The 226,773-nt window shown below is 68.4% G+C and carries 227 protein-coding genes, 3 pseudogenes and 2 riboswitches (1 of these 232 only partly in view); of the genes and pseudogenes, 143 read left to right on the forward strand and 87 right to left on the reverse strand.

The genetic code is table 11. The features are described from left to right. The first annotated feature begins 158 nt into the window (after positions 1–158). Positions 159–389, forward strand: a complete 231-nt coding sequence (locus ABZ195_RS06885; RefSeq protein ID WP_355216127.1) for a hypothetical protein — start codon at positions 159–161, stop codon at positions 387–389. Here the strand turns inward: ABZ195_RS06885 and ABZ195_RS06890 are convergent. From ABZ195_RS06890 to ABZ195_RS06905, 4 genes and pseudogenes are all read right to left on the reverse strand, one after another. Further along, a pseudogene (locus tag ABZ195_RS06890) lies at positions 361–1,292 on the reverse strand (alpha/beta hydrolase). The gene ABZ195_RS06885 and the pseudogene ABZ195_RS06890 overlap by 29 nt on opposite strands. Positions 1,293–1,373: 81 nt before the next feature. Then, positions 1,374–1,847: a hypothetical protein gene (locus tag ABZ195_RS06895; protein WP_355216129.1), complete on the reverse strand. Its 474-nt coding sequence runs from the start codon at positions 1,845–1,847 to the stop codon at positions 1,374–1,376. Between the two features lie 75 nt (positions 1,848–1,922). Next, complete coding sequence (locus ABZ195_RS06900) at positions 1,923–2,534, reverse strand: DinB family protein (protein WP_355216131.1); 612 nt, start codon at positions 2,532–2,534, stop codon at positions 1,923–1,925. Positions 2,535–2,536: 2 nt separating this feature from the next. Next, positions 2,537–3,061, reverse strand: coding sequence for a DinB family protein (locus ABZ195_RS06905; RefSeq protein WP_355216132.1), 525 nt, complete (start codon positions 3,059–3,061; stop codon positions 2,537–2,539). 280 nt (positions 3,062–3,341) lie between these two features. On the opposite strand from ABZ195_RS06905, the gene ABZ195_RS06910 reads away from it, so the two are divergent. After that, a complete protein-coding gene (locus ABZ195_RS06910) occupies positions 3,342–3,785 on the forward strand; it encodes a hypothetical protein (protein ID WP_355216134.1) in 444 nt (147 codons plus the stop codon). Positions 3,786–3,910: 125 nt separating this feature from the next. Here ABZ195_RS06910 and ABZ195_RS06915 read toward each other — a convergent pair whose 3' ends face one another. Continuing rightward, on the reverse strand, positions 3,911–4,219 hold the full coding sequence (locus ABZ195_RS06915; RefSeq protein WP_355216135.1) for a hypothetical protein: 309 nt from the start codon (positions 4,217–4,219) through the stop codon (positions 3,911–3,913). A 224-nt stretch (positions 4,220–4,443) separates the two neighbouring features. Here ABZ195_RS06915 and ABZ195_RS06920 point away from each other — a divergent pair, with 224 nt between their 5' ends. Beyond that, positions 4,444–4,794: a toxin-antitoxin system HicB family antitoxin gene (locus ABZ195_RS06920; RefSeq protein ID WP_355216137.1), complete on the forward strand. Its 351-nt coding sequence runs from the start codon at positions 4,444–4,446 to the stop codon at positions 4,792–4,794. Positions 4,795–4,825: 31 nt separating this feature from the next. On the opposite strand, the gene ABZ195_RS06925 is transcribed toward ABZ195_RS06920, so the two are convergent. Beyond that, positions 4,826–5,638 (reverse strand): MBL fold metallo-hydrolase, encoded by an 813-nt coding sequence (locus ABZ195_RS06925; protein WP_355216139.1) that lies wholly within the window; start codon positions 5,636–5,638, stop codon positions 4,826–4,828. A 169-nt stretch (positions 5,639–5,807) separates the two neighbouring features. Between ABZ195_RS06925 and ABZ195_RS06930 the strand changes: the two genes are divergently transcribed. Next, positions 5,808–6,446 (forward strand): DUF3887 domain-containing protein, encoded by a 639-nt coding sequence (locus ABZ195_RS06930; RefSeq protein WP_355216141.1) that lies wholly within the window; start codon positions 5,808–5,810, stop codon positions 6,444–6,446. An 82-nt stretch (positions 6,447–6,528) separates the two neighbouring features. Next, positions 6,529–7,608 carry a phospho-N-acetylmuramoyl-pentapeptide-transferase gene (mraY, locus tag ABZ195_RS06935; RefSeq protein WP_355216143.1) on the forward strand — a complete coding sequence of 360 codons (1,080 nt, stop codon included), beginning with the start codon at positions 6,529–6,531 and terminating at the stop codon, positions 7,606–7,608. Between the two features lie 100 nt (positions 7,609–7,708). On the opposite strand, the gene ABZ195_RS06940 is transcribed toward mraY, so the two are convergent. The 4 genes from ABZ195_RS06940 to ABZ195_RS06955 are packed head-to-tail and all read right to left on the reverse strand — an operon-like array spanning position 7,709 to position 12,056. After that, on the reverse strand, positions 7,709–9,442 hold the full coding sequence (locus ABZ195_RS06940; RefSeq protein WP_355216144.1) for an aminotransferase class V-fold PLP-dependent enzyme: 1,734 nt from the start codon (positions 9,440–9,442) through the stop codon (positions 7,709–7,711). Beyond that, entirely contained in the window at positions 9,439–10,206 is a 768-nt protein-coding gene (locus ABZ195_RS06945; RefSeq protein WP_355216145.1) for an amino acid ABC transporter ATP-binding protein, read from the reverse strand. The genes ABZ195_RS06940 and ABZ195_RS06945 overlap by 4 nt, the downstream gene beginning before the upstream one ends. Beyond that, on the reverse strand, positions 10,199–11,101 hold the full coding sequence (locus ABZ195_RS06950) for an amino acid ABC transporter permease (protein WP_355216147.1): 903 nt from the start codon (positions 11,099–11,101) through the stop codon (positions 10,199–10,201). The genes ABZ195_RS06945 and ABZ195_RS06950 overlap by 8 nt, the downstream gene beginning before the upstream one ends. After that, positions 11,091–12,056: an ABC transporter substrate-binding protein gene (locus ABZ195_RS06955; RefSeq protein ID WP_355216149.1), complete on the reverse strand. Its 966-nt coding sequence runs from the start codon at positions 12,054–12,056 to the stop codon at positions 11,091–11,093. Before ABZ195_RS06955 ends, ABZ195_RS06950 begins: the two co-directional genes overlap by 11 nt. A 121-nt stretch (positions 12,057–12,177) precedes the next feature. Between ABZ195_RS06955 and ABZ195_RS06960 the strand changes: the two genes are divergently transcribed. From ABZ195_RS06960 to ABZ195_RS06975, 4 genes are read left to right on the forward strand one after another with little or no spacing between them, the layout of a single operon-like run. After that, positions 12,178–13,131, forward strand: a complete 954-nt coding sequence (locus tag ABZ195_RS06960) for a YafY family protein (RefSeq protein WP_355216151.1) — start codon at positions 12,178–12,180, stop codon at positions 13,129–13,131. A gap of 56 nt (positions 13,132–13,187) precedes the next feature. Then, a complete protein-coding gene (locus ABZ195_RS06965) occupies positions 13,188–17,315 on the forward strand; it encodes an NEW3 domain-containing protein (protein ID WP_355216153.1) in 4,128 nt (1,375 codons plus the stop codon). Continuing rightward, the gene (locus ABZ195_RS06970; RefSeq protein WP_355216155.1) at positions 17,312–17,926 is read left to right on the forward strand and encodes a malonyl CoA-ACP transacylase; all 615 of its coding nucleotides are present in this window, start codon (positions 17,312–17,314) and stop codon (positions 17,924–17,926) included. The genes ABZ195_RS06965 and ABZ195_RS06970 overlap by 4 nt, the downstream gene beginning before the upstream one ends. Next, positions 17,926–18,843 carry an ROK family protein gene (locus tag ABZ195_RS06975; RefSeq protein WP_355216157.1) on the forward strand — a complete coding sequence of 306 codons (918 nt, stop codon included), beginning with the start codon at positions 17,926–17,928 and terminating at the stop codon, positions 18,841–18,843. The genes ABZ195_RS06970 and ABZ195_RS06975 overlap by 1 nt, the downstream gene beginning before the upstream one ends. On the opposite strand, the gene ABZ195_RS06980 is transcribed toward ABZ195_RS06975, so the two are convergent. Genes ABZ195_RS06980 through ABZ195_RS06990 form a run of 3 tightly spaced genes read right to left on the reverse strand, consistent with a single transcriptional unit; the run spans position 18,827 to position 22,445 of the window. Next, on the reverse strand, positions 18,827–20,356 hold the full coding sequence (locus ABZ195_RS06980) for a bifunctional 3-(3-hydroxy-phenyl)propionate/3-hydroxycinnamic acid hydroxylase (RefSeq protein ID WP_355216159.1): 1,530 nt from the start codon (positions 20,354–20,356) through the stop codon (positions 18,827–18,829). The genes ABZ195_RS06975 and ABZ195_RS06980 overlap by 17 nt on opposite strands. A gap of 32 nt (positions 20,357–20,388) precedes the next feature. Continuing rightward, positions 20,389–21,327 carry a fumarylacetoacetate hydrolase family protein gene (locus tag ABZ195_RS06985; protein ID WP_355216161.1) on the reverse strand — a complete coding sequence of 313 codons (939 nt, stop codon included), beginning with the start codon at positions 21,325–21,327 and terminating at the stop codon, positions 20,389–20,391. Continuing rightward, positions 21,324–22,445 (reverse strand): VOC family protein, encoded by a 1,122-nt coding sequence (locus tag ABZ195_RS06990; RefSeq protein ID WP_355216163.1) that lies wholly within the window; start codon positions 22,443–22,445, stop codon positions 21,324–21,326. Before ABZ195_RS06990 ends, ABZ195_RS06985 begins: the two co-directional genes overlap by 4 nt. A gap of 138 nt (positions 22,446–22,583) precedes the next feature. Here ABZ195_RS06990 and ABZ195_RS06995 point away from each other — a divergent pair, with 138 nt between their 5' ends. Beyond that, complete coding sequence (locus tag ABZ195_RS06995) at positions 22,584–23,246, forward strand: TetR/AcrR family transcriptional regulator (RefSeq protein ID WP_355216165.1); 663 nt, start codon at positions 22,584–22,586, stop codon at positions 23,244–23,246. 10 nt (positions 23,247–23,256) lie between these two features. Here the strand turns inward: ABZ195_RS06995 and ABZ195_RS07000 are convergent, their stop codons facing one another. The 7 genes from ABZ195_RS07000 to ABZ195_RS07030 form a co-directional block, all read right to left on the reverse strand. Further along, the gene (locus ABZ195_RS07000) at positions 23,257–23,451 is read right to left on the reverse strand and encodes a ferredoxin (RefSeq protein ID WP_355216167.1); all 195 of its coding nucleotides are present in this window, start codon (positions 23,449–23,451) and stop codon (positions 23,257–23,259) included. A gap of 13 nt (positions 23,452–23,464) precedes the next feature. Further along, positions 23,465–24,613 (reverse strand): cytochrome P450, encoded by a 1,149-nt coding sequence (locus ABZ195_RS07005; protein WP_355216995.1) that lies wholly within the window; start codon positions 24,611–24,613, stop codon positions 23,465–23,467. Positions 24,614–24,757: 144 nt separating this feature from the next. Then, positions 24,758–26,023 carry a DUF4032 domain-containing protein gene (locus ABZ195_RS07010; RefSeq protein ID WP_355216169.1) on the reverse strand — a complete coding sequence of 422 codons (1,266 nt, stop codon included), beginning with the start codon at positions 26,021–26,023 and terminating at the stop codon, positions 24,758–24,760. Between the two features lie 14 nt (positions 26,024–26,037). Beyond that, a complete protein-coding gene (gene ugpC, locus ABZ195_RS07015) occupies positions 26,038–27,246 on the reverse strand; it encodes a sn-glycerol-3-phosphate ABC transporter ATP-binding protein UgpC (RefSeq protein ID WP_355216171.1) in 1,209 nt (402 codons plus the stop codon). A 2-nt stretch (positions 27,247–27,248) separates the two neighbouring features. Beyond that, positions 27,249–28,082 carry a carbohydrate ABC transporter permease gene (locus tag ABZ195_RS07020; RefSeq protein ID WP_355216173.1) on the reverse strand — a complete coding sequence of 278 codons (834 nt, stop codon included), beginning with the start codon at positions 28,080–28,082 and terminating at the stop codon, positions 27,249–27,251. Next, on the reverse strand, positions 28,079–29,014 hold the full coding sequence (locus ABZ195_RS07025; protein ID WP_355216175.1) for a sugar ABC transporter permease: 936 nt from the start codon (positions 29,012–29,014) through the stop codon (positions 28,079–28,081). The genes ABZ195_RS07020 and ABZ195_RS07025 overlap by 4 nt, the downstream gene beginning before the upstream one ends. Beyond that, positions 29,011–30,321 (reverse strand): extracellular solute-binding protein, encoded by a 1,311-nt coding sequence (locus ABZ195_RS07030; protein ID WP_355216177.1) that lies wholly within the window; start codon positions 30,319–30,321, stop codon positions 29,011–29,013. The genes ABZ195_RS07025 and ABZ195_RS07030 overlap by 4 nt, the downstream gene beginning before the upstream one ends. Before the next feature lie 226 nt (positions 30,322–30,547). On the opposite strand from ABZ195_RS07030, the gene ABZ195_RS07035 reads away from it, so the two are divergent. After that, positions 30,548–32,191 (forward strand): glycoside hydrolase family 13 protein, encoded by a 1,644-nt coding sequence (locus ABZ195_RS07035; protein ID WP_355216179.1) that lies wholly within the window; start codon positions 30,548–30,550, stop codon positions 32,189–32,191. On the opposite strand, the gene ABZ195_RS07040 is transcribed toward ABZ195_RS07035, so the two are convergent. Next, the gene (locus tag ABZ195_RS07040; RefSeq protein ID WP_355216180.1) at positions 32,192–32,614 is read right to left on the reverse strand and encodes a hypothetical protein; all 423 of its coding nucleotides are present in this window, start codon (positions 32,612–32,614) and stop codon (positions 32,192–32,194) included. A gap of 484 nt (positions 32,615–33,098) precedes the next feature. Here ABZ195_RS07040 and rplJ point away from each other — a divergent pair, with 484 nt between their 5' ends. The 4 genes from rplJ (at position 33,099) to ABZ195_RS07060 (ending at position 36,160) form a co-directional block, all read left to right on the forward strand. Further along, complete coding sequence (gene rplJ, locus ABZ195_RS07045; protein ID WP_355216182.1) at positions 33,099–33,689, forward strand: 50S ribosomal protein L10; 591 nt, start codon at positions 33,099–33,101, stop codon at positions 33,687–33,689. Between the two features lie 46 nt (positions 33,690–33,735). Then, positions 33,736–34,125: a 50S ribosomal protein L7/L12 gene (gene rplL / locus ABZ195_RS07050; RefSeq protein WP_355216184.1), complete on the forward strand. Its 390-nt coding sequence runs from the start codon at positions 33,736–33,738 to the stop codon at positions 34,123–34,125. 209 nt (positions 34,126–34,334) lie between these two features. Then, on the forward strand, positions 34,335–35,417 hold the full coding sequence (locus ABZ195_RS07055) for an ATP-binding cassette domain-containing protein (protein WP_355216186.1): 1,083 nt from the start codon (positions 34,335–34,337) through the stop codon (positions 35,415–35,417). After that, positions 35,414–36,160 carry a methyltransferase domain-containing protein gene (locus tag ABZ195_RS07060; RefSeq protein WP_355216188.1) on the forward strand — a complete coding sequence of 249 codons (747 nt, stop codon included), beginning with the start codon at positions 35,414–35,416 and terminating at the stop codon, positions 36,158–36,160. Before ABZ195_RS07055 ends, ABZ195_RS07060 begins: the two co-directional genes overlap by 4 nt. Before the next feature lie 57 nt (positions 36,161–36,217). On the opposite strand, the gene ABZ195_RS07065 is transcribed toward ABZ195_RS07060, so the two are convergent. Further along, the gene (locus tag ABZ195_RS07065) at positions 36,218–36,544 is read right to left on the reverse strand and encodes a hypothetical protein (RefSeq protein WP_355216190.1); all 327 of its coding nucleotides are present in this window, start codon (positions 36,542–36,544) and stop codon (positions 36,218–36,220) included. Between ABZ195_RS07065 and ABZ195_RS07070 the strand changes: the two genes are divergently transcribed. The 3 genes from ABZ195_RS07070 (at position 36,522) to ABZ195_RS07080 (ending at position 46,226) form a co-directional block, all read left to right on the forward strand. Next, a complete protein-coding gene (locus ABZ195_RS07070) occupies positions 36,522–38,351 on the forward strand; it encodes a lipocalin family protein (protein ID WP_355216192.1) in 1,830 nt (609 codons plus the stop codon). The two genes, ABZ195_RS07065 and ABZ195_RS07070, sit on opposite strands and share 23 nt — an antisense overlap. Positions 38,352–38,679: 328 nt before the next feature. Then, the gene (locus tag ABZ195_RS07075) at positions 38,680–42,201 is read left to right on the forward strand and encodes a DNA-directed RNA polymerase subunit beta (RefSeq protein ID WP_355216194.1); all 3,522 of its coding nucleotides are present in this window, start codon (positions 38,680–38,682) and stop codon (positions 42,199–42,201) included. 74 nt (positions 42,202–42,275) lie between these two features. Further along, positions 42,276–46,226, forward strand: coding sequence for a DNA-directed RNA polymerase subunit beta' (locus ABZ195_RS07080; protein ID WP_355216196.1), 3,951 nt, complete (start codon positions 42,276–42,278; stop codon positions 46,224–46,226). A gap of 149 nt (positions 46,227–46,375) precedes the next feature. Here the strand turns inward: ABZ195_RS07080 and ABZ195_RS07085 are convergent, their stop codons facing one another. Continuing rightward, complete coding sequence (locus ABZ195_RS07085) at positions 46,376–47,383, reverse strand: LacI family DNA-binding transcriptional regulator (protein ID WP_355216198.1); 1,008 nt, start codon at positions 47,381–47,383, stop codon at positions 46,376–46,378. Between the two features lie 174 nt (positions 47,384–47,557). Here ABZ195_RS07085 and ABZ195_RS07090 point away from each other — a divergent pair, with 174 nt between their 5' ends. The 5 genes from ABZ195_RS07090 to ABZ195_RS07110 are packed head-to-tail and all read left to right on the forward strand — an operon-like array spanning position 47,558 to position 52,512. Further along, positions 47,558–48,583 (forward strand): zinc-dependent alcohol dehydrogenase family protein, encoded by a 1,026-nt coding sequence (locus tag ABZ195_RS07090; protein WP_355216199.1) that lies wholly within the window; start codon positions 47,558–47,560, stop codon positions 48,581–48,583. Beyond that, entirely contained in the window at positions 48,580–49,605 is a 1,026-nt protein-coding gene (locus ABZ195_RS07095) for a class I mannose-6-phosphate isomerase (protein WP_355216201.1), read from the forward strand. The genes ABZ195_RS07090 and ABZ195_RS07095 overlap by 4 nt, the downstream gene beginning before the upstream one ends. Then, complete coding sequence (locus ABZ195_RS07100; RefSeq protein ID WP_355216203.1) at positions 49,602–50,366, forward strand: ATP-binding cassette domain-containing protein; 765 nt, start codon at positions 49,602–49,604, stop codon at positions 50,364–50,366. The genes ABZ195_RS07095 and ABZ195_RS07100 overlap by 4 nt, the downstream gene beginning before the upstream one ends. Beyond that, complete coding sequence (locus tag ABZ195_RS07105) at positions 50,363–51,457, forward strand: ABC transporter permease (protein WP_355216204.1); 1,095 nt, start codon at positions 50,363–50,365, stop codon at positions 51,455–51,457. The genes ABZ195_RS07100 and ABZ195_RS07105 overlap by 4 nt, the downstream gene beginning before the upstream one ends. After that, complete coding sequence (locus tag ABZ195_RS07110) at positions 51,454–52,512, forward strand: ABC transporter substrate-binding protein (protein WP_355216206.1); 1,059 nt, start codon at positions 51,454–51,456, stop codon at positions 52,510–52,512. Before ABZ195_RS07105 ends, ABZ195_RS07110 begins: the two co-directional genes overlap by 4 nt. 92 nt (positions 52,513–52,604) lie before the next feature. Here ABZ195_RS07110 and ABZ195_RS07115 read toward each other — a convergent pair whose 3' ends face one another. Next, positions 52,605–53,447, reverse strand: coding sequence for a class II fructose-bisphosphate aldolase (locus tag ABZ195_RS07115; protein ID WP_355216207.1), 843 nt, complete (start codon positions 53,445–53,447; stop codon positions 52,605–52,607). 85 nt (positions 53,448–53,532) lie between these two features. On the opposite strand from ABZ195_RS07115, the gene ABZ195_RS07120 reads away from it, so the two are divergent. The 5 genes from ABZ195_RS07120 to ABZ195_RS07140 all read left to right on the forward strand — a co-directional run bounded on the left by ABZ195_RS07120 (position 53,533) and on the right by ABZ195_RS07140 (position 58,428). Beyond that, on the forward strand, positions 53,533–54,780 hold the full coding sequence (locus ABZ195_RS07120) for an FGGY family carbohydrate kinase (RefSeq protein WP_355216209.1): 1,248 nt from the start codon (positions 53,533–53,535) through the stop codon (positions 54,778–54,780). After that, positions 54,777–55,550, forward strand: coding sequence for a DeoR/GlpR family DNA-binding transcription regulator (locus tag ABZ195_RS07125; RefSeq protein ID WP_355216211.1), 774 nt, complete (start codon positions 54,777–54,779; stop codon positions 55,548–55,550). Before ABZ195_RS07120 ends, ABZ195_RS07125 begins: the two co-directional genes overlap by 4 nt. Further along, on the forward strand, positions 55,547–56,476 hold the full coding sequence (locus ABZ195_RS07130) for a 1-phosphofructokinase family hexose kinase (RefSeq protein ID WP_355216213.1): 930 nt from the start codon (positions 55,547–55,549) through the stop codon (positions 56,474–56,476). Before ABZ195_RS07125 ends, ABZ195_RS07130 begins: the two co-directional genes overlap by 4 nt. A 30-nt stretch (positions 56,477–56,506) precedes the next feature. Continuing rightward, entirely contained in the window at positions 56,507–57,256 is a 750-nt protein-coding gene (locus ABZ195_RS07135) for a deoxyribonuclease IV (RefSeq protein ID WP_355216215.1), read from the forward strand. A gap of 89 nt (positions 57,257–57,345) precedes the next feature. Then, positions 57,346–58,428, forward strand: coding sequence for a phosphatase PAP2 family protein (locus tag ABZ195_RS07140; RefSeq protein WP_355216217.1), 1,083 nt, complete (start codon positions 57,346–57,348; stop codon positions 58,426–58,428). Here the strand turns inward: ABZ195_RS07140 and ABZ195_RS07145 are convergent. Next, positions 58,399–58,740 carry a cupin domain-containing protein gene (locus ABZ195_RS07145; RefSeq protein ID WP_355216219.1) on the reverse strand — a complete coding sequence of 114 codons (342 nt, stop codon included), beginning with the start codon at positions 58,738–58,740 and terminating at the stop codon, positions 58,399–58,401. The genes ABZ195_RS07140 and ABZ195_RS07145 overlap by 30 nt on opposite strands. A gap of 32 nt (positions 58,741–58,772) precedes the next feature. After that, entirely contained in the window at positions 58,773–59,432 is a 660-nt protein-coding gene (locus ABZ195_RS07150; protein WP_355216221.1) for a hypothetical protein, read from the reverse strand. Positions 59,433–59,585: 153 nt separating this feature from the next. On the opposite strand from ABZ195_RS07150, the gene ABZ195_RS07155 reads away from it, so the two are divergent. Genes ABZ195_RS07155 through ABZ195_RS07170 form a run of 4 tightly spaced genes read left to right on the forward strand, consistent with a single transcriptional unit; the run spans position 59,586 to position 63,655 of the window. Beyond that, positions 59,586–61,214, forward strand: a complete 1,629-nt coding sequence (locus ABZ195_RS07155; protein WP_355216223.1) for an acyl-CoA dehydrogenase family protein — start codon at positions 59,586–59,588, stop codon at positions 61,212–61,214. Further along, on the forward strand, positions 61,211–62,149 hold the full coding sequence (locus tag ABZ195_RS07160) for a crotonase/enoyl-CoA hydratase family protein (RefSeq protein ID WP_355216224.1): 939 nt from the start codon (positions 61,211–61,213) through the stop codon (positions 62,147–62,149). Before ABZ195_RS07155 ends, ABZ195_RS07160 begins: the two co-directional genes overlap by 4 nt. A gap of 16 nt (positions 62,150–62,165) precedes the next feature. Further along, on the forward strand, positions 62,166–62,888 hold the full coding sequence (locus ABZ195_RS07165) for a PaaX family transcriptional regulator C-terminal domain-containing protein (protein ID WP_355216997.1): 723 nt from the start codon (positions 62,166–62,168) through the stop codon (positions 62,886–62,888). After that, positions 62,885–63,655 carry a crotonase/enoyl-CoA hydratase family protein gene (locus tag ABZ195_RS07170; protein ID WP_355216226.1) on the forward strand — a complete coding sequence of 257 codons (771 nt, stop codon included), beginning with the start codon at positions 62,885–62,887 and terminating at the stop codon, positions 63,653–63,655. Before ABZ195_RS07165 ends, ABZ195_RS07170 begins: the two co-directional genes overlap by 4 nt. A 1-nt stretch (position 63,656) precedes the next feature. Here the strand turns inward: ABZ195_RS07170 and ABZ195_RS07175 are convergent, their stop codons facing one another. Together ABZ195_RS07175 and ABZ195_RS07180 are read right to left on the reverse strand one after the other, a co-directional pair. Next, the gene (locus ABZ195_RS07175) at positions 63,657–64,049 is read right to left on the reverse strand and encodes a DUF3060 domain-containing protein (RefSeq protein WP_355216228.1); all 393 of its coding nucleotides are present in this window, start codon (positions 64,047–64,049) and stop codon (positions 63,657–63,659) included. A gap of 2 nt (positions 64,050–64,051) precedes the next feature. After that, positions 64,052–64,402, reverse strand: coding sequence for a DUF3060 domain-containing protein (locus tag ABZ195_RS07180; RefSeq protein ID WP_355216999.1), 351 nt, complete (start codon positions 64,400–64,402; stop codon positions 64,052–64,054). A 149-nt stretch (positions 64,403–64,551) separates the two neighbouring features. On the opposite strand from ABZ195_RS07180, the gene ABZ195_RS07185 reads away from it, so the two are divergent. From ABZ195_RS07185 to ABZ195_RS07230, 10 genes are all read left to right on the forward strand, one after another. Further along, positions 64,552–65,079 (forward strand): DUF3558 domain-containing protein, encoded by a 528-nt coding sequence (locus ABZ195_RS07185; RefSeq protein WP_355216230.1) that lies wholly within the window; start codon positions 64,552–64,554, stop codon positions 65,077–65,079. Continuing rightward, entirely contained in the window at positions 65,076–65,585 is a 510-nt protein-coding gene (locus tag ABZ195_RS07190; protein WP_355216232.1) for a DUF3558 family protein, read from the forward strand. Before ABZ195_RS07185 ends, ABZ195_RS07190 begins: the two co-directional genes overlap by 4 nt. 98 nt (positions 65,586–65,683) lie before the next feature. Then, a complete protein-coding gene (locus tag ABZ195_RS07195) occupies positions 65,684–66,295 on the forward strand; it encodes a WHG domain-containing protein (protein WP_355216234.1) in 612 nt (203 codons plus the stop codon). Positions 66,296–66,681: 386 nt separating this feature from the next. Further along, positions 66,682–67,056: a 30S ribosomal protein S12 gene (rpsL, locus tag ABZ195_RS07200; RefSeq protein WP_056557336.1), complete on the forward strand. Its 375-nt coding sequence runs from the start codon at positions 66,682–66,684 to the stop codon at positions 67,054–67,056. Beyond that, a complete protein-coding gene (gene rpsG, locus ABZ195_RS07205) occupies positions 67,056–67,526 on the forward strand; it encodes a 30S ribosomal protein S7 (RefSeq protein WP_149480312.1) in 471 nt (156 codons plus the stop codon). The genes rpsL and rpsG overlap by 1 nt, the downstream gene beginning before the upstream one ends. Positions 67,527–67,604: 78 nt before the next feature. Further along, positions 67,605–69,707 carry an elongation factor G gene (gene fusA / locus ABZ195_RS07210; RefSeq protein WP_355216237.1) on the forward strand — a complete coding sequence of 701 codons (2,103 nt, stop codon included), beginning with the start codon at positions 67,605–67,607 and terminating at the stop codon, positions 69,705–69,707. Between the two features lie 96 nt (positions 69,708–69,803). Then, positions 69,804–70,994: an elongation factor Tu gene (gene tuf / locus ABZ195_RS07215; RefSeq protein ID WP_264036425.1), complete on the forward strand. Its 1,191-nt coding sequence runs from the start codon at positions 69,804–69,806 to the stop codon at positions 70,992–70,994. A 171-nt stretch (positions 70,995–71,165) separates the two neighbouring features. Next, positions 71,166–71,894: a protein phosphatase 2C domain-containing protein gene (locus tag ABZ195_RS07220; protein WP_355217000.1), complete on the forward strand. Its 729-nt coding sequence runs from the start codon at positions 71,166–71,168 to the stop codon at positions 71,892–71,894. Positions 71,895–71,934: 40 nt separating this feature from the next. Continuing rightward, on the forward strand, positions 71,935–72,792 hold the full coding sequence (locus tag ABZ195_RS07225; protein WP_355216239.1) for an SHOCT domain-containing protein: 858 nt from the start codon (positions 71,935–71,937) through the stop codon (positions 72,790–72,792). A 75-nt stretch (positions 72,793–72,867) separates the two neighbouring features. After that, positions 72,868–73,713, forward strand: a complete 846-nt coding sequence (locus ABZ195_RS07230) for a mycofactocin-coupled SDR family oxidoreductase (RefSeq protein WP_355216241.1) — start codon at positions 72,868–72,870, stop codon at positions 73,711–73,713. Here ABZ195_RS07230 and ABZ195_RS07235 read toward each other — a convergent pair. The 4 genes from ABZ195_RS07235 to ddaH form a co-directional block, all read right to left on the reverse strand. Next, on the reverse strand, positions 73,710–74,591 hold the full coding sequence (locus tag ABZ195_RS07235) for a universal stress protein (protein WP_355216243.1): 882 nt from the start codon (positions 74,589–74,591) through the stop codon (positions 73,710–73,712). The genes ABZ195_RS07230 and ABZ195_RS07235 overlap by 4 nt on opposite strands. A gap of 176 nt (positions 74,592–74,767) precedes the next feature. Continuing rightward, positions 74,768–76,228 carry an amino acid permease gene (locus ABZ195_RS07240; RefSeq protein WP_355217002.1) on the reverse strand — a complete coding sequence of 487 codons (1,461 nt, stop codon included), beginning with the start codon at positions 76,226–76,228 and terminating at the stop codon, positions 74,768–74,770. Between the two features lie 58 nt (positions 76,229–76,286). Continuing rightward, the gene (gene rocD, locus ABZ195_RS07245; RefSeq protein WP_355217004.1) at positions 76,287–77,531 is read right to left on the reverse strand and encodes an ornithine--oxo-acid transaminase; all 1,245 of its coding nucleotides are present in this window, start codon (positions 77,529–77,531) and stop codon (positions 76,287–76,289) included. A gap of 17 nt (positions 77,532–77,548) precedes the next feature. After that, the gene (gene ddaH / locus ABZ195_RS07250) at positions 77,549–78,412 is read right to left on the reverse strand and encodes a dimethylargininase (RefSeq protein ID WP_355216245.1); all 864 of its coding nucleotides are present in this window, start codon (positions 78,410–78,412) and stop codon (positions 77,549–77,551) included. A gap of 121 nt (positions 78,413–78,533) precedes the next feature. Here ddaH and ABZ195_RS07255 point away from each other — a divergent pair, with 121 nt between their 5' ends. Then, positions 78,534–78,980, forward strand: a complete 447-nt coding sequence (locus ABZ195_RS07255) for an Lrp/AsnC family transcriptional regulator (RefSeq protein ID WP_355216247.1) — start codon at positions 78,534–78,536, stop codon at positions 78,978–78,980. A gap of 47 nt (positions 78,981–79,027) precedes the next feature. Continuing rightward, the gene (locus tag ABZ195_RS07260) at positions 79,028–80,200 is read left to right on the forward strand and encodes an FAD-dependent oxidoreductase (RefSeq protein WP_355216249.1); all 1,173 of its coding nucleotides are present in this window, start codon (positions 79,028–79,030) and stop codon (positions 80,198–80,200) included. A gap of 59 nt (positions 80,201–80,259) precedes the next feature. Here the strand turns inward: ABZ195_RS07260 and ABZ195_RS07265 are convergent, their stop codons facing one another. From ABZ195_RS07265 to mftR, 3 genes are all read right to left on the reverse strand, one after another. Further along, the gene (locus ABZ195_RS07265) at positions 80,260–81,534 is read right to left on the reverse strand and encodes a VOC family protein (protein ID WP_355216251.1); all 1,275 of its coding nucleotides are present in this window, start codon (positions 81,532–81,534) and stop codon (positions 80,260–80,262) included. After that, entirely contained in the window at positions 81,531–82,049 is a 519-nt protein-coding gene (locus tag ABZ195_RS07270; protein WP_355216253.1) for a sigma-70 family RNA polymerase sigma factor, read from the reverse strand. Before ABZ195_RS07270 ends, ABZ195_RS07265 begins: the two co-directional genes overlap by 4 nt. A 102-nt stretch (positions 82,050–82,151) precedes the next feature. Beyond that, complete coding sequence (mftR, locus tag ABZ195_RS07275) at positions 82,152–82,754, reverse strand: mycofactocin system transcriptional regulator (protein WP_355216255.1); 603 nt, start codon at positions 82,752–82,754, stop codon at positions 82,152–82,154. Between the two features lie 92 nt (positions 82,755–82,846). Between mftR and mftA the strand changes: the two genes are divergently transcribed. The 7 genes from mftA to mftG all read left to right on the forward strand — a co-directional run bounded on the left by mftA (position 82,847) and on the right by mftG (position 89,374). Then, a complete protein-coding gene (gene mftA, locus ABZ195_RS07280) occupies positions 82,847–82,942 on the forward strand; it encodes a mycofactocin precursor MftA (RefSeq protein ID WP_263996355.1) in 96 nt (31 codons plus the stop codon). Positions 82,943–82,944: 2 nt separating this feature from the next. Continuing rightward, positions 82,945–83,253, forward strand: coding sequence for a mycofactocin biosynthesis chaperone MftB (mftB, locus tag ABZ195_RS07285; RefSeq protein ID WP_355217006.1), 309 nt, complete (start codon positions 82,945–82,947; stop codon positions 83,251–83,253). Positions 83,254–83,284: 31 nt separating this feature from the next. After that, on the forward strand, positions 83,285–84,472 hold the full coding sequence (mftC, locus tag ABZ195_RS07290; RefSeq protein ID WP_355216257.1) for a mycofactocin radical SAM maturase: 1,188 nt from the start codon (positions 83,285–83,287) through the stop codon (positions 84,470–84,472). A 3-nt stretch (positions 84,473–84,475) separates the two neighbouring features. Next, complete coding sequence (gene mftD / locus ABZ195_RS07295; protein WP_355216259.1) at positions 84,476–85,669, forward strand: pre-mycofactocin synthase MftD; 1,194 nt, start codon at positions 84,476–84,478, stop codon at positions 85,667–85,669. Between the two features lie 143 nt (positions 85,670–85,812). Next, on the forward strand, positions 85,813–86,544 hold the full coding sequence (gene mftE, locus ABZ195_RS07300) for a mycofactocin biosynthesis peptidyl-dipeptidase MftE (RefSeq protein ID WP_355216261.1): 732 nt from the start codon (positions 85,813–85,815) through the stop codon (positions 86,542–86,544). Beyond that, positions 86,541–87,953, forward strand: coding sequence for a mycofactocin biosynthesis glycosyltransferase MftF (gene mftF, locus ABZ195_RS07305; RefSeq protein ID WP_355216263.1), 1,413 nt, complete (start codon positions 86,541–86,543; stop codon positions 87,951–87,953). The genes mftE and mftF overlap by 4 nt, the downstream gene beginning before the upstream one ends. Positions 87,954–87,961: 8 nt before the next feature. After that, positions 87,962–89,374, forward strand: a complete 1,413-nt coding sequence (gene mftG / locus ABZ195_RS07310; protein ID WP_355216265.1) for a mycofactocin system GMC family oxidoreductase MftG — start codon at positions 87,962–87,964, stop codon at positions 89,372–89,374. Here the strand turns inward: mftG and ABZ195_RS07315 are convergent. Then, complete coding sequence (locus tag ABZ195_RS07315; protein WP_355216267.1) at positions 89,364–90,029, reverse strand: aspartate/glutamate racemase family protein; 666 nt, start codon at positions 90,027–90,029, stop codon at positions 89,364–89,366. The two genes, mftG and ABZ195_RS07315, sit on opposite strands and share 11 nt — an antisense overlap. A gap of 20 nt (positions 90,030–90,049) precedes the next feature. Next, positions 90,050–91,636 carry an MFS transporter gene (locus ABZ195_RS07320; protein ID WP_355216269.1) on the reverse strand — a complete coding sequence of 529 codons (1,587 nt, stop codon included), beginning with the start codon at positions 91,634–91,636 and terminating at the stop codon, positions 90,050–90,052. Between the two features lie 103 nt (positions 91,637–91,739). Between ABZ195_RS07320 and ABZ195_RS07325 the strand changes: the two genes are divergently transcribed. Next, positions 91,740–92,399: a TetR/AcrR family transcriptional regulator gene (locus tag ABZ195_RS07325; RefSeq protein WP_355216271.1), complete on the forward strand. Its 660-nt coding sequence runs from the start codon at positions 91,740–91,742 to the stop codon at positions 92,397–92,399. Here the strand turns inward: ABZ195_RS07325 and ABZ195_RS07330 are convergent. Further along, the gene (locus tag ABZ195_RS07330; RefSeq protein ID WP_355216273.1) at positions 92,365–93,627 is read right to left on the reverse strand and encodes a cytochrome P450; all 1,263 of its coding nucleotides are present in this window, start codon (positions 93,625–93,627) and stop codon (positions 92,365–92,367) included. The genes ABZ195_RS07325 and ABZ195_RS07330 overlap by 35 nt on opposite strands. A 110-nt stretch (positions 93,628–93,737) precedes the next feature. On the opposite strand from ABZ195_RS07330, the gene ABZ195_RS07335 reads away from it, so the two are divergent. Both ABZ195_RS07335 and ABZ195_RS07340 read left to right on the forward strand, forming a co-directional pair. Beyond that, positions 93,738–95,327 carry a carboxylesterase/lipase family protein gene (locus tag ABZ195_RS07335; RefSeq protein WP_355216275.1) on the forward strand — a complete coding sequence of 530 codons (1,590 nt, stop codon included), beginning with the start codon at positions 93,738–93,740 and terminating at the stop codon, positions 95,325–95,327. 2 nt (positions 95,328–95,329) lie between these two features. After that, on the forward strand, positions 95,330–95,686 hold the full coding sequence (locus ABZ195_RS07340; protein ID WP_355216277.1) for a nuclear transport factor 2 family protein: 357 nt from the start codon (positions 95,330–95,332) through the stop codon (positions 95,684–95,686). Here ABZ195_RS07340 and ABZ195_RS07345 read toward each other — a convergent pair. After that, on the reverse strand, positions 95,674–96,609 hold the full coding sequence (locus ABZ195_RS07345; protein ID WP_355216279.1) for an alpha/beta fold hydrolase: 936 nt from the start codon (positions 96,607–96,609) through the stop codon (positions 95,674–95,676). The genes ABZ195_RS07340 and ABZ195_RS07345 overlap by 13 nt on opposite strands. After that, positions 96,606–97,097, reverse strand: a complete 492-nt coding sequence (locus tag ABZ195_RS07350) for a hotdog fold domain-containing protein (RefSeq protein ID WP_355216281.1) — start codon at positions 97,095–97,097, stop codon at positions 96,606–96,608. The genes ABZ195_RS07345 and ABZ195_RS07350 overlap by 4 nt, the downstream gene beginning before the upstream one ends. Positions 97,098–97,467: 370 nt before the next feature. Here ABZ195_RS07350 and rpsJ point away from each other — a divergent pair, with 370 nt between their 5' ends. The 25 genes and pseudogenes from rpsJ to rplO all read left to right on the forward strand — a co-directional run bounded on the left by rpsJ (position 97,468) and on the right by rplO (position 113,838). Beyond that, positions 97,468–97,773, forward strand: coding sequence for a 30S ribosomal protein S10 (gene rpsJ, locus ABZ195_RS07355; protein ID WP_003925843.1), 306 nt, complete (start codon positions 97,468–97,470; stop codon positions 97,771–97,773). Between the two features lie 15 nt (positions 97,774–97,788). Then, positions 97,789–98,442 carry a 50S ribosomal protein L3 gene (gene rplC / locus ABZ195_RS07360; protein ID WP_355216284.1) on the forward strand — a complete coding sequence of 218 codons (654 nt, stop codon included), beginning with the start codon at positions 97,789–97,791 and terminating at the stop codon, positions 98,440–98,442. Beyond that, on the forward strand, positions 98,442–99,101 hold the full coding sequence (rplD, locus tag ABZ195_RS07365; RefSeq protein WP_355216285.1) for a 50S ribosomal protein L4: 660 nt from the start codon (positions 98,442–98,444) through the stop codon (positions 99,099–99,101). The genes rplC and rplD overlap by 1 nt, the downstream gene beginning before the upstream one ends. Continuing rightward, positions 99,101–99,403, forward strand: a complete 303-nt coding sequence (gene rplW, locus ABZ195_RS07370; RefSeq protein WP_056557250.1) for a 50S ribosomal protein L23 — start codon at positions 99,101–99,103, stop codon at positions 99,401–99,403. The genes rplD and rplW overlap by 1 nt, the downstream gene beginning before the upstream one ends. 66 nt (positions 99,404–99,469) lie before the next feature. Further along, positions 99,470–100,306 carry a 50S ribosomal protein L2 gene (gene rplB, locus ABZ195_RS07375; RefSeq protein WP_355216288.1) on the forward strand — a complete coding sequence of 279 codons (837 nt, stop codon included), beginning with the start codon at positions 99,470–99,472 and terminating at the stop codon, positions 100,304–100,306. A gap of 12 nt (positions 100,307–100,318) precedes the next feature. After that, complete coding sequence (gene rpsS / locus ABZ195_RS07380; protein WP_057167020.1) at positions 100,319–100,600, forward strand: 30S ribosomal protein S19; 282 nt, start codon at positions 100,319–100,321, stop codon at positions 100,598–100,600. After that, positions 100,601–101,140, forward strand: a complete 540-nt coding sequence (gene rplV / locus ABZ195_RS07385; protein WP_355216290.1) for a 50S ribosomal protein L22 — start codon at positions 100,601–100,603, stop codon at positions 101,138–101,140. Further along, entirely contained in the window at positions 101,140–102,033 is an 894-nt protein-coding gene (rpsC, locus tag ABZ195_RS07390; RefSeq protein WP_355216292.1) for a 30S ribosomal protein S3, read from the forward strand. The genes rplV and rpsC overlap by 1 nt, the downstream gene beginning before the upstream one ends. Before the next feature lie 2 nt (positions 102,034–102,035). Continuing rightward, positions 102,036–102,452: a 50S ribosomal protein L16 gene (rplP, locus tag ABZ195_RS07395; RefSeq protein WP_263996371.1), complete on the forward strand. Its 417-nt coding sequence runs from the start codon at positions 102,036–102,038 to the stop codon at positions 102,450–102,452. Further along, on the forward strand, positions 102,452–102,685 hold the full coding sequence (gene rpmC / locus ABZ195_RS07400; RefSeq protein WP_263996372.1) for a 50S ribosomal protein L29: 234 nt from the start codon (positions 102,452–102,454) through the stop codon (positions 102,683–102,685). The genes rplP and rpmC overlap by 1 nt, the downstream gene beginning before the upstream one ends. 32 nt (positions 102,686–102,717) lie before the next feature. After that, a pseudogene (gene rpsQ, locus ABZ195_RS07405) lies at positions 102,718–102,993 on the forward strand (30S ribosomal protein S17); the annotation flags it as partial. Positions 102,994–103,476: 483 nt separating this feature from the next. Continuing rightward, positions 103,477–105,198: a diguanylate cyclase gene (locus ABZ195_RS07410; protein ID WP_355216294.1), complete on the forward strand. Its 1,722-nt coding sequence runs from the start codon at positions 103,477–103,479 to the stop codon at positions 105,196–105,198. A 150-nt stretch (positions 105,199–105,348) separates the two neighbouring features. Then, entirely contained in the window at positions 105,349–107,697 is a 2,349-nt protein-coding gene (locus ABZ195_RS07415) for an arylsulfatase (RefSeq protein ID WP_355216296.1), read from the forward strand. Positions 107,698–107,720: 23 nt separating this feature from the next. Next, on the forward strand, positions 107,721–108,686 hold the full coding sequence (locus ABZ195_RS07420; RefSeq protein WP_355216298.1) for a formylglycine-generating enzyme family protein: 966 nt from the start codon (positions 107,721–107,723) through the stop codon (positions 108,684–108,686). A 33-nt stretch (positions 108,687–108,719) separates the two neighbouring features. Then, a complete protein-coding gene (locus ABZ195_RS07425; protein ID WP_355216300.1) occupies positions 108,720–109,397 on the forward strand; it encodes a hypothetical protein in 678 nt (225 codons plus the stop codon). Between the two features lie 183 nt (positions 109,398–109,580). After that, positions 109,581–109,949, forward strand: coding sequence for a 50S ribosomal protein L14 (gene rplN, locus ABZ195_RS07430; protein WP_149480276.1), 369 nt, complete (start codon positions 109,581–109,583; stop codon positions 109,947–109,949). Beyond that, entirely contained in the window at positions 109,950–110,267 is a 318-nt protein-coding gene (gene rplX / locus ABZ195_RS07435; RefSeq protein ID WP_149480275.1) for a 50S ribosomal protein L24, read from the forward strand. A gap of 2 nt (positions 110,268–110,269) precedes the next feature. Then, complete coding sequence (rplE, locus tag ABZ195_RS07440; RefSeq protein WP_355216302.1) at positions 110,270–110,836, forward strand: 50S ribosomal protein L5; 567 nt, start codon at positions 110,270–110,272, stop codon at positions 110,834–110,836. 4 nt (positions 110,837–110,840) lie between these two features. After that, positions 110,841–111,026 (forward strand): type Z 30S ribosomal protein S14, encoded by a 186-nt coding sequence (locus ABZ195_RS07445; RefSeq protein ID WP_056557202.1) that lies wholly within the window; start codon positions 110,841–110,843, stop codon positions 111,024–111,026. 99 nt (positions 111,027–111,125) lie between these two features. Continuing rightward, entirely contained in the window at positions 111,126–111,524 is a 399-nt protein-coding gene (gene rpsH / locus ABZ195_RS07450; RefSeq protein WP_140690905.1) for a 30S ribosomal protein S8, read from the forward strand. Positions 111,525–111,535: 11 nt separating this feature from the next. Continuing rightward, positions 111,536–112,075 carry a 50S ribosomal protein L6 gene (gene rplF, locus ABZ195_RS07455; RefSeq protein WP_355216304.1) on the forward strand — a complete coding sequence of 180 codons (540 nt, stop codon included), beginning with the start codon at positions 111,536–111,538 and terminating at the stop codon, positions 112,073–112,075. A gap of 48 nt (positions 112,076–112,123) precedes the next feature. Then, the gene (rplR, locus tag ABZ195_RS07460; RefSeq protein WP_355217008.1) at positions 112,124–112,492 is read left to right on the forward strand and encodes a 50S ribosomal protein L18; all 369 of its coding nucleotides are present in this window, start codon (positions 112,124–112,126) and stop codon (positions 112,490–112,492) included. Between the two features lie 28 nt (positions 112,493–112,520). Next, a complete protein-coding gene (gene rpsE, locus ABZ195_RS07465; RefSeq protein WP_355216305.1) occupies positions 112,521–113,216 on the forward strand; it encodes a 30S ribosomal protein S5 in 696 nt (231 codons plus the stop codon). Positions 113,217–113,218: 2 nt separating this feature from the next. Continuing rightward, positions 113,219–113,398 (forward strand): 50S ribosomal protein L30, encoded by a 180-nt coding sequence (rpmD, locus tag ABZ195_RS07470; protein ID WP_355216307.1) that lies wholly within the window; start codon positions 113,219–113,221, stop codon positions 113,396–113,398. Next, complete coding sequence (gene rplO, locus ABZ195_RS07475) at positions 113,398–113,838, forward strand: 50S ribosomal protein L15 (RefSeq protein WP_355216309.1); 441 nt, start codon at positions 113,398–113,400, stop codon at positions 113,836–113,838. Before rpmD ends, rplO begins: the two co-directional genes overlap by 1 nt. A 64-nt stretch (positions 113,839–113,902) precedes the next feature. Here rplO and ABZ195_RS07480 read toward each other — a convergent pair whose 3' ends face one another. Next, positions 113,903–114,829 (reverse strand): LLM class flavin-dependent oxidoreductase, encoded by a 927-nt coding sequence (locus ABZ195_RS07480; RefSeq protein WP_355217010.1) that lies wholly within the window; start codon positions 114,827–114,829, stop codon positions 113,903–113,905. A gap of 68 nt (positions 114,830–114,897) precedes the next feature. Between ABZ195_RS07480 and sppA the strand changes: the two genes are divergently transcribed. Next, positions 114,898–116,664, forward strand: a complete 1,767-nt coding sequence (sppA, locus tag ABZ195_RS07485) for a signal peptide peptidase SppA (protein ID WP_355216311.1) — start codon at positions 114,898–114,900, stop codon at positions 116,662–116,664. A gap of 7 nt (positions 116,665–116,671) precedes the next feature. On the opposite strand, the gene ABZ195_RS07490 is transcribed toward sppA, so the two are convergent. The 3 genes from ABZ195_RS07490 to ABZ195_RS07500 are packed head-to-tail and all read right to left on the reverse strand — an operon-like array spanning position 116,672 to position 119,422. Continuing rightward, positions 116,672–117,574, reverse strand: coding sequence for a class I SAM-dependent methyltransferase (locus ABZ195_RS07490; protein WP_355216313.1), 903 nt, complete (start codon positions 117,572–117,574; stop codon positions 116,672–116,674). Positions 117,575–117,584: 10 nt separating this feature from the next. Continuing rightward, positions 117,585–118,487 (reverse strand): class I SAM-dependent methyltransferase, encoded by a 903-nt coding sequence (locus ABZ195_RS07495; RefSeq protein ID WP_355216315.1) that lies wholly within the window; start codon positions 118,485–118,487, stop codon positions 117,585–117,587. Then, the gene (locus tag ABZ195_RS07500; protein WP_355216317.1) at positions 118,484–119,422 is read right to left on the reverse strand and encodes a class I SAM-dependent methyltransferase; all 939 of its coding nucleotides are present in this window, start codon (positions 119,420–119,422) and stop codon (positions 118,484–118,486) included. Before ABZ195_RS07500 ends, ABZ195_RS07495 begins: the two co-directional genes overlap by 4 nt. Before the next feature lie 273 nt (positions 119,423–119,695). On the opposite strand from ABZ195_RS07500, the gene secY reads away from it, so the two are divergent. Genes secY through ABZ195_RS07530 form a run of 6 tightly spaced genes read left to right on the forward strand, consistent with a single transcriptional unit; the run spans position 119,696 to position 124,211 of the window. Beyond that, a complete protein-coding gene (gene secY, locus ABZ195_RS07505; protein WP_355216319.1) occupies positions 119,696–121,021 on the forward strand; it encodes a preprotein translocase subunit SecY in 1,326 nt (441 codons plus the stop codon). After that, positions 121,018–121,563 (forward strand): adenylate kinase, encoded by a 546-nt coding sequence (locus tag ABZ195_RS07510; protein ID WP_355216320.1) that lies wholly within the window; start codon positions 121,018–121,020, stop codon positions 121,561–121,563. The genes secY and ABZ195_RS07510 overlap by 4 nt, the downstream gene beginning before the upstream one ends. Positions 121,564–121,567: 4 nt before the next feature. Further along, positions 121,568–122,365, forward strand: a complete 798-nt coding sequence (gene map, locus ABZ195_RS07515) for a type I methionyl aminopeptidase (protein ID WP_355216321.1) — start codon at positions 121,568–121,570, stop codon at positions 122,363–122,365. Between the two features lie 47 nt (positions 122,366–122,412). Then, complete coding sequence (locus ABZ195_RS07520; protein WP_355216323.1) at positions 122,413–122,928, forward strand: sigma-70 family RNA polymerase sigma factor; 516 nt, start codon at positions 122,413–122,415, stop codon at positions 122,926–122,928. Further along, positions 122,925–123,662, forward strand: a complete 738-nt coding sequence (locus tag ABZ195_RS07525; protein ID WP_355216325.1) for a zf-HC2 domain-containing protein — start codon at positions 122,925–122,927, stop codon at positions 123,660–123,662. The genes ABZ195_RS07520 and ABZ195_RS07525 overlap by 4 nt, the downstream gene beginning before the upstream one ends. A 33-nt stretch (positions 123,663–123,695) precedes the next feature. Continuing rightward, positions 123,696–124,211, forward strand: coding sequence for a MarR family transcriptional regulator (locus ABZ195_RS07530; RefSeq protein WP_355216327.1), 516 nt, complete (start codon positions 123,696–123,698; stop codon positions 124,209–124,211). Here ABZ195_RS07530 and ABZ195_RS07535 read toward each other — a convergent pair. Further along, positions 124,208–125,182, reverse strand: coding sequence for an NmrA/HSCARG family protein (locus tag ABZ195_RS07535; protein ID WP_355216329.1), 975 nt, complete (start codon positions 125,180–125,182; stop codon positions 124,208–124,210). The two genes, ABZ195_RS07530 and ABZ195_RS07535, sit on opposite strands and share 4 nt — an antisense overlap. 91 nt (positions 125,183–125,273) lie before the next feature. Between ABZ195_RS07535 and ABZ195_RS07540 the strand changes: the two genes are divergently transcribed. Then, entirely contained in the window at positions 125,274–125,747 is a 474-nt protein-coding gene (locus ABZ195_RS07540) for a MarR family winged helix-turn-helix transcriptional regulator (RefSeq protein ID WP_355216331.1), read from the forward strand. Here ABZ195_RS07540 and ABZ195_RS07545 read toward each other — a convergent pair. Both ABZ195_RS07545 and ABZ195_RS07550 read right to left on the reverse strand, forming a co-directional pair. Next, the gene (locus ABZ195_RS07545; RefSeq protein WP_355216333.1) at positions 125,744–126,997 is read right to left on the reverse strand and encodes a GAF domain-containing sensor histidine kinase; all 1,254 of its coding nucleotides are present in this window, start codon (positions 126,995–126,997) and stop codon (positions 125,744–125,746) included. The genes ABZ195_RS07540 and ABZ195_RS07545 overlap by 4 nt on opposite strands. Next, a complete protein-coding gene (locus tag ABZ195_RS07550) occupies positions 126,994–127,662 on the reverse strand; it encodes a response regulator transcription factor (RefSeq protein ID WP_355216335.1) in 669 nt (222 codons plus the stop codon). The genes ABZ195_RS07545 and ABZ195_RS07550 overlap by 4 nt, the downstream gene beginning before the upstream one ends. Positions 127,663–127,767: 105 nt before the next feature. Between ABZ195_RS07550 and ABZ195_RS07555 the strand changes: the two genes are divergently transcribed. Then, positions 127,768–128,547: an HAD family hydrolase gene (locus tag ABZ195_RS07555; RefSeq protein WP_355216337.1), complete on the forward strand. Its 780-nt coding sequence runs from the start codon at positions 127,768–127,770 to the stop codon at positions 128,545–128,547. Here the strand turns inward: ABZ195_RS07555 and mmsB are convergent. From mmsB to ABZ195_RS07625, 14 genes are all read right to left on the reverse strand, one after another. After that, on the reverse strand, positions 128,533–129,408 hold the full coding sequence (mmsB, locus tag ABZ195_RS07560) for a 3-hydroxyisobutyrate dehydrogenase (protein WP_355216338.1): 876 nt from the start codon (positions 129,406–129,408) through the stop codon (positions 128,533–128,535). The two genes, ABZ195_RS07555 and mmsB, sit on opposite strands and share 15 nt — an antisense overlap. 23 nt (positions 129,409–129,431) lie before the next feature. Beyond that, positions 129,432–130,595, reverse strand: coding sequence for an acyl-CoA dehydrogenase family protein (locus ABZ195_RS07565; protein WP_355216340.1), 1,164 nt, complete (start codon positions 130,593–130,595; stop codon positions 129,432–129,434). Positions 130,596–130,604: 9 nt separating this feature from the next. Then, positions 130,605–132,137 carry a CoA-acylating methylmalonate-semialdehyde dehydrogenase gene (locus tag ABZ195_RS07570; protein WP_355216342.1) on the reverse strand — a complete coding sequence of 511 codons (1,533 nt, stop codon included), beginning with the start codon at positions 132,135–132,137 and terminating at the stop codon, positions 130,605–130,607. An 80-nt stretch (positions 132,138–132,217) separates the two neighbouring features. After that, positions 132,218–132,748, reverse strand: a complete 531-nt coding sequence (locus ABZ195_RS07575; protein ID WP_355217012.1) for a protoglobin domain-containing protein — start codon at positions 132,746–132,748, stop codon at positions 132,218–132,220. Between the two features lie 121 nt (positions 132,749–132,869). Beyond that, a complete protein-coding gene (locus tag ABZ195_RS07580; RefSeq protein ID WP_355216344.1) occupies positions 132,870–133,691 on the reverse strand; it encodes a sulfite exporter TauE/SafE family protein in 822 nt (273 codons plus the stop codon). An 86-nt stretch (positions 133,692–133,777) separates the two neighbouring features. Beyond that, positions 133,778–134,743 (reverse strand): LysR family transcriptional regulator, encoded by a 966-nt coding sequence (locus tag ABZ195_RS07585; protein WP_355216346.1) that lies wholly within the window; start codon positions 134,741–134,743, stop codon positions 133,778–133,780. Positions 134,744–134,845: 102 nt separating this feature from the next. Beyond that, a complete protein-coding gene (gene rfbC, locus ABZ195_RS07590; RefSeq protein ID WP_355216348.1) occupies positions 134,846–135,454 on the reverse strand; it encodes a dTDP-4-dehydrorhamnose 3,5-epimerase in 609 nt (202 codons plus the stop codon). Further along, positions 135,451–136,446 carry a dTDP-glucose 4,6-dehydratase gene (rfbB, locus tag ABZ195_RS07595; RefSeq protein WP_355216350.1) on the reverse strand — a complete coding sequence of 332 codons (996 nt, stop codon included), beginning with the start codon at positions 136,444–136,446 and terminating at the stop codon, positions 135,451–135,453. The genes rfbC and rfbB overlap by 4 nt, the downstream gene beginning before the upstream one ends. 30 nt (positions 136,447–136,476) lie before the next feature. Beyond that, the gene (locus ABZ195_RS07600) at positions 136,477–137,334 is read right to left on the reverse strand and encodes an LLM class F420-dependent oxidoreductase (protein ID WP_355216352.1); all 858 of its coding nucleotides are present in this window, start codon (positions 137,332–137,334) and stop codon (positions 136,477–136,479) included. A gap of 31 nt (positions 137,335–137,365) precedes the next feature. After that, complete coding sequence (locus ABZ195_RS07605) at positions 137,366–138,211, reverse strand: LLM class F420-dependent oxidoreductase (RefSeq protein WP_355216354.1); 846 nt, start codon at positions 138,209–138,211, stop codon at positions 137,366–137,368. Between the two features lie 65 nt (positions 138,212–138,276). After that, positions 138,277–139,746, reverse strand: coding sequence for an ATP-binding protein (locus tag ABZ195_RS07610; RefSeq protein WP_355216356.1), 1,470 nt, complete (start codon positions 139,744–139,746; stop codon positions 138,277–138,279). 43 nt (positions 139,747–139,789) lie between these two features. Next, complete coding sequence (locus ABZ195_RS07615) at positions 139,790–141,487, reverse strand: FAD-dependent oxidoreductase (RefSeq protein WP_355216358.1); 1,698 nt, start codon at positions 141,485–141,487, stop codon at positions 139,790–139,792. Between the two features lie 63 nt (positions 141,488–141,550). After that, complete coding sequence (locus ABZ195_RS07620) at positions 141,551–143,098, reverse strand: SPFH domain-containing protein (RefSeq protein ID WP_355216360.1); 1,548 nt, start codon at positions 143,096–143,098, stop codon at positions 141,551–141,553. A gap of 108 nt (positions 143,099–143,206) precedes the next feature. Then, the gene (locus ABZ195_RS07625) at positions 143,207–143,713 is read right to left on the reverse strand and encodes a hypothetical protein (protein ID WP_355216362.1); all 507 of its coding nucleotides are present in this window, start codon (positions 143,711–143,713) and stop codon (positions 143,207–143,209) included. 260 nt (positions 143,714–143,973) lie between these two features. Here ABZ195_RS07625 and infA point away from each other — a divergent pair, with 260 nt between their 5' ends. From infA to truA, 8 genes are all read left to right on the forward strand, one after another. Then, positions 143,974–144,195: a translation initiation factor IF-1 gene (gene infA, locus ABZ195_RS07630; protein WP_005140011.1), complete on the forward strand. Its 222-nt coding sequence runs from the start codon at positions 143,974–143,976 to the stop codon at positions 144,193–144,195. Between the two features lie 58 nt (positions 144,196–144,253). Beyond that, on the forward strand, positions 144,254–144,367 hold the full coding sequence (gene rpmJ, locus ABZ195_RS07635) for a 50S ribosomal protein L36 (protein ID WP_079925868.1): 114 nt from the start codon (positions 144,254–144,256) through the stop codon (positions 144,365–144,367). A gap of 174 nt (positions 144,368–144,541) precedes the next feature. Then, positions 144,542–144,922, forward strand: a complete 381-nt coding sequence (gene rpsM, locus ABZ195_RS07640) for a 30S ribosomal protein S13 (protein WP_056557107.1) — start codon at positions 144,542–144,544, stop codon at positions 144,920–144,922. A 4-nt stretch (positions 144,923–144,926) separates the two neighbouring features. Then, positions 144,927–145,346 (forward strand): 30S ribosomal protein S11, encoded by a 420-nt coding sequence (rpsK, locus tag ABZ195_RS07645; protein ID WP_355216367.1) that lies wholly within the window; start codon positions 144,927–144,929, stop codon positions 145,344–145,346. 14 nt (positions 145,347–145,360) lie between these two features. Continuing rightward, positions 145,361–145,966: a 30S ribosomal protein S4 gene (rpsD, locus tag ABZ195_RS07650; protein ID WP_163733821.1), complete on the forward strand. Its 606-nt coding sequence runs from the start codon at positions 145,361–145,363 to the stop codon at positions 145,964–145,966. A gap of 83 nt (positions 145,967–146,049) precedes the next feature. Further along, entirely contained in the window at positions 146,050–147,102 is a 1,053-nt protein-coding gene (locus ABZ195_RS07655; protein WP_263996420.1) for a DNA-directed RNA polymerase subunit alpha, read from the forward strand. Between the two features lie 62 nt (positions 147,103–147,164). Continuing rightward, positions 147,165–147,743 (forward strand): 50S ribosomal protein L17, encoded by a 579-nt coding sequence (gene rplQ, locus ABZ195_RS07660; protein WP_355216370.1) that lies wholly within the window; start codon positions 147,165–147,167, stop codon positions 147,741–147,743. 139 nt (positions 147,744–147,882) lie between these two features. After that, a complete protein-coding gene (gene truA, locus ABZ195_RS07665) occupies positions 147,883–148,725 on the forward strand; it encodes a tRNA pseudouridine(38-40) synthase TruA (protein WP_355217014.1) in 843 nt (280 codons plus the stop codon). Here truA and ABZ195_RS07670 read toward each other — a convergent pair. The 5 genes from ABZ195_RS07670 to ABZ195_RS07690 form a co-directional block, all read right to left on the reverse strand. Continuing rightward, positions 148,722–149,333: a cutinase family protein gene (locus ABZ195_RS07670; RefSeq protein WP_355217016.1), complete on the reverse strand. Its 612-nt coding sequence runs from the start codon at positions 149,331–149,333 to the stop codon at positions 148,722–148,724. The two genes, truA and ABZ195_RS07670, sit on opposite strands and share 4 nt — an antisense overlap. 139 nt (positions 149,334–149,472) lie before the next feature. Next, positions 149,473–150,003 (reverse strand): cutinase family protein, encoded by a 531-nt coding sequence (locus tag ABZ195_RS07675; RefSeq protein WP_355216372.1) that lies wholly within the window; start codon positions 150,001–150,003, stop codon positions 149,473–149,475. 143 nt (positions 150,004–150,146) lie between these two features. Further along, on the reverse strand, positions 150,147–150,809 hold the full coding sequence (locus ABZ195_RS07680; RefSeq protein WP_355216374.1) for a cutinase family protein: 663 nt from the start codon (positions 150,807–150,809) through the stop codon (positions 150,147–150,149). Positions 150,810–150,833: 24 nt separating this feature from the next. Next, on the reverse strand, positions 150,834–151,478 hold the full coding sequence (locus ABZ195_RS07685; RefSeq protein ID WP_355217018.1) for a cutinase family protein: 645 nt from the start codon (positions 151,476–151,478) through the stop codon (positions 150,834–150,836). A gap of 25 nt (positions 151,479–151,503) precedes the next feature. Continuing rightward, positions 151,504–152,475: an EamA family transporter gene (locus tag ABZ195_RS07690; protein ID WP_355216376.1), complete on the reverse strand. Its 972-nt coding sequence runs from the start codon at positions 152,473–152,475 to the stop codon at positions 151,504–151,506. A 75-nt stretch (positions 152,476–152,550) separates the two neighbouring features. Here ABZ195_RS07690 and ABZ195_RS07695 point away from each other — a divergent pair, with 75 nt between their 5' ends. Then, on the forward strand, positions 152,551–153,111 hold the full coding sequence (locus ABZ195_RS07695) for a CGNR zinc finger domain-containing protein (protein ID WP_355217020.1): 561 nt from the start codon (positions 152,551–152,553) through the stop codon (positions 153,109–153,111). Positions 153,112–153,171: 60 nt separating this feature from the next. Continuing rightward, positions 153,172–154,584, forward strand: coding sequence for a type VII secretion protein EccB (gene eccB / locus ABZ195_RS07700; RefSeq protein ID WP_355216378.1), 1,413 nt, complete (start codon positions 153,172–153,174; stop codon positions 154,582–154,584). On the opposite strand, the gene mycP is transcribed toward eccB, so the two are convergent. Together mycP and eccD are read right to left on the reverse strand one after the other, a co-directional pair. Further along, the gene (gene mycP / locus ABZ195_RS07705) at positions 154,549–155,904 is read right to left on the reverse strand and encodes a type VII secretion-associated serine protease mycosin (RefSeq protein ID WP_355216380.1); all 1,356 of its coding nucleotides are present in this window, start codon (positions 155,902–155,904) and stop codon (positions 154,549–154,551) included. The two genes, eccB and mycP, sit on opposite strands and share 36 nt — an antisense overlap. Then, positions 155,901–157,160 carry a type VII secretion integral membrane protein EccD gene (gene eccD, locus ABZ195_RS07710; protein WP_355216382.1) on the reverse strand — a complete coding sequence of 420 codons (1,260 nt, stop codon included), beginning with the start codon at positions 157,158–157,160 and terminating at the stop codon, positions 155,901–155,903. The genes mycP and eccD overlap by 4 nt, the downstream gene beginning before the upstream one ends. A 97-nt stretch (positions 157,161–157,257) precedes the next feature. Here eccD and eccCa point away from each other — a divergent pair, with 97 nt between their 5' ends. The 8 genes from eccCa (at position 157,258) to ABZ195_RS07750 (ending at position 166,205) form a co-directional block, all read left to right on the forward strand. Then, positions 157,258–160,848, forward strand: coding sequence for a type VII secretion protein EccCa (eccCa, locus tag ABZ195_RS07715; RefSeq protein ID WP_355216384.1), 3,591 nt, complete (start codon positions 157,258–157,260; stop codon positions 160,846–160,848). Next, entirely contained in the window at positions 160,845–161,978 is a 1,134-nt protein-coding gene (locus tag ABZ195_RS07720) for a type VII secretion-associated protein (protein WP_355216386.1), read from the forward strand. The genes eccCa and ABZ195_RS07720 overlap by 4 nt, the downstream gene beginning before the upstream one ends. Positions 161,979–162,052: 74 nt before the next feature. After that, positions 162,053–162,364 carry a WXG100 family type VII secretion target gene (locus tag ABZ195_RS07725; RefSeq protein ID WP_355216388.1) on the forward strand — a complete coding sequence of 104 codons (312 nt, stop codon included), beginning with the start codon at positions 162,053–162,055 and terminating at the stop codon, positions 162,362–162,364. 32 nt (positions 162,365–162,396) lie between these two features. After that, positions 162,397–162,693, forward strand: coding sequence for a WXG100 family type VII secretion target (locus ABZ195_RS07730; protein ID WP_355216390.1), 297 nt, complete (start codon positions 162,397–162,399; stop codon positions 162,691–162,693). 397 nt (positions 162,694–163,090) lie between these two features. Further along, positions 163,091–163,534: a 50S ribosomal protein L13 gene (rplM, locus tag ABZ195_RS07735; RefSeq protein WP_355216392.1), complete on the forward strand. Its 444-nt coding sequence runs from the start codon at positions 163,091–163,093 to the stop codon at positions 163,532–163,534. 62 nt (positions 163,535–163,596) lie between these two features. After that, the gene (rpsI, locus tag ABZ195_RS07740) at positions 163,597–164,046 is read left to right on the forward strand and encodes a 30S ribosomal protein S9 (protein WP_355217022.1); all 450 of its coding nucleotides are present in this window, start codon (positions 163,597–163,599) and stop codon (positions 164,044–164,046) included. Positions 164,047–164,134: 88 nt separating this feature from the next. Next, on the forward strand, positions 164,135–165,469 hold the full coding sequence (gene glmM / locus ABZ195_RS07745; RefSeq protein WP_355216394.1) for a phosphoglucosamine mutase: 1,335 nt from the start codon (positions 164,135–164,137) through the stop codon (positions 165,467–165,469). A gap of 130 nt (positions 165,470–165,599) precedes the next feature. After that, the gene (locus ABZ195_RS07750; protein WP_355216395.1) at positions 165,600–166,205 is read left to right on the forward strand and encodes a cadmium resistance transporter; all 606 of its coding nucleotides are present in this window, start codon (positions 165,600–165,602) and stop codon (positions 166,203–166,205) included. Positions 166,206–166,247: 42 nt separating this feature from the next. Here ABZ195_RS07750 and ABZ195_RS07755 read toward each other — a convergent pair whose 3' ends face one another. The 4 genes from ABZ195_RS07755 to cobN are packed head-to-tail and all read right to left on the reverse strand — an operon-like array spanning position 166,248 to position 172,837. Further along, entirely contained in the window at positions 166,248–166,994 is a 747-nt protein-coding gene (locus tag ABZ195_RS07755) for a cobalt-precorrin-6A reductase (protein WP_355216397.1), read from the reverse strand. After that, positions 166,991–168,466, reverse strand: a complete 1,476-nt coding sequence (locus ABZ195_RS07760; RefSeq protein ID WP_355216399.1) for a cobyric acid synthase — start codon at positions 168,464–168,466, stop codon at positions 166,991–166,993. Before ABZ195_RS07760 ends, ABZ195_RS07755 begins: the two co-directional genes overlap by 4 nt. Beyond that, entirely contained in the window at positions 168,466–169,230 is a 765-nt protein-coding gene (gene cobF, locus ABZ195_RS07765) for a precorrin-6A synthase (deacetylating) (RefSeq protein ID WP_355216400.1), read from the reverse strand. The genes ABZ195_RS07760 and cobF overlap by 1 nt, the downstream gene beginning before the upstream one ends. Next, positions 169,223–172,837 carry a cobaltochelatase subunit CobN gene (gene cobN / locus ABZ195_RS07770; RefSeq protein WP_355216402.1) on the reverse strand — a complete coding sequence of 1,205 codons (3,615 nt, stop codon included), beginning with the start codon at positions 172,835–172,837 and terminating at the stop codon, positions 169,223–169,225. Before cobN ends, cobF begins: the two co-directional genes overlap by 8 nt. A 30-nt stretch (positions 172,838–172,867) precedes the next feature. Beyond that, positions 172,868–172,992, reverse strand: a riboswitch (cobalamin riboswitch). 156 nt (positions 172,993–173,148) lie between these two features. Here cobN and ABZ195_RS07775 point away from each other — a divergent pair. From ABZ195_RS07775 to dhaK, 13 genes are all read left to right on the forward strand, one after another. Then, positions 173,149–173,820, forward strand: coding sequence for a precorrin-8X methylmutase (locus tag ABZ195_RS07775; protein ID WP_355216404.1), 672 nt, complete (start codon positions 173,149–173,151; stop codon positions 173,818–173,820). Next, positions 173,817–175,331, forward strand: a complete 1,515-nt coding sequence (locus ABZ195_RS07780; RefSeq protein ID WP_355216406.1) for a precorrin-2 C(20)-methyltransferase — start codon at positions 173,817–173,819, stop codon at positions 175,329–175,331. The genes ABZ195_RS07775 and ABZ195_RS07780 overlap by 4 nt, the downstream gene beginning before the upstream one ends. Beyond that, on the forward strand, positions 175,331–176,101 hold the full coding sequence (locus ABZ195_RS07785) for a cobalt-precorrin-4/precorrin-4 C(11)-methyltransferase (protein WP_355216408.1): 771 nt from the start codon (positions 175,331–175,333) through the stop codon (positions 176,099–176,101). The genes ABZ195_RS07780 and ABZ195_RS07785 overlap by 1 nt, the downstream gene beginning before the upstream one ends. After that, the gene (gene bluB / locus ABZ195_RS07790) at positions 176,098–176,739 is read left to right on the forward strand and encodes a 5,6-dimethylbenzimidazole synthase (protein ID WP_355216410.1); all 642 of its coding nucleotides are present in this window, start codon (positions 176,098–176,100) and stop codon (positions 176,737–176,739) included. Before ABZ195_RS07785 ends, bluB begins: the two co-directional genes overlap by 4 nt. A 170-nt stretch (positions 176,740–176,909) precedes the next feature. Next, positions 176,910–178,901 carry a VWA domain-containing protein gene (locus ABZ195_RS07795; RefSeq protein ID WP_355216412.1) on the forward strand — a complete coding sequence of 664 codons (1,992 nt, stop codon included), beginning with the start codon at positions 176,910–176,912 and terminating at the stop codon, positions 178,899–178,901. A 4-nt stretch (positions 178,902–178,905) separates the two neighbouring features. After that, positions 178,906–179,907 (forward strand): cobalamin biosynthesis protein, encoded by a 1,002-nt coding sequence (locus tag ABZ195_RS07800; protein WP_355216414.1) that lies wholly within the window; start codon positions 178,906–178,908, stop codon positions 179,905–179,907. A 109-nt stretch (positions 179,908–180,016) separates the two neighbouring features. Beyond that, positions 180,017–181,534, forward strand: coding sequence for a glycerol kinase GlpK (gene glpK / locus ABZ195_RS07805; RefSeq protein WP_355216416.1), 1,518 nt, complete (start codon positions 180,017–180,019; stop codon positions 181,532–181,534). Positions 181,535–181,552: 18 nt separating this feature from the next. Beyond that, a complete protein-coding gene (locus ABZ195_RS07810; RefSeq protein ID WP_355216418.1) occupies positions 181,553–182,305 on the forward strand; it encodes a 5'-methylthioadenosine/adenosylhomocysteine nucleosidase in 753 nt (250 codons plus the stop codon). Next, the gene (locus tag ABZ195_RS07815; protein ID WP_355216420.1) at positions 182,305–184,125 is read left to right on the forward strand and encodes a GAF domain-containing protein; all 1,821 of its coding nucleotides are present in this window, start codon (positions 182,305–182,307) and stop codon (positions 184,123–184,125) included. Before ABZ195_RS07810 ends, ABZ195_RS07815 begins: the two co-directional genes overlap by 1 nt. 91 nt (positions 184,126–184,216) lie before the next feature. Then, a complete protein-coding gene (locus tag ABZ195_RS07820; RefSeq protein WP_355216422.1) occupies positions 184,217–185,077 on the forward strand; it encodes a class II fructose-bisphosphate aldolase in 861 nt (286 codons plus the stop codon). After that, the gene (locus ABZ195_RS07825; RefSeq protein ID WP_355216424.1) at positions 185,074–185,853 is read left to right on the forward strand and encodes an HAD-IA family hydrolase; all 780 of its coding nucleotides are present in this window, start codon (positions 185,074–185,076) and stop codon (positions 185,851–185,853) included. Before ABZ195_RS07820 ends, ABZ195_RS07825 begins: the two co-directional genes overlap by 4 nt. Before the next feature lie 39 nt (positions 185,854–185,892). Continuing rightward, positions 185,893–186,540, forward strand: coding sequence for a dihydroxyacetone kinase subunit DhaL (gene dhaL, locus ABZ195_RS07830; protein WP_355216426.1), 648 nt, complete (start codon positions 185,893–185,895; stop codon positions 186,538–186,540). 69 nt (positions 186,541–186,609) lie between these two features. Next, positions 186,610–187,605, forward strand: coding sequence for a dihydroxyacetone kinase subunit DhaK (gene dhaK / locus ABZ195_RS07835; RefSeq protein WP_355216428.1), 996 nt, complete (start codon positions 186,610–186,612; stop codon positions 187,603–187,605). A gap of 94 nt (positions 187,606–187,699) precedes the next feature. On the opposite strand, the gene ABZ195_RS07840 is transcribed toward dhaK, so the two are convergent. After that, on the reverse strand, positions 187,700–188,098 hold the full coding sequence (locus ABZ195_RS07840; protein WP_355216430.1) for a heme-binding protein: 399 nt from the start codon (positions 188,096–188,098) through the stop codon (positions 187,700–187,702). Positions 188,099–188,398: 300 nt separating this feature from the next. Between ABZ195_RS07840 and ABZ195_RS07845 the strand changes: the two genes are divergently transcribed. The 3 genes from ABZ195_RS07845 to ABZ195_RS07855 are packed head-to-tail and all read left to right on the forward strand — an operon-like array spanning position 188,399 to position 189,836. Next, the gene (locus ABZ195_RS07845; protein ID WP_355216432.1) at positions 188,399–189,121 is read left to right on the forward strand and encodes an MIP/aquaporin family protein; all 723 of its coding nucleotides are present in this window, start codon (positions 188,399–188,401) and stop codon (positions 189,119–189,121) included. Continuing rightward, a complete protein-coding gene (locus tag ABZ195_RS07850; protein WP_355216434.1) occupies positions 189,118–189,246 on the forward strand; it encodes a hypothetical protein in 129 nt (42 codons plus the stop codon). The genes ABZ195_RS07845 and ABZ195_RS07850 overlap by 4 nt, the downstream gene beginning before the upstream one ends. Before the next feature lie 2 nt (positions 189,247–189,248). Further along, positions 189,249–189,836, forward strand: a complete 588-nt coding sequence (locus ABZ195_RS07855) for a cob(I)yrinic acid a,c-diamide adenosyltransferase (RefSeq protein WP_355216436.1) — start codon at positions 189,249–189,251, stop codon at positions 189,834–189,836. A gap of 96 nt (positions 189,837–189,932) precedes the next feature. Here ABZ195_RS07855 and ABZ195_RS07860 read toward each other — a convergent pair whose 3' ends face one another. From ABZ195_RS07860 to ABZ195_RS07875, 4 genes are all read right to left on the reverse strand, one after another. Next, the gene (locus tag ABZ195_RS07860) at positions 189,933–190,481 is read right to left on the reverse strand and encodes a histidine phosphatase family protein (protein ID WP_355216438.1); all 549 of its coding nucleotides are present in this window, start codon (positions 190,479–190,481) and stop codon (positions 189,933–189,935) included. After that, complete coding sequence (cobA, locus tag ABZ195_RS07865) at positions 190,481–191,638, reverse strand: uroporphyrinogen-III C-methyltransferase (RefSeq protein ID WP_355216440.1); 1,158 nt, start codon at positions 191,636–191,638, stop codon at positions 190,481–190,483. The genes ABZ195_RS07860 and cobA overlap by 1 nt, the downstream gene beginning before the upstream one ends. Beyond that, positions 191,607–192,311, reverse strand: coding sequence for a response regulator transcription factor (locus ABZ195_RS07870; RefSeq protein ID WP_355216442.1), 705 nt, complete (start codon positions 192,309–192,311; stop codon positions 191,607–191,609). Before ABZ195_RS07870 ends, cobA begins: the two co-directional genes overlap by 32 nt. Positions 192,312–192,519: 208 nt before the next feature. Further along, positions 192,520–193,296 carry a (2Fe-2S)-binding protein gene (locus ABZ195_RS07875; RefSeq protein WP_355216444.1) on the reverse strand — a complete coding sequence of 259 codons (777 nt, stop codon included), beginning with the start codon at positions 193,294–193,296 and terminating at the stop codon, positions 192,520–192,522. Between the two features lie 241 nt (positions 193,297–193,537). Here ABZ195_RS07875 and ABZ195_RS07880 point away from each other — a divergent pair, with 241 nt between their 5' ends. The 6 genes from ABZ195_RS07880 to ABZ195_RS07905 are packed head-to-tail and all read left to right on the forward strand — an operon-like array spanning position 193,538 to position 199,051. Further along, the gene (locus tag ABZ195_RS07880; protein ID WP_355216446.1) at positions 193,538–193,966 is read left to right on the forward strand and encodes a diol dehydratase small subunit; all 429 of its coding nucleotides are present in this window, start codon (positions 193,538–193,540) and stop codon (positions 193,964–193,966) included. Between the two features lie 9 nt (positions 193,967–193,975). Continuing rightward, positions 193,976–195,697 carry a propanediol/glycerol family dehydratase large subunit gene (locus ABZ195_RS07885; RefSeq protein ID WP_355216448.1) on the forward strand — a complete coding sequence of 574 codons (1,722 nt, stop codon included), beginning with the start codon at positions 193,976–193,978 and terminating at the stop codon, positions 195,695–195,697. After that, complete coding sequence (locus ABZ195_RS07890; RefSeq protein WP_355216450.1) at positions 195,694–196,287, forward strand: propanediol/glycerol family dehydratase medium subunit; 594 nt, start codon at positions 195,694–195,696, stop codon at positions 196,285–196,287. The genes ABZ195_RS07885 and ABZ195_RS07890 overlap by 4 nt, the downstream gene beginning before the upstream one ends. Before the next feature lie 19 nt (positions 196,288–196,306). Beyond that, on the forward strand, positions 196,307–198,214 hold the full coding sequence (locus ABZ195_RS07895) for a diol dehydratase reactivase subunit alpha (RefSeq protein WP_355216452.1): 1,908 nt from the start codon (positions 196,307–196,309) through the stop codon (positions 198,212–198,214). After that, positions 198,207–198,617 (forward strand): glycerol dehydratase reactivase beta/small subunit family protein, encoded by a 411-nt coding sequence (locus tag ABZ195_RS07900; protein ID WP_355216454.1) that lies wholly within the window; start codon positions 198,207–198,209, stop codon positions 198,615–198,617. The genes ABZ195_RS07895 and ABZ195_RS07900 overlap by 8 nt, the downstream gene beginning before the upstream one ends. Beyond that, entirely contained in the window at positions 198,614–199,051 is a 438-nt protein-coding gene (locus ABZ195_RS07905; protein WP_355216456.1) for a hypothetical protein, read from the forward strand. The genes ABZ195_RS07900 and ABZ195_RS07905 overlap by 4 nt, the downstream gene beginning before the upstream one ends. A gap of 68 nt (positions 199,052–199,119) precedes the next feature. Here the strand turns inward: ABZ195_RS07905 and cobG are convergent, their stop codons facing one another. From cobG to ABZ195_RS07925, 4 genes and pseudogenes are all read right to left on the reverse strand, one after another. Continuing rightward, positions 199,120–200,244 (reverse strand): precorrin-3B synthase, encoded by a 1,125-nt coding sequence (gene cobG / locus ABZ195_RS07910; RefSeq protein WP_355216457.1) that lies wholly within the window; start codon positions 200,242–200,244, stop codon positions 199,120–199,122. 177 nt (positions 200,245–200,421) lie between these two features. Continuing rightward, positions 200,422–201,495 (reverse strand): nicotinate-nucleotide--dimethylbenzimidazole phosphoribosyltransferase, encoded by a 1,074-nt coding sequence (gene cobT, locus ABZ195_RS07915; protein ID WP_355216459.1) that lies wholly within the window; start codon positions 201,493–201,495, stop codon positions 200,422–200,424. A gap of 32 nt (positions 201,496–201,527) precedes the next feature. Continuing rightward, on the reverse strand, positions 201,528–202,907 hold the full coding sequence (locus ABZ195_RS07920) for a cobyrinate a,c-diamide synthase (protein ID WP_355216460.1): 1,380 nt from the start codon (positions 202,905–202,907) through the stop codon (positions 201,528–201,530). A 119-nt stretch (positions 202,908–203,026) separates the two neighbouring features. After that, a pseudogene (locus ABZ195_RS07925) lies at positions 203,027–203,140 on the reverse strand (cob(I)yrinic acid a,c-diamide adenosyltransferase); the annotation flags it as partial. 39 nt (positions 203,141–203,179) lie between these two features. Continuing rightward, a riboswitch (cobalamin riboswitch) is annotated at positions 203,180–203,243 on the reverse strand. Positions 203,244–203,519: 276 nt separating this feature from the next. On the opposite strand from ABZ195_RS07925, the gene ABZ195_RS07930 reads away from it, so the two are divergent. Genes ABZ195_RS07930 through ABZ195_RS07940 form a run of 3 tightly spaced genes read left to right on the forward strand, consistent with a single transcriptional unit; the run spans position 203,520 to position 206,543 of the window. Continuing rightward, positions 203,520–204,767, forward strand: a complete 1,248-nt coding sequence (locus tag ABZ195_RS07930) for a transcriptional regulator (protein ID WP_355217024.1) — start codon at positions 203,520–203,522, stop codon at positions 204,765–204,767. A gap of 43 nt (positions 204,768–204,810) precedes the next feature. After that, positions 204,811–205,116, forward strand: coding sequence for a type VII secretion target (locus ABZ195_RS07935; protein ID WP_355216462.1), 306 nt, complete (start codon positions 204,811–204,813; stop codon positions 205,114–205,116). Positions 205,117–205,118: 2 nt separating this feature from the next. Further along, complete coding sequence (locus tag ABZ195_RS07940) at positions 205,119–206,543, forward strand: hypothetical protein (RefSeq protein WP_355216463.1); 1,425 nt, start codon at positions 205,119–205,121, stop codon at positions 206,541–206,543. A 5-nt stretch (positions 206,544–206,548) separates the two neighbouring features. Here the strand turns inward: ABZ195_RS07940 and ABZ195_RS07945 are convergent, their stop codons facing one another. Both ABZ195_RS07945 and ABZ195_RS07950 read right to left on the reverse strand, forming a co-directional pair. After that, positions 206,549–207,127, reverse strand: a complete 579-nt coding sequence (locus ABZ195_RS07945; protein WP_355216465.1) for a GNAT family N-acetyltransferase — start codon at positions 207,125–207,127, stop codon at positions 206,549–206,551. 28 nt (positions 207,128–207,155) lie between these two features. After that, positions 207,156–208,031 (reverse strand): LysR family transcriptional regulator, encoded by an 876-nt coding sequence (locus tag ABZ195_RS07950; RefSeq protein ID WP_355216467.1) that lies wholly within the window; start codon positions 208,029–208,031, stop codon positions 207,156–207,158. A 70-nt stretch (positions 208,032–208,101) separates the two neighbouring features. Here ABZ195_RS07950 and ABZ195_RS07955 point away from each other — a divergent pair, with 70 nt between their 5' ends. Further along, positions 208,102–208,818 (forward strand): SDR family oxidoreductase, encoded by a 717-nt coding sequence (locus ABZ195_RS07955; RefSeq protein WP_355216469.1) that lies wholly within the window; start codon positions 208,102–208,104, stop codon positions 208,816–208,818. Between the two features lies 1 nt (position 208,819). On the opposite strand, the gene ABZ195_RS07960 is transcribed toward ABZ195_RS07955, so the two are convergent. Next, the gene (locus ABZ195_RS07960) at positions 208,820–209,860 is read right to left on the reverse strand and encodes an LLM class F420-dependent oxidoreductase (protein WP_355216471.1); all 1,041 of its coding nucleotides are present in this window, start codon (positions 209,858–209,860) and stop codon (positions 208,820–208,822) included. A gap of 174 nt (positions 209,861–210,034) precedes the next feature. On the opposite strand from ABZ195_RS07960, the gene ABZ195_RS07965 reads away from it, so the two are divergent. After that, positions 210,035–211,051 carry an aldo/keto reductase gene (locus ABZ195_RS07965; RefSeq protein ID WP_355216473.1) on the forward strand — a complete coding sequence of 339 codons (1,017 nt, stop codon included), beginning with the start codon at positions 210,035–210,037 and terminating at the stop codon, positions 211,049–211,051. Here ABZ195_RS07965 and ABZ195_RS07970 read toward each other — a convergent pair. Together ABZ195_RS07970 and ABZ195_RS07975 are read right to left on the reverse strand one after the other, a co-directional pair. After that, on the reverse strand, positions 211,048–212,316 hold the full coding sequence (locus tag ABZ195_RS07970; protein ID WP_355216475.1) for a DUF222 domain-containing protein: 1,269 nt from the start codon (positions 212,314–212,316) through the stop codon (positions 211,048–211,050). The genes ABZ195_RS07965 and ABZ195_RS07970 overlap by 4 nt on opposite strands. A gap of 75 nt (positions 212,317–212,391) precedes the next feature. Next, positions 212,392–214,176, reverse strand: coding sequence for a thiamine pyrophosphate-binding protein (locus ABZ195_RS07975; RefSeq protein WP_355216476.1), 1,785 nt, complete (start codon positions 214,174–214,176; stop codon positions 212,392–212,394). A gap of 164 nt (positions 214,177–214,340) precedes the next feature. On the opposite strand from ABZ195_RS07975, the gene ABZ195_RS07980 reads away from it, so the two are divergent. The 9 genes from ABZ195_RS07980 (at position 214,341) to ABZ195_RS08020 (ending at position 225,166) form a co-directional block, all read left to right on the forward strand. Continuing rightward, entirely contained in the window at positions 214,341–215,900 is a 1,560-nt protein-coding gene (locus ABZ195_RS07980) for a PucR family transcriptional regulator ligand-binding domain-containing protein (RefSeq protein ID WP_355217026.1), read from the forward strand. Between the two features lie 162 nt (positions 215,901–216,062). Beyond that, complete coding sequence (locus ABZ195_RS07985) at positions 216,063–217,631, forward strand: GMC family oxidoreductase (RefSeq protein ID WP_355216478.1); 1,569 nt, start codon at positions 216,063–216,065, stop codon at positions 217,629–217,631. Then, entirely contained in the window at positions 217,628–218,035 is a 408-nt protein-coding gene (locus ABZ195_RS07990; protein WP_355216479.1) for a hypothetical protein, read from the forward strand. The genes ABZ195_RS07985 and ABZ195_RS07990 overlap by 4 nt, the downstream gene beginning before the upstream one ends. Beyond that, entirely contained in the window at positions 218,032–219,243 is a 1,212-nt protein-coding gene (locus ABZ195_RS07995; protein WP_355216481.1) for an MFS transporter, read from the forward strand. The genes ABZ195_RS07990 and ABZ195_RS07995 overlap by 4 nt, the downstream gene beginning before the upstream one ends. Before the next feature lie 113 nt (positions 219,244–219,356). Then, positions 219,357–220,709, forward strand: a complete 1,353-nt coding sequence (hisD, locus tag ABZ195_RS08000; protein ID WP_355217027.1) for a histidinol dehydrogenase — start codon at positions 219,357–219,359, stop codon at positions 220,707–220,709. A gap of 3 nt (positions 220,710–220,712) precedes the next feature. Next, the gene (locus ABZ195_RS08005) at positions 220,713–221,264 is read left to right on the forward strand and encodes a VOC family protein (RefSeq protein WP_355216483.1); all 552 of its coding nucleotides are present in this window, start codon (positions 220,713–220,715) and stop codon (positions 221,262–221,264) included. Between the two features lie 11 nt (positions 221,265–221,275). Beyond that, on the forward strand, positions 221,276–222,709 hold the full coding sequence (locus tag ABZ195_RS08010; protein ID WP_355217028.1) for an aspartate ammonia-lyase: 1,434 nt from the start codon (positions 221,276–221,278) through the stop codon (positions 222,707–222,709). Next, the gene (locus ABZ195_RS08015; protein ID WP_355216485.1) at positions 222,706–223,365 is read left to right on the forward strand and encodes a ThuA domain-containing protein; all 660 of its coding nucleotides are present in this window, start codon (positions 222,706–222,708) and stop codon (positions 223,363–223,365) included. Before ABZ195_RS08010 ends, ABZ195_RS08015 begins: the two co-directional genes overlap by 4 nt. A gap of 136 nt (positions 223,366–223,501) precedes the next feature. Beyond that, the gene (locus ABZ195_RS08020; RefSeq protein WP_355216487.1) at positions 223,502–225,166 is read left to right on the forward strand and encodes an APC family permease; all 1,665 of its coding nucleotides are present in this window, start codon (positions 223,502–223,504) and stop codon (positions 225,164–225,166) included. A 130-nt stretch (positions 225,167–225,296) separates the two neighbouring features. Here the strand turns inward: ABZ195_RS08020 and ABZ195_RS08025 are convergent, their stop codons facing one another. Next, positions 225,297–226,130 carry a mycofactocin-coupled SDR family oxidoreductase gene (locus ABZ195_RS08025; RefSeq protein WP_355216489.1) on the reverse strand — a complete coding sequence of 278 codons (834 nt, stop codon included), beginning with the start codon at positions 226,128–226,130 and terminating at the stop codon, positions 225,297–225,299. 195 nt (positions 226,131–226,325) lie between these two features. On the opposite strand from ABZ195_RS08025, the gene ABZ195_RS08030 reads away from it, so the two are divergent. Next, positions 226,326–226,773 carry the start of an SGNH/GDSL hydrolase family protein gene (locus ABZ195_RS08030; RefSeq protein WP_355216491.1) on the forward strand. It continues 575 nt past the right edge of the window, so the window shows 448 of its 1,023 coding nt (coding positions 1–448); the start codon lies at positions 226,326–226,328; its stop codon lies beyond the right edge, outside the window.

Below are 226,773 nucleotides of genomic sequence, written 5' to 3' on the forward strand. Positions count from 1 at the left end.
AGAACCCACGTCCCTACGTGTGGACCAAGACCGCCGATCAAATCCTCGCCAGCATCGGCAACTACTGCCAACGAATTAACGACTCAGAACACTAGCACTCAACGGAGTGCCACCAACCGACGAGGTTGGATCGCGAAGAACGACGAGGGGTTCATCGAATGTCCGCTAACCAGGTACGCACCCGGCGCGTCAAGGCCGCAGCCGCAGCGGCGGGCGGATTCGCCGTCGTGGCAATGGGTCTCATCGGGGTGATGGGCGGCGGCGCGCCCGATGCACACGCATCGGGAGCGATGGACCTGGGGGCGACGACGACGAGCACCACCCCGGCCAAGGACATGCCCGCCAAGGCCGTGCCGGTGGTCAAGGCCGCGCGCTACGGGAAGAGCTAGCGGCGTTCTCGAGCACCGCGTCGACCACGGGCCGCCACACCGTTTCGGTAGATCGTGGCCCATCCCGTCGACGACGACGAAGCGCGCACCGTCGATCAGGCGAGCCAGGTTGCGGCCGTTGCGAATTCGCATCATCGGATCGTGCGAGCCGTGCACCACCACGGTCGGCGCGGTGATGCGCCGGGTGTAGCGCATCAGGCTGCCCGTACCGAGGATGGCGTCGAACTGCCGTAGGCCGCCCTGCTTGTAGTCGCTGCGCGCGGTCAGCGTCTCGACGCGCCGGCGCAGCTGATCCTCGGTCGGCAGGAAGTTGGGACCGTTGATCACCGCGATGTTGTGCATCTCGACGGCGACCTTGGCGGAGCGCGGCGCGTCCTTGCCCGGAGGGTTGAGCGCCAGCCTGATCACCCGCCACGACGGCAGGGCCGACAACGGCTTGCCCGAACTGGTCATCAACAACCCCACCGACCGGACCCGGTCGGGATGCGAGGCCGCCAGGATCTGGGCGATCATGCCGCCCATCGACGCTCCCACGACGTGGGCGGCGTCGACCCGGAGGTGGTCGAGCAGACCCACGGCGTCCTGAGCCATGTCGACCAACGTGTACGGCACCGGACTGGGGCGACCCAGCAGATAGCGCCCGATGCGCGGGACCACCGCGCCCTCGGCGCGCTGACCGCTCATCTTCGTCGACAACCCGACGTCGCGATGGTCGAACCTGATCACGCGGTAGCCGCGAGTGACCAGCAGCTTGCAGAACCCGTCCGGCCACATCGGCAGCTGGGCGCCGACGCCCATGATCAGCAGGATCGCCGGATGCTTCCGGTCGCCCAGGTCTTCGTAGTACAGCTCCACCGGGTGGGCCGGCGTGCCGCACGTGGCCCGGCCAGTCCGCTTGCGCATGACGCCTTTCTACCCGCGACGCGAAACGGGACCCGATGCCGTACCCGGCATCGGGTCCCGCTGCGTCACTGCGATGAAGGCTTAGCCTCCGGTGCCTACGCACACGCCGCCGGCGCACGCCGAGGCTCCGCCGGGCCCGGCACCCGCGCCCGCACCGGGAACACCGGCCGACGCTCCGCCGGGTCCGGCGCCGACGCCGCCGCCGGGCACGCTGGCCGAGGCCCCGCCCGGTCCGGCGCCTGCGCCGGTGTCGGAGCCGGGCACGCTGGCCGTGGCTCCGCCGGGTCCGGCACCTGCGCCCGCACCGGGCACGGTGGCCGAAGCGCCACCCTCGCCCGCGCCCGCACCGGGCGCGCCCGAGGTCGTCGGTGCCATCGTCGACTCCGACGGGGCCGTGCTGACGGTCGTGGTGGTGGTCGTCTCCGTGGTGCTGGAGGTGCTCGAGTCGGATCCACTGTCGCTGCCACCGCAGGCCACGGTGAGCGTGCCTACCGCGAATGCGGCGGCGATGCCTGCAGCGGCGCGGAGACGGAGGGAACTGCGAACGACGGCCATGTGTGGTCTCGATTCTGTGTAGATGGCTTCTCCCCAATGAGGACCTGTGGGGCTGTTACCCGCACTTGGCCGAAGTCAATCTTGATCGGACCGGTTCGCCGGGGTGAACGGCGTCAGCCAGTCGGTAGCCGGCCACCCTTCGAGTCCGGCCACCAGCTCATACATCGTGGCGCCGTCGATGCTCTCCCGGATGACGTCGCCCTGCCCGGCGTGCCGGGCCAATTCCTCCATCATGTGGAAGAACACCCAGCGCACCGACCACGCGTCGATGTCCTTGGGGAACCACGGGGCGTCGCGCGGTACGGGCACCGCCGCGTCCAGGTCGGCGGTCTCGACGAGGTGCAGCGTCTCGGCGTTCTGCGCGGCGAAAGCCTCCAGCAGCGACGCCAGCGTCTCGTCGGGCCGCATCGTGAATTCGTCGACGAACTCCGCCCGACGTCGTTGCATCGGACGGTCGTCGGCCGGCGGCGTTTCGGGTGCCGCGGCGACGCGCGCCATCCAGCCGCGCTGGCAGCCCGTCACGTGCTTGATCAGCGCGCCAATCGACAGGGCGCTGACCGACGGCGTCGAGCGCGCCTGCTCGTCGGTCAGGCCGAACGCCATCGCATGAAACGCATAGTGCTGCTGAAACAGGAAGTCGCGCAAGGCGCGACGTTCGTCGGCGACGGGGCCGGGCATGGCGGGCATGGTCAGTTCTCCTTCGTGGTGGTGTGGGCGTACAGGTCTCGCAGCAGCGCGATCTCCGCGCCGTGGTGGATGACTTCGCGATTGATGTGCAGCACCAGGTCGAGCATCGGCTTCTGGGCCCACGGGCCCTCGGCGGGTCCGATCGGTCTCTCCAGATCGGCGGCGCCGAGAGCCTGCACCCCGGCGCTCCAGCTGGCGTAGGCGTCGTCCAGCTGGTGCAGGGCGTCGCCGGCGGTGGTGGCGTAGTTCCACGTCTCGTAGGACGCGGGCGGGCCGCCGAAGTGGGAGTGGGCCCGCACCGCGAGGACGCCGACGATGACGTGGGCCAAGCGCCACGCGATGGTGGTGACGGGTTCGGGTTGCGGCGGCGTCGGGGCGAAGTCGACGCCGCCGTCCGGATGGACCGTCCAGCAGTTCGGCACCGGCTGCCAGAGGTATTCGTCGTCGGTGAGGCCGTCCAGCCGGGGACGGAGCTGCTGGGTCCAATGCCAGTCGAGTTGTTCGGCGAGATGAGCGGCGATGTTCATGACATGAGCGTCGCAGGTGCTTAGGACGGAATCGGTCCTAAGAGTGAGATGGTTTTGGACGGGGCACGACGAGTTGACTGGTCACGGCGCCTACGTCGACCAACACGTCCATGGCGATGGCCTCGAATGAGCGCCGTTCCTGCTGGCGTCGGGACTCGCCGCGCTTACCGACGGGCGGGCCGCGACCGAGGAAGACCCCTCCCCGTTCCACGGCCCCGAGTCACCGCGCGGGGGCAGCGAGAACCTGTTACTGGACTTCGCCGGCCACGGAGTGCGTTCCGTGGCAGTGCGTTTCGCGCCTACCACCCACGGCATCGGAGATCACGGTTTCATCGCCACCCTGTGCGGCGTCGCCCGCGATCGAGGCGTGTCCGGATACCCCGGTGACGGACTCAACCGTTGGGCCGCCGTGCACGTCGCGGACGCCGCACGCATGGTCGTGCTCGGCCTCGAGAAGGCGCCTGCCGGTTCGCGTCTGCATGCCGTCGCCGAGGAGGGCATCCGCACCCGGGAGATCGCCGAGGCCATCGGCCGGGCGTTCGACCTGCCCGTCGCTTCCATTCCTGATGATCGTGTCCAGGAGCACTTCGGCTGGATCGGCGGGTTCTTCAGCGGGGACATGGCCGCCAGTAGCGTTGCGACGCAACGACTCCTGGGGTGGACCCCAACGGGACCCACCTTGGTCGACGACATCGACGGCGGCGCTTACGGGCGGGCATCGTGATCGGTCCGGCCTAGCCGCATCACCGACGGCGTCGCTGCAATCAAATTCGCGGTCCCCGACGACTTCTGGCACGACCTCAGGGACAGCGGAGTGGTGTCGGAGGCGGCACCGCTGCCCGTCGACGGCTAGTCGGTCGACGCCTGGCGGTGGGCTGCAGCGGGTCGCCGAAGCTGAACATGGCCGACGTCCGGCCGGAGCACGACATCGGTTGGAGTGGGTGCCAGTCCCGTCAGCGCGACGTCCCTGACGTCCAACACCAGTTCGCGGATCTCGGCGTCGACGCCCGCGACGATGGTGGCGAGACGTCGCACGTGGACGGCCGTCATCATCGCGACGTCGTGCAGGGCGCCGACGCCGCGCGTGAGACCCCCGACCACCGCCAGCCCGCGGCCGAGGAACCGTGGACCAAGGGATTCGCGGCGCAGTTGCATCATCGCCCCATGGTGGACACGGGGATCTGATTTGTAAAGCCTTGGCGGGCGCCGGCGGGGCCAGACCCACTCTCGAAGTCTCTATCACCGGCGATATCACTGCGTGGGTGATATCGCCCGTGATGACGGATTCCACATCGGGTGGGTCCTCGCTCCTGGGGATGGGCCGTCGACGACCCCCCAATCCGTCCCCGGTCGTGTCGTACCGCCCCGACACGATCGACGCCATGAAGAACTACACCTACCGAGCACAGTGGTCGATGGAGTCAGGCGACTACGCCGGCATCTGCCTCGAGTTTCCGCTGGAGGAAACCCATGCCACGACCGCACTGGAGGCGATGGCGAAGATCACCGACAGAGTCGCAGTCATCCTCGCGGAGTACGAGAGGGACGACGCCGATCCTCCCTCGTCGCTCACCGACCGGCTCTACAGCGGCACGTTCCTCGTCCGCACGTCGTCGATGCTGCACTCGCGGCTGATGGTCGAATCCGCCGAACAGGGTGTCTCGCTGAATCACTGGGTGGTCCAGAAGCTTGCGGACCGGGGACCGGTCGCCACCACCGATCCGTTCTTTTGAGCGCAAGGGCCGAATCGCCGCCACCAGTGGGTCAGGTCAACTGGTCGAAGTCCCCACGGGCCCAAGCGATGTGACGCTCCGCGGACGCGCGGAGCACCACCTTCGCGTCGGCTTCGATGCAGTTGTTGAAGTTCCCGTAGATCCGGTCGTACCTCAGCGGTTCGAGCCGAGTGACGATTCGCTCCACGACGGCGCCGGAGAGCGGAATGTGGTTTGGGTAGCTGCGCATGAAGCCGACTGATCGCCGGTCGGGATTCGGAAAGACGCTGTCGCCCGTGAGTAGGACGCCGTTCCCGCCGGCGCCGTTGGCCCAATGCAGAACGCTGCTTCCCCGGAAGTGGCCGCCGATCTGATGCAGGGTCACACCGGGCGTGATCTCCTGCGTTCCGCTCCACGGTTCGACCACCGGATCGTGACGACCCAACCAGTCGCGGTCCGCTTCGGCCACCAGCACCGGGGGATTGCCCAGGCGGCGAGACCATTCCACCTGAACGCCGAACATGTGTGGATGGCTCGACGCGATCGCCACGACCGGTCCCAGCGCGAGCACCCGCGCACAGGCCGCGTCGTCCAGATAGCCGATCGGATCCCAGAGGACCGAACCCGATGGAGTTCTCAGGACCTGCATCGTCTGTCCGATGCCGACTGGTGGATCGGTGCCAACCCCGGTCAACCCGGGTTCGTTGTCGGTCCAGGTCAACTGCTGGCCAGCCGCCGCCAATGCGTCCAATGTCGTCCAACGTTGCCCCGTGGCAGGCACATACTGCCGTTCATCCGAACAGATCGGACAATCGTCTGGCGTGGGTTGGTCGTATTCGACGGCGCAGGTCGCGCAGATCAACACGCTGGCCTCCTCTCGGGCGGCGACCCACTGAGCGTAAAACCTGGCCGGCCCTCGAGGTCAACCCGCAGGTTCCCGCCCGGTGATTCGTCGTCCGTGGCATCGACTATCGGCTCCAACCTACGTCAACCAAAGATTGACATCGCACGATCTGTCAATTTACGCTTGACATGTGTCTGATTCGCTCTCGCAGATTGGCCAGCGGCTCCACCGCCAGCTCGGCCAGATTCTGGCCGCCCCGGTTCTGAGTAGCGCCAACGATCCCCTCGACTCGGTGCGCTCGGCGCTCGAGATCCGGGGCGGGGCCGAGGCGTTGATGAGTGCGGCGGTGGAGCAGGCGCGAGCGTCTGGCCGCACCTGGCAGGAAATCGGCGACGTGATCGGTGTTTCGCGTCAGGCCGCATTCCAGCGATACGGCAAGCCAATCGATCCCCGAAACGGAGAAGTCATGAACACCACCCCAGTTCCTGGTGCAGTCGAATTGGCTCAGGCGGTCATCGACGATCACGCTCACAGCCGATGGGCTGATGTCAGGGCGCGATTCGACGACAAGATGCGTGCCGGACTGACCGAGGAGGGACTCGCGGAGGCGTGGGCCTACATCGTGGGACTGGCCGGTGCGTACGAGGGCCACGGCGACACCGACGTCGCGCGTGCAGGCGACTTCACCGTCACCAGTACGCCGTTGGCCTTCGAGGCCGGTGACTTCGTCGCGCGCATCACCTTCCGTGACGATCGGACGATAGCCGGACTGTTCATCCTCAACCCCGAAGCTGCTGCCAGCGGCGCCGGTGCATCGGCCGGTGCGTGAATCGGCAGCCGCTCGAATGGATCGCAGAGGATGAGTACAGCCGCGGCCGGCCGAGCCGGGCGCTAGAGATCTGCGTCGTTGAATGAGCCAAATTCTCATCGCTGCCGGCTTGGCTCTGGCAATCGCCCTCTTGCTGACGCCAGTGTTGATCGGTGTGTTCACCCGGAAGGGGTTGGGCCAAGAGATCCGCGACGAGGCCCCCGAGAGCCACCAACACAAGCGTGGCACGCCGACAATGGGCGGTCTGGCGATCCTCACTGCGGTCTGGGCGAGCTATCTGGTCACGCACCTCGTCTCGCTCGCATTCGGCGGTGAGGGCCCGTCGGCGTCGGGACTGCTCGTCCTGGGCCTGGCCACTGCCCTGGGCGCGGTGGGTTTCACCGACGATTACGTCAAGGTGCGGCGCGCACGCAACCTCGGCTTGAACAAGCGAGCCAAGAGTGCCGGCCAGCTCGGCGCGGCGGTCCTGTTCGGTGTGCTCGCGCTGCAGTTCCGCAACGCCGACGGTCTCACTCCCGGCAGCGCCGGACTGTCCTACGTCCGCGACATCGCCACGCTCGCAATGCCGGCCGTCGTGTTCGTGCTGTTCTGCATCATCGTGGTGTCCGCATGGTCGAATGCCGTCAACCTCACCGACGGCCTGGACGGCCTGGCCGCGGGTGCCATGGCGATGGTGAGCGCCGCCTACGTCCTGATCACGTTCTGGCAGTTCCGAAACACGTGTGCGGTCAGCCCGGACCTCAGTTGCTATCACGTGCGGGACCCACTTGACTTGGCGCTGATCGCCGCGGCGACAGCCGGCGCCTGCGTCGGATTCCTGTGGTGGAACGCCGCACCCGCCAAGATCATCATGGGTGACACCGGTTCGTTGGCGCTGGGCGGCATAATCGCCGGGCTGTCGGTGACCAGCCGCACCGAGGTGCTGGCCGTCATCCTGGGCGCACTCTTCGTCGCGGAGGTGACATCGGTGGTCATCCAAGTCATCTCGTTTCGCACCACGGGCCGACGGGTCTTTCGCAACTCTCCGCTCCATCACCACTTCGAGCTGTTGGGTTGGCCCGAGACGAGACTGACCATTCGATTCTGGTTGATCACGGCCATCGCGTGCGGCCTCGGACTCGCGCTCTTCTACAGCGAGTGGCTGACGGCCGCCGGCGCCTGAGCCCCGGTAGGACAGGTGTGGCGGTCCGTCATGGTTGTGCCACGAGACCTGGGCGCCGTCGCCGCCGGAGTCCAGGTCCGGTGTGACTGCTGCCCAACGGTCAGCCGCGAATTTCGTTGAGGTAGTTGTAGATCGTGTACCGGGTGACGTCGAGCTGGCCCGCGACGTGGTCGACCGAATCCCGGATCAGGAAGAAACCCGCCTCGTCGAGCTCGCGGACGACGGCGGCCTTGTGGTGCTTCTTCATCTCGGGGGTCCGCACGCCCACCTTCGCGATCGCGCGGTCCACCAGGAACCGCTGCAGGCTGTCGACGTCGGGCGGGAAGCTCTCCTCGCGCTGCGGCACCTCCATCGAAACAGCCTCGGGCTCAAGGCTGTTGACGCACAGGCAGCCGATCGCGAGACCGTCGGCATCCCGCAGGAACAGAGTGGACGACCGGATGGGACGACCGTCGGGACTGTTGGTCCGGTAGTTGATCAGGTCCTGGGTGGTGCCTCGGCGGATGAGTCCCAGCAGCAGGTCGGTCATCGGACCTCCGACCGTGCGGTGGGTGAGGTCGCCCGCGATGGCGGCAATCGAATCCGGCAACCGGGACAGGTCGTGCAGCAGCACCTCGTTGCCGGGGCCGAGCATCGCCGCCAGGCCGTGGACCGCAGGCACCAGTGACGCGAGCAGGTCGTGGGTGGCGCCACTCGCACTGACGGGAGCCGGCGTGGGATCCGGGCGCCTCGGCTGGGTCAGCGTGAGCAGGGCCGCCCCAAGGCGTTCGACAGTCTCCGACGAGGTGGTCACGTGGGGCGAGAGCCGAATGTGTTCGGGCCGAACGGTTGCCGCAATTCCCGCCGCGGTCAACGCGGCACCGATCTGCTCGGGAGGATGCTCCGGCATCGTGAACGCCAGAATGCCGGCGCGCCGCTCACGGGCCGACACGATCTGTGCGCCCCGAGACAGGAGCACGTCTTCGAGCTCCGCCACCCGTGCGGCGACGTGCGCGGCGATGACGTCGACGCCGGTCTCCTCGACCAGCTCCAGCGCCACCGCGAAGGCCCCCGACGTCACCGGGCTCAGATTGGAGATCGACCAGGCGGCGGCCGTGGCGTCGGCGGGGTGGATCTCGTCGTCGAACAGGCCGGGGTCGCGCGCACCCGTCCAGCCCGACAGAACCGGGTCCATGCGCTCCAGCGCACGGTCCGACAGCACCGCGAAACCCGTGCCCCACCCGGCACGCAACCACTTCTGCCCACCGACGACCAACACGTCGGCCACGTCCCACGGCGCCTCGATGACGCCGAAGCCCTGGATGCCGTCGACGACGAGGATGCGGTCACCGACCACGTCGCGCAGCGCCGCGAGGTCGGCCCGGTACCCGGTGCGGTAGTCGACGGCGCTGACCGAGACCGTCGTGACGTCGCCGGTGAGGGCCTCGGCGATGCGGTCGGCGGTGACGTACCCGGCCGGTAGGCGTCGCACCGTCAGCCGCCCCGCCTGTTCGGCGCGGGCCCACGGGTAGGTGTTGGCGGGGAATTCGCCGGCCGAGACGAGCACGGTGCCCCCGCCGGCGTTGAACGCCGCCTGCAGCAGCCCGAGGCTGGTGTTCGGCTGCAGCACCACGTGGTCGACGTCGCTGTGGCACAACCGCGCCGCGGCCGCCTTCGCGCGGGTCTCCTCACGCATCAACTCGTCGACGGTGGCCGGCCCGGCGTGCGTCGCCTTCTCCAACAACCGGGCGGTGGCGTCCAGCACGGCGTGTGACGGCGGTCCGAAGCGCGCGAAGTCCAGGTAGCCCGCCGGCTCGGAGAATTGCAGGAGGTAGCGCGGCGAGATCGGCGTCACGCGAGCACCCGCGCCAGGAACTGCCGTGTCCGTTCGTGTTCGGGCGCTTTCAGGATGCGCTCGGGCGGGCCGGTCTCCACGACCGCGCCGTCGGCCATGAAGACCACGTCGTCGGCCGCCTCGGCGGCGAAGGCGATCTCGTGGGTGACGACGACCATCGTCATGCCGTCGGCGGCAAGGGTGCTCATCACCGCGAGCACCTCGCCGACGAGTTCGGGATCAAGCGCCGAGGTCGGCTCGTCGAACAACATCAGCTTCGGCTTCATCGCCAGGGACCGGGCGATTGCCACGCGCTGCTGCTGACCGCCGGACAGCTGCGCCGGGTAGGCGTCACCGCGCTGGCCGAGTCCGACCCGGTCCAGCAGTTCGAGCCCTTCCCTGCGGGCGACGTCGGGTGCGGTACCCAGCACGCGGATCGGACCCTCGGTGACGTTCTCCAGCGCGGTGCGGTGGCCAAACAGGTTGAACCGCTGGAACACCATCCCGATGTCGCGCCGTTGCCTGGCGACGTCACGCTCCCTGAGTTCGTAGAGCTTGCCGTTGCGCAACCGGAAGCCGATCGGTTCGCCGTCCACCCACACCTCGCCCTCGTCGATGTCCTCGAGATGGTTGAGACAGCGCAGGAAGGTGCTCTTGCCCGCACCCGAGGGGCCCAGCAGGCAGACCACCTGTCCACGGTGCACCTCGAGGTCGACGCCTCGCAGGACCTCGGTGTGGCCGTAGTTCTTTCGGACGCCGACGGCGCGCAGCAGTGGCTCAGACACGGGCGCCCCTCGTCAACGGAATGGCTCGCAGCGCCTTGGCGGCTCGGGCGGCGACGCTGCGCTCGGCGGCTCCGAAGGTGCGCTCGAGATAGTGCTGGCCGACGCCGGCGATCGTCACCACCACCATGTACCAGATCGCGGCGGCGAACAGGGTTTCCATCACCAGGAGGTTGTGGGAGGAGATGTTGTTGGAGGCGTGCAGCAGTTCGGTCACGCCGATGACCGAGGCGATCGAGGTGCCCTTCAGCATGTCGATGAAGTCGTTGCCCGTCGGCGGGATGATCACCCGCATGGCCTGGGGGAGCACCACCCGTCGCAGGGTCAGGCTGGGCGACATGCCAATTGACTTGGCCGCCTCGGTTTGTCCGGCATCGACGCTGTTCAACCCGGCCCGCACGATCTCAGCCATGTAGGCGCTCTCGTTGAGGGCCAGGCCCAGCAGCGCGGCGGTGAACGCGCTGACGAGGACGTTGGTGGGCTCGTTCAGCAGATATCCGCCGAAGGGCAGCGGAATGGCGATGGTCGGAATGACGAGCGCCAAGTTGTACCAGATGAGGATCTGCAGCAGCACGGGCAGACCACGGAAGAGCCAGATATAGGCCGTCGCAAACCATTTCGCGACGGGATTCGCGCTACGGCGCATCAGCGCGATGACGATCCCGATCACGATGGCCACCGTCTGGGCGATGACCGCGAGCAGCACGGTGTTCAACAACCCGACCAGCATCACCCGGTAGACGACGAAGTCTGGCACCGAGGACCAGTCGATCTGCGCCTTCGACAGCGCGACGAACACCGCGACGAGCAGCGCCAGGATGACCACGGCGCTGACCCACCGACCCCAATGCCGGAGCCGGACGATCTCCAGGGGCGCCGCGCGGGTCTCAGGCGCCATTGACGGCGGACTCCTTCACCGCGCCCTGCTCGACCCCCCAGCTCTGCAGGATCTTGAGGTACGTCCCGTCGGCGATCAGTTCGCCGAGGGCCTTGTTCACCGAGTCGCGAAGGGCGGCATCGTCCTTCGCGAAGCCGATGCCGTAGGGGCCGCCGTCGATGGGCTCACCCGGGACCACTTCGAAGATCTTGCCGTCACCGGCGGTGCGCGAGATGTAGGCGGCGCTGGGCAGGTCGTTGAGGATGGCCGCGACCCGGCCGGTGCGCAGCTGGTTCTGATTTTGGGTGTCGCTGTCGGTGGCCGTCACGTTCACGGCGGGCTTGCCGTCCTTGACGCACTTGTCGCTCTGCGCCGCGGCGAAGGTCTGGTGGCTGGTGCCCTGGACGACGGCGACGTTCTTGCCGCACAGCGCATCTGGTCCCGTGATGCCGTCCGGGTTGCCCTTCTGCACCATGATCGTGATGCCCGAGGAGAAGTAGTCGACGAAGTCGATCTGCTGCTGGCGTTCCTTCGTGTCGTTCATCCCGGCCATCGTCATGTCGATGCGGCCGGACTGCAGACTGGTGATCAGCGAGCCGAAGGCCATGTCCTGATACGCCGTTTCCACGCCCATCTTCTTGCCGATGGCCTTGGCGAGGTCGACCTCGAAACCGATGGGTGTCTTGCCGTCCTCGGCGTAGAAGTTGTTGGGCGCCGACTGGATGTTGGAGCCGACCTTGACGGTCTTGGACTGGGCGACCGCAGGCGGTAGCCCGGCAGCCAGACCCGGGTCCGGCGTGACGGCGGCGATGAGCCCGGCGTTGTCGGGGATCGCCGAGGTCTGGGCGCCGCTGGCGGCCGTGGACTCCGTCACGTCGCCGCCGACGCCGTTGCCGCAGGCGGTGACCCCCGCGGTGAGGACTCCGACGAGCAGCAGGGAGAACCGGGTACGGACCGGCAGCGGTGAACGCATCATGACCTCCAAGGTGTGATGCGAGCGACGCTACAACAATTTGTTGAAGCCGTCTCAACAATCTGTTGAACCTTGCGGGCCCTTTAGGACTGTTTCCGTCCTATGGCTGAGGCACACTCGACTCGTGTCCGAGACGACCAGCCGCGTGCTTCAGCTCCTCGGCCTGCTGCAGTCCCGCCGGGTGTGGGGCGGGGAGGAACTCGCCGAGCGCCTCGGGGTGACGGGCCGCAGCGTCCGCCGTGACGTCGAACGTCTGCGGGAACTCGGGTATCCGGTGCATGCCAGCAAGGGACACGGCGGCGGCTATCAGCTGGGTGCGGGCGCGGCCCTGCCGCCGCTGCTGCTCGACCCCGACGAGGCCGTCGCGATGGCCGTCAGCCTGCGGGTCGCCGCCGGGGGCAGCGTCGCGGGCGTCGGCGAGTCCGCGCTGCGCGCGCTGACCAAACTCGACCAGGTGATGCCGGCGCGGCTGCGGTCACAGGTGGCCGCGGTCCACGATGCCACGACGACACTGATTCCCGGCCAGACCGACGAACTCGTCGACCCCGACGTGCTGATGACCCTGGCCCGCGCCTGCCGCGACCGTGAACACGTCGCGGCCGCCTACGTCGACCGCGGTGGCACGACGACCGACCGCCGCGTCGAGCCCTATCAGCTGGTGACCACCGGCCGGCGCTGGTACCTGCTGTGCTTCGACCGCGATCGCGACGACTGGCGCAGTCTGCGCCTGGACCGGATGTCCAACGTCGCCGCCCGCGGCACCACCTTCACGTCGCGGGAGGCGCCCGACGCCGCCCAGTACGTGCGACGCGCCATCACCGCCTCTCCGTATCGCTACGTCGCCCGAGTGCGGTATCTCGCATCGAAGGACGTTGTCGCCCAGTGCTTCTCGGATGCCTCCGCCGAGATCGAGGCCGACGGACCGAGCGCGTGCATCTTGACTGCCGGGGCCGACGATCCCGAGCGCATGGTGCCGTGGTTGGCGATGCCCGGCGTCGAGTTCGAGGTGCTCGAGCCGCCCGAGGTGGCCGCCGCGGTGCGTGCCGTGGCCGAACGGCTGTTGCGCGCGGTGCGCTGAACGCGGAGTGTCGAGTACTCCCGCGGGGAGATGTGGTGCGCACGTAGGGTGGCGGGATGCACGTCACCTCGGCGGAGTCGACGGAGCTGTTCACCGGCCCGGCCGACGAACCACTCCAGGTGGTGCGGGTGTCCTACCGCTTCTGCTCCCACGAGACGCCGGTGCGGGTCGAGGGCCCGGGGTTGCACACCGAGGGCGACGCGACGGCACTTCCGCGCGGACGGCACGTGGAGGTGTCGGTCCGCGTCGCCAATCCGGTGGTCGGCGAACGGCGGCGCGCACAGGTGGTGGCCGGCCGAAGCACCACCGAATTCGACTTCGTCGTCGCCGAAGCCGGGTGGACGATGCACATGGTCAGCCACTTCCACTACGACCCGGTGTGGTGGAACACCCAGGCCGCCTACACCAGCGTGTGGACCGAGGACCCGCCCGGACGCTGCCGGCAGACCAACGGTTTCGAACTCGTCACCGCCCACCTCGAAATGGCGCGACGAGAGCCCGAGTACAAGTTCGTCTTGGCCGAGGTCGACTATCTCAAGCCGTACTGGGACACCAATCCCGAGGATCGCGACGACCTGCGCCGGCTGATCGCCCTCGGTCGGGTCGAAATCATGGGCGGCACCTACAACGAGCCCAACACCAACCTCACCAGCCCCGAGACCGCGATCCGGAACTTCGTGCACGGCATCGGCTTTCAACGCGACGTCATGGGCGCCGATCCGGCGACGGCCTGGCAACTCGACGTCTTCGGCCATGACCCCCAGTTCCCGGGGATGGCCGCCGACGCGGGGTTGACGTCGAGCTCGTGGGCCCGCGGCCCGTTCCACCAGTGGGGGCCGATGGCCGACGGCGGCGACGCCGGGCGAATGCAATTCGCCAGCGAGTTCGAGTGGATGGCGCCCTCGGGGCGGGGACTGCTGACCCACTACATGCCCGCGCACTACGCCGCCGGCTGGTGGATGGACTCCTCGGCCTCCCTCGAGGACGCCGAACGGGCCACCTACGAGCTGTTCTCGAAGATGAAGAAGGTCGCGCTGACCCGCAACGTGCTGCTGCCCGTGGGCACCGACTACACCCCACCCAACAAGTGGGTCACCGACATTCACCGGGACTGGAACGCCCGCTACACCTGGCCCAGGTTCGCGTGCGCGCTGCCGAGCGAGTTCTTCACCGCGGTGCGTACAGAACTCGACTCCCGCGGCATCGCACCGTCGCCCCAGACCCGTGACATGAACCCGATCTACACCGGCAAGGACGTGTCCTACGTCGACACCAAGCAGGGCAACCGGGCCGCCGAGAACGTCGTTCTGCAGGCGGAGCGATTCGCGGTGTTCGCCGGGTTGCTCTCCGGCGCAGCGTATCCCGAGCCGGCGTTGGCGAAGGCGTGGGTGCAGCTGGCCTACGGCGCCCACCACGACGCGATCACCGGCTCGGAATCCGACCAGGTGTACCTCGACCTGGTGACCAGCTGGCGCGACGCCTGGCAGCTCGGCACCGAGGTCCGAGACGCCGCCCTGCGCCTGCTCTCGAGCGCAGTCGACGCCTCGGTGGTGGTGTGGAATTCGTTGGCGCACGACCGGACCGACGTCGTCACCGTTCGCCTGGCGGAGCCCTTCACGGGCGCGGTCGTCGATGCCGACGGCGCACCGGTGGACGTGCTGATCGAACACGACCGGCACTCGGTCAGTTGGCTGGCCCGCGACGTGCCGTCGCTCGGGTGGCGGTCCTACCGCATCGTCGACGGCGGCGGTGCCTCGGAGTGGGAACCGTTGCCGGGAGACGCGATTGGCAACGAGTTCTGTCGACTGCGGGTCGACGCCGCCCGGGGTGGGGGAGTGAGCTCGCTGACCGTGAACGGTCGGGAGCGGATGGCCGCGGGACGCGTCGGCAACGAGCTCGCCGTCTACGACGAGTACTCCGCGCATCCCAAGGCCGGTGAGGGGCCCTGGCACCTGTTGCCCAAGGGACCCGTCACGACGTCCGCGGGAGCGCCCGCCATCTCGATGCAGCGGTACCGATGCGCGCTCGGCGAGCGGATCGTCGTCACCGGCCGCGTCAAGAATCTGCTGCGCTACACCCAGACGATCACGCTGTGGCAGGGGGTCGACCGCGTCGACTGCCGCACCACCGTCGACGAGTTCACCGGCGAGGACCGCATGCTGCGGCTGCGCTGGCCGTGCCCCGTCCCGGGTGCGATGCCCGTCAGCGAGGTCGGAGACGCGGTGATCGGCCGCGGCTTCGGGTTGACCCACGACCGTGGCGCCATCAAAGCCGTTGACAGCGGCAAGTTTCCGTCCACCCTGGACAACCCGGCGTACGGGTGGTTCGGCCTGTCGTCGGCGGTGCGGGTGCGGTTCACCGGATCCGACACCGCGGTGCGGGCGATCTCGGTGGCCGAGGTGATCTCCCCGGGCGGCGACGCGGACCCGGTGGTGCGCGATCTGATGGTGGCCCTCGCCCGGGCCGGCGTCACCGCCACCTGCAGCGACGCCGCGGCACCGCGATACGGTGACCTGACCGTGGACTCCAACCTGCCCGACGTCCGGATCTGTGTCGGCGGACCCGACGTCAACGCGTTCGCGACCACCGTCCTTGGCGGGGCGCTCCCCGTCGCCGCACGCACGTGGGTACCGGCGGCGCGGCCGCTCAAGGACGTCTGGGTGCCGGGTGCCGACCTGCGCGACGTCCACGCCCTGCCGACGCTGATCGTCGACCTGGCCGAGACGACCGCGCTGATCGAGGATCTCGCCGACGCCGAGATCGTGGTCGAGCAGCACGCACCCGAGGATCTCGAGGACTTCGAGGACTTCACCGTCGCGGTGTTCAACCGCGGCGTCCCCAGCTTCGCCGTCGACGTCGACGGAACGCTGCACAGCTCGCTGATGCGGTCATGCACCGGCTGGCCGTCGGGGACGTGGATCGACCCGCCGCGGCGTACCGCACCCGACGGCTCCAACTTTCAACTTCAGCACTGGACGCACACCTTCGACTACGCCGTCGCCTGCGGCGGCGGTGACTGGCGTGACGTCGGCATTCCCTCGCGCAGTGCGGAATTCGGTCAGCCCCTTCTCGCCGTGACAGCCGAGCACGACCCGACCTCCGGAGGTCTGCCACCGTGGGGATCCCTGCTCGAGGTCGAACCCGCGCGTGACGTCGCCCTCGGGGCTCTGAAGGTGCTCGGCAATCCGACCGCCCGCGGCAGCGGCCGGCGGGTACACGCCGAGGACGGCATCGCGCTGCGGTTGGTCGAGACGCGTGGCGCGACCGCGGACGTCGTGATCCGGTCGGGACTTCGCACGGTCACCTCGCCCCGTCGACTCGACCTGCTCGAGGAGCCGCTGGCAGACCAGTCGGCCGGCCTCGCCATGCACGGGTTCGAGATCGCGACGTTCGGCGCTCAGCTGAACCTGCCTCGCGTCCTGGACGCCGAGGACGTGGTGCTGGGACCGGATGCCGAAGCGGCGCAACCGCTCTTCGCCAGGTACTGGTTGCACAACCGCGGCCCGGCTCCGCTCGGCGGCCTGCCCGCCGTCGCCCATCTGCATCCGCACCAACTCGCCGTCGACGCCGACGACTCGATCCGTCTGCAGCTCACCGCGGTCAGCGACGTGACCGACGTGGCGCTGCACGGCAAGGTGCGGCTCATCGCCGCCCCCGGCTGGTCGGTGGAGATGGACGAACTCCCGTTCGTGCTGCCGCCCGGGGACTTCCTGGAGTCGATCGTCGACCTGACGATGCCAGCCGGAATCCCGCCGGGGCTCTACCCGTTGCGTGCCGAACTGGGGCTGACCGGCAGCGGCATCCCGTCGGCGTGGCGCCAGGTCGTCGACGACGTGTGCGTGATCTCCGTCGGGGCGACCGACGACCGTGTGCTGAAGTTCGTCACCGACCCGGAGCCCGTGGAGGTGGCGGCCGGCAACACCGCCACCCTGAGCGCCACCGTGGGTACCGACGCGTACGCCGACCTGGCCGTCGAGGCGCATCTGATCAGTCCGTGGGGCACGTGGGAGTGGTTGGGGCCCAACGCCATCGGAGCCGATATGGAGGCCAGGGGCACGGTCGACCTGACATTCGACGTCACCCCGCCCCCCTGGCAGGAGCCCGGGGAATGGTGGGCGTTGATCAGGGTGGCCTGCGCGGGAGAGTTGCTGTACTCGCCCGCGGTGAAGGTGGTGGTGCGATGAGCGAACAGGTGGTGGCGACCGTCGGCGACGATGCCGTCCTGGTGGAAGAGGTCGACGCTCGCGAGGACCGGCTGCGGGCCACCCGGCTGGCCAGTGCTCTGCCTCGGCCGGGCACCAGCGAGGGCCGCCAGCTTCGTCGATGGCTGGTGCAGGTGCTGGTGACCGCGCGCGTGGTAGCCGCCGAAGCGGCCCGGGCCGGCGTCACCGCCGTCGACGCGCCGACGGAGGACGATCTGCTGCCCGACGTGCCCGCGCGGCTGGAGATCGGCAGCGTCGCCGCGACTGCGCTCGAGGACGGCCTGGCGCGCGCGGTGTTCGTGCACCGCACATCCGACGTGACCGTCACCGACCGGGAGATCGCGGAGTACCACGCCCGCAACCCACGTCGCTTCGCCCGTCGATCCGTGGGCGTCGGCGGGTGGGCGCCTCGCCCGGAGCAGCCCGCGCTCGACGAAGTCCACGCCGACATCGCCGAACACCTACTGGCCTCGGCTCGACGCCGAGAATTCCGACGCTGGCTCGACGCCCGCCGCGCCGAACTGGTGCACCTGTCGCCCGGCTACGAGCATCCCGGTGACCCCCGCCAACCCGACAACACCCACCAGCACTGATGAGCCCGAGGACGCCAACCCTTGCCCTCGACGTCGGCGGCACGAAGATCGCCGTCGGCCTCGTCGACTCCGACGGCGAGCTGCTGCACCATGCGCAGCTGCCCACGCCGCGCACCGACGCGCAGGCCATCTGGTCGGTCACCGACCAGCTGATCACCGACGCCATGGCCCACGCGGCGCACGGCGTGCGCGGCGTCGGCATCTCCTCGGCGGGGCCGATCGACCTGCCGAACGGCACGGTCAGCCCCATCAACATCACGGCGTGGCAACATTTTCCGATCGTGGAGCGGGTCGCTGCCGCGACCGGCCTGCCCGTTCGTCTCGGCGGCGACGGGCTGTGCATGGCGATGGGGGAGCGGTGGCGTGGCGCCGGCCGCGACGCCGAGTTCCTGATGGGCATGGTGGTCTCGACCGGCATCGGCGGTGGCCTGGTGCTCGACGGCGCCCCGTACGACGGCCGGACCGGCAACGCCGGGCACGTGGGTCACGTCGTCGTCGAACCAGACGGCGACCTCTGCACGTGCGGCGGGCACGGGTGCGCCGAGACCGTCGCGGCAGGACCGCACCTCGCGCGCTGGGCCCGCGCCAACGGATGGGTCGCGCCGCCGGAGGCCGACGCGAAGGAACTCGCCGACGCTGCCAACGCCGGTGATCCGGTGGCGTTGCGCGCCTTCGACCGCGGGGCGAATGCGATCGCCCGGATGATCGCCTCAGTCGCGGCGGTGTGCGATCTCGACCTGGTCGTGATCGGCGGTGGCGTCGCGAAATCCGGTGCGCTGCTGTTCGATCCGCTGCGCACGGCGCTGGGACACTACGCCGGGTTGAGCTTCATCAAGGACCTGCGGGTGCTGCCAGCCGAGCTTGGCGGGGAGGCGGGACTGGTCGGAACGGCGGCGCTGTTCAACAGCTCGCCCTGAGCGATTCGCCGAAATCGGGTGTCGACGCGAGCAGATCCGTGGGTCGTCTGGCCGTGGCCATCACGGTGCGGTCCGGTCGGACCAGCGCAGCGGTGGTGCGACCCCGGCGGAGCCACCGCGCGAGATCGGAGCCGTGGGCGGCGACATGGACGGTGACGCCGCGTCTTTCGGCCTGCGCTCGTTGCCCGGCGGTGAGCGGCGCCGCGGTGACGATCGCGAAGCCCTTCCCCAGCACGTCGTCCACGCGGCGACCGTCGGGCAGCGTCGGGTTGGGGCACAGCGTTCCGGTCAGCGACCACGGACCCACCCGGCGTCCCACCAGGGCGGACCGGTGCAGCGCGGGGGTCTTCGAGCTCGTGATCCGCGCGCGGACGCCGGGAATCAGTCCCAGCCGCGGGACGACCACGCGCCGAAGCATGCTGCCCACCTCGCCCCCTGCGGTCATGGCCCGCCCGACTGCCAGCGCGAGGCGGATCATGGCTCGCGCGTGCGGCCGTCGCTCCTGCTGGTAGCTGTCGAGGACGTTCGGTGGCAGCTCGCCCCGCAGCACTCCGGCCAGCTTCCAGGCCAGGTTGTCGGCATCGCGGAGTCCGGCGCCCATGCCCTGACCGATGAAGGGTGGGGTGAGATGAGCGGCGTCACCGAGGATGAAGACGTTGCCGCGCCGCCACCGGTCGGCGATCTGAGCACGGAAGGTGTACTCGGCGACGCGGATCAACCTCAGCCGCTCGGTCGGAACGCCTCGGGTCCACGGCTCGATGAACGGTGCGACGGCGGCGAGGTCGGCGAACTGATCGACAGACTCGCCCTCGAGAAGCTGGAATTCCCAACGATATCGGGTGGAGCCCACGCGCATGTAGGTTGCCGCGCGTTCGGGGTCGCACACCTGATGGACGCCCTCCCACTGCTGCAGATCGGCGTCGGAGTCGACGTCGACCACCAGCCAGCGTTGGTCGAAGTGCAGGTCGTCCATGGTCGAGCCGATCGCCGTGCGGACGAAGCTGTTGGCGCCGTCGCAGCCGAGCACGAAGCCGGCGTCCACCGTCGTCGGGGCGCCAGAGGCGTCGCGGTAGGTGACCCGAACGCGGTCGCCGACCTGCTCGACGCCCGTCACGTCGACGCCGCCGCGTAAGTCCACGCATCGGTGGGCCAGCAGTTCGGCGCGCAGGATCTCCTCGAACTCGGGCTGGTCGAACATGTTGGCCTGCGGATGACCGTTGGCGCTGGGGGCGGTGTCGCGGCGGAACTCGGCGAGCACGCGGTGGTCGCGGTCGCGCAACTGCAGTCCGTGTGCGGGCCGCGAGATGGCCGCGAACTTCTCGGCGAGCCCCATCCGCGCGACCACGCGGCAGACCTCGTCGTCCATGTGGACCGCGCGGGGCTGCGGGTAGACCCCGGCCCAACGGTCGAGCACCAAGGTCTTGATTCCGCACTGCGCCAACAGGATCGACACCGTGGCGCCGGTGGGTCCGGCGCCGACGACGACGACGGGTGCCTGGTCGGGTGATGTCACGGATCGGCGCTACGTCAGCCGGGGCCGGCCGGTCACGAGTAGACGACCTTCATGCGCTGAGCGCCGAGATCGATCGAGCCGTCGTCGGTGGCGATGCTGGCCTCCACGACGTCACCGTGCTGGAGATACTTCTGGTTGCCGGCCTGACGCTTGAAGAAGGCCTTCCACTTCACCGCAGGTGGGAGCAGGGCCCCGATCATCTCGACCGGCTTCGGGGGAGCGCTCAGCGCGGTGCCAGCCGGCGTGCCGGTCAGCACGAGATCGCCGGGGGAGAGGTCTTGGAAGCGGGTCAGCGACTGCAGCGCCGCCAGCGGCCGGTAGAGCATGTCGCCCTCGACGACCGCGTTCTGCCGTTCATCCCCGCTGACGCTCAACCTCAGTCGCAGATCGCCGAAGCGGGTCATCTCGGCGGAGTCGAGGAGCACCAATTCGGGGCCGACCGGGGTGAAGGTGGGGTAGGACTTCGCCTCGTAGAACTGCGTCTGCGGGAGCTGAATGTCGCGTGCCGACACGTCGTTGGTGATCACCAGGCCCGCGACGTAGTCGGCGAGGGTCGCGTCGGTGACGGCGGTGCCCACCGGCATGTCACGGCCGATGACGAGGCCGATCTCTACCTCGTAGTCGAGGAACCGGACGTGCTGAGGCTTGACGACGTCGTCGAACGGACCGCTGATCGAGGCGGAGGACTTCCGGAAGAACGTCAGCGGGACGGTTTTGGGGTCCATGCCCGAATCCTTGACGTGGGACTCGAAATTGGTCATTTGGGCGACGACGCGGCAGGGCCGCGTGACCGGCGAGAGCAGTGTCAGCCCGTCGACGTCGACGGACTCGGTGGCCGACACGGCGGCGGTGATCGCCGAGCGGTCGGCGAGCAGCTCGCCGGTGGTGACGGCGTCGGTGGCGATCTTGGTGGCGCGGTCGGCGGACTTGACCCACCAGGCGTCGGCGGTGCGGATGACGGAAGTGCTCACGAGCGGGCAACTTTCAGTAGGCCGATGAGGCGGTGGACGTCGAATTCGTTGCGACGGGGCAGCGCGTTGATGATGGACACGGCCTCGGCGCGCGCCCCGCGGGCACTGGTGCCGAGGAAGTCGCCGCTCACCGGTGGACCCCATTGGGCGAGTCCGCTGGCGGTGAACGGCGCCCAGCCGGGTTCGAGGGTGGCGTCGAACATGTCGCCGTCGGCGAAGTGCTCGACGAGGAACCCGTCGGGGTCGCGCCAATAGTCGAACAGCTGGCTGCCCTGGATGTGGCGGCCGATGCCCCAGGATCGGAAGTAACCCCGCTCGCGGAGGTATTCGCCGCCGGCGGCGAGCGCGTCGAGGTCGCTGACCTGAAAGGCGGAGTGCACGTAGCGATCCGCCGGACCCAATGCCATGGCCAGCGTGTGGTGGTCGGCGAGCTCGGTGCCGCGGTCACAGCGGATGAAGCTCATGGTGGGTCCGCGCTCACGTTGGCCCGGGAAGTACAGGAAGTCGCTGACGATCATCCCGAGGTTCTCCAGGTACCAGTTCAGGGCGGCGCGGTACCTGGTGGACTGCAGCACGACGTGCCCGAGTCGCTGCACCCGCGCCGGGCTGCGCGGTGCGCGCTGGGTGGCGTTGGCGCGCAGGACGTCGTGGCCGGCGTTGACGAAAAGTGGCTCCTGTGATGGCAATTCGGGCAGGTCGTGGGTGCCGGCGACGACGCGCACCGGGATGCCGCTGGGGTCGACCAGCCGTACCTGGGTCCCGCCGAGCTCGTCGGGCAGGGGTTGCGTCGTCGTCCCGGTCTTGGCGGCGAGGCGACGGACGTCGGCTTCGTCGGAGGCGCGGAAGGCGATCCCGGTGAAGCGAGACCGCTCGCCACGGCGCAGCACGACGCATGGCGAGCCTGAGTCGGTGCCTCGCAGGTGGACTTCGTCCGGACCCCGTGAGGAGGTCTGGAATCCGAACGCGCGCGCGAACGCCTCGGCGCGCACCAGATCGGGCTTCTCGAATTCGAGCCAGGCGATGTCGCGGATCTTGATCGTGGGATTGAGTGCGCGGCCGGGGTGCTCGCCGCGTGCGGCACCCTGCTCGCTGTGCAGTTCGCTGTGGCTGTTGGCCATGAGCGGACGCGCTCCTCTCGTTGTAACTGATGAAATCGTCACATACGACGCAACGATCAGTCAAGCATATTGACGATATCCTCAGAAGTGAGTCGCCTGGTACATTCGAGCCTCCTCCGACAAGACGGCGAGGTAGTGATGGAGAAGTCGGCCGATTCGGGCGTCAACCGGGTGCAACGACGCAAGCAGCGCACCCGGGCGGCCCTGATCAGCGCGGCGCAGGGTTTCATCGCCGACGGCAAGCTCAACGTGCCGGTTCTGGACATCACCCAGGCCGCCGACGTCGGGATGGGTTCGTTCTACAACCACTTCGACAGCAAGGAAGAACTCTTCGCCGCTGCCGTCGGCGATGCGCTCGACGCCCATGGCGCGCTGCTGGACGTCCTGACCGCCGACGTCGACGACCCCGCAGAGACCTTCGCCTGCCGATTTCGGCTCACCGGGCGGCTGTTTCGCCGCCGCCCGCAGGAAAGCCAGATCCTGCTCGCCAACGGCGTCGCCCTGCTGACGTCCGACCGCGGACTGGCCCCGCGCGCGCTTCGCGACATCGAAGCCGCCGTCGCCGCAGGACGTTTCACCGTCGCGGACCCGCAGTTGGCGCTCGCCATGGCCGGCGGTGCGATCATGGGCCTGGGCGCGTTGCTGGCCAAGGATCCCAGCCGGGACGACGGGCACGCGGCCGACTCCGTCACCGCGGACGTGCTGCGGCTGTTCGGCATGTCGGCCGCCGACGCGGCCGACGTCTGTGGTCGATCGCTGCCCGACCTGGATGCCATCGCCCCGGCTCATCCGGCGGCCTGAGCGAAGTCGACTATTCGGCCCGCAGAGCGGCGACTGGGCAGACGTCGACCGCCTCGCGCGCCGCGGCGATCTCGTCGTCGGGCACCTCGGCGTCGGCGAAGGCGTTGACCAGTTCCCCGTCGTCGTCGAAGGAGAAGGCCGCCGGGGCGGCCTGGGTGCACAGTCCGTGACCTTCACACCGGTCGTGGTCGACGATGACTCGCATGACGTGATCCCTTCTAGGCCGGGACCAGCTCGAGGGGCAGCCGGTCGTAGCGATGGATGATGTTGTTGACCGCCCAGGTCGGCCGACCGGTCAGCTCGATGTGCCGCACCTGGGCGGCGAGCTCGCGCAAGATGGCCGCCGACTCCAACCGGGCGAGGCCCTGACCCGCGCAGCCGTGGGTGCCGTACCCGAAGCCCAAGTGGCGGTTGACGTCTCGGGTGATGTCGAACGCATCGGGCTGGTCCCATTCACGTTCGTCGCGGTTCGCCGAGGCGTAGACGACGAGCACCCGTGAGCCACGTGGGATCTGGAGGCCCCCCACCTCGGCGTCGATGACGACCTTCCGCGAGAACGCCCGCAACGGCGACTCCAGGCGGACGACCTCGTTGACGGCGTTGGCCACCAGGGACGGGTCGTCGCGCAGCGCCTGCCACTGATCGGGATGCTGGGCGAAGAGGTGCAGCGCCGAGCTGATGGCGCTGATCGTGGTGTCCAGCGACGGCGCCAAGTAGTCGATCATCAGTGCCGAGCACTCCGAGTGGGGCAGCGCCCCGTCGTCGGCCGCGCGCAGCACGTCGTCTCCCATGCTGCCGGGCAGCACGCTGCGATCCCGGACGACGCGGCGCGAGAAGCGCAGCATCGACAGGACGGCCGGGGACGTGCGCAGCCACTGGCGGTTGAGGGGACCCAGGGAATCGAATGTCGCACCTGCCCAAGTCAGCAAGTGCTCGCGGCCCTCCTCGGGCCACCCCACCAGATCCGGCACGATCGCGAGGGGGAGCGCCGCGGCGATGTCGCGCACGCCGTCGACGTGCCGCCGCGACACGGCGGCCTGGACGACCGCCCGGGCCTGCGAATCGACGGCGTCGCCCATCGACCGCAGTGCCTTGGGGGTGAGGCGATGCGCGAGCAGCCGGCGGCGTCGCTCGTGGTCGGCCCCGTCGCTGTTGAGCGTCGTCCCGCGGGACAAGCGATTGGTCAGCGGGTTGAGTGCGACGCCGCGTCCGGAGGCGAAGTTGGCGTCGTCGCGCAACACTGCCTTGCACTCGGCGTACCGCGGCAGGGCGTAGACCCGTTGGCGGCTCAACCACACCACCGACCCCAGCTCGCGGAGCCGGGCGTAATGCGGATAGGGATCACGAATGCCACTGCGGGAGAACATGTCCGGCCGATAGACCGGGGCATGGGCGGAGTTTCCCACGGCATGCTCCTCCCTCGAATGTCCGGCGCGTACGGTCCCCACCAAAGCAAAGAATGACGAATTCGTCAAGTATGACTGAGTCTGGCAAGGAGCCTGCGCTGGTGGTCAGTCCGTCTCGTCGAGCACCGAGAACGGCTCGGTCGGCGTCTCCACCACCATCAACTGCGCGGCCGAGTCGTTCGGCACGACCGCCTCGGCCAATGCCACCAGCGCCCGCTCGGTGCCCACGTCGCGTCCGGCCCGTTCCGAGAGCAGCCATCGCACCTCCAGCAGATCGCAGTAGGCCTGAATTGCCGTACCCCGGCGCCCGACGGCGGCGTGCGCCCGGGCCATCGTCGGCCGGACCAGCTCCATGACCCACAGCTGGGCAGCCGTCGGAAGGTCGACGTCATGGCCGGCCTCACCACACAACTGCGCCTGGTAGGCATGCAGATCACCCAGCAGATGGGTCGCCTGGCCCTCGCCGACGTCGATGCCGGCCAGCTCGCGCAGTTGGGTGGCATGGTAATTGCGATCTCCCACTGCCACTTTCAGCCGCAGCTGGTCACCACCCACCTCGGCGTGGCGCAGCGACACCTCGTCGACGGCGAAGCCCAGTTCGTTGAGCTTGCGGATGCGCCGCTGGACCCGAAGGCGGTCGGCGTAACCGAACACCGGCTCGTCGTGGAGCAGGTCCCATAGACCGACGTAGCGGGTCCGCAGGCTCAGCGCCTCCCCGACGAGTTGATCCCGCAACGCCGTGCCGCCGTCGATCCGAGCCGCGATGTCCATCAATCCGGCCGCGACGTTCTCGACCATCACGTCGACGTCGAGGTCACGCTGGCCGTCGGACAGGTGCGGGTGCACCTCGCTGGTCTCCGCGTCCACGAGCGAGGCCTGCAGCACCTGGCCGTCCCGGGAGAACAGCGTGTTGGCCAGCGAGCAGTCGCCCCAGAACACCCCGCGCCGGTGCAATTCCACCAAGAGCGAGGCCATCCCGTCGAGCAACCGGGACCGTTGCTTGGGTGCCTCAGGCGGCAACCGGAGGAACAGCCGTCGGTACTGCCACGACCCCTCCAGATAACGGGTCAGCAGGATCGAGGAGTCGAAGTCGGGTTGCCTGACGAGGCCCGCCCGCCGCACCGCGTTGAGATGCAAATCCTCGATGCGGCCCAACGCGTCGTACTCGCGGACCGCGATGCGTGGCGGCAACTCCTTGAGCGCCCACAGCGCGCCGTCGCACTCGACGAACTTGACCAGATGCCGACTGGGCCCGACGGCCATGTCGCGCAACGGCACCTGGGGTGTCGACCACTCGACGAGCGGCCGTTCCCACGGCAGGCCCAAGAGGCCTGGAGAGGGGGTCCGCAGCCGCAACTCCGGCGCGGCCACGACGTGACCTTCGGTCAGCCCGCAGCGGCGGCGTGGCGACCCGAGGTGTCGCTGGTCTCGCCGACGCGGGTCAGGTTGTCACCCGTCGCGGGATCGAACAGGTGAATGCGCTCGGCGTCGAGCCACAACGTCGCCTCGTCGCCGTTGCGTACCCGGCTCAACGGGTCGAGCTCGACGCAAATCTGGGTGCGCATCTGCTCGCTGTCCAGGTCTGCCGCCAAATCGGCCAGCTGCGAGACGATCTCGGCCGGTGCCTCGAACGGCACGAACGCGTACTGCTCGTTGCCCAACCACTCCGTGACGTCGATGGTGACGTCGAAGGTGACACCCCGCTGCTTCTTGCCCGCGTCGACGAACTCCGCGTCCTCGAATGCGCCGGGCCGGACCCCCGCGATGTAGATCTTTCCGTCGTCGACCTCGTCGCGCCATTCGTCGCGCAGCGGGACGTCGACGAACGGCAACTCGATCCTGTCGCCGTTGACGCGCGCCGGTACGAAGTTCATCGGCGGGGAGCCGATGAAGCCGGCGACGAACAGGTTGACAGGCTGGTCGTAGAGCTCACGAGGGCTCGCAATCTGTTGCAACACGCCTTTCTTCAACACCGCGACGCGGTCACCGAGGGTCATGGCCTCGGTTTGGTCATGGGTCACGTAGACGGTCGTGACGCCCAGGCGGCGCTGCAGCCGCAGGATCTCCGTGCGCATCTGGCCGCGCAGCTTGGCGTCGAGATTGCTCAGCGGTTCGTCGAAGAGGAACGCGTCGGCCTGACGCACGATCGCACGACCCATCGCCACGCGCTGCCGCTGACCGCCGGAGAGGTTGGCAGGCTTGCGGTCGAGGTGCTCCCCGAGTTCGAGGGTGGCGGCGGCCTCGGACACCAGCTTGCGGATCTCGTCCTCGGAGTGCTTGCCGGACAACCGCAGTGGAAAGGCGATGTTCTCGAACACCGTGAGGTGCGGGTAGAGCGCATAGTTCTGAAACACCATCGCCAGATTGCGATCGCGGGGGGCCTTGTCGTTGACGCGGGTGTCGCCGATGAGCATGTCCCCGGAGGTGATGTCCTCCAGCCCGACGATCATCCGCAGCAACGTGGACTTTCCGCAGCCCGACGGGCCGACCAGGATCATGAACTCGCCGTCGGCGACGTCGATGCTGACGTCGTTGACGGCGGGGAAGCCGTCACCGTACTTCTTCACGATGTTGCGCATGGTGATCGATGCCATGGTTATCCCTTCACTGCGCCGGAGGTGAGGCCGGCGACGATGCGGCGCTGAAAGACGAGGACGAGGATGACGACGGGGATCGTGACGATCACCGACGCCGCCATGATGTAGGGCACGGGCGACTCGAAGTACGAGGCGCCCTGGAAGAACGCCAGTGCCGCGGGAACCGTGCGGGCACTGTCGGTCGAGGTCAACGAGATCGCGAACAGAAAGTCGTTCCAGCAGAAGAAGAACGTCAGAATCGCGGTGGTGAACACCCCGGGTGCCGCGAGCGGCACGATCACCTTGCGGAACGCCTGCCACGCCGTGGCGCCATCGACCTGGGCGGCGTGCTCCATCTCCCACGGAATCTGCCGGAAGAACGCCGACATGGTCCAGATCGACAGCGGCAGCGCGAAGGTGAGATACGGGATGATCAACCCCAGCCAGGTGTCGTAGATGCCCAGACCGCGCCACATGTCGAACAGCGGGCCGACCAGTGCCGCCTGCGGGAACATCGCGATGCCCAGCGCCAGCGACAGCAGCACCTTCTTGCCCGGGAACTCCAGCCGTGCAATCGCATACGCCGCGAACATCGCGACCACGACGGAGATCAACGTGGCGATGACGGCGATGCCGATCGAGTTGATCAAGGCCCGCGTGAACAGCGGATTGGCGAAGATCTGGGCGAAGTTGTCCAGGGTGAAGGTGCTCGGCAGGAACTGCGGCGTACCAGAGACGATGTCCGACGGCGGCTTGAAGGCCAGGCTGATCATCCACAGCAGCGGCACGAAGCTGTAGAGGACGATCACGATGCCCGCGATGGTCCACCACCGGGCGCTCTTGGCGCTGCTCACTGGTCACCCCTGACTTGGGAGAGATCGGTCTTGAACACCTTGATGTAGATCCACGCGATCACGACGACGGTGATGAACAGCAGCACCGAAATCGCCGATCCCATGCCGAGATTCACCAGCGTCACGTTCTGCCGGTAGGCCAGGAAGGAGATCGTCTCGGTGTTGTTGGCACCGGCAGTCATGACGTACGGGTTGTCGAAGATGCGCCAGGCGTCGAGCGTGCGGAACAGCAACGCCACCATGATCGCGGCCTTCATGTTGGGAAGGGTGATCTTCCACAACCGCTGCCACGCCGTCGCCCCGTCGACCTTGGCGGCCTCCTGCATGTCCTCGGGCACCTGCACCAGGCCCGCCAGCAGCAGCAGCGAGATGAACGGTGTCGTCTTCCAGATCTCGGACAGGCAGATGACGAAGATCGCCGACCAGCGATTGCCGAACCAGTCGAAGTCGGTCAGGTTGAGCCATTGGTTGACGAAGCCCGAGTCGGTGGCGAACGCGTAGCGCCAGATGAAGGCCGACACCACCGTCACGATGCCGTAGGGAATCAGAATCGCGGTGCGCAGCGGACCGCGGCCCCGGATGATGCGCAACATCACGAACGCGAAGCAGAACCCGAGTACCAGTTCGATCGCGACGGTCACGACGGTGATCGCCAGTGTCGTCACGAAGTCGTTCCACCACACCGGGTCGGTCAGGATCACCCCGAAGTTGTTCAACCCGACGAAGGTGCGACCCTGCGGGTCGGTGAGCCGGAAGTTGTACAGCGACAACACCAGTGCGTACCCCAGCGGGTAGGCGGTGACCAGCAGCATCACCACGTACGACGGCAGGGTCAGATAGATGCCGAGGCGTCGCTCACCGCGGACCCGCTCACTGGTGACCTTCTTGGCGGCGCCCTTCTTCTGGACGGGTGCGTCCTGAACCGCGGTCACAACAGCCGCCTTCCCGCCAGCACGTCGGCGACGAACTGATCTGACTCCTCGGGTGTTCGTTCGGTCACCGACGCCGGCGGATGCCAGGTCTGCGTGATCGCGCCCGCAACGTCGGTGTAGTACGGCGTCACCGGACGAGGGCCACCCTCGGCGATCGACTCCCGAATGAGATCGGCGTTCGCATACTTGGCCCGCACCTTGGCATCGTCGTAGGACGCCGCGTACGGCGAGGGTTCACTCTCGTCGAGCATGTACTGAGTGGCCTTCGGCTCGGCGTTGATGCACTCCACCAGCGCGACGGCCTGATCCGGATGCTTCGAGTAGGCGCCGATGCCCAGGTTCGCTCCGCCGAGTGGTGGTGCGCTGGGGCGGTCGGGTGACACCCGGGGATAGCGGGCCCAGCCGATGTCGTCGACGACGGCCTGGTCGAGCGTGCCCGCATCGGCCGCGGTGCGGGCGGCGGCGAGCACGTAGGGCCAGTTCACCATGAACATGCCCTCCGCCGACTGGAACGTCGCGCGGGCCTGCTCCTCGGCGGCGTTGGACAGGTCCACCGGGGCGGCACTCGACCGGGCGAGATTGCCGATGATCTCGGCCGCCTTCTCACCGGCGGGGCTGGCCAGCGACGGCTTGGCGTTGCGACCCGACTCGACGTCCTGGAGCACCTCACCACCGCCGGACAACACCAACGCGTTTATCCAGACCATGTAGCCCTCATAGCGCTGGCCCTGGGACGAGATCTTCTTGCCCTGTCCCACAGCGGCTTTCAGCATGTCGTCCCAGGTGAAGGACGGGCTGGTGGGGTCCACTCCGGCGGCGGCCGCCAGCGACTTGCGGTACCACAGCAGCTGCGCGTTCGACTTGTACGGTGCGCCGAAGAGCTCGTCCTCCCACATCCCGGTCTTCACCGGGGCCGGCAGCATCCCCGCGGTCAGGCGGGCGGTCTCCTCGGCCGTGTAGGGACGCAGGAAACCGGCGTGGGAGAACTCCGCGGTGAACACCACGTCCATGCTCACGACGTCGATCGAGCTGTCCCCGGCCGCCAGGCGCCGCACCATCTGCTCCCGCTGCGCGGTCGCGGTGCTGGGGAGCGACTCGATCCGCACCTGATAGGCGCCACCCGAGGCGTCGGCGCACTGCTGAGCGCGCGTCGCGGACCCGCCGTTGTCCGGCAGGATGTACCACGTCAGCGTCGGGGGACCGCTCTCACTCCCACAGCCGGACAACAGGGTTGCCGCGACCATCGATGCGCTGGCCAGCGCGATTGCCCGTCGTATCGGTGAATGGGCGAACTGAATTCGTGTCATGCATCCTCGTCTGTCGAGCAGCGGCCATCTCAACTTGCACACGAGTGTGGCACACCTCACAGGGAGTTTGGGCCGGTTGCCTATGCTGAACGGTGATGGTCGACGCCGACTCTCGAAAGCCGTTGCAGAACTGAGATTCCCGACCGACCAACGGTGTGGGGGTATCACCGGGCCGCCCACCGGGTAGTCCTCGACGACGTTTGACGCACCCAATACGAGGAGAGCCGTGACACCCGCTGAATCCTGGTGGCAGACCGCCGTCGTCTACCAGGTCTACATCCGCAGCTTCGCCGACGGAAGTGGCGACGGAGTCGGCGACGTCGCCGGCCTGAGGGACCGCCTGCCCTATCTGGCGCGACTCGGCGTCGACGCCATCTGGATCAACCCCTGGTACCCGTCACCGCTCGCCGACGGCGGGTACGACGTGGCCGACTACCGCGACATCGAGCCGCTCTACGGAACCTTGGCCGAGGCCGACCTGGTGATCGCCGAGGCGCACGAGGCCGGCATTCGCGTGCTGCTCGACATCGTGCCCAACCACAGCTCAGATCATCACCGGTGGTTCGTCGCCGCACTGGCAGGCGAACCAAAGGCTCGGCAGCGGTACCACTTTCGTCCCGGCCGGGGCGAGGATGGCGCGCAACCGCCCAACGACTGGCAGAGCGTCTTCGGCGGGTCCGCCTGGACGAGGCTGCCCGACGGCCAGTGGTACCTGCACCTCTTCGCGCCCGGTCAGCCCGACTTCAACTGGGAGAACCCCGAGGTACGTGCCGAGTTCGAAGACGTTCTGGCGTTCTGGTTCGACAAGGGCGTCGACGGCTTCCGCATCGACGTCGCCCATGGATTGGTGAAGGCCGACGGGTTGCCCGACGGCGGTCGCGGCCACGACACCGCCCCGGGGTTGGTCCAGCACAACGAGTCTCATCCCGCCTGGGACCAGGACGGTGTGCACGACATCTATCGGGGATGGCGCAAGGTGGCGAATCGCTATGCGCCCGAACGGATCTTCATCGCCGAGGCGTGGGTGCCGAACAACGAGCGGCTGGCACGCTACTTGCGGCCCGACGAACTGCAGACCGCGTTCCAGTTCGACTTCCTCCGTGCGCCGTGGCGGGCGGAGATTCTGCGGACCGTCGTCGACGACGCCGTGAAGGAGGCGGCCTCCGTCGGCGCCCCGCCGACCTGGGTGCTGTCCAACCACGACGTCACCCGCACCGTCACCCGGTACGCCCGGTCGCAGCCCGACCACCTCATCGAGACCGACTGGGAGCGCACGCGGTGGGCCAAGGAGCCCGCCGACTACGAGACCGGACGGCGGCGCGCTCGCGCGGCCGCGCTACTTCAGTTGGCGCTACCGGGAACGGCCTACGTCTACCAGGGCGAGGAACTGGGTCTGGAGGAGGTCGAGGACCTGCCGAACGACCTCCGCCAAGATCCGATCTGGGAGCAGTCCGGGCACACCGACGTCGGCCGCGACGGCTGCCGGGTGCCCCTGCCGTGGGCGGGCGATGCGGCGCCCTACGGATTCTCGTCCAATCCCGATGCCACGACGTGGCTGCCGCAGCCGTCGACTTGGGCCTCGCGCACCGCGGGCGCTCAGGACCTCGACCCGGACTCGACACTGAACCTGTACCGCCGCGCGCTGTCGGTCCGTAGGTCGACGTGGGTCGACGCCGGTGAGCTGGAGTGGATCGAGACCTCGTCGGACGTCATCGCGTTCCGGCGGGGTGACGCTCAGTGCTGGGTCAACACGGGGAGCACGTCGGTCGACCTGCCGGCCGGGGGCTCGGTGGTGCTGGCATCGACGGCGGGGATCTCCAAGGAACTACCGTCGGACGCGACGGCGTGGCTGACCGCCCCGGGTTCCTGACTAGCTGGTGGCCCACTGCCTCTGCTCGGGGAAGAAGTGCTGAGCAGCGGTGACGACGTGGTGGGTGCGGTGCCGGGTGGGGTCGAGCTCGGTGACGGTCTCGAGCACGGGCGCGATCGAGGGCGGCGGGGTGGGCACCGGGGTGACCGTCGCCGCGTTCGGTTGGGGCATGGCGCGTTCGATGCCGAGGACGTCGCCGATCTCGGCCCATCCGATCCCCGCATCGTGGGCGGCCAGCGCCGCGACCTGCACTGCATGAGACGCGGACTGCAGGTTCTTGCACTCGCGCTTCCACTTGGCGTTGCGCCGAGCGTGGTCGAGTGTGGCCTGCGCTTCGATCAGACGATCCAGCTCCGGGCTGTTTCGAGATGTCGAGCTGACTGCCGCGTTCGCCTCGCGGCGACGCCCCCTGGAACTGTTCATGTGTTTGCCGATCCCCCAATCAGTGAGCCAATGATGGCAGCACCCCACTGCAACCGCAATGCAGAAAGTATTACGTGTTACCTGCAGAGAACGCGGTTGATCCGGCGAACCGGGCGAGCCCCTCGCGTGACGATCCGGGTATCTGAACGTGAGCTGTGAGTAGCTGGACCCGGGCGTTCGCAGCATTCGTCCAGGTTCGGGGTGGCGCCGGGCCTGCGGTGAGCGTCGCCAGTGACCACGCGGCGGCATGCGTTTTGGCTGATCGGCGGGCGGCACGCTATTCTTTGCCTTGTTCCACCGAAGACCGTCGGTCACCGAGAAATCGGTTGAAGGTTCCGGATCCGTCCGGGCGGCCCACGCAGGAGGACGAGGCACCACCGTTGGCTAGCATCAGCGGATTCTCACGCCCCGGCCGCACTGCGCCCGGGGCGTTCGTCATTTCCGGGACTAGACCGACGGACCCACACCTAGATAGGAGGCATGCATGGCCAAAGCTGAAAAGGCCACCGCCGTTGCCGACATCGCCGAGCAGTTCAAGGAGGCGACCGCCACGGTCGTCACCGAGTATCGCGGCCTCTCCGTGGCCAACCTTGCGGATCTGCGCAAGTCGCTCGGAAACGGCGCGACCTACTCGGTCGCCAAGAACACCCTGGTGAAGCGTGCCGCGTCCGAGGCAGGTGTGACGGGTCTCGACGAGCTGTTCACCGGCCCGACCGCCATCGCATTCATCAAGGGTGAGCCCGTCGATGCCGCCAAGGCAATCAAGACGTTCGCCAAGGACAACAAGGCCCTGATCATCAAGGGCGGCTACATGGACGGCAAGGCGCTGTCCGTGGACGAGGTCAACCGCATCGCGGACCTCGAGTCGCGCGAGGTGCTGCTGGCCAAGCTGGCCGGCGCGATGAAGGCCAAGACCAGTCAGGCCGCGGCGCTCTTCGCGGCCCCGGCGTCGCAGGTCGCCCGTCTCGTCTTCGCGCTGCAGGAGAAGAGGGAAGCCGCCGAAGGTGCCCCCGCCGCTCCCGCCGCCGAGGTTGCAGACGACGCAGCAGTAGAAGCACCGGCAGACGCCGAATAACCACCACCCACCAGAATCACGCAAGAAATCTAGGAAGGACCACACAATGGCCAAGCTCAGCACTGAAGACCTGCTCGACGCGTTCAAGGAACTGACCCTGCTCGAACTCTCGGAGTTCGTGAAGGCGTTCGAGGAGACCTTCGACGTCACCGCGGCCGCCCCGGTCGCCGTTGCCGCCGGCCCCGCCGCCGGTGGCGCCCCCGCCGAGGCCGCCGAGGAGCAGTCGGAATTCGACGTCATCCTCGAAGGTGCCGGCGAGAAGAAGATCGGCGTCATCAAGGTCGTCCGTGAGATCGTCTCGGGCCTGGGCCTCAAGGAGGCCAAGGATCTCGTCGACGGCGCCCCCAAGCCGCTGCTCGAGAAGGTCAACAAGGATCAGGCCGACGATGCCAAGGCCAAGCTCGAGGCCGCTGGCGCCACCGTCACCGTCAAGTAGTAACGACTGCGGAAAGCCGCCCGGGATCCTCGCGATCCCGGGCGGCTTTCTTCGTCTGCGGACCGAGTTCGAGCAAACCTCGGCGCCGTCGGCTGGGCGCGCAATGGCGGGCAAAGCGAAGAGCGTCCAGAGGCGGTGCGCTACAGTGACTCAAGCCACAGGCGGGCGTGTCTGTTTGGCGAGCAAAAGCACTGGCGGAAGGGTCGCGCGTGGGCATCGGTATTCAGGTTGAGGGATTGACGAAGTCCTTCGGGCCCCAGCGAATTTGGGAGGACGTCACCTTCGATCTGCCCGCTGGCGAAGTCAGCGTGCTGCTAGGCCCGTCGGGTACCGGCAAGTCGGTGTTCTTGAAGTCGCTGATCGGCCTGCTGCGCCCCGAACGCGGGTCGATCATCGTCGACGGCACCAACATCATCGAGTGCTCGGCCAAGGAGCTCTACGAGATCCGCACCCTGTTCGGGGTGATGTTCCAGGACGGCGCGCTGTTCGGCTCGATGAGCCTGTACGACAACACCGCCTTCCCGCTTCGTGAGCACACGAAGAAGAAGGAATCCGAGATCCGTCAGATCGTGATGGAGAAGCTCGACCTGGTCGGTCTGACCGGGGACGAGACGAAGTTCCCCGGGGAGATCTCCGGTGGTATGCGCAAGCGCGCCGGGCTGGCCCGCTCGCTGGTGCTGGACCCGCAGATCATCCTCTGCGACGAGCCGGACTCGGGTCTGGATCCGGTGCGTACGGCATATCTGTCGCAGTTGTTGATCGACATCAACGCCCAGATCGACTGCACGATCCTGATCGTGACGCACAACATCAACATCGCCCGCACGGTGCCCGACAACATGGGCATGTTGTTCCGCAAGCACTTGGTGATGTTCGGTCCGCGTGAGGTGTTGTTGACCTCCGATGAGCCGGTGGTCAAGCAGTTCCTCAACGGTCGCCGGATCGGTCCGATCGGTATGTCGGAGGAGAAGGACGAGTCGACGATGGCCGAGGAGCAGGCCATGATCGACGCCGGTCACCACGACGGTGGTACCGAGGAGATCGAGGGTGTGCCGCCGCAGGTCAACGCGACTCCGGGCATGCCGGAGCGCAAGGCCGTCGGTCGTCGTCAGGCCCGGGTGCGCGAGATCATGCACACCCTGCCCCCGGCCGCTCAGGAAGCCATCCGCGCCGACCTCGAGGGCACCAACCAGCATCCGGGGTACAACCCCGACAACGACGCCACCGCGCGCAACCGCAACGGCTCCGAAGAAGAGGCCCCGACGGCCTCGATCCCCGTCTCCAAGGAGTGACGCTTCCCGGTCCCGGCGGCCGGAGAACCCGCGATCTGCTCAACCGTCCCGCCGACGTGGTGGACGGCTACCTGGACGTGATGGGCGAGGCGGAGGTCCCGCAGACCACGGGTCAACGCATGATGGGCTCGTCGCTGCTGCCGATGATCTATGAGCGGTTGTGGCGACCGGTCCTGTTCTGGGGATTCACCGCGCGCAACACCGCGCAGGAGGATCGACGCAAGCGGCGACTGCTCGACGTGCGACCCGGCGACACCGTGCTCGACGTCGCGTGCGGGCCGGGAAACACCACCCGCACCCTGGTGGACATGGTCGGGGCCGACGGACTCGCGGTTGGGGTCGACAGTTCGGCGACGATGCTTGCGCAGGCGGTTCGCGACACCGCCCCCGGCAGCCAGGTCGGCTATGTGCGGGCCGATGCGGTCGACCTGCCCTTCGAGGACGGCACGTTCGACGCGATCAGTTGCTACGGCGCCCTCTATCTGATGGACGATCCGTTCGGTGCGCTCCGGGAGATGATTCGCCTGCTGACCCCTGGCGGTCGCATCGCGGTGCTCACCACGTGCGCCAGGGGACCGGCACCGGTGCGGCGGGTTGGCGTCAGCGCGTCGCGATGGGCGCCGGTGCGACTGTTCGACGTCGACGACGTGAGTGGCGTGCTGCGTCAGGCCGGCCTGGTCGACGTCACCCGCGACGTGTCGGCGGTGTCGCAGACCACGAGCGGGCGGCGTCCCGGACCGTGAGGGATTGCCAGAATCTGACGCCGGCGATGATTAACGGCCGAATGTCGGTGTGGTCGGTTACATTCCGACCGTGAGAGCGAATCGCTGGTTGCGAGGGGTATGGGTCGTAGCCGCGGGAGCGGGCATCGCGCTGAGTGCGAGCCACGGCGTTGCCGCCGCGGAGACCGACTCCTCGGGTGGGAGTAGCGAGTCTTCATCCGCGTCTTCGCCTGCGTCGGCGTCATCCCCGGGTTCGCCATCCGGTACCGAGTCGGCGCCAACGGCGGTGAACACCGCGGAGGTGTCCACCGGGTCGAAAGGCAGTGCAGCCGGACAGAATTCGGCCGGGGATTCCAAGGACACCGACAAGCCGTCGAGCACGGTGAGCGCATCGACGGTGACCATCCGCAAGGACGAGACTCCAAAGTTCGCGCCCACCGATGCGGTGTCGGCTTCGCCCGCGGTCAAGGATGTCGAGCCGGTCAAGGTCGTCGAGCCGGTCAAGGATGTCGAGCCGGTGAAGGTCGTCGAGCCGGTGAAGGATTCCGCGCCCGCTGCGGTCGAACCGGCGAAGGCCGTCGACCAGTCCGCGTCCACCGTCGTGTCGACGACGACCACCGCGGTCGCCAACAAGTCCGCCGTCGTCAAGGACGTCGCGGCCGTCAGCGCCCTGGTCGCGCCCGTCGTCCCGCGGCCGCAGCCCGGCCCGATCGCCACCGTGGTGATCAGCCTCTTGTCGGCCTTCGGCTTGCTCCCGCCCGTCGCACCCGTTCCGGTCGACGTCGTCGGCATCCCCTCGCAGGCGACCCCCGGTACGTCGAACGTCAACGGCGTCACCGGTGTCGTGGTCGGCAGCTCCAATCTGTCGATTCCGGTCGGGACCGGGACCTATACCGGCGCGGCCGACTGGTACTTCCCCACTCAGCAGAGCGGAGAGGTGCAAGCCCAGGGCGTCACGCTGCTCCAGCACGGCTTCCTGGGGTCGAAGTCCTGGTATTCGGCGCTCGCCCAGGATCTGGCCCAGCGCACCAACAGCATCGTCGTCGTCCCCAACATCCCGTCCTTCGGCTTCTTTACCTGCCCCGGTTGCACGCTGAGCAGCGTGTCGATGCAGCAAGGCGTCGCGGACCTGTTCATCGACCCGAACCGCACCGCGCTCACCGCCAGCGCCGAGGCCGCGGGCTACCACGGCGTGCTGCCCGGTAAGTTCATCTTGACCGGACACTCGGCCGGTGGGGGACTGGCCGCGGCTGCGGGCGGCTTCTACACCGACGCGGTCAAGCCCGAGGACAACGACCTGCTCGGCGTGGTGATGTACGACGGCGTCTCGTCCAACGGCACCTTCGCCGGTGCGCTGAAGAGCCTGAACGCCCGCTACATCCCGATCTACCAGATCGCGGCACCCCCGCAGCCCTGGAACGCCAACGGCCAGACCACCAACGATCTGGTGGCCGCGCAGAAATCGGGCCAGTTCGTCGGCGTCGTCCTCGCCAACGGCTCGCACGTCGACTCCTTGATCGGCGGCTCACCGATCATCGACTTCTTCAGCCAGCTCTTCATCAAGCCGTCCCCGCCGGGCAACACCCAGGCCGTCTACACGCTGGCCAACGGTTGGATCAACGACTTCTACGCCGGACTCGGACCCACCGACCAGAACGCCTATGGCACCTACGGTCGGCCCGACCAGTACCTCGTCTTCGGGCCGACGGCTGGCGTCGTGCTCGGTGCCGCCCCGGTCGTCGACCTGAACCGCTACCTTGGCACATGGTACGAGGTGGGCAGCGTCAAGCAGTTCTTCTCTCTGGGCCTGGTGAACACCACCGCGGTCTACACCGCCAACACCGATGGGTCGATCGGGGTGGAGAACTCCGGCAACTACTTCTTCGACAACGGTCCGCAGTCCCGCATCTTCGGGACCGCTCTGCCGGTGAGCGCCGCCGAGGGCAAGTTGAACGTCACCTTCTTCGGGCCGCCTTCGGCCACGCCGCCGGGCAATTACTGGATCGTCGACCGTGCCCCCGACTACAGCTGGGCGATCGTCAGCGACCCCACGGGCAACACCGGTTTCCTGCTCAGCCGTACCCGCACGGTCTCCTACCAGCTGTATCAGCAGTTGCTGGATCGCGCGTCGGTGAAGGGTGTCAAGGGATGGATCACGGTGACTCCACAGCCTGCGGCCGCCCGCGAACTTTCCTCCACAATCCGCGTGTGAACTCTTGACGGAAAGGCGAAACCGGGCCAGTCTGTTGGTCAGCATGTATCTGAGGGTTGAGAAAGTTCCAGTCGCCAGCCAGCGCCGGAGCCCATATCATGCCGATGTTGAGGAATGCGCCGTTCTGCGCTAGTGTTGGACGTTGCGCTGGCTGCATCCTGCCCACCCTCATCCGCCCTTGGTCGTCACCGTTCTAGCCTGAGCCCCGCTCAGGGAACTAGTGGTGTGCCCAGCGGCCGAGATCAGGGCTTGAGAACGCCAGCCGAACCTAACGCAGATAACGCGGCAAGGGTCCGGTCTTCGGCCGGCCACCCGAACGTCGCATCCGGTGCTGGAAGGATGCATCTTGGCAGTCTCTCGCCAGAGCAAGTCAGTAGAAAACCCCAACAACTCCGTTCCTGGAGCACCTAACAGAGTTTCCTTCGCAAAGCTTCGTGAGCCGCTCGAGGTTCCCGGTCTGCTCGACGTGCAGACGGACTCCTTCGAATGGCTGATCGGTTCCGACGGCTGGCGCGAGAAGGCTCTCGAGCGCGGCGAGGTCAACCCCGTCGGCGGTCTCGAAGAGGTCCTCACGGAGTTGTCGCCGATCGAGGACTTCGCGGGCACACTCTCGCTGAGCTTCTCCGATCCGCGGTTCGACGAGGTCAAGGCACCCGTCGACGACTGCAAGGAAAAGGATCAGACCTACGCGGCGCCGCTGTTCGTCACCGCGGAGTTCATCAACAACACCACCGGCGAGATCAAGAGCCAGACCGTCTTCATGGGCGACTTCCCCATGATGACCGAGAAGGGCACCTTCATCATCAACGGCACCGAGCGTGTCGTCGTGTCCCAGCTCGTCCGCTCGCCCGGCGTCTACTTCGACAAGTCGAAGGACAAGGCCACGGAGAACGACCTGACCAGCGTCAAGGTCATCCCCGGCCGCGGCGCCTGGCTCGAGTTCGACGTCGACAAGCGCGCCACCGTCGGTGTGCGCATCGACCGCAAGCGTCGTCAGCCGGTCACCGTGCTGCTGAAGGCCCTCGGCTGGACCAGCGAGCAGATCACCGAGCGCTTCGGCTTCTCCGAGATCATGATGTCGACCCTCGAGAAGGACAGCACCGCTGGTCCCGACGAGGCGCTGCTGGACATCTACCGGAAGCTGCGCCCGGGCGAGCCGCCGACCAAGGAGTCCGCGCAGACCCTGCTGGAGAACCTGTTCTTCAAGGAGAAGCGCTACGACCTGGCCCGCGTGGGTCGCTACAAGGTCAACAAGAAGCTGGGCCTCAACGTGGGCCAGCCGATCACGTCGTCGACGCTGAACGAAGAGGACATCGTCGCGACCATCGAGTACCTGGTGCGCCTGCACGAGGGGCAAACGGTCATGACGGCTCCGGGAGGAGTCGAGGTCCCTGTCGAAGTAGACGACATCGACCACTTCGGAAACCGTCGTCTGCGCACGGTCGGCGAGCTGATCCAGAATCAGATCCGCGTCGGCCTGTCCCGCATGGAGCGCGTCGTCCGCGAGCGGATGACCACTCAGGACGTCGAGGCGATCACGCCGCAGACCCTGATCAACATCCGTCCCGTCGTGGCGGCGATCAAGGAGTTCTTCGGAACCTCGCAGCTGTCGCAGTTCATGGACCAGAACAACCCGCTGTCTGGTCTGACCCACAAGCGTCGCCTGTCGGCGTTGGGCCCCGGCGGTCTGTCCCGTGAGCGTGCCGGCCTCGAAGTTCGTGACGTGCACTCCAGCCACTACGGCCGCATGTGCCCGATCGAGACCCCGGAAGGCCCGAACATCGGCCTGATCGGTTCGCTGTCGGTGTACGCGCGGGTCAACCCGTTCGGCTTCATCGAGACGCCGTACCGCAAGGTCGTCGACGGTGTCGTCACCGACGAGATCAACCACCTCACCGCCGACGAGGAGGACCGCTACGTCGTAGCGCAGGCCAACTCGCCGATCGACGAGAACAACCGGTTCACCGAGGACAAGATCCTCGTCCGTCGTAAGGGTGGCGAGGTCGAGAACGTCTCCCCGATGGACGTCGACTACATGGACGTCTCGCCGCGCCAGATGGTGTCGGTGGCCACGGCCATGATCCCGTTCCTCGAGCACGACGACGCCAACCGCGCCCTCATGGGTGCCAACATGCAGCGCCAGGCGGTTCCGCTGGTGCGCAGCGAGGCGCCGCTGGTCGGTACCGGCATGGAACTGCGTGCCGCGATCGACGCCGGCGACGTCATCGTCGCCAGCAAGGCAGGCGTCATCGAAGAGGTGTCCGCCGACTACATCACCGTGATGGCAGACGACGGCACCCGGCACACCTACCGGATGCGCAAGTTCGCCCGCTCCAACCACGGCACGTGCGCCAACCAGCGCCCGATCGTGGACAGCGGCCAGCGGGTCGAGGCCGGTCAGGTCCTCGCCGACGGACCCTGCACCGAGAACGGTGAGATGGCCCTCGGCAAGAACCTGCTCGTGGCGATCATGCCGTGGGAAGGCCACAACTACGAGGACGCCATCATCCTCTCGCAGCGCCTCGTCGAGGAGGACGTCCTGACGTCCATCCACATCGAGGAGCACGAGATCGACGCCCGCGACACCAAGCTGGGCGCCGAGGAGATCACCCGGGACATCCCGAACGTCTCCGACGAGGTGCTGGCCGATCTCGACGAGCGCGGCATCATCCGCATCGGTGCCGAGGTCCGCGACGGCGACATCCTGGTCGGCAAGGTCACGCCCAAGGGCGAGACCGAGCTGACCCCGGAAGAGCGCCTGCTGCGTGCCATCTTCGGTGAGAAGGCCCGCGAGGTTCGCGACACGTCGCTCAAGGTTCCGCACGGCGAGTCCGGCAAGGTCATCGGTGTTCGGATGTTCTCCCGCGAAGAGGATGACGAACTGCCCGCCGGCGTCAACGAACTGGTTCGCGTCTACGTGGCCCAGAAGCGCAAGATCTCCGACGGCGACAAGCTCGCCGGACGCCACGGCAACAAGGGCGTCATCGGCAAGATCCTGCCGATCGAGGACATGCCGTTCATGCCGGACGGCACGCCGGTCGACATCATCCTGAACACGCACGGTGTGCCGCGACGGATGAACATCGGCCAGATCCTCGAGACGCACCTGGGCTGGGTGGCCAAGGCCGGCTGGAACATTCAGGTGGCCGGCGGCGACGGCGGCGAACTGCCCGAGTGGGCGGCGAACCTGCCCGACGAGCTGCTCTCGGCACCCGCCGACAGCATCGTCTCCACGCCCGTCTTCGACGGTGCGCGGGAGAACGAGCTCGAGGGTCTGCTCGGTGCCACGCTGCCCAACCGCGACGGTGACGTCATGGTCAACGCCGAGGGCAAGTCGCAGTTGTTCGACGGACGCAGTGGCGAACCGTTCCCGTACCCGGTGACGGTCGGCTACATGTACATCCTGAAGCTGCACCACTTGGTGGACGACAAGATTCACGCCCGCTCGACCGGTCCGTACTCGATGATCACCCAGCAGCCGCTCGGTGGTAAGGCGCAGTTCGGTGGTCAGCGATTCGGTGAGATGGAGTGCTGGGCCATGCAGGCCTACGGCGCGGCGTACACGCTGCAGGAGCTCCTGACCATCAAGTCCGACGACACGGTCGGTCGCGTCAAGGTCTACGAGGCAATCGTCAAGGGCGAGAACATCCCCGAACCCGGTATTCCGGAGTCGTTCAAGGTGTTGCTCAAGGAGCTCCAGTCGCTGTGCCTCAACGTCGAGGTGTTGTCGTCGGAAGGCCAGCGGATCGAGATGCGCGACAGTGACGACGAGGACCTGGAGCGCGCTGCCGCGAACCTGGGAATCAACCTGTCCCGCAACGAATCACCGTCGGTCGAGGATCTTGCGTAACTGCTGTTTCGGGGGCTTCGCGTCCCGCGATTTGATTGATAGTCATCTAGTCCCGCAAGGGGAAAGGGAGTTACGTGCTCGACGTCAACTTCTTCGATGAACTCCGCATTGGCCTCGCCACTGCGGACGACATCCGCAATTGGTCCTACGGCGAAGTCAAGAAGCCGGAGACCATCAACTACCGCACGCTCAAGCCAGAGAAGGACGGCCTGTTCTGCGAGAAGATCTTCGGACCGACTCGCGACTGGGAGTGCTACTGCGGCAAGTACAAGCGCGTGCGCTTCAAGGGCATCGTCTGTGAGCGCTGCGGCGTCGAGGTCACTCGCGCCAAGGTGCGTCGTGAGCGGATGGGCCACATCGAACTGGCCGCACCCGTCACCCACATCTGGTACTTCAAGGGCGTGCCCAGCCGTCTCGGCTACCTGCTCGACCTGGCCCCGAAGGATCTCGAGAAGATCATCTACTTCGCGGCCTACGTGATCACCGCGGTGGACACCGAGCAGCGCCACAACGACCTGTCGACGCTCGAGGCCGAGATGGTCGTCGAGAAGAAGGCCGTCGAGACCCAGCGCGACAGCGATCTCGAGGAGCGCGCCCAGAAGCTCGAAGCCGACATGGCCGAGCTCGAGAAGGACGGCGCCAAGTCCGACGTCCGTCGCAAGGTTCGTGACGGCGGCGAGCGCGAGATGCGTCAGCTCCGCGACCGGGCCCAGCGCGAGCTGGACCGCCTGGACGAGGTGTGGACCACGTTCACCAAGCTGGCTCCCAAGCAGCTCATCGTCGACGAGGTGCTCTACCGCGAGCTCATCGACCGCTACGGCGAGTACTTCCAGGGCGCCATGGGCGCGGAGTCGATCAAGAAGCTCATCGAGACCTTCGACATCGACGCCGAGGCCGAGAGCCTGCGCGACACCATCAAGAACGGCAAGGGACAGAAGAAGCTTCGTGCGCTGAAGCGTCTGAAGGTCGTCGCGGCGTTCCAGATGAACCGCAACTCGCCCATGGGCATGGTGCTCGACGCCGTTCCGGTGATCCCGCCGGAGCTGCGCCCGATGGTTCAGCTCGACGGTGGCCGGTTCGCCACCTCCGACCTGAACGATCTGTACCGCCGCGTCATCAACCGCAACAACCGGTTGAAGCGACTGATCGACCTCGGTGCGCCCGAGATCATCGTCAACAACGAGAAGCGCATGCTTCAGGAATCCGTCGACGCACTGTTCGACAACGGACGTCGTGGCCGCCCCGTCACCGGGCCGGGCAACCGTCCGCTGAAGTCGCTGTCGGATCTGTTGAAGGGCAAGCAGGGTCGGTTCCGTCAGAACCTGCTCGGCAAGCGCGTCGACTACTCGGGCCGTTCGGTCATCGTCGTCGGTCCTCAGCTCAAGCTGCACCAGTGCGGTCTGCCCAAGCTGATGGCCCTCGAGCTGTTCAAGCCGTTCGTGATGAAGCGCCTGGTCGATCTCAACCACGCGCAGAACATCAAGAGCGCCAAGCGGATGGTGGAACGTCAGCGCCCGCAGGTGTGGGACGTCCTCGAAGAGGTCATCTCCGAGCACCCCGTGCTGCTGAACCGCGCACCAACGCTGCACCGCCTCGGCATCCAGGCCTTCGAGCCGATGCTGGTGGAGGGCAAGGCAATTCAGCTGCACCCGCTGGTGTGTGAGGCGTTCAACGCCGACTTCGACGGCGACCAGATGGCAGTGCACCTGCCGCTGTCGGCCGAGGCGCAGGCCGAGGCGCGCATCCTGATGCTGTCGTCGAACAACATCCTGTCGCCCGCGTCGGGTCGTCCGTTGGCCATGCCGCGTCTGGACATGGTGACCGGTCTGTACTTCCTGACCACCGAGATCGACGGCGACATCGGAGAGGGCACCGCGGCGGTCACCGACCACGCCGCGACCGGCGTGTACAGCTCGCCGGCCGAAGCGCAGATGGCCGTCGACCGTGGCGCTCTGAGCGTTCGCGCCAAGATCAAGGTCCGGTTGACGCACCTGCGTCCGCCGGCCGAGGTCGAGGCCGCTCAGTTCCCCGACGGTTGGAAGATGGGCGACGCCTGGTTGGCGGAGACCACCTTGGGCCGGGTGCTGTTCAACGAACTGCTGCCGCGCGGATATCCGTTCGTCAACAAGCAGATGCACAAGAAGGTCCAGGCGGCGATCATCAACGATCTCGCCGAGCGCTACCCGATGATCGTCGTCGCGCAGACCGTCGACAAGCTCAAGGACGCCGGTTTCCACTGGGCCACCCGCTCGGGTGTCACCGTGTCCATGGCCGACGTGCTGGTGCCGCCGAACAAGGCACAGATCCTCGACGGCTACGAGCAGCAAGCCGACGCCATCGAGAAGAAGTACCAGCGTGGCCTGCTCGAGAAGATCGAGCGGACCGACGCGTTGGTCAAGATCTGGAAGGAAGCGACCGAAGAGGTCGGTAACGCGCTGCGCGACCACTACCCGTCGTCCAACTCGATCATCCAGCTGATCGACTCGGGTGCCACCGGTACGTTCAACCAGACGCGCACCCTGGCCGGCATGAAGGGCCTGGTGACGAACCCGAAGGGTGAGTTCATCCCGCGCCCGATCAAGTCGTCCTTCCGTGAGGGCCTGACCGTGTTGGAGTACTTCATCAACACGCACAGCGCCCGAAAGGGTCTGGCCGACACCGCCCTTCGCACGGCGGACTCGGGTTACCTGACCCGTCGTCTGGTCGACGTGTCTCAGGACGTCATCGTGCGCGAGCACGATTGCCAGACTGAGCGCGGCATCATGACGACGATTGCGGCCACCGAGGCCGACGGCACCCTGACCCGCGACGCGCACGTCGAGACCTCGACGTACGCGCGGACGCTGGCCGTGGATGCGGTCGACGCCAAGGGCAACGTGATCGTCGAGCGTGGACACGATCTGGGCGATCCGGCGATCGACGCACTGTTGGCCGCCGGCATCACCGAGGTCAAGGTGCGTTCGGTGCTGACCTGCATGACGGGCACCGGCGTCTGCGCCACGTGCTACGGCCGCTCGATGGCCACCGGCAAGCTGGTCGACATCGGTGAGGCCGTCGGCATCGTCGCCGCGCAGTCCATCGGTGAGCCCGGCACGCAGCTGACCATGCGTACGTTCAAGCAGGAGGGCGGCGTCGGTGAGGACATCACCGGTGGTCTTCCTCGCGTGCAGGAGCTGTTCGAGGCCCGCGTGCCGCGCAACACCGCTCCCATCGCGGACGTCACCGGTCGGGTCAACATCGAAGTGGGCGAGAAGTTCTACAAGATGACCATCGTGCCGGACGACGGTGGCGAGGAAGTCGTGTACGACAAGCTCACTCGTCGTCAGCGCCTGAAGGTGTTCAAGCACGAGGACGGCTCCGAGCGTCTCCTGGCCGACGGTGACCACGTGGAGGTGGGCCAGCAGCTGATGGAGGGCTCGGCCAACCCGCACGAGGTGCTGCGCGTTCAGGGCCCCCGCGAGGTGCAGATCCACCTCGTCAAGGAGGTCCAGGAGGTCTACCGCGCTCAGGGTGTGTCGATCCACGACAAGCACATCGAGGTGATCGTCCGGCAGATGCTGCGTCGCGTCACGGTGATCGATTCGGGCGCAACGGAATTCCTGCCCGGTTCGTTGACCGAGCGTGCGGAGTTCGAGTCGGCCAACCGTCGCGTGGTGGCAGAGGGCCTTGAGCCCGCCGCCGGGCGTCCGGTGCTGATGGGCATCACGAAGGCCTCGCTCGCAACCGATTCCTGGTTGTCGGCGGCGTCGTTCCAGGAGACCACGCGAGTGCTGACCGATGCGGCGATCAACTGCCGCAGCGACCGGCTCAACGGTCTGAAGGAGAACGTGATCATCGGCAAGCTGATCCCGGCCGGTACGGGTATCGCCCGCTACCGGGACATCCAGGTGCAGCCCACCGAGGAAGCCCGCGCCGCGGCGTACACGATCCCGTCCTACGAGGATCAGTACTACAGCCCCGACTTCGGTCAGGGCGCCGGCCAGGCCGTGCCGTTGGACGATTACGGATTCAGCGACTACCGCTAGTCACCGTGTGGAAGGGCCCCGGCTTCGGCCGGGGCCCTTTTGCGTTGCTGGTGTTGGGTTTCCGCTCCACCCGTGCATCGAGTGTGCTGGGAGATCGCGAATTCCCGCCCGAACGCGATCCCACAGCACACCCGATGCGTGGGAGGGGGCTAGTGGCCGGCGTGGACGGTGTCGCCTGGCATGGCACACGACGTCCGCGTCACCAGCGAGACGGGTAGCACCGTGCGTCGGCGCATCTTGCGGTCGGGGTCGTCGAGGCGGTCGAAGAGTCGCTCGACGGCGAAGCGCCCCATCTCGTCACCGTCCTGGTTGACGACGGTGATGGCCGGGCGCAGGGCCGCGGCGGTGGGGAAGTCGCCGAAGCCGATGACGGCGACGTCGCTGCGGCCCAACGCCTGCAGTGCCGACACGACCGACACCGTGCAGCGGGCGTTGGACGAGAACACCGCCGTCGGCGGGTCGGGTTCGGTCAGCATGCGGCCCAGCACCGCGGTCACGGCGTCGGCGTCCACGGCGCCGAGATGGACGAGGCCCTCGGGCAGGGGCAGGCCCGCGTCGTCCAGCGCCTCCCGGCACCCCTGCAGACGAAGGACCCCGGTGACGACGTCGTCGCCGACGAAGGCCATCGAGCGGTGCCCGTGCTCGACCAGGTGCGCGGCCGCCTCCCGTCCGCCGCCGACGTCGTCCTGCACCACCGCGTCGGCGGTGAGCTTGCCGGGCATCCGGTCGACGAACACCAGCGGCGCGCGAGCCTGCCAGGGCTTGAGGAAGGACATGTCGGGGCCGACGGGGCAGATGATCATGCCGGCGACCCGCCGATGCAGCAGCGCCTCGATCGACTGCTGCTCGTGCGACGGCTCCCATCCGACGCTGGTCACGATGACGGCGACGCCGCGCCGGCTGGCCTCCCGCTCGACCGCGCTGATGATGCCGGCGAAGAAGGGGTCGGCGACGCCGGGGACCGCCACGCCGATGGCCGCGTCGCGACCGGTGCGAAACGTCACCGCCAGCATGTTGGGTACGTACTTGAGTTCCTCGATGGCCTGCTCGACGCGCTGACGAACCTCGGTGGAGACGTATCGGTCGTTGTTGACCACGCGGGACACGGTTTTCGCGCTCACGCCAGCGCGCGTCGCCACGTCGCGCATCGTCGCCATCGGTCGTCCTCCCGGTTCGGGTCGGGACAGTATGTCATCGATGTCAGAAAAGGCGCGTCAGTTTCTCTGACACCGGTGACATGAGCGTCGAAGTGGCGTACCGTCACGCGTCGAAGCAGTCACGAGAGTGACGCAGGTAACAGCGACGAGGCAGGGAAGAGGCGGAGCCGACCGATGAAGGCCGTGTTCTACGAGGGCCCCAAGGCGTGGTCGGTGACTGAGGTCCCCACCCCCGAGGCGGCCCCCGGTCAGGTGCGCATCAAGGTCGACCAGGTCGGGGTGTGCGGTACCGATCTGCACATCCACGAGGGCGAGTTCGGTGCGGTGTTCCCGCTGATCCCCGGGCACGAGGTGGTCGGAGTGGTCGACCAGTTGGGCGCCGGCGTCACCCGGTTCCGGCTGGGCGAACAGGTCACCGTCAACCCGAACGTCTACTGCGGGCAGTGCCCGTACTGCCTGGCCGGCCGGCTCGGTCAGTGCGAGTCGATGCTGGGATTCGGCAGCAACTTTCCCGGCTTCTTCGCCGAATACGCGGTCGCCGAGCACACCCTGGTGTTCTCGGCCGAGGGGCTCGACAAGGACACCGCGGTGTTCTGCGAACCGACGTCGTGCGCCATGCACGGCCTGGAGTCGCTACGGATGCGGCCCGGCGGCAGCGCGCTGGTGCTCGGCGCGGGCCCGACCGGTCTGCTGCTCGCACAATTGATCGCAGCCGGCGGTGCCTCGTCGGTCACCGTGGCGGGGCCAAGCCAGTTCAAGCTCGACACCGCACGGGGCCTCGGCGTGGACAAGACCGTCCGGATCGCGCGCGACGACCCCGACGCCAACGCCGCCACGCTGCTCGCGGCCTCCCCGCACGGCGACGGGTACGACGCCGTCGTCGAAGCCACCGGGTCACCCGTCGTCGGGGACATCTGCGTGCCCCTGACCCGACGCGGGGGCACGGTGCTGATCTACGGGGTCACCCGTGCCGACGATCTGGTGCGATTCCACCCGTTCGACGTGTTCCGGCGCGAGATCACCATCAGGGGATCGTTCGCCGAGATGACGTCGTTCGGGGCGGCCATCGACGCGTTGCGCGGCGGCCGGGTGCGCACCAGCGGCCTGATCACCCATCGGTTCGGTCTCGACGACTATGGCCTGGCGTTGCAGACGCTGCGCGGTGACTCGGCCGCGCACAAGGTGGTGATCGAACTGTGAGGCCACAGCCACAACTGTTGCCGCCGAACGTGATCGAACACTGGTATGCCGGTGGCCCCGCCTTGGCCGCATGGCGGGGGCTCGCGCCGGTGGGGGAGCGCTCGCCCGAGGAGTGGATCGGCGCCACCGTCGCCCGCTTCGGCGACGCCGAGCACGGCCCGGCCACGCTGGCCGACGGCACCCGCCTCGTCGACGCCGTGCGCGCGGACCCCGGAGGCTGGGTGGGCCGCACCGACGCGACGCCGGGTGACACCGGTGTGCTGGTGAAGCTCCTCGACGCGGGGCAACGACTTCCCGTGCACGTGCACCCCACTCGGGACTACGCGTCACGTCACCTCAGCTGCGCTTACGGCAAGACCGAGGCCTGGTACGTGCTCGCCGCCGGCCCCGATGCCGCGGTGTGGGTGGGGTGGCGTGAGGCCGTGACGCCGCAACGCCTCCGCGACCTCGTCGCCGACCAGGACGCCGAGGCGATGCTGTCGCTGATGCACCGGGTCCCCGTCGTTCCCGGGGACGGTGTGCTGGTCCCCGGCGGCACACCCCACGCCATCGGTGCGGGCATCCTGCTGATCGAGGCGCAGGAGCCCACGGATCAGTCGATCTTGTTGGAGCGCACCAACACCGAGGCGTCGGATGCCGAGGTGTTCCTCGGACTGGACCGCGACGTCGCACTGTCCGTGGTCGACCGGACCGCGCTCGCGGATCCGGCTCGGCTCCAGTGTCATGCGCCCGCCGAATCCGCCATGGTGGTGAACGTGCTTCCCGCCGAGGCGGATCCGTACTTTCGGATGGTGCTCGTCAGCCCCGGGGTCGACGTGCCGGCCGGGTTCGCCGTCGCGGTGGTGCTGGCGGGTGCCGCGATGCTGACCCCGGACCACGGGGATCCGCTGGAGGTGACGGCCGGGCAGACCCTCGTCGTCCCCGCGGCGGCCGGGGGCTGGCGCGTCGACGGCGACGCCCGGTTGCTCGTCTGCGGACCCGGTACGACATGGCCACCACGACGGCAGGAGGGCAACCCGTGACCGCACTGCTCGAGGCACGCGGCATCTCGCGAAGCTTCGGCCACGTCCGCGCGCTCGACGGCGCCGACTTCGACGTCGAGGCCGGCGAGGTGGTCGGTCTCGTCGGCGACAACGGTGCCGGGAAGTCGACGCTCATCAAGGCGCTCTCGGGCAGCCTCGAACTCGACGAGGGCGACATCTACTTCGACGGTGCCCCCGTGCACTTGACCAGTCCGCGCGACGCCAACGACCTCGGCATCGAGGTGGTGTATCAAGATCTCGCGCTCGCACCGCACCTGAACCCCGTGCAAAACGTCTTCCTCGGACGGGAGCTCGACCGCAAGGGCCTGCTCGGCCGGTTCGGATTCATGGACGAGAAGGAGATGCGCCGCCAGGCCGCCGCATCGTTCGCCGAACTGGGGGCGACGGTGCGCTCGCTCAACACCGCCGTCGGGTCCATGTCCGGCGGGCAGCGTCAAGGCATCGCCATTGCGCGCGCGATCGCCTGGGCGAGCAGGGTCGTCATTCTCGACGAGCCGACCGCGGCCCTGGGCGTGGTGCAGACCAAGAACGTGCTGGAGTCGGTGAAGCGGGTGCGCGACAAGGGTATTGCGGTGGTGTTCATCAGCCACTCGATGCCGCACGTGCTGGAGATCTGCGATCGCATCCAGGTGTTGCGGTTGGGCCGCCGGGTCGCCACCTACCGCGGAGACGACACCACGGTGGAGACGTTGGTGGGCGCGATGACCGGCGCCCTCGACGGACGGGAAGGTGCGGCATGAGTACGGTCGCGAATCAACCCACGGTGGCCGTGTCCGGGGGCGACGACGGTGACGAGTCGCTCCTCAAACGCCTGCTGAGCCTGCAGGCGATCTGGATCCTCGGCGTGCTGATCGTCATTTGCGTGGCGTTCTCGATCGTCGCGGGCGATCGCTTCCTCTCGGCCGGCAACTTCTCGCTGATGTCGCAGAACGTCGCGGTGTGGGCGGTGCTCGGCGTGGGCATGACGTTCGTGATCATCACCTCGGGCATCGACCTGTCCGTCGGATCTGTGCTGGTGTTCTCCTCGGTCGTCGCGGCGAAGGTGATGGCGGCGATGGGCGGCAACGGTCCGGGTGTCGCCGCCGCCGGCCTGGTGGCCGCGGTGCTCAGCGGGACGGCCTGGGGTGCGGTCAACGGCATCTTGGTCGCCAAGGCCAGAGTGCCCGCGTTGATCGTGACGCTCGGCACGCTCTCGGTGGCGCTCGGATTGGCACAGGTGCTCACCGGCGGCATCGACATCCGCTCGGTGCCAACAGAACTCACCGACTTCAGCGCCTACATCAAGGTTCTCGGCATTCCCGGGCTGCCGTTCGTGGCGCTGATCGTCGTGATCCTCGGGGCAATCCTGCTGCACCAGACGAGGTTCGGTCGCTACACCTACGCCATCGGCTCCAACCAGGAGGCGGCCCGCCGTACCGGCATCAAGGTGACCCGCCACCTGATCGCCGTCTACGCCCTGGCGGGCACCCTGGCCGGATTCGGTGCGTTGTTGTCGCTGGCCCAGTACGGCACCACGACGATCGCGGGCCAGTCGTTGACCAACCTCAACGTGATCGCCGCGGTCGTCATCGGTGGCACCTCGATCTTCGGCGGCGAGGGCACGGTCTTCGGCACCCTCGTCGGGCTGTTCATTCCGGCGGTGCTGCAGTCGGGATTCGTGATCATCGGCGTGCAGCCCTACTGGCAGGGCGTCGCGGTCGGCTCGGTGCTGATCGCCGCGGTCTACGTCGACCAGTCCCGGCGGGCCGCCGCGATGCGCAGCGCACGTTCTCGAAACCCCCTCAACCGCAGGGGGTCCCCGCGAGGTTCGCAACGAAGGGAAAGTCCATGAACCGAAACCGTCTCGTGTTCGTCGCCAGTGTCATGACGCTGGCGTTGCCGATGGCCGCCTGTACGTCGTCCAAGCCCCAGTCCGAACCGAGCGGCACGTCCACCGGCGGGTCGGCGGCATCTTCGTCGGCCGCGCCGCAGGCGGCGGTCACCACCGTGACCGCGCCGCCGAAGGCGAGCAAGGAGTACGACATCGCTCTGCTGCAGGGCGTGGTCGGGGACCAGTTCTACATCACCATGCAGTGCGGCGCGCAGGACGAGGCGGCCAAGCTCGGCGTCAAGGTGAACACCCAGGGCCCGCAGAAGTTCGACCCGACGCTGCAGAAGCCGATCCTCGACTCCATCGTCGCGAGCAAGCCCGACGCGCTGCTGGTGGCGCCGACCGACGTCCAGGCCATGCAGCAGCCGCTGCAACAGGCCGCGGCGGCGGGCATCAAGGTGATCCTCGTCGACACCACGACCACCGACCCGTCCTTCGCGTCGTCGGCGATCTCCAGTGACAACGAGGGCGGCGGCGCAGCGGCTTTCGACGCCATCAAGCAGTTGCACCCCGACGGCGGCAAGGTCATGGTGATGGGTCTGGAGCCCGGCGTCTCCACCACCGACGCGCGCGCGAAGGGCTTCGAGGACGCGGTCAAGGCCGACCCGAAGTTCGACTACGTGGGCGTGCAGTACAGCCACAACGACCCCGCCACCGCGGCGCAGTTGATCGGCGCGCAGCTTCAACGCGATCCCGATCTGGTCGGCGTCTTCGCAGTGAACCTCTTCAGCGCCGAGGGCTCGGCCACCGGCATCAAGCAGGCGGGCAAGAGCGGCCAGGTTCAGGTCGTCGGATTCGACGCCGGCCCCAACCAGATTCAGGCGTTGCGGGAGGGCACCGTGCAGGCGCTCGTCGCCCAGGATCCCGGCGCCATCGGACGATTCGGCGTCGACGAAGCGGTGACCGCGCTCGACGGTGGTACGAGCACGCCCAACGTGCAGACCGGATTCACGATCATCACCAAGGACAATCTCGACGGGCCGGGTGGGGCGGCGGCCTACAAGTCCAACTGCTGACCGTCGCCGCGCCGAGTGTGAACTCTTGTCACGCCATCTCACGTTCTGCGTGGCAGAAGTCCACACTCGGCGAGGGGTGGGAAGAGGGTGTGCTAGCGGCTGACGACGTCGAGCAGGTGGGCGACGGCGTCGGCGACCGCGGTCCGTGCCGATCGTAGGGCCTTGCGCGGGTCGACGGCGTCGTCGGCGGCCAAGGCCGACCGCACCGCGCCGGTGTAGGCGACGTTCAACGCCGTCCCGACGTTGACCTTCACGATGCCCGCGCGCACGGCGGCGCGCAGCGTGTCGTCGGGCACACCCGAGGAACCGTGCAGCACCAGTGGCACGGTCAGCGTGTCGCGCAGGGCCGCAACGAGTTCCAGATCCAGTTCGGCGGTCTGAGTGGTCATGGCGTGCGAGCTGCCGACGGCGACGGCGAGCGCGTCCACCCCCGTGGCGGCGACGAACTCGGCCGCCTGCCGTGGGTCGGTGCGCACGCCGGGAGCGTGGGCGTTGCTCACCTGGCTGTCCTTGCCGCCGACGTAACCGAGTTCGGCCTCGACGGTCAGGCCCTGGCCCTGCAATCGGGCGGTCGCCTCGGCGGTCACGGCGACGTTGCGGTCATAGGGCAGGGCGCCGCCGTCGACCATCACCGACGAATATCCTGCGGCGGCCGCCTGCTCCCACAGGTGCGGCGCCTCGACGTGGTCGAGATGCAGGCCGACCGGGACGGCGGCGTCGAATGCCAAGGCCGCCAGCGCGGCACTGAGCGGGCGCAGTGAACCGTGAAACGCCACCGTGTTCTCGCTGACCTGCAGGATGACCGGGGTGGCGGCGCGCTGGGCGCCGGCGACGATGCCCTCGCCGTGTTCGAGGGTGACGACGTTGAAGGCGGCCACGCCGCTGCCGTTGGCGGTGGCCGCACGCAGCAGTTCGGCCGTGGTGACCAGCGGCATGGAGGCTCCCGTCGGGGCTTGACTGATGTCCAATCAAACGCAACCATATCCAGATAGATCCAATTGGGCAATGGCGGGGAGAGCGATGACGGCGTACGCCGGGCTGGACGTCGGCACCACGTCGAGCAAGGCCGTCGTCTACGACGCCGACGGGCGCGTCCTGGGCACCGGCCGGGCAGCCACCACGTGGGAGACGACCGCCGACGGCACCGAGATGAGCGCGGAAGCGTTGTGCAGCAGCGCCGTCGACGCCCTCAGCGCCGCGGCCGAGGCTGCCGGAGTCGAGGTGTGCGCCGTCGGCGTGACGTGCATGGGGGAGTCCGGTGTGCTGGTCGACGCCCGGGAACGGCCGCTGGCCCCCGTGATCGCCTGGCACGACGACCGCGACGGCGACGAGGTCGCCGACCTTGCCGCGACCATCGGTGTCGAGGACTTCGGCGGTGTCGCGGGAAAGCCTCTGCGCGGCCAATTCTCGCTGACCAAGCACCGCTGGCTGCTGCGCCACGCCCCGGTGACCCGCGAGGCGACGACCCGCTTCGACGTGGGTGGTTGGGTGGTGCGTCGACTCGGTGGCGACGTCGTGATCGAACTGTCGCTTGCCGGTCGTACCGGATGGCTCGACGTCGCCGCCCGCGATTGGTGGGACGAGGCGCTCGAGTGGTCGGGTGCCGAGCGCCGACTGATGCCACCGCTGGTGGCCGCCGGAACGCCGGTCGGCGTCGTCGGCTCCGACGCGGTCAGCCCGCTGCTGCGCGGCGCGGTGCTGACCTTGGCCGGGCACGACCATCAGGCCTCGGCTCTCGGCGCCCACGCGACCGGCCAAGGGCACGAACTGGATTCGTCGGGCACCGCCGAGGCGCTGGTGCGCACCATCACGACGGTGCCGTCCCGGGCCGACGTCGCGCGTCTGGCCCTGGCGGGCATCACCACCGACCCGAGCATCGAACCCGGCCGCTGGAGCCTGCTCGGCGGCACGGAGGGCGGGCTGGCGCAACTGCGTGCCCTGGAGCGCCTCGGCGCCGACGTGGCCGACGCGGACGCCGCCGCAGAGGCCGGTACCGAGCCGGGCGCCCAGTGGCGCTCGGTGGTGGCCACGGCCGCCGACGAGGCACTCGCGTTGCACCGCGCCATGGACGACGTCGTGGGGCCCGCGGTGCGCGTCGTCGTGACGGGCGGATGGCGGCACAGCGCGGAGGTAATGCGCGCCAAGCGATCTCGATTCGGACCCCTCGAGGTGTCGAGTGTCGAGGAGGCCGGCGCCCTCGGTGCGGCGACCCTGGCGGCTCGGGCCTGCGGCGAACTCGGCGCCGACGACCACCTGGGCCGGCCGTGACCAGGACGTGGTTCGCCGACGAGCGGCACACCGAGATCCTGCGGTTACTCGAGACCGATGGCCGCGTCGAGAGTTCCTCGCTGACAAAGCGATTCGGCATCAGCGCCGAGAGCGTGCGCAAGGACCTCGCCCTGCTGGAGGATCGGGGTTCGCTGCGACGGGTGCACGGCGGCGCGGTGCCGTGCGAGCCCAGTCGCGCCGAACCGCACGTCGCCGACCGCGGCGTACGCCTGGCGGAGAAGTCGTCGATCGCGCGCCGCGCCCTGCGATTCGTGCCCGACGGCGGATCGCTGCTGCTCGACGCCGGGTCCACGACGCTGCGGCTGGCCGAGATGCTGCCGACCAACCGCGGGCTCGTCGTCTACACGAACTCCTGGCCCGTCGGCGCGGCCCTGCACGCACGCGGCGTCGAGGTGGTGGCCCTGGGCGGGCGGATCCGGCCGGCGACCATGGCCGCCGTCGGAGTGCTCGCCGGCCAGGCGCTGGCAGGAGTCAACGTCGACGTCGCCTTCCTCGGCACCAACGCGCTGTCCTTCGACCGCGGGCTGACCACCCCTGACGCCGACGAAGCCGACGTCAAACACCGCATGCTGGCCGCGGCGAGGCAGCGGGTCTTCCTCGTCGACTCCGGCAAGTTCGGGCACGTCAGCCACGCCAGGCACGCCACCCTCGACGACGTCGACGTCTTGATCACCGACGCCGGACTCACCGCCGCGCACCGACGGCGGCTTCGCTCCGCGGGTGTCACCGTCGAGGTGGCCGACCGATGATCGTCACCGTCACGCCCAACCCCAGCCTCGACCGCACCCTGCACCTGCCGCTGCTCGAACCGGGCGCCGTCAACCGCGCCACCACCACGATGACCGAACCCAGCGGCAAGGGCGTCAACGTCGCCCTCGCGCTGCACGGGGTCCACGTGCCGGTGCGTGCGGTGCTGCCCGTCGGCGGCGGTACCGGGCGCGAGATCGAATCGGCGCTGCGACACGTGGGTCTGGACGTCGTGGGCGTGCCGATCACGGGTGAGGTGCGCAGCAACGTCTCCCTGGTCGAGGCCGACGGCCGCAGCACCAAGGTCAACGAACCCGGTCCCACGGTGACCGCCGACGAAGTCGACGCCCTGTGCGCCGCGGCGCGGACGGGGGAGCGGGTGCTGTGGGCGGGCAGCCTGCCCACCGGATTCACCCCGACCCGGCTCGCACGCGCGGTCGCCGAGGCCCGCACCGCGGGTCGCTGGGTGGCGGTGGACGCATCCGGCCCGGTGCTGGCGGCGGTGCTGGCCGACCCCGTCGGGGTGCCGCACCTCGTCAAGCCGAACGCCGACGAGCTCGCCGAGGTGCTCGGGGTGGAGTTGCTCACCGTCGGCGACGTGGTGGTCGCCGCGCGCAGCCTGCTCGACCGCGGCGTGCGAACGGTCCTGGTGAGTCTCGGTGGGGCCGGTGCCGTGCTCGTCGACGCCGACCTGCCCGACGCGCTGCACGGAACCGCCCCGGCGCGGCGGGTGGTGAACACCGTCGGGGCGGGGGACGCGTTCCTGGCCGGCTACCTGGCGGTACCTGGTGGCGGACCCGACGCGTTGGCCAGTGCGCTGCGCTTCGGGGCCACGGCGGTCGAGCACGACGGCACGCTGCTGGGCGTGCCGGATCCGCGTCGGCCGGTGCACGTCGAGCCGGCCAGGGCCGACGCACCGCTGGCCTGAGGTGTCGGTCACCGGACCTAGACTGGCGCCGTGCTGATCGGATCGCATGTCCACGACGACGACCCACTGGCCTCCGCCGCGGCAGAGGGTGCCGAGGTGGTGCAGTTCTTCCTCGGAAACCCGCAGAGCTGGAAGAAGCCCAAGCCGCGCGAGGACGCCGAGGCGTTGCGGGCGTCCAGCGTGCCGCTCTACGTGCACGCTCCCTACCTGATCAACGTGGCGTCGGCCAACAACCGCGTTCGCATCCCGTCGCGGAAGATCCTGCAGGACACCTGCGACGCCGCGGCCGACGTCGGGGCGACGGCCGTCATCGTCCACGGCGGTCACGCCGACGACGAGGACATGGAGGCCGGTTTCGAGCGGTGGGTCAAGGCGCTGGACGCCTTGAAGACCGACGTGCCGGTGTACCTGGAGAACACCGCCGGGGGTGACCATGCGATGGCGCGTCACTTCGACACGATCGCGCGGCTCTGGGATCACATCGGCGACAAGGGAATTGGCTTCTGCCTCGACACGTGCCACGCATGGGCGGCCGGTGAGGCCCTGGTCGACGCGGTAGAGCGGATCAAGTCCATCACCGGTCGCATCGACCTGGTGCACTGCAACGACTCACGCGACGCCGCCGGTTCCGGTGCCGACCGGCACGCCAACTTCGGCACCGGCCAGATCGACCCCCAGTTGCTGGTCGCCGTGGTGAAGGCCGCCGACGCGCCGGTCATCTGCGAAACCGCCGACGAGGGGCGCAAGGACGACATCGCGTTCCTTCGGGAGAATGTCTGAGGTTCGGCCCATCGGTTAATCTCGGATGAACGGAGGGTTGACGAACGTCAACTAGGGAACTCCTACCCTTTCCACCGCGAGAGGTTCCCGTGTCCCTACTCGACGAGTCGTCACCCGAGGTCCTGGCCCAGGCCGAGGCGGCGGCCGGCTCCCGCGCGCGTCGGCTGCGCGTCGCGCGTCGGCTCGCAGTGGCGGTCTGGGCCGGCGCCGTGGTCGTTCTGACGGTGACCCGGGGCATCGCGTTCAACCGGGAGTTGCTGTTCCTCTACATCGTCACCGGTCTGGCCGCCGCGAGCATCGGGCAGGGTCGCCGGGTTCTCTACGTCGTGCGGGACTGGTTGCCGTTCGCGCTGGTGCTGGTGGCATACGACTTCAGCAGGGGTGCGGCCACGCTGATCGGGCGCCCCACGATGTGGCACTGGCAGGCCGATGCCGACCGCTGGTTGTTCTCCGGCGTCATGCCGACGGTGTGGCTGCAGGAGCGCTTGAAGATGTTCGACCCGCCCGGCTGGGAGGTGGTGCTCAGCACCGTCTACATGTCGTTCTTCGTCCTGCCCTACGCCGTGGCCGCGGTGCTGTGGCTGCGCAACCGCGAGGAGTGGAAGGCGTTCGTGCGGCTGTTCGTCGGCCTGTCGTTCACGGGGCTGGCGATCTATGCGCTGTTGCCCGCCGCACCACCGTGGGCGGCGGCGAGGTGCACCCCCGCAGACGTCGCCGCCGGGCCGTCGTCACCGCGGTGCATGTTCACCTCCGGGCGGGGCGTTCCCGACGGCGGTCTGCTCGGCACGATGACGCCCAGCCACGACGGCGCCAATGCCTGGGTGGAGCGCATCGTGGGCCGGGGCTGGGACGGCATGCACCTGCACACGGCCAGCGCGCTCATCGACCAGGGGCAGGCCAGCGTCAACCTGGTGGCGGCGATTCCGTCGCTGCACGCAGGCCTGACCGCCGCGGTGTCGGCATTCCTGTGGCCCAGGGTCGCTCGCCGTTGGAGGCCCCTGCTAATCGCCTATCCGGCGCTGATGGCGTTCACGCTGGTGTACACCGCCGAGCACTACGTGGTCGACGTGCTGCTGGGATGGGCGCTCGCGGCGGTCGTGGTTGCCGTGCTGCACCGCTACGAGGCCCGGCGAACCCGCGTCTCAGCCCCCGGCGAGGTAGACCTTCCGTAGCGTCTCGGTCACCGTCCACACGGTCTCGGCGCCGGCGGCGAGCCGGACGAGGTCACCCGGGCCGAGCTCCAACTTGTCGCTGCCGCCGGCGAATTCGACGGTCGCGGCACCGGAGATCACGACGAACACCTCGTCGGTCTCGACGTCGTTCATCACCCCGGGCGACATCTCCCACACGCCGACCTCGAGCCCGCCGAACTGGTCGACGGCGGTCGCGGCCGTCGTCGGCTCACCGCGGACCGACTGCTCGGCGGGGACCGGCTCGTGGTCGAGATCGATGACGGCGGCGTGGATGACGGAGTTGGGCTTCATCGGCCAAGTATGGGTCGACGCCCGATCCGTGCTTACGACACCGTCAAGTAGCCCTCGCCCGAGTAGACCCAGCCGTCGCCACCGGTTTCGGGAATTCCCCCGAGATGGCACCAGTCGTTCGCGCACGGTTCGAGCACCGGCAGCTTGCGGCCGGCGGGCAGGAAGAAGGGCGCCGCCAGCCGGTTGCCCTCCGGGGCGTCGTATACGTCGGCATTCTTGTTGACCGTGGCGGTTTGCCCGCCCTGTGTCGGGCTGCCCGTGCACACGAGTGGCTCAGCCGAGTTCCATGGTCCCGGGTCCCACAAATGGACCGGGATCGGGGTTCCGGTCGAATTGCCCCTGGCAATGCCGTCATCGCCGATCGTGCCCGTGAAATGGGCTGTGCCCTTCCCGTCGTTCCACGTGATGACGACGTCGACGTTGCGGCCGTCGACGCTGCCGCTCGCCTTGCCATAGGTGCCGTTGGTTCCGCTGGGAGGGACGGTGACAGCCCCCGGTCCGAGCGTTGATCCCTTGGCGTTGACGGTAGTGGTGGTCGTGTAGGGCCCGAAGTTCTGTTGGAGCCGTAGGTAGTCGCCGTTCACGGTGCAGGTGTCAGCTCGTGCAATGGGCATGGCCACGAATCCAGCTGCGCCGAGCGCGGCAGCCGACATGACGACGGAGAGCAGTCTTCGGGTAGCTGTGGTGGACATTCGTCTTCCTCTCGGCTCTTCGATGCCGGCGGGCATCGCGAGGGCACTGACGCTAAGGCCGGTCTGCACGGGAAGAAATAGGGTGTTTCCCTAGACCACCACTCCTTCGTTACGAACCTTGTGCGGTTGTCGAGAAAATGTAACAGTGGACGGATGTCAGACACGCACGTCGTCACCAACCAGGTCCCGCCGCTGGAGGACTACAACCCCGCGACGTCACCCGTGCTCGCCGAGGCCCTCATCCGCGAGGGCGGCCAGTGGGGTTCCGACGAGGTCGCCGAACTGGGGGCGCTCGGTGGTTCTCAGCAGGCCCAGCGGTGGGGCGAGCTGGCCGACCGCCACCAGCCGACGCTGCGCACCCACGACCGCTACGGCCACCGCGTCGACGAGGTCGAATACGACCCCGCCTACCACCAACTGATGACCGTCGCCGTCGGTCACGGCCTCCACGCGGCACCCTGGGCCGACGACCGGCCGGGGGCACACGTGGTGCGCGCCGCCAAGACGTCGGTGTGGACACCGGAAGCCGGACACGTCTGCCCCATCTCGATGACCTACGCCGTCGTCCCCGCGCTGCGGCACAACCCGGAACTGGCCGCGCTCTACGAGCCGCTGCTGACCAGTCGCGCCTACGACCCCGAGTTGAAGATTCCCACCACCAAGGCCGGTCTGACCGCGGGCATGTCGATGACCGAGAAGCAGGGCGGGTCCGACGTACGCGCCGGCACCACCGAGGCGACGCCAAACGGTGACGGCAGCTACTCCCTGCGGGGCCACAAGTGGTTCACCTCCGCTCCGATGAGCGACGTGTTCCTGGTTCTGGCGCAGGCCCCCAACGGTCTCAGCTGCTTCTTCCTGCCGCGGGTGCTGCCCGACGGCACCCGCAACCGAATGTTCCTGCAGCGCCTCAAGGACAAGCTGGGCAACCACGCCAACGCCTCGAGCGAGGTCGAGTACGACGGCGCCACCGCCTGGTTGGTCGGCGAGGAGGGGCGCGGGGTGCCGACCATCATCGAGATGGTCAACCTCACCCGGCTGGACTGCACGCTCGGCAGCGCCACCAGCATGCGCACCGGGTTGGCCCGCGCGATTCACCACGCCCAGTACCGAAAGGCGTTCGGCGAGTATCTGATCGACCAACCACTGATGCGCAACGTGCTCGCCGACCTGGCCGTGGAGGCCGAAGCCGCCACGGTGCTGGCGATGCGGATGGCGGGCGCCACCGATGCGGTCACCCGCGGCGACGAGCGCGAGACATTGCTGCGCCGGATTGGCCTGGCGGCCGGGAAGTACTGGATCTGCAAGCGCGCCACCCCGCACGCCGCAGAGGCGATGGAGTGCCTGGGCGGCAACGGCTACGTCGAGGAGTCGGGCATGCCACGGCTCTACCGCGAGGCACCGCTGATGGGGATCTGGGAGGGCTCGGGCAACGTCAGCGCCCTGGACACGTTGCGCGCCATGGCGACTCGGCCCGAGTGCGTCGACGTGCTGTTCGACGAGCTGAGCCGCACGGCGGGACACGACCCCCGGCTGGACTCGCACGTAACGGCGTTGCGCGCAGAGCTCGACGATCTCGTGACCATCCAGTACCGGGCGCGCAAGATCGCCGAGGACATCTCGCTGGCCCTGCAGGGTTCGCTGCTGGTGCGCCACGGACATCCGGCAGTCGCGGAGGCGTTCCTGGCCAGCCGGCTCGGCGGCCAGTGGGGCGGTGCGTTCGGCACGCTGCCGACGGGCCTGGACCTCGCGCCGATCATCGAGCGGGCGCTGGTGAAGGGGTGACCCACGCCATCAGGCCCGTCGACTTCGGCGACCTCAAGACGATGACCTACGAGGTCACCGACCGGGTCGCCCGCATCACCTTCAACCGGCCCGACAAGGGCAACGCCATCGTCGCCGACACCCCGCTGGAACTCTCGGCGCTCGTCGAGCGAGCCGACCTCGACCCGAACGTCCACGTCATGCTGATCTCCGGCCGCGGTGCCGGGTTCTGCGCGGGCTTCGACCTGTCGGCCTACGCCGATCGCACGTCCTCGGCGGGCGGTACCGGCGGGTACAAGGGCACGGTGCTCGACGGCAAGACCCAGGCGGTCAACCATCTGCCCGATCAACCCTGGGACCCCATGGTCGACTACCAGATGATGAGCCGGTTCGTCCGCGGCTTCGCCAGCCTGATGCACGCCGACAAGCCCACGGTGGTCAAGATCCACGGCTACTGCGTGGCCGGGGGCACCGACATCGCACTGCACGCCGACCAGGTGATCGCCGCGTCGGACGCCAAGATCGGCTATCCGCCGATGCGCGTGTGGGGCGTGCCCGCCGCCGGACTGTGGGCACACCGGCTAGGCGACCAGCGCGCGAAACGCCTTCTCTTCACCGGGGATTGCATCAGCGGTGCCCAGGCCGCCGAGTGGGGACTCGCCGTCGAAGCGCCCGAGCCCGAAGACCTCGACGATCGCACCGAGCGTCTGGTCGAACGCATCGCCGCGATGCCGGTCAACCAGCTCATCATGGCCAAGCTGGCGTTGAACACCGCGTTGTTCAACCAGGGCGTCGCCACCAGCAGCATGGTCAGCACGGTCTTCGACGGCGTCGCACGGCACACGCCGGAGGGGCACGCCTTCGTCGCCGAGGCCACCGCACGGGGCTTCCGTGACGCCGTGAGGTCCCGCGACGAGCCGTTCGGCGACGCCGGCCGCACGACGTCGGGGGTCTGACCCGATGGCTCGCACGTTGGCCCGGCTCACCGCCAGGTCCGTCGTGTTGAGCGTGCTGCTCGGTGCCCACCCCGCCTGGGCGTCGGCATCCGAATTGATCACCCTGACATCCGATTTCGGCATCAGGGAGCCGACGCTGCGGGTGGCGTTGACGCGGATGGTGGGGGCCGGTGACCTGGTGCGCTCCGCTGACGGCTACCGGCTCTCGGACCGGCTGCTCAGCAGGCAGCGGCGACAGGACGACGCGCTCGACCCCAAGCTGCGTCCGTGGGACGGCACGTGGTCGACCCTCGTGATCACCAGCGTCGGCACCGACGCCAGGACCCGGGCTACGTTGCGAACCACGTTGCACGACAGACGATTCGGGGAGCTCCGCGAGGGGGTTTGGATGCGACCGGCCAATCTCGACCTACGGTTGACCGGCGATCTGCGGGACCGGGTGCGGGTGCTGCACGCGCGCGACGACGACCCGGCCGGACTGGTCGCCACGCTATGGGATCTGCCCGCCTGGGTGGCCGTCGGCCGCCGCCTGCTCGCCGAACTGGCCGACGCCGAGGACGTCCCGGCCCGGTTCGTGGCCGCCGCGGCCACGGTCCGACATCTGCTGTCGGACCCCGTGCTGCCCCGCGAATTGCTGCCCCCGGAGTGGCCGGGCGCAGCACTGCGGCAGGCCTACCACGACTTCGCCGCCGAACTGGTGGCACGACGCGACGACACCCAACTGATGGAGACGACATGACCCATTCCGGCGGCGTGCGCGTGGAGCGCAACGGACCCGTCACCACGGTCATCATGAACCGGCCGGAGGCGCGCAACGCCGTCAACGGACCGGCCGCGGCCGGCTTGTACGCCGCCTTCGAGGAGTTCGACCGCGACGACGACGCCTATGTCGCCGTTCTGTGGGGGGACAACGGAACCTTCTGCGCCGGAGCCGATCTCAAGGCCTTCGGCACGCCGGAGTCCAACCCGGTGCACCGGACGGGCCCCGGACCGATGGGACCGTCGCGGATGACGTTGTCCAAGCCCGTCGTCGCCGCGGTGAGCGGATTCGCCGTGGCCGGTGGACTCGAGCTCGCGCTGTGGTGTGACCTTCGAGTGGTCGAGGAGGACGCCGTCTTCGGCGTGTACTGCCGCCGCTGGGGCGTGCCCCTCATCGACGGTGGCACCGTCCGGTTGCCTCGGCTCATCGGGCACAGCCGTGCGATGGACCTCATCCTCACCGGGCGCAGCGTCGACGCCGCCGAGGCGTTCGCGATCGGACTGGCCAATCGCGTCGTGGCACCCGGGCAGGCGCGCCAGGCCGCCGAGGCGCTCGCCGCCGAACTGGCCGCACTTCCCCAGCAGTGTCTTCGGGCGGACCGACTCTCCGCGCTTGGTCAGTGGGGCATGTCGGAGACCGAGGCCATGGACGTCGAGTTCGGCAGCATGTCGCGGGTGGCTGCCGAATCGCTCTCGGGGGCCAGACGATTCGCCGACGGTGCCGGCCGCCACGGCACCAAGGCCTAGGTCAGCCTCGCCGGATCGAGTTTCCCGATCCGGTGTCGTCGACCTTTGGCTGGCCGGTGGAGTAGCTGACGGTGTTGTTCAGCCCGACCACGTTGAGGGCGCCGGAGATCTCGTCGAAGGTCAACTTGTTGTCCGCACCGCCGACGTTGACGTTGGTGCACCTGCCCTTGACCGTCAGCGTGTTGTTGGAGCCGCCGACGGTCAGTGACTTGCCGTCGGCGCAGTCGATCTCGGCGGTCGTGCCGACCGAGCCGTAGTTGATCGTGTTGGCGATCTCGACCTGCACGCCGGAGGAGCCGGCGCTCACCGTGGGCGCGCCCGAGTCGGAGCAGCCCACCAGCACCGTGGCTCCCACCGCCGCAGCGCCGGCGAGTCTCGAGAAACGTGCGTGCATGCCTAAGCGGGTACCCGATCGATGCGGTTGGTCATGCCCAATTCGCGGCCGCGGTCCCAGACCAGGGGTTCGCCCTGGTGGTAGAGCACCGTCTGGTCGAATCCGTAGACGGTGATGTCGTTGACGACGTTGTCCACCACGATCACGTTGGCCGAGCCCTGGACGGAGACGCCCCAGCACGTGCCGACCGCGGTGATGTTGTTGCCGGTGCCCACGACGATGAGCGCCGAGTCGTTGCAGTCCAACGTCTGCACGACGCCCTGCCCGGTGATGTGGGTGTCGCCGTTCTTCGCCTGGGCGACCGGGGCCCCGGCCACCAGTGTGCCGAGGATCGCGACCACGCTCAGTCCCAGCGACGTGCTCGACGTCTTCCAATTCACGGTGGGTCCCCCTTGCGGCGCGGCCAGGATCGGTCTTCACGGACTCTACGTCGCCGAGTGCTGCCGGTGACGGCACTTCGACCGTTGTCGCTGGGTAGCGTGTGCGCACTATGGGTGTCCCGATGCGACGCAGCGTCGCGGCCGTCGTCGCGGTGGGCCTGGCCACCCTCGCCGTGGTGGCCTGCACCCGCACCGTCGGCGGGGTCGCCGAACGCGCCCGCCCCGCCGTGCCGAACCCCACCCGGAGCTATGGCTTCGTCGATGACCGCTGCGGGTTGCTGGACGACGAGACCCTGCGGGGACTGCTTGGGGCGAGCATCGTCGTCAAGCCCTTCAGTGGTGCGGTGTGTCAATACGTGCTGACGACGGACGCGGGCGTCGTCGACGTCGTCTTCACCTGGTTCGAGCACGGCAGCATCGAGCGGGAGCGCGACGTCGCGGTCGGCCGGGGTGCGCGCCTTCGGGAGGAGATCGTGGTGCGGCACCAGGCCTTCGTAGCCCAGCGTCCCGCCGCGCCGAACGCCTGCGCGGCCACCGCGGCCGCGGGCACCGGCGTGCTGACCTGGTGGGTGCAGTTTCGGCAGAGCACGGGCGATGCGTGCGGAGACGCGAAGGCACTGCTGACGGCCACGTTGTCGGCGGCCTCGTGACGAAGATCCTGCTCGTGCTGGCGACCGGATGCGCGGTCGTGGCGTGCGGATCGCCGGAACCGGTGACCACCGCGACGCCGCCACCGGCCGGCTCGGGATTTCGCAGTGCGGACTGCAACGGGGTGGCCGACGCCGACGTGGCGAAGGCTGCCGGCGGCACCCTGTTCACCCGCGTGGTGGCCAACGACGCCGGCTGCTTCTGGCAGGAGAACACCGCCATCGGCGACGTCGAATTGGGCATCGGCTTGTCGACCTGGTGGTACCGCGGCAGCGACTTGGACGCCGAGCGGATGCTGGAACGCAACACGGGCCGCACCGTCACCGAACTCGAGGTCGACGGAAACGCGGGCTTCCGGGCCAGCGACGCCAACGCGTGCAGTGTCTACGTGGCCAAGGGCGGTGACGTCATCACCTGGTCGGTGCAGACCGGGAACCCCGCCAGCCTGCCCGATCTGTGCTCGATCTCCGGCACGCTCGCGCAGCTCAGCCAGGACAGAGTGAACTGACTCGCCGTAGCAGCGGCGGGTTACAGTCAGCAGTCTTGGATTGCAGGACACGCGACGACTTCCATCATCGAGAAAATCCATTCGAAGGACGCAAACCCATGGCAGCTCGGTCGGACTCGACATCCGGCACGGGCAGACCGCGTCCGCCGGCGAGGGCCACCAAGCTCAGCCGCAACGCAATCGTCAACGCCGCGTTGACGTTCCTGGATCGCGAGGGTTGGGATGCCCTGACCATCAATGCGCTCGCCATGCAGCTGGGCACCAAGGGTCCGTCGCTCTACAACCACGTCGACAGCCTCGAGGACCTGCGCCGCACGGTTCGGATGCGCGTCATCGAGGACATCATCGGCATGCTCAACAACGTCGGGGACGGGCGGACCAGGGACGACGCCGTCGTCGCCATGGCCAGCGCCTACCGCAGCTACGCCCACCACCATCCCGGGCGCTACTCGGCGTTCACCCGGATGCCGCTCGGTGGTGACGACCCGGAGTACACCGCGGCCACTCGCGCCGCCGCCGAACCCGTGATCGCCGTGCTGGCGTCCTTCGGGCTCGAGGGGGAGGACGGGTTCTTCGCGGCGCTGGAGTTCTGGTCGGCGCTGCACGGATTCGTGCTCCTGGAGATGACGGGCGTGATGGACGCGATCGACACCGATGCCGTGTTCACGGACATGGTGCTGAGGCTGGCGGTCGGCATGGAGAGGCGATGAGCGCTCGCGCGAAGAGCAGACGAGCGCGATGAGCGCTCGCGCGAAGAGCAGACGAGCGCGATGAGCGCGCGCCGAGGGCGCTAGAATCGTCGGGAATCGCCCTGGTCGGGGGTAGGGTGGGCGCGCTTTGACCCGAGCCCCCGCGGCCGGGTATCGTGGTCGATCGTGCCTGGCCGATAGGGCGCTTGAGGCTGTGACGCCAACAAGCAAGCCTGCACGCCGGGCCAATTCGCATGTCCACGATGCATCGACGAGATTCGGTGCGCGAGCGCGTGCGACACACCCGGCCGCGTGGTAGCGCGGCAGGGCGTAACCGCAGTACACAGACTTGAGAACGACCGTAAGACAGCAGAGCAGTTTCACGAAGCAACACAGGAAGCCGGTACATGCCAACCATCAACCAGCTGGTCCGCAAGGGTCGCCGGGACAAGATCGCCAAGGTCAAGACCGCGGCCCTCAAGGGCAGCCCGCAGCGCCGCGGCGTCTGCACCCGCGTCTACACGACCACCCCGAAGAAGCCGAACTCGGCACTTCGCAAGGTCGCGCGCGTCAAGCTGACCACCGGGGTCGAGGTCACCGCCTACATCCCGGGTGAAGGCCACAACCTTCAGGAGCACTCGATGGTGCTGGTTCGTGGAGGCCGTGTGAAGGACCTTCCCGGTGTGCGCTACAAGATCATTCGCGGTTCGCTCGACACTCAGGGCGTCAAGAGCCGCAAGCAGGCACGGAGCCGCTACGGCGCCAAGAAGGAGAAGAGCTAATGCCGCGTAAGGGGCCCGCACCCAAGCGCCCGCTGGTCAACGACCCGGTCTACGGTTCGCAGCTGGTCACGCAGCTCGTCAACAAGGTTCTGCTGGACGGGAAGAAATCCCTCGCCGAACGCATTGTGTATGGAGCGCTGGAACAGGCTCGGGACAAGACCGGCACCGATCCGGTCGTGACCCTCAAGCGCGCTCTCGACAACGTGAAGCCCGCCCTCGAGGTCCGCAGCCGTCGCGTCGGTGGCGCCACCTACCAGGTGCCCGTCGAGGTCCGCCCCGAGCGGTCCACCACGCTGGCCCTGCGTTGGCTGGTCGGCTTCTCCAAGCAACGCCGCGAGAAGACCATGGTCGAACGACTGGCCAACGAGTTGCTCGACGCGAGCAACGGTCTCGGTGCCGCCGTCAAGCGACGCGAGGACACGCACAAGATGGCCGAGGCGAACCGGGCCTTCGCGCACTACCGCTGGTGATCGTCGCCGGCGGCTGAACGATTCGGCCCGCCGGCCGTTCATCGACAACCATCGAGCAAGAAAGAGTGGGAAGACGCCGTGGCACAGGACGTGCTCACCGACCTCACCAAGGTCCGCAACATCGGCATCATGGCGCACATCGATGCCGGTAAGACGACGACGACCGAGCGCATCCTCTACTACACCGGTATCAGTTACAAGATCGGTGAGGTGCACGACGGCGCCGCCACGATGGACTGGATGGAGCAGGAGCAGGAGCGGGGTATCACCATTACCTCCGCCGCTACCACCTGCTTCTGGGACGGCAACCAGATCAACATCATCGACACCCCCGGCCACGTCGACTTCACCGTCGAGGTGGAGCGTTCGCTTCGCGTCCTGGACGGTGCCGTAGCCGTCTTCGACGGCAAGGAAGGCGTCGAGCCGCAGTCCGAGCAGGTATGGCGCCAGGCCGACAAGTACGACGTGCCGCGCATCTGCTTCGTCAACAAGATGGACAAGATCGGTGCGGACTTCTACTTCACCGTGCGCACCATCGAGGAGCGCCTCGGCGCCCGCGCGCTGCCGATCCAGCTCCCCATCGGTTCCGAGGGTGATTTCGAGGGCATCGTCGACCTGGTCGAGATGAAGGCCAAGGTCTGGCGCGGCGAGACCAAGCTCGGCGAGACCTACGAGACCATCGACATCCCCGAAGAACTCCAGGAGCAGGCAGCGGAGTACCGCACCAAGCTCCTCGAGACGGTCGCCGAGACCGACGAGGCGCTGCTCGAGAAGTACTTCGGTGGCGAGGAACTCACCGTCGAGGAGATCAAGGGCGCGATCCGCAAGATGGTCGTCAACTCCGAGATCTACCCGGTGCTGTGCGGCAGTGCGTTCAAGAACAAGGGCGTTCAGCCCATGCTCGACGCCGTCATCGACTACCTCCCGTCGCCTCTGGACGTCGAGTCCGTGACCGGCCACGTGCCCGGCAAGGAAGACGAACTGGTCACCCGCAAGCCGTCGACCTCGGAGCCGTTCTCGGCGCTCGCGTTCAAGGTTGCGACCCACCCGTTCTTCGGCAAGCTGACCTACGTGCGGGTGTACTCCGGCAAGGTCGACTCCGGTGCTCAGGTCATCAACGCGACCAAGGGCAAGAAGGAGCGTCTGGGCAAGCTGTTCCAGATGCACTCCAACAAGGAGAACCCGGTCGAGACGGCCGCTGCCGGCCACATCTACGCCGTGATCGGCCTCAAGGACACCACCACCGGTGACACCCTGAGCGACCCGCAGCAGCAGGTCGTCCTCGAGTCGATGACCTTCCCCGATCCCGTCATCGAGGTCGCCATCGAGCCCAAGACGAAGAGCGACCAGGAGAAGCTCTCCCTGGCCATCCAGAAGCTGGCCGAGGAAGACCCGACGTTCAAGGTCCACCAGGACAACGAGACCGGCCAGACCGTCATCGGCGGCATGGGCGAGCTTCACCTCGACATCCTCGTCGACCGCATGCGTCGCGAATTCAAGGTCGAGGCCAACGTCGGCAAGCCGCAGGTCGCCTACAAGGAGACCATCAAGCGCAAGGTCGAGAAGGTCGAGTTCACCCACAAGAAGCAGACGGGTGGCTCCGGCCAGTTCGCCAAGGTGCTCGTCAGCATCGAGCCCTTCACGGGCGAGGACGGCGCGACCTACGAGTTCGAGAACAAGGTCAGCGGCGGTCGCATCCCGCGCGAGTACATCCCGTCGGTCGACGCCGGTGCTCAGGACGCCATGCAGTACGGCGTGCTTGCCGGTTACCCGCTGGTGAACGTCAAGCTGATCCTGCTCGACGGCGCGTACCACGACGTCGACTCCTCGGAGATGGCGTTCAAGATCGCCGGCTCGCAGGTGCTGAAGAAGGCTGCGGCACAAGCACAGCCGACCATCCTCGAGCCCGTCATGGCCGTCGAGGTCACCACACCCGAGGACTACATGGGTGAAGTGATCGGCGACCTCAACTCCCGCCGTGGTCAGATCCAAGCCATGGAGGAGCGCAGTGGGGCCCGCGTCGTGCGGGCTACTGTGCCACTGTCGGAGATGTTCGGTTACGTCGGAGACCTTCGGTCGAAGACCCAGGGCCGGGCGAACTACTCCATGGTGTTCGACTCCTACGCCGAAGTTCCGGCGAACGTGTCGAAGGAGATCATCGCGAAGGCCACCGGCCAGTAACCACTGGGCAACACCGGGTAGCCTCGCGGCGACCACACAACTGAAAACCGAAAAACCTTTCAACAAAGCATCATCGAAGTCCAGGAGGACACAGAAGTGGCGAAGGCGAAGTTCGAGCGGACCAAGCCGCACGTCAACATCGGGACCATCGGTCACGTTGACCACGGCAAGACCACGTTGACTGCAGCAATCACCAAGGTTCTGCACGACAAGTACCCGGCGTTGAATGAATCGCGCGCATTCGATCAGATCGACAATGCACCCGAAGAGCGCGAGCGCGGCATCACCATCAACATCTCGCATGTCGAGTACCAGACCGAGAAGCGTCACTACGCACACGTCGACGCCCCCGGTCACGCTGACTACATCAAGAACATGATCACCGGTGCCGCCCAGATGGACGGCGCGATCCTGGTGGTCGCCGCGACCGACGGCCCCATGCCCCAGACGAAGGAGCACGTGCTGCTCGCTCGTCAGGTCGGCGTGCCCTACATCCTGGTCGCGCTGAACAAGGCCGACATGGTCGAGGACGAGGAGCTCCTCGAGCTCGTCGAGATGGAGGTCCGCGAACTGCTGGCCGCCCAGGACTTCGACGAGGAAGCCCCGGTCATCCAGGTCTCGGCTCTCAAGGCGCTCGAGGGCGACGAGAAGTGGGTCAAGTCCGTCGAAGACCTCATGGACGCCGTCGACGAGTCGATCCCGGACCCGGTCCGTGAGACCGACAAGCCGTTCCTCATGCCCGTCGAGGACGTCTTCACGATCACCGGTCGTGGCACCGTCGTCACCGGCCGTGTCGAGCGTGGCGTGATCAACGTCAACGAAGAGGTCGAGATCGTCGGCATCCGCCCGACGGTCACCAAGACCACCGTCACCGGTGTCGAGATGTTCCGCAAGCTGCTGGACCAGGGCATGGCGGGCGACAACGTCGGCCTGCTGGTTCGTGGCGTCAAGCGCGAGGACGTCGAGCGTGGCCAGGTCGTGGTCAAGCCCGGCACCACCACGCCGCACACCGAGTTCGAGGGCAGCGTCTACATCCTGTCCAAGGAAGAAGGCGGCCGTCACAAGCCGTTCCTGTCGAACTACCGTCCGCAGTTCTACTTCCGCACCACGGACGTGACCGGCGTCGTCACCCTCCCCGAGGGCACCGACATCGTGATGCCCGGCGACAACGTCGACATCGCGGTCAAGCTGATCCAGCCGGTCGCCATGGACGAGGGTCTGCGTTTTGCGATCCGCGAGGGCGGCAAGACCGTCGGCGCAGGACGCGTCACCAAGATCATCAAGTGATGATCTGATCTAGTCAGTCGCAAAGCGGCGCTCATCCGAAAGGGTGGGCGCCGCTTTCGCGTTCGCACCCGACCTCAGTTCCGTTTCCGTGGCTGGTGCTGTGATTTCCTCGTGATCTGGCACGATGAGCGGACCAAGCTGGTCAGTCGACGAAGGTGGTGCGGGTTGTCCGTGATCAACGTGCGTGCATTCACCGATCTCGGGCTGGTGCGCAAACGCAACGAAGACGCCATCCTGGTTGCGGGGTGGCTCAGCCAGACGCGCGAAGGCTCGCTCGTCACAATGGATTTCGCGCCCACCGCGCCGTTCACGTGTGCCGTCGCCGACGGCATGGGTGGGCATGCGGGCGGCGACCTCGCCAGTCGGGTCGCCCTGACGGTGATCTCCGAGCGGTCGGTGGACTGGGTCAGCCCCGCCGACATCGAGAACACCCTCGTCGAGACCAGTGAACAGGTGCGCGCGGTGGGGGTGGACGCCGACCTGCAGGGGTTGGGCACGACGGTCGCGGGCCTGTGTCTGCTCGACGACGGTCTGGTCGTCTTCAACGTTGGTGACAGCCCGGTGTTCTCGATCACCGACGGAGTGCTGTCCCAAATCTCCATCGACGACTCGGTGTTCGACACCAACGGCCGGCCGACGAACATCATCACCCAGTCCATGGGCCAGTTCCCGCAGGTTCGACCACACCTCGAGGTGCGTCCGATCGAGGCGGGCACGTATCTGTTGTGTTCCGACGGGGTCAGCGGGGTGATGTCACCCGAGGAGCTGCGGGAGGCCGTCATGGAGCCCGACCTCGACGAGTTGGCGGCGACCATCATCGAGACCACCCGTCGCAACGGCGCGCACGACAACTTCTCCTTCCTCATCGTGGAGATTCCGGAACTGTCCTCCGGCGGCTAGTCTGACCTGCACGATGGCCCAGCCGGCGAGGAGGGTGGCGATGGTGGGGCGGTACGTGAAGGCGCAGCTGATGGTGCTGCTGTGCGGCGGCCTCGTCGGCCCGATCTTCCTCGGCGTCTACTTCACCGTCGGGCAGGGTGGGTTCGGCGACTCCATGAAGTGGATGTTCTGGACGGGCCTGCTGATCACCGCCGTCGACGTATTGGTGGCGATCGCGCTGGCCAACTACGGCGCGCGGTCGGCCGCCAAGACCCAGATGCTCGAGGCCGACGGCGTGCTGGCGCTCGCGCGGGTCACGTCCATCGGCGAGACCGGCACGCGGATCAACGACCAACCGCTCGTGAAGATCGGGTTGCACGTCGAGGGACCGGGGGTGCGCCCCTTCGAGGTCGAGGACAAGGTGATCGCGTCGGTGACCAGGCTGCCGCTCATCACCGGGCGAAAGCTGGTGGTGTTGGTCGACCCTGCCACCAACGACTACCAGATCGATTGGAACCGAAGCGCTTTGGTGGGCGGCATGATGCCCGCCCAGTTCACCCTCACCGAGGACGGCGATCGAACCTACGACCTGTCCGGCCAGGCGGAACCCTTGATGGAGATCATGCAGATCCTCAAGGCCCACGGTGTGCCGATGGGCGGAACCATCGACATTCGCTCGAATCCGGCGGTCCGGCAACAGGTCATGAACGTGGTCAGGCGAGCCGCCGCCCAACGCATTCCCCCAGCAGCCCACATGGCCGCGCCCCCGGTCGATCCCGCCGCGCCCTACGTCCCGCCGACCCCGCCCGGACCGTCGACCGCCCAGCGTCTACAGGAACTGGAGACGCTGCGCGCGATGGGTACCGTCTCCGACGCCGAATACACCGCGAAGCGCCAGCAGATCATCGCCGAACTCTGACCCGTTCTAGAACACGTTCCAGTTTGGCTGCTAGCCTGCACCTGGCACCGTGAATGGTCGACGAAGGGTCGGTTGATGGCATTGACACTCGAGGGACGGGTCGCATTCGTCACGGGCGCGGCGCGGGGGCAGGGCCGGGCTCACGCCATCCGCCTGGCCAACGAGGGCGCCGACGTCGTCGCCCTCGACGTGTGCGGACCGGTGTCGGACACCATCACCTACCCGGCGGCCACCTCCGAGGAACTGGCCGAGACCGCGAGCGCCGTCGAGGCGGCCGGCCGCAAGGTACTGACCCGCGAGGTCGACATCCGCGACCTCGCCGCCCAGCAGCAGGTGGTCGCCGACACGATCGAACAGTTCGGCCGGCTCGACGTCGTGGTGGCCAACGCCGGCGTGCTCAGCTGGGGCCGGATGTTCGAGATGTCGGAAGACCAGTGGGACACCGTCATCGACGTCAACCTGAACGGCACCTGGCGCACCCTGCGCGCGACGGTGCCCGCCATGATCGAGGCGGGCAACGGCGGATCGATCATCGTCGTCAGTTCCTCGGCGGGGCTGAAGGCCACCCCTGGCAACAGTCACTACGCCGCCTCCAAGCACGGGCTGGTCGCCATCACCAATTCGCTGGCGCTCGAGGTGGGGGAGTACGGCATTCGGGTCAACTCGATCCACCCGTACTCCATCGACACCCCGATGGTGGAGCCGGAGGCGATGATGGAGATCTTCGGCAAGTACCCGACCTACATCCACAGCTTCTCGCCGATGCCGTTCCACCCCGTCAACCACGAGGGCAAGAAGGGCCTGCAGGAATTCATGACCGCCGAAGAGGTTTCGGACGTGGTGACATGGTTGGCCAGTGACGCCTCGGCGACCATCTCCGGATCGCAGATCGCAGTCGACCGCGGAACGATGAAGTACTAGTTCGGCAGCACCAGAACCGGAACCGGGCTGTGGCGCACGATCTTGGTGCCCTTCGACCCGAGGAACACCCGGGCGATCGGTCCCTGCGGCGACGTTCCGATGACGAGGAGGTCACCCTCGTCCCAATCCGGAGCGTCCAGCGCCCGGTCCCAGCCGTTGCCCGTCACCACCTGAAGTGTCACGTCCTCGCCGACGACGCCGCCGGACTTCAACGCCGCCAACGCCTCTCGGGAGGCCGCTGCCCACGACTCCAGGATCGAGGTCTCGGCGTCCAGTCCGACCTCCGGTGGGTACATCGTGCGGCCGCGCACCGCGAAGGTGATGACGCGCAACGGAATTCGCAATTGCTCGGCGAGCGCTGCGCTGCGTTGGACGACGTGCAACGAGTCGGGGGTGCCGGGATAGGCGGCGGTGATCCGCGTCAACCCATGGGACTTGGCGCCCCGGTAGCCGCGCGGGGCGATCGCCAGCGGCACCGGTGAGGAGTGCAGCAGCCGGTCGGCGGTCGAGCCCACCACCACCCTGCCGAGGCTGCCGTCCGACGCCGAACCCAGCACCAGCGCTTCGGCCTTCATGTCCGCCACCGCCTGCAGCAACCCGCCCGGCGCGGAGCGGTGCGCGTACTTGTGGAAGCTGACCTCCAGGGTGCCGTCGATCTCGGCGACGCATTCCTTGGCCTGCATGGCGGAATCGGCGGCCAACCGGTCGGCGTAGTGCGCGTACTCGGCGTCGACGCGGGCCGGGGACGGCGTGGTCCACGGCTTGGGCACGACGGTGACCACCGACAGTGACGTGTCGAGGGTTCGGGCCGCCTCCACCGCGAGATTAAGTGCGGAGGTTCCGGCCTTGCCCGCCAGGTAGCCGACGACGACAGTCATGCGCGATCCCGCTTCGCTTCTCGCTGGTGTGTCATGCGCGATCCCGCTTCGCTTCTCGCTGGTGTGTCATGCGCGGTCCCGCTTCGCTTCTCGCTGGTGTGTCATGCGCGGTCCCGCTTCGCTTCTCGCTGGTGTGTCATGCGCGATCCCGCTTCGCTTCTCGCTGGTGTGTCATCCTATTTCTCGTCCTTCGGCGACACGATCTCGACGTCGTCCACCCCGGGCGCGGCAGCGGCGATCGCGCCGTCACCAAAATCGTTGAGCGCGCTGTGGTGTCGACCCCAGAGCAGGTAGTAGGCGAGCACGACGACCACCCACGCACTGAAGGCAATCCACGTGTACCAGTGCAGGCTGTAGAGGATGTAACCGCACGCCAGGATCGACAACACCGGCGTCACCGGGTAGAGCGGCACCTTGAACCCGCGGGGCAGATCGGGTTCCCGCCGCCGCAGGATGATCACTCCGAGGGACACCACGATGAACGCCGTGAGGGTGCCGATCGAGACCATGTCGGCGAGCTTGTCCAAGGGGATGAACCCGGCCAGGATCGAGACCACGACGGCCACGACGATGGTGTTGTTCACCGGAGTCATGCTCTTGGGGTTGACCTTGGCGAACATCGAGGGCAGGAGTCCGTCGCGGCCCATCGCGAACAGGATGCGCGTCTGGCCGTACATGGTCACCAGCGTGACCGAGAAGATCGAGATGACCGCGCCGGCAGCCAGGACGGTGCTCCAGACGCTCAACCCGGTGACGTCGTCGAGGATTTGGGCCAGCCCGGCTTCCTGACCCTCGAAGCCCGTCCAGTCCTGTGCGCCCAGCGCGGCGAAGGTCACCAGCAGGTAGATGCCGGTGACGATCAGCAGCGCGGCGATGATGGCGCGCGGCATGGTCTTCTGCGGATCCTTGACTTCGTCACCGGCGGTGGACACGGCGTCGAGCCCGATGTAGGAGAAGAAGATGGTGCCGGCCGCCAGCCCGACGGCCGCGGTGCCCATCGGGGCGAAGTTGGCGAAGTGATCGGTGGTGAAGCCGGTGAACGCGATGACGGAGAACATCGCCAGCACGCCGAGCTTGATGAGCACCATGATGGTGTTGGCCCGGGCCGACTCCGAAGCACCGCGGATCAGCAGCAGCATGCACATCACGACGAGCACGATGGCGGGCAGGTTCACGATGCCGGGGTCGTCGTCCCATGGTGCCGCCGTGATCGCGTGTGGCAGGCTGACGCCGAACAGGTTCTGCAGCAGCTTGTTCAGGTACTGGCTCCATCCGACGGCGACCGCGGCGGTCGACACCCCGTACTCCAGGAGCAGGCAGGCCGCCACACCCATCGCGACGAACTCGCCGAGCGTCGTGTACGCGTAGGAGTACGTCGACCCGGACACCGGTACCGCCGAGGCCATCTCGGCGTAGCAGATGGCGGCCAGGCCGGCCGCGACGCCGGCGAGCACGAACGACAGCAGCACGGCGGGCCCGGCCTGGGGGACGGCTTCGGACAGCACGAAGAAGATGCCGGTGCCGACCGTGGCGCCGACGCCGAACATGGTCAGCTGGAAGACGCCGATGGTGCGTTTGAGTTCCTGGGAGGCGCCGTGTGCGACGGGTGCACCCATGATCGGGCGGCGGCGGAGCATCTGTTCGGTCAGGCTGACCGACGGTGAGGGTGATGCCATGGTGCCTCCTCGGCAGGGGTCAAGCGGTGGCGGCCGTCGGTGACGACAGGGCCTCGGCCAGAACGGCGGCGAACTGGTCGACGGCCCAGTCGATCTCCTCCTCGGTGATGACGATGGGCGGGGCGAACCTCAGGGTTGAACCGTGCGTGTCCTTTACGAGAACACCGCGCGCGGCCAACCGCAAGCTGACGAGCTTTCCGGTGCCGATCCGCGGGTCGACGTCGACGCCTGCCCACAGGCCCATGCCGCGGACCGCGAGCACCCCGTGGCCGATCAGACCGCGCAGGCGGGCGTGCAGGCGCTCGCCGAGTTCGGCTGAGCGAGCTTGGAACTCACCCCGTGCGAGCATCGCCACGACGGTGGTGCCGATGGCGGCGGCGAGCGGGTTGCCGCCGAAGGTCGACCCGTGTTCGCCGGGGTGCAGCACGCCGAGCACGTCGCGGTCGGCTACGACCGCCGACAGCGGGACCACGCCGCCGCCGAGGGCCTTGCCGAGGAGATACATGTCGGGGACGACGCCCCAGTGGTCGCAGGCGAAGGTGCGACCCGTCCGGGCGAGACCCGACTGGATCTCGTCGGCGATCATCAAGACGTTGCGCTCGGTGCACAGCGTGCGAACCCGCGGCAGGTAGTCCTCGGCCGGCACGATGATGCCCGCTTCGCCCTGGATGGGTTCGAGCAGCACCGCGACGGTGTTCTCGTCGATCGCGGCGACCAGGGCGTCGGCGTCACCGAAGGGCACCGCGCGGAAACCCGGTGTGTAGGGCCCGAAGCCGCGGCGCGCGGTCTCGTCGTCGGAGAAGCTGATGATCGTGGTGGTGCGACCGTGGAAGTTGCCGTGCGCCACGATGATGTTGGACTGGTCGACGGGCACGCCCTTGACGTCGGTGCCCCACTTGCGCGCCACCTTGATGCCGCTCTCGACGGCCTCGGCGCCGCTGTTCATCGGCAGCACGACGTCCTTGCCGCATAGTTCGGCCAGCGCCGCGCAGAAGGGTCCGAGGCGGTCGGAGTGGAACGCCCGGCTGACGAGGGTCACCGCGTCGAGTTGGGCGTGCGCCGTCGCGATCACCTCGGGGTTGCGGTGGCCGAAGTTGACCGCCGAGTAGGCGGCCAGACAGTCCAGGTAGCGGCGACCCTCGACGTCGGTGATCCAGGCGCCCTCGGCCGAGGCGGCGACGACCGGCAGCGGGGAGTAGTTGTGCGCAGCGTAGCGCTCGTCGAGGGCGATGGCCGCCTCACTGAGTGTTCCGCTCTCGGTCATGACGGTTTCCAGGATGGTCACGAGTACACCTCCAGCGTGCAGCATTTGACGGATCCGCCGCCCTTGAACAATTCGGACAGGTCGATCCCGATCGGCTCGAAGCCGAGGTGCGCGATCTGCTCGGCGAAGCCGGTGGCGTTGGCGGGCAGCAGCACGTGCTTGCCGTCGGAGACCACGTTGAGGCCGAGGACGTAGGCGTCGGCGGAGGTGACCTCGACGGCATCCGGGAACAGTCGCCTCAGTTGTGCTCGCGCGTCGTCGCTGAAGGCCGGCGGGTAGTAGGCGACGGTGGTGTCGTCGAGCACCGCCAGCGCGGTGTCGAGGTGGTAGAAGCGGGGGTCGACCAATTCCAGGCTGACCACCGGCCGGCCGGTGAATGCGGCGACCTCGGCGTGGGCCCGCAGATCGGTACGGAAGCCGTAGCCCGCCAGGATCGTGGGGCCCACCACCAGGAGGTCGCCCTGGCCCTCGTTGACGTACTGGGTGACGAGGGGTTCGAATCCGCGGCTGCTCATCCAGTCGGCGTAGGCGTCGGCCTCCGCGGCGCGCTGCGGATAGGCGAAGCGGGCGACGATCGCGACGTCGTCGACGACCAGTCCGCCGTTGGCGGCGTAGACCATGTCGGGCAGGCCGGCGACGGGTTCGACCGTCTCGACGGTGTGGCCCAGCGCGCGGTAGGCCGAGCGCAACTCATCCCATTGACGCACGGCCAGCGCGGCGTCGACGGGGGTCGACGTGTCCATCCACGGGTTGATCGCATACTCCACGGCGAAGAACGTCGGCGCGGTCATCGCGTACCGGCGCTGGCGCGGGACACGGACTCGGGGCGTCGCGCAGGCGACATCGGGCGCCGGGGTGCCGGCGAGATCAGCGATCGTCATACAAGTGACGGTACGACCGCGTCCGAGCGCAAGCAATCGCCACTCATTGCGTGTCGGTGCACGATCCATTGTGCCAGAGCTAGAATTCCGGCGATCTGTTGTGCAACGAAAGCGAGACGCCATGGACCGGCTCGATCACACCGATGAGCGCATCCTCGCCGAGCTGGCCGACCACGCCCGGGCGACCTTCGCCGAGATCGGGCAGCGGGTGAACTTGTCCGCCCCGGCGGTGAAGCGACGGGTCGACCGGATGCTCGACGACGGTGTCATCCGCAGCTTCACCACCGTCGTCGACCGCAATGCAATCGGTTGGAACACCGAGGCTTACGTGCAGGTGTTCTGCCACGGCACGATTGCCCCGGCCGAACTTCGCAAGGCCTGGATCGGCATTCCCGAAGTGGTCAGCGCGGCCACCGTCACCGGGACGGCCGACGCCATCCTGCACGTGCTCGCCCGCGACATGCGCCACCTCGAGGAGGCCCTCGAACGCATCCGCGCGAGCGCCGACATCGAACGCAGCGAGAGCATCGTCGTGCTGTCCAACATCATCGAGCGGGCACCCGTCTGAGCATGGGTGGCGTACCTCGGGACGCGGCCGTCGTGTAAGAAAGCCCCGTGACTACAACCGGGGGCATCGTCATCGTCGGCGGCGGACTCGCCGCGCTGCGCACCGCCGAGCAGTTGCGCCGCGCCGACTACGCCGGCCCGATCACGCTGCTCAGCGACGAGGACCACCTGCCGTACGACCGGCCCCCGCTGTCGAAGGAGGTGCTGAGGGCCGAGACCGACGACGTCACGCTCAAGCCCGTCGAGTTCTACCGCGAGAAGGACATCACCGTCCGCCTGGGCTCGGCCGCGACGAGCCTGGACACCACCGCCCAGACGGTCACCCTGGCCAGCGGTGAGGCCGTGCCCTACGACGAGCTGGTGATCGCAACGGGCCTGGTGCCCAAGCGGATTCCGTCGTTGCCCGACATCGAGGGCGTGCGCGTGCTGCGGACCCTCGGTGAGAGCCTCGCGCTGCGCGAACATGCCGCCTCGGCCCGGCGGGCCGTCGTCATCGGTGCCGGCTTCATTGGCTGCGAGGTCGCCGCGAGCCTGCGTTCCCTCGGCGTCGACGTGGTGCTCGTCGAACCGCAGCCCACACCGCTGGCCTCGGTGCTCGGTGAGCAGATCGGCGAACTCGTCGCGCGATTGCACCGGGCCGAGGGCGTCGACGTGCGATGCGGCATCGGCGTCACCGAGGTCACGGGCGCCGACCACGTCGAGAAGGTGGTGCTGTCCGACGGCACCGAACTCGACGCCGACGTCGTCGTGGTCGGGGTCGGGTCGCGGCCCTCGACCGATTGGCTACGGGGCAGCGGGGTCACCGTGGACAACGGCGTGATCTGTGACGTCGCCGGACGGACCAGCGCCCCGAACGTGTGGGCCGTCGGTGACGTCGCGTCGTGGCGGGATGCATCGGGTCAGCAAGTGCGCGTTGAACATTGGAGCAACGTCGCCGATCAGGCCCGTGCGATCGTGCCCGCGATGCTCGGCCAGGAGCCGACCTCCGCGGTGACGGTGCCGTACTTCTGGAGCGACCAGTACGACGTCAAGATCCAGTGCCTGGGCGAACCGGAGGCCGACGACGTCGTGCACGTCGTCGAAGACGACGGCCGCAAGTTCCTGGCGTACTACGAGCGCGACGGCGCGGTGGTCGGCGTGGTGGGCGGCGGCATGCCGGGCAAGGTGATGAAGGCCCGCGCCAAGATCGCCGCGGGTGCGCCCATCGCCGACGTCCTCTAGCGATTTGTGGAGTCTCGGCGGCGCTGACCGCCGCCAAGACTCCACAAATCGCACGGGGGCTAGTGCTGGCCGAGGTAGAAGCGCACGCCTTGGTCGTCGGCGCACAGCGCCGACATGCCGTAGGACTGCGCAGATGGTGCCTCGACGACGGTGCCACCAGCCTCCTCGACCCGTTTCACCGCGGCCTCCACGTCGACGACCGTCCACATCGGCACGGTCGCCGGTGCGGCGCTGCCGCCCGCGACGCCCGACATGGGGTGCACCCCGCGGGGCTCCCAGCCGTCGTCGATGCGCCCGGGGTCGAAGCTCCAGCCCAGCACCCGACCGTAGAAGTTGCGGAAGGTCGCCGAATCGGTCACCTCGAAGGTGACGTACGAGAGTTCGCCCGGCCCAGCGCCGTTGAGCGCGGGCCGCGGATCGTCGCCGGTGGGCTGGTAGACCGCAAACGCCGTGCCCGACGGATCGGTCGCGTCGACCGTCGGGCCGTGCGGGGTCTGCGTGACGTCGCCGGCCTCGCCGCCGGCGTCCAGGATCGCCCGTCGCGCCGCCGCGACGTCGCTCACCGCGTAGCAGCAGAACAGCGTGGGCGGGCCAGCCATGGCGACGACGCCCACGGGCCGGTCGGTGTTGGTCACCCGGCGCGGTTCGGCGTCGAACTGCCAGCCCAGCACTTGGCCGTAGAAGGCCGCCGACCGGGCGGGATCACGGGTCCACACCGACACGTACCCGATGTCGCCGTGGCGAATCTGGCTCGCCGAACCGCTGACCGGGCCGCTGAGCATCCACCGGTGGCCGAACGGGTCGACCACGGTGGCGCTGCGGGAGCCGTGCGCCTCGTAGATCTCCCGCTCGACGCGGGCGCCATTCTCGCGGGCGCGTCGTAGCACGGCGTCGGTGTCGGCGACGGGCAGCATCAGGCTCACCGAAACCGATTGCGGGGCAGGCGCGGTCAATCCCATCTCGGGAAACTCGTCGGCCAGGTACAGCATCCCGCCGCCGATCGACAGCTCGGCGTGGCCGATGCGGCCGTCGGCCATCTCGATCGGATCGCCGACGAGGACGGCGCCAAAGGCGCTGACGTACCACGCGATCGCGTCCCGTGCGCCGGCGACGGCCAGGTAGGGCAGCGCCGCGGGACGGGGTGGGGCGGGCGCGACGGTCTTCAATTCGGCGACGACGACGTCGGTGTCACTCACGATGACTCCTCGGGGTAGCGAGACGGCGGATTCCAAGCGGGCCCGCAGCCGAGCCGCGAACTGCGGATCGGGGGTCGCCGGAAGGTCGTCGCCGCGCAGCACGCCCAGCGGATCGTGATCATTCCGCTCGCCGTTCACGGCGTTCCTCCTTCCGGGTAGTGCGTTCTGAAGGCGCGGCGGGCCCGCACCAGCAGGGCTTCGGTGGCGTGCACCGTGCGGCCGATCAACTCGGCGCACTCGGGTACCGACCGGTCGTCCAGGTAGCGCAGGGCCAGCACCACGCGATGGTGCTCGGGCAGTCGGGCCAAGACACCCTCGGCGACGATGCGGTCGAGTTCGGCGTCCCAGTCGTCGGCCGGGTCGACGGGCTCGGGCACCTCGGCCACCGGGACGGTGAACCGGTCGTGCCGTCGCCGGTAGTGGTCGGCCAGCTTGTGCCGGGCCACGCCGATCAGCCACGCGACCGTCATCGGCGGTGGCGAATCACGCCTGGCGGCGTCCATCGCCGCCAAGAAGGTCTCCGACGTCAGGTCCTCGGCAACACTTCGATCGCCGCAGCGGCGGACGAAGTATCCGTACACGGCGGGCAGGGCCTCGTCGTACAGCGCGAGCAACGCGCGAGGCGCGTCCCGAGCAGACGATTCGGCTTCCACACCCTCATCGTCGCCGTTGCGGCCTGAACTCCGACGCCCATTCTCGCGATTGGTGGTGTCTCGGCAGCGGTGAGCGCCGAACGCACACGAATCGCCAGGGGTCTAGGTGTCGAGGGCCGCGAGGCCAGTGCCGACGGTGTCGAATGCGTCGCCGAGGGCCTGCTGCAGGGACACCGAGGTGTCGGCGAGCCAGTATGCGTAGGCCGAGAGCGCCACGCCGAGCATCGACCACGCCGTGGTCTGGGGGACGAGGTCACCGGGCTCGAGGTGCAGTCGGTGGGCGACGAACTCCGCGATGACCGCCCGCCACCCGGCGTACATGGTCATCGAGTGCGCCTGCAGAGCGTCGGTCTCGAGGATGACGCGCATGCGTTGGCGGTGATGGGCGGTCTCGGCGTCGTCGAAGCTGTTGAACGCCAACAGGGCCGAGCGCAAGGCGACGGCGGTGGTCGCATCGGCGGGGACCGCGTCGAGCAGCTGGCGCATGTGGTCGAGGTGGGCGTCGAAGTCACCCCACGGGATGGCGTTCTTGGATGAGTAGTAGCGGAAGAGAGTGCGACGGGCGATGCCCGCCGCGCGGGCGACGTCGTCGACGCTGACCTCGTCGAAGCCACGGTCGGCGAACAGCTCGAGTGCGACGTTGGTGATGTGGTCTCCGGTGGTGGACCTGCGTCTGCCGACCCGGGATGCGGGTTCACGACTCATCGAGATCCGCCCTTCCGTTTCGGCACTCGATGCCATATTCTTGCGATCTCGATCACATTTGTCGAGACCCCCTCCCATCGAAAGGCGAAACCATGGAGCCGACTCAGCAGTCCGAGACCGAATCCGAACTCGTCACCGAGAGCCTCGTCGAAGAGGTCTCCATCGACGGCATGTGCGGCGTCTACTGACGGTGGTCGCCTCCCCGGAGCCGGCGGTGGACGCCGAGGCCTTCGATCCCGACGTCCGCTGGCGGTTGCATCCCCAGGTGGCGGTGCGGCCCGAGCCTTTCGGCGCCCTGCTGTATCACTTTGGGACGCGCAAGCTTTCGTTCCTGAAGAACACCAAGATCGTCGAGGTCGTCACCTCCCTCGACGATCATCCCGACGTCAGGTCGGCCTGTCGCGCCGCCGGTGTCGAGGACGCCGGGATGGCGCCCTACCTGCACGCACTCGGCGTGCTGGTCACCTCCAAGATGCTGGTCCGTGAGGAGAACGCATGAGCCATCAGCGAGAAGCGAAGCGGGATCGCGCATGAGTACGAGTCTGTCGCCGGCGCCCGTGCCACGGTTGGTCGAGCAGTTCGAGCGTGGTCTGGACGCCCCGATCTGTCTGACCTGGGAGCTGACCTACGCCTGCAACCTGTCGTGCGTGCACTGCCTGTCCTCCTCGGGCAAGCGGGACCCCCGCGAGCTGAGCACCCGGCAATGCAAGGACGTCATCGACGAACTCGAGCGCATGCAGGTGTTCTACGTCAACATCGGCGGCGGTGAACCGACGGTGCGATCGGACTTCTGGGAACTGGTCGACTACGCCACCGAACACCACGTGGGAGTCAAGTTCTCCACCAACGGCGTGCGCATCGACGAGAAGGTCGCCGCCAAGCTCGCGGCAAGCGACTACGTCGACGTCCAGATCTCGCTCGACGGGGCCACCGCCGAGGTCAACGACGCCGTGCGCGGCCCCGGCTCGTTCGCCATGGCCATCCGGGCACTGGAGAACCTGTCGGCGGCGGGCTTCAAGGACGCCAAGATCTCCGTCGTCGTCACCCGTCACAACGTCGACCAGCTCGACGAATTCAAGGCGCTGGCCGACCGCTACGGTGCGACGCTGCGGATCACCCGGCTGCGTCCCTCGGGCCGTGGCGCCGACGTCTGGGACGAACTGCATCCCACCGCGGCTCAGCAGGTCCAGCTCTATGACTGGCTGGTGGCCCGCGGCGACGGCATCCTCACCGGGGACTCCTTCTTCCACCTCTCGGGCCTGGGGCAGCCGGGTGCGCTCGCCGGGCTGAACCTGTGTGGTGCCGGACGCGTGGTGTGCCTGATCGACCCCGTCGGCGACGTCTACGCCTGCCCGTTCGCCATTCACGACCGCTTCCTTGCCGGAAACATCCTGTCCGACAGTGGTTTCCAGAATGTGTGGCAGAACTCGACGCTGTTCCGCGAGCTGCGTGAACCGCAGTCCGCTGGCGCGTGCGGCAGTTGCGATCACTATGACGGGTGCCGCGGCGGCTGCATGGCCGCCAAGTTCTTCACCGGTCTGCCGCTGGACGGTCCCGACCCCGAATGCGTCCAGGGGTACGGCGAGCCCGCCCTGGCGTTGGAGCGCGACAAGCCCAAGCCCAGCGGGGACCACTCCCGTGCGGGCGGACGCACCGGTCCCATCCCACTCAAGCTCCTGGCCGCCCCCAAGAAATTCTGCAACGAAAGTCCCGTATAGATCATGGCCCGTGACATCTGGTTCGAGACCGTCGCCATCGCGCAGCAGCGCGCCAAGAAGCGGCTGCCCAAGTCGGTCTACAGCTCGCTGATCGCCGCGAGCGAACGCGGCATCACCGTCGCCGACAACGTGGATGCCTTCGGCGAACTTGGCTTCGCGCCGCACGTCATCGGAGCGATCGAGAAGCGCGATCTGTCGACGACCGTGATGGGACAAGAGATCTCGCTACCGGTGATGATCTCTCCCACCGGTGTGCAGGCCGTGCATCCCGACGGTGAGGTCGCCGTGGCGCGGGCCGCCGCGGCTCGCGGGACTGCGATGGGCCTGTCCTCGTTTGCCAGCAAGCCCATCGAAGAGGTCATCGCCGCCAACCCGAAGCTCTTCTTCCAGGTGTACTGGCTGGGTGGCCGTGACGCGATCGCCGCACGCGTGGAGCGGGCCAGGGCCGCGGGCGCGGTCGGCATAATCGTCACCACCGACTGGAGCTTCTCCCACGGCCGCGACTGGGGCAGCCCGGTGATACCGGAGGAGATGAACCTCCGCACCACGGTCAAGATGATGCCCGAGGGTCTGACCCGGCCCAGTTGGTTGCTGCAATGGGCCAAGACGATGCGACCGCCGAACCTGCGCGTGCCCAATCAGGGGAACCGTGGGGAGGCCGGACCGCCGTTCTTCGCCGCCTACGGCGAATGGATGGGCACCCCGCCGCCGACGTGGGAGGACATCGCCTGGCTGGTCGAGCTCTGGGGCGGGCCGGTGATGCTGAAGGGCGTCATGCGCGTCGACGACGCGAAACGCGCTGTCGACGCCGGTGTCTCGGCCATCTCGGTGTCCAACCACGGCGGCAACAACCTCGACGGGACACCCGCGTCGATCCGCGCGTTGCCGGCCGTCGCCGCCTCGGTGGGGGATCAGGTCGAGGTGCTGCTCGACGGCGGCATTCGCCGCGGCAGCGACGTGGTCAAGGCACTTGCGCTCGGAGCACGCGCGGTCATGCTCGGCCGGGCCTACCTTTGGGGGCTCGCGGCCGAGGGACAACCGGGCGTGGAGAACGTCCTCGACATCATGCGCAGCGGCATCGACTCGGCTCTGATGGGCCTGGGCAAGGCCTCCATCCACGACCTCGTCGCCGACGACGTCTTGATGCCCGCGGGATTCGCGCGCGCGCTGGGCATGCCCGCCGCCGAGCACTCCTAACCCTCCACCACACCTCGACGCCGGCGTCGCTGGTCCCGGTGTGGCGGGCGGTGCTCACGTGGCGGACGTGAAGGCCCGTCGGCGTCGGGCGGACCTCGGTTTGATCAAATGCCGCGCAAAGGCCAACATTCGGCGCACACCAGGTGAATTCGGCCTACGATCGGCGGGTGGCTTTCCCCAACGAGCTTGGGAACTCAACGGCGAGGCAGCTCCATGATCTGTCACCAGCGTTGATCGTCCCGCTGGGCTCGACCGAGCAGCATGGGCCACATCTGCCACTCGACACCGACACCCGGATTGCCTGCGCCGTCGCCAGGGCGGCGACCGAACGGTTGAGCGGGTCGTGGCTGCTGGCTCCGGCAATCAACTACGGCGCCAGCGGTGAGCATCAGGGATTCCCGGGGACGATCTCGATCGGCACGGCAGCGCTGCAGCTCGTGCTCGTCGAATACGGCCGATCGGCGTGCGAGTGGGCCTCGCGACTGGTGTTCGTCAACGGCCACGGCGGCAACGTCGCCGCCGTCACCGCGGCCGTCACTCTACTTCGTCGCGAAGGCCGCGACGTCGCATGGTCCCCGTGCAGTGTGGCCGGGGCCGACGCACATGCCGGTCACACCGAAACGTCTGTATTGCTACATATTTCGCCCGACCTGGTGCACGACCAGGAGTGGGTGGTCGGCAACGAAGCACCGTTGGCCGAGCTCATGCCCCAGCTGCGCGAGGGTGGCGTCAGCGCGGTCAGCGCGGTCGGCGTCCTCGGCAACCCCACCACCGCATCGGCGGCCGCGGGTTCGCGTATCTTTGCTGAGATGGTCGACTCCTGCACCCGCCGCGTGGCGGCGTGGCTCCCCGGCGCCGGGGGGCTCTTGCAGTGACGGGACCACGACTGCCCGACGGCTTCGCCGTGCAGGTGGACAGACGGGTGAGGGTGCTCGGGGCTGGGTCGGCGCTCCTCGGCGGCTCGCCGACTCGGTTGTTGCGGCTGGCGCCCGCGGCGCAGACGATGCTCAACGGCGGCCGCCTCGAGGTGCACGACGCCCAGAGCGCGCAGCTCGCCCGGACCCTTCTCGACGCCACCGTGGCTCATCCCCGGCCTGCCAGCGGACCGTCGCACCGCGACGTCACCGTCGTGATTCCGGTGCTGAACAACGCGATTGGCCTCAAACGCCTGGTGTCGACGCTGCGAGGCATGTGCGTGATCGTGGTCGACGACGGCTCGTCGCCCGCGGTCCGGATGGATGACCTGGCGGGTCTGCACTGTGAGGTGCGCGTGCTGCGTCACGCCACCACCAGGGGTCCGGCGGCGGCCCGCAACGCCGGGCTGGCCGTGTGCCAGACCGACTTCGTCGCATTTCTCGACTCCGACGTGGTGCCGCGTCGCGGGTGGCTCGAGGCGCTCCTCGGCCACTTCTGCGATCCGGCCGTCGCGCTGGTGGCGCCGCGGATCGTCGGACTGTACGAACCGCACAACGTGGTGGCGCGCTACGAAGCGGTGCGATCCTCCCTCGACCTGGGTCAGCGCGAGGCTCCCGTCGTGCCCTACGGGACCGTCTCCTATGTTCCCAGTGCGGCCATCATCTGCCGCCGCAGTGCGCTCGTCGACGTCGGCGGATTCGACGAGACGCTGCGGTCCGGCGAAGACGTCGACCTGTGCTGGCGCTTCATCGAAGCGGGGGATCGGTTGCGCTACGAGCCCATTGCCCTGGTCGGCCACGACCACCGCACGAAACTTCGAGAGTGGTTCGCCCGCAAGGCCTTCTACGGTTCGTCGGCCGCACCCCTGGCCGTCCGCCACCCAGGCAAGACCGCTCCGCTGGTGTTGTCGGGCTGGACCCTGCTGGTGTGGGTGCTGCTGGCCGTGGGCTCGGGAGTCGGCTACGCCGCCTCGACGGTGGTGGCCGCGTTGACGGGACGAAAGATCGCCAAGGCGCTGGGCGCGGTGGACACCGAACCCCGGGAGGTGGCGGCGGTCGCAGCCCAGGGGCTGTGGTCGGCGGCGCTGCAGCTGGCCTCCGCGATCTGCCGGCACTACTGGCCCGTCGCGATGGTGGCCGCGGTCTGCTTCCGGCGATGCCGTCAGGTGGTGTTGGTGGCCGCCGTCGTCGACGGAGTGGTCGACTGGGCCAATCGCAACGGCAACGCCGACGACGACGCCAAACGCGTGGGACTGTTCTCCTACCTCCTGCTCAGACGACTCGACGACATCGCCTACGGCCTGGGCCTGTGGACGGGTGTCGTGCGGGAGCGTCATCTCGGCGCGCTCAAGCCGCAGATCCGAAGCTGATCCGCCCCTTGCGTGCAGACGTTCTGATCGTCGGTGCGGGTAGCGCCGGTTGCGTTCTCGCAGAACGCCTCTCGCGTGACCCGAGCCGCTCGGTCGCCGTCGTGGAGGCGGGACCCGGGACCTCGGCTCCCCAGGTGAGCGCGCAGATCGCCGACGGTTTGCGCCTCCCGATCGGGTCGGCCAGTTCGGTGGTCCGGCGCTACGAGACGACACTGACCGACCGGCCGCGCCGCACGGCGTCGATCATGCGCGGGCAGGTCGTCGGTGGCTCCGGCGCGGTCAACGGCGGCTACTTCTGCCGCGGCCTGCCGGCCGACTTCGACGGGTGGGGCATCCCCGGCTGGTCCTGGGACGACGTGCTGCCGCACTTCCGCGACGTCGAGACCGACCTCGACTTCACCGGACCGCTGCACGGAGCGAACGGTCCGTTGCGGATCGGGCGCATCACCGACTTCGAGGAGGGGGCGGTCGCCTTCGTCGACGCGGCGCGACGGCACGGCTTCGACTGGGTCGAGGACCTCAACGGATCAGCGGGAGGACGACCGGGCGTCGGCCCGGTCCCGCTCAACGTCGAACGAGGCACCCGGGTCGGGCCGGGAGAGGCCTTTCTCGGCGGGGCCATGGATCGGCCCAACCTCTCGCTCGTACACGACCGTAGGGTCACGCGGATCCGCTGGCACCGCCGACGTGCCGTCGGGGTCGACCTGGTTGGGACGGACGGTACGTCCCGCCTGACCGCCGACCACGTGGTGCTCTGCGCCGGCGCCATCGGGTCGGCGCACCTGCTGATGCTCTCGGGAGTAGGGCCGGCGGACCAACTATCCGCGGTGGGTGTTCCCGTGGTCGCGAACCTGCCGGTGGGTACGCGAAGCGCCGACCATCCCGAATGGGTACTCCCCGTCGACTGGCCCGCCGCGCCTGGCCGACCCCCCCTGGAGACGCTGCTGACGACCTCGGAGGGCGTGGAGATCCGTTGTTACACCACGGGATTCGCCGCGATGACCGGCTCAGGGCACGACCCGTCGGATCGTCCGCATCTCGGGGTGACGCTGATGCGGCCGCGATCCCGGGGACGGCTGACCCTGATCTCGGCCGACCCCAACGTGGCGCCCCGCATCGAACACCGCTACGACAGCGAGGAATCCGACGTCGCGGCCCTCGCGGGTGGGGCAGACCTGGCCCACGATCTGGCGGGGTCGGGGTACCACGCCCGTGAGTCGTCCTGGTCGACGTCGCAACACCTGTGCGGGACCGTCCCGATGGGTCACGACGACGAGGCACCGTTGGACGAGCGATGCCGGGTGCGTGGCGTCGAGGGGCTATGGGTGGTCGACGGGTCGATCCTGCCCGACATCACGAGTCGTGGGCCGCACGCGACCATCGTCATGATCGGTCATCGCGCGGCGGAGTTCATCGGGTGACCCGTCGCATCGTGACGAGTGCCTCGGCCAGCAGCGTCGCCGCCACCACGCCGTCGACGACGGGTACGCCGAGGCGCTCGGTGAGCGGGGTGGCGAACTTGGCCATTGCCGCGCAGCCCAACACGATCGACCCGCTCGCGTCCTGAGCCAGGGCCTTCTCGCACAGATCGCCGATCGGTCCGACGGTGGTGGGGTCGGAGTCGATTCGTAGCACCGGGATGTCGCTGGCGTACACGCCGAGACACTGGCTGGGAGTGTAGGTCTTGGCCAGGGTCCAGGCGGTGGGCACCGTCGCCGACATCGACGTCACCACCGAGAAACTCCCCGCGCTCAGCGCTGCGGCGTGCATCGCGGCCTGCGCGATGCCGAGCACCGGCACGTCCACGGCGTCGCGAACCTGGTCGAGACCGGGATCGCCGAAGCAGGCGATCACGTAGGCGTCGGGCCGATCGGCGCCCGCCTCGGCCCGGGCCACCACGTCGAGAAGGTTTGGGATGCAGCGCCGTTCGTCGTCGTCGTTCTCGATGCTCGCGGGACCGTCGACGGGGTTCACGGCCACGATCTCCGTCGCCGGATTGGCGACCGAGCGTGCGGACGCCCCGATCGCGGCCGTCATGGAGGCGGTGGTGTTCGGATTGACGATGAGCAGGCGCACGCCCCAAGGGTAAGCGGGAGTCAGCCCCGGTGCCGCCCCGCGGACCGACGGCGCACGAGCCGCGGCTGACGGCCGTCGCGGCCCGGTGCCCAGCACGCCACCAACACGGCGGCGACCGCGATGACGACGGCCAGGACGAGCACCGAGGACGCCATCGCGTGCACGAACGCCGTCTTGGCGAGGTCGGCGAGGGGACCGCCCGGGGGACCGATCTGCTCCGCCACCGCCAAGGCCTCCGCCAGGGATCCGGCCGCCCGCTCGCGCACCGGTTCGGGAAACCGCACCAGGTTCGGCGCGAGTGCGGTGGTGTAGCTACCGGCCAGGATGGAACCCGCCACCGCGATGCCGAGCGCCGCCCCGATCTCACGGGTGGCGTCGTTCACGGCTGAGGCAACCCCTTGCTTCTCGTCGGGAACCGCACCCATGATCGCCGAAGTGGTTGGGGCCGTACACAACCCGATGCCGCTGCTCATCACCATCAGGGGCCACGCCAGGTCGAGGTAGGAGGACCCGAGTTCGAGGAGGCGCAGACACAGCAGGCCCACCGCGATGAGCAGCAATCCGACCGTCACCGTGATGCGCAGGCCCACCCGGGGGAGGTACCAGCCGGTGGAGACGCTGAGGATGAAGATCGGGACGATCAGCGGGGCCAGGGCCACTGCCGTCCCCAGCGGGCTGTACCCCATCACCAACTGCACGTACTGGATGACGACGAAGAAGAAGCCGAAGTTGGCGAAGAAGAGAATGGTGATACCGAGCGCGCCGGTCGCGAAGTCGGGTCTGGCGAACAGTCGCACGTCCAGGAGTGGATGGCGGTGCCGCAGTTCCACAGCGGTGAATGCGACCGACAGGCCCACCCCGGCCGCCATCGCGCCCCACGCCAGGGGATGGGCCCAGCCCCGGATGGGCGCCTCCACGATCCCGAAGACGAAGACGGCGACCGCCGCGCCGATGAGGACCGCGCCCAGCCAGTCGAGCGGCGCGGCATCGTCGTCGCGCGAGGACGTGACCGTGCACGCCAGAGCGAACAGCAGGGCGCTCGCGCCCGCGAACGCCCAGAAGATGGACTGCCACGACCAGAACTGCAGCAGGATGCCGGTGACGAGGAACCCGACCACGGCCCCTGAACCCGCCACGCCGGCCCAGATGCCAACGGCCTTGCTGCGCTCGGACTTTGGATAGGCGGCCGTGAGCAGGGACAGAGTGGCCGGCATGACGAAGGCCGCGCCGGCACCGGCGACGGCCCGGGATGCGATGAGTGCGACGGGTCCGTCGAGGACGATGGGGGCGGCGGACGCGGCGGTGAAGACGGCCAGGCCGATCAGCAGGGCCCCGCGCCGGCCGTAGCGATCGCCGAAGGCGCCGGCCGGTAGGAGCAGGCACGCCAAGACCAGGGTGTAGCCGTCGACGACCCACGTGAGTTGGGATTGGGTGGCCGAGGTCTCGACGGCGATGTCGGGAAGTGCGGCGTTGAGCGCGACCATCGACGAGATGACCATCGCCACGGCCAGGCACGAGACCACCAGCAACCACAGTCGCGCGCGACTCGACGGGCCGAGGGGATGGCGGTCGATATCCTGGTCGGACGGCGCGAGGGAGTCGACCACGGCTTGACTCCTTCGCATCGAGACACTTTCGAGACTAGCAGTCTTGGTGGAAGACCAATAGTCTCGAAGATCTGAATCCGCGGTGTAGGAGGCGAGATACGCGATGTCGATCGAGCGCTCCGATCCGCGGCCTGCGCGTTCGCGAGCCCGCCTCCTCGAGGCCGCCACCGTGTTGCTGAGGTCCGGTGGGCCGAGCGCGGTGACCGTCGACGCGGTCACCCGCACCGCCAACGTCGCAAGGGCCACCCTCTACCGGCACTTCTCCAGCGCCAACGACCTCTTGGCCGCGAGCTTCACCAGCTTGATACCGCCCCCGCCAATGCCCCCGGAGCACGGAACTCTGCGCGAGCGGCTGGTGGCGATCGTGGTGGCGTGGGCGCAGTCGATCGCCGAGGCGCCCACGATTCTGACCGCGATGTCGTGGCTCTCGCTGGGCCCGGACATGGGTCGGCTGCCGCAGCCGTCGGACGCCGACTCCGCCAGCCCGGAGATGCGTTCCCTGCGCCAACGCATCGCCCAGCAGTACTCCGCGCCGTTCGACGTCATCTTCGACAGCCCTCAAGCCGCCGCGGAACTGACCGACGTCGACCGCACCGTCGCCTTCGCGCTACTGGTCGGACCGTTGGCCTTCGGGCGGCTCAGCACCCTCGTCGACTTCGACTACGAACGAGTCGCCGTCGCCGCGGTCGACGGGTTCCTGCGCACCTACGCCAAGGACCCCTCCGGTGTCAGCGGATCGAATAACGAATCGGGAGGTGCTTGAGTCCGCCGACGAACGTCGTCGCCGAAAGCTCTGGTGCCCCGGCCAATTCGACCGACGTCAGCCGGGGAACCAGCTCGGTGAACAAGCTGTTCATCTCCATCCTGGCCAGCGCCGCACCCAGGCAGAAGTGCACGCCGTATCCGAACGAGATGTGCTTGTTCGGGTCGCGGGAGACGTCGAACCGGAACGGGTCGGCGAAGACCTCCTCGTCGCGGTTGCCCGAGACGTACGCCAGGTAGACGGACTCACCGGCGGCGACGTCGACGCCGCGCACGGTGGTGTCCCGCGCGGCAGTGCGCATGAATTCCTTGACCGGGGTCGACCACCGGATCATCTCCTCGACGGCGGTGGGCATCAGGCTCGGATCGTCGCGCAGCCGCGCGAGTTCACCCGGGTTGTCGATCAGCGCCTGCATGCCGCCGGAGATGGCGTCCTTGGTGGTGTCGTGACCGGCGCTGGCGACGATGACGTAGTACGACACGGCGTCGACGTCGGAGAGCAACTCGCCGTCCATGCGTCCGTTGGCGATTGCGGACGCGAGATCGTCGGTCGGCTGCTCCCGGCGCGACGCCGTCAGCGCCGAGAAGTACGCGAAGAAGTCGAGCAGGACGGCCAGCTGCTCCTCGGGTGTGGTGCCGCGCTTGTATTCGTCGTCGTCGCCGCCGAACATCTCCTGGGTCAGCGCGTGCATCCGGCCGTAGTCCTCTTCGGGCAGGCCCAGAAGGGACATGATCACGTACAGCGGAAACTGGACGGCGATGTCGGTGACGAAGTCGCATTCCGGACCGATGTCGCGCATCTGGTCGACGTAGCGCTTGGCCAGCTCGTCGACGCGCATCTTGAGGTCGCGCATGGCCTTGGGCCGGAACCAGTCGGACCCGATCGCACGCACCTTGCGATGGAGCGGATCGTCCATGTGGATGAGGGTCCGCAGACCCATTCCCGCCTCGAGTTGCTCCTTCGCCAGATCGTCCGCGGCGGCGGTGGACAGCAGTGGCCGCGGTTCGCTGACGAAGAGCTCGTTGTCCCGCTCGATGGACATGATGTCGGCATGCTTGGTGATCGCCCAGAACGGTCGGTACGGCCATTTGTCCACCCATGCAACGGGATTGTGAGCCCGCAGTTGGCTGAGCGCGGCGTGCAGTCGCTCGTCGTCGGCGTAGGCGGTGGGATCGGCGAGGACCTCGGCGGCCGGGTCGGTGACGCGGCCGTTGGTCTCAATGCTCATCGGGCTCCTGAACGACGAATGGCACTTGACGGGTGTCAAACGGAGTCTAGGGCCGGCCGGTGGGGACGATGGCGGGATTGCGAGGATCAGTCTCGGTAGGGTCGGTGGGAATGCATCCCCAACCGCTCGGCCGCCGCGTGACGGTGATCGTCCTCGCGGTGCTGCTGGTGCTCGCCGGTTGCTCCCGCGGTGACGACCCGTCGGCCTCGCCGTCACCCGCGCCGCCCACCGACCCCGCCGTCGTCCAGACCGCCACCGGGGCCGTCCGCGGAACCGTCGCCCCCGATCACCGTCTCTTCGCCGGAATTCCCTATGCGGCACCGCCCGTTGGCCCGCTGCGCTGGCAGCCACCCGCTCCCGCGCCGTCCTGGCCCGGGGTGCGAGACGCGACGCATACCGGTCCTCGCTGCCTGCAGGACGCCAGCGACCTGGAGATGGGCCGGCAGACCTCCGAGGACTGCCTGTCGCTGAACGTGTGGACACCGCCGCCCTCGCAGCGCAAGCGCGCGGTGATGGTGTGGATCCACGGCGGGGCGTTCGTCAACGGCAGCAGCGGAATCTACGACTCACGGTGGCTGACCACCCGCGGTGACGTCGTCGTCGTCACCCTGAACTACCGGCTCGGCGCCCTGGGCTTCCTCGCTCATCCCGGGCTCGGCCCGCCCGGCGCCGTCGGCAACTACGGGCTACAGGATCAGCAGGCCGCCCTGCGGTGGGTGCGCGACAACATCGCCAACTTCGGCGGCGACCCGGATGCCGTCACCATCGCAGGGGAGTCCGCCGGCGGCATGTCGGTCTGCGACCACCTCGTCGCCCCGGGGTCCGACGGTCTGTTCCGCGCGGCGATCATCCAGAGCGGTCCCTGCCAGGCTCAGCTCGCCCTGCCCGAGGCGCAGCGGGCCAGTGTCGCCTACGCCCGCGACGCGGGCTGCGAGGATCTGCGGACCGTGGCCACCTGTCTTCGCGCGTTGCCGGCCGACCGACTTCGAAAGCCGGTCTGGTACTACCGCATCGGCGACGACGCGCTGAGTGGTCCCGTCACCGGAACCAAGGTGCTTCCCGTGGACCCGATGCACGAGATCTCCGAGGGTCGGGCCGCCAAGGTGCCGGTGCTCATCGGCACCAACCGCGACGAGTTCACGCTGTTCGTGGCGCTGGAATACCTGCGGTCGAAGGGCCCCTACACCGAGGCGCGGTACCCGCAGTTGCTGTCGCAGACCTTCGGCCGCGACGCCACGGCGGTGGCCGCCCACTACCCGCTGAGCCGCTATCGGGGCAGCGTGCCGCTGGCCTACTCGGCGGCCGTCACCGACGGGGTCTTCGCCTGCGTGGCCGCCAGGATGACCGAGGGGTTGGCCAAGCAGGACTCGGTATACGCCTACGAGTTCGACGACCGCGGCGCCCCGGCGCCAGACCCGTTGCGCAGCTTGCCCTTTCCAGTCGGAGCCAGCCATTCGCTGGAACTGCGGTACCTGTTCGACATTGGTGGGGCCCCGACGTTGAATCCCGACCAGCAGGTCTTGTCCGACCAGATGATCGACGCGTGGAGCCAGTTCGTCCGCGACGGGCACCCCGGTGAGGACTGGCCCGCCTTCGACGCGCAAAAAAAGCGGTTGTCATTGCGGCCCGACGGCAGCAGGGTGATGACCGACTTCGACCAAGCGCGTCAATGCCCGTTCTGGGCCGGACTCAAGGAGTAGGGATGCCGACACCGGATGCGGTGACGTTCGCCGAGAAGTGGGTCCGGGCGTGGAACGACCACGACGTCGAGGCCGTCCTGGCCCACTTCCACGACGACGTCGTCTTCACCTCGCCCGTCGCGGCACGCGTATTGCCCGAGACCGGGGGCGTGGTCCGCGGCAAGGACGCACTTCGGCACTACTGGGTGACGGCGCTGGCCATGGTGCCCGACCTGCACTTCGAGGTAGTCCGGGTCTACCGCGGCGAATCCCTGCTGGTGATCAACTACCGCAACGAACGCGGTGGCTTGGTGAACGAGGTGCTGATGTTCGACGGTGCTGGTCTGGTGCGCGAGGGGCACGGTACCTATCTGGAGTGAGCCGTCGGAACATGGGCCGACAGGAACGCGAGCTGGTCGGCGACGACGGTGGAGAAGTGCGGCTCGACGTAGGGGTCGAAGTGCCCGCAGTCATAGGTCCGTACGGTCGAGCGCGCCATGGCGTCGGCGGCGCGCAGCGCGACCTTCAGTGGCGTCACCGCGTCGTGCGCTGCGACCTGTACCAGTGCCGGGCAGGTCACCTCGCCTGCGTGCCGCCCGGGGGAGTAGAGCCCGATCTTCAGCGCGACCCGCGCCGCCACGTAGAGCGGAACCGTGGCCGCGTCCGGTCCCGACTCGGCGACGAGACGCTTCATGCCGGGCAGTGCGTCGGGAGACGTCATGACGGCCGTGGCACCCGGTGCGCCGGCCGCGTCGACGTAGACCGGCGGTCGGTGACGCCACACACGCACCTGGTCCCGCAGCGCCGACGGCGCGAGTCGCAGCCCCGCGAGCACGCCGGTGGCCCGCACGGCGGCCGGGCCGCTGACGTGGGGCACCTGCGCGATCACGGCGGCCAGCGGTACGCCGGTGCCCGCAAGCGTGATGACGTGACCACCGGACAACGACGTCCCCCACGCCACGACACGAGCGGAGTCGACGCCGGGCAGCCGACGGGCGAACCCCAACGCCGCCCGCCAGTCGGCGTGCTGAGCCTCGATGTCCAGCACCTGTCTCGGCTCGCCGTCGCTGTCCCCAAAGCCTCGGTAGTCGAAGACGACGACGGCGTAGCCCTCGGCGGCGAACCGCTCGGCGTAGGCGAACAGCCGCATCGTCCGAACTCCGCCGAAGCCGTGGGCCATCACGACCACCGGCGCCGCCGCGCTCGAGTCGGGCCGGTAGACCCGTGCGGCGCACAGGGTGCCGCCGGAGTCGAAGTGCGCCTCGGTGTGAGTGAAGGAGGCGGAATCGCGTTGGGCGGTCATGACGCCACCGGTGTGACCCAGGTGGTGATGTCGGCGTGCACGACCTCGACGCCGCGGCGATCGGTCACGCTGACCGGAACGACGAGCTCGGTGCCCTCGACGATCGTGCCGAAGTCCGGCGGCTCCACTCCGGCCGTCGCCCGCAGCGACGTGGTCGCCTTGGCGAGGTACTGGACGGTCATCGCCTTCGGGATCCAGCGGTGCGTGGTGAGGACGGTTGCCTCCATCAGCATGCCCATCGCCATCTCGGCGGCGTTGCACGACGCAATGGCGTGCACGGTCGACAGGTGGTTATGGACGAAGAACCACTTGGGCACCGTCACCTCGGCCGCACCCGGCTCCATCCGCACCACGTGAGGCAGCACCGACGCGAAGTACGGCACCCGCGCCATCGCCGCGGCGGAGAACAACCGGCTGCCGCCCGGGCGTCCCGCGAGGCGCCTCCACATGCGATAGGTGGCCGTCGACGACGTCCCGACAAGTGACATGGAGCCCCACCTTACTCTGGAGTAAGGAATGGTTCTCTCGCCGTCGACCAGGAATTTGGAGCACGCGGCGATCTGAGGCATACTGTTCGGGTTGCCTTGAGCCGGGATGATGCTTGATGTAGAGCATGCCTGGCTTGGGCGACCGACCAGCGCCCTTGCGGGCGCGTCCGGTTCCCACCTTGACTGCGACGGATTCTCGACGCCGGAGAGTGTGCGCGAAGGCGACACGCCCGAGCGCGGGTGCCGGTGGACCACAGACAGGTAAACAGCGGCGGCATAGCCAGCGCGCTACCCAACGGGTAGAGCGCCCTAGACCGAGCAGGCGAACATGGCCCTCCCATGGGCCCGTTAATAGTGAGGTAGGACAAGCGTGGCGGGACAAAAGATCCGCATCAGGCTCAAGGCCTATGACCACGAGGCGATCGATGCCTCGGCGCGCAAGATCGTCGAGACGGTCACGCGTACCGGCGCGAGCGTCGTCGGCCCGGTGCCGCTGCCGACGGAGAAGAACATCTACTGCGTCATCCGCTCCCCGCACAAGTACAAGGACTCGCGGGAGCACTTCGAGATGCGCACCCACAAGCGCCTGATCGACATCCTCGACCCGACGCCGAAGACCGTTGACGCCCTCATGCGCATCGATCTGCCGGCGAGCGTCGACGTCAACATCCAGTAGGAGAGACCAGAAACCATGGCACGCAAAGGCATTCTGGGCACCAAGCTGGGCATGACGCAGGTGTTCGACGAGAACAACAAGGTCGTCCCAGTCACGGTCGTAAAGGCCGGCCCCAACGTGGTGACCCGCATCCGCACCACCGAGCGCGACGGCTACAGCGCCGTGCAACTCGCCTATGGCGAGATCAGCCCGCGCAAGGTCAACAAGCCGGTCACCGGTCAGTACGCCGCGGCGGGCATCAACCCCCGCAGGCACCTGGCCGAACTCCGGTTCGACGACGAGGCGACCACCGCCGACTACGAGGTCGGCCAGGAGCTGACCGCCGAGATCTTCGCCGACGGCAGCTACGTCGACGTCACCGGCACGTCCAAGGGCAAGGGCTTCGCCGGCACCATGAAGCGTCACGGCTTCAAGGGCCAGGGCGCCAGCCACGGCGCACAGGCAGTGCACCGCCGGCCCGGCTCGATCGGTGGCTGCGCCACCCCGGGTCGCGTCTTCAAGGGCACCCGCATGTCCGGCCGGATGGGCAGTGACCGCATCACGACCCAGAACCTGAAGGTGCACAAGGTCGACGCCGAGAACGGTGTGCTGTTGATCAAGGGCGCCATCCCAGGCCGCAACGGTGGACTCGTCGTAGTCCGCTCTGCGATCAAACGAGGTGAGAAGTAATGGCTGACAAGACCATTGACGTCCGCACGCCGGACGGCAAGACCGACGGAAGCGTCGTCCTGCCCGCCGCGCTGTTCGACGCCGAGCCGAACATCGCCCTGATGCACCAGGTGGTGACGGCTCAGTTGGCCGCCAAGCGCCAGGGCACGCACTCGACCAAGACGCGCGCCGAGGTCTCCGGTGGCGGCAAGAAGCCGTACCGCCAGAAGGGCACCGGCCGCGCCCGTCAGGGTTCGACTCGCGCACCGCAGTTCACCGGTGGTGGCATCGTGCACGGCCCCAAGCCGCGCGACTACAGCCAGCGGACCCCGAAGAAGATGATCGCCGCGTCCTTGCGCTCCGCCCTGTCCGACCGGGCCCGCAACGACCGGATCGTCGCGGTCACCGAACTGATCAGCGGCCAGACGCCGTCGACCAAGGCCGTCAAGGCGTTCTTCGAGACGCTGCTCACCGGCCAGCGCAAGGTGCTCGTCGTGATCGGCCGCGCCGACGAGGTCGGCGCCAAGAGCGTGCGCAACCTGCCCGACGTGCGCGTCATCTCGCCGGATCAGCTCAACACCTACGACGTGCTCGACGCCGATCATCTGGTGTTCAGCGTGGAGGCCTTGAACGCCTACATCCAGGCGAACACCGCCGACAAGGAAGAGGTAACGGCGTAGTGGCAACCATCACCGACCCCCGCGACATCATCCTGGCGCCGGTCATCTCCGAGAAGTCCTACGGGCTGATCGAGGACAACACCTACACGTTCGTGGTGCACCCGGACTCGAACAAGACGCAGATCAAGATCGCGATCGAAAAGATCTTCAGCGTCAAGGTCGACTCGGTGAACACGCTGAACCGCCAGGGCAAGCGCAAGCGCACCCGCGCCGGTTTCGGCCAGCGCAAGAGCACCAAGCGCGCGATCGTGACCCTGTCCGCGGGCAGCAAGCCCATCGACCTGTTCGGAGCACCGGCGTGACGGCCCCGCGGGAAGCCGCGATGAGCGCTCGCGCGAAGAGCCAATAGCACAGAGGACTAGACAGACATGCCTTTACGCAAGTACAAGCCGACGACCCCCGGTCGTCGCGGGTCCAGCGTCTCCGACTTCGCCGAGGTCACTCGGTCGACCCCGGAGAAGTCGCTGATTCGCCCACTGCACAGCACCGGTGGCCGTAACGCACACGGCCGCATCACCACCCGGCACAAGGGTGGCGGTCACAAGCGTGCCTACCGCGTGATCGACTTCCGTCGCCACGACAAGGACGGCGTCGACGCGAAGGTCGCTCACATCGAGTACGACCCCAACCGCACGGCGAACATCGCGCTGCTGCACTACGTCGACGGCGAGAAGCGCTACATCATCGCGCCGCAGGGACTGTCGCAGGGCGACCGCATCGAGCAGGGTCCCAACGCCGACATCAAGCCCGGGAACAGCCTTCCGCTGCGCAACATCCCCGCCGGTACCGTCATCCACGCCGTGGAGCTGCGGCCGGGCGGCGGCGCCAAGATGGGCCGCTCCGCCGGTGTCAGCATCCAGCTGCTCGGTAAGGAAGGCTCCTACGCCACGCTGCGTATGCCGTCCGGTGAAATCCGTCGCGTCGACGTGCGCTGCCGCGCCACCGTCGGCGAGGTCGGCAACGCCGAACAGGGCAACATCAACTGGGGCAAGGCCGGCCGCATGCGGTGGAAGGGCAAGCGCCCGACCGTCCGTGGCGTCGTGATGAACCCGGTCGACCACCCGCACGGTGGTGGCGAGGGCAAGACCTCCGGTGGTCGCCACCCGGTCAGCCCGTGGGGCAAGCCCGAAGGCCGCACCCGCAAGAACAAGCCGAGCGACAAGCTCATCGTCCGCCGCCGGCGCACCGGCAAGAACAAGCGCTAGGAGTATCCAGCGATGCCACGCAGCCTGAAGAAGGGCCCGTTCGTCGATGACCATCTTCTGAAGAAGGTCGACGTTCAGAACGAGAAGAACACCAAGCAGGTCATCAAGACCTGGTCCCGTCGGTCGACCATCATCCCCGACTTCATCGGTCACACCTTCGCCGTCCACGACGGCCGCAAGCACGTGCCGGTGTTCGTCTCGGAGGCCATGGTCGGTCACAAGCTGGGCGAGTTCGCCCCGACCCGGACCTTCAAGGGTCACATCAAGGACGACCGGAAAGCGAAGCGGCGCTAAATGACCACGACGATTGAGTATCCGTCCGCGGTTGCCAAGGCACGCTTCGTGCGTGTCTCGGCATCCAAGGCCCGCCGCGTGATCGACCTGGTGCGCGGCAAGTCCGTCGCCGAGGCGCTCGACATCCTCCGCTGGGCGCCCCAGGCTGCCAGCGAGCCCGTCGCCAAGGTCATCGCGAGTGCGGCCGCCAACGCCCAGAACAACGATGGCCTCGACCCGGCGACCCTCGTCGTCGCGTCGGTGTACGCCGACGAAGGCCCGACCGCCAAGCGCATCCGGCCGCGCGCCCAGGGGCGCGCGTACCGAATCCGCAAGCGCACCAGCCACATCACGGTGATCGTGGAAAGCCGTCCTCCCAAGGAGCGCGGCACCAGGGGTGCGTCCTCCTCGGCATCGTCGACCCGGGCACGTCGCGCACAGGGCAGCAAGGCTGCCGCGACGTCGGCCCCCGCCAAGAAGGCACCTGCCAAGAAGGCAGCCACGAAGGCGGCACCCGAAACGGTTTCCGAGACTTCTGATTCGAAGGGAGGCTCGGAGTAGTGGGCCAGAAGATCAATCCCCACGGCTTCCGCCTCGGCATCACCACCGACTGGAAGTCCCGCTGGTACGCAGACAAGCAGTACTCGGACTACGTCAAGGAAGACGTCGCGATCCGTCGCCGTCTCTTCGCGCCGTTCGTCATCCCGGGCGAGCGCAACGTCGAGCTCGAGCGGGCCGGCGTCGCCAAGGTCGAGATCGAGCGCACCCGTGACCGGGTTCGCGTGGACATCCACACCGCCCGCCCCGGCATCGTCATCGGTCGTCGCGGCGCGGCGGCCGACAGCATCCGCGGCACGCTGGAGAAGCTGACCGGCAAGCAGGTCCAGCTGAACATCCTCGAGGTCAAGAGCCCCGAGTCGGTGGCCCAGCTGGTCGCCCAAGGCGTCGCCGAACAGCTCAGCAACCGCGTCGCCTTCCGTCGCGCGATGCGCAAGGCGATTCAGTCCGCCATGCGCCAGCCGAACGTCAAGGGCATCCGGGTGCAGTGCTCGGGCCGCCTCGGCGGTGCGGAGATGAGCCGCTCGGAGTTCTACCGCGAAGGTCGCGTCCCGCTGCACACGCTGCGCGCGGACATCGACTACGGCCTCTACGAGGCCAAGACCACCTTCGGCCGCATCGGCGTGAAGGTCTGGATCTACAAGGGCGACGTCGTCGGTGGCAAGCGCGAGCTCGCCGCCCCGGCCGCCGCAGGCGCAGAGCGTCCGCGTCGTGACCGTCCTACCGGAACCCGGCCGCGTCGTAGTGGCGCCTCGGGCACCACGGCGACGAGCACCGAGGCCGGTCGCGCCGCGAGCGAGGAAACGCCCGCCGCCGACACCTCATCGGACGTCGCCACGTCCGCCGCTCCCGAGGCCGTCACGGTCCCCGAAGCGGCAGAGAGCACGGAGAACTAGACATGTTGATTCCCCGCAAGGTAAGGCATCGCAAGCAACATCACCCGCGCCAACGTGGCATTGCCAGTGGCGGCACCGCGGTGAGCTTCGGTGACTACGGCATCCAGGCTCTGGAGCACGCCTACATCACCAACAGGCAGATCGAGTCCGCTCGTATCGCCATCAACCGGCACATCAAGCGTGGTGGCAAGGTGTGGATCAACATCTTCCCGGACCGCCCGCTGACCAAGAAGCCCGCCGAGACCCGCATGGGTTCCGGTAAGGGTTCGCCGGAGTGGTGGGTCGCCAACGTCAAGCCGGGTCGCGTTCTCTTCGAGATCAGCTACCCCGACGAGAAGACCGCCAAGGAAGCCCTGACGCGCGCCATCCACAAGTTGCCGATCAAGGCGCGCATCATCACCCGAGAGGAGCAGTTCTGATGGCACTGGGAGTTTCGCCTGGCGAACTGCGTGAGCTGACCGACGAGGAGCTCGCCGCCCGGGTGCGTGAATCGAAGGAAGAGCTGTTCAACCTCCGCTTCCAGACGGCGACCGGCCAGCTGGCCAACAACCGTCGGCTGCGCGTGGTGCGCCAAGAGATCGCACGGGTGTACACCGTGCTTCGTGAACGTGAGTTGGGTCTGGCCTCCGGACCCGTTGGTGAGGATTCGTAATGGCAGAGAACGCAACAGACGCCGCGGGCGCGCAGCACACCGCGCGCACCGAAGCGCCACGGGGACAGCGCAAGACGCGCATCGGCTACGTGGTGAGCGACAAGATGCAGAAGACCATCGTCGTGGAGCTGGAGAACCGCTCCAAGCATCCGCTCTACGGCAAGATCATCCGGACCACGACGAAGGTCAAGGCCCACGACGAGAACGGCACCGCCGGCGTTGGCGACCGCGTCTCGCTGATGGAGACCCGGCCTCTGTCGGCTACCAAGCGCTGGCGCCTGGTCGAGGTGCTCGAGCGCGCCAAGTAGTACCCACGCTCCACGAAGACCCCCGTACGCCCCGGCGTACGGGGGTCTTCTTCGTCGTGGCCCCTGGTGAGGGGTGTTGCTGAGCCCTGCGCTAGCACCCCCATCTGCCGATGGCGTAACATGTTGTCGGCAAACTTTGCAATGCGGCGCGGCAGGCCTCTCTACTTGCACAACATCGGCTAAGCAAACGATAGGCAACCGCGCGGAGATACCGTCCGATCGCCCAGGGGAGAGCTATGATGCCGTTGGCGCAGGCTCCAGGGATTAACTGTGCGTCTGTGGAGCGCCGACGATCAGGATGGCTCGACCTTGAGGACCGGGCCCTCGGTGCGTTGACCTCGAGGAAGGCAGGTCGCGGGTGAGCGGCTACGCAAGTGCGGCGAGTGAACGGTGCGCCGTGATGAGCCGTCAGCACTCGTCGTCGCGGTGTCGTCCGCCAAACCACCGCGTGCGCCTCGGTTACGTTGCGGACCTCTGGGCGAAGTGAGCGAGGCGGCGAGCGACTCCATGCACGACGGGATGACCCGCCGTTCGATCCGCGCCGGACAACTGGAGTTCGACGCTGCCGAATCGGGGCTGCGGAGCCTCGTCGAAAATAGTCCCGATGCGATCATGGTGCATCGAGACGGTCGTGTCGTATACGCAAATGCGACCGCGCTGAGGTGGCTCGGTGCCCAGTATCCCGATCAGGTCCGGGGGCAACTGGTGACGGAGTTCCTGCACCCGGAGTCGGTCGAGCCCGCGTTGATGCGCCTTGCGGCACTGCGCCACGACGGTGACGCGACGAATCCTGCGGAGGTGGTTCTGCAAAGGCTGGATGGCAGCACGATGAACGCGGAAGTCATCGCCACGAGAATAACCTGGCACGGTGACGCCGCCTATCACGCAACCATCCGCGATCTGACCTACCAGCGCACTCTTCAACGCAACCTGCGCGAGCAGGCGGCGCTGGTCGACCGGGTGGACGTGGCCATCATCGCCACGACGACGACCGGCTTGGTCACCAAGTGGAATCGTGCCGCAGAGGTGCTGTACCGCAGGCCGGCCTCAAGCGCGTTGGCGCAGCCGATCGGAGTCGCCGTGGGCGCAATGATCGACCCTGCCGCAATCCACCAGCGTGGCGACGTCGTGCTTGCCACGCATCATGCCGCCGACGGGCAACCACTCACGATGCAGGTATCGGTCAGGGCGATGGAAACTGGCTACGTCTTGGTGTGCACCGACAAGACAGAGGCCGATCGGGCCGAGCAGATGTTGCGAAGCATCATCAGTTCCCTGGACGAAGGAATACTCGTCATCGACGACCAGGGCCGAGTGATGTCTGCGAATCCCTCTGCCGCAAGGATTCTCGGAATACCCGCGGCCACGCTCAAGAGCGGGAACGATGGGAGTCTCCATTCGATGTTGGTATACGACGTCGAACGCCGTCGCGTCCCACCTCAGGAAAACCCCGTCGTCGAGACCGTGACGACAGGTCGGCCATTTCAGGCGCTGATCTTCGGGATCGACCATCACGACGGGCGGCGCGTCTGGTTGCGGGTGAGCGCGCGCCGCATCAACGCGGGCGATCACGACCGGCCCATGACACTGGTGTCCTTCTCCGACATCACCGCGGAAAGGGTTGCCCAGGAGCGACTCACGTACCGAGCCACCCACGACGCCCTCACCGGGCTGCCCAATCGTGCAGCGGTGTTGACGCACATCTCGGAGTCGCTTCGCGCGCAAGGTCCGTCTCGGCTGGGCGCGGTCCTCTTCATCGATCTGGACAACCTGAAGGCCATCAACGATTCGCTGGGTCACGACTCCGGGGACGAGTTGCTCCGCAGCGTGGCTGCGCGTCTTCAGCGCTGTCTGGGTAACGATGACCTCGCGGGGCGCCTCGGTGGCGATGAATTCGTGGCGCTGGTGAAGGGGTGGAATGCGGCAGAACTGGACGCCGTCATGAGCCGGCTCGAGCACCGTTTGTCGGAGCCGGTTCCGCTGGGTGCCGCCACGGTACGGACGAGGGCAAGCATCGGCGTGACGGTGGTCGCGCCCGATGACAGGAGGAGTGCGATCGAAGTCCTGCGGGATGCAGACTGCGCGATGTACGAGGCGAAGGCCAAGCGTCGCGGGCTATTTCAGCGGCCCATTCCCCAAACTCCGGTCGCCGACTCCGTTCGCCGATCGTTCCGTTCCGATGACGGTCGGTTCGACGGCGTGTGAACGCTGAAATCTAGTCGTCGGCAACTTCCCGTGAATCAGATGACGATATCGTCAATATAGGTCGATGAGGGTGATGACGGGTGTAGCGTCACCGCGGCCGTCGACGACGACGGGCACGCTCTTCGCCGACACTCGAGCCGACGGGACGACATGACGGACTTCAGAGGCAAGATCGAACTCGACATCCGCGACTCCGAGCCGGACTGGGGTCCATACCAGGCTCCGGTCGCGCCGCCCGGGTCACCCAACGTGCTCTACCTCGTCTGGGACGACACCGGCATTGCGACGTGGGACTGCTTCGGTGGTCTCGTCGACATGCCCGCCATGACCCGGATCGCCGACCGTGGCGTGCGCCTGTCGCAGTTCCACACCACCGCCCTGTGCTCTCCGACGCGGGCCTCGTTGCTCACCGGGCGCAACGCCACCACCGTCGGAATGGCGACCATCGAGGAGTTCACCGACGGCTTTCCGAACTGCAACGGCCGCATCCCCAAGGACACGGCGTTGCTGTCGGAGGTGCTCGCCGAGCGGGGATACAACACCTACTGCGTCGGCAAGTGGCACCTGACGCCGCTTGAAGAGTCGAATCTGGCTGCCACCAAACGGCATTGGCCGCTCAGCCGGGGCTTCGAGCGCTTCTACGGCTTCATGGGCGGTGAAACCGACCAGTGGTATCCGGAGTTGGTGTACGACAACCACCCCGTTGCCCCGCCGGCCACGCCCGAGGAGGGCTACCACCTCTCGAAGGACCTGGCCGACAAGACCATCGAGTTCATCAGGGACTCCAAGGTGATCGCACCGGACAAGCCGTGGTTCGGCTACCTGTGCCCCGGGGCCGGACACGCACCGCACCACGTGTTCAAGGAGTGGGCCGACGAGTACGCCGGTCGCTTCGACATGGGCTACGAGGCCTACCGCGACATCGTCCTGGAGAACCAGAAGAAGCTGGGCATCGTGCCGCAGGACACCGAATTGTCGCCGGTGAACCCGTATCTCGACGTGACCGGACCCAACGGGGAGGCCTGGCCGTACCAGGACACCGTGCGGCCGTGGGACACTCTCGACGACGCCGAGAAGCGCTTGTTCAGCCGGATGGCCGAGGTCTTCGCCGGCTTCCTGTCCTACACCGACGCCCAGATCGGTCGGGTGCTCGACTACCTGGAGGAATCGGGTCAGCTCGACGACACCATCATCGTGGTCATCTCGGACAATGGAGCCAGTGGCGAGGGCGGACCCAACGGTTCGGTCAACGAGGTCAAGTTCTTCAACGGCTACATCGACACCGTCGAGGAGAGCATGGCGCTCTACGACGAGCTCGGCGGACCGCAGACCTACAACCACTATCCCATCGGATGGGCGATGGCCTTCAACACGCCCTACAAGTTGTTCAAGCGCTACGCCTCCCATGAAGGTGGCATCGCCGACACCGCAATCATCAGCTGGCCCAACGGTATCGACGCCCACGGCGAGGTGCGCGACAACTACGTCAACGTCTGCGACGTGACCCCGACGATCTACGAACTGCTGGGCATCGCCCCGCCCGAAGAGGTGGGCGGCATCCCGCAGAAGCCGTTGGACGGGGTCAGCTTCACCGCGGCCCTGGCAGACGCGGGCGCCGAGACCGACAAGAAGACGCAGTTCTACGCGATGCTGGGCACCCGAGGCATCTGGCACGACGGCTGGTTCGCCAACACCGTGCACGCCGCGAGCCCCGCCGGGTGGTCGCACTTCGACGACGACCGATGGGAGCTTTTCCACATCGCCGCCGACCGCAGCCAGTGTCACGACCTGGCGGCCGAACGACCGGAGAAGCTCGAGGAACTCAAGGAGCTCTGGTTCGCCGAGGCCGCGAAGTACAACGGGCTGCCGCTGGCCGATCTCAACCTGGTGGAGACGCTGACGCGGTGGCGGCCCTATCTGTCCGAGGATCGCAAGACCTTCACCTACTACCCGGGCACCGCCGAGGTGGGCATGGGCGCGATGGTCGAGATGCGCGGGCAGTCTTTCTCCGTGCTGGCCGAGGTGACCGTCGACGACGCCGATGCCCATGGCGTGCTGTTCAAGCAGGGCGCCGGCCACGGCGGGCACGTGCTCTTCGTGCAGGACGGCAGGTTGCACTACGTGTACAACTTCATGGGCGAGGACGAACAGAGCGTCGTCGCCACCGATCCGATCCCGTTGGGAGCCCACGTCTTCGGCGTCAGATACGAACGGACCGGCACGGTCGAGGGCAGTCACACACCCCTGGGCACGGCCTCGCTGTTCGTCGACTCCGACACCGTCGCCGTCCTGGAGGGGGTGCGAACCCACCCCGGCACCTTCGGGCTCGCCGGCGGGGGCATCGCCGTCGGTCGCAACTCCGGCCAGGCCGTCTCGCGCACCTATCAGGCGCCGTTCGCCTTCACCGGCGGAACCATCGCCAAGGTCGTGGTCGACGTGTCCGGTACCCCGTATCTGGACGTGGAACGGGAACTGGCGCAAGCCTTCTCCAAGGACTGACGGCCGGGCCTACCCTGGACGCCATGCTGACGGAGCTGATCGAGCTGCCGGGCGCGACGTTCCAGATGGGATCGGCGGCCTTCTACCCGGAGGAGACGCCCGTACACCCCGCGACGGTCGGCCCCCTGGGAGTGGAGCGGCATCCGGTCACCACCGCGCAGTTCGCGCGGTTCGTCGCCGACACCGGATACGTCACCGTGGCCGAGCGACCCCTGGACCCCGCGGCGTATCCGGGGGTGGCCAAGGAGGACCTCGTCGCGGGCGGGATGGTGTTCCGGCCCACCGCCGGCCCCGTCGATCTGAGGGACTGGCGGCAGTGGTGGGATTGGGCACCGGGCGCCTCGTGGCGAAAACCGTTCGGCGTGGACGGCACCGTCGAGGACCGGCTCGACCACCCCGTCGTACAGGTCTGTTTCGCCGACGCGATCGCCTACGCCACGTGGGCGGGCCGACGGCTGCCGACCGAAGCCGAGTGGGAGTACGCGGCCGGCGGCGGAGCGGGTACGACGTACGCGTGGGGTGAGGACGTGTCACCCGGCGGTGCGTTGATGGCCAACACGTGGCAGGGCCGCTTTCCGTACCGCAACGACGGAGCCAAGGGGTGGGTGGGCACTTCGCCGGTGGGAACGTTCCCGGCTAACGGGTTTGGGCTGTCGGACATGATCGGGAACGTCTGGGAGTGGACGACGACGAGATACACGATGAGGCACCACCGGCGGGCAGGAGCGGAGCGACCGGGGAATGAGGACCGGCGGGCAGGAGATGAGGGACCGGGGGATGAGGACCGGCGGGCAGATGAGGGACCGAGGGAGAAGGGCTGCTGCACGCCGTCGCGGGAGGCGGACCCGAGCGTCGACCAGACTCTCAAGGGCGGATCCCACCTCTGCGCACCTGAGTACTGCCACCGCTACCGTCCGGCGGCGCGGTCGTCGCAATCGCAGGACAGCGCCACCACCCACATCGGATTTCGCTGCGTCGTCGACCTCTGATCGGCCCATACTGAGCCGGTGCGGGTTCTGACGATGGCAGCTGGGGTCGTCGCGCTCGGCGTGGTGAGTGGCTGCACCGAGACCAGTGAGGGCCACCCGGTGGCGAACTCGCCCGCGACTCGACCCGCGACGACCAGCACGTCGGTCACGGCACCCTCCGCCGGCACGTCCGCGCCGAAGGATTACCCGGCGATGGGCGTGACGCCGACCCTGCGGGAGGCCGTCCCACCGAACGCCCTGGTGTGCCTGCCCACACCGGCGGCGGGGACGCCGGTTACCGTGCAGGTCCCCGACCCCTCGGCACCGAGGATCGTCCTCGCGCTGCCCGAGGGTTGGACCTCGGCACCGTCGACCACCGGTCTGGCGCTCACCGGCCCCGACGGCATGTCCGGGGCGGTCGACATCACCGAAACCGCTCTCGACCCGGCGGCCGCGTTCGAGAAGTATGCCGACGACGTCTCGGCGCTGGCTCCCATCAGCAGCGTCAGCGTGCTGCCCGCGGAGAACTGCGGATACAGCGGTCAGCGACTGATGGGAGTGTTGTCCGGCGGCCCGGGCGGTGCGCAGACCTATGAGGACCGCATCGGCCACGTCTGGACCGACGACGGGGACTACCTGGTGGTGATCCACGTGGGCGCCCCGCAGGGATCGCCGGCATTCGACGCCGCGACGACGACGCTGACCGCGGACTTCGCGATCACCCTGCCCTGAGGGCTCGCGCGGGACGATTTGGTGCATAGCCCAAGCTCACCTACTATGTAGGGGTTGCCCTGGGCAGACCTCGGTGGTCGCGTGTGAAAGCAAGCGAACACCCTGCGTGCCCTTCGGTGGCGAAGACCGCGCATGCCGAGCAGTTCGATGCTGTTCGTCGTGCAATCGATTCGAGGAGATCTAGTGATTCAGCAGGAATCGCGGCTCAAGATCGCCGACAACACGGGCGCCAAGGAGATCTTGTGCATTCGCGTACTCGGTGGCTCGGGTAGGCGTTACGCCGGCATCGGCGATGTCATCGTGGCGACCGTCAAGGACGCCATCCCCGGTGGCAACATCAAGAAGGGTGAGGTCGTCAAGGCCGTCATCGTGCGCACCGTCAAGGAGCGCCGCCGTGCCGACGGCAGCTACATCAAGTTCGACGAGAACGCCGCCGTCATCATCAAGCCCGACAACGACCCGCGCGGAACCCGCATCTTCGGGCCGGTTGGTCGCGAGCTGCGCGAGAAGCGCTTCATGAAGATCGTCTCGCTTGCTCCGGAGGTGTTGTAAATGAAGGTGCACAAGGGTGACACCGTCCTGGTCATCTCTGGCAAGGACAAGGGCGCCAAGGGCAAGGTCCTGGTTGCCTACCCGACCCGCGAGAAGGTCCTCGTCGAGGGCGTCAACCGGATCAAGAAGCACACCGCCGTCTCACAGAACGAGCGTGGTGCATCCTCGGGCGGCATCGTCACGCAGGAGGCTCCGATCCACGTCTCCAACGTGATGGTCGTCGACTCCGATGGCAACCCCACCCGCATCGGCTACCGCTTCGACGAAGAGACCGGCAAGAAGGTCCGCGTGTCGAAGAAGAACGGCAAGGACATCTAGAGATGACTACCGCAGAGACCAAGACGCTGCCCCGTCTCAAGCAGCGCTACCTCGACGAGATCAAGGGCTCGCTCAACGAGCAGTTCAACTACGACAACGTCATGCAGATCCCCGGCGTGGTCAAGGTCATCGTCAACATGGGCGTCGGCGACGCCGCCCGCGACGCGAAGCTGATCAACGGCGCCGTCACCGACCTGCAGCTGATCACCGGCCAGAAGCCCGAGATCCGCAAGGCCCGCAAGTCCATCGCCCAGTTCAAGCTTCGCGAGGGGATGCCCATTGGCGCCCGCGTGACGCTGCGCGGCGACCGGATGTGGGAGTTCCTCGACCGGCTGGTCTCGATCAGCCTCCCGCGTATCCGCGACTTCCGTGGCCTGTCGGCCAAGCAGTTCGACGGCAGCGGCAACTACACCTTCGGTCTGACCGAGCAGTCGGTGTTCCACGAGATCGACGTGGACAGCATCGACCGTCCCCGCGGCATGGACATCACCGTCGTCACGTCGGCGACCAACGACGACGAAGGCCGGGCGCTGCTGCGTGCGCTGGGCTTCCCGTTCAAGGAGAACTGAGCAGATGGCAAAGAAGGCGCTGGTCAACAAGGCCAACAAGAAGCCGAAGTTCAAGGTGCGCGGTTACACGCGTTGCAACAAGTGTGGACGTCCGCACGCGGTGTTCCGCAAGTTCGGTCTGTGCCGCATCTGCCTTCGGGAGATGGCGCACGCCGGCGAATTGCCCGGTGTCCAGAAGTCCAGCTGGTAACAGCCAAAACCAATCGACCAACTTTAGAGAAAGCACGCGGTAGGCCCCCAAGGGTGTGAACCCGGCGGGAACCGCCGCGAGGAAGGTGAGCTGGCTGTCATGACCATGACGGACCCGATCGCAGACTTCTTGACGCGTCTGCGCAACGCCAATTCGGCGTACCACGACGAGGTGACCCTGCCTCACTCGAAGATCAAGGTGCACATCGCCGAGATCCTCAAGGAGCAGGGCTACATCACCGACTTCCGCACCGAGGATGCTCGGGTCGGCAAGGCGCTCGTGGTGCAACTCAAGTACGGACCCAGTCGCGAACGCAGCATCGCGGGCCTCAAGCGGGTTTCCAAGCCCGGCCTGCGCGTGTACGCGAAGTCAACCAACTTGCCCCGCGTTCTCGGTGGCCTCGGCGTGGCGATCATCTCCACGTCCTCGGGTCTGCTCACCGACCGTCAGGCAGCTCGACAAGGCGTGGGCGGCGAAGTCCTCGCCTACGTCTGGTAGGGGAAGAAGACATGTCACGCATTGGAAAGCAGCCGGTTCCGGTTCCGTCCGGAGTCGACGTCACCATCAACGGCCGCAACGTCTCGGTCATGGGCCCCAAGGGCACCCTGACGCTCGACGTCGCCGAGCCGATCACCGTCGACCGCGATGACGACGGCGCCATCCTGGTCACCCGCCCCGACGACGAGCGTCGCAGCCGATCGCTGCACGGTCTCTCGCGGACGCTGGTCGCCAACCTGGTCACCGGAGTGACCGAGGGCTACACCACCAAGATGGAGATCTTCGGCGTCGGCTACCGCGTCGCGCTCAAGGGCAAGACCCTCGAGTTCGCGCTGGGGTACAGCCACCCGGTCGTCATCGAAGCCCCCGAGGGCATCACGTTCGCAGTCGAGACGCCCACCAAGTTCTCGATCACGGGCATCGACAAGCAGCAAGTCGGCCAGATTTCGGCGAACATCCGCCGCCTGCGCCGCCCGGACCCGTACAAGGGCAAGGGCGTTCGCTACGAAGGCGAGCAGATCCGCCGCAAGGTCGGAAAGACGGGTAAGTAAGCCATGGCCAAGACAAACACTGACACCGAAGCTCCCAAGCGCAAGCCGCTGGGGCAGAGCGTCTCCGAGACGCGTCGGACTTCCCGGCTGCGTCGCCACGCGCGGTTGCGCAAGAAGGTCGCGGGCACTCCCGATCGCCCCCGCCTGATGGTCAACCGCTCCTCGCGCCACATCCACGTCCAGTTGATCGACGACCAGTCCGGCACCACGGTGGCCGCGGCGTCGTCCATCGAAGCCGACGTGCGTGCGGTCGACGGCGACAAGAAGGCCCACAGCATCCGCGTGGGACAACTGATCGCCGAGCGCGCCAAGGCCGTTGGCGTCGACACCGTGGTCTTCGACCGCGGCGGCTACACCTACGGCGGCCGCATCGCGGCTCTGGCCGACGCCGCCCGCGAGAGCGGACTCAAATTCTGATGAAGACTCGAAACGGAAGGACTGCGTGATGGCCGATCAGCCAACAGCAGGAACCGGAACCGGCGCCGGGACGACCGGCAGCCGCCCCCCGCGGGGTGGCGGCGGTGGAGGTGACCGCGACGGACGCGGTCGTCGTGACGACCGTGGTGGCCGTGGCGGCCGCGACGGCGGGGAGAAGAGCAACTTCCTCGAGCGCGTCGTCGCCATCAACCGCGTGTCGAAGGTCGTCAAGGGTGGTCGTCGCTTCAGCTTCACCGCGCTGGTCATCGTCGGCGACGGCAACGGCATGGTCGGTGTCGGTTACGGCAAGGCCAAGGAAGTTCCCGCCGCGATCGCCAAGGGCGTCGAAGAGGCCCGCAAGAGCTTCTTCCGCGTGCCGCTGATCGGCGGGACGATCGTCCACCCCGTCCAGGGTGAGGCGGCCGCGGGTGTGGTCATGCTGCGCCCCGCCAGCGCGGGTACCGGCGTCATCGCCGGCGGCGCGTGCCGCGCGGTGCTGGAATGCGCCGGCGTGCACGACATCCTGGCCAAGTCGCTGGGCAGCGACAACGCGATCAACGTGGTGCACGCCACCGTTGCCGCGCTGAAGATGATCCAGCGCCCCGAAGAGGTCGCCGCACGTCGCGGCCTCTCGATCGAGGACGTCGCACCGCCGAGCATGCTCAAGGCGCGACGCGAGAGCGAAGCGCTGGCCGTCGCGGCAGCGCGTGAAGGATCGGCATAGTCATGGCTGAACTAAAGATCACCCAGGTGCGTGGCACCGTCGGGGCGCGCTGGAAGCAGCGCGAGAGCCTGCGGAGTCTCGGACTTCGCAAGATCCGTCAGACCGTCGTCCGCGAGGACAACGCCCAGACGCGTGGCTTGCTCGCCGTCGTCAACCACCTCGTCGTCGTCGAGGAGGCGTAATGACCATCAAGTTGCACGACCTGCGCCCAGCGCCCGGGTCGAAGACCGCCAGGACCCGTGTCGGTCGTGGTGAGGGCTCGAAGGGTAAGACCTCCGGCCGCGGTACCAAGGGCACCAAGGCCCGCAAGAACGTCCCCGTGACGTTCGAGGGTGGGCAAATGCCCATCCACATGCGGCTGCCGAAGCTCAAGGGCTTCAAGAACCGCTTCCGTACCGAGTACGAAGTGGTCAACGTCGGCGACATCAGCCGGCTCTTCCCCAAGGGCGGCACCGTCGGCGTCGACGAGCTCGTCGCCGCGGGCGCGGTTCGCAAGAACACCCTGGTGAAGGTCCTCGGCGACGGCAAGCTGTCCGTCAAGGTCGACCTGACCGCTCACAAGTTCAGTGGCAGCGCGCGCGAGAAGATCAGCGCCGCAGGCGGTTCGGTCACCGAGCTGTAGGCACACGTTCCCAGAAGGGCCCCGCACGCCTCGGCGTGCGGGGCCCTTCGTGCGTCGGGCTGGCTCAGTCGAGCTGCGGCAACACCTCGTCGACCAGCCTCTCCATCTGTTCGCGATCCTCGGCGACGCCGTCGCCCAGCGGGTTGAGCAGGATCATGTCCGCGCCCGCTGCGACGACGGCCCGCAGTCCCGCGGCCACCTCGTCGGGGGTGCCCGAGACCGGAACGTCCTCGATGCCGCGCATGCCGCCGTACTTGCGGTGCAGGCCGGCGACGACCCGATCGCGCGCCCGTTCGGCGTCGTCGTCGACCATCAGGTAGACGCGCTTGCCGATGGTGAAGCGCGACGCGTCCTTGCCCTGGGCGTCGAGTTCTCGTCGCACCGTCGCGGCCACGCCGGTGAAGGTCTCCGTCGTCGACGAGCCCGCGCCCAGAAACGAGTCGCCCAGTCGCACCGCGCGAGCAAGTGCCGCGGGGGCCGTGCCGCCGAACCAGATCGGCGGATGCGGCCGTTGCACGGGCTTGGGCTCGATCGGCAAGTCGTCGACGTCGCGGAACCGGCCGTGAAACGTCACCCGCTCCGCATCGGACCAGGCGGCCTTCATCAGCTCCAAGCCCTCGGTGAAGCTGCTGATGAACGTCTTGGGCTCCACGCCGAAGGCGTCGAAACGCCGGAAACCACCGCCGGGCGCGACCCCGAGGTCGAGCCGGCCGTGGCTGAGCCGGTCGACCGCGGTCGCAGAGGACGCCAACTGCAGGGGATCGTGCAGCGAGGTGACCAGCACCGCCACGCCCAACCGCAGCCGCGTCGTGCACGCCGCGGCGTACGCCAGCAGTTCCAACGGCGCGATCAACGGCTCGGCGCCGATCGTCTGCTCCAACGTCCACCCGGCCTCGAAACCCAGATCCTCGGCGCGCGTCACGTAGTCCTTGAAGCCCTCGGCGTCGAAGCCGTCCACGTCGAGTTGGGGCAGTGAGATGGAGTACCGCATCGTGGTCACGTTACGGCGGTCACCTGCCATCCCGGGCCCACCCGTGCGCCGTCGGTAGGCTCGGCGACATGTTCAGCTTCCTGTCCGACGTCCCCGGCACCGACGAACTTCGCGCAATCGTGCGCAAGGTCGACACCGCCCGCCATCACGGCGTGCCCAGCGGCTGCGTGCTCGAACTCGACCTTCAGTCGGTACCGCAGGAGACCGGTGGCTTCGACCCGCTGGCCATGCTCAGCGGCAACGGCAAGCCGCTGCTGCTGCGCGAGGCCGTCGCCGCGATCCACCGCGCGGCCAAGGACGATCGCGTCTCGGCGCTGATCGCCCGGGTACAGCCGGCCGCCGCCTCGCCGGGCCCGGTGCAGGAGCTGCGCGAGGCCATCGTGGCCTTCAGCGACGTCAAGCCCTCCCTGGCGTGGGCTGAGACCTACCCGGGCACGATGTCCTACTACCTGGCATCGGCGTTCCGCGAGGTATGGATGCAGCCGTCCGGGACGGTCGGCCTCGTCGGCTTCGCGACCAACGCGCTCTTCCTACACGACGCCCTCGAAAAGGCCGGCATCCAAGCGCAATTCGTCGCGCGCGGAGAGTACAAGTCGGCGGCTAACATGTTCACCAAGGCGAGCTACACCGACGCTCACCGCGAGGCCGACGGCAGACTCGTCGAGAGCCTGCACGACCAGGTGCTCGCTGCGGTGTCGGCATCCCGTCACGTCGACCTCGCCGACCTCGACGCGCTGGCCGACCGGGCACCGCTGCTGCGGGAGGACGCCGTCACGGGACGGCTCGTCGACCGCATCGGCTTCCGTGACGAGGCGTACGCCCGGATCGCCGAACTCGCCGGCTCACCGGATGTCTCGCCCGACGACCCCGAGGCGCCGTCCCGGCTGTATCTGTCGCGCTACGCCCGCGCGGCGGCGGCGGTGCCCTCGCTACCCGGCCGCAAGTCCAAGCCGACCGTCGCGGTGGTGACGCTGGCCGGCCCCATCGTCAGCGGCCGCGGCGGTCGCACCCTCTCTCCGCTGGGTACCTCGAGCGCCGGCGGTGACACCATCGCCGCGGCGTTGCGCGAAGCCGCCGCCGACGACGACGTCTCCGCCGTCGTGCTGCGCGTGGACAGCCCGGGCGGCTCGGTCACCGGGTCGGAGACCATCTGGCGCGAGGTGGTGCGACTGCGTGCCGCCGGCAAGCCCGTCGTGGCGTCGATGGGAGCGGTCGCCGCCTCGGGTGGCTACTACGTGTCGATGGCCGCCGACGCGATCGTCGCCAATGCGGGCACGCTGACCGGCTCGATCGGGGTGGTCACGGGCAAGCTCGTCGCCCGTGAGCTCAAGGACCGACTGGGCATCGGCTCGGATTCGGTGCGCACCAACGCCAATGCCGACGCCTGGTCGACCAATGCGCCGTTCACCGACGAGCAGCACGACCACGTCGAGGCCGAGGCCGACCTGTTCTACACCGACTTCGTGCAGCGAGTCGCCGAGGGCCGGGGCATGACCGCCGACGAGGTCGACGCGGTGGCGCGCGGGCGGGTGTGGACCGGAGCCGACGCATTGGCGCGGGGCTTGGTCGACGAACTAGGCGGCCTCCGCACGGCGATCAGCCGCGCCAAGGTGCTGGCGGGCTTCGACGCCGACGCCGAGGTCAAGATCGTCGCCCTGCCCGGCTCGTCACTGCTCGACGCGCTGCGGCCCAAGCCCTCGTCTCAGCCGGCGGCAGCGTCGGTGCCCGACGCCTTCGGCTCGCTGGTCGGGCGTTCGGCGGCGGCCTTCCTCACCCAAGCCGAGCGGACCTTGACCGGCGTCAACGCCCTGTGGCTGGGCGACGTCCGCTTCTGAGGCGAGGTCAGCCGACGTACACCGCGCGAACGTAGCTCAGGTCGCCCATCAGCTTCGACATCTCGTCGTCGGGATACTCGAAGCCGTTGGCGGCGTACGCCTCCCGATTGGGTACCGCCGTGACGTCCCAGCCGCGTGCCGACAGGTACTCGACGGGGTGGTTGCGCTCACCCTGGTAGACCAGGTCGGCCATCTCTAGGTCGGAGCCGAGCTGCTTGAGACGGTCCCGCAGGTGTTGAGACCGCTCGTCGGTGAACGCGGTCAAGTCCGGGACGTGCTCGGTCGCGAGCCGGCTGCCCGGCGCGGACAACGCGGTGATGCTGTCGAAGAGCTTGTCCTGCGCTTCGGGAGGGAGATAGATCAGCAAGCCCTCCGCACTCCAGGACGTTGGTTGAGATGGGTCGAACCCGTTGTCGCGCAATGCCTTCGGCCAGTCGTCTCGAAGGTCGACCGCGACCGTCCGGTGGGTGGCGGTCGGCTGGGCGCCGATCCCGCCGAGGGTCTCGGACTTGAACGCGATGACCTCGGGCTGGTCGACCTCGTAGACGACCGTTCCGTCCGGCCACGGCAGCCGATAGCCGCGGGCGTCCAGACCGGCCGCGAGGATCACGGCCTGGCGCACCCCGTTGGCGGCACCGTCGAGGAACATCTGGTCGAAGAAGCGGGTGCGGACCGCCATGCCCTCGGCCGCGCGCAGCGGCGTGTACGCCGGGTCGATGGTGGTGAAGTCGACGTCCCCGTCGAGCATCTTGGTGAACAGGTCGACCCCGACTGCCCGCACCAGCGGTTCGGCGTAGGGGTCCTCGATCAGCTTCTCGCGGTGCCCCAGCGCGCGCTGGGCCGCGACCATCGTCGCCGTCGCCCCGACGCTGGAGGCCAGGTCCCAGCTGTCACCGTCAGTTCTCGCCATGATCTCTCCTCTACTTCAACGTCGACGTCAGGTACCCGGAGTTGCCGCCGAAGGAGGCGAGCTCGTCGTCGGGTAGTTGGAAACCGTTGGCGGCGTACGCCTGCGCGGTCGGCTGGATGTCGTTGGTCCAGCCGTGCCCGGCGAGGTAGTCCGCCGCGGTGTTGCGCTCGCCGCTGAAGAACAGCTCGGTCAGGTCGATGCCGGACCCAAGGTGCTTGGTGCGCTCGGTCAGCTTGTCGGCCCAGTCGTCGGGCATGGAGTTCAGATCCATGTGTTCGGTGGCGATTTGGCTGCCCGGCGCCGACAGCGCGGTGATGTGGTCGAACAGCCGGTCCTGCGCCTCGGGTGGTAGATAGACGAGCAGGCCCTCGGCGGCCCACGCCGTCGGGATGGTGGAGTCGAACCCGGCCTCCCTCAGTGCCGTCGGCCAGTCGTTGCGCAAGTCGATCGCGACGGTGCGGCGTGCAGCGGTGGGTTCGGCGCCGAGTTCGGCCAGGGTCTGGGTCTTGAAGGCGATGACCTCGGGCTGGTCGATCTCGTAGACGACGGTGCCGGCCGGCCACGCCAACCGGTAGGCCCGGGTGTCGAGCCCCGAGGCCAGGATCACCGCCTGGCGGATCCCGCCGGCGGTGGCCGCGGTGAAGAAGTCGTCGAAGTAGCGGGTGCGGACGGCGATCTGCTCGATCATGGCCCGACGGCTCAGCAGCGGATCGTCGGCGGCGCCGAAGGACTCTCCGTCGACCACCTTGACAAAGGTGTCCAGTCCGACGGCCCGCACCAGCGGCTCGGCCCACGGGTCGTCGAGCAGCGGGCTCTCACCCTGTGAGGCGGTGGCGCGCATGGCGGCCACCGCGGTGGCGGTGGCGCCCACGCTGGAGGCGAGATCCCAGCTGTCGTCGGCGGTACGCGTCATGAACGTTCTCCTTCGAGGGTGGCGATGACCGATAGGGAATTGCGAAGGGCCGCGAGGGCCTCGGAGTCGGGGAACCGCCGGCCGTAGTCGGCGAAGACGTCGGGCCGGGGCCGGGCTGACACCCGCCAACCCCTACCGGCCAGATAGTCGGCGACGGGCGTGCGTTCACCGCCATAGGAAAGATTGGCCACGTCGACGTCGAAACCGTGGGCCCGCCACTGGTCGGCGAGTGCGGTCGCGCGGCCACCAAGGGCGGCGCCCCCGTCCGGGTGATATTCGGTGGCGAGGCGACTGCCCGGTGCCGAGGCGGCGGTCACGTCGTCGAACAGACGGTCCTGGGCCTCCGGCGGGAGGTACACCAGGAGACCCTCCGCGCTCCACGCCGTCGGGGCGGTCTCGTCGAAGCCGGCGTCCGCGAGCGCCGAGCGCCAGTCGTCGCGCAGGTCGACGGCGACGGCCCGCCGGTCGGCGGTGGGGGTGGCCCCGAGATCGGCCATCGCCGCGGACTTCGGGCCCAGCACCGCGGGCTGGTCGATCTCGAACACCGTCGTGCCCGCAGGCCACGGCAACCGGTAGGCCCGCGAGTCCAGGCCGGAGGCCAGGATCACCACCTGGCGAACCCCGGACCGGGTGGAATCCATGAAGAAGTCGTCGAAGAAGCGGGTCCGGACCGCCATCACGTCGGCCAGCATCTTGCCCGCGCCGGTCCCGTCCGCGTCGAGCGGAAGGGTGCCGTCGACCAGCTTGACGAAGAAGTCCGCGCCGACCGCGCGGACCAGGGGAGCGGCAAAGGGGTCGTCGATGAGCGGATCGGGTTCCTTGGAGGCGATCGCGCGCGCGGCCGCGACCATGGTGGCCGTAGCCCCCACGCTGGACGCAAGATCCCATTCGTCGCCATCGGAACGCTGTGAGCCGGTCGAAACGGTGTCTGACATCGATGCTCCAACTATTAGTTAGCTGATGTAATGAGACGGAGACGACTGTACGCTTCGGAGCTGGCACGGCCACCAGGCCGCGGCCACGTCGATCGGATGAGGGTCCGACCGGCGGCAACTGTTAGTCTCGTAGACTGTTCCAACGCGCGATTGCGCTGGCTGCACGCATGCCTGCGCACCGGCTGACGGATCGCTCGGGACTTACCCATAACGCGCTGGTTGGACCAGCCCCATCGGCACGCCGCGACTCGATCCGGCTGCGCAGGAGGAAGAGTGCTTTCGGCTTTCATCTCGTCACTGCGGACGGCCGACCTCCGACGGAAGATTCTCTTCACCCTCGGCATCGTCATCCTCTACCGGGTCGGCGCCACGCTGCCGTCCCCCGGCGTCAACTACCCCAACGTGCAGAAGTGCATCGAGCAGGTGAACCAGGGCGGCTCGGCGCAGATCTACTCGCTGATCAACCTGTTCTCCGGCGGCGCGCTGCTCCAGCTGTCGGTCTTCGCCGTGGGCGTGATGCCCTACATCACGGCGAGCATCATCGTGCAGCTGCTGACCGTGGTCATCCCGCGCTTCGAGCAACTGCGCAAGGAAGGCCAGTCCGGCCAGGCCAAGATGACGCAGTACACCCGCTACCTCGCGGTGGCCCTGGCACTGCTGCAGGGCACCTCGATCGTCGCGCTGGCCGCCAACGGCGGGCTGCTGCAGGGCTGCAACCTCGACATCATCTCCAACTCCTCGATCTTCACCCTCGTCGTCATCGTGCTGGTGCTCACCGCCGGTGCGTCGCTGGTCATGTGGATGGGTGAGCTGGTCACCGAGCGCGGCATCGGCAACGGCATGTCGCTGCTGATCTTCGCCGGCATCGCCGCCCGCATCCCGGCCGAGGGCAAGATGATCCTCGACGGCCGCGGGCCGACCGTGTTCACCATGGTCTGCATCGCCGCGCTGATCATCATCGTGGGCGTCGTCTTCGTCGAGCAGGGTCAGCGACGCATCCCCGTCCAGTACGCCAAGCGCATGGTCGGGCGTCGCATGTACGGCGGTACGTCGACCTACCTGCCCCTGAAGGTCAACCAGGCCGGCGTCATCCCCGTCATCTTCGCCTCGTCGCTGATCTACATCCCGAACCTGATCACGCAGTTGATCCGCAACGGCAGCTCCAGCCCGAGCACGGGTTGGTGGGACAAGTTCGTCGCGGACTACCTGACCAACCCCGCGAGCCCGGTCTACATCGGCATCTACTTCGGCCTAATCGTGTTCTTCACGTACTTCTACGTGTCCATCACCTTCAACCCCGACGAGCGCGCCGACGAGATGAAGAAGTTCGGCGGCTTCATCCCGGGCATCCGACCTGGCAAACCCACGGCGGACTATCTGCGATACGTTTTGAGCCGAATCACCCTGCCCGGCTCGATCTATCTCGGTGTGATCGCCGTTCTGCCCAACTTGTTCCTGGAGATCGGCAACACCGGAAGCGTGCAGAACCTGCCCTTCGGCGGCACTGCGGTTCTCATCATGATCGGTGTCGGACTGGACACCGTCAAGCAGATCGAGAGCCAGCTGATGCAGCGCAACTACGAAGGGTTCCTCAAGTGAGAATCGTGTTGCTTGGACCCCCTGGCGCAGGCAAGGGAACACAGGCCGAGAAGCTGGTCGAGAAGCTGGGCATCCCGCAGATCTCCACCGGCGACCTGTTCCGGCACAACATCAGCACCGGCACCGAGCTCGGCCTGGAGGCCAAGAAGTACCTCGACGCCGGCGACCTGGTGCCCGCCACCCTCACCAACGCCCTGGTCGACGACCGGCTCGAGGACGAGGACGTCGCCGACGGCTTCATCCTCGACGGGTTCCCCCGCTCGGTCGAGCAGGCCGAGGCGCTGCGCGAGATGCTGGCCAAGCGCAACCTGGTGCTCGACGCGGTCCTGGAGTTCCGGGTCTCCGAGGACGAGCTGCTCAAGCGGCTCAAGAGCCGGGGCCGCGCGGACGACACCGAAGAGGTCATCCTCAACCGGATGAAGGTCTACAAGGCCGAGACGGCACCGCTGCTGGACTACTACACCGACGAGCTCAAGACGGTCGACGCCGTCGGCGATCTCGACGAGGTGTTCGCCCGCGCCCTGCGCGCCCTCGGCAAGTAGACCGATGATCGGATTGCCCGGGCTGCGCGGCCGCAAGGTCGTCCCGCAGCGCACGGCGGGCGAACTCGACTCGATGGCCGCAGCCGGAGCCCTCGTCGCCGCCGCGCTGCGCGCCGTCCGCCAGGCCGCCGTCCCCGGCGTCTCCACCCTCGAATTGGACGCCATCGCCGAGGCGGTCATCCGCGACGGCGGCGGCATCCCCTCGTTCCTCGGATACCACGGCTTTCCCGGCAGCATCTGCTCGTCGGTCAACGACCGCGTCGTCCACGGCATCCCCTCGGCCGAGGAGATCCTCGCCGCCGGCGACCTGGTGTCCATCGACTGTGGCGCCATCCTCGACGACTGGCACGGCGACTCGGCGGTCACCTTCGGCGTCGGGCCGCTCATCCCCGCCGACGAGGCACTCTCCGAGGCCACCCGCTCGGCCATGGAGGCCGGCATCGCCGCCATGGTGCCCGGCAATCGCCTCACCGACGTCTCCCACGCCATCGAGGTCGGAACGCACGCCGCCGAGGCGCGTCACGACCGCAAGTACGGCATCGTCGAGGGCTACGGCGGACACGCCATCGGCAGAAGCATGCACATGGACCCGTTCCTGCCCAACGAGGGCTCGCCCGGGCGTGGGCCGCACCTCGCGGCGGGCTCCGTCCTGGCCATCGAACCCATGCTGACCCTCGGCACCACGAAGACCGTGGTGCTGGCGGACGAGTGGACCGTCATCACCGCCGACGGCACCCGCGCCGCACACTGGGAGCACACGGTCGCCGCGACCGACGACGGACCACGCATCCTCACCCTCTGAGGTGAACCAGGCGGGCGTCCACCACGTGTCAACAGTGGAGGTGCCCCGTGGACGATCCGGAGGCCGCGATGATGCGGGTGCTCTACGACGAGCACGCCGCCGCGCTGTGGCGGTACGCCTTGCGACTGACCGGTGACCAGGCCAGGGCCGAGGACGTCGTCCAGGAGACGTTGTTGCGTGCCTGGCGGCACCCGGAAGTCAGCGACGACGTCGAACGCTCGGCACGAGCGTGGCTGTTCACCGTCGCCCGCAACCTCATCATCGACGAACGCCGCAGCGCCAGGTTCCGACACGAGGCGGGCACCGCCGACGTGGAGGCCGTCGCCGACCGCGCCGGACCCGACGAAGTCGACACGGCACTGGACAAGCTGCTGCTCGGCACCGCGCTCAGCCAGCTCTCCGACGACCACCGCGCCGTGATCCAGCGCGCGTACTACCAGGGCTGGAGCGTGGCGCAGACCGCCGCCGACCTGAACATCGCCGAGGGCACCGTCAAGTCCCGGCTGCACTACGCCGTGCGGGCGCTGCGGCTCAACTTGCAGGAAATGGGGGTGACGCGATGACCTACTACAACGGCGGACATGGTCTCGGCGCCGTCGACGGGGACGGATATGCGACGTGGGACGCCGCGTACGTGCTCGGAGCGCTGTCGAGCGCCGAGCGACGCGAATTCGAGACGCACCTGCTGACGTGCGACCGGTGCCGCGCGGCCGTCGCCGAACTCAGCGGGATGCCCGCGCTGCTCGGCCTGCTCGACGAGGACGACGTCCGGGGTCTCGACGGCGACCGGCCCGAGCCGCCGCCGCTGCGTGACGAGGTGCTGGCCTCGGTGCTCGACAAGGTGAAGTGGCGCAGACGCCGCTCGCGCTGGCTGACGACGACGTCCGTCGCCGTGGCGGCCGCGCTACTCGCCGTCGGACTCGTGGTCGTGGTCCGGCCCGAGCTGATGGGATTGCGCAGCGGTGACGATCGACCCGTCGCGCAGCTCGAGATGACCAAGCTCGCGCCGACGTCGTTCAGCGCGACGGTCGGGTTGACCGGCTTCGCCTGGGGCACCCGCATCGACATGGCGTGCACCTACGGCCAATGGTCCGGCGGGTCGGACGCGAAGCCGAGCAACCTGGGCATGGTCGTGGTCGGTCGCGACGGCAGCCGCACCCAGGTGGCCACCTGGCTGGGCCTGGCCGGGGCGACCGCGCTGCCCAGTGGCAACACGCCGATGCCCAAGGATCGGATCGCCTCGGTGCAGCTGGTCTACGCCGACACCGGGCAGGTGCTGCTCGAGCGCCGCACGTGAGCGCGCTCTGACGTCGGTGCGGTATGAAGGGGCGTGTCCTCACAGCCGGCGGAGCCGCCGACGGAGCGTGACCCCATCGCGCTGGCCCGCGCCAACTGGGAGCGCGCGGGCTGGGGCGCCGTCGCCGACGGCATGGTCGCCGTCACCTCGGTGATGCGGGCCCATCAGATCCTGCTGGCCCGCGTCGAGGCGGCGCTGCGTCCCTACGACCTGAGCTTCTCCCGCTACGAACTGCTCCGGCTCCTGGCGTTCAGCAGCAGCGGCGCCCTGCCCATCACCAAGGCGTCGGACCGATTGCAGGTCCACGTCACCAGCGTCACGCACGCCATTCGCCGGTTGGAGGGCGACGGCCTCGTCGAGCGCACGCCGCACCCCACCGACGGGCGCACCACCCTGGTCAGGCTCACCGAGCTGGGCCGCTCCACCGTCGAGGACGCCACGCGGACGCTCAACGACGAGGTGTTCGCCGACATCGGGATCTCCGCCGCAGAATCGTCCGCGCTGGCCTCGGCCATCGAGACGCTGCGCCGGCAGGCCGGAGACTTCTAGCTCGCTGCCCGAATGCCGTTGTCCGGCAACGCAAGCCAGTCGCGGAAGGACAGCAGGCCGGGGTTCAGTTCCCGCACGGCGGACAGGTTGCGGTCACCGACGAAGCGGGCCGAGTTCTGGGCGTAGTACTGGAACATGTTGCCCATCTCGACGGCGCCCGGAAAGCCTTGGGCGCGGAACTCTCCCCAGCCCAGCGGCTGGTAGCGGACCTCTTCGCCGAGGGTGTCACCCATGGCCGCGGCGTACTCCTCGCCGGTGAGGTGGTCACCGGCGATGGAGATGGTCGCGCCGACCAGATCCGTGCCGCGCCGGAAGACGCCCAGTGCCGTCCGGCCAATGTCGCCGACGGCGATGCCCGACATCGGCTGATCGGCCATGGGAAGGGTCAGCACCAGCGTGCCGTCGTCGGCACGCGAGGGCGCGAGTCCGCCGGCGAAGCCCTCGAAGAAGAACGTCGTCCTCAAGAACGTCGTGGGGACGTCGTAGTCGCGGAAGATCGCGTCGGCCTCGGCCTTGGCGTCGAAGTGCGGAACCTTGTAGACCCCGTCGACGTCGGGCACCCCGGAGGTTCCGACGAAGAAGTCGCGCGTGTCCTCCAGCGTCGACCAGACCACGTGACCGACACCTGCCTGCTTGGCGGCCAGCGCCGCGGTGTCGGCCTGGGCGAGTTCCATTGCGGCGCGGGTGCGGGTGGCTTCCTGCTCGGGGGTGCGCTCGGCCCAGTAGTTGGTGACCACGAAGGCGCCGTCGGCCCCCTCGAAGGCGCGGCGCATGCTCGGCCCGTCGTCGAGGTCGGCCTCCACCACCTCGGCACCCGCGTCGGCCAGTTCGCGGGCCCGTTCGGACTGGGCGCTGCGCGTGAGGGCTCGGACGCGGAATTCCCGGCCGTGGTCCTCGAGGATGGCTCGGACCAGGCCGCCACCTTGGGATCCCGTCGCCCCGACCACCGCAATCAGCTTTTCGTTCGTCATGATGTCTCCATCTCTATCGGGTTGATGTGTCAACCCACTCGACGATACCCGCTTGGGTTGACATGTCAACCCAGGGCGTTAGGGTGGCGGCATGACGGATGTGACTGGGCTCGACGACGATCAGTTGTCGGCGTGGCGAAGCTTCGTAGACATGCATCACCACCTGGAGAGACACCTGGTCAAGCACCTGCAGCGGGACTTCGGGCTGTCGGACTCCGACTTCGAGGTCCTGGTCAACCTCTCCGAGACGCCCGGGGGGCGCTTGCGCGCCTTCGAACTCGGCCGCCTCACCCAGTGGGAGAAGAGCCGCATGTCGCACCACCTGAGCCGGATGGAGAAGCGTGGCCTGGTCCGCCGCGAGGCGTCCGACGCCCGCTATCCGGACGTGGTGCTGACCGACGCCGGACGCGCCGCCATCGCCGCGTCCGCCCCCGCAAACGCGGCCCGGGTGCGCGAACTCTTCGTCGAGGTCGTCGGACCCGAACGGCTGGCGGTCCTGAAGGCCGCCTCCGACGACGTGCTCGCCGCAATCGACCGGCACGTGGACGCGTGTGCCGACGGTTAGCGAAGCTCCCCGGCCTCTCGCCCGGGAGAGGCCGGCAGCGGAATGGTCGCGGTGACCGCCGTGCCCGCCCCCGGCCTGGACCGAATGTTGAGCCGGCCGCCGACGATCTCGGCACGCTCGGCCATCGACAGCAGCCCGTAGCCGCCCATCTCGTCACCGCCCAGCGGATTCTCCAAGGTGTCGAAGCCACGACCGTCGTCGACGATCTCCAGCCGGGCGGTGTCCTCGCTCACCGAGAAGGTGAGGCTGGCGTGGGAGGCATGCGCATGCTTCACCACGTTCTGCAGACACTCCTGGGCGATGCGGTAGATCGCGATCTCGACGTGGTCGGGCAGTCGTGTGTCGGCCAGGTCGACACCGATCTCCACCTGCGGGATGGACCGGGCCAGGCTGGCGAGGCCGCCGGCGAGGCCGAGGTCGTCGAGCACCGGCGGGCGCAGCCCCCCGATCGCTGCACGCGCCTCCTGCAGAGTGAGGTCCACCAACTCGCGGGCCTTGCCCAGCTGTTCGGCGGCCGCGGCGGCGTCGATGCCCACCGCCTGCGTCGCCGCGTCCAGCCGGTAGGACAGCGTCACCAGCCGCTGGGAGATGCCGTCGTGGATGTCGCCCGCGAGCCGACGGCGCTCGATCTCCTGGGCCTCGATCACCTGCTCGACGAAGTTCTCGTGCGCCCGCTCGCGGGCCACCAGCCGGCGATGCAGCCGGGCCTGATGCATCGCCCCGGCGATCAGTCGGCCGATCACCAACAGCAATTCCACGTCGCGGGCGGTGAAGTCGCGGCGGGCCACCGTGTGCACGTTCAGCACGCCGACGAGGCCGCCCGGATCGGTCTCCATCGGCACCGACACCATCGAGGTGAAGTCCGAGCCGCGCAGCGACTCGAATGGCAGATACCGCGGATCGGACTCCTTGTCACCGACGATCACGACGGGTTCGCGGTGGCTCGCGACCCACCCCGAGACGCCACGCCCCAACGGCAGCCGGATCTTGCCCACCTCGGAGTCGAACGGCGGCGTCGCCCCCGTCAGGGTCAACGACCGTTCGGCGTCGTCGAGCACGTGGACGAAGCACACGTCGGTACCCGTCGCCGCGGTGATCATCCGCGCGGCGGCCTCGGCCAACGGCTCCACGCCGGGGCCGCTCGAGGCGGCCTGGATGAGTTCGCGCAGCAGGGCCAGTTCGCGGTCGGCGTCGACCAGGTCGCGGACGGCGTTGGCGCCGCGCCGGGCGGACGGGCGGCCCGGCCTCACCGGTAGATCCCCTCGCGCAGCGCGGTGGCGACCGCGCCGGTGCGATCGGCGACGTCGAGCTTGCGGTAGATGGCGCGCAGATGGGTCTTCACGGTCTCCTCGCCGATGACCAGCTTGGTCGCGATGCCGCGGTTGGACAGCCCGTTGACGACGTAGGAGAGGATCTCGCTCTCCCGCTGGGTCAACCCCTGCCGGGCGCCGGGCCAGAACTCGTCGCGCTGCAGGCGGGCTGCGGTGTCGACGGCCCGCGCCGCCATTCCCGGATCGATGGCGGTCTCGCCGGCGTGGGCGAACTCCAGCTGTCGCACGAGTTCGTCGCTGCCGATGCTCTTGAGCAGATATCCCGACGCGCCGACGCGCAACGCCTGGAAGAGGTACTGCTCGTCGTCGTAGACCGACAGCATGACGACCTTGCGATGCGGTTCCCGCTCCTTGAGGGCGGCGCAGAGATCGAGCCCGCTGGAGCCCTGCATCCGGACGTCGCACAGCACGACGTCGGGGTCCAGGTCGGCCACCACCGCCATCGCCCGTTCAGCGCCAACGGCTTGGCCGACGACCTCCACGCGGTCGCCGAACGCGGTCAGCATCGCCTTGAGTCCTTCGATGACCATCTCGTGGTCGTCGACCAGGACGAGCCGCACGGGAGGGCGTGCGGCGGGTGGCATGGCAGGAAGCATAGGACCGGTCCGGCGGCCCGCTACCCAACTTGGCCCCCTCAATCCCCCGGATGGGGGAGGCGGCCGACGTGTGACGTGCGCCACCCTGGGAGCATGACGCAGACGGTGGAGAGAGCGTGGCGGGCTGGCCGGTTCTGGTGGGATGCGTCCCGTCCCGGTGACGTGGGCGCCCACCCGGTGCGCGCCGTGATCTTCGATCTCGACGCCCTCGCCGACGTCGAATGCGGGGGGCACCGGTTGGCGTTCAACGCCGCCTTCACCGCCCACGGGTTGGGGCTGACCTGGTCACCGGCGCGGTACCGCAGGCTGCTCGCGCTGCCCGACGAACGGCAGCGGGTGGCGGCCGAACTGCGGGCGCGGGGCATCTGTACCGAATGCGACGTGCTGTTCCGCTTGCTCGTCGAGCAGATCTGCGCGACCAAGGCCCGCCTGCTCGACGACGTCATCCTGGCCGCCGACCTGGACGCCCGGCGGGGTCTGGTCGAACTGGTCACCGACGCGTTCACCGCGGGCGTGGCCGTCGCGGTCCTCGGCACCGGTCGCCGGCAGTGGGTCGACCCGTTGGTTCGCCAACTCGTCGGCGACGGCCTGATCCAGACGATCGTCGCCGCCGACGACCTGCCTAACGCCGCGCCCCTCGGTGCCGCGCTACGGACGGCACTCGCCGAGGTAGGCGCATCACCGCACGACACCCTGGTGTTCACCGGCTCCCGGGACGGGCTGCGCGCTGCGGCCGCCGTCGGCGTGGCCGGTGTGCTCGTCGACCCCGAGGCGGTCGGTGCCCGCGCGGACTACGACGGTCTGCGGATCACCGACTGCCAGCGGCTGCACGCCGAGTCGTGGGCGCGCGGGTCTGGCTCAGCTGCCGCGTAGCAGCTCGATGACGGCGCTGAAGTCCTTGTCGGCGTTGGCCTCGTTGAACTCCGCATAGATCTGCGCGGCGTGCGTGCCGAGCGGCGCCGACGATCCGGTCGAGCCGACCGCTGCCATCGCCAGCCCCAAGTCCTTGTTCATCAGTGCCGTCGCGAAGCCCGGCTTGAAGTCGTGGTTGGCTGGTGACGTCGGAACCGGTCCGGGCACTGGGCAATTGGTGTGCACCGACCAGCAGTTGCCCGTCGCCCCGGTGATCACGTCGAACAGCGACTGGGCCGAGAGGCCGAGCTTCTCCGCCAGGACGAAGGCCTCGCCGACGGCGATCTGCTGCACGGCGAGGACCATGTTGTTGCACACCTTGGCGGCCTGGCCGGTGCCGGAGCCGCCGCAGTGGATGATCTTGCCCGCCATGGGTTCCAGGATTGGTCGGGCGCGTTCGACGGCGGCGTCGGTGCCGCCGACCATGAACGCCAGCGTGCCCGCCGTCGCCCCCTTGACCCCGCCGGAGACGGGAGCGTCGACGTGCGCGTGCGCCCGACCCTGCGCCTGGGCGTTCAGGGCGCGCGCGTCATCGACGGAGATGGTCGAGGTGTCGACGAACAGCGTGTCGGGCGCGGCGGCAGGCAGCACCTCGTCGTAGCAGGCCTTGACGATTGCGCCGTTGGGCAGCGAGGTGATCACCACCTCGGCGCCACGGACGGCCTCGGCTCCGCTGCCGACGACGTCGACCCCCGTGGCCGCCGCCGCGTCGCGCAGCGCGTCGACGAGGTCGAACCCCCGGACGACGTACCCGCCGGCCACCAGATTGGCTGCCATGGGTCCACCCATGTTGCCGAGTCCCAAGAACGCGATCGTCGCCATCGTGTGTGTCCCGTCGCTAGTCGTCATGACGCACGGCGACGGGCAGCTTCAGCTCTGCCGATCACCACGCGCATGATCTCGTTGGTTCCCTCGAGTATCCGGTGCACCCGCAGGTCGCGGACGATCTTCTCGACGCCGTACTCGCGCAGGTAGCCGTAGCCGCCGTGTAACTGCAGCGCCTGGTCGGCGACGTCGAAGCACGTGTCGGTGACGTACAGCTTGGCCATCGCACACAGCTCGACCTTGTCGGGATGGTCGGCATCCAATGCGGATGCCGCCCGCCACAACAGGTTTCGTGAGGTCTCCAGCTTGGTCGCCATGTCGGCCAGGGTGAACCGGATCGTCGGCTCGTCGAGCAGGGTCAGCCCGAACGCCTCGCGGCTGGCCAGGTAGGAGACCGCCTTCTGATAGGCCGCCTGCGCTCCGCCCAGCGAGCAGGCGGCGATGTTGATGCGGCCGCCGTTGAGCCCGGTCATCGCGATGCCGAACCCGGTGCCCTCGCCGTCGGCGCCACCGAGCATGGCCGTGGCGGGAACCCGCGCACCGTCGAACACCACCTGCGCGGTGGGCTGGGCGTTCCAGCCCATCTTGACCTCGTCGGCGCCGAAGCCGACCCCGGGGGTGTCCTTGTCCACCACGAAGGCGGAGATGCCGCGCGGCCCGTCGCCCCCGGTGCGCGCCATCACGAGGTAGACGTCGGACACGCCTGCTCCCGAGATGAACTGCTTGACCCCGTCGAGTACGTAATGGTCGCCGTCTCGAATCGCCTTGGTGCGCAACGCCGCCGCATCCGATCCCGCGCCGGGTTCGGTTAGACAGTAGCTGGCGACCAACTCCATCGAGGCCAGGCGCGGCACCAGGGCCTTGCGCTGTTCGGCCGTGCCGTAGGTGTCGACCATCCACGTGCACATGTTGTGGATCGACATGAAGGCGGCGATCGTCGGATCGGCCGTCGCGAGCTGTTCGAAGATGCGCACGCCGTCGAGACGGCGCAGACCGCTGCCACCGACGTCCTCGGAGCAGTACACCGCCGCCATGCCCATCTCCGCGGCGTCACGCATGACGTCGACCGGGAAATGCTTCTCCTCATCCCACCCAAGGGCGTGGGGCGCAAGGCGTTTGGCGGCGAACTCCGCCGCCGTCTCGGCAATGACCCGTTCGTCGGCGTCGAGACCGAAGTAGTCCACGGGCCCGCGCTACTTCATGGTCGGGATGGAGAACTCAGCGCCATCCTTGATGCCGGAGGGCCAGCGCTGGGTGACCGTCTTGACCTTGGTGTAGAACACGATCGACGACGGCCCGTGCTGGTTGAGGTCGCCGAAACCGGATCGCTTCCACCCGCCAAAGGTGTGATACGCCACCGGAACCGGGATCGGCACGTTGACGCCGACCATGCCGACCTGGACACGGGAGACGAAGTCGCGGGCGGTGTCGCCGTCGCGGGTGAAGATCGCCACGCCGTTGCCGTACTCGTGCTCCGACGGCAGCGCCAGAGCCTCCTCGTAGGTGTCGGCCCGAACGATGCAGAGCACCGGGCCGAAGATCTCGTCGGTGTAGATCGACATGTCGGGGGTGACGTGGTCGAACAGGGTCGGGCCGATGAAGAACCCGCCCGTCAGGTCGGCTTCGCCCGAATCGGCCGAGTAGGTGAGGTCGTCACTGGCGCGATCGCGTCCGTCGACGACGACTTCGGCGCCGGCCTCGACCCCCTGGGCGATGTAGTCCTTGACCCGGGCCAGCGCCGCGGCGGTCACCAGTGGCCCGTAGTCGGCCTTCGGGTCGAGGCTGTGGCCGACTCGGAGTTCCTTGACCCGCTCGACGAGCCTGGCGCGCAACCGATTCGCAGTCTCCTCGCCGACGGGCACCGCGACGCTGATCGCCATGCACCGCTCGCCCGCGCTGCCGTAGCCCGCGCCGATCAACGCGTCGACGGCCTGGTCGAGATCGGCGTCGGGCATCACGATCATGTGGTTCTTGGCGCCGCCGAAGCACTGTGCGCGCTTGCCGTTGGCGGCCGCAGTCGAGTAGATGTACTGCGCGATGTCGGAGCTGCCGACGAAGCCGACGGCCTGGATGTCGGGGTGGTGGAGGATCGCGTCCACGGCCTCCTTGTCGCCGTGCACCACCTGGAAGACGCCGGTGGGCAAGCCGGCTTCCTCGAACAGCTCGGCCAGCCGGACGGGCACCGACGGGTCGCGCTCGCTGGGCTTGAGGATGAAGGCGTTGCCGCATGCGAGTGCCGGGCCGGCCTTCCACAGCGGAATCATGGCGGGGAAGTTGAACGGGGTGATGCCGGCGACGACGCCGAGCGGCTGCCGCAAGGAGTAGACGTCGATGCCGCCGCCCGCACCTTCGGTGTATTCACCCTTGAGCAGGTGTGGGATGCCGATGGCGAACTCGATGACCTCGACGCCACGCTGAATGTCGCCGCGTGCGTCGGCGACGGTCTTGCCGTGCTCCAGGGAGAGCAGTTCGGCGAGTTCGTCGGCGTTGGCATTGACCAGCTCGACGAACTTCATCATCACCCGTGCCCGGCGCTGCGGATTCCAGGCGGCCCACTCCTTCTGCGCCGTGACTGCCACGGCGACGGCGGCGTCCACCTCCTCGGCGGAGGCCAGGGGGACCTGGGCCTGCACCTCACCCGTGCTGGGGTTGAGGACGTCGGCGGTTCGGCCAGATGTTCCCTCGACCCGACGGCCGTCGACGAAGTGCGGAATCTGTGTGGTCATAGCGCGGACCCTCCGACGGGAATGGATTACTAGGACATCCTAGTAATCCGCGAAGGCGGGCGCAAGGGTGCGCGACGGCTTCACCATTGATCACCGGCGGTGTACGCCCGAGTCCACACCGTCACGTGCAGCATCACCGACTTCGTGAAGGCGGCGTGCATGGCGTCGACTTCCTCGGCGGTGTGCCGACCGTCGGTGAGGTAGGCGCGGGAGGTGGTGATGACGACCGCGGTGAATGCCAGCAGATACCGCAGCGGGATGTGGTCGACCGAGTCCGCGTGGTCCGTCTGGTTCTTCTTGGCGCGGTTGTGGCGCAAGCCGATCTCCTGCTGCTGATCCAGCCACGCTTGGTCGAACGGTCTGGTGCAGGCGTCGACGACCCAACGGTCGAAGCGAAGCGTCGACGCCGCCGCGTACTCCGGGTTCGGCGTGCCGTCGCGCCGCATCGAATAGCGGGCCAGAAAGGGGTGTCGCCCTACCTGGCCTCGCCACGCGGCGACCATCTCGGTTGCCCGCGAGGCCAGCACCTCGCCGGCGGACCGAAGACTGGCCACCGCCGAGCCGTCGAGGCCCACGGCGGCCTGCAGTTCGGCCAGATCCTCGAGAGTCAGCGGCGACGGACCGGCGTGACCCGTGCCCTAGCTGTAGCCGGGAATGCGCTCGGGGTGGTGCAGCACGTCATCGGTGGTGGGGTGCTCGCTCACGTGAATCCTGCTTTCCTCGGTGTGTCGGTTAGTGGGTGTGGACGGCCTTGACGATCAGCTGAGCGGCGATCGCGACGAGCAGCACCGCGAACGTCACCGCAGACACCTCGGGCGAAAGTGCCACGGCCAGATACACCGCGGGCACCGCCGTCACCGCTGCCGTCAGGCCGAGGACGAGCCCGGCCCGCACGTCGACCGGATTGCCACCCCGTCGGTTGCCGACGGTCCCGGCGAGGCTGGTGGGAATGCTCACCAGCAGGGCGGTCCCCTTGGCAATGGCAGCACTCAACCCGAAGAGCGACCCCAGCATGGGCACTGTGATGATGGCGCCCCCGATGCCGAACACACCAGAGGCGATGCCCGTCGCCAGGCCGAGGCCGAGGTAGCCCAGCACGACCAGTGGCGAGAGTGGCACGGCGCGAACGGGTTCCGGCACGGCGATCAGAAGGTGGGCGGCGATCAGCAGAATGAAGGTGATGAAGAACCACTGCAACCACTTCAGTGGAAGTCGTCGCAACAGCCGGCTGCCGATCATGGCGCCGCCGATGGCCCCGACCGAGATCGCCGCCGTGGCAACGAGGTCGACGTCGCCGTGCACCAGGTAGGTCGCGGAACTCGCGACGGCGGTGGGGATGATCGCGACCAGAGAGGTGGCGGCGGCACGGCGGTGATCCATGCCCGCGCGCCACTGCAACAGCGGCACCATCACGACGGCACCGCCGATCGCGAACAACCCCGACAGCACCCCGCCGATCGCGCCGATTACGACCAGCGCCGCCCACGGGGTCTGAACGCGCCGTGTCGCCGCCGACGTGGTCGTCGGTGCGGGGGTCTCCAGTGCGGTGGTCATGGGAACTCCTAGCGCCAGGTCTTCGTCCGTCGCTTGAAGAGTGCGCTCGAAGGGAGTGCGGAAAAAGCGTCAAGCCGCTCTGGCACTCATCGCTCAGGCCGATCAATGCGCGGTGTCCCGTCGTCGTCGAGCCCATACCTCAGGTGGCCGGGTTCCAGCAGCCATCCCGGGGGAGCGGCATGGGTGAGAGCCAGGCGAACGAAGCGGGCGACCGCCGCCGTCTGGGTGCGCTCGGGACTCCACTGCAGCGTGTACGGAATTCGCAGTGGCGGCACGACGGGCCGGACCGCGGTCGACGGTGGTGTGCCCAGCGAGGCGGTGAGCAGGATCCACGTCACCTCGCTCTGATCGGTCCAGCCCGTCGCCGACAGGTCGGTGGTGTCGAGATCCACCTCCGGCGGGGTCAGACCGACGGCATCCAGGGCTTGGCGCTGGGCCAGCGCCAAGGCCGGGAACAACGTCTGGCTGGGGATCCCGAGGCGGTGGCGTGCGAGGTCGCCCAGCGCCACCTCGGTCGCGGCGGCGAGGGGATGATCCGGGCGCAGCCCGACCAGCAGGGGTTCGCTGCAGAAGATCGTGTTCACCAATCCCGGCACGTCGGGCAGCCGTCCGCAGGTGAGGACGACGTCGGTCGTGTCGTCGGCCATGGCCGCCACCAGATCCGGCAACCACATCCGACGGACGGACACGGCGACCCCGGGCAGGCGTTCTCTAGCCGCCGCGTCGAGGAAGGGAGCCAGTACCGGCGCCACGGGTGGGGTGATCGACACCCGTACCGTTCCGACGTCGCCGGCCGCGGTCCGCCGCACCGCGGCCGCCGCCGCTGCGACTTCGTCGGGTATCACCTTGGCCCGTCCGAGGAGCTCCTGACCGGCACCGGTGACGGCGACCTTGCGCGTGGTGCGGGTCAGCAGCGGTGCGCCGAGTTCGCGTTCCAGGCGGCGGATCAGGTCGCTGAGGGTGGGTTGACCGATGCCCAGCCGTTCGGCGGCACGCCCGAAGTGCAATTCCGTGGCCACCGCCACGAACGCCTCGAGCTGCCGAAACTCCATGAATTTCGAGCGTAGTGCCGACCATGACGGTCGGCCCATCGATCGAGCAGACCGATCAGGCTCTCGCGCTGACGGCGAAGACGCGGTCCTGAGGCGGTGTCGTCAGTCGCGTCGCAGGCCCGCCACGAACGCCTGCGCCTCGTCCCACGTGGGCAGCAGCCCGGCGGCGAGCACGTCGGCCAAACTGGGCGCCGCGGCGTCGCGCTCGGAGAGATTGGGCACCGCCGCGTCGACGAGGGGCCAGTCGACGCCGATGGCCGGGTCGGTTGGGCAGATGGTGTGCTCGCGTTCGGGGGAGTAGCCGGCCGAGCACAGGTAGCTGACCGTCGAATCATCTTCCAGCGCAAGGAATCCGTGTGCCAGACCCTCCGACAGGTAGATGGTCCGGTGGTCTCGGTCGTCGAGCAGCACGGAGTCCCAATGACCGAACGTCGCCGAACCGACCCGGACGTCGACGACCACGTCGAACACCGCACCCCGCAGGCAGGTGACGTACTTGGCCTGGCTCGGCGGAAGTTGGGCGAAGTGCAACCCGCGCAGCACCCCGGCCGCGGACACCGACACGTTGGCCTGTCGTAGGTCCAGTGCGTGCCCGGTCATCGCGGTGAACTCGGCATCGGTGAACCACTCGAAGAATCGTCCGCGGGGATCCGGTCGCACGGTGGGGGTGATCTCCCATGCCCCCGGAATCGACAACTCGCGGAAGGTCACTGGTTGCGCTCCTCGTACATCGCCTCGGAGGCGTCCTTGCGCGGGCGCCACCATGATTCGTTGTCCCGGTACCACGCGATCGTCGCCGCCAGGCCCGACTCGAAGTCGCCGTGCTGCGGTGTCCAGCCCAGCTCGTCGCGCAGCATCGACGGGTCGATCGCATAGCGCAGATCGTGTCCGGCGCGGTCCGTCACATGGTCGAAGTCGTCGGGATCGCGATCCATCAACCGCAGCAGCGTCCGCATCACATTCAGGTTGTCGCGCTCGCCGTCGGCGCCGATCAAATACGTCCGCCCGGGTTCACCGTCGGCGAGGATTCGCCACACCGCGCGATTGTGGTCGCTCACGTGGATCCAGTCCCGCACGTTGGCGCCGGTGCCGTACAGCTTGGGGCGCCGCCCCGTCAGCACGTTGGTGATCTGACGCGGAATGAACTTCTCCACGTGCTGATACGGCCCGTAGTTGTTGGAGCAGTTGGAGATCGTCGCCCGCACGCCATAGGACCGCACCCACGAGCGCACCAGCATGTCCGAGGCCGCCTTGGTCGACGAGTACGGACTCGACGGGTTGTACGGCGTCGCCTCGGTGAACCGGACGGGTTCATCCAGCGGCAGATCTCCGTATACCTCGTCGGTGGACACGTGGTGCAGCCGAATGCCATGTCTGCGAACGGCTTCCAGCAGGGTGAACGTGCCGACGACGTTGGTGTGCAGAAACGCCTCGGGTTCGGCCAGCGAGTTGTCGACGTGGGTCTCGGCGGCGAAGTGCGCCACCGCATCGGACTCCGCCACCAGTTTCTCGACCAACCCGGCGTCACCGATGTCGCCGTGCACCAGGCGCACGTCGTCGGCCACGGGCGCCAGGGAATCCCGGCTGCCCGCATAGGTCAACGCGTCGAGAACGGTCACGCGAACCTCGGGATGCTCGCGGACCGTGGTGTGGACGAAGTTCGCACCGATGAATCCGGCACCACCGGTGACCAGCAGACGCATGGTGATGAACCCTAGCGGGGTGGTCCCGTGCTAGTCCTCGGTCGAGAGCCCCAGCGGACCCGCCAGCTCGGCCAACGTCGGGATCAGCGCATCCTGGCCGCCGAGCACCTGGATGCAGACGTGGTCGGCGCCGGCGTCGAGGTGCTCGCGCAGACGCTGGGCGATGTCGTCTGGGGTGCCGTGGGCCACGACCGCGTCGATGAGCTTGTCGCTGCCGGGCTTCGCCACGTCGGCGTCGGTGAAGCCCAGGCGCTTCCAGTTGTTCACGTAGTTGCTCAGGTCCAGGTAGAAGTCGACGGTCTGGCGACCGATCTCCCGGGCCTGCTCGGCATCCCTGGCCAGGACGACCTTGTGCTCCGGCGCGAGGAACACCGCGTTGCCGACGAGGTTGTGGGCCTGGGCGGTGTGCTCCGGCGTGGTCAGGTACGGATGGGCGCCGGCACTGCGCTGGGCGGCGAGCTTGAGCACCTTGGGGCCCAGTGCCGCCAGAACCCGGCGGCTGGTCGGCACGTTCGCGGCGTCCAGCGCGTCGAGGTATTCGACGAGCACGTCGTACGGCTTGCGGTACTCCTCGGTGGCCTCGGGGTGTCCGATGCCGACACCCAGCAGGAAGCGACCGGGATGGGCCTTCTCGATGCGGTGATAGGACTCGGCGACCTCGTTGGCCGGGGACGCCCAGACGTTGACGATGCCGGTCGCGACCTGCAGCGTGTCGGTGGCCTCGAGGATGGGTTCGACGAAGGCCAGATCGGCGGCGGGGGACCCGCCGACCCACACCGCGCCGTAGCCCAGCTCCTCGATCTGCTTGGCCCCCTCGGGCGTGACCGGCCCGGCGGTCCAGACGCCGAAGCGTCCCAGGTTGGGCTTGAGATCGGTTGCGTCAGTCATGCGTGAAACGGTCCCTTTCCGATGGGGTTGGTCACTGCAGCCCGAGCGGTCCAGCCAGCTCGGCGAGCGCGGGCACGAGAGTGTCTGTACCCGTCAACACCTGAACCGGAACATGATCGGCGCCAGCGGCGAGGTGTTCGGCCAGTCGAGCCGCGATCGCGTCCGGCGTGCCGTAGGCGACGACGGCGTCGACCAGCGCGTCGCTGGCGGGCTTGGCGACGTCCTCGTCGGTGAACCCCAGCCGCTTCCAGTTGTTGGTGTAGTTGACCAGGTTGAGGTAGACCTCGAGGGCCTTGCGCCCCACGGCGCGGGCGTGCTCGGGGTCGGTGGTCAGGACGGCTTTGTGCTCGGGGGCGATGAAGGCGTCCTCGCCCACCAATTCCCTTGCCTGTCTAGTGTGTTCGGGGGTGGTCAGGTAGGGGTGGGCGCCCGCGCTCCGACGTGCCGAGAGCTTGAGCACCTGCGGTCCGAGGGCGGCGACGACGCGTCGGTCCGTGGGCACGCCGTGCCGGTCCAGCTCGTCGAGGTATGTGGTCAGTGCGTCATACGGCTTCGTGAACTCGGCCTGGGCCTCGGGGTGCCCGACACCGATGCCGAGGAGGAAGCGGTTGGGATGAGCCGCGTCGATGCGATGGAAGGACTCGGCAACCGGGCCTGCGGCGGCGGTCCACACGTTGACGATGCCGGTGGCCACCGTCAGCGTCTCGGTCTCGCCGAGGATGCGTTCCACCCAGTCGAGGTCGGCGGGCGGGGATCCGCCTGCCCAGATCGCGCCGTACCCGAGGGCCTCGATCTCGCGAAGCTGGTCGGGGGACAGTCGTTGCCACTGCTCGTAGTGACCGAAGACGCCGAACTTGCCGAGCTCTGGTTTCGCCATGGTTGGGTCAACCCGCTGCGTCGTCGCGCCTATTCCGTTGCGATCCGACCGAGCCGAAACCTTGGCTATTCGGCGCCGTCGGCGGGGGCTTCCTCCGGCTTGGGCGCCACCAGTGGGAGCACGATGATGAACCGCGTGTCGCCGGGCTTGCTCTCCACCCGGATGTTGCCGTGGTGCTTCTGGGCGACGATGCGCCAGGCCAGGTCCAGCCCGAGCCCGGTGCCCTCGCCGAAGGCCTTCGTGGTGAAGAACGGCGTGAAGATGCGGTCGGCGATGTCGGGCGGGATGCCTGGGCCGTCGTCACAGATCTCCACCTTGATGGCGTCCTCGCCGACCGCGGAGGTGCGGATGGTCAGCGTGCCGTGCCCGCCCATCGCCTGAATCGCGTTGTCGATGACGTTGGTCCAGACCTGGTTGAGATCGCCTGGGTAGCACTGGATTTCGGGGAGCGTCTTGTCGAGCTCCTTGACCAGCTTCACCGGTCCGTCCTTGCCGAGCTTCTCGCCGAACATCATGATGGTGCTGCGCAGCAGTTCGTGGACGTTGGCGCTCTGATACGGCGCACGGTCCATCTGCGAGTACTGCTTGGCACCCGCCAGCAGGGCCGAGATTCGGCTGCTGGCCTCGGCGATCTGATTCATCATCAGCTCGGTGTCGATGGTGTACCGCAGCCAGCCGATCGCCCCCTGCAACGACGCGGTGGCGTCGACCTCGTCGACCGAGGCGGAGATGCGCTCCAGCCAGTCGATGTCGAGCCCCGCCTCGACGAACGTCGGCGCATAGTCCCAGGCGCCCACGATGCCGTGGTCCTCGAGCCAGTCGCCGATCGCGTCCTCTCGGTCGGAGGCCTCCAGGGCGGTCAGTTCCTGAGCCTTGGACTTGGCGACCTGCTCGGCCACCTCCTCCTGGATGGTGACCAGGACGCGCAACCCCTCGGGACTGAACTTGCCGTCGGCCAGCATCGCGAGCTTGTGTCGCATGCCCGCGACCTTCTCGCGCAGATCGGACACCGCCCGGGCGGCCGCCGCTGCCGGATTGTTGAGCTGGTGGGTCAGGCCCGCCGAGAGCTGACCGAGAGCCAGCAGCTTCTCCCGCTGGTCGATGATCTGGCGCTGCCGCAGGCCGCCGACCTTGAGGCCTTCGAGCAGGTGCACCGCCATCGGCAGCTCGGTCTTGACGAACTCGCCGAACGCGGTCGCGTCGAGCACGAAGAACTTCGACGGCCTGGTCACCCGCACCGAGGACTCGTAGACCTGCGGCACGCCGTCGACGTAGGCGCTCCACGCGCCGCAGTACACGCCGCGCTGGCTGGTCCGGTTGGTCTCGATGTCCGCTCCGCCGGAGCGCTTCGACATCGCCAATTCGCCCTCGATGAGGACGTAGAAGCAGGTCGCCGCCTCACCCTCGATGCAGATCGGCCCCGGCTCGAACCGGGCGAGGTGCCCGTGGTCGCACAGCGACTTCAGCTGGCGGTCGCTCAGCTTCTCGAACAGGAACAGCGTCCGGAGCTCGTCGGGCAGACACGTTTCGCCCATGGGGACAGTCCTTCTCTCTAGGCTTCGCCGGCGGCGCCGGCACTCACGCTTCGGCCAGGTAGCGGTGCACCAGCATCACGGCCATCGATCCTTCACCGACGGCGGCCGCCACCCGCTTCGCGGATTCCGAGCGCACGTCTCCTGCAACGAACACACCGGGCACACTTGTTTCCAAGTGGTGCGGTGGACGTTCGCGATTCCAGCCGCAGACGTCCTTGAGGTCCGGTCCTGCCAGGACGAAGCCCCGCTCGTCGAGGGCCAGCACGCCGTCGAGCCATTCGGTGCGCGGGCTCGCCCCGATGAAGCAGCACAACCGACCCGAGGGCACCGTGTCCCGCTCGCCGGACCGTCGGTCGTGCAGGACCAGCCCCGACAGGTGGCCGTCCTCACCGACGGTGTCGACCACCTCGGTGCAGGTCCTGACCTTGATCTTGTCGTTCGCCTCGATCTGCTCGATCAGGTAGTGCGACATCGACGCCTCGAGCGAGGGGCCACGCACCAGCAGCGTCACCGACCTGGCGGTCTTGGACATGAACATCGCGGCCTGACCCGCCGAGTTCGCACCGCCGACGATGTAGACGTCCTCGTCGCGGCATTCCTCGGCGTCGGAGACCGAGGCTCCGTAGTACACGCCTCGGCCGACGTAGTTGCAGCCGTCCGGGTCCTCGGGGTCGTTCCAACAACCGACGACCTTGAGCTCTTGATACTCGACGCCGGTCGCGAGGATGACCGAGCGGGCACCGATCGTGCTGCCGTCCTCGAACTCGATGGTCGGCGCCGTCTCGCCGACGTGCAGCTTGACGACGTCGCGGGTGGTGATGACCTCGGCGCCGAACCGCTCGGCCTGTCGGCGCGCGGAGTTGGTCAACTCGGCCCCGGAGACGCCGATCGGGAAGCCGAGGTAGTTCTCGATCCGCGAGCTGCGGCCGGCCTGTCCACCGGTCGTGGTGCGTTCGATGAGCACCGTCTCGAGCCCCTCGGAGGCGCCGTAGACCGCGGATGCGAGGCCCGCGGGCCCACCCCCGATGACCGCGAGGTCGTACATCGGCAGCGACGGTTCGGTCGACAGGCCGAGCAACTCGGCCAGCTGGCCGTCGGTCGGCTCGACGATCGCCTCGCCCTTCTCGGTGATCACGACGGGCAGGTCACGACCGTCCAGCCCGGCGGCGTCGAGCAACTGCTCGCCCTTGGGCTCGTCTGCCATGTACGCCCGGAACGGGAACTGGTTGCGGGCCAGGAACTGGCGCACCTCCCAGGACCGCTGGTTCCAACGGTGCCCGATCACCTTGGTGTAGGGCATCGCCCGGTCGCCGACGGAGCGCCACTCCTCGAGGAGCCCGTCGATCACCGGGTAGAGCTTCTCCTCCGGCGGGTCCCACGGCTTGAGCAGGTAGTGGTCGAGGTCGACGACGTTGATGGCGTCGATGGCGGCGTGGGTGTCCGCGTAGGCCGTCAGCAGTACGCGCTTGGCCAGCGGGAAGAGATCCATCGCCTTCTCGAGGAATTCGATGCCACTCATCTGGGGCATCCGGTAGTCGGCGACGAGCACCGCGACGGTGTCGCCGCGGAGCTTGAGTTCCTTGAGGGTCGCCAGCGCGTCCGGCCCGCTCTCGGCGCGAACGATGCGATACCGCTCGCCGTAATGGCGGCGCAGGTCGCGCGCCACGGCGCGCGACACGGCGGGATCGTCGTCCACTGTGAGAATCACGGGATGGCGGGGCTGCGAAGTGGGTCCGGTCATCGCGTTCAATTATGCGCTGGTCGTCCACCCGATATCGCCACGGACGACCACGAGATGCACCGGTTACTCCGACGGCGGAATCGACGGGGCGCCCGCAGGCGGCGGAGTCTCGGCGCCGAAGCGACTCAACATCGCGGCGACGTCGATGCCCGAGGTCTTCAGCGCCTCGACGATCTTGGCCACCGCCAGGGGACTGACCCCCAGTAGGCCACCCATCGCGTCCTGGGTGTCGGCAGATCCGCCGATGATCGACAGCCGGTCGATCTCGGCCAGCGGCGCGGCCGCCGCCTCGGTGGCCTTGACGACCGAGGCCAACACGTCGGGGAGCATCAGCAGGCGCGCCGCCTCGGGGCTGTAGCCGTTGAGCGCGGCCGCGATCTCCTTCTTGCCAGTGGCCTCGGCGAGCAGCCTTGCCTCGATACCGGCCGCCTCGGCCAGCATCTCTACCCGGGAGGCGTCGGCGAGTTCCTTCTTGCCCGCGGCCTCGGCGACCAGTTTGGCCTTGAGGCTGTCGGCCTCGGCCTGCTGCTCGACGCGCAATGCGTCGGCGGCGGCCTTGCGGGCGTCGGAGTCGGCCTGCCCGGCCCGGACCGCTGATTCGGCCTTCGCCTCGGCGGCGAGGATCGTCGACCGCCGCTGTCCCTCGGCCCGGGCGATGTCGGCTTGACGCTGGGCTTCGGCCGGTGCGATGACATCGGCTTGCAGCGCGGCCTGGGCCTGCTCGGCGCGGCGTTGTTCCACCTCGGTGCGGGCCTGGACGCGTGCCGCCTCGGCCTGTTCGGTGGCGATGCCGACGTCCTTCTGGGCGCGTGCGTTGGCTAGGGGACCGGCCTGATCGGCCTGGGCGTTCTCGGCCTCGGTCTGTGCGCGCAGCCGGGCCAGCTCGACGTCGCGCTTCTGGTTGGCGACGGCGATCGCGGTGTCGGCCTCGGCCTGGGCGACGGAGCCAGCCTGGCGGGCCTTCGCGGACTGGATCTGCGAGTCCCGCTCCGCCTCGGCCGTGCCGACGGTCGCGTCGCGTTTGACCTCGGCGATGCGTCGCTGGCCGAGTGACTTGAGGTAGTCGTTGGCGTCGCTGATCCCGGCGATCTTCAGGACGTCGACCTCCATGCCGATGCGGGCGAGGTCGCTGCCCGCCTCCTCCACGACGCTTCGCGCGAGGGTGTCGCGGTTGGAGTTGAGGTCCTCGACGGTCATGGTGGCGGTGATGCCGCGCAGGCTGCCGGCCAGGATCTCGTTGATCTGGCGTTGCAGCTCGCTGAGGTCTGAGGTGAGGAAGCGCTGAACCGCGGTCTGCACGGCCTCGTCGGCCGAACCGATGCGCACCAGGCCGACGGCCTCGACGTTGACGGGGACGCCATTGTTGGACAGCGCGTTCTGCAGGTTGATGCTGACGTTGAACGGCTCCAGCGACATGATGTCGACGCGTTCGATGCCGGGCACCCGGAACCGGGCCCCGCCGCGGACCACCTTGGGCTGGCCGCGACCGGTGAACACCGCGACCTCGTTGGGCGGCACCTTGATGTAGTTCTTCACGTAGATCAGCGGAAGCACGACTAGGAGGAGCAGCCCGGCGATGACCGCGATGGCGACGATGAGGACAGTGGACACGGAGGTGCCTTCCGCTCGTGGTGGTTGGGTGGGGCTCTAGTGGTCGGGAACTGCTAGTGGTCGGGAACTGCTCTAGTGGTCGGGAACTGCTAGTGGTCGGGAACTGCTCTAGTGGTCGGGAACTGCGACGACGTGCAGATAGTCGCCGTCGACGTCGGCGATGTAGACGCTGGTGTTCTTCGTCAAGGCCTCGGGCTCCTCGGTGACGGCCCTGGCTCGCACCCGGTTACCGTCGGGGTCGACGAACGCGACCTCGCCCCAGCTACCGACCGGGACCTCCAGCGTGACGGTGCCGAGCAGGCCGATGTAGGACGTGCGAGACCGCTGGGAGTTCGACTCCTGCCGGCGCAGGTAGGGGAGCAGCAGCCCCTGGTAGGCGAGCAGCAGAACCACGGCGGCCCCGCCCGCCACCAGCCCGGAGCCCACGGCGCCCAGGCCGGCCCAGGAACTGATCAGCCCGCCGGCACCCGCACCCAGCAGGGCAGCGGACAGGCCGGTCAGGCTGAGGAACGGGAGCCCGTCGTGACCGACGCCGTGCCCCACGTCGACCAGCAACAGGGCCGACAGCACGGCTATCCCACCGACGATGAACGCCACCGCATAGGCAGCTGTCACGCGTCCCCCCACGGCTAGTATGGCGTCGTCGTCGCGGGCCCCCGCCGACCCTGGCGGCGAACCCTCGACCGATCTTGCCACCCTCCGGCCGTTGCTGGTGACGGTGATTTTGGGCAACGCGCGCAAGCGGGTACCATTGACCAACGGTGCGGCTTCCGCGCCGGCTCCTTGCGTGCCCTGTCCTGGAATTTCACGAATCCGGCCCACGTTTTGAAGTCGGAGGCGGTGCTTGCCGCGCCAGACAGGGAATTACGGAGGACATGGCTAAAAAAGACGGTGCCATCGAAGTCGAGGGCCGCGTGGTCGAGCCCCTGCCCAATGCGATGTTCCGCATTGAGCTGGAGAACGGTCACAAGGTGCTCGCGCACATCAGCGGCAAGATGCGGCAGCACTACATCCGCATTCTGCCCGAGGACCGCGTCGTGGTGGAGTTGTCGCCCTACGACCTGACCCGGGGCCGCATCGTTTACCGCTACAAGTAACTAGACCGCGACCAGGGCCCGCCCTGACCGCCGAACAACCAAGACAGGATCGACCGCCGTGAAGGTGAACCCGAGCGTCAAGCCCATCTGCGACAAGTGCAGGGTGATCCGTCGCCACCGGCGGGTCATGGTGATTTGCTCTGACCCACGCCACAAGCAGCGTCAGGGCTAGTCCGAGCTGCTCCAGCAGTTCGCGACGACACAACTGAATGATGAAATCCCAGCACCACTGAGCGGATTGGCCGCTCATCGCGTCCGGCACGGAGGCCGGACCCCGCTCAAGGCCCTCGGGCAAGCGGGAACGGACTGGGACTAGACCTCCGCAACGAAAAGGAATCACTGCCTGATGGCACGTCTACTGGGCGTCGATCTCCCGCGCGACAAGCGCATGGAGATCGCGCTGACCTACATCTACGGTATCGGCCGTACCCGCTCGCAGGAGATCTTGTCGGCCACCGGCATCGACTTCAACCTGCGTACCAAGGACCTGACCGACGATCAGGTGTCGCAGTTGCGCGACTACATCGAGAGCAACTCCGAGATCAAGGTCGAAGGCGACCTGCGCCGCGAGGTGCAGGCCGACATCCGACGCAAGATCGAGATCGGCTGCTACCAGGGTCTGCGGCACCGCCGCGGGCTGCCGGTGCGCGGCCAGCGAACCAAGACCAACGCGCGCACCCGCAAGGGCCCGAAGCGCACCATCGCCGGCAAGAAGAAGGCCAGGTAAGCACATGGCACAGGCCAAGAAGAGTGGAGCGGCTGGCCGCAAGAAGGGTCAGAAGACGCGCCGCAAGGAAAAGAAGAACGTCCCGCACGGCGCCGCTCACATCAAGAGCACGTTCAACAACACGATCGTGTCGATCACCGACCAGCAGGGCAACGTCATCGCGTGGGCCTCGTCGGGTCACGTGGGCTTCAAGGGCTCGCGCAAGTCGACGCCGTTCGCCGCGCAGCTCGCTGCCGAGAACGCCGCTCGCAAGGCTCAGGAGCACGGTGTCAAGAAGGTCGACGTCTTCGTGAAGGGCCCGGGTTCGGGCCGCGAGACCGCGATCCGTTCGCTGCAGGCAGCCGGCCTCGAAGTTGGCGCCATTTCCGACGTCACGCCGCAGCCGCACAACGGCTGCCGTCCGCCCAAGCGGCGCCGGGTCTAGAGGAGATTTAGAAGATGGCTCGTTATACCGGACCCGTCACCCGCAAGTCGCGTCGTCTCGGCGTCGACCTCGTCGGTGGGGATCAGTCCTTCGAGAAGCGCCCCTACCCGCCCGGCCAGCATGGTCGCGCGCGGATCAAGGAGAGCGAATACCGCACGCAGCTGCAGGAGAAGCAGAAGGCTCGCTTCACCTACGGCGTCATGGAGAAGCAGTTCCGCCGGTACTACGAGGAGGCCAACCGCCACTCGGGCAAGACCGGTGAGAACCTGCTGCAGATCCTGGAGAGCCGCCTGGACAACGTCATCTACCGCGCCGGGCTCGCCCGCACGCGCCGGATGGCCCGTCAGCTGGTCAGCCACGGTCACTTCACCGTCAACGGCCAGAAGGTCGACATCCCCAGCTACCGCGTCTCGCAGTACGACATCATCGACATTCGCGAGAAGTCGTTGAACACGCTGCCCTTCGAGCTGTCCCGTCAGACTGCCGGGGAGCGCCCCATCCCGGGGTGGCTGCAGGTCGTCGGCGAACGCCAGCGCATCCTCGTCCACCAGCTGCCCGAGCGCGCCCAGATCCAGGTGCCGCTGACCGAGCAGCTGATCGTCGAGTTCTACTCGAAGTAACGACCGACACCGGGCCCCCACGATCGGGGGCCCGGGTCACCCAAGACGGCATCAAATAGCGGATGTCGAGAAGGAGATAGAAGATGCTGATCTCTCAGCGCCCCACCCTGTCCGAAGAGAGCCTCGCCGAGAACCGGTCCAAGTTCGTCATCGAGCCCTTGGAGCCCGGATTCGGCTACACCCTTGGCAACTCGCTTCGGCGCACGCTGCTGTCGTCCATCCCGGGCGCGGCGGTCACCAGCATCCGCATCGACGGCGTGCTGCACGAGTTCACCACCGTTCCCGGGGTGAAGGAAGACGTCACCGACATCATCCTGAACCTCAAGAGCCTGGTCGTGTCCTCGGAGGAGGACGAGCCGGTCACCATGTACCTGCGCAAGCAGGGCCCGGGTGCCGTCACCGCCGGTGACATCGTGCCGCCTGCGGGTGTGTCGGTGCAGAACCCGGACATGCACATCGCGACCCTGAACGACAAGGGCAAGCTCGAGGTCGAACTGGTCGTCGAGCGTGGCCGCGGCTACGTGCCGGCCGTGATGAACAAGGCCTCGGGCGCCGAGATCGGCCGCATCCCGGTCGACTCGATCTACAGCCCCGTGCTGAAGGTGACCTACAAGGTCGAGGCCACCCGCGTCGAGCAGCGCACCGACTTCGACAAGCTGATCCTCGACGTCGAGACCAAGAATTCGATCACCCCGCGTGACGCGCTGGCCTCGGCCGGCAAGACGCTGGTCGAATTGTTCGGTCTGGCACGGGAACTCAACGTCGAGGCCGAGGGCATCGAGATCGGCCCGTCGCCTGCCGAGGCAGATCACATCGCCAGCTTCGCGCTGCCGATCGACGATCTGGAACTCACCGTCCGGTCGTACAACTGCCTCAAGCGCGAGGGTGTGCACACCGTCGGCGAGCTCGTCTCGCGGACGGAGTCCGATCTGCTGGACATCCGCAACTTCGGCCAGAAGTCCATCGACGAGGTGAAGATCAAGCTGCACCAGCTGGGTCTCTCGCTCAAGGACAGCCCCGCCACGTTCGACCCGTCCGAGGTGGCCGGTTACGACGTTGCGACCGGAACCTGGAACAGCGATGCCAGCTACGACCTGGACGACACCCAGGACTACGCCGAAACCGAACAGCTCTAACAAGTTCAAACCGTCCCGGCCCTACCTGATACGGGGGCCGGCCACACAAGGAGATAGTCGCAATGCCCAAGCCCACCAAGGGTGCTCGCCTCGGCGGGTCGTCCTCGCACCAGAAGGCGCTCCTGGCCAACCTGGCCACGTCGTTGTTCGAGCACGGTCGCATCAAGACGACCGAACCCAAGGCGCGGGCGCTGCGGCCCTACGCGGAGAAGCTCATCACCCACGCCAAGAAGGGCACGCTGCACAACCGGCGTGAGGTGATGAAGAAGATTCGCGACAAGGACGTCGTGCACACGCTGTTCGCCGAGATCGGCCCGCACTTCGCCGAGCGCGAGGGCGGCTACACCCGCATCATCAAGGTGGAGGCACGCAAGGGCGACAACGCCCCGATGGCCGTCATCGAGCTGGTGCAGGAGAAGACGGTCACCTCGGAGGCCAACCGGGCCCGCCGGAGCAAGGCCGCTGCGCCGGTCGCGGCTGCCGCTGCACCGCAGGCCGCGGTCGAGCCTGAGACCGCCGTCGGTCCCGACACCGACGAGGTCGTCGAGACCGCCGACGCCCCCGAGGCCACGGACACGGTCGACGAGACCGACGCCCCGGCCGAGGCCGCCGAGGACGAGAAGGCCGACGACGCCAAGTAGTCGACCAGTGAACGAGCCCGCCATCGATTCCGGTGGCGGGCTCGTTCGCTCTCCTGTCGCTTCGCTCGCCCAGGATCCATTTCCCGTCGCTTCGCTCGCCCAGGATCCATTTCCCGTCGCTTCGCTCGCCCAGGTCCGCCTGCGCCTCGACATCGCCTACGACGGAACCGACTTCGCCGGCTGGGCGACGCAGACCGACCAGCGCACCGTGGCCGGCGCGATCGACGAGGCGCTGTCGACGGTGTTCCGCACGCCGGTGCTCACCCGGGCGGCGGGCCGCACCGACACCGGCGTGCACGCCACCGGTCAGGTCGCCCACGTCGACGTGCCCGCCGAGGCGATCCCCTTGGCGTATCCGCGTACGCCCCGCGACGAACCGGAATTCCAGCCGCTGGTCCGACGGCTGTCGCGCTTGCTCCCCGAGGACGTCCGGGTGCTCGACGTGGTCAGAGCGCCAACGGGTTTCGACGCCAGATTCTCCGCGCTACGACGCCACTACGAGTACCGGTTGTCGACGGCTCCCTTCGGCGTGCAGCCGTTCCAGGCGAGGTTCGTCACCCCCTGGCCCCGCCCGCTGGACGTCGACGCGATGCGCGCGGCGTCGCGAGAGCTCGAGGGGCTCAACGACTTTGCGGCGTTTTGTCGTCACCGGGAAGGGGCGACGACGATCCGTCACCTTCAGCGGCTGGACTGGACGTGCGACGGAGACACCCTCACCGGCCACGTCACCGCCGACGCGTTCTGCTGGTCGATGGTGCGCTCACTGGTCGGTGCGTTGCTGGCCGTGGGGGAGGGCCGGCGCGAACCACGTTGGTGCGCCGAGCTGTTGACGTCGACGAAGCGGTCGAGCGACTTCGCCACCGCCCCGGCCCGCGGCCTGACGCTGGTCGGGGTGGACTATCCGGTCGACGCGGAACTCGAAGCCAGGATCGCCGTCACCCGTGACCGTCGAACGGCCGACGAGGTCGGCGGCGGTGGTTAGACCCGCGCCGCGGCGAAGTCGGCGGCCTCGTTGACCATGCCGGCGTCGATGTAGGCCTGCGCCGCGTGGTCGGTCCAGTTCTTCTCCCACGTGTTCGGGTCGGCCGGATTGCAGATCGGGTCGGCTCCGTGGCACATCTCGATGGTCCGCTCCCGGTACACCGGGCTGAACGCCCCGATCGGTCCCGCCCAGGCGCTGCCGTTGCCGAACACGGCGACGGCGGCGATGTGTCGTTCGGCATCCGGGGGCAGCGGATTGTCGAAGCCGAAGAAGGCGAAGGGCACCGCGAGCGTGACGTCGGTGACGGCGGCGCCGAGGGAGTACCCGCCGAGCACGATCCGGGTGTCCGGGCAACTCGCCATGGTCGATTGAACGCGGGCGCTCATGTCGTTGGCGCCGACGTCGATCTGATTGTCGGCGGGGTAGCGCACGGCGTACAGGTTGACGTTCTTGCCGCTCTTCCTTCGCAGCGCGCTGACGAAGGTGTTGCCGATCTGTCCAGGGCCGGCGGGCTCCAGCCGGCCCCGCGCGAAGATCACCTCGACCGCGGGACACGCTGCCGAGGCGGTCGGGATGCCGGTCGCGGTCACGGTGGGGACGGCCGTGATGGCGGCCGCGGCGGCGACGGTCGACAGCGCGAGGGCGGCGAACCTGCGAAGCAGCTGAGAGGTCACGTGCGCGATGCTAGCCGACATCGGTGATGCGGCGACGGGTCTCGCCCGGCGGTCGGCACACGTCCGGGTCGGCTTAGATCCTCCCCATCGCGAACTCGACCGCGGAGTTGACGCCGCCACCCGCGACGTAGGCGATCTGCAGATGGGACAGAACCAGCGGGCCGCCGGAGCAGATCGGGTCACCCGGGTTGCACACGTCGATCGACTTGCCGGCGAATTCGGGGCCGGGCGCGACGGGAACGTCGAGGAGTCGACTCGCGTTGCCGAACAACACGACTGCCGCGATGTGATCGCTCACGGCCTGTGGCAACGGGTCGTTCAGCACGCGGTTCGTGACGCCCGCGCCGAGAGAGTAGCCACCGACGATGATCCGAGTGTTCGGGCATTGCTTCACGATGGAGTCGAGTTGACCCGACAAGTCGGCGACGCCGGGACCGATGTCCTGGTGGGCGGGATAGTTGACTGCGGCTGCCGCGATGTCGCGACCCGTGCGGTCACGCAGCCCCGACACGAACGCGTCTCCGACCTGGCCGAGGCCCGGCGGCTCGTCGGTACCGCGGGCGAACAGGACCTGAACGTCCGGGCACTTGTGCGGCGGAGGCAACGCCAATCTGGGTCAGGCCGGACACCATTGCGCACGCGGCGACGACGACCAAGCATGCCGAAGCCAGAGTGCGCCTGAGGTGGCGGGGACGATGAACCCGGGAGGTTGTCACGTTCGTGATATCCGAGGGTTAGGACGGATCGTTACACCAACCCGGCGACGAAGTTGGCGGCGGCGTTTGCCGGACCGCCGGCGTAGGCGCGGTGGGCGGCGACGTCGTCACCGCTGGTGCACACGGGGTCACCGGCGTTGCAGAGATCGATGGACCGGCCACCCCAGATGGGGCTCGAGGTCAGCGGCAACCCCACCTTCGCCGACGGGTTGCCGAACGCGACGAGCGCCGCCACGAAGTCGGGAGTGTTGGGCGGCAGCGGATTGTTGAATCCGATGGCCGGGAACGGCACCGCGGCGATGACGTCGACCACCGCCGCGCCCTGGGAGTAGCCGCCGACGACCAGTTTGGTGTTGGGGCAGGCGCCCATCATGTACTGGATGTGCGCGCTGGCGTCGTTCGCGCCGGCCGCTGCGGCGAGGAAGTCGTAGTCGGCGGGATAGACGACGGCGTAGCTGCCGACCGACCGGCCACCCACCTTGGATCGCAGCGCCTCGACGAAGGACCCGCCGGGCAGTCCAAGGCCTGGCGCCTCACTGGTGCCGCGGGCGAAGACCACCTCGATGTCGGGGCAGTCGTCGGCGGATGCGAGGCCGAGGCCCGACGTGGGAACGGTCGACAGGACGGGGGCGACGACGGCGAGGCACGCCACAGCAACGGCGAGAGTCGTTCGCTTAACGAGATCGAAGGCCACGCCGAATGGTAACGCCTAGATCGGCTAAACAAGTCCTGCGACGAAACTCGCGGCCTGCGGGATGAACTCCGACGACTCGTAGTGCGTGTGCGCGAACGGGTTGCGGCCGTCCGAACAGATGGGGTCGCCGTCGGCGCACAGGTCGATGGCGCGCCCGCTGAAGGTGGAGTTGGTGATCGGAATCGAGAACTTGGCCGACGGGTTTCCGAACACGGCGACCGCGGCGATGCTGGGGTCGAGGGCGGCCGGCAACGGTGGGGCCGATCCCACCTCACCGATCTTGTTGCCCAGCGGCGGGATGCCCGCGAGCATGTCCATCACGGCCGCACCCTGGGAGTATCCGCCCAGGACGATACGCGTACTCGGACACTGCGCGACCAGGGTGGTGATGAAGTTGGTGGCGTCGGTGGCGCCGTTGGCCGCTGCGAGGAAGTCGTAGGTGGCGGGGTAGTTCACACCGTAGGCCGCGATCGAGCGTCCACCGAGTTGAGGGGTGAGGGCGTCAAGCAACGCCTGGCCGACGCGGCCGATTCCCGGAGGCTCGCTGGTGCCGCGGGCGAACACCATCTGGACGTCGGGGCAGGGCTCCGCGGACGCCGTCGGGGCGGCCACCACCGTCGCCACGGTGCAGGCGACGGCCGATGCGATCGCGGCCGCACGGGCCGACATCCTGAGCAAGGTCACTAGCTCATCTTCACATAGGTGGCTCAGGCAGGGCCAACCGTTCGCCGCGGTCGCCCAGGCGGGCCAGCACGAGGCCGGCCAGAACGACTGCGCCGCCGATGACTTGAATGACCGCGAGGGATTCACCGAGCAGTACCCAGGCCGTGAGGACGGCGAAGAGGACCTCGGACAGCCCGACCAGCGAGGCAAACCTCGGGCGCAGGCGGGTGACGCCCATGATGCCGAGCGTGTAGGCGATCGCGGTGGGAATCAGCGCCATCGCGATCACCGGCACGAACCACGGCGTCGTCACGCCGGCGATCGTGGTGTCGTCCGCGGTGAAGGTCATCGGCATCACGCGGGTCGCGCCGAGCAGTACGACCGCGACGGCGCCGACGATGAGGCCCCCGGCGGCCAGGGTGATGGGATTGAGCCCACCCTCCTCGGTGCTCACCTCGTCGGACATCACGAAGTAACACGCCGCGCAGACCGCGGCTACCGACGCCCAGCCGACGCCGAAGAGGTTGATGTGGGCCTCGGAGAACACGTTGAGCACCAACGTGATTCCGGCGACGGCGAGTGCGACGCCAGCCAGGGTGAGGTTGCCCGGCCGGCGGCGGGTGGTGGCCCACAGCCAGCCCACGACGAGGATCGGCGCGGTGTACTCGATGAGGAGTGCCACCCCGACCGACAGGTGTGAGACGGCGTTGTAGTAGCAGAATTGGGCGCCGGCGATGGGGACGGCACCGTAGGCGAGCACCGTCCGCCAATGCGCGAGGGCCTCGCGCACCCAGGCCGGGTTCATCGCGGTGGCGAACACCGCCATCGCGACGGCGCCGCCGGCCAGACGTGCGGTGACAGCGGCGGTCGGGCTCCAGCCGGCTTCCATGAGAGCCTTGCCGAGCGGGCCCGACATGCCGAAGGCGAAGGCCGAGCCGAGGGCCAGCAGGAGACCCGATCGGAACTGCTCGGCGGCGGGTCGTACGTCCGTCGTGGCGGTCATGCGGCACCTCCCGGCATGTAATGAGTAAAATGATTGTTGGTCGTGACGCTACCGCCGACAGGAGTCATGAGTCAATTGAATTTCAGTCATGACACGGAGCTGACCCTCCGTGCCGCGTGCGTCCTCGTCAACACCGATCGGGTGGACGGCGAGCGGCTCGACGGCATGTCTGCGCTCGACGACTATCTCGACGGTTTCGGCTGGACGGGGCGCCGGGATCGCGACGACGCCGAACTGGACTCCGTCCGGAAGCTGCGCGCCCGGGTCGGCAAGATCTGGGCCGACGCCGGCGACGAGGAGCGCGTCGTCGGGCAGGTCAACGCCCTGCTGAGCGACACCAGGGCCGCGCCCTGGCTGACCCGGCACGCCGAGATGCCGGAGTGGCATCTGCACCTTGCCTCCATTCACGATCCGCTGTGGCAGCGCATGGGCGCCGAAATGGCCATGTCGCTGGCCGACCTCATTCGCGCCGGGGAACTGCGCAGGCTCAAGATCTGTGCGGCACCAGACTGCGAAGCGGTCCTGGTCGACCTCTCGCGCAACCGGTCGCGGATGTTCTGCGACACCGGCAACTGCGGCAACCGTCAACACGTCGCGGCCTACCGCGAGCGCCGCGCCCACGAGGATCACGACTGACCCGAAATCGGTGATCCGGCAGCCGTCGCCACCCCGTTACCCTCGAAGGCGGGGGGGCACATGGTTTCTCGACCGACCACACGATTGGAACTCAGCGGACGGCGCTTTCTGGCCCGCCGCATGATGCACGCGCTGGTACGCAGAGACGTCGCGATGTTCGACGATCCACTACGCGCGCAGTCGATCTCGCTCGCATCGGGCGCGGTCGTCTCGAGCCTCGTCGTCGGGGTGGGAGTCGTGCTCGGCCTGGTCGGGATCGGGGGTGTGCCCGACTCTGCGCCAATCGTGATGGGGCGCAACAGCGGTGCGCTCTACGTCCGCGTGGACGGCATCCTGCATCCCGTGCTCAACCTGGCCTCGGCGCGGCTCGTCGCGCGATCGGCCGCCACGCCAGTCGCGGTGGCCGACGGATCGATCTCGGCACTCCGGCGCGGACCGCTGATGGGCATTCCCGGTGCCCCGGCGTCCATCGGTGAACCGCTGCGCGAATCCACGTGGACGGTGTGCGACGACGACGATCGCACGGTCGTCGCCGTCGGCCGCTCGGACGACGACCGTCCAGACGACCGGTCCGACGCGACCCGTGCCGTCCTGGTGGCCCCGCGCGGCGAGGGTGCGGCCGCCACCTTCCTGATGTACGACGGTCAGCGCGCGGAGGTCGACCTGCGAAACCTCGCCGTGGTGCGGGCGCTGCGCCTCGACGGCGTCGCGCCCGTCCCGGTCTCGCGCACCCTCCTCGACGTGGTGCCCGAGGTGCCGCGAATTGCCCCGCCACTCATCGCCGACCACGGCTCACCGGGACCCGTCTCGCTCTCGGGTGCGACCATCGGTTCGGTCGTGACCGTCCGCCGCGCCGACGCCGTCGAGCGGTACGTCGTGCTGCGCGACGGCCTCCAGCGGGTGGGCGAGGTCGCCGCCGACCTCATCGGATACGCCTACGACACCGCCGGTCGCCCGACGGTGAGCGTCGCCGCGGCCGCGGTCGCGGCGCTCCCCGTCGTGGACCGGTTGCCCACGAATTCCTTTCCACGGCAGGCACGCACGCCGGTTGGCGCCGCCGACGGATATGCGGTCTGCGCCCGATGGCACCAGGGTGGCACGGGTCGCATCGCATCGAATATCGCTGTCCTCGTCGGTGATTCGCCATACCGGAACTCCGTACGGGTGACCGCACTCGCGCAGGCCGACGGGCCGGGCCCCGGCGTCGACGCCGTCGCGATCCCCGCAGGCACCGTGGCCTACGTCAGATCGGCCCGCATCGTCGGCGACGACGGCGCGAGCGGCACCCGGTTCCTGGTCACCGATGCCGGTGTGGTGTTCGGCGTGCGCGACGACGACGCCGCGAGGTTCCTCGGTCTGGGTGGGCCGCCCGAAGCGGCGCCATGGCCCCTGCTGGCACACCTGCCGCGGGGACCCGAGCTCAGCGTCGACGCCGCCTCAGTCGTTCGCGACGGACTCCCCGCGGCGTCGTAACCGGCCCGCCGACGCGGCCGCCGCGGCGGCCGCCCCGGCGACGCAGGCCGCCGCGCCCATCAGCGACACGCGTCGCGCCGACGTGTCGGCTGGCGGGGTGAGAGTGGTTGGCTCCGAGACGGATCGAATCATCGGCGTGGGTGATTCGGTACCGCCCGCGGTGACGGCAGCCAGCGCGTCGACGACGCCGTGACCCACCCAGGAATCCCATCCGGCGGCCGGATGGTGCGCGGTCTCGGTGATCCTACGCATCACCTGCCGCGCGGTCAGCTGGGGTGCCGCCGACCGTACCAGGGCGACGACGCCCGCGACCACCGGAGCCGAGTAGCTCGTCCCCGAAATCCGTTCCGGTCCGGTCGACCCCATGACGGAGTCGACGACGCCGTCACCGTCCGGGCTCAGGGACACCACGCCTTCACCGGCTGCGGCGAGGTCCACCCAGGGACCCGCCAGGGTGAACCTCGACGGCCGACCCGTGGCGTCGACCGAACCGACGGTCAGCACGTAGTCGTCGTACCAGGCAGGGGTCACCACGACGTCGACGGCATCCCAGTCCGGTCGGCCGGGACGGGCGGGGTCGGCTGCCGGATTCTGCCGCGGACACTGACCCGACCCGCCGACGTTGCCCGCCGCCGCCACGACGACGACGTTCTTGACGTCGACGGCGTAGGCGAGTGCCGCACCGAGGGCTCGGTCGTCGAGTTCCTGGTCGGCCGTTGCGCATGCGACCGACGAGATGTTGATCACCGTCGCACCGGCGTCCGCAGCGGTGCGGACCGCTGCGGCGAGGGTCTCCACGTCACCGACCCCCGGTCCGTCGGCGGCCTCACTCGGTGTGAAGACGTTGCTGGACTGTCGGATCGAGAGAATCGACGCCTCGGGTGCGACACCGCTGAAGGCTGCGTCGGACGGATCGGTCGGTGCGGCCCCGATGATGCCGGCGACGATCGTGCCGTGCCCGTCGCAGTCCTGGGTGCCGTCACCGGTCGACACGTAGTCGCCGCCGGGAAGCAGGCGGGGTAGCAGTCGGTGCCTGGCGACGCCGGTGTCGATCACCGCGACGGTCTGCCCTGCACCCTTGGTCAGGCGCCACACCGTTTGCAGCTCAGCGAGATTCGAGTTCGACCGTGCCTCGCGGGCGACCGTCGGAGCGACCCGGCACGCGTCGGTCTGCTCGGTCGGGGTGCGCGGCGCGGGTGGTCGCGCGGGGGGAAGGTTTGCGTCGTCGACCGTCGGAGGCGGTACGGCGGCGGCGGTCGGAGCCGCCCAGACGGCTCCCGCGATCCCCACGACCGCCGCGGCTCGGACCGCGCCCGTCACGGCACGAGCCCTTCGAGCGCGACGAACGCGCCGCCGACCCAGCACGCGGCGGGTATGACGGCGACCAACGCGCAGTATTCGACACGGTCCAGCGCCCGCGCCACCATGGGCCCGACGCGGGGGCGGTGAGCGGTCACCAGGCCGGCGACGACCAAGACACCCGCGACGGGGCCGACGGTCTCGGGCCGCGTGTCGACCAGTGTCCACAGCCCGGCGCAGACGGCGATGAATCCGCCTGCCGCCAAACAGGTCCGACGGTCGGCGTCGGCATGGGTTCGGATCCGCAGCAACAGCGCAGCGCCCACCAATCCTGCGAACGGCGCAGCGCCCGAGTGGCCGGACACGGCTACGACCACCGCACCCGCCGCCGCCGTCCCCGACGAGCCCGCCACCAGCCCGCTCAACGTGACGTGTCCGGCGGCGACCCGGGTCGTCAGATCACCTTGCGACTGCCCGGGCCCGAGACCGGCGGTCAGCATCGACAGTCGGGGAGCCAGTGCCAGCAGCACGATCGCCGACGTGGCCAGTGCGGCGCCCAGCACGTGCGTCGGCAGGGCGACGACGGTGGCCGCGGCCACCAACCCCGACACCGACGCGGCCGCGATCACGGGCGCCGACGGCCGTCCGGACAGGCGCAGCAGCATCAACGAGGCCGACGCCGCGGCCGCTGCGGCCAGGAAGACGTTGGGCGCGGCGGGGCCGGACGGTACGACGACGAAGCCGGTGGCTCCGACCAGTGCGATCACCCCCACACTCGACGTCGTCGAGTACCCGGTGACGAAGGCCGCCACGGCGGCGGCCGCTGCCGACGCCGCGGCCACCATCGCTGCGACGACGGCGTCGTCGGAGCCCGCGGTGCTGGCGAGCACGACGGCGGCCAGGACCGTCGCCAGCACCGCCGCCACGTTGGACAGCCGAACGCCGAGGAGCCCGCCCGCCGGCGGCGACGCCACCACCTGCCACGGGGCTGCGTGCCGGATGGGTCCGAGTGCCGGCGTGGTGCCCGCGTCCAGGATGAGCAGTTCGCCGTCGCAAACGTCGTTGTCCTCCAACGACGTCGACTCGTCAAGCTGCTCACCGGTGACGCGCTGCAACCGCCAGTCCCGGGCCGCGCCGTCGGCCGTCGCACCGACACCGACCAGGTCGACGATCGTGGGGAGCAACTCGGCCACCGTCGTCCTGGACGGGAGCACGAGGTCGACCGCCAATGGATCGCCGTCGCGGTCGGTCTGAACGCAGACCTTCGACACCGACATCCCACCGACGCTAATGGCCCCGGAGGGGCAGCCGCAGCGGCAATTTCGTCACCATCCGAAGGGAACCAAACCGTCGTCGAGAGCGTCCATTCAGACGATGGGAGCCACGAGTCAGCGCCGCCTGCGTCCGCCGCCGTTCGACGACGGCGAACTCGTGGTGCAGGCGCCACCTGCGGTGCCCAAGGATCCTCCGACGAACCTCGTCGCCAAGGTGCTCCCGATCGTGATGCTGATCGCGATGGGCGGGATGACGGTGCTGTACTTCAGCTCGGGTGCCGCGTCGTCGCGCAGTCCGATGTTCCTGTTCCTTCCGGTGATGATGCTGGTGTCGGTGCTCGGCTCGGTCGCCTATCAGTCGCGAGGGGCACGGCGGGGGGCCGAGCTCGACGATGACCGCCGCGCGTATCTGCGCTACCTCGACGAGCTCGACCAGACGCTCGCGAGAACCGCCGAGGCGCAACATGAGTCACTGCACTGGAGTCACCCCGACCCTGCGGCGCTGTGGACGTTGATTGGCGGTGTGCGCATGTGGGAGCGCCGCCCCGGTGACGAGGACTTCTGCCACGTGCGGGTTGGCACCGGCCGCCGCCCACTGTCGACCCGGGTGGTGGTGCCCGACGCGTCCGGGTCCTGCGCGCGGGGGGCGGACGCGCGCGACCCCGTGGTCGAAGACGCCGTCGACCGCTTGCTGGCCGACCGGTCGACGGTGCCCGGTGTGCCCGTCACCCTGGACCTGTCGATGCGCGAGCGCATTGCCGTCCCGGGGTCGGCAGAGGCCGCCCGAGGTGTCGTCCGGGCGATGATTTGCCAGCTGAGCGTCCTGCACGGTCCGGACGTCGTACGGGTCACCGCGATCGGTCACCACGCCGACGCCCACTGGGACTGGCTGAAATGGCTTCCACATCATGGTCGTTCGGAGCAGACGTGGCCTCGGGCGCGGCACGTCGTGATCATCGACGGACGGGTCGACGGTGCTCCCGCCGCCGACACGACGATCGCGGTGGGTGCGGTGGCCGGTGAGGGTCCGACCGTGGCGCTCGACGGCACCGCAGGGGTGCAGTCTCCCGACTCGTCGTCCGCCGCGCAGGCGCTCGCCTGCGCGAGGATGCTCGCCCCGTTCCGAGCGGAGACCACCGCCGCGGCCGCCGGGGCGGACTGGGCCGAACTGGTCGGCGTCGGCGCCGTCACCCGTCTGGACGTCGACCGGACGTGGCGGCCACGGACCCCGGCCGACCATCTCCGAGTCGCGATCGGCCTGACCGACGACGGCCGGCCGGTGCAGGTGGACCTCAAGGAGGCTGCCCGTGGGGGCATGGGCCCGCACGGCTTGTGCGTGGGTGCCACGGGTTCGGGTAAGTCGGAGTTCTTGCGGACGCTGGTCCTCGGGTTGGTGGCGACGCACGCCCCCGACGCCCTGAACGTCGTACTGGTCGACTTCAAGGGAGGGGCCACGTTCCTCGGCATGGAACGCCTGCGGCACGTCGCGGCCGTCGTGACCAATCTGGCCGAGGAGGCTCACCTGGTGGCGCGGATGAGGGACGCGCTCGCCGGGGAGATGACGCGGCGTCAACGGGTGCTGCGGGCCGCGGGGGGCTTCCCCGGCATCGGCGACTACGACGCCGCGCGCGCCCGCGGCGCGGTGCTGGCGCCGTTGCCGGCGCTGTTCATCGTCGTCGACGAGTTCTCCGAATTGCTCAGCCAACACCCCGACTTCGCCGAACTCTTCGTTGCGATCGGTCGTCTCGGCCGGTCCCTCGGGATGCATCTCTTGCTGGCCAGCCAGCGGCTCGACGAAGGCCGGCTGCGCGGCCTCGAGACGCACCTGTCGTACCGCATTTGCCTGAAGACGTTCTCCGCCAGCGAGTCCCGCGCCGTACTGGGCACGGCCGAGGCCTATGAGCTTCCCGGCACCCCGGGTGCGGCGATCCTGAAGACGGCCGCAGGCGACCTCGTCCGGTTCCGCAGCGCCTTCGTCTCCGGCCCGGTCGACACCCCGGCCGGAGATCACCGGCAGGTGGCCCGCCGCTTCACCGCCGCCGACGCCGTCGATTTGCCACCGCGGTCGACTGCCCGCACGTCGCGCGCGCTGCTCGACGTCGTCGTCGACCGTCTCGCCGATCGTGGTCAGCCGGCCCACCAGGTGTGGCTCCCGCCGCTCACCGCCTCGCCAGGGTTGGGGGCGCTCGTTGCCATGACGAGTGAGCAGGAGCCGCTGGTGTTGCCGATTGGTCTGGTGGACAACCCCTTCGAGCAGCGACGCGACGCGCTCCTGGTCGACTTGCGAACCGCGGGCGGGAACGTCGCGATCGTCGGCGGCCCTCGGTCGGGCAAGACGACCGCGCTGCGCACCGTCATCGTCGGCCTGGCGGTGACCCACCCGCCCGAGGCCGTTCACGTCTACGGTCTGGACTTCGGTGGCGGATCGTCCGCCTCGCTGCGGTCACTGCCTCACGTCGGCGCCGTCGCCGGCAGGCTGGAGCGTGATCTCGCCCGGCGAATCGTGGCGCACGTGCAGGGCCTGGTGCGGGAGCGGGAGACCCTTCGCCGCGAGTGCCGGAGTGAATCGTCGGATCTCGCGGAGGTGTTCCTGGTAGTCGACGGCTGGGCGGTCGCACGCCAGGAATTCGACGGAATGGAGGAGGCCGTCACCGCCATTGCGACGCAGGGGCTCTCACTCGGGGTGCACGTCGTGATCACCGCGTCGCGTTGGGCCGAACTACGTCCAGCGCTCAAGGATCAGCTCGGCACCCGGGTCGAGCTCTGTCTCGGCGACCCGGCCGACTCGGAGATGGACCGCAAACGGGCCCGCCTCCTGGGTTCCCGCCCGCCGGGACACGGAATCACCCGCGACGGTTTGGAATTCGTGATCGGCCTGCCATGCGCCGACGGCACCGACGTGGCCGAGGTGGCCGCCCGGTTCGCCGGCCGAGGCGCCCCGGCCGTGCGTCTGTTGCCGGCGCTGGTGCCCCACGCCGAGGTCGTCGAGCGGGCCGGCGGCCGCGTCGCGCTCGGGCTCGGGGAGGACGACATGACGCCGACGGTCCTGGACTTCACGGCCCACCCGCACCTGATGATCCTCGGCGACACCGAGTGCGGAAAGACCGCCACGCTGCGCACCCTGTGCGGGGAGATCGTGCGCACCGGTGCACCCGGCGGTGTCCGCGTGCTCGTCGTCGACTTCCGTCGCACCCTGCTCGGCGTCGTCGACGACGATCATCTGCTCGGGTACGCGATGTCCGCGGCTGCGGCCGTCGCCCACGTGGCCACGGCCACCGCCCTGCTGACCGACCGGCTGCCCGACGAATGCGTCACCCAGCGGCAACTCCGGGAACGGTCGTGGTGGTCGGGCCCCGAGGTGTTCGTGGTCGTCGACGACTACGACCTGGTGGCCGGTACGTCCGGCAATCCGCTGTTATCGCTGCTGGACCTGCTGCCACACGCCAGGGACCTCGGCCTGCATCTGGTGCTGGCCCGCCGGTCCGGCGGTGCGGCACGGGCGATGTTCGACCCGATCCTGGCGCGTACCAAGGATCTTGGCTGCATGGGATTGATGATGAGCGCAAGTCCGGACGAGGGTGTGTTGCTCGGGTCCGTGCGCCCGGTCCCGCTGCCGCCGGGGCGAGGCACGCTGATCCGGCGCGGGCACGCCGACGAGCTCGTCCAGGTGTCCTGGACCGATCCGCCGTGAGCGCGGTGGTCGTGGTGGTGGGGCCGAAGGAGGTCCTCGGTCCGGGTGTCGTGGAACCCGAGCTGGCGTCGACCGCGCTGGCGAGCATCGACGACGACCATGCCCTCGTCGAGGACCGCGTCGTCTCGGTCGACGAGCTGTGGCGAGAGGCGGTCGGGTCGGCGATCGGCAGTCGGTGCGCCCGGCTGACGTTGATCTGTCCGTCGTGGTGGAGCGCCCGGCGGCTGGCCCGCGTGGCGACCGCCGGACGGCACTGGTGCGGCGCCGTCACGGTGCTGCCGCGCGCCGAGGCGTGGTCCGCTGAGACCATCGTGGAACTCGGACCCGACCTGGTCGTCGTGCACGCCGGCGGCCGATCGCACGCCATCGCGAGGGCCCACCACGGTGAGGCGATCGTCGACGCCGTCGTCGACCGCCTCGACGGGCGGTCCGCGGTGACCGTCGACGCGCCCTCGGGCCTCGAGCTGCTGGGCGCCAATCTCGTTCGTGTGCTTCGTCTGCGCGGCGGCGAGGTGACGCTCGTCGACGATCGCACCCTCGCGGCCGCCGTCGGCTCCACCGGTGGCCGCGCACTCAGGTGGCCCGTGTCGGCACGCACCACCGGACTGGCCGCGGCGATACTCGTGGCCACCGGACTGGTGGTCGCCGCGGTGACCGTCGGCGGGCAGTCTGCCGAAGCGCCGGCGGCCGCCGCCGCAGTCGACGTCTCGTGGTTGGTGGAGGGCCGCGTCGCCGTCGAGGTCCCCAGCGGGTGGAGCGTCGAAAGGATCACCGCTGGTCCGGGTTCGGCTCGCGTGCAGGTGATCTCACCGGACGACGGCTCCGCGGTGATCCACCTGACGCAATCCCGGGTGCCGGACGCCGAGACGCTGGACTCGACGGCCACTGCGCTGGCGTCGGCCCTCGCGGCGCAACCCGACGGGACCTTCGTCGACTTCTCCGCCGCCGATGAACGCGCGAATCGCAGCGCCGTGACCTACCGAGAGGTGCGCGCCGACCGACGGGTCGACTGGACGGTGCTGCTCGACGGGGGCGTGCGGATCGCGATCGGTTGTCAGGGCGCCGGGCCGGTTCCGCGCGCCGCGTGCGACCGCGCCATTCGGTCAGCACACGCGATTCAACGAAAGTGATTCATGCACAACGGAACCGAAGCGCGGTGTGGTGCGTCGAATCAATCAAGGGATCACACGTGGAAGGGATTGCGATGACCAGTGGAGCATTGAACACCGACTTCGGGCTGATGTCGACCGTCGCCGGAAAGATCGACACCTGCAACGAGGAGACCGGGGCCATGCTGAGGACGTTCATCGGGCAGATGAGCACGGTCCCGCCGTCGGTGTGGGGTGGCGCCGCCGCCGCGCGCTTCCGCGACGTCGTCGACCGCTGGAACACCGAATCCCTCGCGTTGCACCAGTCGCTGCAACGGATCTCGGAGACCATCCGGTTCAACGAGCGCACCCTGCGCGAGGCCGCCGACCAGCACTCGCACCGCATCGCCTCGGTCGACGTCCGCTGACCACCCCGTCCACCCACCCGAATGGAGCATTCATGGAACCGGTTCTGTCCTACGACTTCGCCGAGATCGAGTACACGGTCCGTCAGGAGATTCACCACACCTCCGCGCGTTTCAACGCGGCGCTGGACGATCTGCGTGCCCAGATAGCGCCTCTGCAGGCGGTGTGGACACGTGAGGCCGCCGAGGCCTACCGCGTCGAGCAGGCGAGGTGGGACCAGTCGGCGGCCGCGCTGAACGACATGCTCGTCGCCCTCGGCAACGCGGTCCGCGAGGGATCCGACGACGTCGCCGACACCGACCGCCGCGCCGCGGGAGCCTGGGGCTTCTAGGCGTTCGGCACACCAGACCCTGTGCGGTCCCGAACGGGTGGAGAGGCTCGGGAGGGACCGCACAGTCATGTCCGGGCCCCGGCGGCGCGCCACCCGTCGTCGAGTGTGCTGTGGGATCGCTCCACGCGACGAATTCGCGATCTGCCAGCACACTCGACGACGGGGGGTGGCGGGGAATTGGCGGGGAGCTGGCCGGGGGTCGGCGGGGAGTCGGCGGGGCGGGGGTGGGCGTTTTGACCTGCGGCGACGGCGGCCGGTAGGCTGCTCGGTTGGCGCGCGGTGAGTCCCCGGACTCCGCGGGTCCTCGGGTCTACGTCGGTCGCCGAGGACTCCGGCCCAGCGCCTGACCGACACCCCGGCTACGCCGGGAAACCCGAGAGAAAGAAAAGGTAGCGCTGTGCCTACGTACACGCCGAAGGCGGGTGACACCACGCGAACGTGGCACGTCATCGACGCCACGGACGTGGTCCTCGGCCGGCTCGCCGTTGCAGCAGCAACCCTGCTGCGCGGCAAGCACAAGCCGACGTTCACGCCGAATGTCGACGGTGGCGACTTCGTCATCATCATCAACGCCGACAAGGTCGCCATCAGCGGCGACAAGCTGAACACCAAGTTCGCCTACCGCCACTCGGGTTACCCCGGCGGCCTCCGCAGGCGCACGATCGGCGAGATCATGGCCAAGAACCCCGAGAAGGTCGTCGAGAACGCGATCATCGGAATGCTGCCCCACAACAAGCTGAGCCGTCAGGTTCAGAAGAAGCTCAAGGTGTACGCCGGCGCCGAGCATCCGCACGTCGCTCAGCAGCCGGTTCCGTTCGAGATCAAGCAGGTGGCCCAGTGACCGAGACGACCGACGTGACCGACTCGACCGAGGTCGAGGTCGAGGTGCCCGAGGGTGGCTACGTGTCCGAGTCCACCGAGGCGCCGGCTGCCGACGAGGCCCCGGCCCGCGAGCCGCTGATCTTCGACCGGCCCGTGCAGACCGTCGGCCGCCGCAAGGAGGCCGTGGTGCGGGTGCGCCTGACCCCCGGCACCGGCAAGTTCATCCTCGACGGCCGCAGCCTCGAGGAGTACTTCCCCAACAAGGTGCACCAGCAGCTCATCAAGGCGCCGCTGGTGCTCGTCGACCGGCTCGACACCGTCGACGTCTTCGCCCACCTCGACGGTGGCGGACCGTCCGGACAGGCGGGCGCCCTGCGTCTGGCCATCGCCCGGGCGCTCATCATCGTCCAGCCCGAGGATCGGCCGCCGCTGAAGAAGGCCGGCTACCTCACTCGTGACCCGCGTGCGATCGAGCGCAAGAAGTACGGCCTCAAGAAGGCCCGCAAGGCGCCTCAGTACTCGAAGCGCTGATCCCTCGTACCGAAGACCCGCGAGCAGTGCGCGGCTTGCCCGTTTCGACGCCAAGCCGTGCACTGCTTTCGGTTTATCTAGGAGGAGCATGGGTCGCCTGTTTGGCACCGACGGCGTCCGCGGTGTCGCGAACACCGATCTGACCGCCGAGTTGGCGCTGGCCCTCGGGTCGGCCGCCGCCCGTCGACTGGGCACCTCCGTCGGCAAGCGGCGGGTCGCCGTCGTCGGCCGTGATCCGCGCGCCAGCGGGGAGATGCTCGAGGCCGCCGTCGTCGCCGGGATCACCAGCGAGGGCGTCGACGTGTTGCGCGTCGGCGTGCTGCCGACCCCGGCCGTCGCCCATCTGACGGGCGTCTACGAGGCCGAGTTCGGCGTGATGATCTCCGCGTCGCACAATCCGATGCCCGACAACGGCATCAAGATCTTCGGTCCCGGTGGGCACAAGCTCGACGACGACGCCGAGGACCGCATCGAGGAACTCCTCGGCGCCGGGCCCGGCGCCCGTCCGGTCGGCGCGGCGATCGGTCGCGTGCTCGACGCCGGCGACGCGCTCGACCGCTATCTGCGACACGTCGCGACGGCGGCCCGCACGCCTCTGCACGGCATCACCGTCGTCGTCGACTGCGCGCACGGCGCCGCCTCCGCGGCCGCCCCGCTGGCCTACCGCGCCGCGGGTGCCACCGTGATCGCGATCAACGCAGAACCCAACGGGCTCAACATCAACGACGACTGCGGGTCGACGCACATGGACGTGCTCCAGCGGGCGGTGCTCGCCCACGGCGCGGACCTGGGCCTGGCTCACGACGGGGACGCCGACCGGTGTCTGGCCGTCGATGCGGCCGGCGAGGTGGTCGACGGCGATGCCATCATGGTGATCCTCGCGCTGGCCATGCGCGACGCCGGCGAGCTGACGTCGAACACCCTGGTCGCCACGGTGATGAGCAACCTGGGGCTACACATCGCGATGCGCGCCGCGGGCATCGAGGTGCGCACCACCGCCGTCGGCGACCGCTACGTACTCGAGGAACTGCGGGCCGGCGGCTACGCGCTCGGCGGCGAGCAGTCCGGCCACGTCGTCATGCCGTCGCTGGGCACCACCGGTGACGGCGTCGCCACCGGACTGCGGCTGATGGCGCGGATGGCGCAGACCCGGTCCACGCTGGCCGACCTGTCGGCGCCGATGCACACGCTGCCGCAGGTCCTCATCAACGTCCAGGTCGCGGACAAGGCGACCGTGGCCGAGGCGCCGTCGGTCCGGTCCGCGGTGGCCGAGGCCGAGCGGGAGCTGGGTGACACCGGCCGAATCTTGTTGCGTCCCTCGGGAACCGAGCAGGTCGTCCGCGTCATGGTCGAGGCCGCCGACGAAGACACCGCCCGCCTGCTGGCCGCGCGGGTGGCCGATTCGGTGAGCGAACAACGCTGAGGTCCGGGGCGGGCGGTGCAACGTTGCTGCAACCCCGGACCACCTAGCGTGGGCGACGACGAGCACGTCGGCGTCGGCATGGCACGGCGGCAATCGAAGGAGCACCGGTGGTGGACGCATCGGTGAGGTCGTGATCGATTCGGTTGCGGCCACCGCCGCACTCGCCGCCGTTCTCTTCGCCGCGACCAACATGGACACCCTGCTGACGAGCACCGCGTTGGTGGCGGCCAACCGCCATGCCGGGCGCGGCGGCAATTGGCGCATCTGGTGCGGGCAATGCGTGGGCATGGTCATCGTCGTGGTGATCGCACTTCTCGTGGCGGCCAGCCTCGCCCATGTGTCCGCCGGATGGCTCGCTGCGATCGGTGTGGTTCCGATCCTGCTGGGGCTCAAGGGTTTGTGGGCTTGCTTCCGCAGTCGCCTCGACGTTCCCGACGGCGACGTGGCGCCGCAACAGCAAGTTGGTGTCGTCGGGGTCGCCGGTCTGACCATCGGCAGCGGTGCCGACAATCTCGCGGCCTATACGCCGGTGTTCCGGACCGACGACATGTCGCAACTGGCCGTCACGCTTGGCGTCTTCACCATCGGTGCCGCCGTCCTGTGCGTGGTGGGTGCGTGGTGCGGATCGCGACGGTTGGTCATCCTCGCCATCAGGAGATTCGGACGGTGGACCGTTCCCGTCGTCTTCCTCGTCGTGGGGGTGGCCGCGGTCTACCACGGTCTGTCGTCGATCTGACGGTGGTGCGGCCCGCGGCCTCGGCCGGGCGCCGAGACCGCGTCAACCCAATGCGCGAACCCAGGCGACGGCATCGGCCACGGTGGACACGACGGGCACGTCGGCGTGGAGTCGTGGCCGGCGCACGATGACGACGGGCACCCCGAGTTGCTCGGCGGCGAGCATCTTCGGCCAGGTGTACTCACCCCCGGAGTCCTTGGTGACCAACACGTCTGCGGCGTGGTCACGGAACACGGCCACCTCGCCGGGCAGCGCGTACGGGCCGCGATCGTTGAGCAGCCGCCAGCGCGGGGGCAGCGTCACGTCGGGTTCGTCCACCACGCGCGCCAGTACCGCGCGGTCGGCGAGCGCCGGGATGAACCGCGCCAGCTGCTGCCGTCCCGTGGTGAGCAGTGGTCGCTGCCCGAGCCGCGCCGCCTCGGCGGCGGCCTCGTCGTGGGTGTCGACCCAGCACCAGGACGGCCGCGCGCGGTCCGCCCAGCCCGGGCGCTCCAACCGCAGCAGCGGTCTCGGCGTCTCGCCGGCGGTGCAGGCCTCGGATGCGTTGGCGGACATCGTCGCCGCGAACGGGTGCGTGGCATCGACGACGGCGTCGTAGTCGACGAGTGCCGACCTCAGCCCGGCCACACCACCGAACCCGCCGATGCGGACCGGCCCCTCGGGCATCCGCGGCCTGGCAACCCGTCCCGCAAGGGAACTCGTCACGTCGAACCCGTCGGCCAGCAATCGGGCGGCCAGCGCCCGCGCCTCCGAGGTGCCACCAAGCAGCAGGATCCGCGGGCCCGTCACGGCGCCCCCGGAGCCAGGAACGGCAATCCCTCTGGGGCGCCCCGAAGGGCCAAGTCCAACAACGCGTCGACGTCCAGATGCGCGTCGACGAGCTCACCGAGCAGGTCGAGGCGGCGCTCGCGGGCCGCGGGAAAGCTGACGCCGGAGGGCTCGAGCTCGAGCGTCTCGCGCAGGAATGCCGCCCGCAGCGCGTCACCCTCCAGCGACCCGTGCCACATCGTGCCGAACACCGCACCCGATCGGGCCCCGCCGAGGAATTCCTCCGCATCGGGCCCCCGGGTGATGCGGCCGTGGTGGATCTCGTACCCCGCCGCGGGTGCGCCGAGACCCTCGCCGTGGGGCAACCGAAGCACCTTCGCCGGCGCGAACGTGGTCTCGACGTCGAGCACCCCGAGCCCCGCCACCTCGGGAACGCCGCCCTCGACACCGTCGGGATCGCGAATCACGTTGCCCAGCATCTGAAATCCACCGCAGATGCCCAGCAGCGGCTTGCCGGCCGCGACGTGCGCCAGCAGCGCCCGGTCCAGTCCCCGCGACCGCAGCCACGCCAGGTCGGCGATGGTGGACCTGGTGCCGGGCAGCACCACCACATCGGCATCGGCCAGGGCGCGGGGATCGGAGACGAACACGACGTCGACGTCCGGTTCCAGACCGAGCGCGTCGACGTCGGTGAAGTTGCTGATGCGCGGCAGCCGGATCACCGCCACGCGCCGCGCCCCGGTGTCCGTCGAGCGGCGTCCCTGCAAGTCGAGTGCGTCCTCGGAGTCCAACCACAGGTCGGGATGCCAGGGCAGGGTGCCGTACACCCGCCGGCCCGTCAGGCGTTCCAGGTCGCGCAGCCCCGGCGCCAGCAGGTCGACGTCGCCGCGAAACTTGTTGACCACGAAGCCCGTCAGCAGCGCCTGGTCCTCGGGGGACAGGAGCGCCACGGTACCGAGGAACGCCGCGAACACGCCGCCGCGATCGATGTCGCCGACCACGACGGTCGGCAGTCCGGCGTGGCGGGCCAGGCCCATGTTGACGTAGTCGCCTGCGCGCAGGTTGATCTCGGCCGGACTCCCCGCGCCCTCGGCCACCACGACGTCGAACCGCGTGGCCAGGTCATCGAACGCCGCGTGCGCCGCGGTCGCCAGCGCCCGCCGTCCCTCCAGCCAGTCCGATGACGACACCTCACCCCACGGCCGGCCCATCAGCACGACGTGGCTGCGACGATCACTGCCCGGCTTGAGCAGCACCGGGTTCATCGCCACCTCGGGAACGGCCTGGGCCGCCAGCGCCTGAACCCATTGTGCGCGGCCGATTTCGGCGCCGTCCAGGTCGGGCCCCGCACACACCATGGAGTTGTTGGACATGTTCTGCGCCTTGAACGGAGCCACCTTCACGCCGCGGCGCGCCAGGGCCCGGCACAATCCGGTGGTCACCACGCTCTTGCCCGCGTCACTGGTGGTGCCGGCGACGAGCAGACCCGCCATCAGGTCCGCCTCACCAGGAACAGATCCATCACCCACCCTGCCTCGGACTTCGCCTTCTCGCGGGCGTCGACGATGGCGGGCAACGCCTCCGAGAGACGACCCGACACCAAGCGTTCGCCGGTGGCACCGAGGTTGGCGCCCCACCACACCGTCCAGTCGTCGAGTCCGGTGAGGTCCAACCGGTCCGGCGGCGGGTTGAGCATGGCGACGATGTTGTCCTGCCCGGCGGCCACCGCCTCCTGCAGCCGGCGTCCGGTCGTCACGTGTACCGACCTGCCGACCTCGTGCAGCACGATGCGGTGCCGGGCGGCCAGCAGCTGCGGTGCGCTGATGCCTGGCAGGACGTCGAACTCCACCGCCACTCCGAGCGCGCGCACCTTCTCGACGACCCGGATCGTGGAGTCGTAGAGCGAGGGGTCGCCCCAGACCAGGAACGCCGCGGTGCCACCCCGCTCGCGCAGCAGCTCGGCGTACCGGGCGGCTCGGGCGTCGTGCCAATCAGCCACCGCGCCTTGATAATTGGCGTCGGTCAACCCGGCCGAACGGTCGCGTACGGGGTCGGGCACCACCACGATTTCGGCGGGCCCGTCGGCGCCGGGGAACGCCTCGACGATCTCGCGACGCAGCGCCAGCAGTCCGTCGTCGTCGTTCTTGGCCGCCGCGAGCACGTAGTCCACCGACCGCAACGCGTCGCCGACCTCGGGGGTCACCTGGTGCGGGCCCATGCCGACCCCGAGGATCCGGATCTGCACGGGCTCAGGCACCGGTGGTCGCACCACGGTCCTCCAGGTCGCCCTCGACCTCCAGGTAGGCCTGCTGCAGCGCGGCCAGCGTCTCGGCGGAGGGGTCGGCCCACAGCCCACGGTCGGCGGCTTCCTGCAGCCGCTCGACGATCCCATGCAGCGCCCAGGGATTGGAGGTGTCGAGGAACTCCCGCGTCGTGGGGTCCAGCACGTACTCCTGGGCCAGCTTCTCGTACATCCAGTCGTGCACGACGCCGGCGGTGGCGTCGAACCCGAACAGGTAGTCCACCGTCGCGGCGAGCTCGAAGGCCCCCTTGTATCCGTGCCTGCGCATGGCGGCGATCCACCGCGGGTTGACCACCCGGGAACGGAAGACGCGGGCGGTCTCCTCCGAGAGCGTCCTGGTGCGCACCGCATCCGGTGTCGTCGAGTCCCCGACGTAGGCCTTGGGGTCCGAGCCGGTGAGCGCCCGCACGGTGGCGATCATGCCGCCGTGATACTGGAAGTAGTCGTCGCTGTCGGCGATGTCGTGTTCGCGCGTGTCGACGTTCTTGGCCGCCACCTTGATTCGGCGGTAGTTGGTGCGCATGTCGTCGGCGGCGGGCGCGCCGTCCAGACCACGGCCGTAGGCGAACCCGCCCCACGCGGTGTAGACCTCGGCCAGGTCCTTGTCGTCGCGCCAGGTGCCCGCCTCGACGACCTGCAGGATGCCCGCTCCGTAGGACCCGGGCTTGGAGCCGAAGATCCGCGTGGTGGACCGGCGTTGGTCGCCGTGCTCGGCCATGTCGGCCCGGGCGTGGGCGGCCACGAAGTTCTGGTCGTCGGGCTCGTCGAGTTCGGCGACCATCTGGACGGCGTCGTCGAGCATCGTCACCACGTGCGGGAAGGCGTCGCGGAAGAAGCCCGAGATGCGCACCGTCACGTCGATGCGCGGCCGGCCGAGTTCCTCTGGCGTGACGATCGCGAGACGGCTGATTCGCCGGGACGCCTCGTCCCACTCGGGGCGCACCCCGAGGAGCGCGAACACCTCGGCGATGTCGTCACCTGAGGTGCGCATGGCACTGGTGCCCCACACCGACAGGCCCACCGACTCCGGGTATGTGCCGGTGTCGTCGAGGTAGCGCTGGATCAACGAGTCGGCCATGGCCTGGCCGGTCTGCCAGGCAAGCCGCGACGGCACCGCGCGGGGGTCGACGGTGTAGAAGTTGCGGCCCGTCGGCAGCACGTTCACCAGACCGCGCAGCGGTGAGCCCGAGGGCCCGGGACGGATGAAACCACCTGCGAGGGCGTGTAATACGGCCTCGATCTCGCCCGCGGTGCCCGCCAGCCGCGGCACCACCTCGGTGGCGGCGAAGTGCAGCACCTTCTGCACCCCGGGGTCGTCGTGCAGCGAACCCGCTGCCTCGACCGCCCAGCCCGCCGCCTCCATCGCCTCGACGAGTTGCCTTGCCCGCGTTTCGATCTCGTCGACCGCTCGGGTCTCGGCGTCGTCCTTCAGGCCCAGCGCGGCACGTAGTCCCGGTACCGCGTGGTCCTGGCCGCCCCACACCTGCGCGGCGCGCAGGATGGCCAGCACCAGGTTGACCCGCGCCTCGCCCTGCGGCGCGCCGCCGAGGACGTGCAGCCCGTCCCGGATCTGGGCGTCCTTGATCTCGCACAGCCAGCCGTCGACGTGCAGCAGGAAGTCGTCGAATTCCTCGTCGTCCGGCCGGTCGTCGAGACCGAGGTCGCGGTGCATCTCGGCCGCCCGCATCAGATTCCAGATCTCACCGCGGATCGCGGGCAGCTTCGCCGGATCCATCGACGCGATGTTGCCGTACTCGTCGAGCAGCTGCTCCAGCCGCGCGATGTCGCCGTAGGTCTCCGCCCGCGCCATCGGCGGGATGAGATGGTCGACGATGGTGGCGTGCGCGCGCCGCTTGGCCTGGGCGCCCTCGCCGGGATCGTTGACCAGGAACGGGTAGATCAGCGGCATGTCGCCGATCGTCGCGTCGGTCGCGCACTCGGCCGACAGCGCGGCGTTCTTGCCGGGCAGCCATTCCATCGAGCCGTGCTTGCCGAGGTGGACCACCGCGTCCGCGCCGAAACCGCGCTCCAGCCAACGATATGCGGCCAGGTAGTGGTGACTCGGCGCCAGGTCGGGATCGTGGTAGATCGCCACCGGATTCTCCCCGAAACCGCGGGGCGGCTGGATCATCAGCACGATGTTGCCCGCCCGCAGCGCCGCGAGCACGATCTGGTGGTCGTCGTTGACGAAGAGCGTGCCCGGGCCCGGTCCCCACGCTTCGGTCATGGCGTCGCGCAAGCTGGCCGGCAGGTGCGCCGTCCACCGCGCGTACTCCTCGGCGGTGACGGTGACGTGGGCGTCGGTGAGCTGGCCTGTCGTCAGCCAGTCCTGATCCTGTCCGCCCGCCGCGATCAGCGTGTGGATCAGCCGGTCGCCGGCCTCGGTCTCGTCGGCGATGTCGAGTACGCCGAATCCGTCGCCGACGTCGTAACCCTGCTCGGCCAACCGGTGCAGCAACCGCACCGTCGAGGCCGGGGTGTCGAGGCCGACGGCATTGCCGACGCGAGAGTGCTTGGTGGGGTACGCCGACAGGACGAGGGCGAGTTTCTTCTCCGCGTTCGGCAGCCGCCGCAGGCGGGCGTGCTTGACGGCGATGCCCGCCACCCGCGCACAGCGTTCCGGGTCGGCGACGTAGTGCGGCAGACCGTCCTCGTCGATCTCCTTGAACGAGAACGGCGCGGTGATGATGCGTCCGTCGAACTCGGGGATGGCGATCTGATTGGCCGAGTCGAGCGGGGTGACCCCGTCGTCGCTGGCCTGCCAGTCCTCCCGTGAGGACGTCAGGCACAACCCTTGGAGCATTGGAATGTCAAGGGCGGCAAGGCGTTCGATGTCCCAGGCGCCGTCGTCGCCGCCAGCGGTCACCCCGGCGGGCTTGGACCCGCCGGCGGCCAGCACGGTGACTACCAGCGCGTCGAGCGTGCCCATTGCGTCGAACAGCTCCTGCGGCGCGCTGCGCAGGGAGGATGCGAAGATCGGCACCCCGACCGCGTCGCCGGTCGCGTCCACCGCGTCGACGAGGGCGTGGGCGAAGTGGGCGTTGCCGCTGATCTCGTGAGCACGGTAGTAGAGCACGCCGACCCGGATGTCCTTCGGGCTGGACGCGCCGGCGCCCGCACCGTACCCCCACTCGGGGATGACGACGGGCTCCTCGAAACCCTCCCCGGTGAGCAGCACCGTGTCACACAGGAACGCGTGCATCTGGCCGAGGTTGGCCGGGCCGCCCTCGGCGAGGTAGGCGTGCGCCTGGGCGGCGACGCCGATCGGGACGTTCGAGCACTCCATCAGCTCGGCACTGGGCTGGCGCTCGCCGCCGAGCACCACCAGGGGCAGACCGCTGGCGCGCAGGACCGCCAGCTCGGACTCGATCTCGGCCGACGAGCCGAGCACCCGCAACACCACCAGCTGCGCGCCGCGGATCAGTGGCTCGAGTTCCTGACGCACCGGGTTGCCGAGGGTGAACGGCGCACCGCTGGCCCGGGCCGAGAGCAGGTCGGTGTCCGACGTGGACAGCAGGGCGATGCGGGGGAGGGGCATCGAATTCGGCGGGACATCGGGCATGCGTGGGCTCCTACTCGGGGTTCTCGCCCCTCGTCGTCGAAGTCTCGTGGCCAGTATCTGGCTATGGCCACGAAGTGGCCTCACAGTGGCGGAACCGCCCCGGGTTTGCACCGGGTTCCTTCGCCGCGAGACGTGCTAGGTCAGAGTAGTGCAGGTTTCCTTCCCGGTGGTCACACCCGGGCGCTTTCGGCACCGATCGTGGCACTGCTACCCCATTGCAACGTGGGGGGTGGTAGTGATGTCGGCGTGCCCGACGGACGCGACACCCCACTCCGGCAGCGTCAGCACGCATGCCCAGAAGGATTTCGATGATGAGCTCCGACCAACTCGCCCGCCCCACCAAGCGGTACGAGTACATCGACGACGGACCCGCCATCTACGTGGACTCGTTCGCCACCATCCGTCGCGAGGCCGATCTGTCCGCGATCCCCACCGAGGCCGAGAAGCTCGCGGTGCGGATGATCCACGGCACCGGGCAGCCCGCGTTGGTCAAGGATCTGGTCATCCATCCCGACCTCGTCCTTGCGGCCCGGTCGGCGCTCGACGCCGGCGCCCCCATTCTCTGTGACGCCCAGATGGTCGCCACCGGTGTCACCGCCAGCCGCCTCCCGGCCGGCAACGACGTGCACTGCTTCCTGCACGACCCGCGTGTCCCCGAGCTCGCCAGGGCATGGCGCACCACCAGGACCGCCGCGGCGGTCTCGCTGTGGACACCGTTGCTCGAGGGGGCCGTCATCGCGATCGGCAACGCCCCGACGGCCCTGTTCCACCTCTTGGAGATGATCCTCGACGGGGCGCCGCGCCCCGCCGCCATCGTCGGTTGCCCCGTCGGCTTCATCGGCGCCGCCGAGTCGAAGGACGCGCTCATCGCGTTGTCCGCCGAGCACGGCGTCGACATTCCGTTCGTCACGATCCGCGGACGACTCGGTGGTTCGGCGATGACGTCGTCGGCCCTGAATGCGCTTGCCGCGGAGAAGGAATGACCACCGGACGGTTCTTCGGCGTCGGGCTGGGACCCGGCGATCCCGAGCTGATGACGCTGAAGGCCGCCAGGCTCATCGGCGAGGCCGACGTCGTCGCGTACCACGCGGGCGTCAACAAGCAGTCCTACGCCAGGAGCATCGCCGCGGATCTCATCCGCGACGGCGTGGTCGAGGAAGAGCTGCGCTACCCCGTCACCACCGGCAGCACCGACCACCCCGGCGGGTACGCCGGGGCGCTCGCCGACTTCTACGAGGAGTCCGCCGCGCGGCTCGCCGTGCACCTGTCCGCCGGCCGGACCGTCGTGCTGCTCGCCGAGGGCGACCCACTGTTCTACGGCTCGTACATGTACATGCACGACCGGCTCAGCTCGCGCTTTCCGACCGAGGTCGTGCCCGGCCTGCCCGCGTTCCTCGCCGCGACCGCGACGACGGCGTCGCCGCTGGTCCGACAGACCGACGTGCTGACCGTGCTGCCCGGCACCCTGCCCGAGCCCGAGCTGGCCCGCCGGCTTGCCGACACCGACGGCGCCATCATCATGAAGCTGGGCCGAACGTTCCCCGCCGTCCGCCGGGCGCTGGCGGCCTCGGGGCGGCTCGCCCACGCCCTGTACGTCGAACGGGCCAGTCACCCCGAAGAGCGCTGGATGCCGGTCGCCGACGTCGACGAGACGTCGGTGCCCTATCTGTCACTCATCGTCGTCAACGGCGACTCGCTCAACGGTCGGCGCTCCCGCACGCCCGACGAGCTGACTGCCGCGGTGGCCAGCCCGGCCACCACGGCCGCCGAACTCTTGGTGGTGGGCCTCGGGCCCGGCCCCGAGGAGTGGCTGACGCCGGAGGCGTCCGCCGCGCTGGCCGAGGTCGACCACGTGGTGGGGTACGGGCCGTACGTCGCCCGCGTGCCGCAGCGCGCGGGTCTGCAACGGCACGCCTCGGGTAACACCGTCGAGGTCGACCGCGCTCGGTTCGCCCTCGATCTGGCCAAGCGGGGTGAACGGGTTGCCGTGGTCTCCGGGGGTGATGCGGGGGTATTCGGCATGGCTGCAGCGGTTTTCGAGGCCGCGGAGGACGAGGCCGTCGCCGACGTCCCGGTGCGCGTGCTGCCGGGCCTGTCGGCGGTGCAGGCCGTCGCGGCCCGCGCCGGGGCGCCGATCGGTGCGGACTTCGCCGTGCTGAGTCTGTCCGACCGGCTCAAACCGTGGGCGGTGATCGAGGCGCGGTTGCGCGCCATCGCGGAGGCCGACCTGGTGCTGGGCATCTACAACCCCGCCTCGCGAAGCCGACCCGATCAGATCGAGCTGGCCCGAAAGCTGTTGCTCGAGCACCGGTCCGCGGAGACCGTCGTGGTGGTCGGCCGGGACGTCGGACGGGCCGAGGAGTCCCTGCTGGTGACCACCCTTGGGGAGCTCGACACCGATTCCGTCGACATGAAGTGCCTGCTGTTGATCGGGGCGTCGTCGACCCGGGTGACGGCGACGGGTCGGGTATGGACGCCCAGGTGGGTCCAGTGATGGTCGACGGAGTGAATCCGGTGCAGTTCGTCGGGGCGGGTCCCGGCGCGGCCGATCTGCTGACCCTGCGTGCCGCACGTCTGCTCGGCGACGCCGACGTGGTGCTGTATCCGGGTACCTACCTCGACGCCGAAGTCCTCGAGAATTGCTCTCGCGCAGCTGATCTCGTCGACACGAAGGATCTGAACCTCGATGCCATCGTGGCGCGCATCGTCGCGGCATACGAGGCGAGGTTGCGAGTGGTACGACTGGTCTCCGGGGATCCGACGCTCTACAGCGCGGTGTCCGAGCAGACCCGGCGCCTCGACGCCGCGGGCGTGCCGTGGGCGGTGACCCCCGGAGTGCCCGCCTACGCGGCCGCCGCGGCGCGGGTGGGACGGGAGCTGACCGTGCCGCTGGTCACCCAGTCGGTGGTGCTCACCCGCACCCATCAGCGCTCGACGGCGATGCCGGAATCCGAGTCCCTGGGCGCCTTTGCCGCGACGCGGGCGACGCTGGTGCTGCACCTGGCCATCACCAGGACGCGGGAGCTGATGGCCGAGCTCGTCGAGCCGTATGGCGCCGACTGCCCCGTCGTGGTGGTCTACCGGGCGTCACAACCGCAGGAGGTGGTGCTGCGTGGCACCGTCGCCGACATCGCCGATCGCGTGGCCGAGGCCGGCTTGCGTCAGGCCGCGGTGATCCTGGTTGGCCGCGCGCTTGCCGAACGGACCGACCCGTGCGCGGGGGAGAGCCACCTGTACGACCCACTGAGAGAGCGGTCCCGATGAGCGCGCCCACCATAGACGGCCTCTACGACGTCATCCACCGCCGCCGCGACACCCGTCGCGAATTCACCGGTTCACCAATCGAACCCGAGGTTCTCGATCGCGTCTTGACCGCGGCCCACGCCGCGCCGTCGGTCGGCATGTCACAGCCGTGGGACTTCGTCCTGGTGCGCTCGACCGAGACTCTGTCGGCCTTTCGCGACCACGTCCTCACCGAGCGCGATCTCTTTGCGAGCGCCCTGGAAGGGGAACGGGCAGAGACGTTCTCGCGGATCAAGGTCGAAGGCATCCAGGAATCCGGCCTGGGCGTCGTCGTCGGGTACGACCCCACTCGCGGGGGTCGCCAGATCCTCGGCAGGCACGCCATCGACGATGCCGGCCTGTACTCGGTGGTGTGCGCGATCCAGAACCTGTGGCTCGCCGCCACGGCGGAGGGCCTCGGCGTCGGCTGGGTGTCGTTCTACCGTGAGGACTTCCTGCAGGCTCTGGTCGGCATGCCCGCCCACGTGCGGCCGGTCGCCTGGTTGTGCCTCGGGCGCGTCGCCGACCTGCCCGACACCCCCGATCTGGAACGATACGGCTGGCGGAACCGCGCCCCGCTCGACACGGTGATCCACCATGAGCGCTACCAGGCGCGCTGAGCCGGCGTCCACCCGGTGGACGACGCGACCTCGCAGACCGCTTCGCCGGCGATGCTAGCGTTGTCGCCGCGACCGGTTCCCTGCGCCCCGAGTCAATCCGGTGCAGTCCGTCGCAGGAAGACCCGAGAACGCCCATCCATCGCGATGTCGCAGTGACGAGCGGAGCTCCCTTGCATCAGCTGTATCCCTTTCCCGCCGTCCTCGGCGCCGATCCCGACGCACCCGGCGGGTTGGACGACATGGCGTTGGCGCTGATTCTCACCACCATCTCCCCGGCAATCGGCGGCGTGCTGGTGCGCGGAGAGAAGGGGACGGCGAAGTCGACGCTGGTGCGGGCGCTGGCCGATCTGCTGCCCGACATCACGGTCGTCGCGGGTGACCGATTCTCCACCGACCCCGCGGATGTGGATCCGCTGTCACCCGACGGTCCGTTCGCCCCCGATGCACCCGTGGAGACGCGGCCCGTACGCCTGGTCGAGCTTCCGGTCGGTGCCACCGAGGACCGGGTCGCGGGTTCCATCCACCTCGAGCGCGCCCTCAGCGACGGCGCCGTGCACTTCGAGCCCGGCCTGCTGGCCAGGGCGCACCGAGGCATTCTCTACGTCGACGAGGTCAACCTGCTGCACGACCACTTAGTCGACCTGCTGCTCGACGCCGCGGCCATGGGTCGTCTGACCGTCGAGCGCGACGGCATCTCGGTCACCCACGCGGCCCGATTCGTGATCGTGGGAACGATGAATCCCGAAGAGGGAGAACTGCGTCCACAATTGCTGGACCGCTTCGGCCTCAGCGTCGAGGTGGCCGCCCCACAGGATCCCGCCCTGCGGGCGGAGGTGGTGCGGCGCCGGTTGTCCTACGACGCCGATCCCGACGGGTTCCGCGCCCGCTATGCCGGTGTGGAAGACGTCCTGCGGCAACGGATCAGCGACGCCCAGTCGCGCGTCAAGGGCGTCGAGCTGACGCCGACGACGCTACTGCGGATCGCCGAGGTGTGTTCGGCGTTCGGCGTGGACGGCATGCGCGCCGACATCGTGACCGCGCGCACCGCGGCCGCGCACGCGGCGTGGCAGGGGCGCGACGACATCATCATGGAAGACCTGCGAGTGGCCGCCCGGCTCGCGCTGCCACACCGGCGGCGCCGCAACCCGTTCGACGCACCGGGACTGGAGCAGGACGAGCTCGACGAGCTGCTACCCCCCGAGGCGCCCGACGACGAACCCGATCCCGATCCCGACGGACCCGATCCCGACGGCGGCCAGGAACCCCCGGATGACCTCGACGGCCCACCTCCGTCGGAGAGCGGCGAATCGCCTGCCGGACAAGGAAGCCCGCCGGCACCGATCGGTGCCGGTGAACCCTTCCGGGCGCGCTTGTTCACCGTCGACGGGGTGGGCGACGGGCAAGCCGGGCGACGCAGCCGCGCCCGGACGACGGCGGGCCGCCGCACCGGCGCCACTCCGCTGTCCACCGCGGGCCACGGCATCCACCTACTCGAGACCGTCCGCGCCGCTGCGCCGCATCAAGCCGCGAGGGGCCGCACGTCGGGGCGGCTGCTGCTGCAGCCTGCGGATCTGCGCCGCGCCGTGCGCGAGGGCCGGGAGGCCAACCTGGTGCTGTTCGTCGTCGACGTGTCGGGATCGATGGCCGCCAGAGAGCGTATGCGACAGGTGAAGACGGCGATCCTGTCGCTGTTGCTCGACGCCTACCGGCGCCGGGACCGGGTGGCCGTCGTGACGTTCCGCGGTACCGGCGCCGAGGTGGCGCTGCCGCCGACGCGTTCGGTCGACGTCGCGGCCCGGCGCCTCGACGACCTCCCCGCCGGCGGGCGCACGCCGCTGGCCGAGGGGCTGCTGGAAGCGACCGAGCTGGTCCGTCGCGAACGGTTGCGCGATCCGGGTCGCCGACCGCTACTGGTGGTCATCACCGACGGCCGGGCCACCGCGGGTGCCGACGCGCTCGAACGGTCACGCCGCGCCGCGGCCCACGTGGCCGCCCAGCACATCGGCGCGATCGTGGTCGACTGCGAAAGTGGGCGCATGCGAATGGGATTGGCGCGGATCCTGGCGGAGCACATGGCCGCCGAACACGTGGGGCTGGCGCAGGTCAACGCCGAAGCGCTCACCGACATCGTGCGAGGCGCGACCCGCCCGGGAGCAGCCTGATCCCGTGAGTCGGAGATCATCTCGCGCCGCAGGGCTGCTGCTCGGGCACGTCGCCGACCGACTGTTCGGCGACCCCCGTCGGTGGCATCCGGTCGCCGGCTTTGGAACGGTGGCGGGCGCCCTGGAACGGCGGATGTACGCCGACGAACGTCGCCGCGGTGTGGCCTACGAGGCGATCCTGGTCGGCGGCACGACCGCCCTGGCAGTACTCGCCGAACGTAGGGCGCGACATCCGGTGGCACACGCGCTGGTGACGGCGGTGACCACCTGGGCCGTGCTCGGCGGCCGTTCGCTGGAGCGGGAGGCGCAAGCGGTCCACGACCTGTTGGCCGTCGGCGATCTCGACGGCGCGCGGCAGCGGTTGCGCAACCTGGTCGGTCGCGACACCGCGACCCTGACTCCCGACGAGATCGCGCGGGCCGTCATCGAATCGGTGGCCGAGAACACCAGCGACGCGGTGGTCACCTCCTACGTCTGGGGCGCGGCTCTCGGCGTGCCGGGGCTGGTGATGCACCGGACCGCGAACACCCTCGATGCGATGGTGGGTCACCACAATGCCCGTCATGAGCGATTTGGCTGGGCGGCAGCGCGTTTCGACGATCTGATCGGGCTGCCCGGGTCTCGGCTGGCCGGCTCCCTGACCACCGCGCTCGGACCCGACCCCCGCGCGGCCTGGACGGCGTGGCGACGTGACGCCGGGGGCCACCCCAGTCCCAACGCCGGCGTGGTCGAAGCCAGCTTCGCCGGGGCCATGGGCATTCGGCTCGGTGGAACCAACACCTATTACGGCAACCGGACCGAGCACCGGGCGCTGATGGGCGACGGACGCCCGCCCGCCCCCGACGACGTCCCGGTCGCCATCGGATTGGCCCGCTGGGTGGGGTGGGGTGCGGCAGTGGTGGCGGCCGGCGTCTCGTCGACGCCCCGGCCGCCGTGGTCGACGCGATGGGCAAATGACGCTCGACCGGCCTCGCATCGTAGGCGTCCGCCCAGCTCCAGGGGTTGATTTCTCGAAATGCAGCGTTGCAACCTCACTGCAACCCCGGCACGTTTAGCGTCGACATTCGATACCCTGGTCCGGGCGAGCCGCCTTCGCCCCAACATGAGGAGCACCGTTGGCTGAGTTCGTCGCTGCGATCGACCAGGGCACCACCAGCACCCGCGCCATGATCTTCGATCACGACGGCGCCGAGGTGGGCAGACACCAGCTCGAACACGACCAGATCCTGCCGAAAGCCGGTTGGGTCGAGCACAATCCGGTGGAGATTTGGGAGCGGACCGCTTCGGTCCTCAGTTCGGTGCTCAACAAGACCAACCTGCAGACCGGCGACCTGGCCGCGCTGGGCATCACCAACCAGCGCGAGACGGCCCTGGTGTGGGACCGCAAGACCGGCAGGCCGTACTACAACGCGATCGTCTGGCAGGACACCCGCACCGATCGCATCGCCACCGCGCTCGACCGCGACGGGCGCGGCGACGTCATTCGGCGCAAGGCGGGTCTGCCGCCGGCCACCTACTTCTCCGCCGGCAAGGTGCAGTGGATCCTCGAGAACGTCGACGGCGTTCGCGAGGCAGCGGAGCGCGGGGACGCGATCTTCGGTACCAGCGACAGCTGGGTGGTCTGGAATCTCACCGGCGGCCCGCGCGGCGGCGTGCACGTCACCGACGTGACCAACGCCAGCCGCACCATGCTGATGGATCTGGAGACCCTCGACTGGGACGACGAGCTGCTGTCGTTCTTCGACATCCCGCGGCAGATGCTGCCCAAGATCGTGCCGTCGTCCTCCCCGGAGCCCTACGGCGTCACGCTGGACACCGGCCCGCTGGGCGGCGAGGTGCCGGTGACGGGCATTCTCGGCGACCAGCAGGCCGCGATGGTCGGTCAGGTGTGCCTGGCCCCCGGTGAGGCCAAGAACACCTACGGCACCGGAAACTTCCTGCTGCTCAACACCGGTGAGAAGATCGTGCGCTCGGAGAACGGGCTGTTGACCACCGTCTGCTATCAATTCGGTGACGCGAAGCCGGTATATGCACTCGAGGGTTCGATCGCCGTGACCGGGTCGGCCGTCCAGTGGCTGCGCGATCAGCTCGGCATCATCAGTGGCGCGGCTCAGAGCGAATCACTGGCCAGGCAAGTCGAGGACAACGGTGGCGTGTACTTCGTGCCTGCGTTCTCCGGACTGTTCGCACCATACTGGCGCTCCGACGCCCGCGGCGCGATCGTCGGGTTGTCGCGGTTCAACACCAACGCGCACGTGGCGCGGGCGACCCTGGAGGCGATCTGCTACCAGAGCCGCGACGTGGTCGACGCGATGGAAGCCGATTCGGGGGTGCACCTCGAAGTCCTCAAGGTCGACGGCGGCATCACCGCGAACGACCTGTGCATGCAGATCCAGTCCGACGTGCTGGGCGTCGACGTGGTCAAGCCCGTCGTGGCGGAGACCACCGCGTTGGGCGCCGCCTACGCGGCCGGGTTGGCGGTGGGTTTCTGGGCCAACCCGGACGATCTACGAGCCAACTGGCAAGAGGACAAGCGCTGGACGCCGTCCTGGAGCGACGAGCAACGTGCGACCGGATACGAGGGGTGGCAGAAGGCCGTGAAACGGACCCTCGACTGGGTCGACGTTTCCTGACGTTTCGGAGCCGTTGTCGTGACGATCGGGTTGCTCTGCGCCATCCCCGAGGAGCTGGCGCATCTCCGGGACGCGCTGGAGACCACCCACACGACGACCGTCGCGGGCATCCAATTCGACGAGGGATGGTTCGAGGGACGTCGCGTCGTACTGGCCGGTGCCGGCATGGGCAAGGTCAACGCGGCGATCGTGACGACGCTGATGGTCACGAGATTCGAGTGCCGGCTGATCGTGTTCTCCGGCGTCGCAGGCGGACTCGATCCTGCGCTGCACATCGGTGACGTGGTGATCGCCGACCGGGTCGTCCAGCACGACGTCGGCCGGATCGAGAACGACGAGTTGCTGAGGTATCAGGCGGGGCACGTCTCCTTCATCAACCCGACCGATGCGCTGGGGTATTCGATGGATGCGGACCTGCTGGCGACGGTTTGCGAGGGACTGGACGGCGTTGCGTTGCCCGTGCTGTCACGGTCTGCCGGTGGCCGGGACCGTCCACCGCGAGTCGTGTTCGGCACCATCCTGACCGGTGACCAGTACGTGCACTGCGAGGTCACCCGGCAGCGGCTGCACGGTGACCTGGACGGGCTGGCAGTCGAAATGGAGGGCGGCGCAGTCGCCCAGGTGTGCGACAACGTCGGCGTCCCGTGGATCGTCGTCCGCACCCTGTCGGATCTCGCGGGGCACACGTCGGCCCTGGACTTCGCGGCGTTCGTCCACGAAGTCGCCGCGATCTCCGCGCACCTGGTACGGCGGATCGTCGGAGTCGTGTAGTGGACGTTGGATTGGACGCGCCGTTGCGCCCGGTCTCCTCGATCGGGACGGAGCCGTCCTGGGCCACGGCGCAGGCGATCACCGCCGTGGCGGAGGATCTTGCGGGCGAGTTCGCGTTGCGCCCGTTACTAGAGCGAATTCTCTTGCGCTGCACCCAGCTTCTCGGCTGCGATGCCGGGTCGATTGCCAGCGTCGACGAAGCCGCCGGCACCTACCGCAAGGAAGCCGACATCGGCATCCGCTGCCAGTCGGGGCAAGTGTTCCCGTTGAGCGAGGGCACGACGGGCGCCGTCGTGGCCCGTCGCGGGCCGGTGTGGTTCGACCGGTACGACGACGTGCGGGGCGGCCACGTGGACGCCGCCGACCGGGCGACGCTACGCAGCGTCATCGGCGTGCCGCTGGAGTGGCGAGGGTCGATCACCGGGGTGTGCGTGGTGTTCAGCCGCGACGACTCACGAATCTTCGGCGTCCGAGATGCCGAGCTGTTGCAGCTCTTCGCCAAGCATGCGGCGGTTGCGTTGACCAACGCGCGACTGCACGACGTCGCGGAAGAAAGGGTGCGGGCGAAGGCCACCGCGGCCGAGCGAGAGCGACTGCTGCGCGAGGTGTACGAGACCCTGAACCAGGGTTTGGTCGGAGTGGTCGCCCAGTTGGCCAGCGCCGAGGAGTCGATGTCCGCGGGTGCCGGCGGCGATGCCGAGCGCCTGGTGATCGCGGCCCATCGAGAGGCTCGGATCGCGCTGTCGGACACTCGTCGGACGATGTCGGGAGTGCTCGGTCGGGCGCTGGACGACCGGACGTTGGAGGAGTTGCTCGCCGACGAGGTCGAGTGGGTGCGCCGGGCGGGCCGGCTCGACGCCCGGTTGGTGGTTGCCGGACAACCGATTCCGCTCGATCCGGCGCGCACCCACGAGGCGTTGCGGATCGCCCAGGAGGCTCTGGCGAACGCCGTTCAGCATGCCGACGCGACCCTCATCCGCCTCGGCGTCGCCTATGAACCGCAGGGCGTGTCGCTGCTCGTCCAGGACGACGGCAAGGGGTTCGACCAGCGCCAGGTGGCAGCCGACGCAGGATCGGGACTGCGGCGGATGACCGATCGCGCACATGCGGTCGGCGCACTCGTCGAGCTCCGTTCCGTGCCGGGCTGGGGCACGAGCCTGCGGGTTCGCTTTCCGACCGAGCGGCGCGAGCCGACGGACACCGGCGTACCGCTGCGCGTCATGGTGGTGGAATCGCGTCCGCTCGTTCGCGCCGGCGTCACGCGGCTGCTGACCCAAGCCGGTCTGCACCTCGAGGTGGTCGGGGAGGTGGCCGGCACGGCCGAGGCCGTCGTCCTGCAGGAGGCCGTTCACGCCGACGTGGTCGTGGCCAGCCTCGACACCGCCGACGGGGAGCCAGACGTGGCCGACCTGACCCGCGCGCTCGCCAGCGCTGGTGGCGCCGCGGTGCTGTGCCTGTCCGAACCGGGGGACGACCACAGGCTTGCAGCCGCACTTCGGGCGGGCGCTCGCGGTTGTCTGGACACGAGCGCCGGAGGGGCGGCGCTGGTCCAGGCCGTGCTCGCCACCGCCCGTGGCGAAGCCTTCTACTCGGGCACCTCGGCCCGGAGCCTGCATCGCGGTCTGCGCCCGGACGGCGAGACGCTGACCAGCCGTGAGCTGGAAGTCCGAGCGCTGCTGGAAAGAGGGCTGCCGGACAAGGCGATTGCCCAGGAACTGACCATTTCGGTCAAGACCGTCGGCAAGCACGTCAGCTCGCTGTTGCGCAAGTCGAGCGTGCGCAACCGTACGGAACTGGTTGCGCTGCTCAGACGTCCGTGATTTCCGGGCCCACCGGGAGGGAAAACCCCCACTCGGAAACGGGGAGTCCTCCCGATGCGGACGATCCCGTTCCACCCGTAATTTTGGCGTCATGCCAGTCGTAGCTCTGAAGGACATCCTGGATCGCGCTCTCCTGCAACGCTATGGCGTCGCCGCCATCAACGTCTTCAACGATCTGACGATGGAAGCCGTGTTGGCCGCTGCGGTCGAACGTCGTTCACCCCTCATCGTCCAGACCTCGGTCAAGACGGTGCGGTCGATCGGCATGGACGTGCTGTACGGGATGTGGACGTCGATGACCGCGGGGATCGAGGTGCCGGTCTGCCTACACCTCGACCATTGCCCGGACCGAGAGGTCATCACCGATTGTCTTCGTACCGGCTGGAATTCGGTGCTGTTCGACGCGTCTCGGTTGCCCGTCGAAGAGAACCTGCGGCAAGTGATGGAGGTCGTCGCCGAAGCGAGGGCGGTCGGCGCTCACGTCGAAGGGGAGATCGAAGCCATCACCGGCGTCGAGGACGGAATCGGCTCCGACGACGTCGCGGACCGTGAGTCCCTCGAGGTTGCGCTCGACTTCATCGAACGATCCGGCGTCGACGTGTTCGCACCATCCATCGGCAACGCCCACGGCGTGTACGTCACCGAACCCACCCTCGACAACGAGCGGGTCAGCGATCTGGTCGACGCCACGGGAGTGCCGGTGGCGTTGCACGGCGGCACCGGGATGACCGACGAACAATTCACCGACCTCATCGCGCGTGGCTGCGCGAAGGTGAACATCTCCACGGCTCTGAAGGTCACCTACATGAAGGCCAATCTGGGCTTCCTCCGGGAGGCCGAGCGCGACGACGCGTGGGACCCGCCGTCGCTCTTCGCGAGCGTCGACTCGGCGGTCGAAACCCTTGCCGCCGGATACATCGATACGTTCGGCAGCGCAGGCAAGGCGTGGTGACGACTCCGGTGAAGGCTCTCGTCTTCGACTGCGACGGCGTGCTGGCCGACACCGAACGGTTTGGCCATCTGCCCGCCTTCAACCAAATGTTCCGGGAATTCGACCTGCCGGTGCAGTGGACCGAGCAGGAGTACGGCGAGAAGCTGGCCATCGGCGGAGGCAAGGAACGCATGATGAGCCTGCTCACCCCGGAATTCGTGGCGGCCGCCAAGCTGCCGACCGACGACGACCAGCAGCGCGCGACCGTCGCGCAGTGGCACCGCCGCAAGACGGAGATCTACACCGAGATCGTCTCGAGTGGGCGCCTTCCGGGTCGGCCCGGCATCGTTCGGCTGGTCCAGCAGGCGAGGTCCGCCGGCTGGCAGTTGGCGGTGGCCTCGACCTCGGCCGAACCGGCGGTGCGATCGGTGCTGGAGCACGTCGTCGGGCCCGAGGCAGCCGCCGAGTTCCTGGTGCTCGCCGGTGACGTGGTGGCGCACAAGAAGCCCGCCCCCGACATCTATCTGCTGGCCCTGGAGGCCATGAAGGTGTCGCCGTCGGAGGCGGTGGTGATCGAAGACTCCGCCAACGGATTCCGCGCCGCGAAGGCCGCCGGTGTCGAGTGTCTGGTCACCGTCAACGGATACACCCGAGACGACGACTTCGACGGGGCTGCGCTCGTGGTCTCGGACTTGGGGGAGCCCGGCGGTGAGCCCGTCGAGGTTCTGCTCAACCCCCGCGGCGTGCCGGTCGGCGACTACGTCGACGCGGCGACCGTGGCGTCGCTGGTCGCCTGAGGCCGCGTCGTCCACCCAATCAAGAGAAGGGAAGATCCCATGGCGGCAACGATTTTCGACGTCGAACGAGCAGTCCGTGTGATGGCCGAAACGGTGGTGTCGAACGAGAAGTACTTCGGCGACCTCGACGCGGTCGTCGGTGACGGCGACTTCGGCTACTCGATGGCACGCGGCTTCGAGATCGTTCTCGCGGACTGGGACACCTTCGATCGCAGCGACGCGTCGACGTTCCTCAAGAAGATCGCCGTCGTCATCACCAGCCGGATCGGGGGCACCTCCGGCCCCATCTGGGGAACGGGCTTCCTCCGAGCAGCCACCTGTGCGGCGAGTGCGGTCAGCCTCGACATGGCACAGATTGCCGCGATGCTGGACGCCGCCGTCGACGGCATCAAGGCACGCGGCGGTGCCGATCTCGGCGACAAGACGCTTCTGGACGCCTTGGCGCCCACCGCCGCAGTGATCGCGCAGGCCGCCAAGGACGACCTCGCCCCCGCAGCCGCGCGGCGCGCGGCGGCGGACACGGCGCGGTCGGCGGCGGAGGGAACGCGCGAGCTGCAGGCGAGGCGCGGACGTGCCTCGTACACGGGGGAGCGAAGCATCGGAACTCTCGACGCCGGCGCCGTCGCGGTCGCGGTGATCGTCGAGGCCATCGCCGAGGCATGGCAGCAGGACGCCGCGGACGCGTAAACCGGTCACCGAAGCAACCACGGTCTGCACGGCCGTGACGATCCACCAAATCCCAAGGAAGGCAACGAGATGAAGAAGTTCGTCAACGATCCCAAACAGTTCGTCCCCGAGATGCTGCACGGTCTTGCCCTGGCCAATCCGGACACGTTGAAGTACGTGCCCGAATACAACCTGATCATGCGCACGGATGCGCCCAACGAGAACAAGGTGTCGATCGTCCAGGGCTCCGGCTCCGGACACGAGCCCGCCCACGTCATGATCGTCGGCCGGGGAATGCTCGACGCCGCCTGCCCTGGTGACGTGTTTGCCGCGCCACCAATGGATTACGTGTTGGAGACGTCGAAACTGTTGGCCTCACCCAAGGGCGTGTTGCACATCATCAACAACTACACGGGTGACCGGATGGCCTTCGACATGGGGCGGGAGCTGGCCGAAGCCGACGGCGTCGTCATCAAGACCCTCGTCGTCGACGACGACGTCGCCGTGAAGGACTCGACGTACACGGTGGGCCGGCGCGGGGTGGCGGGCAACTTCTTCGTCATCAAGGCCGTGGGCGCGGCGTCGGAGAAGGGTGCAGATCTCGACGAGCTCATCCGGATCGGTGAGAAGGTCAACTCGGTGACCAGGACGATGGGGATGGCGCTCACCTCGTGCACGCCGCCCGCAAAGGGGTCGCCGCTGTTCGATCTCGGGGACGACGAGATGGAGATGGGCGTGGGCATCCACGGCGAGCCGGGCCGCCGCCGGGAGAAGCTCGCCGACGCCAACACCATCGTCGACGAGCTGGTGGAGGCCGTGGTGAGCGACCTTCCCTACGGCAGGGGCGACGACGTCGCCTTGATGATCAACGGTCTTGGCGGCACGCCGATCAGCGAGCTCTACCTGCTGTTCGGGCGGGCGCACGATCAGCTGGTGGCGCGTGGAATCAACGTGCGCCGCAACTACGTCGGCGAATACTGCACGTCCCTCGACATGGCGGGGTGCTCGGTGACCCTCGTCCGGCTCGACGACGAGGTGACCTCGCTCCTGGCCGAACCAGCCGAGAGTCCCATCAGAGTCTTCTGACGGCACCACCCACCACTACGACGGCGCCCACCGGAGCCTCTCGCATCGCGAGAGGTGCCGGTGGGCGCTGGTGGTCGGGAGCTACCGACCGCGGTCAGATGGCGGCGGCGCCCGCTTCGGCGACGGTGATGTCCTGTTCGACGCTCCCGGCGCTGACGCCGATCGCTCCGATGACCGTGTCACCGTCGGTGAGCAGCATTCCGCCGCCGAAGATCACGAGTCCGCCGGACAGCTGCTCCAGGCCGTACAGCTCGGCGCCGGGCTGCACCAACGGCATCAAGGCGGCCGTGGGCGCATTCATCAGAATCGACGTGCGCGCCTTCCTGGTCGAGATGTCGATGCTTGCCTTGATCGCGCCGTCCATCCGGACGAAGGCCACCAGGTGACCGCCGTCGTCGACGACGGCGATGTTCATCGGCTGGCCAATCTCGGTCGCTTTCGCAATCGCCGCTTCGACGACCTTGGTTGCGCTGGCCAGGGTGATGGCAGTCATTGACGAGCCTTTCGAATGGGTTTTCCGACAATGGTTTTGAGGAATCCTCGTTGACCGAGGCAGTCCGGCCGATGGTAGTGCCGCATCTCGGCCACGGATTGCATTTCACCGGTGTTTTCCGCCGGACCGTCGAGAGCCTATCCAAAAAGCCCACCTCCGGGTCAGTAATTGGGCTGGACCAGCCGAAAAGCATCGTCATCGCCCGTGGATTCGAAAAGACTCGACGCGCACGGCTGGACAACTCCGGCCACGCCGCAACGTGCGGCGTACGCGACGGCCGTTTGAGAGAGGTTGTGGTAAGTGTCGAACATCGACATCTTCGTCTGGGAGTTCTTGGGTACGGCAGTACTGTGCCTCTTGGGCAACGGCTCGGTAGCCGCTGTGGTGCTGAAGAATTCGTACTCTCACGGCGGTGGCGGTGACTGGCTGATCATCGTGCTCGGCTGGGGCTTCGGCGTCTTCGCCGGCGCGAGCATCGCAGCACCGTCGGGTGGTCACATCAACCCCGCGGTCACCTTTGCGGTGGCTCTCCACGGCGGCATTCCGTGGTCGGTGGTGCCCGTCTACTGGGCCGCTCAGCTGCTCGGTGGCTTCGTGGGTGCGTCCCTCTGCTGGGCCGCCTTCAAGCTCCAATTCGACAAGAACGACGATAACTCGGGCACCCGTGGCATCTTCTGCACCTCGCCGGCGATTCCAAACAAGCCGTGGAACATGGTCACCGAGATCATCGGCACGTTCGTTCTCATCATCTTCATCTTCTGCAATCCGGCCGCCAATTCCTCGTTGAGCTTCGCCGGTGTCACCTTCGTGATCATCACGATCGGGTTCGCGCTCGGCGGACCAACGGGATACGCGGTCAACCCGGCTCGCGACCTCGGACCCCGGCTCGCCTACGCGATCCTGCCGATCCCCGGCAAGGCCGACGCCGGATGGGGCTATTCATGGGTACCGATCGTCTCTCCGCTGATCGGCGCCGCTCTCGCCGCCGGTCTGGCCGCCATCTTGCCGGCGGTGGCGGCGTGAGCATCCACGCGATGGTGGGCTGGATATTTCCCGTCGCCCTCGGGCTCCGGGCCGGGTCCCGGTGGCTGAGCACGGTGGGCATGCCGACCTCGACCGACGCGTACCGCGCCGACGGGGAGGGCTAGCCGTGGCGGTCCACTTGACGCGGATCTACACCCGCACCGGTGATGCCGGCACCACGGCGCTGGGCGACATGTCGCGGGTCGCGAAGTCCGACGCCCGCGTTGGGGCCTACGCAGACTGCGACGAGACCAATGCCGTCATCGGAATGGCAATCGCGTGCGGCGGGCTCGGTCAGCGGACGGCCGAGGTGCTCGGCGTGATCCAAAACGATCTGTTCGACGTCGGCGCGGACCTCTGCACCCCGATCGTCGACGAGCCGGAGTACGAGCCGTTGCGCGTCGTCGACGACCAAGTGACTCAACTGGAGTCGTGGTGCGACCAATTCAACGAGGGCCTGACGAAGCTGAGCAGCTTCATCCTGCCCGGCGGCACGGTGGCCGCCGCTCATCTGCACCACGCACGGACGGTGGCACGGCGGGCCGAACGCAGCGCGTGGTTGCTTGCCGAGTCGGCTCCGGTCAACGACTGTGCCCTGCGCTATCTCAACCGGTTGTCGGATCTGCTGTTCATCCTGGCGCGGTTCGAGAGCCCCGACGGCGACGTGCTCTGGCGTCCGGGGGGCGACCGCGGCGTGTCGTCGGCCACCGACTGATCCCGGCACCGAAGGGGCCGATCCGTCCGAGCGGTCGAGCGTCGTCCGGTGTACCGGTCGGCGCCGACGCCGCGGTCCGACGACGGCACCTCCGGGTCATCGGACGAGGCGACTCACCCTGCGTAGGTTGACTCTGGTGATCGACCCGTTCGGAACGTCGGTGCCGGTGCGCCACTGACTGGTGACCGCGTCGCGAGCGCGCAGAAGGTCGAGGATTGCGCAGACGACGTCGCCGTGCGTCACCACCGCGGTGGTGCCATCCATGGCGGCAACCTCGAGCAGAACCGTGCGGATTCGCTCGGTGGCGTCCTCGAGGACCGCCGGGCGGTACGCTCTCGCGTCGGCGAGGGTGCCGGTGGGCTGCGAACGAGGTTCGCGGAGTCGCTCGTCGATGCACGCCTCGACGCCCAGCACCGTCGACATCGCCTTCGCGGTCTGTCTTGCCCTGACGGCATCCGAACAGACGATGCGGCTGATTCCCTTGTCTTGCAGGGCATAACCGGCCGCGTATGCCTGAGTCATGCCACGGGCAGTCAGCGGAGGGTGGCTGATTCCACGCTGCGAGCGTTGGGCGGGTTCCCAGGTGGACTCGCCGTGGCGCACTACCCACAGCAGGCGGCTGCGCGCGCCGCCCACGATCTCCATCAAAGAGTGTTCAGCTCCACGGTCCTCTGCGGGGTGGCGCGCCCGGGAACGAATCCGGCCACCGCGCCGATGACGGTCGTGGCCGGGGCTCCGATGCCGGCGGCGCGCGCCGCGTCGGCGACCGAGCACAGGGTGCTTCGCACTACCCGTTGGCTGGGCAAGCTGCCGTCGGCGATGACGGCCGCCGGTGTGTCGGCGCTCATCCCGCCGTCCACGAGCGCGCGGGAGATGGAGTCGAGGTTGGCGACGGCCATCATCAGAATGATGGTCGTATTCGCCTGCGCCAGCGCGGCGTAATTGACCGCCGACTCCGGGTGGTCGGGTGGTACGTGGCCCGAAATCACCGTGAAGCCCTGGGTGAGGCCGCGGTGGGTTGCGGGAATCATGGCCGACGCGGGTGCTGCGATCGCCGAACTGACCCCGGGAATGACGTCGACGGTGATGCCCGCCCTGACGCATTCGTCGACTTCCTCGCCACCGCGGCCGAACACGAAACCGTCACCGCCCTTGAGCCTCACGACGTTCCGGCCAGCCAGGGCATGGGTGATCAGGTGCGAGTTGATCTCGCTCTGCTCCATCCGTCGACCGCCGGGAATCTTCGACGCGTCGACGATGACGGCATTCGGTGCGATGTCGCCGAGGATGGATATGGGGGCGAGTCGGTCGGCGACGATGACGTCCGCACGTGTGAGCGCGTCGCGACCGGCGACCGTGAGAAGGCCGGGATCACCGGGTCCGCCTCCGACGAGGGTGACCCGGCCGACGTGGCCGGGGCCGCTGGTGGTCGATCGCCGGCATGGCTGGTCGACGATGCAGAACACACCACGCGCAAGCGCGCGGGCGGCAATGAGATCGTCCAGGTCCCGATCCGTGGTGCAGGCGAATATCACTGCCGCAGAATCGATGTCACTGATGTCGAAGTCTCGCTGGGCAAGGGCGATCAGCCCACGTGCGGCGAGGTCGGACAGATATGCGGTGGGTTCGGCGGCCACGACTGTGACCACCGCGCCGGCGTCGACCAACGAGCCGGTGACGGTGATGGCTCGGCTGGACGAGCCCACTACGGTCACCGCTCGGCCGGCGACGGGGAGATCGATCGTGATCGAACCCCGGGGCGGCCGGGAGTCAGCGGCTGCTCGTCGCGGTTCGAAGGCCACCGACACCTCCTTGGCCGTGTCCTGCCTGCCCTTGCCGCCGTGACTGTGCCTGGCGTCCGCGCTCGTGGCGGCCTTGTCCTCGCAGTGCCGCCGACACCAACGCGGCGCGCTTGTGAATTCCGAACTTGTCCATGATGTTGTGCAGATGGAACTTGACGGTCGCCTCGGAGATGAACAGGTCGGTGGCGATCGCCCGGTTGTCCAAGCCGTCGGTGAGCAGGCTCAACACTTCCCTTTCTCGGCGAGTGAGGACCCTCGCGTGGTCGAGCTCGAGTTCGACGTTCTGCGAACGTAGTTCCGCGATGAGGCCGTTGGCGCTGAGCGCATCCAGTGCGGTCTGGCCGTCGACGACCCTCGCCATGGCGGCAAGGAGATCCGCCGCCGGGGATCTGCGGTCGACCAGCGCGTCGGCACCCACTCGGACCAGGTCCAGCGCGCGGGCGGGGGAGGTCTCGCCGTCCATGACGACGACGACCTTCGGCTTCGGATCGAGTTCGGCGAGCAGACTTGCCAGCGGCAGGTCTCGGTTGACGTCGACCACCAACAGCTCCGGACGCAGTGGGCGGAGCCGGTCGACCAAGTCGGCACCATGGCGCACGTCGCCGACGACGTGTACGCCGCTGGCCTGTCCCAGCACGTGCACCAGCCCGTGCAAAAGCAATTCGTCACTCATCACGAACACCATGCGAAGACTGGGGCGGGTGGCGAGATCGCCACGGCCATCAGACATTACGCGCGGCGGACCGCCGTCGAATTCGCGTCGTGCCGAGTGAATTCTCGCGGCTTGCGGTTGTGACCAACCCATGTGATGCTCCGTCCTGCCGATTGGCGGGCGAATGCTAACGCGACGTGCGTTGCAGCGACGTTGCAATGAGACGAACTCAATGCACCCGGGTCTGCTGTGAGCCGTCCGACACCGCCAGGACGCAGTCCCCGCAGAGGCCGCCCATGGGTGCTTGGTAGAACAGGCAGCAGCTTCTTCGGACGAATTGGTTTCCGTTGAACAGCCCAGAGCCGCGGAGCTGGTCGAGATCGAGAAGTGCCTGGACGAGCGCACGCCCGCGCTGCACCAGCTCCGGCCTAGCCATCCCCATCACCGTGACCGCACCGTTGGCGGCGGAGATCGCGTTGCCCCAACTGACCCGACCGGACAGCGACACCGCCGACGAGAGGGTGTCGTTCAGTGGGCCGACGATCGTGGCGAGCAGTGACGCGGACACGAGTGCGGCCGCGCGGGCGAGGGTCGGCGCGGGGACGCATTGGACGCCGGCGGTGTGAAACCGAGGGGAGTGATCGTCGGCTGCCCGCCATCGCACCGACTCGGCGGTGAAGAGCGGGACCGCCGACCCCAGCACTGCCGACCCGATGACCGGAGAGATCAAGCGCGACACCACGTTCAGTTGGAACGACGAGGCTGCCATCCGAACGGGAATGCGGTCGGGGTCGCATCCCATGGAGGTTGCGATCGCCAGGCGCGTGCGGTCCACGAAGGTCACTGCCGTCGTCGGGTCGCGGATCAAGTCGGCGAGATGCGCACCCTCGCCGGCGCCACCCGAGGCGACGGCGAAGTACCCGCCCAGTTCGGCGGTCGCCGCCAGCACGGCGGCTGCGTCGCGTGGCGTGTCCCGGTCGTCCGGGGAGACTGAAGTGCTGACCATGGTGCCCTCACGGTAGTGCGGGCCGCAGGCCCGGCTGCCCTGATCGGTCGACTCGGCGAATATCCCGACCGTACGATCAGGGTCTCGCCAAAATCAGCTCTCACCAGCTATTTCGGTTGCGAATACCAGTGCAACGTTGATGCAACGTGAGATCAGCCACAATGAGCCGCACGCGGCCGACCAGGTCACGTATGCGGACGTCGGGCGACCGTAAGGCGCCCCTCACCTCTTGGAGCAGTGCATGACGCAACCGACCCTCGATCCCGCGGTGGACTATCCGCTGAGTGTCCACCGGAGGGATCTGCTGTTTACCCCCACCGGCAAGACCATCGACGACATCACCATCGAAGCCGTGGTGTCGGGCGCCGTCGAGGCCACGGATCTTCGCATCACCCCGGACACTCTGCGGCTGCAGGCGCAGGTCTCGGAGAAGGCGGGCCGTAAGCAGCTGGGTGCCAATCTGCGTCGGGCCGCGGAGATGACGGCCATCTCCGACAGCCGGGTCTTGGAGATCTACAACGCGCTTCGGCCGAATGCCTCGACGAAGGCCGAGCTGGTGGCCATCGCCGAGGAGCTGAGGACTCAGTACGACGCAAATCTTCTTGCCGATCTGGTACTCGAGGCCGCCGACGTCTACGAGCGGCGCGACATTCTGGCAACGGGCGAATAGGAGCCAATCATGACCGCAGAAGCAATCCACAACCCCGGCACCGGTGACGGTGTGCGCCACTCCCTGCGCACCCAGATCTTGGAGGACCGCCCGGTCAACCTCGACGGCTTCGTCGAGGAATGGCCCGAGGTCGGCATGGTCGCGATGGACAGCCCGTTCGATCCCCAGCCCAGCGTGCGGGTGGAGAACGGCGTCATCGTCGAGATGGACGGCGTCGAACGCGCCGACTTCGACTTCATCGACCAGTTCATCGCGGACAAGGCCCTCGATGCCGAGACCACCGAGCAGTCGATGGCGCTCCCGGCGCAGGAAATCGCGCGCATGCTCGTCGACCCGGCGGTGAGCCGCCAAGAGGTCATCGCCATCACCAACGGTCTGACTCCGGCCAAGCTGCTCGCGGTGGCCAAGAACCTCAACATCGTCGAGATCATGATGGGGATGCAGAAGATGCGCGCCCGTCGCACGCCGGCGATGCAGGGGCACTGCACCAGTGCCAGGGACAACCCACTCCAGGTCGCCTGCGACGCGGCGGAGGCGTCGATCCGCGGATTCTCCGAAGTCGAGACGACCCTGGGTGTGGTGCGTTACGCCCCGCTGGTCGCGATGGCCCAGCAGATCGGCAGCCAGGTCGGCACCGGTGGCCCCCTGACGCAGTGTGCGCTGGAGGAAGCCACCGAGCTCGATCTCGGCATGCGCGGTATCACGGGTTACGCGGAGACCATCTCGGTGTACGGCACCGAGCCGGTCTTCGTCGACGGTGACGACACCCCGTGGTCGAAGGCGTTCCTGGCCGGGGCATACGCCTCGCGCGGTATCAAGATGCGCTTCACCTCGGGCACCGGCTCCGAGGTGCAGATGGGCAACGCGCAGGGTAAGTCGATGCTGTACTTGGAGATTCGCTGCATCCTGATCGCCAAGGGCGCGGGTGTGCAGGGTCTGCAGAACGGCTCGATCTCCTGCATCGGTGTCCCGGGCGCAGTGCCCGCCGGCATCCGCGCGGTCGCCGCCGAGAACCTGATCGCCTCGGCCGTCGACCTCGAATGTGCCTCGGGCAACGACCAGTCGTTCTCGCACTCGGCCATGCGCCGCACCGCGCGGTTGATGCCGCAGATGATGCCGGGCACCGACTTCGTGTGTTCGGGCTACTCGTCGATGCCCAATTACGACAACATGTTCGCGGGCTCGAACCTCGACAGCGACGACTACGACGACTTCAACACCATCCAGCGCGATCTTCAGATCGACGGCGGGCTCCGGCACGTGAAGGAGGCCGACATCCTGGCGGTGCGCACGCGCGCCGGTCAGGCGCTGCAGGCCGTGTTCCGCTACCTGGACCTGCCGCCCATCACCGATGCCGAGGTCGACACCGCCGTGTACGCCAACGGTTCCAAGGACCTCATTCCGCGGGACGTGCTGGAGGACCTCAAGGGTGCCCAGCAGGTGATGGATCGCAACGTCACCGGTCTGGACCTGGTGAAGGCACTGGAGGCCACCGGCTTCTCCGACGTTGCCGAGAACTTGTTGGCCGTTCTGCGTCAACGTGTTTCGGGCGACCTCCTGCAGACCTCGGCAATCCTGACCAAGGACCTGCAGCCGCTGTCGGCCGTCAACGACGCGAACGACTACGGCGGCCCGGGCACCGGGTACCGTCCGTCCGGCGCCCGCTGGGAAGAGATGAAGAAGCTGCGCCACGTGACGAGCGCATCCAACCCCGAAGTAGAGGTGGAATGACCGTGTCGACCAACGCCGAAGAAGGCCAGCGCGCAATCTCGTTCAGCGAGATCGGGCCCGCGCAGCGGGGCAAGCGATCCGACGAAGTGGTGCTTGCCATTTCGCCCGCGTTTGGAAGCCTGTTCTCCAAGACGATCGTCGACCTGACGCACGCCGAGGTGATCCGGCAGATCCTCGCCGGCATCGAGGAGCAGGAGGTGAGTGCTCGCATCATCCGACTGCAGCACAGCGCCGACCTGGCGCTGATGGCACACACGGCAGCCAAGCTGTCGGGATCGGGTATCGGGATTGGCATCCTGGCCCGTGGCACCGCGATGATTCACCAGCGGGATCTGCCGCGGTTGTCGAGCCTCGAGCTGTTCCCGCAGTGTCCGCTGTTGACGTTGGAGACCTACCGCAGCATCGGTTCCAACGCCGCGCAGTACGCCAAGGGTGAGTCACCGGAACCGGTTCCGACGCTGAACGACCAGATGGCCCGCCCGCGCTGGCAGGCCAAGGCCGCTCTGCTGCACCTGAAGGAAACCGAGCTGGTTCGCAAGGGGGCGCCGACCATCGAGGTCGCGCCCGAGTTCTCCGCAGCAGCGGTCTGAAGAAAGAGAGTTGACGCGGGTGTTTCGAACGATCGTCGGGGTCGACATTGGCAACTCCACCACGGAGGCCAGTCTCGCCACCATCGGCCCCGACGGGTCGGTCGAGTACGTCGGTGCGGCATTGACGCGCACGACGGGCATCAAGGGCACCGTCAAGAACGTCGACGGTGTGGCGAAGTCGGTGACGTGGGCACTGGAACGTGCCGGCATGCGGTTGGCCGACCTCGACTTGATACTGCTCAACGAGGCGACTCCGGTGATCAGTGGGCTCGCGATGGAAACCATCACCGAGACCATCATCACCGAGTCGACCATGATCGGGCATGACCCGCGGACACCAGGCGGCAAGGGACTCGGAGTCGGCACCATCGTCGACTTCGAGTCCCTGGCCGACCTCCAACCCGGTGAGCCGATCATCGTGTTGGTGGCCAAGGGAGTCGACTTCGACTTGACGGCCAAGTCCATCAACGCGGCGGTGGACCGGGGCGTCGAGGTCACCGGTGCCATCCTGTGCAACGACGACGCCGTGTTGGTCGCCAACCGGCTCACCACCAAGATCCCGATCATCGACGAGGTGTCGCGGGTGGACCTGGTGCCCAAGGGCATGATGGCGGCCGTCGAGGTCGCCGGCCCCGGCCAGTCCATCCGGACGCTGTCGAACGCCTACGGTCTGGCGACGATCTTCGAGCTCGACCCCGACCAGACCAAGGTCGTCTCGCCCGTCGCCCGCGCGCTGACGGGCAACCGTTCCGCGGTCGTCGTGCGTACCCCGTCGGGTGACGTCGAGGACCGCACCATTCCGGCGGGCTCGTTGGAGCTGATCGGCGTACAGAAGAAGGCGACGATCGACGTGTCGCGCGGCGCCGCCGACATCATGGCCGAGGTGCAGCGGGTCAGCCCGCTGGTCGACGTCGTCGGCGAGTCCGGCACCAATACCGGTGGAATGATCGCCAACGTTCGCCAGAGCATGGCCGATCTGTCCAATCACGCCCTGGCCGACGTGCGGATCCAGGATCTGCTGGCCATTGACACCGCTGTGCCCCAAGAGGTTCGGGGCGGTGTCGCGGGTGAGGTGGCGCTGGAGAACGCGGTCGCGCTGGCCGCCATGGTCCGCACCAAGGAAAGCGGGATGAAGGCCGTCGCCGACGCGGTCACCGCGCATCTGCGCGACGCGGGCGCGACGAAGGTCGACGTCGTCGTCGGCGGCGTCGAGGCGGAGATGGCGGTTCTCGGTGCGCTCACGACGCCGGGCACCGACAAGCCGCTGGTGGTCCTCGACCTCGGCGGCGGGTCCACCGACGCCGCGGTCATCGAGACCGACGACCACACCGACGCCACTCACCTGGCCGGCGCGGGCGATCTGGTCACCAAGCTGATCGACGCCGAGTTGGGGTTGGACAACCTCGAGTTGGCCGAGGAGATCAAGCGTTGCCCACTGGGCAAGGCGGAGAGCTTCTTTCACATCCGGTTGGAGAACGGCACCGTCCAGTTCTTCGAGACGCCGCTGCCGCCAACGGCATTCGCGCGCGTCGTCGCCCTTGGCGACGTCGGGATGAATCCGATTCCGACCCGGCACTCCCTCGACCGCATCCGCGCCGTCCGCAGGACGGCGAAGGAGCGGGTGTTCGTGGTGAACGCCCTGCGCGCGCTGCGGAGCATCGCCCCCGGTGGCGATCTTCGGCAGATCGGCTTCGTGGTGCTGCTCGGCGGTTGTGCGCTGGACTTCGAGATCCCCGAGCTCATCGCCGACGCCGTGGCCCCCTACGGAATCGTCTGTGGCACGGGCAACGTGCGCGGCACCGAGGGTCCGCGAAACGCGGTCGCGTCCGGGCTGGTCGCGTCGTATGCGGCGTCGCTCGCGGCGACCCAAGACGTGGCCAGCGGGCGGCACGCGGCGGTGGAGCCCGAAGTGGGCATCAGTGCTTGAGGGTGGTCAGGCGGAGAAGCCGGCCATCTTGGTGCTCAGTTGCACCGATGGCCAGGTGGTCGACGAAGTGCTGGCCGGAATCGAGGAAGAAGGTGTGCCCGCGGTCGTCGAGCGACCCCGCACGCCGGGCGACGCGATGGCGCTCGCACGGACGGCCGCGGGACGCTCGTCGTTGAGTGTCGGAGTGGGCATCGCCGTCGACGGGCAGGTGTCGGTCCACCACGACAAGCTGCCGTCCCCCCTGGCAGAACTGGCCTCCGACGGCCCGGCTGAATCGGACACGGCACGCGTTCTCGGTCACAACGCGGCGCGCATCGTCGTCGGCATTCCGCTTCGTGCGCAACCACTTCCGATGCGAGCCGGCGGTCAGGAACGGCTCGACGCGGGAACGCCGGCGTCGTGACCACCGACCGACTGCCCACCACGCCGATGCGCGCCGAAGCAATACGCGTCCTGCACGAGCTCAACGAGTCGACCAAGGCGCAACAGGCCTTCCTCAACAGCTGCGGAGACGCCACCTGGATCGACGACGACGAACGCCGCTCGATTCGGTGGCTGCTCTCAGCGTTGATCGAACACCGGCGGCGCGTGCGGATCACCACCCGGATGTGGCGGACGCTGCATTCGTCGGAGCCCGTGAGCAGTGAACTGGTGGCCGACACGGCCGAACTGTTGGACGAAAGCCGCTATTTCACCCCGATCATCGCCCAGTGGCGCTCGGTCGTCATCGGTCAGACACGTTTTGAGCGCAAACGATTCTGGCGCACCATGCTCGAGTTGGCCGAGCAGAACCTGGGAGACCAGGACACGGCCGAATCACACGCCACGGCTGGGTAGGCGACGCAGAGGCAACGATTGACTGGCATGCCGAACGCCCTGCGAGGCAGGGTGTTCGAGCTGGAGGGTCAGCCGAGATCGGGCGACCTAAGACGCTGGTACCCGCTGCCCGTGGCGACGAGCACCTCACCGCGCGGCGGACTCCCGCAGGCTCGCTGACAACCCACCCAGTGTTGCCGATGCCCGGCATCCCGCGCCGCGTCGACCGCGGCGGCCGCATCGGTTCGCACGTCGGCCAGCGCATGCTGACAGCCCTGGCTGCCCACGCAGGCGCTGACCTGAAGCCACGGCGAGTGCTTGTCGAACACCAATCCCATCGGAGTGAGAGTGCTCAGGGCGTCCACGGCTTCCGGGCCGTCGAGGTCGCACATCACCACCGAACGCCAGGGCGTGACGACCACGGGGCAGCCGAACGCGGCGATCCTGTGCGCCACCCCTGCCGTCAGCACCCCGAACGGCACGGCCGCGCCCACCGCGATCCGGCCGTCGTCCTGCTGAATCCAGCCCACCGGCGGGGTCGACGGCGAACGCGGTGTGGTCGGGGCGCATTGGTCGACGTCGAAACCGTCGAGTAGTGAAGCCGGCTCGTCCATCTCGCGGATTCGCCAGCGCCCTTCACGCACCTCGGCGAATCGGCGTGCCACGGTGATCATCGCCGGGACCGCCGCCGCGACGGGCAGGCGCACCCCGGTGTCTGCTCCGGCAAGGAACAACGCCACCGAATCGCCGAGCGCCTGCACGGCGACGTCGGCCCTCTCTCCGACGACGTCCCCACGGCCGTCGTCGACGCCGAAGAGGAAGCGTCCCGGCAAGGCCGCCAGCGTCGCCGAACGCTGGATGGATTCGTCGAGCAGGCCGACCCACGGTCGAACGTCGGTGAGGCCGCCCATGCGGCCCGACAGCGGCGACGACACGACGTTGCGAACGCGGTCGTGCGTGGCGGACGGGAGCAGGCCCGCCGAGATGGCCGCCTCGACGAGGGCGCCGACGTCGGTGATGCCCCGCAGTTGCACGCCGCCACGCGACGTCAGCTCGAGGATTCCCGAGCCAGCCGCCGAGGCCGCACGAGCCAAGGCGCTCAGCTGGGTCGGATTGATCATCCCGCCCGGCAGTCGCACCCTCGCCAGTCCGCCGTCTGCGGCCGAGTGTGCCCGCTGAGTACCCGGACAGGCGTCGACCTCACGTGTTCTCATGCGGCGCAGCTACTCTCGACGTACTGGCGGTGAACTGGAGTGCCGTCGAGCACGTGGGGACGGGAACACTCTGGCATCGGCCCACGATAGGCATGCGAGAGGGCGCCGATCGGCTTTCGTCACCGATACCGCCCGAAAGGACAGTCTTTCGTTGAGCTTTGGGAGCTGTCGGCGCCGTCAGGACACCGTGGGAGCCCGATCGGCAGCGTCGTCGCGATCGGAGACCTCTGCCTCGCCGAAGGTCGCCATCGACGACAGCGTGGCGACGGCCGCCCGCAGGATGGGTAGGGCGACGGCAGCGCCGGAACCCTCGCCCAGTCGCATCCGCATCTCCACGATGGGTTCGAGTCCAAGGTGTGTCAGCGCAATCGAGTGGGCCGGTTCGGTCGAGCGGTGGCCGGCCCGCCACCAGGCGCTGGCGCCGGGGGCCAACCGTTCGGCCACCAGGGCGGCGGCGGTCACGACGACGCCGTCGAGCAGCAGTGGCGTTCTCCGGATGGCCGCCTGGGCGCAGAATCCGGCCATCGCGGCGAGATCTGGTCCGCCGCAGATCCGCAGCAGCGCAAGCGGATCGGTGGTCGCAGCGCGGGCGCGGTACAACGCGTCGCGCACTGCGGCCGTCTTGCGGGTCCAGCCCGCGTCGTCCACACCCGTGCCCCTGCCGACCAGCGCGACGGGTTCCACGCTCGTCAGCGCAGAGATCAGCGCTGCCGAGGGCGTCGTGTTGCCGATGCCCATGTCGCCCGCGATCAGCAGATCTGCGCCGGCGTCGATCTCTTCGTCCGCGATGCGACGGCCGGCGTCCACCGCGGCGATGGTCTCCGCATCGGTCATGGCATCCTCGACGGCGATGTTGCCGCTGCCACGGCGCACCTTGTACGCGCCAACCTGCGGTGAGAGCGGTTGCTCGCAGTCCACGGAGATGTCGACCACGCGGACCGTCGCGCCCGCGGTGCCCGCCAACACGTTGATCGCCGCGCCGCCAGAGTCGATGTTGGCGACCATCTGCGCCGTGACCTCGGGGGGATAGGCGGAAACTCCAGATTTGGCCACCCCGTGGTCACCGGCGAAGACCACGACGCGGGCGCGAACGAATTGCCTTGGCGGACAAACGCCCTGGCACGCCGACACCCACACCGAGAGGTCTTCGAGTCGACCGAGGGCGCCCTGAGGTTTGGTCAGAATGTCCTGTCGTGATCGTGCCGCGCGTTCGGCGTCGGCATCTGGCGACGGCACCGTCGTGAAGTCCATGGAGTCTCCATTCTGCTCGTTGACACAGCTCATCACTGAATCGGTTGGGTCGTCGCCGGTACGGCACTCGCGACGAAGCTGCGCACCGCGGTGGGTTGGCCAGCCGGGTGGGTATGAAGGTAGGCGGCGTGCACCTTGTTGAGGATGGCGCCGTCGTTCATGGTCACATCACCGACGCGGAACGTCCACGCGGACGGATACGCCGTGCTGAATTCGACCTTCGTTCGGTGAAATTCGTGACCGGTGGCCGCATGGCCCGACGGATGCAGCACCGAGTCACCGCTCGCGACGGCGTGCCGGTATCCGAGGGTGAGTCGCTTGGTGAACTGCGCAGTGCCCTGAAGGACGTCGCACATCGGGTGGTCGTCGAGCTTGGTCATCAGGTAGGTCAGACCCGCGCACTCGGCGTAGATCGGCGAGTGCTCGGCCAATTGGCGGATCTGACGTCGCACCTCCACGTTGGCGGAGAGTTCGGGAAGGTGTTGCTCGGGAAATCCCCCGGGCAGTATCAAGGCGTCGGTCTCGGCCGGCAGCGCTTCGGTGATCGGGTCGAACTCGACGACCTCGGCGCCGGCCGCGCGGAGCATCTCGACGTGCTCGGCGTAGCCGAAGCTGAATGCCCGGCCGGCAGCCATGGCCACGACGGGGGAGCCGTCCACGGCGCCGCCGACGGCCGTGAGGGGATCCCACGGCCCGGCGGCGACGTTCGCCGCCGCGAGGGCGGCGACTGCCGCGAGGTCGACGTGCCGGGCCACCAGATCGGTCATCGCGTCGATGGCGAGCCGGGCGCGTCTGCCGTGCTCCACCGCGGTGACCAAGCCCAGATGCCGCGACGGCACCGACAGTTCGGACGCGCGCGGGATGGCGCCGAGCACCGGCATGCCGATGCGGTCGCAGGCCTGCCGTAGGACTTGTTCGTGGCGGGGTGAGCCAACCCGGTTCAGGATGACGCCACCGATGCGGATGCCGCTGTCGAACGTCGAGAAGCCGTGCACGAGTGCCGCCACGCTCTGGCTCTGGCCGCTACCGTCGACGACGAGGACGACGGGCGCGCCCAACGAGGACGCAACGTGGGCAGTGGACCCGATCACCGGTGCGTCCGAGTCCGGATCGATGCGGCCGTCGAACAGGCCCATCACCCCTTCGACGACGGCGATGTCGGCTCCCGTGCAGCCATGCCGGTAGAGCGGGCCGATGCGAGCCTCGGTGACCAGCACGGGGTCCAGGTTGCGGCCGGGCCGACCCGCGGCAAGCGCGTGATAGCCGGGATCGATGAAGTCGGGCCCAACCTTGAACGGTGCCACCCGGTGTCCAGATCGTCGCAGCGCGCCCATCAAACCGGTGGCCACGGTGGTCTTGCCGCTGCCCGACGAAGGTGCAGCCACCACTATCGCGGGCGTCGTGGCTACCATTCGAGCCCCTCGTGGCCCTCGTCCATCGGGTGCTCGACCTTCGTCATCCCCGTGACGAGGTCGGTGACGTTCACCCGACCTCACTTGGGTGGATGGTCGAGGACGTGGTCGCCGAGGCAGCCGAAGGCAGCCGACGACGTGTCTTTGCCGGCGCCGGTGTGGGCGGCGAGTACCGGGCCCATGCGACGAGTGCGGATGGTTCGACCGTCATTCGGGAGTTCCTCTCGGGGCATCACGCGGCCCCGCTCGTACAGGATGCGCTCGACTCAACATCTGACTCACGCACCGAGCCTGGGTGCGTTCACAGTGGCGCGTCCGTTCTGGGTTTACACCAGATTCCTGTCCGCCGAGCGTGCAGCGATGGTAGACCACCCTCGGGAATTGGCGCGGACGGCCCATTGGTCCTCCCGCCCGTGGCCACGCCCCCGACACTCAGATGGGCAGATTGCCCACCCATTCGGGCAGGTGGACTACTGTGACGGCGGGGGGCGAGGAGGCCCGGAGCTCGGGCCGTGACGTTTGCCGGCACTAGGAGCGTGATCTGCTGTGGGTTGGACGAGGGCGCTCGACGGCCGTGCGTCGCCGTGGCTAACGTCGTCGGCGTTGCGGGCAATGCACGAATTGTTCATTGCCGGCGAAGTCGACGCGGAGTACCTCGACTCCTCCGCCATCCGGCCCATCGTTGCGGAGAGTTGGCGACGCAGCCTGGCCAAGGGCGTCAACCCCGACAGCGGGGGAGCGTCGTCGTCCGACGTCACGCTACGACTCGCTCGGATGCGCGACACGCACCCCCTGGCTTCGGCTCTGCCGGTGATTCGGCGGCTGCTGGTCGACGATGCGGCTGATTCCGGCGTCGTCGTGGCCATCACCGCTGCGGATGGCACTTTGCTCTGGGTCGAGGGCGACTCGAAGGCCTGCCGAAACGCCGAGGCGATGAACTTCGTGCCGGGCGCCGACTGGAGTGAGCGGCGCGTCGGGACGAACGCGCCCGGCACCGCGCTGGCGCTCGACCGCGAAGTCCAGATTCGGAGCTCCGAGCACTTCTCCCGAGTGGTGCAGCCGTGGAGCTGTACCGCGGCGCCGGTGCACGATCCGACCACCGGTGTCCTCCTCGGCGCCATCGACCTCACTGGCGGCGTGGAGGTGGCCTCGGGTCAAGCATTGGCCCTCGTTCGTGCCACCGCAGTCGCCGTCGAGAACCACCTCGCGTTGCTTCGGCTCACCGGATCGACTGACGGCGCGCACGACCAACCGCAACACCAAGGCAGCGCCTATTTGCGAGTCTTGGGTGCCGACCGTCCGTGCTGGCAGGTGACCGACGAACGTGGGAGCCGCCGGTCTTCGAGCCTGACCCCGCGTCACGCCGACATCCTGGTGCTGCTGAGTCAGCACCCCGAGGGTCTCAGTGCCGACCATCTCGCGATGATGCTCGACGACAAGGATCTCGACGTGGTGACGGTCCGGGCCGAGATGTCGCGCCTACGCCGGGTCATTACGCCGGTCGTGGTGGGCTCACGGCCCTACCGGCTGCTCGAGCCGGTCACGAGTGACGTCAACCAGGTCTTCGACGAGCTGCGGTCAGGTCGAGTGGCCGCCGCGTTGGACGTATACACCGGCGCCCTGCTGCCGCAATCGATGTCTCCGGCGGTGGCACGGCTGCGCACCGAGCTGAGTACCAGTCTGCGCACGGCGGTGATCGCGACCGGCGATCTGGCGGTGCTGCGGCGTTGGCTGGACCTGCCGGAGGGTCGTGACGATCGCGAAGGCTGGCGGCTTCTGCACGACGCCGCCGGCGCCGGCTCGGCGGGTCAAGCGCGGGCCCGCGGTCATCTGGCCGGGCTGGACATGGATCTGGCCTGAGCCTGCCGGAACCGGACGAGCCCGCGCTGCGTCATAACCGGGCATGGGAGACAGTGAGTTCACGCGCGTCGACGCCGGGGCGCTCCTCGCCGCCGCGGGCCGGTGCGACGGGATCGCCGACGTCGTCGACGGGCTGGCCCGCGGTGGGTTGAGCCGGCTGGTGTTCGACGGCGCCGTCGCCGGCCGCGACCACGCCGCTCGCGGAGACGCCGTGCGACGGGCCGTCGACGACGTCGTCGACCAGACGGCCGCATGGGTCCGGGCGCTACGCGAGGTCGCCGCCGCGTTGCGGGTCGCCGGTGACCGCTACGCCGACGCCGACGCGCGCGGCGCGGTCCGGCTGGGTTGACGATGGCCGACGCGTTCGACGTGGCGGGCCGACTCGCCGCGGGCAGCTCGACCGTCGAGGACGTCGAGCAGTACGTGGCCGCCAGCCAACGGCTCGGGTATCACCATCCGGATCTGACGATGCACCCCGGGCAGGTGCGCGACCGGTACTCCGGTGAGGACGGCCTCGACCTGCGCGCGCTGGAGGCCGACCACCGGGCGTTGTCCGCGGCCGCGTCGGCCGCCGAGGACGCGGCCCGCATGCAGACCGGTCTGTTGGCCGACCTCGACGCCGCCTGGTCGGGTCGCGGCGCGACCGCAGCCCGCGAATTCCTCTGGCGTAGTTGTCAATCGGCGAACGCCGTCAGCGCAGCAGTGCGGGCGGCCGCCAGTGCGGTGGCCGCGCTGCGGGATTCGCTGTGGCAGGCCGTCGACGACAAGGCGCGCGCGACCGAGGCCCTCGACGACGGGCAGCGCCCGCACCGCGCAGGTTGGCTGGCCGCCGCCAAGATCGTGACTGCCGGTGGCGGGGACGTGGCTGCCGCCAGCGAGCTGGTCGACGCAGAGGTGACACCGTTCGTCGACCGCGAGGTGGCGTCGCACTGGGTGGCGGCGATGCGCCAGGCGGGCTCGGCGGTCGACGCGGCCTATGCGGCGGCGATGGCGGGGATGGCCTCGCCGGCCGCCGTCTTCGGCGTCCCCGGCGCGCTCGGTCCGCGGGTTGCGATCTCGGATGGTCCGGCGGTGCCGCTCGCGTCCTCGACGACGCGCGAGCCCGCACTCGCGGTCGGGGTGCCGGGTTCTGGCGGGTCCGCGGCGACGGTGCCCGCCGCCGCGGTCGGACCGGCGGCAGCCGCGCCGTGGTCGAGCCCGGAGGCGGCGACTGTGCCATCTCCTGCGACTCCCGTTGCCGCGCAACCGACGTCGGCTACGCCGAGCGAGCTCGGTGCGGCGGGGCTGCCGTTGGGGTCGGCCGGGTCCATGGGGTCGACGGGCGGGTCCGCCGGCTCTGGTCTCGGCGGCTTTGGACAGCAACTGGCTGATTTGATCGGCGGGCTGGTCGGCTCGTTCGGTGACGCGTCCGACGCCGGTGTGGAGGACCTGTCCGACGACGAACCCGTCGACCTCGACGACGACGCCGACGACGCCGACGACGCCGACGACCCGGACGACCCGGACGACCCGGACGATCCGGACGACCCCGACGAGCCGGCCGGGGAGTCCGACGCGCTCGCCGACGACGAGGCACCCGCGGAGCCGCCGCCGGAGGGCGTCGCCGACGCAGCGGTCCAGCCGACCGTCACCCCCGAAGCTGAAGCCGAGCCCGTGACCGCGCCCGGATCGCCGGAGTCGGCGCCCGCGCCAGCCGCCGCGCAGCCCCTCGCCGCGGATGCCGAGCCGACGCCCTGCGAGATCGCCGCCGACGAACTACCCCAGGTCGGGGAGTGACGACGTCACTCGTCGCCGCGCAGGCGGGCGTGGGCATGCATGTCGTGCCACCCGTCCCGGTGCAACGCCGCGCCCCGTCGAGTGCCTTCCTCGCGGAACCCGGCCTTGGTGGCCACTCGGCACGAGGGGGCGTTGCGGGTCGAGTGCTCCAACTGCAGGCGGTGAAAACCGGCGGTGAAGGCCCACTCCGACAGGGTGACGACGGCCCGCGGGCAGAGTCCGCGCCCGCGCGACTCGGGGCACATCCAGTAGGCGACTCCTGCCGTGGCCTCGAAGAGGTCGACTCCCTTCAAGGCAATCCGGCCGAGTAGGGCGTCATCGGGGCCGACGATCGCCCAGTTGAACTCGGACTCGGCGGCCCAGCCGCCCTGCCAGCGCGTGATCAGCTCGCGCGCTTCGTCCTCGGTGTCCGCGCGGCTGAGGTGCCACTGCCGGATCGCCGGATCGTCGAACGCCTCGACCAAGGCGTCGGCGTCGGCCAGGATCCACGGTCTCAGCACGGCGTCCGCGTCGACGGCGATGCAAGGGTGTGCTGACACCGAGAACGAGCCCGTCGGCAGAGCGGGCTGAATCAAACTGGGCACTCGACCATCTTCGCTCGTAGTCGGATGCTCAGACCGTCTGGTCGCGACAGGCGAGCGCGGCGGCGACGAACGCGTCGCGGACGGGATCGACCACGGCCGCATCCCAAATCAACGTGACGTGGCCTGGCGGCATGTCCTTGATCGGCACGACGCACACGTCCGGGCGTCGGTAGAACGCCGTCGCCGAGCGCGGCACGATCGCGAAGCCCTCGTGTGCGGCGACGCGCTCGAGTTTCTCCTCCATGGTGGACGCAGCGCGGTGAGTGGCGCGCCGTTGCTCGGGCGTCGCGACGGCGTACCACTCCGGCACGGCGGCCGGGTCCTGGAGTGAGCGGTAGGACGCCAGCTCGGCGAGTCGCACCGACTGCCGTCCGGCCAGCGGATCGTCGGCGGGCAGCAGCGCGTCCCGTGGCTCCTCGAGGAGCGTGGCGGTCCCGAGCCCGCGATGGTCGAAGGGCTCGCGGGCGTAGACCACGTCGAGAACGTGGGTGCGCACCGACTCGAGCTGTTCGGTCGCCCCGATCGGGACTACTTCGGCGCGGTGGGCGGGGTTTGCCGACTGGAAGGTCCGTACGGCGGCGGTCGCCAACAGCCCCGGCATCACTCCGACCCGCACGACTCGGGTGGGAGCGGCTGCTCGGGACAGCCTGTCTCGCAGCGCCTTTGACTCCGCGAGCAGGAAGCGCGCGTCCGGCAGTAGCTGGCTGCCCGCGTCGGTGAGGATGGCGCCGCGCGTGTCGCGGATCAGCAGTCGGACGCCGAGTTCGTCCTCCAGGGACCGAATCTGGCGCGACAGCACCGGCTGGGCAATGTGAAGGAGTTTCGCGGCCCGCCCGAAGTTGAGCTCCTCGGCGACGGCCACGAAGTACCGCAGCTTGCGCAGGTCGAGATCCGGACTCGTCATACCTCCACGGTATCGCCGGGCGACGCAAAGGGTCTTGGACGGGCGGCTCCGCCCGGGGCAGCGTGGAGTCATGACCTTGCAGAACACGACAGTCCTCGTCATCGGCGGCACTTCGGGCATCGGCCTCGGTGTCGCACGCGCGGCCGCCGACCGCGGTGCCACCGCGATCGTGGTGTCCCGGCGCCGCATCAGCGTCGACCGGGCCTTGGCCGACCTCCCCGCCGGAACCCGCGGCGCCACCGTCGACCTCACCGATCCTGCGGCGCTCGACCGGCTGGCCGCCGAGGTCGGCGACGTCGATCACTTGGTCTACACCGCCGGCGAGCCGCTCGAGCTGAGGGCGCTGGCCGAGCTGACGCCGGAGGTCGTGACCGCGTTCTTCCAGACCCGTTTGATCGGCGCGCTGAGCGTGGCGCGGGTGTTCGGTCCGCGGCTTCGCCCCGGTGGCTCGATCACGCTCACCAGTGGCACGGCGGCGTGGAGCCCGGGCTACGGTGTCCTTCCGTCCAGCCTGTGTGGCGCGATGAATGCCTTGACCACCGCGCTGGCAGTCGAGCTGGCGCCGATCCGGGTCAACGCCGTCGCGCCGGGACTGATCCGCACCCCGCTGTGGGACGCCATGTCCGAAGACGATCGGCAGGCGTTGTACGAGCAAGAGGCGCAACGGGTTCCACTTGGCCGCGTCGGTGAGGTGGCCGACGTCGCGCTGGCCTACCTCTACTGCATGGAGCAGGCGTTCAGCACCGGCACGGTACTCACCGTCGAGGGTGGCACCCTGCTGGTGTGACTCAGTGCGCCAGTTCGACGAGCTCCGCGCAGAACTTCACGGCCTCGCGACCGTCGCCGGAGAGCGGGTGCACCAGCATGGTGGTGACCCCCGCCTCGGCGTAGGCGGCCAACCGTTCCTTGACGAAACTCCGTGGCCCGACCAGGGATACGTTGCGGACCAGATCGTCGGGCACCGCGGCGATGGCCTCTTCCTTCTTGCCGGCCAGATACAGGTCCTGGATGTGGTCGGCGACCTCGCCGTAGCCGTACCGGGTGGCCAGGTTGTGGTAGAAGTTCTTTCCGCGAGCGCCCATGCCGCCGATGTACAGCGCCAGTTGGGGTTTCGCCCATGCCAGCCGGTCGTCGACGTCGTCGCCGATGGCAAGGCTGGCCGAGACCATGACGTCGAGGGGCCCGAGCTCGGGGTCGCGCTTGGCCGCGCCGGCGCGCAGAGCATCGCCCCACACGTCGTCGGCCTTCTCGGGGTAGTAGAACACCGGTTGCCAGCCCTCGGCGATCTCGGCGGTGAGCTGGACGTTCTGCGGGCCCAGCGCGGCGATGGTGATCGGAATGCGTTCGCGGACCGGGTGATTGATCAGCTTGAGAGGCTTGCCGAGTCCGGTGCCCTGGTCGGCGGGCAGGGGCACCCGGTAGTACTTGCCGTCGAATTCGACGCGGTCGCGGCGCCAGACCTGGCGGCAGATCTCGACGACCTCGCGGGTGCGCCCCAGCGGAGCGTCGAACGGAATGCCGTGGAAGCCCTCCACCACCTGCGGGCCGGACGTGCCGATGCCGAATCGGAAGCGGCCGTCGGAGACGTAGTCGACGCCGGCTGCGGTCATCGCCAGCAGCGTGGGGGTGCGGGTGTAGATCGGGACGACGCCGGACCCGAGTTCGATGGTGGAGGTCTTCGCGGCCAGGTAGCCGAGTTGGCTGATCGCGTCGTAGGAATAGGCCTCGGCGACCAGCGCGACGTCGACGCCGCACTTCTCGAGTTCGACCACCTGATTGGCTGCCTCCCGGAAGCCGCTGGCGTAGCTGAGGAAGATGCCGGTGCGCATGCTGGTGTTTATATCACCATCAACCAGTTGGTTGGGCACCCGGGTGCCATCGTCCACATCGTGCAGCCAGACCGTCGACGATTGCCCATCCTGGGTCCTCCCGGCGCTGCCAACCATTCCTAGCCTGGAATCAGAGGTCGACGCACGGGGCGACGACGCTGGAACGGGGAATCCATGAGAACGTCGGACGTCCGTATCCACCAGCGCACCGGCCTGTCGTTCACTGCCGTCGGCTATGGCGGTGCGCCGATCGGCAACTTCAACGGAGCGTTCACCGACGACGAGGCCCGCGCGCTCGTCGACCAATCCTGGGACGACGGCGTGCGGTACTTCGACACCGCTCCGGGCTACGGCAACGGGCTGAGCGAATACCGCCTCGGCCACGCGTTGCGCCGGCACGGCCGAGCCGAGTACGTGCTCTCGACGAAGGTGGGCCGAACCGTGACTCCGCGGCGTGGCGCCCCGACGACCAACGGCCAGTACGTCGAGCTGCCCTCGATGACGGTCGACTTCGACTACACCTATGACGGCGTGATGCGGGCCGTCGAACAAAGCCTGCAGCGCATGCTCGTCGACCACGTCGACGTGCTGTTCGTCCACGACTGCGATCGGTACACGCACGGGGCGTCGCAGCCGGACTTCTTCCGCCAGGCCGTCACGAGCGGTTTCCCCGCGCTGGAGTCCCTGCGCGATCAAGGCGTCGTCACGGCCATCGGATTCGGCGTCAACGAGACGGACGTGATGATCGACGCGGTCAAGGCCGTCGACGTCGACCTGTGTCTCTTGGCGGGCCGGTACACGCTGCTCGAGCAGGATCCGTTGGACATGCTGTTCCCCCTGTGCGAAGAACGCGGCGTCGGGATCGTCCTCGGTGGGGTCTACAACAGTGGAATCCTCGCCACGGGGCCCGTCGCCGGCGCGCGCTTCGACTATTCCGCCGCACCGCCCGAGGTGTTGTCAAAAGCGGCTGCGCTGCAGGATGTTTGCGCGACGTTCGACGTCGACCTCCCCGCCGTGGCGCTGCAATTCGCCTACGCGCATCCCACCGTGGTGAGTGCGTGCGTCGGAGCGCGCGACCGCGCCCAACAGCTCCGCAACGCCGCGATGGCCGAGACCGTCGTGCCGCCGGAGCTGTGGCAGGCGCTCCGTGACGCGAACCTGCTGCGCGAGGACGCTCCGACGCCGGTCTAGTTGGTGCTCGGTGACTTGCCGGGGTCGTAGGGGTCGTACCACCACCAGTCGGCGCGTTCGCCGAGTGGCCCGGTGCAGGGCGGCACGTCCGGTGGCGGTGTGGTCGGTGGTCGGGCTAGGGATGCCGGGGTCAGGACGGCTCCGTCCCGGTCGGTGACGGTCAACGCGGTGGCGGTGCCGCTGATGGTGATCCCACCGCGGTGGTGCAGGCGGTGGTGAAACGGGCACAGCAAGACCAGGTTGTCGGGGTCGGTGGGTCCGCCGTCCTCCCAGTGTCGGATGTGATGGGCGTGCAGGCCGCGGGTGGCTCCGCAGCCGGGGACTGCGCAGCACTTGTCGCGGTGCTCGAGTACCCGGCGGAGTCGGCGGCTGATGGTGCGGGTGGCCCGACCGGATCCGATGACCCGGCCGTCGCGTTCGAACCAGGCTTCGCAGGTGGCGTCGCAGAGCAGGTAGCGTCGGTCGCCGTCGGACAGCAGCGGGCCGAGGTGCAATGCGGCGGCTGGCTTCTCGACGTCGACGTGGACCACCACGGTGGTGTGCTGCCCGTGTGGGCGGGCGGCGACATCGGAATCCCAGCCCGCGTCGACGAGACTCAGGAACGCGTCCACCGTGGTCGGAAACGGCGGCGCCTGCACCGACGAGCCCTCCGCGCCGCCACCGTCAGCGGTGCCGCTCTCGGTGTCACCGTGGTCGCTCTTCCAGTCGGCGATCAACCGGTCGCGATGCGAAGCCATTCCAGCTTCTAGTTTCGCCGATTCGACCTTCGGCAGCCGGATCCGCCAGGTGGTGTGGGTGGCGGTCTCGGTCTTGCTGATCGAGCGGTCCGGCTGGTATTTCGCCTTCGGGTCGGGCCGGGGTTCGAGCTTGATCGCGGTCCGCAGTTGGGTGACCGTCGCGACCGACGCCAGGGCGGCGTAGTGCTCGTCGGAGCCCTGCCCGGCGCGTTCGGCGATCACCCCGACCTGATCCATCGAGAGTCGCCCTTCGCGCAGCGCGGTCGTGCACAGCGGGAACTCCGATGCCCGTTCGGCGATGGTGGTGATGGTCTCGGCGTTGTGCGGGGAGATCCCGGTCCGCCAGGCCACCAGCGACGAGATCGACCGGCACCCCGTGTTGCCCCAGAGTCGGTCACCGTCGATCTCGGCCACGATGTCGACGATGCGGCCGTCGATGGCGTTGCGTTGGCCGGTCAGTTCGGCGAGCTCGTCGAACAGCACTTCGAGACGCTCCTGAGAGCTCAAAGTGCTTGTCGCCGTGGACATGCCACCATCATAGAAGGGGGGTCCGACACGTCCCGGCCCCCGAAGCCGTCGATGCGACGGGGGCGCCACACGGTGCTACTGGTGTTGCTCGCTGGCCCGTCGCGCCCGGTACTCGTCGGCGCGTTCGTCGGTGATGTGCGGCAGCGGCGGGAAGTCCAGCCAACCGGGAACGAATGGGCTCGCCAGATCGCGGTCCGTCGGAATCTCCACCAGGACAGGGGCCTTCGCGTCGAAGGCACGCTTGAACGTCGGTTCCAGATCGGCGGCCGACTCCACGCGGAAGGACTCCAGCCCGAACGCCTTGCCCAAATTCTGGAAACTCGGGCTGTAGGGCGTGCCGTCCGGACGGTTGAACTCGGTGCCGATGATGCGGTCGGTCGCGTTGCGCTGGCCGCCGCGGATCGAGATGTAGCCCGAGTTGTCCTGCACCACGAACACCACGGCGATGTCGTGCTGAATCGCCACCCCGATCTCCTGGGCGGTCATGAGGAAGTCCCCGTCGCCGGTGATACAGGCAACCTGTCGTTCGGGGGCAGCGAGTTTCGCGCCGAGCGCGGCCGGCACCGGCCACCCCATCGAGGAGAAGCCACCGGTCGTGAGATGGGTGCGCGGTTCGTACACGGGGAACGTCTGCTTCACCGCGCCCTGAGTGTTACCGGAGCCGGCCAGGACGATGCCGCTGCGATCCATCACCTGACGCAGTGCCCCCAGCGGACGCTGCAGCGTGAACGGGAAGCGGTCTGTGTCGCGCCGGGTGGCCAGTTCGTCCTCCCACTGCGCCTTGCGCTCGGCGACCTCGGCGAGGTACTCGCTGCGGTCGGGCTTGGCGGGCAGTGAGGCCACGATCGCGGCGACGGCCGGCTTGGCGTCGGAGAGGATGCCGACCTCCGCGGGGTAGATCTTGCCGATCTCGTGCGGGTCGATGTCGACGTGGATCAGCTTCGCGGGCGGGAACGAGAACGACTGTCCCTTGGCGTAACTCGACGACGACCAATCGGTGAAGCGGCAGCCGATCGACACCACGACGTCGGCGTTGGCGGCCAGGTAGTTGCCGTGAACGGTGCCGGTCTGGCCGACGCTGCCGACGAAGAGATCGTGATCCTCGGGGAACGCGCTCTTGCCGTTCCAGGTGGTGACCACGGGGATGTCGAGTCCGTCGGCCAGGGCGCGTACTTCGTCGGTGGCGTTGGCGCTGATGGCGCCGCCGCCCACGACGATCACGGGTCGCTTGGCCGTGGCCAGCAGGTCGACGGCACGCTGGATGGCCTCGGGGTCGGGGTATTGCAGGCCGACCGGGAGCCGGCGCGCCAGGTCGTGGAAGTTGACCTCCGCAGTCTCGGCGTGCAAGTCCCACGGAATCTCGACGTGCGCGGGTCCGCGGCGTCCGGTCAGCATCGTGCTGAACGCCCGGTGCAGGATGAAGGGTAGGTCCTCGATGCTGTTGGCGACCCAGCTGCGCTTCGACACCGCCTCGGCCACTTGGGGAAAGCCGTTGTCCTTCTGGCGCTCCAGCTCTTGCAGCACGCCACGCCCACGCATGTGGCGCGGCGGACCGCCGGTGATCACCAGAACGCTGGTGGAGTCGCTGTAGGCGGTCGCCAGGCCCAGCACGGTGTTCGACGCGCCCGCGCCGATCGAGGTGACCGCGGCCATCGGCGTGCCCGACACCCGGTAGAAACCGTCGGCCAGGTGCACTGCGCTCTGTTCGTGGTAGGTCTGGATGAACGGAATCCTCGACTCGTCCTCGTTGAAGGCGTCCATCAAGCCCCAAATGCCATGGCCGGGAATGCCTGCCACGTACGGAACGCCGTACTCCTTGAGGATGCGGGCGACGACCTGCCCACCGTTCAACCTTGGCATGCGACTGTCCTTTCTCGACGAGGTCGCGTCGACCTCCCGGGATGGTGAAATCCTTGATGACGAGTCTGCCCATTCCGGGACGGCGTCGTTAGACTCATTTTGCGCAGGAGATTCGGCTTTTGCTGCACAATGTGCCCGAACGAGGGGAGGTGGCCGCCGTGGCCATGACCGTGGAGGCAGCCTTACGCCTCGAAGTGTTCGGTCGGGTCGCCCACGAAGTGTACGCCGGGGAGAGCAGCCTGGGCCGCGTCATCCGGTGGGTTCATCCCACCGAAATCCCGGACATCGCACAGTTTCTCAGCGGCGGGGAGATGCTGCTGACCGCGGGCCTCGGCATCGGCTCGACCCCGGAACGTCAACGGCAGTACATCGCCGACATCGCCGACGCCGAGGCCGCCGTGCTCGTCATCGAGCTCAGCGGGCGGGCGTTCTCCGAGATGCCGGAGGCGCTCGTGGAGGCAGCCAGGGAGCGCGACTTCCCCCTCGTCGGCCTCGACGGCGAAGTGCCGTTCGTCGCGGTCTCGGCGCAGGTGCACGAATCGATCATCGACCAACGCGTGCTGGATCTCAGTGCCTACGAACGGCTCAACGCCACCTTCATGCAGTTGCTGCTGGCGGGCCGCGATCCGGTGACGTTCACCGATGCGCTCGCCGACGAGGTCGGCCATCCCGCGGTCCTGGAGGATGCCACGCGGCAGATCGTCGCCTATTCGGGAGCGTCGCCGATCGGCGACCAAGTTCTGTCGGAATGGGAACACCACTCGCGCATCGAGCACGACGTCGTCGGAGGCGATCTGAACTCGGCCAACGACGCGCGCAACTGCACCAGGAGGGCAGTCGTGCTGCGCGGCGAGCGCTGGGGGTGGCTGCACGTCCTGCACGACGGTGAATCCGTCTCCGGCACAGCGGGATACGCGCTCGACCGTGCGACCGACGGCATTGCGATCGCCTTGCTCGGCGCCCGGGAGAGCGGCGCAAAGTCGGCTCAACGGCAGAACGCGTTGGTCAGCCGGCTGCTCCTCGGCGACATCTCCGGGGAATCGTTCGTCACGCGGGCGCTGCGCATCGGACGTGACCTGCGGGACCGCCCGTTGGCGGCGGTGTTCGTCTGCAAGGAGACACCGGCCGGACCCACCAGCGACGAGGCGATGGAGGAGATGTGCCGAACGCTGCACCTGCCCGCCGTCGTCGCCGACCTGGGGGAGCACACGCTGCTCATCATGGGCTTGGCCCGCAACGGGTCGGAGAAGCACGTCGTCGAACGGCTCACGGCGCTCAACGTCCGAGCCGGGATCAGCCGGCCCGTGACCGCGAACCAACTGCCGACCGCCGTCGAACAGGCCAGGAGCGCGGCGTCGGTGGCCGTAGCGAAGCCCGACAAGGCGGTCCACCGGTTCGACGATCTCGGCGTGCTGCGGTTGCTGGCGTCCCTGGCGGGCGGCCCGGAGCTGGCGCGCTACATCGAGGACGAACTGGGCCCCCTGCTCAAGCACGACGCCGACGCGACCAACCCGTTGCTGCCCACCTTGCGCACCTATCTGTCGTGTGACGGCAACAAGTCCCAAGCCGCCCAGCAGCTGTTCGTCCAGCGGCGCACGCTGTACTACCGACTGGAACGGATCACCAGTCTGCTGGGACGCTCGCTCGACGATCCCGACACCCGGCAGGCGCTCGTCTTCGCGGTGCGGGGGCACGACCTCCTGCAGCGACGGGACACCCGCTGAGCTTGCACACTCTGCGCACTCTGCACACTCTGCACACTCTGCGCACTCGGATCGGGTGAGCTCTGCCCACAGTGCCCCTCGTATCGGTGGCGTGGCCTTCCTAGATTGGACGTAACCGCCCGTCGGGGCGTCCAGCCGTCCTCTCAGCCCAGAGGAGTTCCCATGTCCACAGCCGTGGCTGCCCTGCAGTCGCAGATCATTACCGACCCGCCCGAGGTGATCCATACCGACGTCGCCGTCATCGGCTCGGGCATGGGCGGTGGCACCCTGGCCTACGCCTTGCGCGACAGCGGTGTGCGGGTCCTGATCGTCGAGCAGGGCGACTTCTTGCCCGTCGAACGGGAGAACTGGTCGTTCGACGCCGTCCACACCGAGGGTCGCTACAAGAACTCCGCGGCGTGGTACGACACCGTCGCGGGCAAGGAGTTCGTGCCGGGCAACTATCACTACGTCGGCGGCAGCACGAAGCTCTACGGCGCGACGTTGCCGCGCTTCCGGGAGAGCGACTTCGGCGCGGTCCATCACGTCGACGGCGTCTCGCCGGCCTGGCCCATCGGGTACGCCGACCTCGAACCGCACTACACCGAGGCCGAGAACATGTTCTGGGTGCACGGCAACAAGGGCGAGGATCCCACCGATCCCTGGCGTTCGGCGGACTATCCGTTCCCCGGCATTCCCCACGAAGGGGCCATGGCCAGATTGGTCGACAGCGCACGGCGGCAGGGCCTCCACCCCTTCGCAGCGCCGCAGTCGGTCGACTGGCGGCCCGGCGGCGGCTGCGTGCTGTGCGAGACGTGCGATTCGTTCGCGTGCATGGTGGACGCGAAGGGCGACGCCGACGTCGCCGCCGTCCGACCGGCACTGCGCGCCGCCTCGCGCAACGTGGAACTGCTGACCAACGCCGAGGTGCTGCGGCTCGACACCGACGGCTCCGGCCGACGGGTCACGGCCGCCCGGATCCGGCACGCCGGCGGTCGTGAGATCGAGGTTCGCGCAGAGCGATTCGTCGTCGCCTGCGGGGCCGCCAACACCGCGGCGCTGCTGCTGCGGTCGACCTCGGATGCGCACCCGGGCGGACTGGCCAATTCCTCGGACCAGGTGGGCCGCAACTACATGGCCCACGTGACGACGTTCTTCCTCGCCGTCGACCCACGGCACAAGAACGAGGCGGTCTACCAGAAGACGATCGGCATCAACGACTGGTATCAGGCGGGCCCGTCGAACCCCCATCCGCTCGGCAACGTCCAGGGTCTCGGCAAGCTGCACGGGCAGCAGGCCAAGCAGGGCAAGCCCTGGGTGCCGATGCCCATCCTCGACGAGGTCACCAAGTACACCCTGGACATGTTCATCCAGACCGAGGATCTTCCGTTGGCGGAGAACAGGATTGCCCTCGATTCGGCCGGCGGCATCACCGTCACCCGTCGCGAGACCAACCTCGCCGCCCATCACGAGCTGATCAAGCGGATGAAGAAGGTCGTCCGCAAGGCCGGCTTCCCCGTCGTCCTGACCCGCAGCCTCGGCGTCGAAGCCACGTCGCATCAGTGCGGCACCGCCCGAATGGGCGCCGATCCCGCCAGTAGCGTCGTCGACGCCGATCTCAAGGCCCACGACGTCGACAATCTCTGGATTGCCGACAGCTCGCCGTTCCCGTCCTCGGCGGCGGTCAACCCCGCCATCACCGTGGCGGCGCTTGCGTTGCGGCTCGGGCATTCTGGGGCGCTGACCACGTGAGCGTGACGACGCCGGTGGAGACCGTGCTGGCACCGCTGTTCGTGCCCATCACCCTCGGCGCGGTCGAGATCCGCAACCGCGTGGTGATGACGGGCCATGGCACCGGGATGGCGAAGGACTACCTGCCCACCGACCAACACGTCGCCTACTACCGTGAGCGCGCGATCGGCGGAGTCGGGTTGATTGGCATGGCGTTTCCGCAAATTCACCCCACTTCCCAGGACGTGCCCGGTGAGCCCCGAGCCTGGCTGCCCGAGATCGTCCCGGTCACCGAGCTGTACTTCGCGCTCAAGCATCGCGACGTGCCGGTAGAGCGAATTGGCGATGCAATCGCCAGTAGGACGATGATGGAGGCCGTGCACGAAGGAGAACGCGCCGCCTGGCGGGTATGCGCCACCGCGTGACGTCACTGAAGTGGTCTCGTGCCGCGGTCTTCATGATCTTCGCCGTCTTCGGACTGTGCATCTCGACCTGGGCAGTCCACATCCCGTCGGTTCAAGAACGGACCGGGGTGTCGACGGGAACGCTGGGCACCCTGCTGCTCCTGCACGGTGTGGGCGCGCTGGTGGGCATGCAGGCTTGCGGCCCGTTGATCAACCGATGGGGTAGCGCGCGCATCGCGCTCGTCGGCGCGGCGTCCATGGCCGCGACGCTGGCGCTACCCCTCAACGCACCGACGCCCCTGCTGCTCGGCGGCGCCCTCCTGACCTTCGGCGGTACGACGGGAATCACCGACGTCGCCATGAACGCCCGCGCAGTCGCCGTCGAGCAGCAAGTGGGCACGCCGATCATGTCGGCCTTCCACGCCGTCTTCTCCGTCGGGAGTGTCGTCGGCTCGTTGATCGGCGCCGGCACACTGGCGGCCAGATGGAGCCTCCCGGCGACCACCGCGATGATGTGCGGCGGCTGCCTGCTGCTGATGCTGGTCGTCGCACCGAACCTGCTGTTCGCGCGCGCGGATCCGCGAACGGGGGTCGGTGCCAGCCCGAACGGTGCCCCGACTACGGCGGCGAGCAAGCGTCGCCGACTAGTGCTGCTCGGAGCGCTGGCGTTCCTCCTGCTGCTCGCCGAGGGCTGTGCGATGGACTGGAGCAGTCTGCACGCCCAGGAGCGTTTGGCGGTCTCGAACTCGCTGGGCGCCTTGGTGTTCGGTGGGTTCGTCACCGCGATGACGGTCGGACGGTTCACCGCGGACGTGGTCAGCGCGAGGAAGGGTCCCGTATGGGTGGTCCGCTACGGCGGTGCGACGGCCGTCGTCGGACTCGGCGTCGTCATCGCCTCGCCCGTGCTTCCGCTGACGATGGCCGGCTGGGTGATCTTTGGTCTCGGACTGTCCGGCACCCTGCCGCAGGTGTTCACCGCCGCGGGAAACGTGGCAGGGGCGACCGGCACCGACTTCTCCCGCGTGGTCGGCTGTGGATACGTCGCCCTGCTCGCCGGTCCGGCCCTGATCGGTTGGCTCTCGGAGTTGGTGACGTTGAACCTCGCCTTGCTGCTGCCGTTGGTCGCGGTGGCGGTCGCAGGCCTGAGCGCACGGGCGGTCGGCGGCGACGCGCCACCCGACTTGGTCACGGAAGTGCGCAGCAGTTCGGCCGATCCTTGCACAAAGTGAGTCTGTAGCCGACCTCGTCCACCGCACAGACTGGAAGCACGTCGCCCGCGGGAACCCCGTCGCCGACGCCACCACCAACGCCGTGCAGTGCGAGGAGAACCATCGTGTCGGTCATTTCCAGGGCCCCCGTCGTCGTGAAGGCGGCGGCGGCCGCGGGCGGTACGCCCCACAAGAGCAGCGCGGCCGTGGTCGACGTAGTGTCACGGGTGCTGGATGACATTCGGTCCCACGGGGACGCGGCCGTCGCCAAGTACTCCGAGGAGTTCGACCGCTGGGCGCCCCCGTCGTTCCGACTCGGCGAAGCGCAGGTCGCGGACATCGTGAAGAGCCTGCCGACCACGGTCGTCGAAGACCTCAGGTTCGTTCAGCGCCAGGTGCGCAACTTCGCTCAGGCGCAACGTGATTCGATGCTCGACGTCGAGGTCGAGACGCTGCCCGGCGTCATGCTGGGCCACCGGCACGTTCCGGTGGCTGCCTCCGGCGCATACGTGCCTGGCGGCCGCTACCCGTTGACCGCGTCGGCGCACATGACGGTCGTCACCGCCAAGGTCGCCGGCGTCGAACGGGTCGCCGCGACCACCCCGCCCAACGTCGGCGCACCGCCTCCGATCAGCGTGGCGGCCATGCATCTCGCCGGTGCCGACGAGATCTACGTGCTCGGCGGCGTCCAAGCCATTGGCGCGCTGGCGCTCGGCACCGAGACGATCGACCCCGTCAACCTACTCACGGGCCCCGGCAATGCCTATGTCGCAGAGGCGAAACGGCAACTCTTCGGGGAGGTGGGCATCGACCTGTTCGCCGGGCCCACCGAGGTGCTCATCGTCGCCGACGACACCGCGGACCCCTTCGTCGTCGCCGCCGATTTGCTCAGCCAGGCCGAGCACGGACCGGATTCGCCCGTCGTCCTGGTCACCACCTCGGAGCGCGTGGCCCACGAGACCGTCGCCGAGGTCGACCGTCAGCTGTCGAACTTGCCGACCAACGGGATCGCCGCGGTGTCCTGGCGCAACCACGGCGAAGTGTTCCTCGTCGATGACCTGGAGGACGCCTTCGCCCTCGCCGACCGTCATGCCAGCGAGCACGTGCAGATTCTCACCGCCCAGCCCCGCCGAGCGCTGGACCAGATGCGCGACTACGGCGCCCTCTTCCTCGGCGAGAGGACATGCGTGTCGTTCGGCGACAAGGCGATCGGGACGAATCACGTGCTGCCCACCCTGGGTGCAGCCCGCTACACCGGTGGGTTGTGGGTCGGAAAGTTCCTCAAGACGGTGACCTACCAAGAGATCACCGATGACGCCGCGTCCGCCGAGATGGGCCGCATCAGCGCCCGAGCGGCCCGCCTGGAGAACTTCGAAGGACACGCCCGCAGCGCCGACGTGCGGGCGGCCAAGTACGGCGGTGACGATCTGCCCTGGTCCGATCACGACTTCGGTCGGACCGCGACCACGACCGCAGCGGAGAATTAGATCGTGAGCAGCGCTGCCGTTCCCAAGGTCCCGACGATGCGCGCGGTCGACCACGTCGCCTACACCGTCCCCGATCTCGACGAGGCGGTCGCGTTCTTCGTCGAGCACTTCGGTGGCGAGCTGATCTTCACCGACGGCCCGTTCGCCGACGGGACGGGCGACACGATGCGCCGCAGGCTCGACGTCGACCCGGCCGCGACGTGCCGCCTGGCGATGATTCGGCTCGGCAGGCATCACAATGTCGAGTTGTTCGAATACGACGCCCCCCATCAGGCGACGGCCCTGCCTCGCAACAGCGACGCCGGCGGGCACCATCTGGCCTTCTACGTCGACGACGTCGATGCGGCCCATGCGTATGTCGCATCCATTCCCGGCGTCGTCGTCCACGACGGACCCAACGACGTCGACCCTGCCGCACCGGTGGCAGGCCAGCGCTGGTTCTACTTCAAGAGTCCGTGGGGCATGCAGTTGGAGATGACCAGTTGCGCGTCGGGGGGCTTCTACGACGGGCTGCCGGGCGCGGGCGTCGCGCCACCCAGCGAGACGTGGCGGTGACGCTCGACGCGGTGTCCGGCGTCCGGCTCGAACATGACTCGTTGGGTGACAGGGCCGTGCCCGCCGACGCGTACTACGGCGTGCACACGCTGCGGGCGCTGGAGAACTTTCCCATCTCGGGGATTGCGCTGTCGACGCATCCGGACTTCGTGAACGCCTTGGCGGCGGTCAAGCAGGCTGCCGCGCTGACGAACCACGAACTGGGTGCACTGGACCGCGTGCGGTGTGACGCCATCGTCGACGCCTGCACCGAGATTCGTTCTGGTGCACTGCACTCCAGCTTCGTGGTCGACGTGATGCAGGGTGGAGCCGGCACATCGACGAACATGAACGCCAACGAAGTGATCGCCAACCGCGGACTGGAACTGCTGGGCGCGGCCCGCGGTGACTACGAGGTGCTACATCCGCTCGAGCACGTCAACCGTTCCCAAAGCACCAACGACGTCTACCCGACCGCGGTCAAGGTCGCGCTTCAGGTGCAACTCGCCACCCTGCACGCCGGCTTGCTCGAGGTCGCGGAGGCGTTCCGGCACAAGTCCGTCGAATTCCACGACGTCCTGAAGATGGGACGCACGCAACTGCAGGACGCCGTGCCGATGACGCTGGGGCAGGAATTCGGCACCTACGCGGTGATGGTCGCCGAGGACGCCGCACGCCTGCGCGAAGCCGCGTTGCTCGTCGCGGAGATCAACCTTGGCGGCACCGCGATCGGCACCGGGCTGAACTCGCATCCGCGGTACGCGAAGCTCGTGTGCGACAAGCTCTCCGAGCTGACGGGATTCGACCTCGCCACGGCGCCCGACCTGGTCGAGGCCACGCAGGACGTGGGCGCGTTCGTGGCCGTCTCGGGGGTGCTCAAGCGGACCGCACTGAAATTGTCCAAGATCTGCAACGATCTGCGCTTGCTGTCCTCGGGTCCGCGATCGGGATTCAACGAGATCAATCTTCCTGCCGTACAGGCCGGTTCGAGCATCATGCCGGGCAAGGTGAATCCCGTGATTCCCGAGGTCGTGAACCAGGTGGCATTTCAGGTGTGTGGCAACGACGTCACCATCGGCATGGCCGCCGAAGGTGGTCAGTTGCAGCTCAACGCCTTCGAGCCGGTGATCGCCCACTGCCTGTTCACCTCGTCGTCCCATCTGGTCGCCGCCTGCCGCACCCTGGCGCAGCGGTGCGTCACCGGCATCACCGCCAACCGGGAGCGACTGCTCGAGTCGGTGACCAACTCGGTCGGCGTCATCACTGCGCTCGCACCGTATCTCGGGTACGCCGAGTCGGCCAGGATCGCCAAGGATGCGCTAGACAGCGGCCGGGCAATACCCGAATTGGTGGTCGAAGAGGGGCTACTGTCCTCCGAGCAGGTGGCCGCGCTGCTGCAGCCGGACATGCTCGTCGGACCGCGCGAACCGCTGTTCACCATGACGGGAAGGAACTCTCCACGATGACCAACGTGCTCTATCTCTACGGCGGTTGGCCTGGCCACAGCCCGTACGACGTCGCCGGCTGGACGAGGGGGATCACCGACGAACTGGGGTTCGACGTCGAAGAGTCTCAGGACGTCTTCACCCTCGACCGGGACCTCACCGGGTACGACCTCATCATCCTCGGCTGGAACAATGCGCTCACCACCGAAGACCTCTCCGACAGCCAGGAGGACCATCTGTTGGCGGCCGTCGAGGCCGGCACCGGAGTGGCGGCCTGGCACGGCGCCGCCGCCGCCTTCCGCTCCAGCCTGCGGTATCACCTGATGCTCGGCGGTGACTTCCTCGCCCACCCGGCCGGGGAGGGCTACCCGCATCCCTACCGGGTTCGCATCGTCGACCACGACCACGACGTCAGCCACGGCGTCGACGACTTTGAGGTCGCCTCCGAGCAGTACTACATGAGCGTCGACCCCAACAACCGAGTGCTCGCGGAGACCACCTTCGACGGCCAGCACCTCGCCTGGCTCGACGGCCTGACGAGCCCGGTTGCCTGGGTCCGACAGTGGGGTGCGGGCCGGGTGTTCTACCACTCGATCGGTCATGCGACCGCCGACCTGTCGGGCCGGGACGTGCGGCGCCTCACCATGCAGGGCATTGCGTGGGCGGCTCGGCGCTGAGCGCGGTGCGGGTAGACGGCGGCGGACGTGACACGTCCGCCGCCGTTCCCACCTGCTGCGGGCATAACCCCAGGTCGTCGTGTGCAAGCCGTGCAACCGGTCAGCGGCGGGTTGCACGGAGTGAGTCTGCCGACGCATGCGCGAATCAACCAGACTTCAGGTGTGGCAGCCGTCACTCGCCGACTTCGGCCGAACCATTCACGAGGAGAAGAAGATGACCACACCCAACGGTGGAGGTACGTCGCTCAGCGGCGACGACGCCCACCTCCGCGTCCTGGGGTACGAGGGGAACTTCGACCGGAAGATCGGCCTGTGGTCGAACTTCGCGCTCGGCTTTCTCTACCTTTCCCCACTCGTCGGCGTGCTGTCGATGTTCACCCAGGCCCTCACGACGGCCGGACCGCCGTCGATCCTGTGGCTGGTGATCGCGATGGCCGGCCAGCTTCTCGTCGCCATGACGTTCGGCGAGATCGTCTCGCAGTTCCCCATCGCCGGTGGCCTCTATCAGTGGGCGCGCCGACTGTGGAACGGGCAGTACGCGTGGATCATGTCCTGGATCTACATCGCGGGTGTCATCATCGGATGCACGACCACCGCGATGTTCAGCGCGGACTTCGTTCTGGCGCTGATCCGTTCGGACTCCAACATTTCCTCGACGCCGCTGGAGCGACTGATCGTCGCCACGGTCGTGATCCTGATCTGCTTGGCGCTCAATTCGACTGGCTCCAAGACGCTGGCGACCATCGCAAAGGTCGGCCTCGCGGCTGAACTCGCCGGCATCATCGTGGTCGGTGTCTATCTTCTGATCTTCGCCCGCAAGAACGACTTCTCAGTGTTGTTCCACACCTTCGACACCGGGGGAGAGGGCGGATATCTGGGCGCCTTCGTCACCGCCGCGATCGTCGGGCTGGTCCTGTTCTACGGTTTCGAGGCTTGCGGCGAGGTCGCGGAGGAAACGCCCAATCCGGCTCGGTCGATCCCGCGGTCGATGATGCTGACCGTGGTACTCGGCGGCGTCGCAGCGCTGTTCGCCTTCATCGGCTACATTTTGGCCGCCCCGAACTTGCAGCAGATCGTCGACGGCGAGGTGCCCAACCCCATCACCGCGATCCTGACGGCTACGTTCGGCGTCGTGGGCACGAAGGTCTTCCTCGTCATCGCGCTCACCTCGTTCCTGGCGTGCGTCATGGGACAGCAGGCGGCAGGCAGCAGGTTGATCTTCTCCTTCGCCCGCGACGACATGTTCCCCGGCAGTGCGATCTTCAAGAAGATCTCGAGCAGGAAGGTGCCCTTCAATTCGCTGCTGATCGTGACCGCCGTTCCCCTGGTGCTGTTCGTCCTGCTGTACTTCATGCCCGACGCGCTATTCCGGGTGGCGGCCTTCCAGATCCTGGCCGGTTACTTCGCCTTTCAGATGGTGGTCGTCGCCTCGTTGCGGGCCAAGGCCAAGGGATGGAAGCCGGGTGGCCCGTGGACGTTGGGCAAGTGGGGATGGCCGGTCAACGTCGGCGCGCTGGTCTACGGCGTGCTGTCGATGATCGTGCTGGCTCGCCCCAACGGCGACACCAGCCTGCCCTTCTTCGACCGGTGGATCGCCCTGATCGGCTTCCTGATCGTGGCGGGTGTTGGTGTGGTCTACATGGTCCTCGCCAAGCCCTACCGGCAGTCGAAGGCTCCGGAAGGCGACGCCATCGAGATCGCCGACATCCTTCGCGACCATCGCGCCAAGCACGACATGGCGCAGTATGCCGAGCAAGTGCCGCTGGCCGAGCCGACCCGGCAGACCACGGTCGTCGAATAGTCCTACTCAACCCCATCGGCGCCGTTCGGATTCGTTCCGAACGGCGCCGTTCGGCGCGCGAATCCCGCTGCGGCACCATGACGAAGCAGCCCTCCCGCGTGAGGCGGGAGGGCTGCGGTTGGATGGCCACCTACGACTTGACGATGAATCCTGCGTCGACCACCAACGTGGTTGCCGTGATGTAGCGACCGGGTTCGGTCACCAGGTAGAGGATCGCGGCGCTGACATCGCGCGGTTCGATCCAGGGAACCGGTAACAGGTGAGTGCCCTCGAACGTGCCGATGACGTCGTCGCGGGTGGGTCGCTCGAGGTCGGGTCGGAACAAGCCGTAGACGAAGTCATTGTTGATCATGTGGGTGTCGACGCAGGTGGGGTTGACCGAGTTGACGCGGATGCCGTGGCGTCCCAGTTCGCGTGCCAGTGACGTCATCAACCCCGTGACCCCGTGTTTGGACGCCGCGTACGACGAAATGTTCTCCGCGCCCTTGAGCGCCTCGGTGGAACCGATGAACACGATGCTGCCACCGTCGCCCTGTGAAATGAGCTGGGGGATGGCGGCTTTGACCGTGTGGAAGACGCCGTTGAGATTGATGTCGACCATCTCCCGCCAATCGCCAGGGCTGATGTCCCACGTCTTGGCGCCCGAGCAGATGCCCGCATTGGGAACGACCACGTCTATCCGACCGAATCGTGCCAGGCCCCTGTCGAATACGTCGCGCACCTGCTCGAAGTCCCTGGTGTCCGCGACGTCGACGAAGATCTCGCCGCCGAGTTCCTCGACCAGGCGCACCGTCTCGTGCAGGTCCTCCTCGGTGGCGCCGGGATACGCCGTCGTCGTCGGCTTGGCGCAGAGGTCGAGTCCGATTATCCGAGCGCCTTCGCGTGCGAGCGTCAATGCGTGCGACCGGCCCTGCCCGCGGGCGACGCCCGTGATGAAGGCAACCTTGCCGTTGAGCTGACCCATGTCTCTCCTGTCGTCGATGAGGCCGGCACGAAATCGGTTGCCGAGCCGTGACATCAGCCTGCTGAGCCGAATGTCCGGCCGGAAGGCCCAATTCGTGCAAGCCGGAATTGACCTGGTGCACAGAGTGAAACGCCATGACGAGCCGATATTCCGGGTATCGTTCGGCGACAGCATATTTAGGCGAGGGGCGGACACATGGCCAGGTCGATCATCGGACGCACGTTGGCATTCGGCGCGAGCGCAGTTGTCCTCGCGATGACGGGCGCACTTCCGTCGGCGGCCCACGCCGACCCGGCGGACGGGCCCGCGATCACCCAGGCGGTGTTCTTCGGAGACAGCCTGACCGACGCCGGGACTTACGGATTCCGCTTCACTACGATGCCGGGGAAGACCTGGGCGCAGCACGTGGCGCAGCGGCTCGGTCAGTCCGACCAGCCCAATGAGCACGTCGCCGCGTACGGCGACGTCTACCAGGGCAAACCGGGTCTGCCCGGGCCGGGTGGGCTGAACTACGCCGAGGGTGGCGCGCGGGCCAACAGCGCCTACTCGACGGTGTCGGACAACCCCGAGGGCACGCCGATCTCGACGGTGGTTCAGGTCGACCGCTACCTGGCGCAGCACGGCTCGTTCACCCCGAATCAGG

Origin of the sequence: Mycobacterium sp. NPDC006124 (assembly GCF_040614235.1) — a bacterium.
GTDB lineage: Bacteria > Actinomycetota > Actinomycetes > Mycobacteriales > Mycobacteriaceae > Mycobacterium.

Bases quoted from the DNA above. Each gene is read 5' to 3' on its own strand.
- rplC (WP_355216284.1), top strand. From the start codon at position 97,789: ATGGCACGCAAAGGCATTCTGGGCACCAAGCTGGGCATGACGCAGGTG.
- ABZ195_RS06955 (WP_355216149.1), bottom strand. From the start codon at position 12,056: ATGATGCGTTCACCGCTGCCGGTCCGTACCCGGTTCTCCCTGCTGCTC.
- ABZ195_RS07935 (WP_355216462.1), top strand. From the start codon at position 204,811: ATGGGAGACAGTGAGTTCACGCGCGTCGACGCCGGGGCGCTCCTCGCC.
- ABZ195_RS07760 (WP_355216399.1), bottom strand. From the start codon at position 168,466: ATGGCGGGTCTGCTCGTCGCCGGCACCACCAGTGACGCGGGCAAGAGC.
- ABZ195_RS06990 (WP_355216163.1), bottom strand. From the start codon at position 22,445: ATGGCCAACAGCCACAGCGAACTGCACAGCGAGCAGGGTGCCGCACGC.
- ABZ195_RS06950 (WP_355216147.1), bottom strand. From the start codon at position 11,101: ATGGCGCCTGAGACCCGCGCGGCGCCCCTGGAGATCGTCCGGCTCCGG.
- ABZ195_RS07655 (WP_263996420.1), top strand. From the start codon at position 146,050: ATGCTGATCTCTCAGCGCCCCACCCTGTCCGAAGAGAGCCTCGCCGAG.
- ABZ195_RS07115 (WP_355216207.1), bottom strand. From the start codon at position 53,447: ATGCCGCTGGTCACCACGGCCGAACTGCTGCGTGCGGCCACCGCCAAC.
- ABZ195_RS07195 (WP_355216234.1), top strand. From the start codon at position 65,684: ATGGCAGCTCGGTCGGACTCGACATCCGGCACGGGCAGACCGCGTCCG.
- ABZ195_RS07690 (WP_355216376.1), bottom strand. From the start codon at position 152,475: ATGACCGCCACGACGGACGTACGACCCGCCGCCGAGCAGTTCCGATCG.
- rplL (WP_355216184.1), top strand. From the start codon at position 33,736: ATGGCCAAGCTCAGCACTGAAGACCTGCTCGACGCGTTCAAGGAACTG.
- ABZ195_RS07445 (WP_056557202.1), top strand. From the start codon at position 110,841: ATGGCAAAGAAGGCGCTGGTCAACAAGGCCAACAAGAAGCCGAAGTTC.
- eccCa (WP_355216384.1), top strand. From the start codon at position 157,258: ATGGGAGCCACGAGTCAGCGCCGCCTGCGTCCGCCGCCGTTCGACGAC.
- dhaL (WP_355216426.1), top strand. From the start codon at position 185,893: ATGGCGGCAACGATTTTCGACGTCGAACGAGCAGTCCGTGTGATGGCC.
- ABZ195_RS07495 (WP_355216315.1), bottom strand. From the start codon at position 118,487: ATGACGCGTACCGCCGACGACAGCTGGGATCTCGCCTCCAGCGTGGGC.
- ABZ195_RS07540 (WP_355216331.1), top strand. From the start codon at position 125,274: ATGACGGATGTGACTGGGCTCGACGACGATCAGTTGTCGGCGTGGCGA.
- cobT (WP_355216459.1), bottom strand. From the start codon at position 201,495: ATGGACTTCACGACGGTGCCGTCGCCAGATGCCGACGCCGAACGCGCG.
- ABZ195_RS07965 (WP_355216473.1), top strand. From the start codon at position 210,035: ATGAGAACGTCGGACGTCCGTATCCACCAGCGCACCGGCCTGTCGTTC.
- mftA (WP_263996355.1), top strand. From the start codon at position 82,847: ATGGAGCCGACTCAGCAGTCCGAGACCGAATCCGAACTCGTCACCGAG.
- ABZ195_RS07480 (WP_355217010.1), bottom strand. From the start codon at position 114,829: ATGCGGTACTCCATCTCACTGCCCCAACTCGACGTGGACGGCTTCGAC.
- ABZ195_RS07920 (WP_355216460.1), bottom strand. From the start codon at position 202,907: ATGGTAGCCACGACGCCCGCGATAGTGGTGGCTGCACCTTCGTCGGGC.
- ABZ195_RS07170 (WP_355216226.1), top strand. From the start codon at position 62,885: ATGACCCATTCCGGCGGCGTGCGCGTGGAGCGCAACGGACCCGTCACC.
- ABZ195_RS07880 (WP_355216446.1), top strand. From the start codon at position 193,538: ATGACGCAACCGACCCTCGATCCCGCGGTGGACTATCCGCTGAGTGTC.
- ABZ195_RS07500 (WP_355216317.1), bottom strand. From the start codon at position 119,422: ATGTCAGACACCGTTTCGACCGGCTCACAGCGTTCCGATGGCGACGAA.
- ABZ195_RS07425 (WP_355216300.1), top strand. From the start codon at position 108,720: ATGGCAGCTGGGGTCGTCGCGCTCGGCGTGGTGAGTGGCTGCACCGAG.
- rpsD (WP_163733821.1), top strand. From the start codon at position 145,361: ATGGCTCGTTATACCGGACCCGTCACCCGCAAGTCGCGTCGTCTCGGC.
- ABZ195_RS06965 (WP_355216153.1), top strand. From the start codon at position 13,188: ATGCACGTCACCTCGGCGGAGTCGACGGAGCTGTTCACCGGCCCGGCC.
- ABZ195_RS07350 (WP_355216281.1), bottom strand. From the start codon at position 97,097: ATGTCACTTGTCGGGACGTCGTCGACGGCCACCTATCGCATGTGGAGG.
- ABZ195_RS07040 (WP_355216180.1), bottom strand. From the start codon at position 32,614: ATGAACAGTTCCAGGGGGCGTCGCCGCGAGGCGAACGCGGCAGTCAGC.
- ABZ195_RS06920 (WP_355216137.1), top strand. From the start codon at position 4,444: ATGAAGAACTACACCTACCGAGCACAGTGGTCGATGGAGTCAGGCGAC.
- rpsH (WP_140690905.1), top strand. From the start codon at position 111,126: ATGACCATGACGGACCCGATCGCAGACTTCTTGACGCGTCTGCGCAAC.
- ABZ195_RS07550 (WP_355216335.1), bottom strand. From the start codon at position 127,662: ATGCCACCCGCCGCACGCCCTCCCGTGCGGCTCGTCCTGGTCGACGAC.
- rpsS (WP_057167020.1), top strand. From the start codon at position 100,319: ATGCCACGCAGCCTGAAGAAGGGCCCGTTCGTCGATGACCATCTTCTG.
- ABZ195_RS07860 (WP_355216438.1), bottom strand. From the start codon at position 190,481: ATGGAGATCGTGGGCGGCGCGCGCAGCCGCCTGCTGTGGGTAGTGCGC.
- ABZ195_RS07775 (WP_355216404.1), top strand. From the start codon at position 173,149: ATGAGCTCCGACCAACTCGCCCGCCCCACCAAGCGGTACGAGTACATC.
- ABZ195_RS07415 (WP_355216296.1), top strand. From the start codon at position 105,349: ATGACGGACTTCAGAGGCAAGATCGAACTCGACATCCGCGACTCCGAG.
- ABZ195_RS06905 (WP_355216132.1), bottom strand. From the start codon at position 3,061: ATGAACATCGCCGCTCATCTCGCCGAACAACTCGACTGGCATTGGACC.
- rplF (WP_355216304.1), top strand. From the start codon at position 111,536: ATGTCACGCATTGGAAAGCAGCCGGTTCCGGTTCCGTCCGGAGTCGAC.
- ABZ195_RS07130 (WP_355216213.1), top strand. From the start codon at position 55,547: ATGATCGTCACCGTCACGCCCAACCCCAGCCTCGACCGCACCCTGCAC.
- ABZ195_RS07585 (WP_355216346.1), bottom strand. From the start codon at position 134,743: ATGGAGTTTCGGCAGCTCGAGGCGTTCGTGGCGGTGGCCACGGAATTG.
- ABZ195_RS07885 (WP_355216448.1), top strand. From the start codon at position 193,976: ATGACCGCAGAAGCAATCCACAACCCCGGCACCGGTGACGGTGTGCGC.
- ABZ195_RS07580 (WP_355216344.1), bottom strand. From the start codon at position 133,691: ATGACCACCGCACTGGAGACCCCCGCACCGACGACCACGTCGGCGGCG.
- ABZ195_RS07005 (WP_355216995.1), bottom strand. From the start codon at position 24,613: ATGTTCTCCCGCAGTGGCATTCGTGATCCCTATCCGCATTACGCCCGG.
- ABZ195_RS07340 (WP_355216277.1), top strand. From the start codon at position 95,330: ATGCCGACACCGGATGCGGTGACGTTCGCCGAGAAGTGGGTCCGGGCG.
- ABZ195_RS07730 (WP_355216390.1), top strand. From the start codon at position 162,397: ATGGAACCGGTTCTGTCCTACGACTTCGCCGAGATCGAGTACACGGTC.
- rocD (WP_355217004.1), bottom strand. From the start codon at position 77,531: ATGACCGAGAGCGGAACACTCAGTGAGGCGGCCATCGCCCTCGACGAG.
- ABZ195_RS07175 (WP_355216228.1), bottom strand. From the start codon at position 64,049: ATGCACGCACGTTTCTCGAGACTCGCCGGCGCTGCGGCGGTGGGAGCC.
- ABZ195_RS07145 (WP_355216219.1), bottom strand. From the start codon at position 58,740: ATGAAGCCCAACTCCGTCATCCACGCCGCCGTCATCGATCTCGACCAC.
- ABZ195_RS07230 (WP_355216241.1), top strand. From the start codon at position 72,868: ATGGCATTGACACTCGAGGGACGGGTCGCATTCGTCACGGGCGCGGCG.
- rpsM (WP_056557107.1), top strand. From the start codon at position 144,542: ATGGCACGTCTACTGGGCGTCGATCTCCCGCGCGACAAGCGCATGGAG.
- ABZ195_RS07120 (WP_355216209.1), top strand. From the start codon at position 53,533: ATGACGGCGTACGCCGGGCTGGACGTCGGCACCACGTCGAGCAAGGCC.
- ugpC (WP_355216171.1), bottom strand. From the start codon at position 27,246: ATGGCATCGATCACCATGCGCAACATCGTGAAGAAGTACGGTGACGGC.
- ABZ195_RS07890 (WP_355216450.1), top strand. From the start codon at position 195,694: ATGACCGTGTCGACCAACGCCGAAGAAGGCCAGCGCGCAATCTCGTTC.
- ABZ195_RS07725 (WP_355216388.1), top strand. From the start codon at position 162,053: ATGACCAGTGGAGCATTGAACACCGACTTCGGGCTGATGTCGACCGTC.
- ABZ195_RS07420 (WP_355216298.1), top strand. From the start codon at position 107,721: ATGCTGACGGAGCTGATCGAGCTGCCGGGCGCGACGTTCCAGATGGGA.
- ABZ195_RS07605 (WP_355216354.1), bottom strand. From the start codon at position 138,211: ATGGCGAAACCAGAGCTCGGCAAGTTCGGCGTCTTCGGTCACTACGAG.
- ABZ195_RS07960 (WP_355216471.1), bottom strand. From the start codon at position 209,860: ATGCGCACCGGCATCTTCCTCAGCTACGCCAGCGGCTTCCGGGAGGCA.
- ABZ195_RS07950 (WP_355216467.1), bottom strand. From the start codon at position 208,031: ATGACGAGTCCGGATCTCGACCTGCGCAAGCTGCGGTACTTCGTGGCC.
- ABZ195_RS07155 (WP_355216223.1), top strand. From the start codon at position 59,586: ATGTCAGACACGCACGTCGTCACCAACCAGGTCCCGCCGCTGGAGGAC.
- mftR (WP_355216255.1), bottom strand. From the start codon at position 82,754: ATGAGTCGTGAACCCGCATCCCGGGTCGGCAGACGCAGGTCCACCACC.
- ABZ195_RS06900 (WP_355216131.1), bottom strand. From the start codon at position 2,534: ATGCCCGCCATGCCCGGCCCCGTCGCCGACGAACGTCGCGCCTTGCGC.
- ABZ195_RS07255 (WP_355216247.1), top strand. From the start codon at position 78,534: ATGGACCGGCTCGATCACACCGATGAGCGCATCCTCGCCGAGCTGGCC.
- map (WP_355216321.1), top strand. From the start codon at position 121,568: ATGATCGGATTGCCCGGGCTGCGCGGCCGCAAGGTCGTCCCGCAGCGC.
- eccD (WP_355216382.1), bottom strand. From the start codon at position 157,160: ATGTCGGTGTCGAAGGTCTGCGTTCAGACCGACCGCGACGGCGATCCA.
- rpsG (WP_149480312.1), top strand. From the start codon at position 67,056: ATGCCGCGTAAGGGGCCCGCACCCAAGCGCCCGCTGGTCAACGACCCG.
- sppA (WP_355216311.1), top strand. From the start codon at position 114,898: ATGTTCAGCTTCCTGTCCGACGTCCCCGGCACCGACGAACTTCGCGCA.
- ABZ195_RS07110 (WP_355216206.1), top strand. From the start codon at position 51,454: ATGAACCGAAACCGTCTCGTGTTCGTCGCCAGTGTCATGACGCTGGCG.
- rpsE (WP_355216305.1), top strand. From the start codon at position 112,521: ATGGCCGATCAGCCAACAGCAGGAACCGGAACCGGCGCCGGGACGACC.
- rplE (WP_355216302.1), top strand. From the start codon at position 110,270: ATGACTACCGCAGAGACCAAGACGCTGCCCCGTCTCAAGCAGCGCTAC.
- glmM (WP_355216394.1), top strand. From the start codon at position 164,135: ATGGGTCGCCTGTTTGGCACCGACGGCGTCCGCGGTGTCGCGAACACC.
- ABZ195_RS07030 (WP_355216177.1), bottom strand. From the start codon at position 30,321: ATGACACGAATTCAGTTCGCCCATTCACCGATACGACGGGCAATCGCG.
- ABZ195_RS07780 (WP_355216406.1), top strand. From the start codon at position 173,817: ATGACCACCGGACGGTTCTTCGGCGTCGGGCTGGGACCCGGCGATCCC.
- ABZ195_RS06975 (WP_355216157.1), top strand. From the start codon at position 17,926: ATGAGCCCGAGGACGCCAACCCTTGCCCTCGACGTCGGCGGCACGAAG.
- mftD (WP_355216259.1), top strand. From the start codon at position 84,476: ATGGCCCGTGACATCTGGTTCGAGACCGTCGCCATCGCGCAGCAGCGC.
- ABZ195_RS07535 (WP_355216329.1), bottom strand. From the start codon at position 125,182: ATGACGAACGAAAAGCTGATTGCGGTGGTCGGGGCGACGGGATCCCAA.
- ABZ195_RS06895 (WP_355216129.1), bottom strand. From the start codon at position 1,847: ATGGCCGTCGTTCGCAGTTCCCTCCGTCTCCGCGCCGCTGCAGGCATC.
- ABZ195_RS07975 (WP_355216476.1), bottom strand. From the start codon at position 214,176: ATGCCAAGGTTGAACGGTGGGCAGGTCGTCGCCCGCATCCTCAAGGAG.
- ABZ195_RS07980 (WP_355217026.1), top strand. From the start codon at position 214,341: ATGACCGTGGAGGCAGCCTTACGCCTCGAAGTGTTCGGTCGGGTCGCC.
- ABZ195_RS07875 (WP_355216444.1), bottom strand. From the start codon at position 193,296: ATGGTCAGCACTTCAGTCTCCCCGGACGACCGGGACACGCCACGCGAC.
- ABZ195_RS07970 (WP_355216475.1), bottom strand. From the start codon at position 212,316: ATGTCCACGGCGACAAGCACTTTGAGCTCTCAGGAGCGTCTCGAAGTG.
- ABZ195_RS07345 (WP_355216279.1), bottom strand. From the start codon at position 96,609: ATGACCGCCCAACGCGATTCCGCCTCCTTCACTCACACCGAGGCGCAC.
- ABZ195_RS06915 (WP_355216135.1), bottom strand. From the start codon at position 4,219: ATGATGCAACTGCGCCGCGAATCCCTTGGTCCACGGTTCCTCGGCCGC.
- ABZ195_RS07940 (WP_355216463.1), top strand. From the start codon at position 205,119: ATGGCCGACGCGTTCGACGTGGCGGGCCGACTCGCCGCGGGCAGCTCG.
- ABZ195_RS07615 (WP_355216358.1), bottom strand. From the start codon at position 141,487: ATGACCGGACCCACTTCGCAGCCCCGCCATCCCGTGATTCTCACAGTG.
- ABZ195_RS07105 (WP_355216204.1), top strand. From the start codon at position 50,363: ATGAGTACGGTCGCGAATCAACCCACGGTGGCCGTGTCCGGGGGCGAC.
- ABZ195_RS07335 (WP_355216275.1), top strand. From the start codon at position 93,738: ATGCATCCCCAACCGCTCGGCCGCCGCGTGACGGTGATCGTCCTCGCG.
- mraY (WP_355216143.1), top strand. From the start codon at position 6,529: ATGAGCCAAATTCTCATCGCTGCCGGCTTGGCTCTGGCAATCGCCCTC.
- ABZ195_RS07840 (WP_355216430.1), bottom strand. From the start codon at position 188,098: ATGACTGCCATCACCCTGGCCAGCGCAACCAAGGTCGTCGAAGCGGCG.
- infA (WP_005140011.1), top strand. From the start codon at position 143,974: ATGGCTAAAAAAGACGGTGCCATCGAAGTCGAGGGCCGCGTGGTCGAG.
- rplV (WP_355216290.1), top strand. From the start codon at position 100,601: ATGACCACGACGATTGAGTATCCGTCCGCGGTTGCCAAGGCACGCTTC.
- mmsB (WP_355216338.1), bottom strand. From the start codon at position 129,408: ATGGCGACGATCGCGTTCTTGGGACTCGGCAACATGGGTGGACCCATG.
- ABZ195_RS07870 (WP_355216442.1), bottom strand. From the start codon at position 192,311: ATGAGTGACGAATTGCTTTTGCACGGGCTGGTGCACGTGCTGGGACAG.
- ABZ195_RS07525 (WP_355216325.1), top strand. From the start codon at position 122,925: ATGACCTACTACAACGGCGGACATGGTCTCGGCGCCGTCGACGGGGAC.
- ABZ195_RS07490 (WP_355216313.1), bottom strand. From the start codon at position 117,574: ATGGCGAGAACTGACGGTGACAGCTGGGACCTGGCCTCCAGCGTCGGG.
- rplP (WP_263996371.1), top strand. From the start codon at position 102,036: ATGTTGATTCCCCGCAAGGTAAGGCATCGCAAGCAACATCACCCGCGC.
- rplX (WP_149480275.1), top strand. From the start codon at position 109,950: ATGAAGGTGCACAAGGGTGACACCGTCCTGGTCATCTCTGGCAAGGAC.
- ABZ195_RS07085 (WP_355216198.1), bottom strand. From the start codon at position 47,383: ATGGCGACGATGCGCGACGTGGCGACGCGCGCTGGCGTGAGCGCGAAA.
- ABZ195_RS07065 (WP_355216190.1), bottom strand. From the start codon at position 36,544: ATGGTCACCGTCGATGCGCTCACCGTGCTCGACGGCTTGTCGGTGTCC.
- ABZ195_RS07240 (WP_355217002.1), bottom strand. From the start codon at position 76,228: ATGCTCCGCCGCCGCCCGATCATGGGTGCACCCGTCGCACACGGCGCC.
- ABZ195_RS07090 (WP_355216199.1), top strand. From the start codon at position 47,558: ATGAAGGCCGTGTTCTACGAGGGCCCCAAGGCGTGGTCGGTGACTGAG.
- ABZ195_RS07610 (WP_355216356.1), bottom strand. From the start codon at position 139,746: ATGGGCGAAACGTGTCTGCCCGACGAGCTCCGGACGCTGTTCCTGTTC.
- rplO (WP_355216309.1), top strand. From the start codon at position 113,398: ATGACCATCAAGTTGCACGACCTGCGCCCAGCGCCCGGGTCGAAGACC.
- ABZ195_RS06885 (WP_355216127.1), top strand. From the start codon at position 159: ATGTCCGCTAACCAGGTACGCACCCGGCGCGTCAAGGCCGCAGCCGCA.
- eccB (WP_355216378.1), top strand. From the start codon at position 153,172: ATGGTTTCTCGACCGACCACACGATTGGAACTCAGCGGACGGCGCTTT.
- rplD (WP_355216285.1), top strand. From the start codon at position 98,442: ATGGCTGACAAGACCATTGACGTCCGCACGCCGGACGGCAAGACCGAC.
- rpsK (WP_355216367.1), top strand. From the start codon at position 144,927: ATGGCACAGGCCAAGAAGAGTGGAGCGGCTGGCCGCAAGAAGGGTCAG.
- ABZ195_RS06995 (WP_355216165.1), top strand. From the start codon at position 22,584: ATGGAGAAGTCGGCCGATTCGGGCGTCAACCGGGTGCAACGACGCAAG.
- rpsL (WP_056557336.1), top strand. From the start codon at position 66,682: ATGCCAACCATCAACCAGCTGGTCCGCAAGGGTCGCCGGGACAAGATC.
- rplB (WP_355216288.1), top strand. From the start codon at position 99,470: ATGCCTTTACGCAAGTACAAGCCGACGACCCCCGGTCGTCGCGGGTCC.
- ABZ195_RS07570 (WP_355216342.1), bottom strand. From the start codon at position 132,137: ATGACCACACAGATTCCGCACTTCGTCGACGGCCGTCGGGTCGAGGGA.
- ABZ195_RS07955 (WP_355216469.1), top strand. From the start codon at position 208,102: ATGACCTTGCAGAACACGACAGTCCTCGTCATCGGCGGCACTTCGGGC.
- rpmD (WP_355216307.1), top strand. From the start codon at position 113,219: ATGGCTGAACTAAAGATCACCCAGGTGCGTGGCACCGTCGGGGCGCGC.
- ABZ195_RS07930 (WP_355217024.1), top strand. From the start codon at position 203,520: ATGCACGAATTGTTCATTGCCGGCGAAGTCGACGCGGAGTACCTCGAC.
- ABZ195_RS07325 (WP_355216271.1), top strand. From the start codon at position 91,740: ATGTCGATCGAGCGCTCCGATCCGCGGCCTGCGCGTTCGCGAGCCCGC.
- rpmC (WP_263996372.1), top strand. From the start codon at position 102,452: ATGGCACTGGGAGTTTCGCCTGGCGAACTGCGTGAGCTGACCGACGAG.
- bluB (WP_355216410.1), top strand. From the start codon at position 176,098: ATGAGCGCGCCCACCATAGACGGCCTCTACGACGTCATCCACCGCCGC.
- ABZ195_RS07330 (WP_355216273.1), bottom strand. From the start codon at position 93,627: ATGAGCATTGAGACCAACGGCCGCGTCACCGACCCGGCCGCCGAGGTC.
- rplQ (WP_355216370.1), top strand. From the start codon at position 147,165: ATGCCCAAGCCCACCAAGGGTGCTCGCCTCGGCGGGTCGTCCTCGCAC.
- ABZ195_RS06970 (WP_355216155.1), top strand. From the start codon at position 17,312: ATGAGCGAACAGGTGGTGGCGACCGTCGGCGACGATGCCGTCCTGGTG.
- mftC (WP_355216257.1), top strand. From the start codon at position 83,285: ATGAGTACGAGTCTGTCGCCGGCGCCCGTGCCACGGTTGGTCGAGCAG.
- ABZ195_RS07685 (WP_355217018.1), bottom strand. From the start codon at position 151,478: ATGTCGGCCCGTGCGGCCGCGATCGCATCGGCCGTCGCCTGCACCGTG.
- ABZ195_RS07185 (WP_355216230.1), top strand. From the start codon at position 64,552: ATGCGACGCAGCGTCGCGGCCGTCGTCGCGGTGGGCCTGGCCACCCTC.
- ABZ195_RS07235 (WP_355216243.1), bottom strand. From the start codon at position 74,591: ATGACTGTCGTCGTCGGCTACCTGGCGGGCAAGGCCGGAACCTCCGCA.
- ABZ195_RS07000 (WP_355216167.1), bottom strand. From the start codon at position 23,451: ATGCGAGTCATCGTCGACCACGACCGGTGTGAAGGTCACGGACTGTGC.
- ddaH (WP_355216245.1), bottom strand. From the start codon at position 78,412: ATGACGATCGCTGATCTCGCCGGCACCCCGGCGCCCGATGTCGCCTGC.
- ABZ195_RS07785 (WP_355216408.1), top strand. From the start codon at position 175,331: ATGGTCGACGGAGTGAATCCGGTGCAGTTCGTCGGGGCGGGTCCCGGC.
- rplJ (WP_355216182.1), top strand. From the start codon at position 33,099: ATGGCCAAAGCTGAAAAGGCCACCGCCGTTGCCGACATCGCCGAGCAG.
- ABZ195_RS08025 (WP_355216489.1), bottom strand. From the start codon at position 226,130: ATGGGTCAGCTCAACGGCAAGGTTGCCTTCATCACGGGCGTCGCCCGC.
- ABZ195_RS07225 (WP_355216239.1), top strand. From the start codon at position 71,935: ATGGTGGGGCGGTACGTGAAGGCGCAGCTGATGGTGCTGCTGTGCGGC.
- ABZ195_RS08020 (WP_355216487.1), top strand. From the start codon at position 223,502: ATGCGCGAATCAACCAGACTTCAGGTGTGGCAGCCGTCACTCGCCGAC.
- cobG (WP_355216457.1), bottom strand. From the start codon at position 200,244: ATGAGAACACGTGAGGTCGACGCCTGTCCGGGTACTCAGCGGGCACAC.
- ABZ195_RS07150 (WP_355216221.1), bottom strand. From the start codon at position 59,432: ATGTCCACCACAGCTACCCGAAGACTGCTCTCCGTCGTCATGTCGGCT.
- ABZ195_RS07985 (WP_355216478.1), top strand. From the start codon at position 216,063: ATGTCCACAGCCGTGGCTGCCCTGCAGTCGCAGATCATTACCGACCCG.
- ABZ195_RS07555 (WP_355216337.1), top strand. From the start codon at position 127,768: ATGACGCAGACGGTGGAGAGAGCGTGGCGGGCTGGCCGGTTCTGGTGG.
- rfbB (WP_355216350.1), bottom strand. From the start codon at position 136,446: ATGCGTCTGCTGGTCACCGGTGGTGCCGGATTCATCGGTGCGAACTTC.
- cobN (WP_355216402.1), bottom strand. From the start codon at position 172,837: ATGCCCGATGTCCCGCCGAATTCGATGCCCCTCCCCCGCATCGCCCTG.
- ABZ195_RS07600 (WP_355216352.1), bottom strand. From the start codon at position 137,334: ATGACTGACGCAACCGATCTCAAGCCCAACCTGGGACGCTTCGGCGTC.
- ABZ195_RS08015 (WP_355216485.1), top strand. From the start codon at position 222,706: ATGACCAACGTGCTCTATCTCTACGGCGGTTGGCCTGGCCACAGCCCG.
- ABZ195_RS07820 (WP_355216422.1), top strand. From the start codon at position 184,217: ATGCCAGTCGTAGCTCTGAAGGACATCCTGGATCGCGCTCTCCTGCAA.
- dhaK (WP_355216428.1), top strand. From the start codon at position 186,610: ATGAAGAAGTTCGTCAACGATCCCAAACAGTTCGTCCCCGAGATGCTG.